The following is a 230,686-nucleotide window of genomic DNA, read 5'->3' as shown; positions in this document are numbered from 1 at the left end:
TCGAACGGGCCTCCGCCGACCGCCCGGCGGCCTGTGGGGCCTGCTGGTCGTTGCCTTCGACGGTATGGGCTCCTGCGTGATCTTGCATTCCTGGCGACGCACCCGAGGGGTCCCCGCGGCCGGGTCGATCACGCCGGGCGTCCACGGTCGCGTTCACCGTGGTCAGGGTCATGGTGCGGTCGTGGCCGGCGTCGTCCCTCGCCGTCGGGACGGTCACGGAGGCGCCACCGTCGGCACACGGGGTCGGAGTCGGACCTCGCAGCCACCTCGCAGGCACCCTCTTGTCATCCGCTGTCGGATGCCCGGAAGGGCGCCGGCATGGCCGTGGCGGGCAGGAGGGCCGGCCGGCGAGGTGTGCGTCCCACCACCTCGCCGGCCGGCGTGTTCACCTCGTCGCGCAGCTGGAGCCGTTGAGGGTGAAGGCGGTCGGGACGGTGTTGGTGGCGCCCTTGTCCGCCAGGAACCCGACGGTCACCGAGCCGCCGACGGGGATGGTGGTGGTGTAGGAGGCGGGCGTGACGGTCACCGCGCTACCAGCCTGCTGGGGCGTGCCGCCCCACAAGCTGGTGACGGTCTGGCCGTCGGCTCCAGGAAGTGAGCGCCAAGAAACTCAGGCTGCGGACGGATTAGGTGGGAGCGCTCCCATAACCCACTTCGCCGAGTACACGTCAAGCCGTGCGGCTGGCTGCACGGGCGATGACCGTGCGGCGGTCGTCGCTTCCGCATGCCGCCCGTCCCGTTGTACGGACGGCATGCCTGCGGCCCGACGGCCCTCGCCTCAGGCGCTGTGGACCCCGACCTCGTACAGCGAGTATCCCCAGTCGGTGCCGCGCGCGAGGCCGTGGACACGGACGTAGCGGGCCGGGGTCCCGGTGAACCGGGCCGTGTCCAGGCCGCCGTCGCCGGAGGTGGTGGACCAGGCGGTCCCCCAGTTCGTACCGTCGGTGGAGAGTTCGATGCGGTACGACCTGCCGTAGGCGCGCTCCCAGTCCAGCGTCACCCGGGAGACGAGGTGGGTGGAGCCCAGGTCGACCTGCCACCACTGGTCGTCGCTCCAGTCGGCGGCCCAGCGCGTGGAGTCGTCGCCGTCGGCGGCACGGCTTGGCTGGTAGCTGGTGAACGGGTTCCACTCGGACGAACTGGCGCTCGCCGGATGCCCCTTCGCGAGGTTCACCGAGGCCTGGTGCTGTTCCGTGGCCCGCCAGGTGCCGAGGTAGGACTCGGCGCCCCGGAACAGGTCGTTCACCACGTCCTGGCCGCCGACCTGCCGGATGTCCTCGATCCAGTCGGGGATCAGGCCGGCATGGGCCGCGCCGTCGGTGTTGATGTCGAAGGTGCGCTCGCCGGAGGTCTGTCGGTCGATGACGGAGCCCCCGTCGACGCTCTTGAAGGGGTACGTGACCTTGTTCGCGGCGTCCGCACCGCGCGGGGCGGGGTGGTCGCCGACGCCGTTGAAGTCAGTGCCGAAGCCGTAGCCCACGCCGTACTCGTCGCGCAGCGCCTTGGTCCGCGCCGCCTCCGCGACGAACCCCTCGGAGCCGTGCATGTACTGGGCGACGAAGCCGCCGAGGGAGTAGACCCGCTCGGTCCAGTTCAGGTCCATCCAGCTGTGCGAGGAGATCACACCGGGGTAGGACTCCGACTCGAGGATGTCCAGCGCCTGGCCGACGGCCTTGACACCCATGTGGTCGATCTCCAGCATCATCTTGCGTTTCATCATGCCGCGCACCGCGTACTCGCCGAGCTCGGTGAGACCGCGCTTGTTGCACTGGGCGTCCGCGTCGTACGCGGGGACGGCCACGCCCGCCGGCAGGTCCGACTCCGCCGCCGACGACGCGCTCCCGATGGGGTTGTCGTGCTGCGGGCCGGTGCACTTCTCGGTCCCCCAGAAGGTGCCGGTCGACAGGAACTGCCCGACGTTGATGGCCGTTCCGAGGCCGCCCGAGTCGAAGCGGACGCCGCACAGCGCGTTGTCGAACTTGTGGCACAGGAACATGGAGCGGACGCCGAGCGCGTACAGCTCGTCCAGCCCCTTGTCGATGTCCGCCTTGCCGCACTGCGGGATGTCGAGGACCTGCTTGCAGCCGAAGGGCTCGGAGGTCTCGACGCCCAGGACGACGGCCAGCTTGCCCTGCTCCACGACCGCGCGCGCCTGCGCGCTGTCGGTGACGATCCGGAACCAGCCCCTACCGGTGCCGCCGTACATCTTGTCGATGTACGCCTGGAGGTCGTACGTCATCTTCGCCTGCAGCCGGATCGACGTCATCTCGTCGCAACCGCGGTCCCTGAAGGGGTAGATCGAGCAGATCATGCCGTTGGTGACGAGGTCGTTGACGAGCACGCGCTGTCCGCCACGCCAGGCCCGCTCCACCCAGGCGTAGTAGTCGGCCTGATGGGTCATCGAGTCGTACGCGGGCCAGTCCTTGAACGTCGGCCAGCCGACCGGGTCGTGCTTTCCGTCGCCGCCGTGGGTGATGTAGTCGAAGAGCGCGAGTGAGCCGTCGGGGTAGTGCTCGGGGCAGTCCTTCAGGGCGTCGGCGACACCGGCCTCGGAGAAGACCTTGCCGCAGATCAGCCGGCCGCCGAAGGCCTCGTTGCCGAACAGGTGGTTGTGCGCGTCGACGAACCCGCGTACCTCGCCCGTGGAGGTGGTGCCGGTGAACGGCTCGCCGGTGACGTCGATCTGCACGTCCGGGGCGGGTCGTGCGGTGGGGGTCCACCAGTCGTTGCCGGCGGCCGAACTCGGGGTGGGCCCGAGGACCACGGTCAGTACCAGCAGCAGCAACGACAGCAGGGTGACGTTTCTGCGGCTGCGGTAAGAACGTCGAGTCTGCGTCACGGCCCACGTCCCTCGGTCGGCGGGAAGGCGCGGTTGGCCAACCCTTAAGGTTGTCATGACCCGCGCAATACCTGGGACGAGGATCCGGTTGTGTGCCTAAGGAGTCAAGGGGCCGGGACGCTTGACCTGATCACTCAACAGTGCTGCTCCCGGGCCCAGTTACCGAGTACGGGGACGTACTTCTCGGCGAAGTGCTCGTAGTCGGCCGGGGTGTTGTAGACGTGGGCGGAGACACGTAGGTAGCCGATGCCGTCGAAACTGGTGAAGGCGGCCTCGACGGCGAGTTCGCGGGCCACCCGGTCGCGCAGCGCGTCGGCCTCGATCCGGCTGCGTCCGAGGCCGTCCGGCAGCCGCACCAGGCGCATGCCCGGGACGGGCATCCCTACGTCGGCCCGGCTGTCATCACCGGTGAGCCGGGTGAAAGCGGCGCCGATGACATGGGCGGCGTAGTCCGCCAGCCGGTCCATGTACCGGCGAGCGGCGGACCAGCCCCAGGTGCACTCGACGAAGTCGAGGGACGTGGGCGCGGCGAGGTAGGAGGTGGCGTCGAGCGTCCCCTGCTGGTCGAAGCGGTCGGGGTACGGGTCCTGGGCGCCCCACGAGTCGATCAGCGGGTGGAGCCGGTCACGAAGGGGCCCGCGGGCGACAAGGGCCGCGGTGCCGCGCGGAGCGCAGCCCCACTTGTGGAGGTTGCCGGTCCAGAAGTCGTACGTCGCGTCGGCGAGCGGTGTGCCGAGCAGACCCGGCGCGTGGGCGCCGTCCACGAGCACCGGGATGCCCTGCCGGCGTGCCTCCGCCCCGATCCGCTCGACCGGCAGCCGGCGTGCGGTCGCCGACGTGATCTGATCGACCACGACGAGGTCGGTGGCCTCGCCGATCTCGGCGGCCACGGCCTCGTACGCCTCGTCCTCGTCCGCGCCGAGCGGTACCCGCGCCGTGCGCACCCGGCCGCCCCAGCGGCGTGCCAGTCTTTCGGCGCCCATGGTGACGGCCCCGTAGCCGTGGTCGGTGACGACGATCTCCCCGCCGCGGCGGCGCGCGAGGGCGTTGTAGACCACGCTGGCGCCGGCGCTGGCGTTCGGCACCAGGGCGAGGTCACCGGCGTCGACGTGCAGGAAGTCGGCGAGCTCGACGCGGGTGGCGGCGAGCCGGCCGGGCAGTTCCGGGAACCACACCACCGGGGCGCGCTCCATCTCGGCGCGCAGCCGTGCCTGCCGTGCCTGCGCGACCAGCGGAACGGCGCCGAACGAGCCGTGGTTCAGGTGTTTCAGCGCCGGGTCCAGCGACCACGCGTCCGCGGCGGGTCCGCCGTCGGGCAGCAGCAGGGGGTGCGGCGCGAGGGCCACCTCGGTCTCACTCACGTCAGGAAGCCTCCGGGAACACTGTGGTCACCCGGCATCCTGACACGACGGTGTTCGTTCCCCGGGGCCGGGTCGACGCCGGGGCCCTGCCCCCGGAACACATGGCCGCGCCCCACCCTCGTCGCCGAGCGGGCCGAGCCTGCGCCGGGAGAGGAATCCGCGGCGCCCGCCCCGAACCCGGCCGCGATCGAAACGCGGGGGCGGGGAACTCCGGGCCGCCCGCTCAGCGCGTCGCGGCGCTCACTCCACGGGCCACGTGTGGGCCGCCGCGTTGAGGTGCATGTAGTCCATGTACGTGGTGGTCATCCGCCGCAGCGCCTCGCCGCGGTCGCAGGTGCCGGTCCGCTCCAGGTGGTGGACCGTCTCCGCCTGCCACAGCGCACCGTTGCGGACGTTCACGCAGCGCTGCTCGATGATGCCCAGCATCGGCTCGCGCCAGGAGGTGTCCAGGCCGGCCAGCTCCAGGCCCCGGTGCGCCAGCGGCAGCAGGCGCCTCAGCACCAGTTCCGCGACCGGTACCTCGCCCACCCCCGGCCAGTACAGGCGGGCGTCGATGCCGTCACGGGCCGCCGCGTGCAGGTTCTCCTCGGCGACCGCGAAGGACATCCGTGACCACACCGGGCGGTCCTCGTCCACGAGGGCGCGCGTCAGGCCGTAGTAGAAGGCGCCGTTGGCGATGGTGTCGGCCACGGTGGGGCCTGCGGGCAGGACGCGGTTCTCGATGCGCAGGTGCGGCCCGCTGTCGGTGACGGCGTAGACCGGGCGGTTCCAGCGGTAGATCGTGCCGTTGTGCAGCGTGAGTTCCCCGAGCTGTGGCACCCCACCGGCGTCGAGGGCCTGCCGCGGGTCCTCGTCGTCGCACAGGGGCAGGAGCGCCGGGAAGTAGCGCACGTTCTCCTCGAACAGGTCGAAGACACTGGTGATCCACCGCTCTCCGAACCACACCCGCGGCCGTACCCCCTGGGCCTTGATCTCCTCGGGACGGGTGTCGGTGGCCTGCTCGAACAAGGGGATGCGGGTCTCGCGCCAGAGTTCCCTGCCGAAGAGAAAGGGCGAGTTGGCGGCGAGGGCGATCTGCACGCCCGCGATCGCCTGGGCCGCGTTCCAGTAGTTGGCGAAGTCCTTGGGGGCGACCTGCAGATGGAACTGGGTACTGGTGCAGGCGGCCTCGGGGGTGATGGCGTCGGCGTACATCGAAAGGCGGTCCACGCCCTCCAGCCGGATCCGCAGGTCCTCACCGCGCGCCGCGAAGATCTGCTCGTTCAGCAGCCGGTAGCGCGGATCACCGGACAGGGACGTCTCGCCCACGTCCGGCTCGCCCAGCGTAGGCAGGATGCCGATCATGATCAGGTGGGCGCCGACCGTCGCGGCACGGTCCTCGGCGTGGTTGAGGGCGTCGCGGATCGTCTGCTCCCAGGCGCCGGGGCCGCCGGAGGTCAGCTCCCGGGGCGGGATGTCGATCTCCAGGTTGAAGCGGCCCAGCTCGCTCGACCAGGCGGGGTCGGCGATCGCCCGCAGCACCTCGGTGTTCCGCATCGCCGGCAGCCCGTCGTCGTCCACCAGGTTGAGCTCGATCTCCATGCCGACCTGGGGGCGCTCGCTCTCGAAGCCCGACCCGCGCAGCATCTGCGCCAGTACGTCGAGACAGGTGTGCATCTTCTCGCGGTACCGGCGCCGGTCGTCCCGTGTGAACACCCGGGCCGGCACATCACGTCCCATCGGGCCCTCCCGAGTCCCCTCGGCGGATGCCTGTCGTCCCAGCGTCGCACCTCCCGGGCGTCCCGGACACTCGCCGAACCGCCGGCTCACGGGGTGCGCTCGGCAGGGCCGCGCAGAGTGACCGGCCGAGCTTCTCCAGCCTTTTAGCCCAGGCATGCCAAAACATCGTGGATCGGCGGTGCCGAGGGAGTCACTGCGACCATCCGGCCGGCGGTGCTCCCGCACAGCAGCGCCTTCGTGGGTGCGGCTGGGACATCGCCTCCGTGACCGATCCCCGTCGCCGGTGGCGTGGCGGTCGCCGCGTGTACGGATCAGGGGCCCCGATGGCCGTCGAGCTTCACGACGGGCCGCGGGACGTCGCCGGCCGGCTGCCGCGCCGCCTCGGGTCGGACGGCCCGTGGCGGCGGAGCAGCCGGCCGTCGTCCTCCACGGACTCGACCTGGACGGCGCCCTGCGGCCCGACCGGGCCGTGCCCGGACGCCGTCCGCCCGGTCCCGCACCAGCACCTCGCCGGGCGGTCCGGAGCACGACCCGACTGCCCTCCGGACGCCTCCTCGACAGGGTCCGTGCACGCGGCCGTTCACATCAGTCGCGGTCGGGTCGGACGGCGAGTTCGGTCTCCACCAGTCGGTTCAGATGCCGGCGGGCGTCCTGGGTGCTGAGCGGCGGCGTCTGGCGCAGCCGCTGGAGGGCGAGGCCGTCGGCGAGGGCGGCGAAGCGGACGGTGAAGCCGTCGAGGTCGTCGGCGGCGAAATCCCCGTCCGCGACACCCCGTTCGGCCAGGGCGCGGATCTGCTGGTGCCAGGCCGTGTAGCGCTGGGCCTGTCCACGGGTGAACGCCTCGTCGGTGTCCGGGTCACCGGCGTTCCAGTAGTCGAACCACATCCGCCAGTGTCGGTCGGTGTCCTCGGTGAAGAGCGCGTCGACGAGCAGCCGCAGCGCCTCGGCACCGCTGCCGGCCTGCTCGGCGGCCTCGCTGAGCGCCGTGTAGTACCGCTCGATGTGCAGCACCATCGCCTCGGACAGGATCTCCTGGACGCTGCCGAAGTGATAGGTGACCGTCCCGACGGACACCCCGGCCGCCGCCGCCACGTCCCGGACGCCCACCGAGGCGTAGCCGCGCTCCGCGATCAGCGGGACGGCCGCCTCGACGATCAGCCGGCGGCGGACCTCGGTGGGCTGGCGGGTGCGGTCGGCGGCGGCGACGGCACGGCGCGGGGTCTTCGCGGCGCGCTGCGGCTTGGCGGCGGTCATCCCGACGTCCTCGCGCTGGTGTGGTGCCAGGAGCGCTTGGCCACTGTCTCTCCGTTCGCCCGTGCCTCGATACGGCTGTCCATGACGAAGTCCGCGGCCGTGGCGCGCAGCTCCGTACGCGTCATGATCTCAGCGTCGTAGTCGTCACCGCGCCGCAGCCGGATCCGCCACTGCGACACGGCGCTCGCGGACAGCGGGTCGTCGGCGCGGATACGGTACGTCTCCAGCGCGCTCTCCTCGTAGCGGAGCCCGTCCGGATACGTCCGTGATCCGCCGTAGTTGGGGTCGACCTCCAGGGTCCACTCCCCCGCCGCCACGTCGTGCGTGACGAGCCGTTCGGGCCGCGGCTCGGCGGGCCGGTCGTAGGTGACCGGCAGCGGTGGCGCCTGTTCCGGCTCCTCGAAGAGGATCGGCGGTTCCCCGCCGGCCGCCCGCACGGGCAGGAGTACGGCGCTGTCGGCGGGCACGACCCGCAACTCGCCGCGCCCACCGTGCGGCCAGACCCACGGCCAGTACGCGTCGGACACGGCGACCCGGACCCGGTGGCCGGGCGGGAAGGCGTAGCCGATGCCGGTGAGTTCGACCTCGACGTCCTCGTAGGCCCCCGGGGTCCACTCGACCGCCTTGTCGCGGCCGTACCTGCTCAGCAGGTTGAGCACCCCCCGGGTGACCAGCGTCGAGGAGCCGTCGGGAGCGACGTCGCACAGCCGGACGATCACGTTGGCGCGTGGAGTGGCGCTGTCCAGGCGCAGCCGGACGCGCGGGCGGCCGAGGATCTCGACGCGCTCGGCGAGGGGCTCGGAGTCGAAGCACACCGAACGGCCGTCCTCCTCACGCTGGTCGGGCGGCAGGTCGCTCGCGTTGCCGAAGGGGAAGAACCGGCCGGCGTCCAGTCCGGTGTGGAGCGGGGAACGGACCAGGACCGGGGTACGGGAGTCGGGAGCGAGGGCGCGCTCGCTCCATGTCACCCGCGGGGAGGGCCAGTCGGCCTCCCCCACCCAGCGGCCCGGCATCGTGTCGTACGAAGTGGCGGGCGGGACCGGGTCGTTGATCCAGGCGCGCAGCAGCGGTTCGCGCAGTACGCCCGTGTCGGTGTCCTTGAGGTGCTGGTCCCACCAGCGCAGGGTCTCCTGGAGGAAGCCGATCGCCGGGCCGGGCGGCAGCCCGCGGTCGGGGTACTGGTGGGACCAGGGGCCGATCAGGCCGCGCACCCGGTCGGCCGGGAGGTGCTCGACCAGGCGCAGCACGGTGTCGCGGTACGGGTCGTGCCAGCCGCCGACCGCGAGGACGGCGGCGTCGATGGCGGTGTAGTCCTCGCAGACGCTGCCGTGTCGCCAGTAGGCGTCGCGCTCCTGGTGGTCGAGCCAGGTGTGCAGGAAGGGCTGGAGCGTGTCGAGGCGTTCGCGCCACATGGGCAGCCAGCGGTCGGTGCCGACACTCGCCGGGTCCGGGGGGCGGGAGGCGAAGGCGAGCATGGTGCCGGCCCAGGCGAGCATGTCGATGCCGAGGACGGCGCCGCCGGTGTAGTGGACGTCGTTGTCGTAGCGGTCGTCGGTGGAGCAGACGGTGACGACCGCCTTGAGCGGCTCGGGGGCGAGGGCCGCTATCTGGAGGGCGTTGAAGCCGCCCCAGGAGATGCCGAACATGCCGACCTTGCCGGTGCACCAGGGCTGTGCGGCGAGCCAGTTGACGACGTCGACGCCGTCCGCGAGTTCCTGGGCGTCGTACTCGTCGCCGGGGGCGCCCTCGCTGTCGCCGTGGCCTCGGATGTCGACGCGTACGGAGGCGTAGCCGTGTCCGGCGTACCAGGGGTGGCGCTGGGCGTCGCGGGGCGCGGTCCAGTCGCTCTTGCGGTACGGGAGGTATTCGAGCAGCGCGGGCACCGGGTCGGACCCGGCGTCCGCGGGCCGCCAGATGCGCGCGTGCAGCCGGGTCGCGCCGTCCCTGGTGGGGATCCAGACGTCCTCGCGGACGACCTGGCGCTCGAACTGGTCGCGGTACTTCACGAAACTCCTTCTGCCACGGGGGCGTCGACGGGCTGCCAGCGGCGGACGCGATGGCCGTCGCCGAGGTCCGTCCAGATGTCGTCCGCTTCGGCGGCGTCCGCCCAGTCGGGGGCATCGTCGGTCAGGGGCGGTGCGTCGGGATCGGGTTCGAGGGCGGCCGCCATCAGCCGGCGGGTGTAGGGGTGGCCGGGCGCGTCGAAGACGGCTTGCGTGGGGCCTTCCTCGACGACGACTCCGTGCCGCAGTACGACGACGCGGTCGGCGATGCCGCGTACCACGGCGAGGTCGTGGCTGATGAACAGGCAGGCCAGGTCGCGTTCGCGGCGCAGGTCGTCGAGGAGGCGCAGCACCTCGGCCTGGACGGAGACGTCCAGGGCGGTGGTGATCTCGTCGGCGATCAGGACGTCCGGTTCTCCGGCCAACGCCCGTGCGATGCCGATGCGCTGGCGCTGTCCGCCGGAGAGCTGGGCGGGCAGCCGGTCGGCGAGGGCCGGGTCCAGGCGTACGTCGGCGATGAGCCGGCGGGCCTGTTCGGCGGTCTCGGTACGGCCGGTCGCGGTGCCGAAGAACCGCAGCGGGCGGCGCACCGCGTCGCCGACGGAGCGGCGGGGGTTGAGCGAGGTGTCCGCGTTCTGGAAGACCAGCTGGACCCGGCGCCGCAGCGACAGCGGCCGCTGGGGCGCGGGGCGGGCCAGATCCCCGGCCTCGTGCGTCATGGTGCCGCCGGAGGGGGTACGCAGGCCCGCCAGGGTCCAGGCCAGCGTGGACTTGCCGCTGCCCGACTCGCCGACGAGGGCGAGGACCTCGCCGCGGCGGACGTCGAAGGAGACCCCGTGCACGGCGCGGGTGCTGCCGTAGTCGATGGTGACGTCGCTCGCGGCGACCGCGACCGGTGAGCCGTCCGGGACCACGGTCTTGGCGCGGACCGTCCGTTCCCCCGCCTGGTCCACGACCGCGAGACCGGCGTCGTCCAGCCGTGGCACGCTCGCCAGCAGCCGCTTCGTGTACGGGTCCTGGGGCGCGGCGAACAGCCGCCGGGTGGCCGCCGACTCCACCACCCGGCCGGTCTTGAGGACGCACACCTCGTCGGCCAGGTGGGCGACGACGCCGAGGTCGTGGCTCACCAGGACGGCGGCCAGACCCAGCTCGTCGCGCAGCGCGGCGATCAGGTCCAGGACGCTGCGCTGGGTGATGACGTCCAGGCCGGTGGTCGGCTCGTCGAGGACCAGGACCTTGGGGCGGGCGGCGACGGCCATGGCGATGGCGACGCGCTGCTGCTGGCCGCCGGACAGCTCGTGCGGGTAGCGGCGGGCGAGTTCGGCGGGGTGGGGCAGCCGGACCTGCTCGAGCAGGTCGACGACCGGTAGGTGACCACCGGCCTCCTCGATCTGCCGCCCGATCCGCATGGTCGGGGTCAGCGCCTGCCCGGCGTTCTGGGCGACCATGGCGACGGTCCCGCCGCGCAGTCGCCGCAACCGCGGTGCGGGCAGCGCGAACACGTCCTGTCCGTCGACGTGGACGCTGCCGCCGGTGATCCGGGAGCCGTGCCGAAGATGGCCGAGGAGGGTAGCGGCGACGGTCGACTTGCCGCTTCCGGACTCGCCGACGAGGGCGAGGGTCCGGCCCGGCGCCACCTCGAGGGACACCTCGTGCACGACCGGGACGTCGCGGCCGCCCGAACGGTAGGCCACGGAGAGGGAGTCGACGGAGACGACAGAGGTGACGGGGTCGGCGGAGACTGCAGGGGTCATCAGGAACCCTCCCTGATCCGGTCCACGCCCCACGCCTTGGACAGGCCGTCGGCCGCGAGATTGAGCCCGACCACGAGGGTGGCCAGGGCGATGATCGGCGCGAGGCTCGCCATCGGGACGACGGTGATGGCGGTGCGGTTCTCGGCGACCATCAACCCCCAGTCGGGGGTCGGCGGGTCGGCGCCGAAGCCGAGGAAGGACAGCGAAGAGATCAGCAGCACCACCCAGGAGGCGCGCATCGCGAACTCCACGCAGACCACGTCGGTGATGTTCGGCAGGACCTCGCGGCGCAGGATCGCCCAGGTGCTCTCACCGCGGGCGCGGGCAGCGGTGACGTAGTCCATGGGGACGACGGCGAGCGCGGCGCCGCGGACCACGCGGACGACCTGGGGGACGTAGACGACGGCGATGGCGAGGACGATCACCGCGGGCCCGGTGCCGAGCGCGGTGACGACGACGAGCAGGGCGAGGATCGACGGGACGGACAGGATCGCGTCCAGCACCCGGCCGAGCAGGTCGTCGAACCAGCCACCGCGCAGGGCCGCCGCGCAGCCGATCACCGTGCCGAGGGCGACGGTGATCAGGGTGGCGGCGACGGAGACGCCGAGCGCGTACCGGCCGCCGTACAGCACCCGGGCGAGCACGTCGCGGCCGTACTGGTCGGTGCCCGCCCAGTGCTCCCAGCTCGAGCCGAGCAGGGCGTGCGAGGCGTCGTTGGCGATGGGGTCGTAGGAGGTGAGGAGCGGGGCGAGCAACGCGACCAGCACGTGGACGGCGACGACGGCCAGGCCCACCAGGGCGGTGCGGGAGGAGCGCAGGCTGCGCCAGGCGCGGGCGGCGGGGCGCGGGGCCGCCGGAGCGGTGGCCGGGGCGGCCTGGGTGGTGTCGAGCGCGGTCATCGGGTCCTCCCTCGGGTGCGGAGCCTGGGGTTGAGGGCCATGGCGCCGAGGTCTGCGGCGAGGTTGCAGACGACGTAGATCACGGCGCTGACGAGGGCGATGGCCTGGATGACGGGCAGGTCGCGGTTCTGTACGGAGGAGAGCATGAGCTTTCCGATGCCGGGGTAGTTGAAGACGTTCTCGACGACGGCGACCCCGCCCGCGAGCCAGGCGACGTTGAGGGCGATCACGTGCAGGGTGGGCAGCAGGGCGCTGGGCAGGGCGTGCCGGGTGACGACCCGCCAGGTGGACAGACCCTTGAGACGGGCGGTGGTGACGTACTCGCCGGCCAGCACGTCGATGACGGAGGTACGGGCCATCCGCACGATGTAGGCGGCCATGACGACGGCGAGCGCGAGCGCGGGCAGCCATACGGCGGGCAGGAGCTGGCCGACGCTCGCCTCGGGGCCGTAGAGGACGACCGCGGGGAACCAGGGCAGCGCGACGGAGAAGCACAGCACCAGCACGGTGGCGACCACGAACTCGGGGACGCTCATGCCGACCAGGCTGACGGTGGAGATGAGGTGGTCGGGCCAGCGGTCCCGGTACAGGCCGGCCAGGACGCCCAGGAAGAGAGAGCCGGTCACCGCGAACAGGACGGTGACGAGGGCGATGAGCGCGGAGTTGCCGAGGTACTGGGCGACTTCGCCGCCGACGCCCTTGCCGGAGACGAGCGAGGTGCCGAAGTCGCCGTGCAGGGCGCCCCTGACCCAGTCGAAGTAGCGTTCCCAGGCGGGCCGGTCGAGGCCGAGCTGGTCGCGGAGGGCGGCGACGGCGTCCGGGGTGGCGTCCTTGCCGAGGATCTGGGTGGCCACGTCGCCCGGCAGCGCCTGGACGGCGAGGAAGACGAGGACCGAGGAGAGGAACAGCGTGCCGACGGCCGAGGCCAGCCGGCGCAGGGTGAACGACAGCATGCTCAGGCTCCCTTCACGCCGATGTTGAGGTAGTCGAACTCGAAGCCGTGCTCGGCGTAGCCGCGGACCTTGCGGGAGATGCCGACCAGCCGGTCGGCGAACATCGGGGTCATCGCCCCGCCCCGCTCGATCACCAGCCGCTGCGCCTCGCCGTACAGTTCACGGCGCTCGGCGTCGTCGGTCTCCGCGCGGGCCCGGTCCAGGACGGTGTCGAACTCCTTGTCGGACCAGGCGGTTTCGTTGTACGAGGAGCCGCTGCGGAAGATCTGGGTGAAGAGCTGGTCGACGGGCCGCCCGGTGAACCAGTAGGTGGCCATCAGCGGCTTCTTCATCCAGATCTGCGTGTAGTAGGAGTCCGCGGCGGCCGTCTTGACCCGGACCCGGATGCCGGCGCGCTTGGCGGAGTCCTGGTAGGCGAGGGCCATCGGCGTGAACAGCGGGTCGTAGGACGAGGTGTAGAGGTCGACGGCCAGGCCCTCGTGCCCGGCCTGCTTGAGGAGGTGGCGGGCCTGCTCGGGGTCGTGCGCGGGGTGCGCGGCGACGTGGACGGGGTCGGTGGGCGGTACGGGGTTGTCCCAGCCGGCGCTGCCCGCGCCCTGGAGCGCGACCTTCACGACGTGCTCCGGGTCGTAGGCGAGCTTCATCGCCTGCCGGACCCGTACATCGGTGAAGGGCTTCTCGGTGGTGAGCATCGGCAGCACGTACCACTGCGCGTCCTTCACCCGGGCGATGGTGGCCCGGTCGGAGGCGGCGACGACACGGGCGGTGGCGAAGTCGAGGTTGGTCTGGGACAGCAGGTCCACCTGGCCGGCGAGCAGGGCGCCCGAGCGGGCGGACATGTCGGCGACCGAGTAGAAGGCGATCGCGTCCAGGACCGGGCGGCCGGCCCAGTGGTCCCGGAACGCGGTGACCCGGCCGGGGCCCGCCGGGGTGAACGACTCCAGCTTGAAGGGGCCGGTGCCGATGCCGGTGCGGCCGATGCCCTTGGCGCTGCCGTCCGGGACGACATAGCAGTTGTAGTGCGTCAGCAGACTCGGGAACTCGGCGTTCGGGGTCTTCAGCGGGACGACGAGGGTGTGGGCGTCGGGGGTGCGCAGAGTGCCGGGGTCGACGAGCGGGGCGAGGACGGCGGCCTGGGGTGAGGCGGTCGCCTTGGCGAGGATGTGCCGCAGCGTGTAGGCGGCGTCGGCGGAGGTGAAGGCGCGTCCGTCGTGGAAGGCGACTCCCTTGCGCAGCCGGAAGGTCCAGGTACGGGCCTTGCTGTCGGACTCCCATGACTCGGCGAGGTCGGGGGCGAGTGCGCCGTCCGCGCCGACGCGGACCAGCCGGTTGTAGAGGGCGCCGAGGTACTCGTACGCCGACAGGGAGCTGGCGGGATCGAGGGTCTCGGCGTCGGAGGCCGGGGGCCGGGCGATGCGCAGGGTGCCGCCGGCGTCGGGGGTGCCCTTCAGTGCGGCAGCCGTCAGGTCGGGGGCGGCGGCTGCCCCCGTACAGCCGGTGAGCAGCCAGGACGCGCCGAGCGAGGCCGCGCCGGCCACGCCCGCGGCGAGCACCGAGCGGCGCCCCGGCAGGTGGATGTCGGACATGGACCGACCGTCTCTCTCGCTATTCGTTCACTGGAACGATTGAGTGAAGTTCGTGAACGATAACCAGCAGACGACTTCCAGCCAACCCTTCGGACGTGGAAATTAACCTGCGAAACGGATCGGTAACGGGGGCGGATGAGGCGAGGCGTGCGCGGACCGCACGGTCACCGCGTGACGTGACCGTGGCCCCGCCCGGGCGACCCGACGTGGACGAGGGGCTTCGTGTGGGCCGTCGCCCAGACGCCGCCGGACGACGGGATCGCCGGCTGCGGAGCGCCGGTGTCGCGCTCGCCCTGCCGGGCGGAGACTTCGTCGTCTCCCGCCCGGGGCGGCAGAGTCGTGTTGAATACGGCTCCATGAGCGAGAGCGGGCGTGCGGCGAGCCGGACGGCGGTCCTGGTCTGCCAGGGACGGGCGGCGGCGGACGGGAGGATCGCCGCGGGGCGGTTCGCGGATCCGGTGGCGGTACGGCTGCTGGGCGTCGCGGAGCGCGTGCCTGTGGACGAGGTGCGCGCGGGTACGGTGCCGGAAGGCTGGCAGGCGCGCGTCGCGTACGAGAGTGTGCGGGCGTGCGCCGAGGTGGTCGCGCCGCGGACGGTCGCGATCGACGAGGCCCTGGGCGCCCGCCCGACCGGCCAGCTCGTGATCCTCGGCGCCGGCCTGGACACCCGCGCGTGGCGGCTTCCCGGGCTTGCGCAGACGGATGTGTGGGAGGTCGACCATCCGGCCTCCCAGCAGGACAAGCGCGCCCGTCTTGCCGTCACCGAGGAGTTGCCGGCCGTCGCCCGTTCCGTACGGTTCGCGCCGGTCGATTTCGCCGTCGACGATCTCGGTGCGGTGCTGGATGCGGCCGGGCACGACCCGTCCGCCCCGACGACATGGCTGTGGGAGGGCGTCGTGCCGTACCTCACGCGCGACCAGGTCCGGGCGACGGTCGCCGCGCTCACCGCCCGGTCGGCCCCGGACAGCGCGCTCGTCGTCAACTACCAGGCGCCGTCGGCGCGGGCGTCCGTGGGCCGGCTGGTGGCACGCGTGCTCGGCAGTTCCGTGACCTCGGGCGAGCCCTGGCGCTCACTGTGGCGGCCGCGGCGGATGGCCGCGCTGTTGGCGGAGTACGGCCTGCGGGTGGTCTCGGACGACGATCTCCTCACGCTCGCGCACACCTTGGGCAGCCCGGCGCAGCGGCGGTCGTCCCTGCGGTCCGGTCGCGTAGCGGTCGCGGAGTACCACCGCGGGTGAGCCCGCCGGTGCGGGCCGGCGGGCCGGTGACGTCACGCGGCGCACGTCACACGGCATCGCACCAGGGCGATCCGACGCGTCGTCGGCCGAGGAATTCACCTCTCGGGGAAGCAGCCTCCGCCGGGGAGTTCGCCCCTCGGGGAAGCAGCCTCCGCCGGGGAGTTCGCCCCTCGGGGAAGCAGCCTCCGCCGACGAATTCGCCCCTCGGGGAAGCAGCCTCCGGCGGGGAGTTCGCCCCTCGGGGACGCGGCCTCCGGCGGGTAAACGGAACGTGACATCCGTCCCGCACGGCCGGCGGCGGAACCGGCGCGAGGCCCTCGTGGGAGCCGCCCGCGTGCGCATCTCCTGTACGAATCCTGTTCGCCCGTTGCACGCTTTCCCCGTGTCTGATGGCGGGCGGTCGTGCGCGCGGCGGGTGCGATCCCGTGCGTCCACTGCCTTCTCGCCCCGAGTCCGCACGCTCCGGGTGTCGTCCGGGCTGACAACGTTGTCCCCGACCGACCGGACCGTGCCGTGTATCGCGACGTTGGAGAGGTTCCGTGCCTGTCAGACCCGATGCCCTCTTGCCCCGCATGCTGCCGTCGAGAACCGCCCGCCGACCTCGCCGGCGAACGCGCGCGACGATCGCCGTGCTCCTCACCGGGGCGCTCGGCCTCGCCGCACTGGCGGGCGGCGGTACGGCCGCGGCAACGCCGGTCGTGACCAAGTCCGCGGGGTCCGCGGGCACATCCGGCGGCACTGACTACACGAAGCTCGTCGACCCGTTCGTGTCGACCGCCGGTGACGACGGCAACGACCTGCCGGGCGCCGAGGCGCCGCACAGCCTGGCCAAGGTCAACCCGCTGACCACGCCGAACCGCAACCACACCGGATACGACTACGACGAGGACCACATCGCCGGGTTCACCGCGACGAACCTCGACGGCGTCGGCGGCTCGGGAGGCGGCGGCGACCTGCTCGTCGTCCCGACGTCCGTCCGGTACGACAGCCGCCCCGCCGCGAGCACGTACGCGCACACGTACAGCCATGACGACGAGACCGCGACGCCCGGCTCCTACCAGGCGGGCCTCGGGGCGATCTCCGGAACCGGCTCGTCGGTGACGCAGGACCCCGGCACCATCAAGGCCGAGATGACCGCGACGACGCGCACGGCGCTCGAACGCTACAGCTTCCCCGCCGGGTCGAACCCCGAACTCGTCCTGGACCTCGCGAACAACTTCACCAGCCGCACCCGTTCGACGATGAAGGCGACGACGCTCCCGGACGGGACCTCCTCCCTCACCGGGCTCATCGCGGGGTCGTTCAACGGCGCCTCGTACCGGCTGTACTACGACGCCACCACGAACGTCCCGGTGACCTCCCTGAAGAGCTGGGGCAACGACGGCAAGCTGAGCGACGCGACCACGCAGGACGGGAGCGACACCGGCGCCGTACTCGGGTTCGACAAGTCCGCCGGGAACGACATCGAACTGCGCATCACGCTGTCGCCGATCAGCGCCGAACAGGCCGCGACCGACCAGCGCAACGAGGTGGGCGACCTGACCTTCGACCAGGCCCGCGCGCGGACGACGGCGGACTGGAACAGCACCCTCGGCGCCGTCGCCGTGAAGGCCTCCGCGACGTCCGACCCCGGGTCGACGCTCACCAAAGAGTTCTACACGCACCTGTACCGCATGTACGCGCTGCCGGTGAACGCCACCAGCACCAGCGGAACGTACCGCGGCGTCGACGGAGCGGTGCACAAGACGAACGGCTTCACCTACTACGACGGTTGGTCCACCTGGGACGACTTCCGCAAGTACTCGGTCGAGGCCTATATCGACCCGGCCACCTACCGGGACCTGGTGCAGTCGCTGATCGAGCTCTTCGCCGACGCGGACACCTCGGGCAAGAGCCTCGGCAGCCTCACCCACTCGGTCCCGACCGTGCGCTGGGAGCGCTCGGCCGTGGTGGTCGCCGACGCGCTGTCGAAGGGCTACGGGAACTTCGACCGGCTCGACGAGGCGTACCCGGCGTTGCTGTCGTACTCCGGCTACTACACGGGCACCCAGCTGCGGCAGGGGTACGTCCCGGGTGATCCCGGTACGACCGTCCAGCGCGGCTACGACCAGTGGGCGCTGTCCGTCATCGCCCACTCGCTCGGCAAGGACGCGGACGCGAAGAAGCTGCGCACCCAGTCGACCATGGCGATCGACAACCTCGTGAAGTCCGGCGCCTGGAAGGCGGCCGACGGTACCGAGGTCGGTCTGCTCACCCCGCGCGCGGCGGGCGGCGACTGGCAGAGCGCCGACTACGAGAAGTTCGAGGCGGCCGGCCTCTACCAGGGCACGCTCTGGCAGTACCACTGGTACGACGCGTACGACATGGGCGGCCTCATCAAGGCCATGGGCGGTGACAAGGCCGGCAGGGCCGCCGTGGAGCACATGTTCGGCGAGGACTCCGGCGCCACCGACGGCTCGGCCATGCTGCACTCCAACGCGAACGAGATCGACCTCCAGGCCCCGTACCTCTTCAACTACGTCGGTGAGCCGAGCCTGACGCAGAAGTGGGTGCGGGCCATCTACACCGGGACAACCTGGAACCGCTACATCGCGACCAGCTCGACGAACGAAGCTCCCAGCTCCGGCGGTGAGTTCACCCCGCCGGTCGACACCCAGGTCTACAAGCTCTCCCCGCACGGCTTCCTGCCGACCATGGACAACGACGCCGGCACCATGTCGACCATGTTCGTCGCCGCCGCCCTGGGCCTGTTCCCGGTGACCGCCGGCTCCAGCCAGTTCCAGATCGGCAGCCCGTTCTTCGACTCGACGACGATCACCTACGCCAACGGCAGCCGGTTCACGGTGAAGGCCGACGGCGTGTCGCCGAGCAGGTACTACGTGCAGGGCGCGACCCTCAACGGCAAGCGGTTCGACAACACGTGGCTCGACTACTCCCAGATCGTCTCCGGCGGAACCCTGGACTTCACGATGGGCTCCAAGCCCTCCCAGTGGGGCGCCCGGACCAAGCCCGCGTACTCGCTGGACACCGACTCGGGCGGCACGGGTGACGGCGGCACGGGAACGGGCCACGGCGGCACCGTCGTCTCCGCCCGCCCGGGCACGGTCGACACGGCCGCGGACGGCACCCTCGACGGCACCGTCAAGCTCACCCTGACCGGACCGGCGTCGTTCGCCGCCCGCAAGGGGACCATCCTCACCAGGACCGGGGCGGCGACCGTGACCGGCCTGCCGGACGGAGTCACGGCGGACCTCCGGGTCAGCGGCTCGGGTACGGCGACGCTGTCGCTCACCGGCACCACGAAGGTCGACGCACGCTTCGGCATCACCTTCCGCGACGCCGCCTTCGCCCATGGGGTGCCGGCCTCGACGGTGAGCGGCACCGGGATATCCGTGACCGACCCGCTGGTCGTCTCCGCCGCCGCGGTGCACCGCCAGGCCCTCGGCGCGCTCGTCGACCAGGCGTCGCTGGTGCGCAGCGGCAACTACTCCGACGGCTCCTGGAGTCTGTTCCGCTCGGCGGTCGAACGCGCGCGGACCGTCCTCGCGGACACCACCTCCGCGACGGGCACGATCATGGCCGCGCACGACGCGCTGGGGAGCGCCGTCGACGCGCTCACCATCGACGAGGGCGGCTACGCCGTCCTGCAGGCCGAGGCCCCCGACGAGAAGGCGGGCCCCAGCCTCGTGAGCGAGGCGTACTACTCGGACGGCGACCTCGGCGGTGTCACCGAGGGCGCCTGGGAGCGGTTCGCCAAGCTGGACTTCGGCGGGGTCGCCCCGCGCAGCGTCTCGGTCCGCTACGCCAACGCGCAGCCGACGAACGCGAAGCCGAGCAGTGTCGACATCCACGCCGGCGCCGCCGACGGCCCGGTCGTGGCCACCGTCTCGCTCCCCGGGACCGGCGGCTGGCAGTACTACACCACGGTGCAGGCGGCCGTCACCGACCCGGACGCCCTGCTCGGCGCGAAGAGCGCGACGTTCGTGTTCCATGCCCCGTCCGGCCAGCAGTGGGTGTCGAACTTCGACTGGTACCGGTTCTCGCCGAACGAGGTCTCCTCGTCCCCCTCGACCACACTCGCCACGCTGACCGCGGTGAACAGCACCACGACGGGTGGCGGTTCGCTCCCGCTCAACCTCGGGGGCGGCATCTTCGAGAACGTGACGAACGGCGCGTGGGCCGAATGGCAGGACACGAACCTCCAGGGCGGCGCCGACACCGTCACCATCGGCTATGACAAGCCCCAGTCGCGGGCGGCGTCGGACTCGCACATCGAACTGCACCTCGGTGCGAAGGACGGCCCGAAGACGGTCGACATCCCCCTCGACTACACCGGATCGGGCTGGGGAACCGTCGCCACCACGACCGTGCGACTCGACCCGGCCGTCTTCACCGGCGTCCAGGACGTCTACGCCGACTTCGTCTCCAGCACGCAGACCTCCGCGCAGCCCTACGTGGGCAACGTCTACTCGCTGACCCTCACGAAGACCGCCGACGCCCCCGTGGGCTTCGACGCCACCGCGTTCCGTTCGAACAGCGGCGGCGGGCTCAAGAGCGAGCCGGTCGGCTGGACCGGCGCGGGTTCCGCCACCGACCTCGGCGGCACCTACGACGGCGCCTGGCTCGACTACGGGGACATCGACTTCGGCAGTTCCCCGAAGAGCACCGTCACGATCACCTATGCCAACAACTCCACCCGCTGCGGCACGGGCTCGGCCGTCCAGTTGTACCTGGACTCCTTCGACTCGGCCGACCCCGGTACGCCGTACGCGACCGTTCCGTTGCCGGTGACGGGAGCCGCGTGGTCCTCGGGAGGGACGACGAGCCTGACCCTGCCGAAGGCGATCACCGGCACGCACGCCGTCCATCTGCGGCTGACGACGACCCCCGACTCCTCGCATCCCTACGTCGCGAACCTGGGCCGGATCACCTTCGACCACGTCGACACACCCGCCGTCACGGACAAGTCCGCCCTGCGGAAGGCGATCGACCGGTACGAGGGGCTCTCCGGCGACGCGGAGCGCTACGACACGGTCGACTTCGGGGTGTACCTGCGTGAACTCGCCGCGGCACGCGCCCTGGTGGACACCGACGACGCGACCCAGCTCGAAGTCGACACGCAGACCCGCGGCCTCACCCTCGCCGCGGGCCAGCTGATCCCGCTGCCGAGGCTGAAGCTGGAGGACCTGGTCTCGACCGCGTCGGCCCTCGACAACACCCGCTACACGGACGCGTCGTGGAAGGCGTTCACCGAGTCACTCGCCGCGGCGAAGACCGCCGTCGCGGACGACACGGCCACGGACGCCACCCTCACCGCACGGTACGACGCCCTCCGCCACGCCCTGTCCGCGCTCACCACGAAGCCCAAGACGGTGCCCGCCGTGCCCGACGCGGTGTCGGCGACGCCGTCCGGCACCAGCGTGACCGTCGCCTGGTCCGCTCCCGAGGACGACGGCGGCTCACCGGTCACCGGCTACAAGATCACCCTCAGCGACGGCCACCAGGTCGAGATCGACGATCGGGACAGCCGGAGCACGACGTTCACCTGGCTGCGGTCCGGCAGGTCGTACACGGCGCGCGTCGCGGCGGTGAACAGGTTCGGCGCCTCGCGTCCGAGCGCCGCCACGGCGCCCGTGGTGACAGATGGCGGCAAGCCGCAGACGCCGGCCGTGACGGGTGTGCTCACCGACGGCAAGCAGGTCCGGGTGACCTGGCGGGCGGCCGGCGACGGCGGATTCCCGATCATCGGCTACACCGTGGCCCTGAACGACGGAACCACCGCGCACCTTCCCGCCACGGCGGACACGGCGCTGCTCTCCACCACGGGCAAGGCGAAGACGCACACGGCCACCGTCACCGCGATCACGCTGGCCGGGACCTCGGACGACACCACGACGACCACCCCAGTGGACGCCTCCGACCCGGCATACGAGTCGGCCCCCTTCCCCGACGACACGCTGGACGCGGCCTACGGGTCGGACAAGTGGCCGACCACCGACTACTTCGACGACCTGCTCGCCGGTATCCACGACCTCGACCCCGACATCATCGGCGCCAACACCAAGGTGCCCAACGGCACCGCCCTCACCGCCGAGAACGACCGGATCGCGGTGCGCATCAACAACGCGGCGACGCAGCAGGAGGTGGACCGGGCCGAGGTCGACGCCACGAACAGCGCCACCGTCACGCTGGCCGACGGCCTCGGGTCCCGGCTCGGCCAGATCTACCGCGACGCCCTGAGCGGCGGTGAGCTGCCGAAGACCAGCGCCCTGTTCTCCCGCGTCACGCAGGGCCTCGACGGAGTCGACACGGCGAAGAACCACTACGGCTACCTGCGTCCGTACGTGCGGCTCGGGTTCGTCGGCGACGGCGGCGACGTCTACGAGTCGCAGGACGGCTCGTACAGCAGCCTCGCCACCAGCGGCTCGTACCCGAGCGGCCACACCTACGGCGGTTACGAGGCGGGGACCGTCCTCGCCACGCTGCTGCCGGAGCTGGCACCGTCGATCCTCGCGCGCACCTCGGAGTACGGCAACAACCGCATCGTCCTCGGGTTCCACTACCCGCTCGACGTCATGGGCGGCCGCATCACCGGACAGGCCACCGTGGCCCACCGATGGGCGGACCCCGACTTCGCGAACCTGCTGACGCAGGCCCACACCGAGATCGAGAACGTGCTGCTCGCACGGTGCGAGCAGGAGGGGTACGGCGACACGCTCGCGGCCTGCGCGGGTGACCCCTACGGCGGTCTGAGTACGACGCAGGACGTCGACCTGTACACGCAGCGCCTGACCTACGGGTTCTCCCAGGTGGGCAAGGCCGGGCAGGCTCTCAGGACGCCGTCCGACGCGGCGGCGCTGCTGATCACGGCCTTCCCGGACCTCACCCCCGGACAGCGCACCCAGGTCCTGGAGCAGACCGCGACGGACTCCGGGTACCCGCTCGACCTCACCGTGGACGGCGAGGCGAGCTGGCAGCGGATCAACCTGGCGGCGGCGATGGCGGCGCACGTGGTCGTGGGCGCCGACGGGTCGGTCACGGTGACGAACCACTCGGACGCCACGAAGGCGAGTGTCGCCGACGCCACGGCGATCACCGTGGGGGGCGTCGCGATCGACGGGTTCGATCCGGACGTGTCCACCTACGTCGTCGACTGGCCGAAGAACACGAGGATCCCGGCCGTCTCCGCCGTACCGGCCCAGTCCGGGGCGCGGGTGAAGGTCACCGCCGGCAGTTCGGTCCTCTCGTCGACCGGGTCCCGGTCGGCCACCCGCACCATCAGGGTGACCTCGGCCAACGGTGCGGTCACTCGGACCTACACGGTCGGGTTCCAGTCCACGGACCGCGACCACCGGCCGGTCGCGGCCGGAGGTGACGGCGCCGTCGCGGGACCCGGCGGATGGGCCGCTTCCGGCACGTCGGGCGGTGCCGGGCTCTGGTCACGGGGGACGGAGTGGGCGCGGACGCGCGGAATGCCCTGGACACCGGCCATGAGGTGACCAACGGACCTGCCGTGCCCCTCGGGGCACGGCAGGTCCCGCCGTGCCGGGGCCGCCGCTACGAAACGTCGGGGGTGTTCATGGCCCAGCGGATCGTGCTGGTGAGCAGATGGCCGGCCGGGCGCACCGTGACGTCCTCGACGACCGCGAGACGGGGCAGCCGCAGCAGCGACCGGGCCCAGGAGGGCAGCAGTGTCACCGCGTTGGCGGCGAGTATGCCGTACAGGGGACGGACCGGCAGGGGCAGCGGGGGTTCCAGGAGCAGGAAGCGGGCCGCGGACCGGGCCTCGGGCGTGGCCCTGAGCTCGGGCCGGTAGCCGGCCAGCCGCGCGGACAGCTCCCGGCGGTCACGCGGTGGATCGATCATCCCGAGTGCCTCGGCGACCCGCGCGGTGTCGGCGACATAGGCGTCGTAGCCGGCCCGGTCCAGACGAGCGGAGCCGTAGCGTTCGTGCGCGCGCAGGAAGCACTCCGTCTCGGCCGCGTGCACCCACCCGAGCAGGTGCGGGTCGGCGGCGTGGTACGGCTCGCCGTCCGGCGTCGTCCCGCGCACCTTCTCGTGGATGCCCCGCACCGCGGCGACGGCCGCCTGGGCGTCGTCCGCCACGCCGTAGGTGGTCACCGCCAGAAAGGCGCTGGTGCGCTGGAGCCGTCCCCACGGGTCGCCGCGGTATCCGGAGTGCGCGGCGACGGCGGCCATGGCGAGGGGATGCAGGGACTGCAGAAGAAGAGCGCTCAGTCCGCCGACGAACATGGAGGCGTCCCCGTGGACGACGCGGATCGGGCGGCCGCGGGCGAACCAGCGGGGGCCGGGTGTGCCGTGGATCCGGGCGCGGGTGGCCGGCCCGTCGGGGCCCGCCACCCGGCGGAAGAGCATCGCACCCAGCGACGCACGGACGTCCGGCACCACGGCTGCCACCTTTCTCGCCTCTCGCATCGTGTCACCGGCCGTCCGGTCCCGTCACCCCGACAGGAGTCGTGCCAGCCAGTCGGTGCGGGTCCGGCGGGCCGTGACCGAGATGCGGGCCTGCGGGTAGAGGGCGTCGAAGCCGTGGAAGCCGCCGGCCCAGACGTGGAGTTCGGCCAGGCCGCCGGCCGCCCAGATACGACCGGCGTAGTCGGTGTCCTCGTCGCGGAAGACCTCCGCGGAGCCGGTGTCGATGTAGGTGGCGGGCAGGCCGGAGAGGTCGTCGGCCAGCGCAGGTGAGACATGGGCGGGCACCTCGTCGCCGGTGAGGTGGCCGAGGACCGCGTGCCATCCGAACGCGTTCATCTCGCCGGTCCAGACCCCGGGCACGCCCGTGTACTGGCGGCTGGAGACAGTGGTGTTGCGGTGGTCGAGCATGGGGCAGATCAGCACCTGCGCGGCGATCGCCGGGGTGCCCAGGTCGCGTGCCAGCAGGGTGAGACCGGCGGCGAGTCCGCCGCCCGCACTGGCGCCGGCGACGATGATCCGGGCCGGGTCGATGCCCAGTTCCGCGGCGTGCTCGACGGTCCAGAGCAGGCCCTGGTAGCAGTCGTCGACGAGAGTCGTGCCGGTGGCTTCCGGTGCGAGCCGGTAGTCGACGGAGACGACTACCGCGCCGAACTCGTCGAGCCACTCCAGCGGGATGTCGATCTGCGAGAAGCGGTCGCCCATGACCATCCCGCCGCCGTGGATCCAGTAGACGCAGGGGGCGGAGGCGGTGGTGGCGCCGTCGGTGTGCGCGGGGCTCAGGACCGAGAGACGGATCTCGGCACCGTCCTCGGCCGGCACGGTGATCTCCCGCCGTTCGACCTGCCGGTGCGCGAGAAGGGAGTCGACAGGGGTGGAGGGGAGCCGGCGCAGCTGGGCGAGCAGGTCCGGGGTGAGCCGGGACATGAGGGGCATGTCGGCGAGCAGCTCGCGCAGTTCGGGGTCGAGGGAGGGGCGTGCGGCGGTCATGGTCGTGGGCCTTTCTCGGGTGACGCGGGGCGACGAACGGCGACGGAAGACGGTGGGAGGCGTTGGGGCGGGCACGCGGGCCGGTCAGGGGTTCAGAAGGCGGCCCTGCCGCGGACCGGGACGTAGTCGGTGTACTCGGCCTCCTTGGCCAGCAGTCCGCCGATCCGCGCCACGATGGCCTGGGCCGCCTCGCCGGCGAAGATCCGGTGGTGGTCCTCCTCGCTGGTCCACCCCTCGATGACGTGGACGACGTCCGGGTCGGACGCGGAGCGCGAGACGAGGTAGACGACGCAGTGCTCGCTCGCGCCGGGGCTGCCCTCGTCCAGGCCGGTCAGCAGCAGGTCGACCAGTTGGTCGCCCATTCCGGGCGCGGCGGTGAGGGTGGCGTTGAAGCCGTAGGCGGAAATCATGGTTTCCTCTTCCCGGTGGTGGAGTGCGATGGTTCCATTCAAGCGGCCTGACCTGCTCAAATGTTAGATCGATGCTCGCGCGTACTTGCACGATCCTCGCTCCAGCGGGAACAGGGTGCCAGCGGGGTGGTGCAATGGACGCATGCCTCTCGAAGAGTTCCGCAGCCTGCTGGACCGGCACGCCCGGCCCGACTGGACCACCGCCATCGACGGCGTCCTCATCTCGAAGATCGACCGGCCGGACCCGCCGGGGCCCTCCATGTCCGGCACCGTGCTCGCAGTCATCGCCCAGGGCGCCAAACGCCTCGCCCTCGGCGACCGGGTCTACGAGTACGGCGCCGGCCAGTACCTGGTCGCCTCCGTCGACCTGCCCGTCACGGGGCAGTTCCTCCAGATCGGTCCCGAGCAGCCGGCCCTCGGGTTCGGTCTCACCCTGGAGCCGTCCGCCGTCGCCGAACTGCTGTTGCAGGCCGGCCCCGGTGATCTTCCGCGGGCCGGCGGAGGCGTTCCGTCGGGGATCGCCGTCAGCGACGCTCCGGCCGCGCTGCTCGACGCGGTGGTCCGACTGCTGCGACTGCTCGACGAGTCCCGCGACCGGGCCGTGCTCGCACCGCTGGTCAAACGCGAGATCCTGTGGCGTCTGATCACCGGCGAGCAGGGGGCGACGGTACGCGAACTGGGCCTGGCCGACAGCGGCCTGAGCCATGTCTCCCGGGCCGTGCGCTGGATCCGCGAGCATTACGCACAGTCCTTCCGCGTCGAGGACGTGGCGCGCATGTCCGGCATGAGCGTCTCCGCCTTCTACCGCAACTTCCAGGCGGTGACGGCGATGAGCCCCATCCAGTTCCAGAAGCAGATCCGGCTCCAGGAGGCCCGGCTGCTGCTGGCCACCCACCCCGGCGACGTGACCGGCGTCGGCCAGCGCGTCGGCTACGACAACGCCTCGCAGTTCAGCCGGGAGTACCGCCGCCAGTTCGGCGCGCCCCCGAGCCGGGACGCCGCCCGGCTGCGCGGCACCACCCGGGCACCCGTGAGCATCCTTCCCTGAGCAAACCGAGAAGTCATAGAGGATCGTGCAGGAGGCAGCGAGGATAGTTCTAGTGTTTGCGCAGGTCACAGCGATTCAATGGGATTGCCCGTTCCACCGCGGAGCAGGAAAATGCCTGTCCGTCCGTGGACCCCTTCTCATCGCGAGGACCACATCATGAAGACCGTACTCATCACCGGCACCTCGTCCGGCTACGGACGCCGGACCGCCCTCCACTTCCATGCGCAGGGGTGGAACGTCATCGCCACGATGCGTACCCCCCGCCCGGACGTCCTGCCCGCCTCGGACCGGCTGCGCGTCGTCCCGCTCGACGTCACCGACCCGGAGAGCATCACCGCCGCACTCGACGCGGCCGGCCCCATCGACGCCCTGGTCAACAACGCGGGCGTGCCCTCGATCAGCGTGTTCGAGGGCACTCCGATGGCCCGCGTCCGGGAGGTCTTCGAGACCAACACCTTCGGCGTGATGGCGACGACCCAGGCGGTGCTGCCCCGGTTCCGCGAGCGCGGCAGCGGGGCTATCGTCAACGTGACCTCCAGCGTGGTGCTGGGACACATGCCGCTGTCGGCCGTCTACAAGGCGAGCAAGATGGCCGTCGAAGGGTTCACGGCGTCCCTCGCGCTGGAACTCGCGCCGTTCGGTGTGCACGCCAAGACCGTCGAGCCGGGCGCCTGTCTCACGACGAACTTCGCCGCGAGGGCGACGAACGGCACCCCGCTCGACGGACTGGTCCCGGCGCCCTACGCGCCATGGGCGAAGAAGGCCATGGCCGAGTTCACGGGCCAGGATCTGTTCACCGAGGAGAGCGACGTCGCCGAGACCGTGTGGCGAGCCGTCCACGACACCACCGGCCAGCTCCGCTTCCCGGCCGGCCCCGACGCGGTCCGGCTCGCCCAGGCCAGGTGACGGCGACGGCCTAGCCGCACGTCAGTGTCGGTGTCCCCCAGTCGCCGTGGTCGTTGCCGTTGCCGTCGCCCGCGTCACCGACCTTGAGGTCGATCACCTGGGCACCGCTGACGTCGACGTCGATCGGCACGGCGGCCTGTCTGCCGCGGATCGTCGGCGTGGTCATGAGGATCTTGCCGTCGGCGATCACGGAGAACGTCACCGTGCCCGCACCGGCCGTCTCGTCGTCGACTCCGACGTCCGCGGTCAACCGCGAGCACTGTCCGGCGAGGTAGAGCTGGACGTCGCTGACGGAGTTGGTGCCCAGGCCCTTGGCGTGACCGACACCGGCGATGGTGATCGGACGGCCGTCGCCGGCGGCCTGCTCGCCGACGCTGCTGTCACGCTCCACCGGGCCCCACCCGTTGGTGGACGACAGGAACGGCAGGTCGCTCACCGCGCTCTTCCCGGCCGGCGGAGCCGGTGGGATCCCGCCGACGATGCGCTCGTCAGTGCCAGTGGCCTGCCGGCCGTTCTGCCGGTAGCGCACCGTGGCGGTGAGCGCCGAGGCCGAAGGCAGCGTCCCGGCCGGCGGCTGGACCGTCCAGGTGAAGGTGGCCGACCTGCCGGGTCGCAGGCGGTCGACCGAGGTGGGGCTCGTGGCGCTCACGCTCCAGCCGTCGGGGGCGGAGAGCGAGGCCGTCAGCCGGGCGGCGGACGGCCGTTTCTTCGGGACCTCGACCGTCGCCCTGGCCGTGAAGGCCTGTCCCGGCTGGGCGGTGTCCGGCACGGCCAGGGTGACGTCCGCTCCCGGGCGCTTCGGCATGGCGTAGGTCCGGGCGTCGTAGCGCGGGCTGTCGTTCTGCGCGACGCGCAGGGACGAGGCGTAGCTGCCGTAGTCGGTGAGCGAGACCTTGCCCAGGCCGCCGGTGCTGCCGTCGAGGTTCCACACGGCGATGGCGATGCTGTTGTGGCCGTTCGGGTTCAGGATTCCGTCGGGGACCGGGAACGTGTGCTGCGGGCCGAGGTAGTTGACGTAGTTGCCGACCTGCCAGCCGTTCACGAAGATCGTGGCACGGTACTTGCGTGCCGGGTCGTCGGTGAACGTCAGCCCGAGCGAGGTGTCCTGACCGCGCGGCAGGTCCAGGCTGACGTCGGTGCGGTACCAGGAGACGCCGGGACGGGTGTCGGTCGTCGGCAGGGACACCCGGTCCCAGTCGCTGTCCGGGTAGCCCGGCAGGGACCAGCCGGCCCGTTCGCCGTACAGGCCGCCCGTCGAGAGCGGTCCGCGCACGGTGTCCTGGAGGTCCTCGCCGCCGCGTACGCCCTGGAGCCGCCAGGTGACGGAGGTCAGCGGCGCCCCGACGAGGGAGGCGCTGGTCAGGCCGCGCGCGGTCTTGTTGCCGTTGGTGGAGTTGTAGTCCTCCTCGTGCCCCATGTTCACGGTGAGCACGGACAGGACGTTGTCGCCTTCGGACTTCACCGCGCCGGCCGGGAAGGCGAAGTCGCCGCTGCCCGTGGTGGAACTGCCCAGGAAGGTGCCGTTGAGCCAGACGGAGAACGCCTGCGCGTCTCCGCCGGAGTCCGAGACCAGGTGGATGCCGGTCTCCTTGCCGGTGGCGCGGAAGCGGCCCCGGTACCAGGTGTTGCCGGTGTGGAATCCGTAGTCGTCCGCGTAGAGCACCGGCAGTGCGTTGACGCCGGAGACGCTGTTGGTGGTCGCCTTGTCGGCCACCTGCCAGCTGGAGTCGTCGAATGCGGGCGCCGCTTCGGGGGATTCCTCGGCATGCTTCCAGTTCGTCAGCGCCGGCAGGTGTATCGGGGCGGCCACCGGGATGGTGCCGGTCAGGCTCCCCGTGTCCGTCGCCCCGGTGCCCAAGGTCCTGCCGTTCCAGGTGACATGGGCGGCGGAGGTGAACACCTCGATGTTCTTGTCGTCGGCGTTGTCTCCGGTGAGCGCCACGGTACGGCCGCCGTCCCGGCTGGTCGCCGTCCGCAGCAGATGGGTGCCGCGCACGAGCACCGGGCCGGTCGCCGTGTCCTGACGCCAGAAGGTCTTGGCCGTGGCCTTGTCGCCCACGAGCAGCAGCAACGGACGCTTTCCACCGCCGCTGATGCTGACCCGGATCAGGCCCTTGTGCGTGTAGTTGAGTCGCAGGTCGCCGGTGGCGGCGTCCCACGCGGGCGTGACCGCGCCCCCGGTGGAGGTCACCGTGGGCTTGGCGGCGTAGCGCAGGACGGTCTCGCCGTCGCTGCCCTCGTCGCCGTAGAGCACGGCCACGTCCCGGGCGCCGATCGTCGCGCTGGTCATGATCTCCGAGGTCGAGTACTGCAACTGTGAGTCCCCGAGCCGGTAGTTCGCGACGATCACGTGGGAGTCGCGTCCGTCGAGCGTGATCGCGGTGCCCGGCTGCTGCGGCACGACCGGGTAGGTCGGCTGCGTGGCGTCGGCCGTCGGCACGTCGATGGCGTCGATGGACACGTAGTTGTCCGTGGACCCCGAGCTGTGGTTCCCGTTGACGACGATCTTCAGGGTGTGTGCGCCGGGAGTCAGGCCGGTCTTCTGGAAGAGCACCGCCTGGCTCTCGCTGCCGGAGTCGTCGACCGTCGCGGCCTTGGTGCCGTCGAGGTAGACGTCGGCGTACCCGTGGTTGTTCGTCTTCGAGCCGATCCAGCGGATCGCGGTGCCGTCGAAGGGGACGGTGAGCGAGTCGCCGGCCTTGCTGGAGAACGACTCGGTGTGCTTGTAGTCGCCGCCGGTGTAGCTCGTGTCGGCCACGTGCGACCACGAACCGGCGTACTGCAGCGCGGAGTCGGGGTCGTCCCAGGTGTAGGTGGTGTCCGCGGACGGCTGGGCGTTGAAGTCCAGCGAGATGTGGGTCTTGTCGACGGCCGTGGACGTGGAGTTCCCGTGCCGCACGACGTGGAACTGCGTCTTCGTGTCGGGGTTCAGCCGGGCGGTGTCGACGACGGCGGAGTCGTCCGGCGGTGTGGCCCTGATCGCCTCGGTCTCGGTCAGCGGGGCGACCGACTGCGTGAAGTACCCGATCAGCTTGTCCTCGTAGTACTTGGGATCGAGCTGGCGGGTCTCGCGGATCGCGGCCCCGTAGTCGTACGACGTGTAGTTCTCGGGCATGCCGAGCCAGCCCCAGTTGGTGCCGCCGTAGGTCATGTAGAAGCTCTGCGCGGTGGCGCCGACGGCGATGTTCTGCTTGTAGAAGACGTTGGCGAACTGGTCGTTGATCAGCTGGGCGCACTTGTCGTAGCCCGGTCCGCCCCAGGGGTCGAAGGCGCCGCCCTGGAACTCCGGTGAGTACAGCGGCTTGCCGGCCGGGTGGTCGTAGCTGATGTCGGGGACGCCGTTCCACTTCGAGGGGTTCGAGCAGTCGAAGCCCTGCGGGTAGGAGTCCGGGCCGTCGACGTCCAGGGCACCGGTACCGGAGTTGAAGGTGCCGTTGTTGTTGCCGGTCAGCGGCACCGTGATGCCGTCGGCGCGGGCCTTGTCCTCCAGGTGCCGCATGTAGGAGCGGCCGGCGGCCGAGCCGTTGTAGTACTCGTTCTCGACCTGGTAGGCGATGACCGACCCGGTGCCGTTGGTCAGCTGGTGGCGGGCGATGATGCGGTCGATCTGGGTCAGCCACTCGTCCGCGTACTTCAGGAACCGCGGGTCGTCGCTGCGGTTGTTCCCGGCCTTGGTGGTCAGCCAGCCGGGCAGTCCGCCGCTGTCGACCTCCGCGTTGATGTACGGCGCCGGGCGGGCGATGACGTAGAGGCCGGCCTCCTGGGCCAGGTCGAGGAGCTTGTCGACGTCCCGCACGCCGGTGAAGTCGTACACACCCGGCTTGGGCGAGTGGTAGCCCCAGTCGAAGTACAGGGAGGTGGAGTTGAAGCCGGCGGCCTTCAACTTCTGGAAGATGTCGCGCCACAGGTCCTGGCTCGGGAGCCGGAAGTAGTGGAACTCGCCGGACCACAGGTAGGTGCGCCTGCCGTCGACGAGGAACGAGTAGCCGTCGAGACTCACCGTGTGCGCCTGCGGACTCACGGCAGGTGCTGCGGCGGATACGGCGACGGATGTCTGCTTGCCGGCATCCCGCGCCGCCGCGGGCGCGGTCACGCCCATGGCCAGGGCGATGGTCGCGGCCGTCGCGAGGAGCGCCCTCCCCCACCGACGGCGACCGGGTCTCGCGACCTCTGAACGGATCCCACTGCCTCGCACTGCGGCCTCCATCCGCCTGAGCAATCAGCATCGAACAGACTCAGGCAAAGCCGAACAGTAAGGGGACACAAGGTCCAACACAATGGGGCGGGAGGACATGACCGAGGCGGCGGAGGTCCGGAGCAGATCAACCGGTTCCTGGCCGATCGACTCGCCTCGCCGCGCGCCTGAGGGGCCGCGGTTGCCGGCCCGGTCGAGCGAGACGGGCGGCGGGCAGGCGCAGTTGTGGTGGCCGGAACCCACCGCGCCTTGGCGGAGTCGACGAGCCCGGACTCCTCGGGTGTCCCGCGTCGGGGAGACGTGTACGAGGCGGCACAGGGCGGTCGGGGCAGTCGGGGCAGTCGGGGCAGTCGGGGCAGTCGGGGCGGTCGGGGCGGTCGGGGCGGTCGGCCGATCCTGGCGGGAGCGGCAGACTCGTCGAGGCGGGGGGGTGTCCACACCGGTGCCCGTCGTGAACGCCCGCCGCGCTTAACCGCGGTTTAAACGCACCTTAAGCATCCTTGGGCCCTTGTGTGCTTCCCAAGTAGGCCCAGCTCAGCGGGATTTGGCGATTCATGTTCCGGTTGGCGGCGGTCACGGCCGTGGCTATGGTCGGGGCTCACCGACGGCGCGTGACGCATGCGTGAGAGCGCTCTCACGCGTGGGGCGTGCCCGCGCGCCGGGTGTCGTAGCCCTACGTCCCCAGGAGGCCCGATCATGTCCCGTCACCAACGCGACCTCAGCCGCCGCAAAGTACTCTTCGCCCTCGGCGGCGCGGTCGCGGCGGCTCCGGCCGTCGCGGCCGTGGCGCCGTACGCGCTCGCCGACCAGTCCGCGGCCACGACCACGGCGGCCGGCGCGCTCCCCGTCACCGTCGTCAACGGCACCGGTTCGTTCGACAACGCGTCCGTGCACCTGTACGTCGTCGGCAACCTGGACGGCAAGCAGGTCCGGCTGACGCCCGAGGGCGAGGCCGTGCCGATCGCACTGTCCGACAACGGTGCCGACGGCTTCACCGACTACGCCATCCCGCTCGCCGGCAGCGGCGACACCTCGCTCTCCCTGCCCTACATGTCCGGCCGCGTCTACGTGGCACTCGGCGACAAGCTCAGGTTCAAGGCTGTGACCGACGGCGCGGGCAACCCGGCCCTCCAGTACCCGGCCGGGTGGGTCGCGTCGGACCCGAACTACGGTGTGCTGCACGACTGCGCCGAGTTCACCCACAACGCGTCCGGGATGTTCTGCAACACCACGATGGTCGACATGTTCAGCGTGCCGATGAGCATCCGGCTCACCGGCGAGAAGGACCAGAAGACGGGCACTCTGCGCTCCGGCGGGCGCGCCGCGGCCTTCGCCGCCGTCAAGGAGGTCGAGGAGTTCGCGCGGCTGGTGGTGGATGACACCCGGATCATCGCCCCCGGTCACGGCCTGGACGCCGGCATCTTCCCGGCGAGCTATTTCGATCCGTACATCGACGAGGTGTGGAGCACCTTCACGGGCAAGGACCTCAGGGTCACCACGAACGCCGGTACGTTCACCGGGCGGGTGCGCGCCGACCGGTTCGCCTTCGACGGTCCCGCGTCGGTGTCCTTCGCCAGGCCCGCCACCCGTGACGTGTTCTTCTGCGACGGCAACCTGGCCGCTCCGAACGACGGCACCACCGGGCCCGTCGCGGCCGTGCTGGGCGCCGGTTTCAACCGGTCGACCCTGCTGAGCGTGACCGACCAGCCCGCCACCGACCCGGCCGCCTTCTACCAGGGCGAGCTGACCAACCACTACGCGAAGGCGATCCACGCGGCGACCGAGGACGGCAAGGCCTACGGGTTCGCCTTCGACGATGTCGCGGACTTCGCCTCCTACGTCCAGGACACGGCCCCGACGGGCTTCACGCTGACCCTGACCGCGTTCTGACGCGCGGTCGGCGCTCGGCACCCGGCGACCGATGGTGTTCAGGGTCGTCAGCCAGTCGCCGCAACCGTCGGGGCGGCCTCCGGGTCATGTGCCCGTGGCGATCCTGAGGGGCTGGCCGCCGTCGACGGCCAGACAGGTGCCGGTCAGGAAGGTGTTCGTCAGGGCGAAGAGGACGGCGTGGGCCACGTCCTCGGGGGTGCCGATGCGGCCCGTGGGGTTGCCCGCGGAGAGCCTGGCGAACAGTTCGGCCTTCTTCTGTTCGCCCAGGGGGTCCCACGCGCCGGTGTCGATGGTGCCGGGCGAGACGGCGTTGACCCGGATCGGCGCCAGTTCCACGGCCAGGGACCGTACGACGGTGTTGACGGCACCGTTGGTCGCGGCGACCCCGAGAAAGCCGGGGTCGGGTTCGAGCGCGGCCACACCGGAGAACAGGACGAGGGAGCCGCCTGCCGGCATGCCGGGCGCGAAGTGCTTGGCGAGCATGATCGGCCCGACGACCTTGGTGTGGAACGACCGCAGGATCGCCTCGGGTTCGAGTTCGAAGACCAGCCCGCGGGCCCGGGCGGAGGCGGTCGAGAGGCCGCCAGGTCCTGGCAGCTGGCCCACGGAGGTACCGGCAGTGTGGAGGAGCACCGGTATCTGCTCCGGGCGCGTGATCTCCTGCGGGACGTGGTGAGCGGTGACCGGCCCGCCGCCTCGCTGGCCCCGCTGCTGGAGGACGTCATCTCGCGCCCGCGGCTGTCGCCTGCGGGGGTGGCGTGGGAGCTGGACGCACCCGCGGAACGCCGGATGGCAGTGGCTGTCGTCCTGGCCTGGAGCGCGCTGCAGGAGACCATGCCGGGCCGACTGCGCCCGTGCGGCAACCCGGAGTGCCGCCTGTTCCTCATAGACCGCAGCAAGACCAACCGGGCCCGCTGGTGCTCGATGGCCGTCTGCGGCAACCGGATGAAGGCACGGCGCCTCTACCAGCGCACCCGGGACGCAGCGGCCGGGTGACACCCACACCGACGGACCCTACGCACCACGCCTCAACATCTCTATGCCTACCGGGAGATGAGCGACAGAGGCCCCTGGTACGTTGCGTCGATGTCAGCGATCAAGAAATTCCAAGTCACCTTTGACTGCGCGGAACCCGAGCGCCTCGCTCGCTTCTGGTGCGAGGTGCTGGGGTACGTCGTGCCGCCGCCACCGGAGGGGTTTGCCACCTGGGACGATTTCAAGGGCTCGCAGCCACCTGAGCAGCGGGATTCATGGTTCGCCTGCATCGATCCCTCAGGGGTGGGCCCGCGACTGTACTTCCAGCGTGTTCCCGAGGGGAAGGTCGTCAAGAACCGGGTGCATCTTGACGTGCGGGTCGGCACCGGCCTCGTGGGAGAGGAGCGCCTCGCCGCACTCGAGGCCGAATGCGCACGCCTGGTCCCGCTCGGCGCGGTACACGTGCAGACGCTGTACGACGGCAATGACGCGTGCATCCCGATGCTGGACATCGAGGGCAACGAGTTCTGTATCGACTGAGCATTCTCCGGAGCAGACCTGCGATCGCTCGCACGCGGCTCCACGCGGTTCCTGCTCCCGTCGACGCAAGGCAGCCGGCCCAAGGGTGAGGAGCACGGCCCTGGGCCTCTCCTCAGCCCTGGGTCTCCTCGTGGGGCTCCTCCTCGACCGGAAGGCCCTCCGGGCGGCGGCCCCGGGGCTGCTGGGGCTCGGGATTGACGGGCGCGGGCGGGACTCGGCGGTCCACCGGCTCGTCGACGGTCACGGTCAGCGGCTCCCCGAAGTGGAGCACGGTCAGCGGTCCGCCTTCCACCAGCCGGTAGCGCACATGGGTCTGCCCGATATCGACCTTCAGCCTCTGCCCGAGTGCCTGCACCGTGAAGGCCACCCTGGACAGCGCCTCGGGCAGACGCGGGGCGAACCCGACCAGGCCCGGCCTCCCGTCGTCGTCAAGGTGTCGCCGCATGCCGCCGAAGCCGGCGACCAGGGCGATCCATGTCCCGGCGAGGGAGGCGATGTGCAGACCGTCACGGGTGTTGTGCTCCAGGTCGTCGAGGTCCATCAGCGCGGCCTCGGCGAGGTAGGCGTAGGCCAGCCGCAGGTGCCCGGTCTCGGCTGCGAGCACCGCCTGGCAGCACGCCGACAGAGAGGAGTCACGGACGGTCAGCGCCTCGTAGTAGGCGAAGTTGCGTGCCATGTCCTCGTCGGTGAAGGCCCACGGGCACTCCATCATCGCCAGCACGACGTCGGCCTGCTTCACCACTTGTTTGCGGTACAGGTCGAAGTAGGGGTAGTGCAGCAGGAGCGGGTAGCGCTCGGGTGGGGTGGCGTCGAAGTCCCAGTGCTGGAGGTTGGTGAATCCGGCCGACTGTTCGTGCACGCCGAGAGTCTCGTTGTACGGCACCGCCATACGCGCGGCGGCCTCGCGCCAGCCGGCGGTCTCCTCGTCGTCGACGCCGAGTTCCTCGGCCCGGTCCGGATGACGTGCGGCCACGTCCGCGGCGGCCAGCAGATTCTGACGCGCCATCAGATTGGTGTACAGGTTGTCCCGCGAGATCGCGCTGTACTCGTCGGGTCCGGTGACACCGTCGATATGGAAGACGCCGTCCGCGTCGTGGTGGCCGAGGCAACGCCACAGTCGGGCGGTTTCGACGAGGAGGTCGAGCCCCTCGCCTCGCTCGAACTCCTCGTCTCCGGTCACCATGACGTACCGGACCGCGGCCATGGCGATGTCCGCGTTGATGTGGAAGGCAGCCGTCCCGGCCGGCCAGTAGGCGGACGACTCCGAACCGTCGATGGTCCGCCAGGGGAACATGGCCCCCGCCAGATTCAGCTCACGGGCGCGCTCCCGCGCCGCCGGCAGCATCCCGTGCCGCCATCGCAGTGCCGACGCCACGGCCTCCGGAGCGGTGAACGTCAGCACCGGCAGCACGTAGGACTCGGTGTCCCAGAAGCAGTGCCCGTCGTACCCCGTCCCGGTCAGCCCCTTCGCGGGAATCGCCCGGTTCTCGCCACGGGCGGCCGCCTGGAGCACGTGGAAGAGAGCGAAACGCACCGCCTGCTGGATCTGCGCATCCCCCTCCACCTCCACGTCCGCCCCGGCCCAGAACCGGTCCAGATAGGCCCTCTGCCCGGCCACCAGCCCGTCCCAGCCGGTGCTGATCGCGGCCGCCACCGCTCCGTCCACCTGATCGTGCACGGCCGACAGCGAACGCTCCGCGGACCAGCCGTAGGCCACGAACTTGAACAGCCGCAGCGGCTGCCCTGGGGTCAGGTCCGCCGTCACCGTCAGACGACTGACGTCGGGCTCGCTCTGCGCCGTCCAGCGGGTGCTCTCCGGTCCTTCGATCAGATGGTCGGCCGCCGCTCCCACCCGGAGCGCACTGCGGTCGGTGCAGTGCAACAGCCGTAGCCGGGTTCCCTGCGCGAAGCTGTCTTCCGACGTCAACGGGGACTCGATCGCCGCGGCGACTCGCGGATCGCCCACCAGGCGGGGCATTTGCTCGTTCGCGACGAGTTCGGACTGGACGGCCACCGTGGCCGGTCCGTCGACCGGTTCGACCTCGTACACCACCGCGGCCACCGCCCGCTGGGTGAAGGACACCAGCCGCCGCGAGGTGATCCGGACCGTACGGCCGCCGGGCGAGGTCCACCTCGCGGTACGGCTGAGCACGCCCGTTCGGAAGTCCAGTACCCGCTCGTGCTCCACCAGCCGGCCATAGCGGAGATCGCACGGGTGATCGTCGACCAGCAGCCGGATGATCTTGCCGTCAGTGATGTTGATCATCGTCTGGCCGGACTCGGGGTACCCGTAGCCGGCCTCCGCGTAGGGCAGCGGATGCCGTTCGAACACGCCGTTGAGGTAAGCGCCGGGCAGCCCGTGGGGCTCCCCCTCGTCGAGGTTTCCCCGCCATCCGATGTGCCCGTTGGACAGGGCGAACACCGACTCGCTCTGGGCGAGCAGGTCCAGGTTCAGTTCGTTTTCACGCAGGCACCATGGCTCCACCGTGAAACTGGGATGAATGATCACCGCGACTCCAGGATCTCGGCCGGACCACGGACCACGACGTGCGCCACGCGGACGCAGCGGAACGGCCCCTCGTCGGGTTCCGCCCCGTCCTCACGGTTCTGGCACCGCACCGGGCGGCCCCTCCGCGCACCCGATCCGCAGGTGGACGCCGCGCGCGACGAGAAGCACGGACGCCCCGTCCTCACGGCGCCGGCCGTCCATGCGTTCGTCGTGGTCGTCCACCACCTCGAAGGGCACAAAGTCAGTCGCCTCACCTGTGACGCGTTTGCGGAGATATTCGCCGAACATCCTGTTCCGGGCAGCCGCGCACCTCTTCACGGTCCGGGTGGGTACGGCGCCGAGGCTAGGCGGTGCCCGCCACCGACGGTCCGCACGCACTGCCCGGCACGCCGGAAGGCACCCGCTCGGTCGAGGCGCGCCCGTCGACATCCGCGTCCGACAGCACCAAGGCGATGCCCAGCGGTTCCGAGCCGTGCGGGCCTCCACCCGGCGGCAGCGGCCGGAGTACGCACCAGGATGGCGGCCCCTGCGTAGGGGGCCGCCGCAGACGGGATGGTCGAGCAACTCGCCCAGGCACCGGGCGCATCCGCCGCTGCCCCCCTGCGGGGCGCGTCGCTCAGCCGACCCGACGCGTTCTGACTCCGTCGGCCTCGAAGTCGTAGACGGTCCGGTTGATCCGCAGGCCGTCGACAGCACCGATCCACATGTAGTCGCGGCCCTTGCCCACCGCGGCGGTGTAGATGGTCGGCTGCGCGCCGCCGTCGTTGAGCTCGGTTTTCAGGTGCTCGAAGGTGCACGGGGTGGTCAGGTTGCAGCCGGTAGCGGTCCCCGCGCTGCCCGTGAGGTACCACACGCCGCTCGTGGTGGCATCAAGGTAAGCATTGGTCTCTTCGTGTACGGCAGCGGACAATGCCGATCCGCACGGCAGCCACCTCCCCTGCCCCCTGGATCCCGTCTGAACTACTGCGGCAGGCCGGAGGCTCCAGGTCCGCAAGACCGCGCCGGCCGGAGGAGCGGGAGGAGGCCACGGACTTCACCGAGTCGTACGGCCCAGGTGGTGGTCGGCCCGACCGGCCTTCGGGCGGGTGTGAGCATCCACACTTCCTCCGGGATTGCGTCGGCCGGGCCGGCACGCAAGAGTGTTCCGACTGCCGAACCCAGCAAGCGAGATGCTTCCGTCGGGCACCGCACACGGTGGCGCGGGCGAAGAGGATGGGATGCACGTGAGCCCAATGCCGTTGAGGGGGATCGCGGTCGCCTCTGCCACCGCGGTCACCGCGGTCGGAAGCGTCGTCGGTGTCGCTTCCGGCAGTAGCGCGCAGAACAACGACGCGCAGGCGCCGACGACCGGTGCCACCCTCCTCGCGGACCTGCCCGAGGGCCAGCAGGCGCAGGTGCAGACCGCGTCGCTGACGCAGCAGGCCGACGCCGTAGCCGTCCAGGCGGACGCGAGCGCCAGGAAGAACGCCGAGCGGACCGCCCGGGCGGCAGCGGCCAAGACCGCACAGGCCAAGAAGGACGCGGCCGAAAAGGCCGCCAAGGACCGTGAAGAAGCCAAGACCACGGCCGGCGACTCCACCGCCACCTTCCCGGTGCAGAGTTCCTACACCGTGGCGCAGCTCAAAGCGATGGCCGCACAGATCGTGGGCACCAGCCAGTTCCAGTGCTTCAGCAACATCGTGGACCACGAGTCCACCTGGAACTACCTCGCCGTCAACCCCTCCTCCGGCGCCTACGGGCTCGTCCAGGCCCTGCCCGGCTCCAAGATGGCCTCCGTCGCCGCCGACTGGCAGACCAACCCTGCCACCCAGATCAAGTGGGGCCTCAACTACATGAACACCACCTACGGCAGCCCCTGCCAGGCCTGGGCCTTCTGGCAAGTCCACCACGCGTACTGACGGGGCCCTCGCTGCCGGACCCACTGTCTGCAGGACCTGTACGGCGATCATGCGCTCGACACCGACATGCGGTCCACGTGCCGTGTCGGCGGGCCGGTGGTGCCAGGCGGTTGCACGCCCGCCTGGCGCACGTCACGCGCCGACGGCGTCCTCGGCCTCCCAGCGCAGCAGGTCGCCCGGCTGACACTGGAGCACCTCGCAGAGCGCGGCGAGCGTCGCGAAGCGTACTGCCTTGGCGCGGCCGTTCTTGAGTACCGCGAGGTTCGCGGGCGTGATCCCCACCCGCTCCGCGAGCTCGCCCACGGACATCTTCCGCCTGGCCAGCATCACGTCGATGTCGACGGCGATCGGCATCAGATCACCTCGTCCAACTCGGCCCGCATCTGCGCCGCTTCGACGTCGCGCGCGACGGCCTGGGCGAGCAGCATCCGCAGCACGAGCACGATGAGCGCGACCCCGAGGATGGCCACGCCGATCCCGCCCATGATCACGCTGACGCCCGGGTCGTCCCGCTGGCCCGGCGCATTGATGACCGTGACCGCGAACCACAGCAGGGCAGCCGCCACGATCGCACGGATCACGAAGTCCACGTACCGGAAGGCGGCGTGGGAGAACACCGTTCCGCGTCGCACCATCGTCACCAGCCGCCATACGCAGACCAGGGCGACCTGGGCCGACACCATGCCCAGGATCGTGATCACGCGCAGCGGGGTCAGCGGGAGCGACCCGTCCTCCGGGTCGGTGACCAACGCCCACACCATCCCTGCCTGTACGAACACGGTGCCGGCGAGCACCACCGCGAGCACGGCGCGCAGCGCACGCACTGTCAGCTTCCCCACAACCCATCCTTCCATCGAGTAACGATGGGAAACTATCGAATCTCGATAGGCAGAGCAAGGGGTGGAGGGGAAGGTGAGGGGAAGGCGAAGCGACGGCGTGAGGGAGCAGACCGCCGGTCGGTCTGCCGAGCAGCTGAGCGGTCGAGGTACTGACCGATTGAGGGTGTGTCGTCAGGAAGGACCCTTGTGGCCTTCGCCTGCCCACACCAGGAAGGAGCCGGCCCAGAACGCTGCGCGGGACATGCCGGCAGGCCCCCCGGTCCTCAGTCCTCGGCGATCCGGATGATGGTCCTGCCGGGGACACGTTGTGCAGGGGCGAAGGCCGCGGCCGCCTCGGTCAGCGGGCGGACCGCGCCGACGCGCACCCGGAGCCGTCCGTCCCGCAGGCGCCGCACCAGGTCCGTGAGGCGTGTGCGGTCGGGTTCCACGACGAAGAACAGCGCGCGTCCGTCCTCGGGACGGACCGTGGGCGGCTGGGCGATGGAGACGAGCGTGCCGCCGGCCCGTACGAGGGCGGCCGAACGATCGAGGATGTCGCCGCCGATCACGTCGAACACCACGTCGACCTCCCCGGCGTCCGCCAGCCGGCCGGCGTCGAGGTCCAGGAACGTGTGCGCGCCGAGCGCGAGGACGGTGTCCCGGTCGGCGGACCGGCCGGCGCCGATCACGCGGGTTCCCGCCTCCCGCGCGAGCTGCACCGCGAGCGAGCCGACGGCCCCCGCGGCACCGAGAATCAGGACGGTCTGGCCGGTCACGATCCGCGCGTGGTCGAACAGGCCCTGCCAGGCCGTCAGACCGGAGATCGGCAGCGCGGCCGCCACCGTGTGGTCGACGTCCGCGGGCAGCGGGGCGAGGTTGCGGGCCTCCACGGCGACGTACTCGGCCAGCGAGCCGTCGCGGGCCCAGTCGGTCAGACCGAAGACCCGCTGGCCGACCGTGAGACCGGTGGTTCCGTAGCCGAGCTCCGCCACGACACCCGAGACCTCGTGCCCGGGCACGCTCGGCATCCGGTCGCGGCCCGTGCGATCGGTCCACGTTCCGGGCCAGGCGAGCTCCCCCCGGGTGAATCCCGCGGCATGCACCCGCACGACGACGTCGTTCTCGGCGGCATGGGGATACGGCCGGTCGGTAAGGATCAGCCCGCTGACTCCGGCGTCGCGGTCGGGGGCAGTGATGGCTTGCATGAGCGTTCTTCCCGTCTGGTCGGTGAACTGGCCGGCGAGCCGGTCTGCGACTGGCCCCTGTCTGGTTTTCCACAAAGTGCGCATTTCCATCGCATCAGGCGACCGGTGGTTCCGTAGGCAGGTGACCGTCCGACGTGGACGAGGGCGATAAGGGGCGGCGAGCGCCGGCACGGTGGAGGTGGCCGGCCGGCCTCGGTGCGCCGGTCGCGGGGTATCCCATACGCGATCGCTGACGAACCGAGGGACACACCCGCCCGGCCCAAAGCCTGGTGCGGCACGCGGCGGCGACGGCTGTTGGTGGTTCAGAAACCGATGGCCTCGCGGAGCAGCAGGACAGTGCCGCGGCCGGCGTGATGTTCCGCGTTGAGGATCAGAAGGCGGTTGACGGCGCTGGGCCACCCGTAGGCTTCCTGGGTGCGGGCGCTTTCCAGTGGAAGGCAGTGGTCTTCGACGCGCCGTAGCGCGGTGTCCAGGTCGGGTACCACCTTCTGCGCCCCGACGATCCAGATCGCGCGGGCCGCGCCGCCGGCGTAGCCGGGCAACTGGCTTCCGCTGCCCGAGGCGACCACGAGGGAGCCGGTCTCGGTGACCGCTGCGACGCTGCCGACGATGACGTCGGGGCCGGCCAGCAGCCGCCGGATGTCGTCGGCGCCGGTGGCCCGGTCCATGGCCAGGACGCGTGGCTTGATGGCCCGGTACCGCGCGCCGGCGTTGATGTCCTCGTCGATCCCGGAAAGCCGGAGGGTCTCGCTGGCCCCGGTGAACACACTGGCACCCTCCGGAATCAGCTCTTTGACGCGGGTACGCGCGGCAGCGGCGTCGTCGAGGATCTCCACGGTGAAACCGTGTGCGGTCAGCGCGGTGGCCGCCCGCTCCAGGCGCTGCGCGGGCGCCGGGTCGGTGAACGGTATGGCCGGCACGGAGGTGGTCATGGTGTCCCTGGGCTTTCTGTCCGCTGGATGATGTGTTCGTCTCATCGGTCCGACAACACAGCCCGCCGGAATGTCAGGCGGCGGGCGGGCCTCACATTCCGATGCGCTGTCTTGTCGAACCGATGAGGGCAGACACGACCGAGGGAGCCGTCGCCACCATGACCACCCGATCCGGGCAAGGACACGCACAGGCCGATGCGGGCCTGGACGTGATCATGAGCGAGCGGCGTCAGCTGATGAACATCGCCTACCGGCTCCTGGGCTCCCTGGACGAGGCCGAGGATGCCGTCCAGGAGACCTACACCCGCTGGTACACGATGTCCCCGCAGCAGCGGGACGCCGTCAAGTCCCCCGGCGCCTGGCTGACGACGGTCACCAGCCGCGTCTGTCTCAACCTGCTCGGCTCCGCCCGGGCCCGGCGGGAGACCTACGTGGGCGCGTGGATACCCGAGCCCCTGCCCGAACGCACGGAGTGGACCACCGGGCGGCCGGGCGGCACCACCGCCGACCCGGCCGACCGGGTCACCCTGGACGAGTCGGTCAACCTGGCTTTCCTGGTCGTGCTCGAATCGATGACCCCGGCCGAACGCGTCGCGTTCATCCTCCACGACGTCTTCTGCCACTCCTTCGCCGAAGTGGCCGAGATCGTCGGCCGTACCCCGGCGGCGTGCCGCCAGCTGGCCTCCTCGGCCCGCCGCCGTATCCGGGCCTCGCGACCCTCCGCGACTTCGGCTGCCGAGCGGGCCGGCGTGATCAGGGACTTCAAGCAGGCATGGGAGGCCCAGGACATCGAGTCGCTCATCGGCCTGCTCGACCCCGATGCCACGGCGACCGCGGACGGAGGGGGCCTCGCCGTGACCTTCCTGCACCCCATCAAAGGCCGCGAGCGGATCGCCCACGCCTGGATGGAGATCGCCCGCCGCAGGCCCGACGGCATGGCGCTCCTGGAGCGCACGGTCAACGGTCAGCCCGGTCTGGTGGCCGTGCAGGAAGGCGTCACCGTGACGGTGTTCGCGTTCGACGTCGCGGGTGACCGGATCACGCGGATCTGGGTCGTACGCAACCCCGAGAAACTCCGTCGCTGGACGACGGCGGGCTGACCCGCCTCTCCCCACCGCCGGGTCCGCCGGCAGCCGCCCGGCGGTGGAACACGGCCCCGGACGCGAGACCTCGAGAGGGCTTTCGGCGGCACCCACGTCCCGGTCGGCGGCCCGGTTCACCTGCCGCGCAGGGCCGCGCTGATGATCCTTGCCGTCTGCTGCGCCACGCCCACGAGCCGGTCCAGGCTGTGCGCGGCATCGGTGACGACGCTCAGGGACGCCGGCGGTGCGCCGTTCGGTCCGTGCACCGGTACGGCCACACAGCACACACCGGCCGCCACGTCCTCCCGGTCGAAGGCGACGCCCAGGTCCCGGATCGCCTCGGCCTCCCGGTGCCAAGACCCGGGCAACGGGCCCAGCGGGAGGCGCGGATACGCCCCGGCGACCACTACCTTGCCCGCCGCCGTGAACCACGGCCAGGCCCCGCCGTCGAGTGTCCGGCCGAACGCCCCGGCATTCTCGCCGGGCGTCCAGTCCAGGACCAGTGTCTGTCCCTCCCGCAACACGTTGAGCCCCACCGACGCGCCGGTGATACGCGCCAGGCGGCGAGCCGGTACCCGGGCCGCGGCGCGCAGACCGGGGTACGGCTGCCAGCTCTGCCCGAGCCGGAAGATCCGCGGTCCCATGCGGTAGCCCCTGCGGCTTCGATCGACGGCGCCCAGTTCGACCAGCTGCTCAAGGAGCCGGTAGGCGGTCGTCTTGGGCAGTCCGCACTCGGCCGCGAGCCTGGTCAGTCCGGCCTCTTCGACCCGCTCCACCGCTCCCAGCAGAGCGAAGGCGCCCTCCAGCACACTCCGACCGCCGCCGTCCGGAACCTGTGGCCGAGGCGGCGGCTGCGGTGCGAGGTACCGGGCCTGTGGCTCGTACGGGTGCTCCGGCTGCCGCGCCGTCGATTCCGGCGTTCTCGTTGCTGTCGCTCCCCGTTGGTGGTTCACGTCTCTCTCCCCCGGATGCCACCGGACCGGCTCCCCCGCACCGCCGTTCCCCGTGCGCGGTGCGCCGCCGTGCGCGGAGTCGCTCCGCCCGTCAGACTGAAGTCCGCCTCATCAGACTGAAGTTCGAGTGTGGTCCGGAACGTTGTCGATAGGTTGTCGCCCAGCACGAGATTGTGCGCACCGAGTGAAGAGAATCCGTGCGGGGAGTGTGGATGTCGTGGTGGAACTGCACCTTCTCGGTCCCGTGGAGCTCTCGGTGCAAGGCCGGACCGTCGAGATCGGGCCACCGCAGCGCCGGACGGTGCTGGCCGCGCTGGCGGTGGACACCGGCCGGCCCGTCCCGGCCGATGTACTGATCAGACGGGTCTGGGGCGCCGATCCACCGGACGGGGCGCGGCGCGCGCTGCACGCCCATGTCGCCCGGCTCCGTCGGCTGTGCGAGCAGACCGAGGACTCGGGACATCCCCGGTTGCGCCTGGTGCGCCGGTCGGCCGGATACCTCCTGGAGGCCCGCCCGGACCAGGTGGACATCCACCGGTTCCGGCAGCTGGTCGGCCGGGCCCGGGAGACGGAGCGGACGGACGAGACGCGGGCGGCGCTGCTGCGCGAGGCGCTCGGACTGTGGCACGGGGAACCGCTGGCGGGGCTCGGCGGGCAGTGGGCGGCTCAGGTCCGCGAGGCCTGGCGGCGGCAGCACGTGGACGGCGCGGTCGCCTGGGCCCGGGTGGAGTCGCGGGTCAGCGATCCGGTCGCCGTGATCGGCCCGCTGACCGAACTCCTCGATGCCTACCCGCTGGTGGAACCGCTGACCGAGGCGCTGATGCGGGCGCTGCACGCCGCCGGACGCAGCGCGGAGGCGCTGGACTGCTATTCGACCGTCCGTAAGCGGCTCACCGAGGAACTGGGCACCGATCCCGGCACGGAGTTGCGCAAGGTCCACCAGGCCATCCTCCGGGGAGGCCTGGTGGAGTCCATCGCACGGCCGGTGTCCCGGTCGCCGGTCCGGGCCGCTCCCCCGCCGCGACGGCCCGCGGTGACGACTCCCTGGCCGGGCACCGCACCTGGCCAACTGCCCATGGGAGTTAGTGGATTCACCGGCCGCGGCGAGGAACTCGCCCGGCTGGAGGACATCCTCGCGGCCACGGCGGACCAACCCTCGGCGGTGGTGATCACAGCGGTGTCGGGCACGGCCGGGGTGGGCAAGACCGCACTGGCCGTGCACTGGGCTCGCCGATCTGAACAGGCTTTCCCCGACGGCCAGTTGTACGTGAATCTGCACGGGTTCGCGCCCGGTGGGTCGGCGACGAGCCCGGCGGAGGCGGTACGGGGGTTCCTGGACGCCCTCGAAGTGCCCCCGGCCCGTATCCCCGCCGGGCTGGAGGCGCAGGTCGGGCTGTACCGCAGCCTGCTGGCGGGGCGCCGGGTGCTGGTGGTGCTGGACAACGCCCGCGACGCCGAACAGGTCCGTCCGCTGCTGCCCGGAGCGCCCGGCTGTCTGGCGCTGATCACCAGCCGAAGATCCCTGACCGGTCTTGCCGCCACCGAGGGCGCACAGCTGCTGACGGTCGGCATGCTCGCTCCCGAAGAGGCCCGGGAGCTGCTGATCCGCCGGCTGGGCGCGGCCCGGGTGACGGCCGACCCCGATGCCGTAGGGGAGATCGTCGGCCGGTGCGCGGGTCTGCCGCTCGCGCTCGCGATCGTCGCCGCACGGGCCGCCGCCCAGCCCGGTCTCCCGCTCGCGGCGCTCGCCGAGGAGCTGCGCCGGTCCGACGGGCGCCTCGACGCCCTGGACGGCGGGGAGGCGAGCAGCGAGGTGCGGGCGGTGTTCTCCTGGTCGTACCAGGCACTCGGCCCCGGCCCCGCCCGGCTCTTTCGATTACTGGGCCTCCATCCCGGTCCCGATGTCGCGCTCCCGGCCGTCGCCGCCCTGGCCGGCGTACCGGCCGCCCGCGCCCGGGTGCTGCTGGCCGAACTGGTCCGCGTACATCTGCTCACAGAAGAGCCCCCCGGCCGGTACGCCTTCCACGACCTGCTGCGTGCCTACGCCGCCGAGCTGGTACGCGAGTACGACGGCGGCGACGTCCGGCACGCGGCGGCGCACCGGCTGTTCGACCACTACCTGCACACCGCGCACCGGGCGGACGCCCTGCTGACTCCCCGGTCCCGCCCGGTCGCCCTGCCGACCGCGCAACCGGGTGTCGTGGCCGAAGAGCTGACCGATCACCGGCAGGCACGGGCCTGGTTCGCCGCCGAGCACCCGGTGCTTCTCACCGCGGTGGAGCAGACGGCCGCCGACGGCTTCCCCGGCCACACCTGGAGGCTGGCCTCGGCGCTGACGACCTATCTCGACCGGCACGGGTACTGGCGGGCGCTGACCGCCGCGCACACCACGGCGCTGGACGCCGCCCGGCGCCGGGGCGACGAGGTCGGGCAGGCCGAGGCCCACCGGGGTCTCGGGCTCGCCGAGGACCGGCTGGACCGTCCCGACGGAGCCCGTCGCCACTATCTGCGTGCGCTGGAGCTGTTCGGCGAGGTCGGCAGCCACGCCGGTCAGGCCCGCATCCATCAGCACCTGTCCCGGATGTCCGAGGCGCAGGGCCGGCACCAGGAGGCGCTCGGCCACGCCCGGGACAGCCTGTCGCACCACCGGGCCGCCGACGACCGGGCCGGGCAGTCCGCCGCCCTCAACCACATCGGCTGGATCCTCGCCCAACTCGGTTACCAGCAGCAGGCCCTGACACACTGTCGGGAGGCCCTCGACCTGGCGCTGGAGACCGGCGATCTCAACGGGCAGGCCCATATCCAGGACAGCCTCGGTTACATCCACCACCGGCTCGGCGAGCACGCCGAGGCCGTCGACCGCTATCAGCAGGCCCTCGATCTGTTCCACCAGACGGGCGACCGCCACAGCGAGGCCGCCGGTCTGGTCTGTCTCGGCGACATCCACGACGTCACCGGTCGCCCGTATCCGGCCCGTGCGGCCTGGGCCCAGGCCCTGGCCATCACCGCCGAACTCGGCCTCCCGGACACGGATCCGCTCCGTGCCCGGCTCCTCGAACGGAATCGCCCCGCGACCGCCGACACCACCACGGGCGTGAGTGGTTGAGGTACAGGAAATCCCGGTGAGATCGATCTTGCTGCGGTTCCCCTCCTCCTGCCGGGCCACGGGAGGGCTGAGTTCGGGAGCGGTCTCGTCTTCTTCGGGTTCGGGCCAGGGCCCGAAGGGGCCGTGTTCCCCGGGTCCGGGGCACCGAGGACACCGGGGCCCTTCCAGCGACAGGGCGGCATTTCTCCTGTGTACGCAGGGCGGCCGGATCGGCTGCGTCCATGTGACCGGTGGTGCCGCCGGGGACCAGACCCGCTCGTGCCTATGCACAGCTGGGGCAGGCTGAGTGTTCCGGGCGCGGTTGATACTCGGGGTCATGAACGGAATATCGCAGCTCGGGGAGTTCCTTCAGACGCGGCGTTCCCAGCTCCGCCCGGAGGCCCTTTCACTGCCCACCTACAACGAGCGCCGGCGCGTACCGGGGCTCCGGCGAGAGGAGCTGGCTCTGCTGGCGGGGGTGAGCGCCTCCTACTACACGCGGCTGGAGCAGGGGCAGTCGCAGAGCGCCTCACCGGAGGTGCTGGACGCCGTCTCCCGGACCCTGCTGCTGGACGAGTCCGAGCGACGCCACCTGCACGACCTGGCCCGTGCTGACCGGCAACGGCCCCGGGCCCGGCGGCCCGCGCCGGAACGCGTGACGGAGGCGACACGTCAGTTGCCGGACGCCCTGAACGACGTGCCCGCGGTCGTGCTCGGCCTGCGCAGTGACGTACTGGCGTGGAACCGCCTGGGACACGCACTTTTCGCCGGCCCTCTGGCCCCCGGCGCCCCACAGACGGTGGCAACGCGTCCCAACATGGCCCGCCTGGTGTTCCTCGACGGCCACACCCGCGAGCTGTACGCGGACTGGCCGAGCAAGGCCCGGGCGGTGGTGGGAAACCTGCGGCTGGTGGCCGGCCGTCACCCCCAGGACGCGGCACTGCACGCACTGGTGGGTGAACTCAGTGCGACGAGTGCGGAGTTCGCCACGATGTGGGCCGACCACCGGGTAAGAGCGTCGACCCGGCGCAGTCCCGCACCACCCGCCGCAAGCTGCTCGGCCGGGCCGCCGACACAGGCGCCCTCGTCCTGCCGGCCCACCTCAGCGGCCACAGCGCCCTCGAAGTCCAGGACACCGGCAACGGATTCGCCATCAAGGGCTGGGCGCCCTTCACCCGGTACTGACACCAGCCCCCGGACCGCCCCTACGACGAGTCGCCGCCCCGGGACCATCCGGGGCGGCGGTACCGCCGGAGCAGCCGGCACCAAGGAGACACACCATGACACCGGCCGACCCCGCCGCGATCACCACCCACGGCCCGGTCCGCGGTCGCCGCCACGACCACGGCAGCGTCTTCCTCGACATCCCCTACGCCGCCCCGCCCGTGGGCCGTGAGCGTTTCACCGCACCGAGCCCGCACCCCGGATGGACCGAGGTACGGGACGCCGCACGGCCGGGGCCGACCGCACCCCAGCCCGCCCGGGACGCCTTCGGCACCCTGGACATGTCGCCCTACTTCGGCCCAGGCTGGCAGCCCGGCGAGGACTACCTCACCGTGAACATCTGGGCACCGTGGCCGGACGGACCGGGGCGGCGGCCGGTGATGGTGTTCGTCCACGGCGGAGGCTTCGTCGCCGGGTCCAACCGCGCACCCCTCCACGACGGCACTGCCTTCGCCCGCGACGGCGTGGTCCTGGTCACCGTCAACTACCGCCTCGGCATCCCCGGCTTCCTCCACCTGCCGGACGCACCGGACAACCGCGGCATGCTCGACGTGCTCGCCGCCCTGCGCTGGATCCGCGACAACTGAAGCGGCCGTAGGGCTCGCGTAGGTCCATACCAGTGGGTGGGACGGCCCTGCGCTCGGCGTGGGTGCGGTGCTCCGCCCACCGGCGCCTCGACTCACCGTCACGCACAAGGCGGTCCGGCCCGGCGTCCTAGGCGTGGTCCGCTGAGCGGAAAGGCGCATGACAGACGCCTTCGGCCTGTTCACGCTGGCCGCCTCAGGTACATGCGGACCGCATGGCACACGGGACTGGCCGCGCAACCGGCGGCCGCGACACGGGGGAACGGCGACTGGTGATGGCCTGGAACGAGTTGACGGCGGAACCGCGAAGAGACCGTACGGCAGGACGGGAACAGGACCTTGTCGGACTGCGCCTGTTCGGCGCCTTCCGCCTGGAGGGAGCGAACGGGTTGATCGCCGTCCCGGCGAGCGCACAGCGGCTGCTGGCCTATCTCGGACTGTACAGACGTGCGCCCCGTTCGGTCGTCGCCGGGACGTTGTGGCCCGATGTCGCCGAGGAGCACGCTCTCGGCAGTCTGCGTACGGTGCTGTGGCGGCTGCGCAGGATGCGGCAGCCGGCGGTCCGCAGCGACGGCGACAGCCTGTGCCTGGCGGACAGCGTGTCCGTCGACGTCGACGACTTCACCCGGGCTGCGCTGCGGTTGGCCGGTTCCCTGCAGGTTCCGGACGAAGCGCCACCCCCGCTGGTCCTCCTGGAGGGCGGCGAGCTGCTTCCCGGCTGGGACGAGGAGTGGATCCCCCCGGAGCGGGAGCGGCTGCGCCAACTCCGCCTGCACGCACTCGAATCACTGAGCGTCCGGCTCACCGTGAGCGGCCGCTACGCGCTCGCGCTGGAGGCGGCCCTCAGGTGCGTCGCGATCGAGCCCCTGCGCGAGAGTGCCCACTGCGCGGTGGTGGCCGTCCACCTGGCCGAGAACAACGTCGTGGAGGCGATCCGGCACTACGAGGCCTTCCGCCGGCTGCTTCGCGAGGAACTGGGACTCGAACCGTCGGCGCGCCTGTCCGGCATGTTCCCGTGCCAGGTCATGGGCGGTACGCGGAGGCCGTCGCCCGCTGTCCCGGCTGCCGGGGGGCGCCGTCGGTCGGGGTGAATGCGCCGGGACCCACCGGGGGTTGACGCGGCGGTGACGTCCCGGTCACGGGGGGCCTGCCATCGTCCCCGTGCCACGCAGAGGCAGCACTTGTTCGACAAGGAAAAGGGGGGCGCCGACATGGCCACATGTCGGGGAGTCGATCTCTCGGTCTATCAGGGAGCGCAGAACTGGAACGCCCGCAAGGCGGAAGGCGTCGTCTTCGCCTTCGCCAAGGCCAGCGAGGGCGAGCACTCCCGGGACGCACACTTCGCCACGCACATCGCGGGCATCGCCAAGGCCGGGCTCGTCCCCGGTGCCTACCACTTCGGCTGGCCCAACCAGGACGCCGGCGCCGAGGCGGCCAACTACATCGCCGCCGTGAAACCGTACGCAGGCCCGGGCTTCGTGCACTGGCTGGACCTGGAACGCAGGTCCGACGGCGCCAACTACGGGACCGTCACAGCCGCCGGGATCAGGGCCTACGCCACAGCCTGGATCGCCAGGGTGCAAGCCGCGTTTCCGCGTCAGCGGGTCGGCCTGTACACGGCGGGGAGTGACCTGGCGGCCGGCCACGCGCCCACCGCCGTACCCCTGTGGTACCCCGCCTATCCCTGGACCGGTGCGGCGACCTACGCACAGGCCGAGGCGCACCCGAAGCCCAGCCCGTCCGGCAGGTCTCCGCTGTTCTGGCAGTTCACCTCGACTCCCCTCGACCGATCCATCTGCTACCTGAGCGAGTCGGCGCTGCGCGCCTGGGCCGCCGGAGAGGAAACCGTAGACATGGCGCTCACCACGGACGACATCAACAAGGTCGCGGCCGCGGTTGTCGCGAAGCTCGTCGCCGGAGGCGGCGTGCTGGAGACGGCGGACGTCAGACAGGTCGCGTCCGCGGCGGCGAAGGAGGTCCTGACCATGGACGGAGTGATCAAGGCTCCTGCCGATGCCCCGGACGTGCAGACCAACCCCTACTGGGCCCTCCAGTCCTACATCAAGGACACCAACGCGCGGGTGCGCCTCGTGCAGGCGACGGAGGCGGCCCAGAGCGCGGTCATCGCGCAACTCGCCGCCGCGCTCGCGACGTTCGACAAGAACATCGACCCCGCCGCACTGGTCGCCTCCATCACCACGGCGATCGAGACGGCCGTCGGCAAGGTCGTCATCCACCTCGACCCCGCATCCTGAGACGTCGGGAGGGTTGTCCCCATGAACCTCTTCGCCAGCTTCATGCGCACGGTCGTGCCGATCGTCGCCGGGCTCCTGCTGACCTTGCTGGTCCGCATCGGCGTCGACTTCGACTCGGCGTCGGTGGCGAGCGTGGTCACCACGGTGCTCACCGGCGCGTACTACACGGCGTTCCGGCTCCTCGAAAGCCTCGCCGTGAAGATCCACTCCCGGCCGCTCGCGACCGTCGCCGGAATCCTTCTCGGCTGGGCGGCTCCGCCCGATTACGCGGGTACAGCGCACCCGGCGCAGACCGCCCCCGAGCACAGTCCCTGACCTGGGTTGTCAGAGCAGCATCACAGCCGCTCTCTCGCTCCCTCGTTCCCCAGGTGCGCGCCTCCGCGTTCCCGTCGGCCAGGGAACGGACGGGCGCGAGGGCCGGTACGAGGCCCGTAGGCGGGCGGCGGGGCGCGCCTGCCGGGCCACGGACGCACTCGGTACCGGGGCGGGTGGGGCGACACCGTCGCAGGAACCCTCGTCCGCACCGGGACCGGTCGGTCAGTCCTCGACCGCCTGCATCCCCTGCTCGTCGTACCGCTCTCCTGCCACCTTCGGCAGTTCGGCGTCGATGCGGGCCAGATCCTCCTTGGTCAGCTCGACGTCGATCGCGCCCGCGTTCTGCTCCAGGTACGTACGACGCTTGGTGCCCGGGATCGGGACGACGTTCTCGCCCTGGGCCAGCACCCAGGCGATGGACAGCTGGGCCGGAGTCACGTCCTTCTCCTCGGCGATCTCCTTCACCTTGGCCGCCAGCCGCAGGTTCGCGTCGAGATGGGCGTCGGCGAAGCGCGGGACCTGGCGGCGCATGTCGTTCTCGTCCAGTTCCTCGGGCGAGGTGAAGCGGCCGGCCAGGAATCCGCGTCCGAGCGGCGAGTAGGGCACGAAGCCGATGCCGAGTTCGCGGCAGGTGGGCAGCACCTGCGCCTCCACGTCCCGCGTCCACAGGGAGTACTCGGACTGCACCGCCGTGATCGGGTGGACGGCATGCGCACGGCGGATGGTCTCCGCACTGGCCTCGCTCAGTCCGATGTAGCGCACCTTGCCCTCGGCCACCAGCTCGGCCAGGGCGCCGACCGTTTCCTCGATGGGTACGCCGGGGTCGACGCGGTGCGGGTAGTACAGGTCGATGCGGTCGGTGCCGAGACGCTCCAGCGAGCCGTGCACGGAGCTGCGGACATGCTCGGCCGAGCCGTCCGGAGCACCGACAGAACTCATGTCGCCGGGTACCGCGTCGTCCATGCGGTAGTAGAACTTCGTGGCGATCACGTACTCGTCACGGTGTCCCCTGATCGCCTCGCCGATCAGGGACTCGTTGGTGAGCGGTCCGTAGACCTGCGCGGTGTCGATGAAGTCGATACCAAGGTCCAGGGCTCGCCGGATGGTCGCGATGCCCTCGTCCTGGTCCGCCGTTCCGTAGAAGGCCGACATGCCCATGCACCCCAGGCCGATGGCCGATACCTGGAGATCCCGCAGAGTGCGCTGTCGCATCTGGTGTCCCACGCCTTTCCTTCGTTCTCGTCCGCACTCGGTACGGCATGAACGTCACGTTCGGTGACTTTTCTACGTCGGTGAATGAGAGCAATCGGAACGGGTTCCGTCACTCGGCATGCCGTGCGCGCCCGGTCAGCCCTGGGCGATTCGGGAGACGTGCTGCCAGTCGGCCCAGGTCTGCAGGCGCTCGGCGTAGAGGGGCGCGATGATCTCGATGGGTTCGGTGCCGAAGAGCACCCGCAGCGGCGGGTTCTCGGCGTCGACGATCTGGAGCAGGGCGGTGGCGGCATCGGCCGGGTCGGCGAACCGGACGTCTCCCATGCGGGCGGCCATGGCCGCGCGGACCTCGTCGTAGGCGGGGTTCAGCTCGGCGTGCACGCCGGAGGAGCCGCCCCAGTCCGTGGTGAAGCCGCCCGGCTCGACCACGGTGACCTTGATCCCCGCGCCGGCGACCTCCTGCGCGAGGGCCTCGCTGAAGCCCTCCAGCGCCCACTTGGAGGCGTGGTACCCGCCGAGCGAGGGGAACGCGGCGACACCGCCGGCGGACGAGATCTGCACGATGTGGCCGCTGCCCTGGGCCCGCATGACCGGCAGGGCGGCCTGGGTGACCCAGAAGGCGCCGAAGAGGTTCGTCTCCATCTGGTCGCGCAGCTGCTGCTCGCTGATCTCCTCGATCATGCCGAACAGGCCGTAGCCGGCGTTGTTGACGACCACGTCGAGGCGACCGAACTTCTCCTGCGCCGTGGCCACCGCGGCGGCCACGGCCGGCTTGTCGGTGACGTCCAGCGCGATGGGCAGCACCGCGTCGTCGCCGTACTTGGCGACCAGGCCGTCCAGCGAGGCGGCGTCCCGGGCGGTCGCGACGACCTTGTCCCCGCGCTCCAGGGCGGACTCGGCGAACGCGCGGCCCAGGCCGCGGGACGTACCGGTGATGAACCAGACCTTGCTCATGGTGTTCTCCTTCGGATCCGGCCTTCCGGGACAGGCCTCCCGGAGCCGACTGCACTGTAACCCGAAACTTAGATGAGTCCAAAAATAGAGGAGTCCAGAGTTCGACACGTAAGATGACACCGACAGAAAGAGGTGCGATGAACCTGCGGGAGCGCAAGAAGCTCGCGACCTGGCATGCCATCCGGTCGGCCGCGCTGCGGCTGTTCGACGAGCAGGGCTACGAGGCCACGACCATCGAGCAGATCGCGGCCACGGCGAACGTCTCGCGTGCCACCTTCTTCAACTACTTCGCGGGCAAGGAGGCCGTGGTCTTCGACCAGGACCCCGAGGAGCGGCAGGCCTGGCAGGCCCTGATGACCGGCCGCCCCGCGGACGAGCCGCTGTGGGACTCGCTGACCGCGATCCTGACCGGCTTCCTGGAGAGCCTGCGGGACCGGATGCCCCTGCAGCGCCGCCTCAAGGCGCAGTCGCCCGTCCTCGCCCAGTCGGGCCAGAACTTCGGCGAGCGGTTTTTCAGCGAACTGAGGGAGTGGGTGGCGTCCCGCACCCTCCACGGTGACGAGCTGGCCGCCGCCCTGCAGTTCAACCTCGCTCTGGCCGCCGCCGACACCGCGTATCAGACCTGGCCCGACGACGAGTCCGTCGACGGCTTCCTGGAACGCCTCGAGGACTGCTTCCGCCGGGCGCGCCCCGTCATGGCCACCGGCTGAGCCACTGGTCTGCGCCGCGGTTCGGCCGAGGCGGTCGGCGGACCCCGTTCACCGGGCCCGGGTGACGCGCTGGGTGAAGCGAACGTAGACCTGTTCGGGGCAGGCCCGGTCGATCGCGACGGAGCGCCGACCGTGGCCGCTGCCGGCCCCGGAGGCGCTGTCCCCCCGTCAGGTGATCAGTAGTGGATCGGCCCGATCCGGCCACCGCCGACAGCGATCGACTCGCCGTTGATCGCCACGCTCAGGGGGGAGGCCAAGAAGGCGACGGTGCTCGCGATCTCCTCCGCCGTGACCAGACGGCCGATGCCCACCTCCGAGGAGAGCCGCCGGACGACCTCCGCCTCGTCGACACCCTGCGCCTCGGCCATGGCGGCGAACACCGCCGGGGACGCCTCGGTGATCGTCAGGCCCGGGTGGACGACGGTGACATTGACCCCCTGGGGGCCGAGTTCGTCCGCCAGGTTCTTCGTCATCGCCGCCACCGCGACGTTGCGCACCGAGCCGATCACCGACCCGGTCTGCCGCGCGGCCAGGCCGCTGACGTTGATGACGCGCCCCCATCCCCGCGCGGTCATCAGCGGAGCCACCGCCCGCACACAGCGCAGATAGCCGAGGACCTTCGTCTCCACCTCCTGCCGCAGCCGGTCGTCGTCGATGTCGGCGAGCGCACTGGCAAACCCCGAAGTGGCAGGCGTGGCAGCGCAGTTGACGAGGATGTCCACGCCCCCGAACGCGTCGGCCGCCCGCCTCACCAGCTCTTGCACGGAAGCCTCGTCGGTGGTGTCCGTCACCACGGCGAGTGCCCGGCCGCCGTCGGCGACGATGCGCGCGGCCGCCGTTTCGAGCGCGTCCCCGCCTCTGGCGGCCAGCACGACAGCCGCGCCTTCGGCGGCCAGAGCACGGGCGACGGCGTACCCGATGCCCCGGCTCGCTCCCGTGACGATCGCGCATTTTCCGGCGAGTTGGAGATCCATGCGAGACCGGCCTCCCAGGTCACTTACGGGTACTGGGCCGCAAGTCTAGATCGGGCTGGCTCGGCACCCCCATCCCGGCGGCTGCCCCTCGTGTCTCCCTGCGCGCAAGGGCGCCCGAGCGCGCAGATCCCCGGCACGCCCGAGCCCTCAGCGGTCGGCGAGGGCGCTGGCGCCTGCGACCCGTCGGCGGAACGCCGACGTCACCACCTCCAGCAGGACGACCGCGCCGCCGTCCACCTCGGCGATCGCCTTCTGGAGCGCCGGACCGACCTCGTTCGGGTCGGAGACCCGGTATGCCTTCGCGCCTAGTGCCGTGCCGATCTCGGCGTACTGGCCGCCGAGTTCCTTGAGGCCGAACCTCTGGTCGGCGACCGGCTGGTGCTCGCCGTACCCTGTCATCTCGTTGTTGTTCGTCAGCACGATCAGTACCGGGATCTTGTTGCGTACGGCGGTCTCGATCTCCAGGCCGCACTGACCGAAGGCGGCGTCGCCGAGGTAGCAGACCGAGAGCTTGTCCGGAGCCGCGACCTTGGCGCCGAGCGCCAGACCGAGCGACGAGCCGAGCGGCGTGCTGTTCCCCCAGCCGAGGTACCCGCGCGGCCGGGTCGCCACGTAGTGCGGGGCGAGGTGGTCCCGCGGATATCCCGAGTCGTGGGTGATGATCGTACGGTCCGGATCCAGCGCGGTGATCATCTCGTGCACCAGGCGGAGCGGACTGACCGGGACGTCGTTCGTCTCGAAGTAGGGCTGCCACTCGGCGGCTGCCTTGGCGTTGAAGTCCGCGACCTCCTTGCGGAAGTCGGTCTTCGCGCTCGCCGGCCTCCGCGACCGGAGTTGACGGCGGAGTTCCGCGGTGAGCTGACGGAGCACCAGCTTCGCGTCCCCCACGAGCCCGCAGGCGATCGGGTACTGCAACGACAGGTCGTCCGGGTCGTTGGTCGCCTGGACGATCGTCTTGCCGGCCGGCACACGGAACGAGCCGAGTGTGTGGAGCAGACTCGCGCCGACGCTGAAGACGAGGTCAGCGGCCGGCACGAACTCGGCGATGCCCGGGCTGATGCCCGTGCCGCCGCTGCCGATGGACAGGGGGTGGTCCTCGGGGAACGCGCTCTTGGCGATGTAGGTCGTCGCGACCGGGGCGTTGATCGCCTCGGCGAACTCGACGAGTTCGGCCGTCGCGTCGGCCCAGAGCACGCCCTGCCCGACACGGATCACCGGCCGCTCGGCGTCCAGCAACAGGGCGACCGCCCGTTCCACGTCCGCCGGATCGGCGGCGCTGAGGTGGCGGCGGGGCGGCTCGTATGCGAGGAGGTCGTCGTCGATCTCCTCCTCGGCGACATCAAGGGGCAGTTCGAGCAGCACCGGTCCGGGCCGGCCCGACCGCATGAGCTGGAATGCGCGCCGGAGCTGGGCCGGAATCGTCTTCGCGCTCTCGAACCGGGCCGACCACTTGGTGATCGAACGGAAGGAGTCGACGGCGTCGAACGTCGTACGCAGCCCGAGTTCGTCGAGCGGATTGCCGTTGGGCAGGTACAGCAGCGGCACGGAGTCGCTGTAGGCCTGGGCGATGCTCCCGAAGGAGTGCTCGGCGCCGGGGCCGTGCTGGGTCATGGCGACGCCGATGCGTCGACCGTTGCTGATCCGGCTGTAGGCATCGGCCATGTTGATGACGCTGCGCTCCTCGCGCCCGACGATCGGCCGGATCCCGACGGCCGCCGCGGTGTCGATCATCTTGTTGGCCGGGAAGCAGAACACGTTCTCCACGCCTTCTCGGCGCAACACCTCGGCAACTGCCTCGCTCCCGCGCATCTTGCTTCCTTCCCTGCGGTCCGGCACGGCTCCACTTGACTGCGACCTTCGGTGTGCAATTTTGCATACATTAGTGACTACCGCAAGACCCCCACCCGTTCTGATCCAGTCATCGACCGGGACGCGCGGGAACCGCGGCGCTCGCTCGGTCAGGAGCGCTTCCCGACTTCGTTCACCAGCTCGCGCCCGTCGCGCAGGCGCAGAATCTGTTCGCGCACGAGCCGGTAGGCACGCTCCTCCCAGCCGCGGATCGTGCCGACGTGCGGCGTGATGAGTACGTTCGGCGCGTCCCACAAGGGGTGGCCGACGGGAAGTGGCTCAGGGTCGGTGACATCCAGGAACGCCCGGATCCGCCGGCCGAGCACTTCGGCGACGAGCGCCTCGGTGTCCACCACCGCGCCGCGTGAGACATTCACCAGCAGCGCGTCGTCACGCAGTGCGGCGAGGAAACCGGCGTCGACCAGATGGTGCGTGTCGTCGGTGTGCGGCACCGCGAGTACCACCACGTCCTGCCCGGGCAGCAGCTGCCGCAGCTCGGCGACGGCACGGACGCCCGGCCGCGCGCGCCGGGCGACGACCGTGACCTCGGCGCCGAACAGGCGGACAGCGGTGGCGATGCGCGTCCCGATGTCGCCCGCGCCGATGACCATCACGCGCCGGCCGTCCAGTCCCTCGGTGAACCGCTGCTCCCAGCGGTGCTCCCGCTGCGCCATGGCGAACGGAACGATGTCCCGCAGCATCGCGATCATCCCGCCGACCGCGAGCTCCGCGGTCGATCGCCCGTGTACGCCACGCCCGTTGCACAGGAGGACGCCCTCGGGCACCAGGGAGAGCCACGAATCGAATCCCGCCGAAACCAGTTGCACGACCCGGAGCCGGGGAAGGGACTCCAGCGTTTCGCGGCTCGGTCGCGTGCTGAAGCGGCCGACGAAGAACTCGATCTCCTCACCCTGGGCCGGGATCTCACCGACGCCGTCCCACACGATCACCCGGACATCACCCGGCAGCGCACCGAGTGCGGCGCGTGCGGCTCCGTCGGGAACACTCACCGTCAGCATCGAATCGGGCATGGCAGCCCACCCCTTGAACAAGTCCCCCAAGCCGCGACCAACTCGCCGTCGGCCTCGGCGATCGCCGTGTTCCTGGGCCCGGGTGAGGGCATCACCGTCCCGGTCGGCGGGCGCGTACCGCGATGCGAGGACGGAGGGCGGCGGTGGAGCGGCCCCGGACGGCGGAGAGCCAGACTCCGGTGCCGTAGGCAAGGTCGTCGAGGCGGCGGGCGACGGCGTAGCGCAGGGGGCCGAGTCCACCGGTGCTGTGGCCCCGGTACTCCAGGGCCACGTCCGCGACGGCCGCCACCGCGGCGGCGCGGCGGACGCGACGGGAGACCAGGCATCCGGCCGCAGTCGCCGGCCACCAGTGCCGGGTGAGCAACGCGCCGCCCTGGGCGAGGGCGTTGACGGCTCCGCCGCCGGTCAGCCGGGCGGCCTCGCGCAGCGGGTGTGCGGTGCCGTCGAGGGTGCGCGCGACGCGCAGGGTCGCCGTCGTCCACAGGGCCGCGGCCACCGGCAGGGACCAGCGGCGCTGCGCCGCGACCGTGACCACCAGGGCCGCGCTCCACGGGGCGAGCACGGCCGTGGCGGTGTCGCGGGGGTGGCGCACGGCGAGCGGGTGCGCACCGGTGCCGTAGTCGGCCTTGCGCCGGAACCAGTCGACGACCTGCGCCCGATGCTCGTGGGCGGCATGCACGGCGGGCTCGTAGCGGATACGTCGCCCGCTCTCGATCAGCCGCCAGCACAGGTCGACGTCCTCGCCGACCCGCAGGGACTCGTCGAAGCCACCGATGTCCAGCAGTGTCCCGGCGTGTGCCACCAGACAGGCGCTGGGAACCCACGAGACGGGGCTGCCGGGGCGCACCGACGCGGGGTGCGTGCCCAGGTCGAGGGAGGAACGGGCGTGTTCGTAACGGCTGATCCAGCCGCCGGCGGAGTCAGTGGTCAGCGCCGTGATGCGGGGGACGACCATGGCGACGGACGGATCGGCGAAGTGCCGCATCAGTACGGGCACGGTCTCGGCGGGCAGCACGATGTCGGAGTCCACGAAGACGACGTGCGAGGTCGTCACCTGACGCAGTCCGGCATTGCGCGCACCGGCCGGCCCGACGTTGACGGGCAACGTCAGCAGGCGTGCGCCGTGTTCGGCGGCCACTTCGGCCACCCGTTCCGGGGCGAGGGAGGCGTCGTCGACGACGATGACCGGGCTGCCGGACGGTATGCAGGTGAGCAGCCGCCCCAGTTGCCCGGGCCGATCCCGTACCGGGATGACGTACGTGTACGAGGGCGCGCTCTCCCCCGCCAGGGCGGGGTCGGCCACTGCGGTGAGCTGGGGGTTGGCCATGCCGTTCGCCAGCAGCCGGTCCGCCAGGAACGCACTCGCCGCGTCCCGCACGCACAGGCTGCGGCCGGACAGCAGGGCCCGGGCCCGCGGGGTGAGCCGCAGCAGCCGGGTGGGCTGTCCGCCCAGCAGGGCCCCGCCGTCATCGAGGATCCGGGTGCCTCGGTCGAGGGTGACGGTGAAACCGTTGGGGAGGGTCATGGGGCCAGCCGTTCTGGGGCGGAGTCGTTCGTGGCGGCGCGGGTGCCGGGGGCCGCTGACGCCGGGCCGTGCGCGGCCGTCCGCCGGGCCGTGGCCGGCGTCCGCGCGGCCGCCGGGGGCTCGCCGAGTCGCCCGCGCGGGTCGGGCCGCCACGCCTGGATGCGCCGGACGGCGTTGTCCGCCAGGGTGCGCAGCAGGACACGGCCCTCCTGCGCGGTGGCGCCGGTGGGGTCGCCGAGGACGCCGTTCGGTGCGACGGCCCGGACACCGCGCGCCGTCAGCTCCGGCATGAGCTGGGCGATCGGTCGGGTGTCTCCGGGTACGGCGGCGTCGAGACGTACGTCGTCGGGGGCCAGGTGGAGCATGAGCGACGTCTCGGTGCGCCCGGCGTGCGCGTCTGCGCCGGGGACGCCGCAGCCGAGCCAGGCGCTGTCGTGTCCCTCGGCACGCAGCTGGGACACAGCCGCGTCGAGGGTGGCCACGTTGCCGCCGTGGCCGTTGACGAACACGCACCGTCCGGCCCACAGCGACAGCGACCGCACCATCTCGATCAGCACCGTCCGCAGTGCCTCGTGACCGATGGACACGGTGCCGGGAAAGTGGGCGTGCTCACCGCTCGCGCCGAAGGCGAGTGTGGGTGCCAGCAGCACCCGCGCACCGGAACGCTCCTCTGTTCGGTCCCCGTCCGCCAGCCGTTGGACGGCCGCCCGGGCCACCGCGGTGGCCACGACGGTGTCGGTGTCCAGCGGCAGGTGCGGCCCGTGCTGTTCGGTCGACCCCACGGCGACGACCACCAGCGGTGCTCCGGTGATCTCCGGCCACACTGCTCGCCCCAACTCGTTCCCTCCGCGGGCCGGCTGACCTGGCATGTCAACCGCTTGTGCCGAGAGTGCGGGTGAAGCCCTCGGGGATGACCAGGTCATCGGGGCACAGCTCGTGGACCGAGGCTCGGCCCAGCCCCAGGACGGCGGAGTCGAGCCCGCCGCGCAACAGGTCCAGTACGTTCTCCACACCGGCCTGGCCGTTGGCGCCGAGGCCCCACAGGTAGGCGCGGCCGATCAGGACGGCCCGGGCGCCGAGGGCCAGTGCCTTGGCCACGTCGCCGCCGCGGCGGACACCGCCGTCGAGGAGTACCTCTATGTCGGTGCCGACGGCTTCCACGACGGAGGGCAGGATCCGGATGGTCGCGGGAGTGGTGTCCAGGTTGTTGCCTCCGTGGTTGGAGACGGAGACGGCGGAGACGCCGGCGTCCACGGCGCGTTTGGCGTCGTCGACCCGGGTGACGCCCTTGAGGAGGAAGGGGCCGCCCCACTCCTCGCGCATCCACTTGACGTCGTCCCAGCTGGGCGGAGGGGTCTGCATCCATTCGTAGTAGGCGCCGAAGAAGGTGGGAGCGCTGCCGCCCGGCGGCTGGAGGTTCGGGGTGGTCAGGTCGGGTATCCGGCCGGTTCTGGCGAAGGACCACAGCCAGCGTGGCCGGGTGATCACGTCGGGCGCCAGCTTCATCGCCGTCTTGAAGTCGATCGACTCCGGTATCTGCGGGCTGCCCCAGTCACGGCCCATGGAGAAGGACCAGTCGAGGGTGGCGATCAGGGCCTTCGCACCGGCGGCGCGGGCCCGTTCCATGCGCAGGCTCATACTCTCGCGGGTGCCGGTCCAGTACATCTGGTAGAAGGTGTTCGCGTTGGCCGCGGTGACCTCCTCCACCGGTTTGGAGGCGAACGAGCTCAGCCCCATGATCACCCCGCGGTTCGCCGCCGCGCGGGCCACGGCGACCTCGCCGTCGGGGTGGACGGCCTGGACGCCGGTCGGTGAGATCACCACCGGCATGGACGTCTCCACGCCCAGCACGGTGGTGGTCAGGTCACGCTCGGCGTGGTGGCCCGCGACCCGGGGCGCGAAGCCCAGTTCGGCGAAGGCCCCCAGGTTGTCGTCGATGGTCCGGCCCCGTTCCGAGCCGGCCACGAGGGCGTCGTACACGGTGCTGGGGAGGTACTTCTTGGCGCGGCGCTGGGCTTCCGCGACCGTCTCGAACCAGGGATTCCTGCCCATACGGCGACTCTCCCTTGCGAAGGACTGTTATACGGACGGGATCTGCTGGACGTCGGACGCGGGTACCGCGAACACCCCGGGGCACGGCGTCATGTGAAGCTCAGTCCGGCCAGCGGGTCCTCGGCACAGGCGCTGACCGGCGGCCGGTCGGCATCCTGGCGGCGGGTCAGCACCAGGTCGACCGGGCCTCGGCGCCGCGCGGGTGCGGTGCGATGGGTGTGGTCGACGGCCGGCCTGGGAAGGTGACCGCGCCCTTCGGGGCGCTGCGCGAGCAGCTGCTCCCCGTAGCCACGGACGCACTCGGGATCGGGGCCGTCCAACGGCAGACCGGTGAAGAACTTGGCGGCCATGCAGCCGCCCTTGCAGGTGTCGTAGAAGGAACAGGAGGCGCACGCCCCGCCGCTCTGCGGCTCCCGCAGGTCGAGGAAGAGTTCGGACTCGCGCCACACGCGGGCGAAGCCGCCGTCCTCGCGCACGTTGCCGGCCAGGAACTCGTCATGGATCGCGAACGGGCAGGCGTAGACGTCGCCGACCGGGTCGATCAGGCAGACCACCCGGCCGGCGCCGCACAGGTTCAGTCCCGGCAGGGCCTGGCCGTAGGCGGACAGGTGGAAGAACGAGTCCCCGGTCAGGACCTGGTCGCCGTGGGCCACCAGCCAGTCGTACAGCTCGCGCTGCTGGGCCTGGGTGGGGTGCAGTTCGTCCCACACATCCGCACCGCGCCCGGAGGGGCGCAGCCGGGTGAGCCGCAGCTGTGCGCCGTAGCGGTCGGCGATGGCCTTGAACTGGTCCATCTGCGGGATGTTGTGGCGGGTGCAGACAACGGAGAGCTTGAAGTTCTTCATCCCGGCGTCGGCGAGGTTCCGCATGGCGCGCAGCGCGGTGTCGTACGAACCCGTTCCGCGCACCGCGTCGTTGACCTCGGGGGTTGCCCCGTCGAGGGAGATCTGGACGTCCACGTAGTCGTTGGCGGCCAGGCGGCGGGCCACCTCGGGAGTGATCCGTACGCCGTTGGTGGAGAACTTGACGCCGACGTGGTGGGCGGTGGCGTAGTCGAGGAGCTCGAAGAAGTCGGCGCGGACGGTGGGTTCGCCGCCGCCGATGTTGACGTAGAAGACCTGCATGGCCTCCAGCTCGTCGATGACGGCCTTGGCCTCGGCGGTGGTCAGCTCACGCGGGTCACGCCGCCCCGAGCTGGACAGACAGTGGGTGCAGGACAGATTGCAGGCGTAGGTAAGTTCCCAGGTCAGGCAGATGGGGGCGGCCAGGCCGTATTCGAAGAGATCGACCAGGCGGCTCCCGGCCGGCCGCGCCGCCTGCGCCGGCCGGGGCGCCGGTGCCACCGTCGACCGGGGTGTTCGGGCAGTCATGACGTACTCCTTTCGACGACCATCGAGGAGCGGGCCAGCGCGGCCAGCGCTCGCCCGAAGCCGGGCAGTTCGCTCTCCCTGACCGCGGCGGCCGAGCAGGCGGCCCGCGCGGTGGGCGCGGTGGCCAGTGCCTGGACGGTGGCGAGCAGACGGGGGTCCTTGAGGAAGGTGAGCTTGCGGGTGCCGAAGTGGTAGAGCAGTGCGCCGAAGGGTTCGGGCCGCACCGAGACCTGCGGGTGCAGGTCCCAGGCGCGATCCAGGTCGATCGGGGAGTCGATCGGGTTCATGGGTCGTCCCGGCGGTCTAGTAGACGCCGCACATGCCGTCGATCGAGACCTCCTCGATCAGCGTGTCCGTCTCGACCAGGGCCTCGGGCTCGACCTCGGTGGCCTGCTCGTCGGCGGGAACGGTGTCGAACTCGTTCATGCGGTCCTCCCAGGGCTTGGCTCCGGCAGACTCGTGCCGGAGCGTGTGGGGGCGGAGCGGAAGGGAAGGGCAACCGCCGTCGGAATCGGCGGGCGGCAACTGGCGCCTGTCACGGACCGTTCACGTGCCGGGCCGAAGGAGAACAGCGGGCGGCTCCCTGCTTGTAGCCAGGAGAGTAACGGCACATGGTGCCAAAAGGAAGCCATCGGCGTGCAACTGCACCTGAGGAGGCGGTCGGTGCACCGCCGATACGCCTCCGGCCTGCGTGAACTTCCCGCGAGCCGGGCCGGTGTCCGGCACTGCCGCAGGCGCCGGCGCATCGCGGTGGGCCGTCCAGGGGCTTGCGCTCGTGCCGGGACTCGGCTTTGATCCCTGAGCCATGACAGAGATCCGCCTGCTCGTCCACGCCGGGCCTCCCCTGTGAGCTCGGGACCCTTGTCCGGCGCATCTCACGATGTGCTCGTGGTCGGTGCGGGCGCCGCGGGTGCGGTGCTGGCCGCCCGCCTGAGCGAGGATCCCGACCGCACCGTCCTGCTGCTGGAGGCGGGCCCCGCCCCGGCGACCGAAGAGGAGTTCGGCCACCGACTGCTCGACGCACGGCTGGTCCCCGGTGCTCAGCCGGATCACCCCGGCACCTGCGTCTATCCCGTCCAGCTGACCCCCGGGCGCCCGTGGGCGGTGCCCCGCGGCCGCGTGCTCGGCGGCTCCACCACCGTCAACGGCGGGTACTTCGTGCGCGCCCGCCGCCAGGACTTCGACCGCTGGTCCGCCAGGGGCAACCCCGCCTGGGCCTACGACCGGGTCCTGCCCTTCCTGCGCGCGCTGGAGAACGACCTCGACCTCGGCTCCGGACCCATGCACGGCGGTCAGGGCCCCGTGCGGGTCCGGCGTGTGAGGACGGACCACCCCGCGGCCAGGGCCTTCCGCGACGCGGCGCGCACATGCGGATACGCCGTGGAGCCGGACAAGAACGACCTCGACGCGGCGCCCGGCTTCGGACCGGTACCCACCAACTCCGTGGACGGCGTACGCCGCAACAGCGCCCTGAACTACCTGCCGCCGAAGGTCCGTGCCCGGCCCAATCTCACCGTACGGGGCGGAAGTCCCGTCGTTCGGGTCGCGGTGGCACACGGCCGCGCCGTCGGCGTGGTGCTGGTCGACGGCACCCTGGTCCGCGCGGGCGAGGTCGTGCTGAGCGCCGGGGCCATCGGCTCCCCCCAGTTGCTGCTTCTGTCGGGCATCGGTCCGCGCGCCGACCTGGAGCGGCTCGGCATACCCGTGGTCCGCGACATGCCCGCCGTCGGTGCGCGTCTGAGCGACCACCCTCAGGTGGTCCTCGACTGGACGCTCCGCCACGACCCACCCGCACCGCAGGGATCCTGGTTCGGCGGGTGCCTTCATCTGGCCTCGGGCGTCGGCGAGTCCGGCGGCCGCGACGGCCCCGGTGACCTGGAGATACTCCAGTCCCTCGTGCCGATGAGGGGGTTGACCAGCGGCCGGACCAGTGTGTCGGGACAACCGCTGCCGTTCCTGGTCGCCGCGCAGGCGCCGCGGCGTACCGGTCGGCTGAGCCTGGTCGGCCCGGATCCCGCCACGCCGCCGCGCATCGACTACGGGTTCCTCAGCACACCGGACGACCGACGCCGGCTGCGCGAGGGAGTGCGCGCCACGGCCGCGCTGCTGGCGTCACCGCCCATGGCGGATCTCGCCGCCGACCGGGCCGGCCCGGCCCCTGACGTGCTGGCGGCGGACGGGGCGCTCGACCGGTGGGTCGCCGACAACCTCGGCACCGCGCAGCACACCTGTGGCACCGTGCCGATGGGTCCCGCCGACGACCCCGGCCGAGCCGCCGTCGACCAGTACGGACGACTTCACGGCATCCGCGCGCTCCGCGTCGCCGACACCTCGATCCTCCCGGACGCTCCCTTGCGCGGTCCCGCCGCGACGGCCGTCCTGGTGGGCGAGGTGGTCGCGGACGCCATCCGCCGCGAAATGCGCTGACGTTCCCGGCTGAACCGGCAGCCGCCACAGGCGTGCGCCGCGCACCGCACGCCGGGTGCCGGCGTGACACCGCGCCGCACCGCTACGGCCCGTGGCCGGCGGATCAGCCCTGAAGGTGGATCACCGAGTCCCACCCGCCAGCCAGTTGACGGAACGTCGCGTCGATCAGCGGCGCGAGAAGTTGCCGTTCGTCGGCGAGCCAGTGCTCGTAGGCGGCGATTGCGGCGGCCAGGGAGGCGTAGCCGACGAGCCGCGGCAGCAGATCGGACGTCGACAGACCGGTGCGTGTCGCCACGAACTCGGTCACGATGGCACGCCACGCGTTGTACCGCAGTGTGGCGTCAGCCTGGAGCGTCGGCACGGTGAGGATGAGCTGCATCCGTTGCCGGTGCCACGGCACTTCCTCGGGGTCGAACCGGTTGAACTCGACGACCGCCGCACGCAGCGCGTCCGCGAAGGGGACGTCCGGGTCGCCGGCGTCGAGCAGTCTGCGCAGTCCCGCCAGCTGGTTCTCGAAGTCACCCCAGACCAGGTCGTTCTTGGAGCCGAAATAGCGGAAGAAGGTACGGCGCCCGATACCGGCGGCGCCGGCGATGTCTTCCACCGTCGTGCTGTCGAACCCCTGGGAGGAGAACAGCTCGAAGCCGATGCGTTCCAGGTCGGTGCGAGAGGTGGCACGGGGCCTCCCGATCCTGCCAGGTGCGTCCGCTCGCGTGCTGGTGGCCTGCTCCACGGGCCCTCCCTCCCCCGGGCGGACCTCCGGCTCCGGCCCAGGGCACCACACGATACGCGCTCCGGGTCGGCGACGACCGCGGTGATCGTTCCAGAGCAGGCTGGGACGGGTTCAGCGGGAGCTCTTCACCAGACCGATGATCTCCTCGGTGGTCCCCGTCTCTCCCAGCTTCGGGAAGACGCGCTCGACAGCGTTGGTGTGCGTCTCGGGATCGAGGTCGGTCATCGCGTCGGTCGCCAGGGTCACGTGGTATCCGAGCGCGTACGCCGATCGCGCGGTGGACTCGACCCCGATGCTCGTCGCGATTCCGGCCAGAACGACCTGGGTCACGTTCTGCGACCTCAGGTAGGTGTCCAGGTCCGTGCCGGGGAAGGCGTCCCAGGTCTTCTTGGTGACGACGTGGTCGCCGGCCTCGGCCTTCATCTGCGGAACGAGATCCGTCCAGTTCGGCGCGGGAGCCGACCTGGACTTGGGCAGCTCATTGCGGCCCGGGGCGCCGCCCGCGACGTTGATCAGCACAACCGGCAGCCCGTACGAGCGGAAGACGGCGGCCAGCTCGGCCGCGCGACCCACCACCTCCGAGGCCGGATGCACGGTCGGCAGCCCCACTGTGCCTTCCTGAAGATCGACGACGAGAAGCGCGGAACGCGCGTCCACGGTGGTCACAGACATGCCACAGCCCTCCATCTGGATAGACATTTTTGCATTCAAAACTGTATCAGTTCTGGGATCCAAGCGTCCGGGATCTCCCGGCCGTTCACCGTGCGGATGCGACGGAGAGCATCCTGCCGCGCTCGTGCAGCTTGACCCGCCCTCGGCCCAGTGGCCGCCCCGCGATCTCCTCCGCGGCGTCAATGCGCTGCCACGCGGACCACTCCACGACATCGATGCCGCGTTCTCGAAGCAGGCCGACAGGATCCTGGAACGCCTGCCGAGGCGGCTTCGCGGCCCGCGCCCGATCCTCCGTGATCGCGGCGACGGTCGCGACGGCGTCCTGCTTGTTCGTGCCGATGACGCCGCTCGGCCCCCGCTTGATCCAGCCTGCGACATACACGCCGGCGAGTTGTTCGGTGCCGTCCATGACCCGGCCCTCGGTGTGCGGGACGGTCCCGGTGTCCGGCTGGAACGGCAGGCCGGGCAGGGCCAGGCCCCGATAGCCCACCGAGCGGACGAAGAACTGCGCGGGAAGCACCTCGTCGGCCTCCGCCCGCCCCGGACCACGGCGGATCACCCGCAGACCGCGGGCGCAGTCCTCGCCCACGAACGCGACCGGGGTGCGGAAAAAGGCGAAGCGCACGGTTCGGCGGGGCGTTCCCGCCGGTGTGCCGGCGGCGTATCCACGCAGCGTCGCCAGCATCCGACGAGTGGACGGACTCTCCTGCGCGGGTCCACCGGCGGCCCGGTCGTCCGCCAGGTCGTCCGGGTCGACCAGGACCTCTGTATCGGACAACTCCCGGAGTTCACCGAGTTCCTTGTTGCTGAACTTGGCGTGCGCCGGGCCGCGGCGCCCCACCACGAGGATCTCGCGGACCGTGCTGGCCGCCAGCACGTCCACCACATGCTGGGGCACATCGGTGCGGCGCAGTTCGTCAGAGGTGCGGCAGAGCATCCGGGCCACGTCCAGGGCCACGTTGCCCACCCCGATGATCACGGCGGACTCGGCCGTCAGCGCGAAGCGGTCCACCGCGGCGTCGGGATGTCCGCTGTACCAGGCGACGAAGTCGGTCGCCGAAGCCACCCCCGGCAGGTCCTCGCCCGGGATCGACAGGCGGCGGTCCGCGCTCGCCCCGCAGGCGACCACGACGGCGTCGTAGCGCCGGCGCAGCTCGTCGAACGTGATGTCCGTGCCCACCCGTACGTTTCCGAGGAAACGCACGCGCGGGTGGGCGAATATCTCCGCGAGCGAGCCGACGATCGACTTGATCCGCTGGTGATCCGGGGCGACGCCGTAGCGCACCAGCCCGAACGGCACGGGCAGTCGCTCGTAGACGTCGACGACGGCGTTCAGGCCGGCCTGTTCGGACAGCTCCTGGGCGACATACGCGCCCGAGGGCCCGGAACCCACGACGGCCACGTGAAAGGCGGCACCGCTCATCGGTCCTCGCCCTGGGCCTCGGTCCCGGCGACGATGTCCGCGTCATGGGTGGACGGGCCGAACTTCTTGGCGCCCCTGGGTGATCCGATGTCGTCGAAGAACGACGCGTTCGCGGTCAGGAACGCGCGGTTGTCGTCGCTCAGGTCCTCCGAGTACAGGATCGCGGACATCGGGCACGCCTCCTCGCAGGCGCCGCACTCGATGCATTCGTCGGGATGGATGTACATCATCCGTCCGCCCTCGTATATGCAGTCGACCGGACACACCGCGATGCAGCTTCTGTCCTTCACATCGACACACGCCGACGTCACCACGTAGGTCATCGGACCTCCTTCCGTTGGAACTGGTCAGGCCTGAACCTTCTGGGTCACGCGTCCGCCGCTCCCCTCGCGGTGCTCACCGCAGGACCAACGGCAGCTCGTACCAGCCGTTGCGCAGCAGCTGACGGATCTCACGAGGCTCGCCCGCCTTCTCGATCACCGAGAAGCGGGAGAGCAGTGCCTCGTAGAACAGGCGCGTCTCGAGGCGGGCCAGATGGGCGGCGATGCAGAGGTGCGGGCCATAGCCGAACGACAGATGGGCGGCGGCATTCGGCCGCCGGATGTCGTAGGTCCAGGGGTCCTCGAACACCTCGGGGTCGCGGTTCCCGGCGTCGAACAGCAGATAGACCCGCTGCCCCTCCTTGATGGTGACGCCGCGCACCTCGGTGTCCTGCGTCACCGTACGCAGGAAGCCGCGCGCGGGTGTCGTCCAGCGCAACGACTCCTCGATCGCACCGCCCAGAAGCTGCGGTTCGGCTCGCAGCAGCTCCGTCTGCCCGGGGTGCTCGGCGAGCGCCAGGGCCATGCCGGCCAGGAGCGAGCGGGTCGTGTCGCTGCCACCGGCGAGGAAGAGACCGCAGTAGATGAGCAGGGTGCTCTCCGTCAGCGGCAGGCCGTCCAACTCCGCCGCCAGCAGGGTCGAGATCAGGTCCTCGCCGGGCTGGGCACGCTTGACCTCGAACTGAGCGCGGAAGAACTCGTTCATTTCCTGGAACTGCCGTACGGCCTCGCGGATGTTCTCCGCTCCGTGAATGAGCTTCAGGGACTCCAGCGCGTCGCTCCACCCCCGGATCTTCTTGTCGTGACCGGACGGCAGCCCGATGAAGTCCTCGGCGACCTTGATGGGCAGGGTCGCCGCGATGGTCTCGACGAAGTCGAACGGCTCGCCCGGTACGACGCCGCCGACCAGCGTGTCGACCTGCCGCTGCACGTGGTCACGCAGGTGCGCGAGTGCCCGTGGCGCGAAACTGCGGGAGGCGACGCCGCGCAGTTGACCGTGGCGTGGCGGATCGGCGTAGGCGAACTGCTCTCCGGGGCCGTACAGGGTGGCGTACGCCTCGGCCTCTTCCGGTTCCAGGCGGAGTTGGTGCAGGTGCAGCCCACGGCCGGAGCTGAAGATCTCCGGGGTACGGGCGGCCTCCCGGATGTCCTCGTGCTTCGAGAGGACGAACAGGTCGAGCGGCTCGTAGTAGAAGACCGGGTGCTCGGCATGCAGCCGCGAGTAGACCTCCTGCCGGTCCTCGAAGTAGAAGTCCGGGTCCTCGATCTTGACGTCGTCGCTGGTCAGTGTCGTCATCTGGTCATCGCCGATCTCTCGATGTGCTGGCTGTTCGGGGCGTCCCGCAGGGGCCAGGGCGCGTCAGGACTTCCAGGCGCTTCTGGGCCCCAGCAGCTGGCCGCCGTCGACGACGAGCTGCGTGCCGGTGATGAAGCTGGAGTCGTCGGACGCCAGGAACAGTGCAGCCGCGGCGATCTCGTCCGGCCGGCCGATCCGCGGGATCGTCATCCGGCCGAACCAGGCGTCCTTGTCCAGTGCGGCGAAGTCGGGCCCGGAGTTCATCGGCGTCTCGACTCCACCCGGGTGCAGCGAGTTGACCCGGATGCCGTACTCCCCCAGTTCCCGGGCCGCCGCCCGCGCGTACGCGGCGTTGCCGGCCTTGCTGACCGCGTAGGGGATGAATCCCGGTCCCACGGACATCGAGGCGATGGACGACACCACCACCACCGAGCCGCCGCCGGCTTCGATCATCCCGGGCAGACAGGCCTGGGTGCCGATGATCGGTCCGAGTACGTTGACGCCGACGGCCAGGCACAGCGACTCCGCGTCGGCGGAGGCCACCGTCCCCTGTGTCATCACGCCCGCGTTGTGGACCAGCACCGTCGGCCGGAGCCCGAACGCCTCCTGGCAGAGCGAGACGGCACTGTCCCAGTGGCTCCGCTCGCGGACGTCCACCTGAAGGTAGCGGGCCGGCTCCCCCAGTTCGCGGGCCAGTGCGGCTCCTTCGGAGTCCAGGACGTCGGCGATCAGGACCCGCGCGCCGGCGCCCACGAAGCACCTCGCCATGGCCGCGCCGATACCCCGTGCGCCACCCGTGACGATCGCAGCTCGGCCGAGGAGTCGGTCCGAGTCACTTGCTCTGCTCATCGAAGTCCACTCGCCTCCGTATGGGAAACGTGCTGATCAACGCTCCACGGAGGGGAGTTCACCCTCCATGCAGTGTTCATTTTTGCATACATTTACAGTATGGTGGCCAGAGATCAGCGTCAAGTGGTACCTGCAACACCCAGCACTATGCATACAGAAGTACGTTCATAGAGAGGTGCCTCGTGCGGGACAACCGAACCAAGATGCGAATGTCGTCGAGCCGGCCGGCCCTGGGCGTGTCGCTCACCATCCCCGACGCCTTCGTCACGGAAGCCATCGGCGCGGGCGACTTCGACTTCGTTCTGATCGACATGGAGCACGCCCCGATATCGATCGACGTGCTCCAGACCATGCTCGTCGCACTGCGCGCTTCCGCGTCGACGGTGTTCGTCCGCCCCAGCGCGAACGACGCCGTACTGATCGGCCAGATACTCGATCTGGGCGCCGAGGGCGTGATCGTTCCCGGCGTGCACGACGCCGCGCAGTGTGCCGGGGCGGTGAGCGCGACACGCTATCCTCCGGCCGGAGTACGCGGGTTCGGGCCACGCCGGGCGGCCCGCCTCGACGGCGGCCGCGCGGAGTACCTCGCACGGGCCGACAAGGAGATCGCCGCGTTCGTGATGATCGAGCACGTGGACGCGGTCTCCGCCATCGACGCCATCCTGGAGACGCCCGGACTCGACGGGATCATGGTCGGACCGGCCGATCTCGCGGCATCGATGGGGCACCTGCACGATCTCGGCCACCCGGCGGTCAAGGCCGCCGTCGACACGGTGGCGTCGGCGTGTGAGCGGCACTCGTTCCCGTTCGGCATCTTCGCGCCGGCCGAGGCGTCGGCCCGCCTGTGGGTGCGAAGGGGCGCCCGGTTCGTCGCGGTCGGCGCCGACACCCAGTTCCTCGACCAGGGCATCGCACGCGCCAAGTCGCTGATCGCGGAGGTTACTTCGGTCGACTGAGCGCGCACGGCGGCCGTCGTGGCAGCCGGGGTCGGCCTCAGCGGGAAGGACACGGCCCGCAGCCCACCGGAGTCCGGGGCTGCGGGCCGCCGTCGTGGCATGACCGACCGGCCCTCAGGCGACCGCGGCCGGCTCGGGCAGAGGCAGGCCGAAGACCACCGCGCGCGCGTCCGCGGTGCCGGCGAGCGCTGTCTTCTCCCCGAACTCGGAGAAGATGACGGTCCCCGGCTCGTAGACCACATCGTCCACGGTCAACCGGCCGTCGATGATCCAGAGCAGTTGCGTGCGCTCCGCGGTGAGGTCCAGGACCCCGTCGGCCTTGTCCCACGCGTAGTTGGCGACGTAGACATCGTCCTCGGTGAAGCGGCCGAGGGTCTTGGCCGAAACGCCCCCGCCGGTCGAGCGCCAGGCGAAACCCTCCGGTTCCATGATCACTGGCTGCGGGTAGCGGGGCGTGGGATAGACGAGTTCGCGCTGGTTGAAGGTCTCCCACACCGCGTTGCGGCCGTCGGCTCGGTGCTCCTCGCCGTCCGCGTCGACGGTGATGTAGTAACCCTCCCGGAACTCGCCCTTCTTCTGCATCTGCGCGTAGGTCTCGTCGTGCTGGGCCCGGGAGACCCAGTGCTCGCCCCACTGGATCAGCAGGATCTCCGCTTCCTCGATCGTCTCCGGACCGTATGCGGCACCGGCCGGGAAGAACACCGACTGCCCTGGTGCGGACACCTGGTAGTGACCGAAGTCGGGCTGGCCGCTGACGGTGTACCGGATCTGGTCGAAGTTGTGCTTGTGCCGCGGGGCGGTGAACGTGCCGTGCCCGCCCTCGTAGCGCACGAGGTCCGCGGTGTACCCGACGCCCGGCGACACCTCTCCCTCGTGCACGAGCTTGCGGTGCACCCGGCCGGGCCGGTTGGCCTTGCTGACGAGGCTCCACGGGATCTTCGCGGTTTCGATCACATGCATGTCGACTCCTATCGGTACCGGCAGCGAGGTCGTGGGTGCGCCGGTCGGACACGGACAGGTGGGCGCGGGCGTTCGCACGCCGGATGAAAGCGACCGGGAGAGCCGCCCCGGGGTCGGCGGCCCCCTGGGCAGGACGAGGCGGTCAGGGGGCGTCCGAGGGCTCGCGGTCCAGGATGATCGCCTTGGGCTCCAAATACGGCATGAGGCCTTCGCGGCCGCCCTCACGGCCGATTCCCGACTGCTTGAAGCCGCCGAACGCGAAGGCATGCGAGTTGCGATGGGCGTTGTGGCCCACCGTCCCCGAGCGGATGCGCCGGGCGAACTGCCAGGCGCGGCTGTCGTCGTCGGTGAACACCGCGCTGTTCAGACCGTAGGGGCTGTCGTTGGCGACGCGGATCTGGTCGTCCTCGTTCTCGGCCGGGATGACGCTCAGAACGGGGCCGAAGACCTCGTTGCGGGCGATCGTCGAGTGGTTGTCCACATTGCCGAGCACTGTCGGCTCGATGAACCAGCCCTTGTCGAGCCCGGCCGGCCGGTGGCCTCCCACGGCCAGCCGCGCGCCCTCCTCGAGTCCCTTGCCGATCAGTCGCTCGATGGTGTCCCGCTGCCGTTGCGCGGCGACAGGTCCCATGTCGCTCTCGGAATCGAAGGGATCGCCGACCTTGACCTTGGCGAACTCGGCGCTGAGCGCCTCGACGAGCTCGTCGTGCCGGTGCTTGCTGACGATGACACGGGTCAGGGCGGAGCACACCTGACCGGTCAGTTCCATGGTCGAGTCCGCGAGCGAGGCGGCCGCCTTCTCGAGGTCGTAGTCGTCGAGGACCAGCGCGGCCGACTTGCCACCGAGTTCCAGGTTCACCCGAGCGACGCGGTCGGCGCACAGGGCGGCGATGCGCTTGCCTGCCGCCGTCGAGCCGGTGAAACTCACCTTGTCGACACCCGGGTCGGTCACCAGTGTCTCGGACGCGGCCCGATGCGCGGTGACGACGTTGACGACTCCGGCGGGCAGGCCCACCTCCTCGGCGATCTCGGCGAGGAGGTAGCCGGCCGATGGCGACTCCGGCGAGGACTTCAGGACGATCGAGCAGCCCGCGATGAGCGCCGGGGCGAGCTTGAACGACAGGGCGACGATCGCGGCGTTCCACGGCACGATCGCGCCGACGACACCGACCGGTTCGCGTGCGAGCCAGCCGTAGCCACCACCTGCCGGGGTGTGCCGCTCCACCCATTCGAAGTCGTCGGCGAGGTTTGCGTAGAAGTCGTAGATCCCCGCGATCCTGGCCCCGCGGACCACGGCGTCACCGTGCAGGATGCCCATTTCGGACGCCCAGGTGTACGCGATCTCGGACTGCCGCTTGCGCAGCCCTTCGGCGATGGCGCGGATGTACTCGGCCCGCTCGGCGGGGCGCATGTACGGCCACGGGCCCTCGTCGAACGCGCGGCGCGCCGCGTCCACGGCGCGGCCGACGTCCTCCGGCTTGGCCTCGGCGACCTGGAGGTAGACCTCCTCGGTGGCCGGCTGAACGACGTCGATGAGGTCACTGGTCGACGGCTTCACCCACGCGCCGCCGATGTAGAAACGGCCAGGGTGCTTAAGGGGAGCGGCGGCAATCTTTGGTGCGGTCACTGCGTTCGTCTCCAGAGTGTTGAAGCTGGAAGCAGAGGTAACCCGCCGTCATGGCAGGGGTCAGAGGTCAGGGGTCGTCGGGCCCCGCGTCGACGTCAGTGCCGTGCGGCGAGCGTGTCTTCGCCCTCACCCAGCTGCCGGTACGGACACATGGCGTCGGCAAATATGTATGCATTCTAGCCGACACTTTGGCAGGCAGGAAGACCTGGGTGGCGGCGCGACGGGGGCACTCCGGCATGGGAGCGGGCGGGCCGCGACGCGTGGCAGCCCCCTCACAAGGCGCTTCGCGGCAGGCCGGGCCTGATGGAGGGGCGCTGGGAATCGAGCGAGCGGCGGCCCAGCCGCCGGCACCGGCCGCGGCTTCATCGCGGTCGTCGGGAGGGGTGTCGCCCCGTGAAGCACGGCAGCGGCAGTTGCGGCGCCCCCTCACATCCGTTCGCCGCGGTGCACGTGGGGCGCTGCCGCGCTCACGTCGGCAGGCATGCGCGAGCCCGGGCGCACATGCGCCCGGGCTCCGGCGTACAGGTCAGGCGCGACCCAGCAGGGGCGAACTCTCGTGGCCGCCGACACGGTGCGCGTCGAACAGCTCGACGAGGGCCTCGCGGTCGTACTTGCGCAACGCCTTGATGATCTGCTTGTGCTCCTGGCTGATCCGGGTGGTCACGTGCGGCAGTCGCCACCACCACGCGAGATAGCCCTCGGACAGCTGCCACAGCCGCTGGATCTCGCGCTTGAACTGGTTCAACGGCGACAGTTCGAAGATCGTGAAGTGGAAGTCGCGGTTGGCCCGGAGAACCGCCGCGATGTCGCCCTGACCGACCGCCGCGATCATCTCGTCGTTGTACCGCGCGAGTGCGTCCAGCGTCGCCTTGTCGGGCTTGGCGATCGAGCGGAGCAGTTCCCCCTCGAGCAGCTCGCGCATCCGGTAGATCTCGGCGAGGTCCGACCGCTCGAGACGGGCCACGACATAGCCCCGGTTGGTCTCGTAGGTGACGACACCCTCGGACTCGAGCGTGCGCAGCGCCTCGCGGAGCGGGCTGCGGGACACCCCGATCTGCTCGGCCAGGTCGACCTGACGGATCTTCTGCCCCGGCAGCAGGGCCCCCTCGATGATCAGGCCCCTGATCTGGGCGGCCGCCTGCAGAGTCAGCTGCATCGGCTCGGAGACGGAGCGCGCGCGCCCGGCAGCCGCCGACTCCTCCGACTCGGAACCGGGCTTCCCGACCACAGCGTCACCGCCAGCCTTCACCGCACTGCCCATCCGTTCGTTTCGCCGTCATTAGTGAGGCCAAAGATACACGCAGACGGTCCTCATGGAGGCGAAAGTTGCAGGCAGAGAGCTTGACTTGGAGCGGCAGGCCACGGCTACGCTCATGACACCTACCCCCGTAGTGACTGCGAGGTGGAACTGCTGTGTCCGGCGAACGGATGGACTCCTCCCCCGACCTGGCAAGCGAGCCGCCCCTGGCCGGCCTGCGTGTCGTCGACATGACGATCTGGATGGCCGGGCCCGTGACCGGCATGCTCCTCGCCGACCTCGGGGCCGACGTCGTGAAGGTGGAGAGCGTCAACGGCGACCCCACGCGCTCGCACACGGCCCCCACCGCCGGCAGCGGGACCACCGGGACGAGCATCTCCTACTCCACCTTCAACAGGAACAAGCGCTCCATGGCCCTGGACCTCGGTTCTTCGGCCGACCGGGGAACCTTCGACCGGATGATCGAGCGGGCCGACGTCTTCATCACCAACATGAGCCCCACGACCGTCGCCAAGCTGGGCATCGACGCGGACTCCCTGCATGCCGCGAACCCACGGCTGGTGTACGCCCGCGGCTCGGGGCTCGGCCCCAGCGGACCACGGGCCAACGACCTCACGCAGGACATGACCGGCATGGCGTACGCCGGAATGCTGTTCGCCCTGTCTCCCGACCCGGAGCAGCCGTTCGCACCGCCCGGCGCGCTGAACGACGTGATCACCGGTACCTACCTGTTCAGCGGCGTCCTGGCCGCGCTGCTGCGCCGCGCCCGGACCGGCCGCGGCGAGACCGTGACCGGGTCCCTCCTGCAGAGCGCGCTGTGGACGCAGATGGGTCTGGTCGGTTCGGTGGCCAACACCGCGGGCGCCTCGACCACGGGCAGGCCGCGCACCGACCCGCGCAACGCGCTCCTGAACCAGTACCGGGCCGGGGACGGCAGGTGGATCGCCGTGGCCGCGGTCAACGCCCGGGCATGGGACGCGTTCGTGGCCGGTGCGGGGATCGAGCACCTGGTCGCCGACCCGCGCTTCGCCACGTACGCCGACATGCTGGCCCACACGCACGAGATGCGCGTCGAACTGGACCGGCACTTCGCCACCCGCCCGGCCGGGCACTGGCTCGAACGGCTGCGCGAACACGGTGTGTGGTGTGCCCCCGTGAACCGTCTCGGGGACGTCCTGGACGACGAACAGGTCGCGGCGAACAACTATCTGACCACACTGAGCGACGGGCTGCGGACGGTGTCGATGCCGTTCACGCTCGACGGTTTCACACCCGACGCGGCGGCCGGGCCCGGCCTCGACGCCGACCGCGACGCGGTCCTGCGGGACTGGGGCGTGGAGCCCTCCCCTCGCCCCTGACCTCGACCCCCGGCCGAAGGCGGCTGTGTCACTCACTACTAAAGTAGGCACTGTGACCGTCGTTGCTATGCTGGGGGCCCAGCAGGCCGACGCACGCGGCAACCCCACGTCCACAGTGTGAAGGGACCCCACCCATGGCCCGGCAGGTCTCCGCCCCCGTCAACGCGTCCCGGCTCGACACCCGGGTGATCAACGCCCTGGTGGAACTCGGGTTCTCCCAGTACGAGGCGCGCACCTACGCCGGCCTCATCGGGCGGGAGCCGATGACCGGCTACGCCGTCGCCAAGGAGACGAACGTCCCGCAGCCCAAGGTCTACGAGACCCTGGTGCGCCTCGTGGAGCGCGGTGCGGTGGTGCAGACCAGCAGCACGCCCGCGAAGTTCATCGCCGTGTCGCCGACCCGTGTGCTCAACGAGCTGGAGTCCGCCTTCCGTCAGCGGCTGGCCACGGTCGAGCTGGAGATCTCGCGGATGCGTCCGGCCGGTGCCGGAACGCAGGATCTGCGGCCTTACCAGGAGGCGACCTCCTGGGTCGAGATCGCCGCCGCGGCCCGGCAGCTCATCACGGGCGCCAGAGAACGGGTGTACGTCTCCGGTCACAGCTCGTACCTGGACGCCCTCGGGGACGCCCTCGACGAGGCCGACCGGCGCGGCGTCCGTATCGACGTCCTGTGCTTCGGCGAGCCGCCCTTCTCTCTCGAGCATGGCACCGTCATCCGGCACAGCAGTACCGACGGCACCGTCTACCGGCACCACCAGGCACGGCACCTGGCCCTCACCTGCGACTCGGCCGGTTCCCTGTGGGCCCTCGCTCCCGAGGGCGACGTCTGGGAGGCCGTCTTCGCCACCGACGACACCCTGCTCGCGGCGCTGGTGAAGGGCTTCGTCCGGCACGACATCTTCATGCAGCGCACGTACCACGACTTCGCCGACGACATGCGCGCCCGCTACGGCGCGGGGCTCGAGGGGCTGTTCGACCGGAACGCCACGGCGTCCGGCCGGCGCGGACAACGTCACACCGACCCGCCGGAGACGGACCAGGGCGGGCTGCGCTCACTGGGCTGATCAGCGGCGTCCGGCCGCCGGGCTGCGTCGCCGGCCTGATCAGCGGCGTCCGGCCGCGCGGCACACCGGACCCGCCCGGCCCCCCGCACACCCGTACGGCGGGGCGTGCTCAGCGGGCAAGCAGTACCGCGTCCAGGGTCACGCAGTCGGTGCCGGACTCGCCGACGACCATCCGCAGGGGGTTGACCTCGATCTCGGCGACGCGCTCGGACTCTGCGAGGAACATCGTCGCGAACGCCTGTGCCACGCGGATAAGTCGAGCCGCGTCGGCCGCCCGTCCGCCGCGTACCCCCTGCATCCGCCGCCACAGCCGCAGCGGGCTCAGCGCCCGGGTGAACTGCTCGTCGGTGAACGGGATCGCGAGGTGCAGGACGTCCTTCTCGATCTCGGTCTCGACGCCGCCGGTACCGACGGTCAGCACCGGGCCGAACACCTCGTCGTGGTGGGCGCCCACCAGCACGTCGAGACCCTCGCCCACCATCTCCTGGAGGTAGACCCCGTCGGCCGTGAAGCCGAGGGGGGCCAGCCGGCCGGGATCGGTCATCGTCGTCCAGACGCGGGCCGCCTCCTCGGGTGAGGTGACGTGCAGGGCGACACCGCCGACCTCGGTCTTGTGCACCAGGCCCTTGGCGGACAGCTTCATCGCCACCGGCCGGCCGATGCGGCGCTGCGCCTCGGCGGCCTCCTGCGCGGAGGCGGCGAACTCCTCGGCGGGGAAGCGCAGGCCGTGGCGTTCGAGGAGTGCACGGGCCTCGTCGTAGCCGAGAGCGGTACGGGTGGCGTGGGACTCCTCGGGCGGCTCGGCGGCCGCCTGCGCGGGGGGCGTGGGCGCGGCCGGCAGGGACACCTTCGCCCATTCCACGACCCGGGTCAGGGCGGTCACCGCGCGGTTCAGGCCGTCGTACGGTGCGAATCCGGCGTCGGAGAGCACGTCGTACCCGCCGCCGTGCTTCGGCGACATCCACACCGGGATGAGCAGGGTGTCGTGCCCGGCGGCTATCTCCAGCGCGTCGGTGGTCACCGAGACGGTGCTGTCGCCGTAGTCGGCGGGCATCGCGAACAGGATCGAGCCGACGTTCGGGTCGTCGCAGATCAGCTGGAACACCGCACGGTTGAGCTCGGAGTCCGTGAACACCTTCGTGGTCAGGTCGACCGGGTTGTCGACGAAGCCGAAGCTCGGCGCCCGCTCGACGAGGGCCTGGGCGGTCTCCGCGGTGAACTCGGCCAGGTGCAGGCCGGCGGCGCCGATCATGTCGGCGCCGAGCGACGCCGTGCCACCGGAGAAGGAGTACACGCAGACCTGCCCGGCACGGGTGATGTCCGCGTCGAGGGCCTTGCGGAACAGCAGCAGGGTCTCGGCGAGTTCGTCGACGTCGTCGACGCGGATCACGCCGTGCTGCCGGAACACCGCGTCGGCGACGACGTCGTTCCCCGCTATGGACGCGGTGTGCGACGCGGCGGTCTTCTGCCCGTACTCGGAGCGGCCGATCTTGAGGACCACCAGCGGCTTGCCGGCCTGCTGGGCGCGGCGGGCCGCGGCGATGAACTTCGCGCCGTCGCTGAACCCCTCGACCACCGCGCCGATCACGCGCAGCCGGTCGTCGTCGACCATGTGGTTGACGAAGTCGCCGACGTCCAGGTCGGCCTCGTTGCCGGGCGAGGCCCACAGCCCGATGCCCAGGCCCCGCTCGCGCCACTGCATGACCGCGCGGCCCAGTCCGCCGCCCTGGGTGACCAGGCCGACCGGTCCGTGGCTCACGTCGTCGCCGGCGACCGGGGACATGGTCAGCAGCACCCCGTCGGCGTTGTTGGACAGTCCCGGGGAGTTGGGGCCGTACACCCGCATGCCGGCCGCGTGCGCGGTCTCGACGATCCCCCGCTGGAGGTCGGCTCCCGAGTCGTCGCTCTCGGAGAAGCCGGAGCTGAGTACCATGACGTGCCGGGTCCCGGCCGCCGCGCAGTCCTTGACGACGTCGAGCACCGCCCCGGCGGCCACGAGGACGATCGCCACGTCGACGGGCTCGCCCGGGATCGCCGACACGGACGGGTACGCCCGGTCGCCCAGGACGGTGTCGTAGGCCGGGTTGACCGGGAAGGTGCCGCCGGGGATCGAGGAGTTGTTGCGGACGTTGTGGTACGTCGAGCGTCCGAAGGAGCCGGGCCGGTCGGAGGCGCCGACCACCGCCACTCTGTTCGGACGGACCAGCCGGGAGATGTCCGCGAAGGACGACATCGAGATCACCTGTTCCGTGGGATGTGGACGGACTGTCCCGTTACGCGTCGGCTCGGCCGAGCCTGGTGCCGACCACGCAGATGAAGCAGACGCAGTCGCCGGGGGCGCCGCCGAGGTTCTGGGTGAGGGCAAGACCGCGGTCCGCGGTGGCCACCTGCCGTTCGCCGGCCTCACCGCGCAGTTGCAGCCAGCACTCGTAGATCATCCGCAGGCCGCTGGCGCCGACCGGGTGCCCGAAGCTCTTCAGGCCGCCGTCGGGGTTGACCGGCAGGTCCCCGTCACGGTCGAAGCGGCCGTCGAGGACGCTCTGCCATGCCGTGCCGCGCTCGGCGAACCCGAGGTCCTCCATGAGCACGATCTCGGTCGGCGTGAAGCAGTCGTGGACCTCGGCCAGGGCCAGCTCACGCCGCGGGTCGGTGATCCCGGCCTGCTCGTAGGCGCCCTGGGCGCAGCTCACGACCTCGGGGAAGCTCGTGTAGTCGTACTCCTCGTCCGCGGCGCCGGAGCCCGAGCCGGTCACCAGTGACAGCGCCTTGATGTACAGGGGGCGGTCGGTGTAGAGGTGGGCGTCCTCGGCGCGGACGACGAGGGCCGCGGCGGCGCCGTCGGCCACGCCGGAGCAGTCAAGTACGCCCAGGACTCCGGCGACCGCGGGCGAGCGGGCGATCGCCTCCTTCGAGATCTCCTTGCGGAACTGGGCCCGCGGGTTCAGGGCGCCGTTGGCGTGGTTCTTCCACGCGACGTGGGTCATCGCCTCGCGGAAGTCCTCGGCGGTGACGCCGTGGCGCTTCTGGTAGGCCGGCGCCAGCAGGCTGAAGTTGGCCGGGGCGGAGGTGTTCACCCGCGTCCCGTCGTCCTGGACGCGCGGGGAGACGAGCCCGGAGTAGCCGGTGTCCTTGAGTTTCTCCACGCCCACCGCCATCGCCACGTCGACCGCGCCGGAGGCGACCGCGTACACGGCGGCGCGCAGCGCCTCGGAGCCGGTGGCGCACATGTTCTCGACCCGGGTGACGGGCTTGCCCGTCAGACGCAGCGGGCGGCTGAGCGCCATGCCGCTGATCCCGGAGAGGTAGGTGCCCAGCCAGTACGCGTCGACGTCGTCGGCCGACAGGTTCGCGCCCTTGAGGACCTCGGTGACCGCCTCGACGGCGAGTTCGTCGGCGCTGCGGTCGAAGTGCTCGCCGAAGCGGGTGCAGCTCATCGAGACGATGGCGACCCGGTCACTGAGACTGTGCTGTGCCACGGCGGTCTCCTAGCTCTCGTCGTCCGTGGACGGGTCGCGGTGCGGGCGTGACTTCCAGACGTAGTTGTGGATGCCGTCGACGGTTGCGCCGCGCCGGAAGGTGGGGACGACCTCATCGCCGACCTCGATCGGGTCGCGTACGTCGGTCAGTTCGCACTGGAGCCGTCCGCCGCTCTCGAAGGCCACGATCGCGCTGACGAGCGGGGGGCTCGGGGAGAACGCGAGACGGTCGACGGTGTAGGTGACGATGTGGGCACTCTCGTCGCCCGCCTTCACCGGATCGAACCCGCGGGTGTGCCGGCACCGGTAGCAGACCGTGGGCATCGGGTACTGCACGGTGCCGCACGCGTGGCAGCGTCCGCCGGTCATGGAGAGCTTGTAGCGGCGGTTGCGCCAGGCGTAGGGCGCCGAGGGGCGGTCCGGTTCGGGGCGCCGGGGGCGCTCGCCCTCGACGCGCCGGCGCCACAGCAGGTACTGGGGGTAGCCGATCGTCACGCCGTCGCCCATCTGGTCGCGCACCGGGCGTCCGCGCAGCTCCGTGATGGTGTCGGCGGCTCGCAGCACGATCGCGTCGGCGCCGTCGGCGAGGGAGACCAGCAGCAGGTGTTCGCCCGGTTCGGCCGCGTCGAGGAGGTCGGCGAGCAGCAGGCCGGCGTGGGCCGTTCCGGTGTTGCCGACGGCGTCGGCGAGGTCGGCTCCCTGCTGCTGGGCGCCGGTGGTGCGGCGGACGGCGGCGCCGACGGTGCGTACGGCCCGCGGGTTGAGGCCGGCGACGGCGAAGCGGTCGATGCCGTCCAGGTCGAGGCCCTGTTTGGCCAGGGTGGTCAGCAGCTGGTCGGCGAGTTCGGCGTACCGCTGCTCGCCGAAGCGTTCCTCCCAGGTGTGGGCGTCGCTGGAACCGGGGGCACGCCACCGGTCGATGAACTCGGCGGTCGCGGACGCGGTGTGGGTGAGGTCGGCGAGTGTGCCGTCGTCGCCGAACAGGTAGGCCGCCGAGGCGTCGCCTCCGGTGCGTTCGTCGGCGCCGCCGAGCGGCCCGCCGCGGCGGTCGGCGAGGACCGCCAGACCCCCGTCGCGGGCGGCCGCGAGGAGTGCCGTGATGCCGGAGCGCAGGTTCGCGCCGAGGTCGACGGCGGTGATGTCGGGGGGAAGGTCGAGGGCGGCGTGCACGGTGGTCGCGTTGGTCTTGTCCGCGTAGACCGGGTCGGAGGTGGCGAACCAGAGGCTGCCCACGGACTCCGCACGGCCCTGCACCACGGGAAGCGCGGCCGCGACACCGAGCGTGGTGGTGTCCTCGTCGTATCCGGCGACGCTGCGTTCGCCGGAGGCGTCCGCGCCCAGGGCCGCCGCGATCTCCGATCGCCGCAGCCGGTACTGCGGGATGTAGCAGTGGTAGTTGACGATGCCGCTCACGCGCCTGCCTTTCCTCGTTGTCGACGCGCTGGGAACCCCCCTAGCGCAGGGCGGAGACGCCCAGTAGTTCCTTGCCGATCCCCAGGACTTGGATCTGCGAGGTGCCCTCCGGGATGGTCGCTTCGCGGGCGTCGCGGAACAGCCTCTCGGGAACGCTGCCTTCCATCAGTCCCGCGGCGCCGAAGACCTGGACCGCGCTGGTGGCGGCGGCGTTGGCGGCCTCCGAGCAGTAGTACTTGGCCATGGCGCACTCGGTGCGGGCCTGGTGGCCGGCGTCCAGCAGCCGTGCGGCCGACTGGTACATCTGGCGGGCCGCCCGGGTGCGTACGGCGATGTCGACGACGAGTTGCTGCACCAGCTGGAACCCGGCCAGGGGCCGCCCGAACTGGTGGCGGTGCTGTGCGTGGTCGGTCGCCGCTTCCAGGGCGGCCTGGGCCAGTCCGGTGCAGCCGGCGCTCACGTTGAGGCGGCCGGCGTTGACAGCGCGCATCGCGAGGGACAGGCCGCGTCCGATCTCGCCGAGTACGTTCGCGGCCGGGACCACGACTCCGTCCAGTTCGACGTCGCAGCAGGTCACGGAGCGCACCGGCAGGTGCGGGCGGTCGACGGCGCGATATCCGTCGGCGCGTTCGACCAGGAACGCGGTGACGCCACGGGACCCGAGGTCGGGGTCGACGGTCGCGAGCACGATGCCGAAGTCGCCGTGGTCAGCGTTGGTGATGTACGCCTTGCGGCCGGTGAGCCGCCAGGAGCCGTCCGGCAGGCGTTCCGCCCTGGTGGACAGGGCGGTGGCGTCCGAACCGGCGTCGGGCTCGGTGATCGCGAACCAGCCCAGTCGCCGGCCCGCCAGCAGGGGGTGGAGGAACCGCTCCTTCTGCTCGTCGGTGCCCGCCATGGAGAGGAGTTCGGCCACCAGCGTGAGGATGTTGGCGGTGGTGCGGATACTCCCCCAGCAGCGTCCGGCCTCCTCCATCAGCAGGGCGCTCGCCAGATGCGACAGGCCCAGTCCGCCGTCGGCGACCGGGATCGCGCCGCGGACGAAGCCGACGTCGAGCAGGCCGGGCACGATCTCCGTCGGGAAGGTGCGGTCCCGGTCGGCGGCCGGGATCAGCGGCGCGACGCCGTCCAGGTGGGCGCGGGCGCGCCGCAGCAGGGTGCGGGTCTCCTCGTCGAGGAGGGCCCAGTGGCCGGGCAGGTCCTTGTCCCCGGCCCCGGTGGCGGTGGTGGTCAGCTGAATCGCCCCCCGGAGACGTGCACGACCTCGCCGGTGAGGAACCCGGCCTCGGGTGAGGTGAGGTAGAGGACGGCGGCGGCGATGTCGCTCGGCTCGCCCAGGCGCTTGATGCTGTTCGCCTTCACCGCCCGCTCGGCGATCGCCTCGAAGGTCTCCAGGTTGCGCAGCGACGCCGTCTCGATCAGGCCCGGTGCGATGGCGTTCGCGGTGACGCCCTTGCGGCCCAGCTCCTTGGCGACCGACTTGGTCAGGCCGACCACTCCGGCCTTGGCCGCCGAGTAGTTGGCCTGGCCGGGGTTGCCCTGCCAGGCGCGGGAGGCGAGCGTGACGATACGGCCGTAGCCCTGGGCGGTCATCAGTCGTGCCGCTTCGCGGACGCAGAAGAAGGTTCCGGTCAGGCAGACGTCGATGACGTCGGACCATTCCTCGTCGGTCAGCTCGGTCAGGCGGCGGTCGCGCGGGAATCCGTGGCTGGTCACCAGGATGTCCAGGCGGCCGTGGCGTTGTTCGATACCGGTGACGGCCGCACGGACGGCCGCGGAGTCCGTCACGTCCAGGAGCAGCGACTCCACCGGCTTGGCCGCCGGCACCGCCTCGGCGCAGCCGGCCACTGCTCGTTCGAGCGCTTCGGCACTGACGTCGGCGACGACGACCTGTGCTCCGGCCGCCGCGAGCCAGTGGGCGGTCTCGCTGCCGAGGCCGCCGGCGCCGCCGGTGATCAGTGCGACCTGGTCCCGCAGGTCGCTGAGGCGACGTGACATCGCGCTTCCCCTCACTCTGCTGAGAACTTCTCTGCCGAGAACTTCGTGGATGACGTTCGTGCCGGCGGGGTGTCCGTCGCCGCGGAGGCGACGGGGCGGGCGGCTAGAGGGTGCGCGCGATGATCTCCTTCATGATCTCGTTCGCACCGCCGTAGACCTTCTGGACGCGGGCGTCGGCGTACATCCGCGCGATCGGGTACTCCTCCATGTAGCCGTAGCCGCCGAAGAGTTGCACGCACTCGTCGAGGACCTCGCACTGCACGTCCGACAGCCACCACTTGGCCATCGCGGCGGTCTCGTTGTCGAGGCGGCCCTCGCCGATCGCGACGATGCAGTGGTCGAGGAAGAGCCGGGCGGCCCTGGCGAGCGTGGCGCACTCGGCGAGCACGAACCGGGTGTTCTGCTGCTGGTACAGCGGCTTGCCGAACACCTTGCGGTCCTTGGTGTACTCAAGGGTCAGCCGGACGGCCTTCTCGGTCTGCACGACGGCGTTGACGGCGAGGATGAGCCGTTCCTGCGGCATCTGCGTCATCAGCGCGGGGAAGCCGGCCCCTTCGGCGCCGATGCGGTTGGCCACCGGCACGCGGCAGTCGGTGAAGAACAGTTCGCAGGTGTCGGCGGCGTGCTGGCCGATCTTGCGCAGCGGCGCGCCCCGGGAGAAGCCGGGCCGGTCGGCCTCGACCGCGATGAGCGTGATCGCCTTGGGGTCGGCGGCGTCGGCGTCCTCGGGGTTCTCGGGGTTCTCCAGCTTGACGGCGACGATGACCAGGTCGGCGGTCCGGCCGTTGGTGATGAAGGTCTTCGCCGCGTTGAGGACGTACTCGTCGCCCTCGCGGCGCGCCTTGCCGGTCATGGCGCGCACGTCGCTGCCGGCGCCCGGCTCGGTCATCGCGATCGCCCCGATGGTCCTGCCCTCGACCATCTGCGGGAGCCACTTCAGACGCTGTTCCTCGGTGCCGTACCTGAGGATGTAGTCGGTGACGACGCCGCTGTGGACGTTGTTGCCCCAGCCCTTCTCGACCGCCCGCGACTGTTCCTGGGTGATCACGACCTGGTGCAGGATGTTCCCGCCGGGGCCGCCGTACTCCTCGGGCACGGTGGGGCACAGCAGGCCGAGTTCGCCGGCCTTCAGCCAGAAGTCGCGGTCGACGTAGCGCTGTTCGGACCACTCGGCCATCCGCGGCGCGGCCTCACGCTCGAAGAACTGGCGTGCCACGTCGCGCAGCGCCTTCAGCTCGTCGGTCATCCAGGGAGATACGTAGTCGGTCATGTCCCGGCCTCGGTCGTGGGATCGGTGCGGAAGGTGGCGGAGCCGCGCAGTGTCGTGGTGCCGTCCGCGAGAGCGGCGGTGATGTCCAGGACGACCGTGCGCCGGCCGTCCTCCTCGTGGCTCTCGCGGACGGTGCCCCGGCAGGTGACCTGCGCGTGGACCGGGGTCTTGGCGACGAACCGCACCGTCCAGGTGTGCAGTTGGCTCTGCGCGAGGTGCGAGGTGAGCAGGGTGCCCAGGTAGGCCATCGACAGCATGCCGTGCGCGAACACGTCGGACTCGCCGGCCGCGCGGGCGGCGTCGATGTCGATGTGGAGGGGGTTGTGGTCGCCCGAGGCACCGGCGAACAGGGCGAGCGTGGTCCGGCTGATCGGGGGCAGCACCAGCGGGGGCAGCTCATCGCCCACCGCGAGTCTCTCCAGGTCCGTCATGCGACGGCCTCCCATCTGATGGCGAGGACGTTGACCAGCTCCGCGACCGGCTCGCCGTCCCGTGTCACGGACGCCGTGCGCTCCAGGAGCCCGAGCCGGCCTTCGCGTTTCTCGGTGTAGCCGGTGATGCGGAGTTCGAAGTCGAGCCGGTTCCCGGCGAAGCACGGCCGGTGGTAGGTGAACGTCTCACCGGCGTGCAGCGCGGCCGGCAGACCGGCGCCGAGCAGGCCGAGCGCGTGGTACGGATCGGGCCGGCCCATCTCCAGGCTGAACAGGTAAGTGGGCGGCACGAGCAGATCCGGGTAGCCGGCTCCCCGGGCGGCGGCGACGTCGTGGCACACCGGGCGCAGGTCGCCGATCGTGCGCGCGAAGAACCGCAGCGGGCCGCGCTCGACGACGACACCGAATCCGGGAAGCCGCTCCCCCACGATCGACTGACGTGGCACCGGCCCGTCCCCTTCCCTTAGGAATTACATCCACTAATGCATACACTGTCTCCTGTCGACAGAACAAGAGGAGGAAGTCCCGTGCTACTTACTTCCAGCGTAGTAATGACAGATGGATCAGCTATGGACAGAGGGGGTTGACCTGATTCCTGGGAGAGATCATTGCTACCTACCAGGTTAGTGAGTACGATCCCTCCTGCGATCAACGCTCTGCACACGCCCCCCCTCGCGCCGCGGGCCGCGCCGTCGCCGCACCAGAACACCGCGGCTGCCGTGCCCTTGACGGGCGCCGGGCATCACCGGAACTCATCGAGTCCCTGGAGGCATCCATTGGCACAGGCGGTACTGGCCGGCATCCGCGTCGTCGATCTGTCCGAACAGGTGCCGGGCCCCTACGCCACCCGTCTGCTCGCCGGTCTGGGAGCCGACGTCATCAAGGTGGAGCGTCCCGACTCCGGCGACCGGCTGCGGCACCGCCCGGTGATGTTCGCCGCGGAGAACCGCGGCAAGCGCGACCTGTCGATCGACCTGAAGGCGCCCGAGGGGCGGGAAGCCCTCCTGCGGCTGGTCGCCTCGGCCGACGTCCTCGTGGAGGGCTACCGGCCCGGCGTGATGGAGCGGCTCGGCCTGGGCTTCGAGAAACTCACCGAGACGAACCCGCGCCTCGTCTACGTCTCCATATCGGGGTACGGCGCCACCGGGCCGTACCGTGACCTGCCCGGCCACGACTTCCAGTACCTCGCCCATACCGGCGCCATCCCGGCTCCGCAGGCGTACTACGCGGCCGACTACGTACCCACCACCCTGCCGGTGGCCGACATGGGCACCTCTGTGTACTCGGTGCTCGCGATCGTCCTCGCCCTGCTCGAAAAGCAGCGCGACCCCGGCGCGTTCACCGCGTGCCACCTGGACATCGGCATGGCGGACTGCACTCTGGCGCTCATGGAACCGCGTATCGCCGAAGCGCTCAGCGAGCCGTCCACGTCCGCGGCGCTGGTGCGTCCCGGCTACGGCGTCTACCTCACCGCCGACGGCCGCTGTGTCAGCATCGGCGCGCTGGAGGACCACTTCTGGCAGCGTCTCGTCCGCGCGCTCGGCCTCGACCGGTTCGCGGGCGAGGAGTTCGCCGGCTACCAGGACCGGCGCCGGCTCATCGCCCTGATCGACAAGCCGCTGCGGGAGCGGGTGTCCGAGTTCACCCGGGACGCGCTCATGGAGCTGCTCATGCTCCACGACGTGCCCGTGGCACCGGTCAACGACCTGCACGAGGCGGCCCGGGACCCGCATTTCCGCGCGCGCGGCATGGTCTACGACACGCCGGACGACGAGCACCCGCGCATCGCCGAATGGCCGGCCGCACTCGACCGCTTCGCCGACCGCGGCCGCCTCACACCGACTCCGGCGCTCGGCGGGCACAGCCGTGAGGTGCTGTCCGAGCACGGGCTCGGCGACGCGGAGATCGATGCCCTGATCGCCTCCGGCGTCGTCCGCCAGGCGGACACCACGCCCGACCACTGACCCGCGGCCCCGGCTCGCCACCGCCCGCGATACGCACCCACGTCTCAAGGAGTGCTCATGGACTGGTCCTCGTACCGTCACCTCACCTTCGACTACCCGGACGACGGTGTCCTGCTGATCAAGATCAACCGTCCGGACCGGCTGAACGCGATGAACGCGCCGCTGCACACGGAGCTCAGCCAGGTGTGGCTGGACGTGGACAAGGACGACGACTGCCGCGCCGTCGTCATCACCGGCGAGGGCAAGGCCTTCTCGGCGGGCGGTGACTTCGAGATGGTCGAGGCGACGCTGGGCAGCTACCAGGTCGTCTCCCGGCTGTTCAAGGAAGCCGCCGACCTCGTCCACAACATCACCGACATCAGCAAGCCGGTGATCTCCGCGATCAACGGCACCGCCGTGGGCGCGGGTCTCGCCGTCGCGCTCACCGCGGACATCAGCATCATGTCGGAGACCGCCCGGTTCACCGACGGCCACCACAAGATCGGGGTGGCCGCCGGCGACCACGCGGCCTTCATCTGGCCGCTGCTGTGCGGCATGGCCAAGGCCCGTTACTACCTGCTGACCAACGACTTCATCGACGGCCGCGAGGCCGAACGCATCGGCCTGGTCAGCAAGTGCGCCCCGGCCGACGAGGTACTGCCCGAGGCGCTGCGGGTCGCAGCCAGGTTGGCCGCCGGCCCCCGGCACGCCACCGCCGCCACCAAGCGCACCCTCAACCACTGGATCCGGCACGCCACGCCGATCTTCGAGAACGCCCTGGCAGTGGAGATGCTGCAGTTCTTCAGCGACGACGCCCGCGAGGGCTACCAGGCGATGCGGGAGAAGCGCGCGCCGAAGTTCCCGTCGAACCGCGGGACGCAGGTATGAGCCCGGCCGAGCACGCCGGTCTCGTCGGCGACGACCGTCTCTACTTCGAGGACGTGCCGCTCGACCGGACGTTCGTCACGTCCGGCCGGACCGTCACCGAGGCCGACGTCGTCGGCTTCGCCGGCCTGTCGGGCGACTGGAACGCGCTGCACGTCGACGCCCACGCGGCGGCCGCGACGTCGTTCGGCGGGCGCATCGCGCACGGGCTGCTCGTGCTGTCGATGGCGTCCGGCATGACGACCCGGCTGCCGGTCCTGCAGGGCCTGCAGCCCTCCCTGCTCGGCATGACCGGCATGTCGTGCCGCTGGCCCGCGCCGACCCGGATCGGTGACACGCTCCGCATCGAGCTGACCTTCGTCAAGACCGAGTACACGGCGAGCCGCACCCGCGGCCTGGTCACCGAGCGGCGGCGCGCGGTCAACCAGGACGGCGTCGTCGTCCTGGACAGCGAGTGGGCGCTGCTCGTCGCGGCCCGGCCCAAGGACGCCTCATGAGCGATGTCCGTGTCGACACCGAGGACCACGTCGCGGTGATGACCCTGGACCGCGCCCCGGTCAACGCCCTGTCGTCCGCCTTCTACGAGGAGATCGCCGCGGCGCTGGAGCAGGTGGCCGGCGACGACACGGTGAACGTGCTCGTCCTGCGGTCCGCGAGCGACAGGGCGTTCTGTGCCGGCGCGGACGTCACCGAACTGGCCGGCCTCACCGGTCCGGCCGCGGAGGAGGCCGACGTACGGCGTCAGGAGCTGGCCCGCCGCGTCTTCGGGCAGCTGCTGGCGCTGCCGCAGCCGAGCATCGCCGTGGTGGACGGCCCGGCGATCGGCGCCGGAGCGGTCATCGCGTCCTGCTGCGACATGCGGATGGGATCGCCGCGGGCCGCCTTCGTCCTGCCCGAGGTGGACGTCGGGCGGTGCGGCGGCGGCCGGCACCTGATGCGGCATCTGCCGCAGGGCGTCGTCCGCCGGATGTACTTCACCACCGCACCGCTGACCAGCGAGGAAGCCCTGCGCTACGGCTTCCTCGACTCCGTGTACGACACCGGTGCGGAGCTGGCTCAGGCCGCGCTGGAGCGCGCGCGGGACATCGCGGCCAAGAGTCCCGTGGCGCTGCGCCTGGGCAAGGCCGCACTCGACGCCGCCGAGCCGCTACCGGTGCGGGAGGGATACGCGGTCGAGCAGCAGTACACGCTGCGCCTGGCACGTACCGACGACGCCCGTGAGGCACTGGCGGCGCGCCGGGAGAAGCGCCCGCCGGTGTTCACCGGCAGGTGAGCGGCCTGTGCGGGCGGCGGCCAGGTGCTCTGGTCAGCGCCCGCTGTTCCTGTCCCGCAGCCAGCTGTCGAACTCGACGGCGACGATGCGCTCGTCGTGCACGTCGGCCGCGTCGCCGGACGCCAGCCAGACGATGGGCGGGCCCATCACCGAGGACTCCAGGAGCGCGTGTCCCCCGGGCACCGCGTCGGAAGGGATCATCCCCGTGTGGGTCCCCCCGCCGGGCAGCAGCAGGTTGACCCGGATGTCCGTGTCCCGCAGGTCGGCGGCCATGATCCGGGACAGCGCCTCGCTGCCGGCGCGCGACGGCCCGTACGGGACGAACCCGGGCAGTCGCATGGTCGTGTGGTTCATAGAGATGTTGACGATGTGGCCGTGACCGCCGGCGGCCAGCATCCGCTTCGTGACCGACTTCGCGACCAGGAAGTAGCCGGTCAGATTGGTCTCGATCACCGCACGGAAGCCGTCGGCCGGCACCTCCCAGAAGCCCTGGGGGTCCGTCATGAAGCGCGGGTTGACCGTGCGCATGCCGATCCCGGCGTTGTTCACCAGCATGTCGACGCCGCCGAGCCGCTCCCAGGCCTCGTCGACGGCCTTCTCCACCGACGCTTCGTCCCGCACGTCCAGTCCGATGCCGATCGCGCCGGGGAGGCCGGCGGCGACCTCGCTCGCACGCTCACCGGAACGGCCGGTCAGCGCGACCGTCGCTCCCGACGTCGCCAGGGCGGCGGCCATGGCGAACCCCAGCCCGCTCGTCCCACCGGTCACCAGCGCCTTCATCGGATACCTCCCTCGTGCGACCCACCCGCTCGCGCTCGCGGGCCATGGTCCCCGGCAGCGCCGCGGACCGCATGAGCACCACCCTAGGCCTCGCAAGCCCGGCGAAACCGACCCGGGTCCGCCCCGCGGTCCGCTCCCCCGCCCCTGCGGCCCGGCTCGGGCCGGACTGCCACGAGCCGTCGGCGGGTCAGGTGACGGCGCCCGCCTCGCGCAGTGCGCGGATCGCCTCGGCGTCATAGCCGAGTTCGGTGAGTACTTCGTCGCTGTGCTCCCCGACGGCGGGCGGATAGCCCCACGGCCGGGCCGGTGTGCGGGAGAGGTGAACGGGGTTGTTCACGGTGACGATCTTGCCGTGGACCGGGTGGTCGAGGACCAGCCGCATGTCGTTGTTCACCACCTGGGGATCCTCGAACACCTCCTCCAGCCGGTTCACCGGGCTGCACGGCACGTCCCCGGCGTCCAGCAGCGGGACCCAGTGCGCGGTCGGCCGCGCGGCGAAGGTCCGTTCGAGTTCGGGGACCAGGTCGTTCCGGTTGCGCACGCGGTCGGCGTTGGTCGCGTAGCGCGGGTCGGCCGGCAGGTCCTCGCGCGCGAGCGCGTGGCAGAGGTTGAGCCAGAACTTCTCGGTCAGGCACGCCACGACCATCCAGCCGTCGGCCGTCGCGAACACCTGGTAGGGCACGATGTTGGTCTGGGCGCCGCCCATCGGCCGGAACGGCACCCCGGTGCGGTGGTAGGCCACGGACAGGTTCGCCAGCAGGGACACCTGCCCGTCGAGGAGGTTGACGCTCACCTGCTGGCCGGTTCCGTCCCGGTCGCGGACCCTGAGGCCCAGCAGGATCGCGTTCATCGCGAGGTAGGAGCACAGGAAGTCGCCGACCGCCGGGCCCACTTTCACCGGGGTGCGCCCCGGTTCGCCGGAGGTGCCCATGACTCCGCCGCGGGCCTGGGCGATCAGGTCCATGCCGGGCCGGCCGGCCAGCGGGCCGCTCTCGCCGTAACCGGTGATCGAGCAGTAGACCAGCCTCGGGTGGAGTTCGGCCAACGACGCGTAGTCGACACCGAGTTTGGCCGCCGCCGAGGGGCGCATCGACACCGCGAGCACGTCCGCGTCCGCCAGCATCCGTTCCAGGACGCCGAAGCCGGCGGCGGTCTTGAGGTCGAGGGCCATCGCGCGTTTGCTGCGGTTGACGCTGTACGCGTAGGCGCTCTCCCCCGGCCCGAACGTGTTGTCGATGCGGCGCAGCGGGTCGCCCGACGGGGGTTCGATCTTGATGACGTCCGCGCCGAAGTCGCCGAGCATCGAGGTCGCGTAGGGGCCGGAGGCGATCTGTGTCAGGTCGACGACCTTGATGCCGTCCAAGGGCTGTGTCATGGGGAGCTGCCTCAGTGCTGTCGGCGGTTCGAAAGGGCCGGGGCGGGAGCCGGAGCGCCTCTGCGCGGTCGGTCAGGTGTGCAGGTGGTAGCCGCCCGAGACGCACAGGACCTCACCGGTGATGAAGCCGGCCTTCTCGCCCGCGAGGAACGCGACGGCGTTGGCGATGTCCTGGGGCTGTCCGACGCGGCCCAGCGGGGTCTGGCGTGCCATCTCGTCCACGTACTCGTCGCCGTAGATCTTGCCGAGGAACGGGTTCCAGGCCAGTCCGGGGGCGACCGCGTTGACGCGGATCCCGTGCGGCGCGGCCTCCATCGCCGCGGCACGGGTGAAGCCCATGATGCCCGCCTTCGCCGACGCGTAGTGCGCCTCGCCCTCCGCGGTACGCATCCAGCCTGCGATCGAGGACATGTTGACGATGGCGCCGCCGGTGCCCTGGGCGCGCATGATGTTCAGGGCGCGCCGGGTCACGAGGAACGGCCCGGTGAGGGTCACGTCCAGCACGGTCTGCCAGGTCTCGGTGGGCATCTCGTGCAGCGGCGCCAGCATGTTGATGCCGCTGTTGTTCACGACGATGTCGAGCCTGCCGTGCTGCTCCACGACGCCGTTCATGACCTCGTCGATCCGGCTCTCGTCCCGTACGTCGAGCGGGACGCCCGTGACGTCGGCCCCGGTGTCCTTGGCGATGTCGGCGGCGACCGACTCGGTGCGGCCGGCGTGCTGGTCGCTGATCACGACCTTCGCGCCCTCGCGGGCGAACGTCCGGGCGACGGCCTGGCCGATTCCGGCGCCGGCGGCGGCCGTGACGAAGACGACCTTGTCGGAGAACTCCATGGGGTGTGCGCTCCCTGTCTGGTGGGGTGTGCGGGTGGTGGGGACGGTCAGATCCCGGTGATCAGCTGCCATGCGGCGAGGTCGCCGGAGACCGCCTGGGCGCCGAGACGGCCGGCCCAGTGGGCCGGGGTGCCATCGGCGGCCGACCATTCCCACAGGCGGCGGGTGTAGCGCTGCAGCGCGTATTCCATCGTCACGCCGATCGCGCCGTGCACCTGGTGCGCGGTGCGGCCGGCCGTCATGGCCGCGGTGCCACTGAGGGTGCGGGCGGCCGCGACGAGGGCCAGGTCGAGCGCCGGGTCGCTGTCCTCGCCGAGGGCTGCGTGGGCGGCGTCCACGAGGACGGCGACGCGCTGCGCCTCCGACGCCAGTCGGGTCAGGTGGGCCTGCACCGCCTGGAACCGGTTGATGGGCCGGCCGAACTGGCTGCGCTGGGCGGCGTATTCGATCGCTATCTCGGTGGTGCGCTGCAGGGCACGGGAGAGTGCGACCGCCCGGGCGAGTGCGGCGCGGCGGACCAGGGTCTCCATGCCCGCCGCGTGGTCGACGCCGGTGGGCACCAACTGCCGTACCGGGACGGCGTCGAGGTGCACGGCGCGCACCAGCGGTTCGCCCGCGGTGTCGGCTCCGGTGGCGGGCCGGGCGAGGCCGGCCAGCGCCACCGTGGCGACGTGCAGCTTCCCGTCCTGCTCGACGGGCACGACGAGGGTGGTGGCCTGGTCGGGCCAGCGGATCTCGTCGACCGTGCCGGTGAGCGTCGTCCCGTCGTCGGTGACGCGTACGGTTCCCGTGCCCACGACGGCCAGTTCGTCCGCCCAGGGGAAGGTGATGCCTGCCCGGGCCAGCAGCCATCCCGCCTGGATCGGGCCCTCGACGACGGGTGTGCTCGTCCCCGCGTAGGCGGTTCCCCGTACGATCTCCAGCGCGTCGGAGAGGGATCCGCCGCTGCCTCCGAGGTCCTCCGGCACCGAGACGCCGAGGTAGCCCGTCGTCCGCAACTCGTCGGACAGCCGCAGCGAGACGGGGTCGGCCTGGTCGCGCGGCACCGACCGGACGGCCGGATCGGGGTCGGCCGCGATGCGGGACGCCTGCTCGTACACGGTCTCGGCGAGCGGGGAGCCCAGCGCCCGGGTCCGGCCCGAGCGGGCCCAGGAGCCGAGTTGCCTGCTCACCAGGAGGCGCAGCACCTCGTTGGTACCGCCGGCCGTGGTGAACACCGCCGAGCGCAGCCGGTTGATGTCGAGGAACTCGTGGAAGCGGTCGGCGGCGGGTCCCGGCTCGATCCGCTCGTACCGGTGGACCCACAGCTGGTCGACCAGCAGCTGCTCCAGCTCCGTCCCGAGGTCCTTGGCCATCGCCGCCTCCGCGACCGGGGAACGGCCGTCGTCGACCATGCGCGCGATCGACAGCGACATGAGCCGCAGGCCCATCTGCTGGGCGATCACACTGCCGATGAGTTCGTGGCTGTGCTCCGGTGCGGCGACGTGCCGGCGCGACCGCACGAAGGCCTCGAACAACGGGAAGGTCGACAGGTAGCGCTCCGGGCCGGCGCGCTCCAGGGCGAGTTCGGCGGTCAGCTGCTCCCAGCCGGAGCCCTCCTTGCCGATCAGCCGGTCGTCGGCGGCGAAGACGTTGTCGATGACGACCTCGTTGAAGTGCCGTTCGCCGTCCATGCCCTCGATCGGGTGGACGGTCAGGCCCTCGGCGTCCATCGGTACGACGATCAGACTGAGGCCGTTGTGCTTGACGTCCGAGTCGCTCGTGCGGCACAGGATCTCGATGTAGTCGGCCTTGTCGGCGTCCGTGGTCCAGATCTTGCGTCCGGTGATCCGCCAGCCGCCGTCGACCTTCTGGGCACGGGTACGGACCGAGGCGAGGTCGGAGCCCGACTCCGGCTCGCTGAACCCTCCCGCGATCAGGCATCGTCCCGAGGCGATGCGCGGCAGGAGTTCACGGCGCAGCGTCTCCGGGCCGTTGGCCAGGAGGCTGGGGGCGGTCTGCCGGTCGGCGGTCCAGTGGGCGCCGAGCGGGGCGCCCGCGGCCAGCAGTTCGGAGATGACCAGGCAGCGCTCCACACCCGAGCGGGCCACTCCCCCGTACTCGGCCGGGATGGTCATCCCCACCCAGCCGCGGCGGGCGAGCTCCGCGCTGAAGTCGCGCGAGAATCCGCCGCGTGTCGGGCTCTCGGCGGACGGCGGGAAGGGCGCGGCCCGGGCGAACGCGCGTACCTCGGTGACGAGGGCGCGTTCGGTGCCCGTGAGTGCGATCGGTTCGAAGCCGAGGGGCTTGCCGTGATCACTCATGTCTCTCGGATGCTCCCTGCCGTGGGTGAGGTGTCGTCGGTGTGCCGGGGACCGGTTGCCGCTCCGTCCGGTCGTGTCAGTGGTCCGCGGACAGCAGCCCGCCGGGGTCGACCGAGCCGCGCAGCAGCGCGATCTCCTCGGTGGTCGGGGTGAAGGCCGCGGGCGGGGTGTCGGGCAGCCGCCATCCGGTGCGCTGCCCGACGTCGTGCCAGTCGACCGGGTGCAGCGCCAGGTCGGGGGTGAGCGTCCCGTCGTCGCCGGGCCTGAACAGGAGGTCGGGGGTGAGCAGGACCGTCGGTCCCGCGTTGGGCAACCCGAGTTCCGTCCTGTCGCGGCCGCGGTAGGAGTGGCCGATGACGGAGGCGTAGTCGACCCGGTCGACCAAGGTGCGCCGATCGTGGCGCTCGGTGTAGAGGATCGTGCTGCGGGCGGTGTGTCCCAGGCCGGTGTTGGCGAGCCCCGGTCCGCGCAGGCGCCCCGACGGGGTGTTCACCCAGTGCAGGTTCACACAGCCGTACCGGTCGATCTGCATGCCCCCGTAGAACATGACGTCGATGCCGAGTTCGGTGAGGGCGAAGACGTCGCTCATGTCGCCGATCGCGACCGGCTTGCAGTCCCAGCCGGCGGTGAACTCCGGGACCAAGCGGCGCGGATTGACATAGACGCCGGCTCCCAGCACGGTCAGCCGCGGCGCGTGCGTGGCCTGGGCCAGCAGGCAGGCCGCGAGCGGTACGGCAGAGGCGGCGCCGGTCAGGACGGTCGTGTCGTCCTCGAGTTCGCGTGAGATCGCGATGCTGATGCGCTCCCGCGGTGACAGTTCGGTGGTGTCCGTCATCTCAGCACGCCGCCCGTTCGAGTTCCCGCAGCCTGGCTGCGGTCAGCCCGGCCACATAGGTGTGGTGGTCGACGTCGCAGTGCTGTGCGACATAGTCGGAGAAGCCGCCCGACCTGACCCGTTCCTGGTAGCTGCGCAGGTGTTCGAGGTCGGCGGTGTAGGAGCCGACGCTGCCCAGCGGATGCGCCCCGAACGGCGTCTGCACGACGTCGTCGACGAGGTACCCGGGGACGGAGACTCCGAGCCGTGCGGCTTCCGCGGTGCCGATCACCCTGTCGACCTGGGCGACGACATACCGGGCCGCGCGGGCGATGAGCACATCGGCCCAGCGGCTGCCGAAGTGGACCAGGTTGCCGTTCTCGTCCCCGAGCGGGGCGTGCAGCAGTGCCACGTCGACCCGCAGCGGTGCGACGCCGGTGAGGCCGCCGGATGTCACGGTCAGCGGGTTGTCGTCGACGAGGTCGTTGGTGCCCATGTTGCCGAGAACCTGGAGCGCGGCGTTGTGGTCGGCCGCGAGGTATCCGCCGAGGAGCAGTGCCTCGTCACAGTCCTCGAACGTGACGGAGCCGTCCTCGGCGGCCCGCCGCGTGCACGGTGCCAGGCCCAGGCTCGCCAGGGAGATGTGCGGGATACGTACCGTGCTCACGCGGCCCGCCCCGATCAGGACGTCGGCGTCCCAGGAGGCGGCGGGCGCGGAGCACAGGAACAGGTCGGTGGTGCCGGCCCGGAGCAGGGCGCGCACCAGCGCGGCGGGGCGGTTCTCCAGCAGCATCCCGCCGAGCGCGACGCTGCTGACGTCGCGCAGGCGGTACTCCACATCGGGGAGGCTGATGATCGACATTGGATGCGGTGCAGCCCTTCGGTCTGGGCCGGGTCACTGCCGGCCTTCGTCTCACCCGTCGGCCGAAACGGCGGGATACAGAGCGCCCGTGCCCCCAGCGGCATGCCGGAGGCTTGCAACCTTCGGCAAATCTGCATTCATTTTAGGCGACATTCCAGATGACGGGAAGGGCCGCGGCCGACCGATCGACGCGACGCGAGTGACGCGGCGAGGTACAGAGAGGCACGAGCAAGAGCCGAGTCTTCGCTGGCCAGAGAGGGATTTCCCCATCGAGCACCCCAGGCGCAGCCCGTACGACGTGCAGCCGGGGCCTGCTACGCGAGAGCGCACTGGACTCGTTTCTGTATGCAAGAAGGGCGATCCAGGACACTGACCGCGTCGCACGGACACAGGTCCCGCGCCCCGGGGCCGGAAGTGCCTCAGGTCCGGGGCGGCACCGCCAGCCGCTCCCGCGCCTGGTCCAGGCTCGCGCCCTCGGCGATCATTCGGCGACACTGGAGCAGCGCCTTCGGCCAGTTGACCACCGCCGCGGCGCACAGCCTCCCCGCGGCGTCGGCATGCAGGAGGGCGGCCTGGGGCCGCTGCCCCTCCAGGTCTCCGACCAGGGCCTCCCGGCCGCCGTCCAGAGGCCGTCCGATGAGCTGCAGCTTCCAGTCGTACTGGTCGGACCAGACGTAGTCGCTGGGCTGGTACGGCACCCGGGCACCGGGATGAGTGATGTTGCGCGCGGCGCAGCGGGCCTGGTCGGTGGCGTTCGTCCAGTGCTCGGAGCGCACCAGGGTGCCGAGCGCCGGATGCGGCCAACGGGCCACGTCTCCGACCGCGTACACGCCGGGTGCGCCGACCGCCGCCAGGTACTCGTCACAGACCACACCGTTGTCGATGGTCAGGCCGCTGTCCGCGAGCCATCCGACGTTGGGTGTCGCGCCGATGCCGACGACCACCGTCGCGGCCCGCAGCCGCGTACCGTCGTCCAGGGTCACGGTGAGATCGCCGGCCACGCCTGTCACCGAGCGGACCCCGACCCCGAAGCGGGTGTCCACCCCATGTCGCGCGTGCACCTGCGACAGGAGTTCGCCGAGCACGGGTCCGGCGACCCTGGCCATCGGGACCGCCACGGGGTCCACCACGGTCACCTCGCATCCGGCGGTCCGTGCGGCCGCGGCCGCCTCCGCCCCGATGAACCCGCCGCCGATCACGACGACGGAGGAGCCCGGCACGAGGCGCTGCTTCAGGTTCGCGCTGTCCGCGAGCGTGCGCAGCAGATGCACGCCCGACTCCGGCCGCCAGGGCGAAGGGCGGGCGGCGAGGCCGGTCGCGATCACGAGCGTGTCGTAGCCGACGACGTTGCCGTCGGCCAGCTTCACCCTGCGCGCGGTCCTGTCCAGGGCCGCCGCCGCCACGCCGAGCCGCAGCTCGATCCCGGCCGCCGTCGCGTCCGACTCGCCGAGCAGGGCGATGCGTTCACGGTCCCATGCCCCGGCGAGTACCTGCTTGGACAGCGGCGGGCGGTCGTACGGCCACTCCGCCTCCTCGCCGATGACGGTGACGGCGACATCGGCGTCCCCCTCGGCCGACAGGGCCTGCGCCGTGCGGATACCCGCCACTGACGAGCCCACGACAACCACCTGGTGCGCCACGACGACCTCCCTCACCTCGACCGACGGCTGGGTTGTTGACGTGTCCCGGCCTGCCGCCTACCGTAACGCGTGAAAACATTTTTGCATACATTAGGGAGGATGCTGTGCCCTTCACCGCACGAATCGACCGTGGTGCCTGCGAGGGCCATGGGCTGTGCGTCCTCGACAACCCGGCTGTCTTCGCGATGGACGACGACGGCTGCGCGACCGTCGCCGTTCACGAGGTGCCCGACGAGCGCCGCGCGAGGGTCGAAGGGTCCGTCCGCGGCTGTCCGGCGGGGGCCATCAGCATCGTGGACTGACCGCCGATCCGCGGACGGGCGGTCGGCGCCGCCCTATCCGGTGACAGACCGCCATTGGGTGCGGTGCGGGCTCCCGTGCCGTGCCTCCTGCGCCGATGCCCTCGACCGCCTGGCGGTCGAGGGCATCGGTTTGCTGTGCGCCGCGAGCTGCGAGCTGCGAGCTGCGAGCTGCGAGCTGCGCAGGGGAGGCTGCCGGCGGGAGACGTCGCTCCCCGTCTGCCGGTCGGGCCGGAGGCGCCGGCATCATCTCCACTTCGGCCGGACCGGCCAGCGCGCCACCGTCGGCCGGACCGGCCAGGGCGCCACCGTCGGCCGGACCGGTCAAGGCGGTCCCGTCGGCCGGACCGGCGGCTGGGTTGGCACCCTGGTCGCCGCGGCCCATGACGACGGTGGGCGGTCGCTGCCGTGTGCCCTCCGTCGTCCCGCCGTCGTCCCGGCTTCCGGCCTTCTGTTGTTCCCGGCCTCCTGACCGCCGGCGAGGATGTCCTTGTCAGGCGGTCTCCGCCACCGGCTCCCTGTCCTGGCCGGTGTTGCCGAGATAGTGGTCGAAGACGTCTCCGCGCGCGTCGGCCGCGGCGCCGCTCCACACGAGTCGGCCCCTGCGGAGGATGTGGCACTCGTCGGCGATCTGTAGCGCGCGGTGGACGAACTGCTCGATGACGATGAGCGAGACACCCATGTCGATGGCCCGCTGCAGGCCCTCGAACACCTCGTCCACGACGAGGGGGGCGAGTCCCAGCGAGATCTCGTCGGCGATGACCAGGCGCGGCAGATGGGCGAGGATACGGGCCAGCGACAGCATCTGCTGCTGACCGCCCGACAAGGTACCGGCGAGCTGGGTGCGCCGATCGGCGAGGATCGGGAACAGTTCCATCGCCCGGTCCGTCGCCTGCGCCCGTTCAACCTTGGGCGCCGTCTGCACGGCGATGCGCAGGTTCTCCGCCACCGTCAGCGCGGGGAACACCCCTCGTCCCTCGGGCAGATGGGCCAGGCCGAGCCGCCGGACGCGGTGGGCGGGCAGGCCCGTGATGTCGATGCCGTCGAAGATGATCCGGCCGGATCGCGCGGGCACCAGTCCGCACACCGCGCGGGCGAGCGTGCTCTTGCCGGCGCCGTTGGCCCCGAGCAGGGCCGTCACCGCGTTTCCCGGCACCGACAGGGACACTCCGCGGACGGCTGTGGCGTTGCCGTAGTCGACGGCGAGGTCCTCGATCCGCAGGATGGGCTCGCTGCTCGACGTCGTCCGGGCCCGTGCGACGCCCGCCACGGGCTTCCCGCCGGTCGCCTCCGCCCGCGGGCCGGGTTCCGGCGCGGCTTCAACCTCGCCGAGGTAGGCCGAGCGGACGGTCTCGTCCGCACGGATCTCGGCGGGCGTGCCCTGGGCGATCAGCTGCCCGAAGTCGAGGACGTAGACCCGGCTGGAGAGGCCGAACACGATCTCCACGTCGTGCTCGACGAGCAGCATCGATATGCCGCGCGTGGCGACGATCCGGGCGAGGGCCTCGGCCAGGACCCGCGACTCGCCCGCGTTGAGCCCCGAGAAGGGCTCGTCGAGCAGGACGGCCTGGGGGCCGGTGGCCAGGGCCCGGCCGATCTCCACGAGGCGGCACATGCCCAGCGGCAGTCCGGCCACCGGAAGGTCCGCCGCGTCGGCGAGGCCGAGCAGGCCGAGGATCTGTTCGACGGCGGTCAGCTCGCCGGGTTCGGTGCGCAGGTGGCGGCCGGTGAACGGATCGCTCCAGGACCGCGAGGGCTTCTCGTCCAGGCGGTGGGCGAGCAGGAGGTGGTCGCGCACGGTGAGGTCACCGGAGAGTTCGGGGTGCTGGAAGGTGCGGGCCAGGCCGTGGCGGACCCGGCCCTGCGGAGTCATGCCGGACACCTCTTCCCCGGCGAGCAGGACGGTGCCCTCCTGTGCGTGGACGTTGCCCGACAACACGCCGAGCAGGGTCGACTTGCCCGCGCCGTTGGGGCCCAGCAGGCCCACGACCGTGCCGGCGGGCACGTCGATGTCCACGTTCTGAAGGGCTTTGAGGCCACCGAAGCGGACCGACACGCCCCGCGCCGAGAGCACGGTCCGTGTCGGGTCCGCCACGGCGATGGGCACGGGTGCGGGGGCCGGCTCCGCGGTGGGGTGGGCGGGCCGGGCCGCCGGGGTGGCCGGCCGCGCCGTGTCGTCCTGCCGTGTCTGCGGGCGCAGCCTGCGCAGCAGTGCGCGGCCGGCGCTTCGCAGCTGGCGGCCGTTGAGCGTGATGACGCCCTCGGGGTTGCGGGCCAGCAGCACGGCGCCGACGCCGAACAGCAGGTCGGGCACCGGGCCGAGACGGACCGGCAGATAGGAGTTGAAGATGTCCGGCAGGAAGACGAAGAACAGGCCGGAGGCGAGCGCGGCGTTGTTCGTGCGGGTGCCGTTGGTGACCAGGACCGCGAACCACACGAGGCCGGCGATGGTGCTGTAGGAGCTCGGCAGCGCCGACCCGTTGTAGATGGCGAGGAAGCCGCCGCCGAAGCCTGCCAGCATGGCGGCCACCATGAAGACGGCGGTCTTCATCCGCAGGACGCTCACGCCCGTGGCGCGTGCGCCCGTCTCCGAGGAGCGCAGTGCGCCGAGCGCCAGACCGGTCGTCGAGCGGCGGACAGCGGCGATGATCAGAGCGGCCACGACGAACATGGCGAGCATGAAGTAGGAGAAGGCCCGGTCGTCCGAGGCGAACCCCGGCCGGTCGACCGTGACGCCGACGCCGAACTGGACGAACCGGTCGGCGGTGAAGACCACGGACGACAGGAACAGGCCCACAGTGAGGGTGACCAGGGCGACGTAGAGGTTGCCCATACGGACCGTCAGGGCGCCCACGACGAGGCCGCCCACGCCGGCCAGCAGACCGCCGATCAGCACACCCAGCAGGACGGGGAGGTGGAAGACGGTCGCCGCCTGGCCGGTGGCCAGCGCGCCGACTCCGGCGAAGCTGATCTGGCAGAGCGAGATCAGGCCGGCCTCGCCGGTGAGCAGTGTGTAGGAGAGGAAGACGATGCCCATGGCGAGGGCCTCGGCGACCAGTCCGACGCGGTAGCCGGTCAGGAGCAGGGGCAGGACGGCCGCGACGGCCAGGAACAGGTTCCGCGGGATGAGCCCGGCCAGGCCGGTGGCCGCGCGCACGGCGAGCGGGCCGCCGCGGCGGGTCGTCCCGGCTGCTCCCGGGGCGGCGGCGGTCCCCGGTGCCGTGGCGGTGGCGCGGTCCAGGCTGCCGCCCGTGCGTTCCCGGCCGACCGAGCCCCGCCAGGAGTAGACCAGCAGAAAGACGAGCACCATGGCGAAGGGGATGCTGGAGATGATGTCGGCGGTCCACTTGCTGGAGGCGGGCAGCAGCCACTGGAGCAGGGAGCCGACGATCCCCATGAGGACGCCGACGCCGACGGCGAGCGGCAGGCTGCGCAGTCTCGCGGCGACGACCGCGGCGAAGGCCGAGGCGGTGAGCAGCGTGTAGTTGTCGACGGAGCTGACGTTGAGGATCGGTGCGGCCAGCACGCCGGCCAGCCCCGCGAGGAACGTGCTCGCCGTCCACACGCCGACGGCCACCCGTGCCGGGCTGATGCCGGACAGTGAGGTCAGGGCCTCGGAGTCGACGGTCGACCGCACCATCAGGCCCACCCCGGTGCGGCGCAGCACGTAGGTGCCGACGGCGAGCACGACGACGATGCAGGCGTACGCGATGATCTGGTCGAGGGTGACCGTGGCGCCGGCGAAGTGGTAGACCTGCACCGGCTTCGGGGCGAGGCCGGGCGAGGTGAGGATCGCCTTGTTCCCGAAGACGAGTTCGGAGGCGGCCGTGATGGCCACCGACAGGCCGATGGTCGAGGCGACCTTGGTCAGCGAGCCGGCCTGGGTGAGGAACCGGAACAGCAGGAAGTGGAACGCCACGCCGAGCAGCGGACCGACCACGCAGATGGCCACGACGGCGGCCGGTGCGACCGGCCAGCCCTGCTGGACGTTGAGGAAGTAGTAGAACCGGGCGATGAAGAAGGCGATCGAGCCGAAGGCGAAGTTCAGCACGCCCGCGGAGACGTAGGTGACGACGATGCTGGCAGCCGAGATCGCGTAGATCCCTCCGAGCACCAGACCGGCGAATACGTAGCCCAACATTGATTGCTCCTGTGCCGAATGCTGCGGCGGCTGCCGACGGATACCGTCAGTGGTGAAGCGAGACCGGCAAGGTGGCCGGGCCGTTCAGTTGCACGTGCGGGTAGCGGGTGGCCGGGCCGGTGCGGCGCACCTCGCCGAACCGGTCGAGGAGGTGGCGGAAGAACGCCCGTACCTCCATCCGGGCCAGGCCCGAGCCGAGGCAGAAGTGGGTGCCGAACCCGAAGGAGGCGTGGTTGGCGCGCTCGCGGGCGGGGTCGAACCGGTCGGGCTCGGTGAAGTGGGCGGGGTCCCGGTTGGCCGCCGGATAGAGCATGTACACGCGGTCGCCGGCCTTCAGTTCCTTGTCGGCGACGGTGGTGTCGGCGGTCAGGGTACGGACGAACCCGCGGGCGGGCGGGGACAGCCGCAGGACCTCCTCCATCGCGGCGTCCAGCAGGGCGGGGTCCGCCCGCATCGCCTTGGTCTCCTCCGGGTGGTCGGCGAGGTGCCCGGCCATGGAGGAGAGCAGCAGGCGGGTGGTGCCGCCGTTCGACATGAGGGTGGAGACGTGCGCGAGGACCACCGCGTCCGGCACATCGCCGCCGTCCAGCCGCGACCTGAAGAACATCGAGATCATGTCGGTGCCGGGGTTCTCGCGCTTGGCGGCGATCCGGGCCCGCAGGAAGTCCTTGAGCTCGTCGAAGCGTTGGCCCGGTCCCTCCAGGTCGGCGACGCTCTCGACCCTGGTCAGGTCCTCCAGCGCCGCCACCCACGTCACCATGCGCGGGATGTCGACGTCGGTGACGCCGAGGATCGCCGCGGCCACGTACAGGGGCAGCCGGGCCGCGATCCGCTCGACGAAGTCGAACGACGCTCCGGGCACGACCTCGTCCACCAGTTGTCGGCAGAACGTGTCGAGCGCCTCCTGGAAACCGTCGAGGTAGCGCGGCGCGAGCGTCGGCGCCATCAGCCCGCGCAGCTGCTTCTGCCGGGGCGGGTCCTTGGTGATCACCAGTTCGCCGTCCGGCTCGTTGAACCGCTCGAACGCGGCCAGCGCGCCGTCCCGGGCCATGCGCAGCTGGTTGAGCGTCAGGCCCCCGGTGTTGGAGAACAGTTCCGGGTGGGTGGAGACGTGCCGTACGTCGTCCATCCGGGTCAGCAGGTGCACGTCGAGGGGTTCGTAGTGGAACGCCGGCGCCTCCTCGCGCATCCGGGCGTACACCTCGAACTGGCGGTCGGTGTAGAAGTCGACGTCCTCGACCTGGACGAGGTCCTTGAGTGGTGTGGTCATCCCAGTGCTCCGCCTGCGTCGAGCGTGAAGGTGCTGCCGGTGATGTAGCGCCCGCTGTCGGCGGCGAGGTAGAGCACGGCCGCCGAGACGTCCTGGGGACTCAGCGCGAAGATCCCCATGGCGTTGTGGGTGCGCGCGGACGCCTCGAAGTCCTCGCGGGTCGGGTCGGTCAGATCGGGCCGGAAGAGCCGGTACATCGGCTCGTTGAGGATCATCGGTGTCTCCACCCCGGTCGGGTGGATGGTGTTGACGCGGATGGCCTGCGGGGCGAGTTCCTTGGCCAGGACCTTCATCAGCCCGACCAGTCCGTACTTGGACGCGGTGTAGTGGGCGATGTTGCCCGAGATGATCTCGGTGGCCGCGGAGCTGGTGATGATCACCGACCCGCCCCGGCCCCCGGCGCTGATGTGCGGGATCGTCGCGCGGCAGGTCTTCCAGACACCGGTGAGGTTGATGTCGATGGTGTCCTGCCAGGTCTGCTCGTCCATCGTGAGCGTCGGCGACGGCGTGCTGATGCCGGCGTTGGCGCAGACGATGTCGAGCCTGCCGAACCGGGCGACCGCGCCGTCGACCGCGCGGCGCAGCGCGGCCTCGTCGCGTACGTCGGCGACTGCGGTGACGACGGTTCCGCCGACGGCCTCGACCTCCTCGGCGGTCTGCCGCAGGTCGTCCTTGGTGGGCAGCGGATACGGCACGCTGCCGATCGTGGTGCACGCGTCCAGGGCGATGATGTGCGCGCCCTCGCGTGCGAGAGCGACCGCGTGGCTCCTGCCCTGGCCGCGGGCCGCCCCGGTGATGCAGGCGACCTTGCCTTCCAACACGCCCATTGTCTCCGCCCTTCGGGATGTCTCGGGGACGCGATCCGCTCACCGGGGCCCGATGAGCGGTCGCTCGTCAGCCGTTCTTGGTGCCGGGAATCGCCTTGATCCGGATCTCGTCCCTGCCCGTGAGGGACACGAACTCCTTGCCCTTGACCTTGACCATGTAGGTGCAGTTGCCGGGGAACTGCTGCTGCGTGTCGGCGAAGGTGGAGTAGTTGACCGGGCAGGTCAGGCCGCCGTGGTCGTCGCTGGTCACCTTCCGCAGGGCGGTGATGAACCCCTTGGCCGAGGTGTCCTTCGCCGCGGCGGCGGCCTTGAGGCCCGTGACCGCGGTATCCGCGGTGAACCAGCCCCACTCGTGGCTGGCCGACGGGTAGGGCTTGGTCCACTTCGCGTATGTCTTCAGCGCGTTCATCATGCGGGTGACGCCGGGGGTCTTCAGCGAGGCGGGGGTGTAGCCGGCGGCCATGTCGATGCCCTGTGCCGCGGTGACGGACTCGGCGGAGTCGAACAGTTCCTGGCCGTAGCCGCCCTGCACGAATGAGGCCTTCAGCGTGACGCCGGCGTTCTTCAGCGCGGTGAACAGCGACAGGCTGTCCCCGACCTGCATCTGGGTGCCGACCACGTCACAGCCCGCGTTCTTGATCGACAAGGCGATCGAGCTGAAGTTGGCCTGGCCGGGGTCGAAGGAGAAGTTGGTGTAGGGCACCGGCATGCCGGAGGCCTTCACCGATCCGGCCATCGCCTTGCCGTTGGACACCGTGGAGGGGGAGTTGTAGCCGATTCCGCAGTACTTCGTGCCGCCCTGCTGCTTGAAGAACTCGGGGATTCCCGTGTAGTTGGGGAAGTTGTTGTCCGAACTGCCGAACGCGGCGAAGATGTTCGTGTTCCTGGGGTCGCCGCACTCCGGGCCGTCGATGCAGTCCCCGACCACCGGGATGTTCTTCTGCACCGCGTAGCGGTACGAACCGAAGAAGAAGGCGCCCGCCGCGAGCACGACATCCGCGTGGTCCTGCTCCGACAGGCGCTGCAGCGCCGCCAGTGACGTCTGCGGGCTGACGCCTTCGTCCTCGCTCACGACCTTGAGCGTGACGCCGGGGATCTCGTGCGTGGCGTTGGCGAGTTCGATCCGCGCCTTGGCCGCGTCCACGGTCTTCTGGCCGAACGAGGAGGCGGCCGGGCCGTTCAGTGGGGTCAGTACCCCGATCGTGACGGTGTCGGACCCGGACTTGCCGGCTGCCGTGTCTGCGCCGGAACCACAGGCCGAGAGTGAGGCCGCGAGCGTGGCCGCGACGGCCAGGCCTGCGAAGGAGTTGCGGTAAAGGCTCATCGTTGAGCACCTTTCGCTGACGTCCAGAGGGAGAACTGCGCGGAATGGTTTCTCCACTGCGACGGCGCGGGTCCACCCCGGAGGAAGGGCTGTCGGTCCGTGCGTGGCACTTCCGGTCCGCACGGGCAGCGTCTGCCTGTGCTTCACCAGGAGGCGTCTGCGGCGTGGCTGCGCAGACGGGAATCAGCTTCGATCAGCCGATAATCACTACTGGAGTAGGTAGGTGGAGGGGAAGCTAGCACCGGGCCTCAGGAGTGTCAACGACTCGGAAAAGCGCGGCAACAGCAGGGCGCCGCCGCCGTCCGCGCGCCGCACCGACGCACCGACGCACCGACGCACCGACGCACCGACGGCAGCACGGTGAGCGGAAGGCGTCCAGCCGGCGGCGCGGACCGACCGACTGCGCGACAGGGCGGGCGCCGGCGCGGCGCGCGGAGAGCGACCGCGCCGCGCCGGGCGAGGACCGTGACGTGAGGGGGCGGACGTACGAGGGCCGGGGAACCGGAGGGTCGCAGGGTAGGGGCGGTGCGGCCCTGGAGACGTGAAAGGGCCCGCACGGCACAGGCCTTCCCGCCTGGCCGTGCGGGCCGCACCCAGCGGCGGGCCGGCCCTCCCCCGCGCGCCCGCGTGCGGAGATCCTGGGCGCCGCCGGGCCGCCCCGTGGGCGTTCCCGGCAGCGCGGCCGGTCTACTCGGCCGGGTCGAACTCGATCGGCAGGTACTCGTGGGTCAGCACGATGCCGGTGGCCGACTTGACCTGCTCGCCGGCGGGCACGCGGATACTGGTGACGCGCTTGAACAACTCCTGGAAGCCGATCTCGATCTGCAGACGGGCGAAGTGCAGTCCGATACAGCGGTGCGGCCCGAGACCGAACGCGGCGTGCGGATTGCGCCCCCGGTCGAAGCGCAGCTCGGCCGGGTCCTCGAAGCGGGTCTCGTCGCGGTTCGCCGAGGCGTAGTGGATGGCCACCCGGTCGCCGGCGTGCAGGGGACAGCCCCCGACCTCGGTGTCCCGGGTCACGGTCCTGGCCATGAAGGTGATGGGCGACTCGAGGCGCAGGAACTCGTCGAGGTCGCCCTTGACCCAGTCGGGATTCCTCAGGCGGCTCTCCAGTGCCGGGTCGTCGGCGAGATGCTTGACGATGTTCCCGAGGGCGGCCTTGGTGGTGTCGAGGCCACCGGTGAACAGGATCGTGGTGGCACCGACCCGTTCCTCCATGGTGAGCGGCCGGCCCTGGACCGTGGCGCGGATGATCGCGGACAGCACGTCGTCGCGCTCGCTGCCGGACTCGGCCCGCTCGTGCAGCAGTTCCTCGGCCAGCGCGGCGAGTTCGAAGAAGGCCTCGTGCCTGCCCTCGCTGCTGATCTCCGTGGCCAGGCGGATGGCCCTGGCGAGGCGCTCCTTGTTGTCGTCGTCGAGGATGACCTTCGCCAGGTTGCCCGAGGTGAACGGGACCGCGAACTCGGTCATGAACTCGAAGCGCCCTTTGGGAACGAGTTCGTCGAGCAGTTCACGGGCGTGCTGGCGGATGTCGTCCTCGTAGCGGGCGAGGAACGACCGGGACAGATACGGGTTGAGCGCCCTGCGGTACTCGAGATGGTTCGGCGGGTCCTCCGTCAGCGGCGGCTGCGGGATCGGCACACCGCGCAGCCCGGCCTGCACCGAGCTGTAGGTGGCCGCGTCCTCGAGTACGGCCCGCACGTCGTCGTACCGCGTGACGATGTGGTAGCCGTCGTCGGCATCCGTCTTGACCACAGGGCAGGACGAGCGCGCGTAGGACAGGACCTCCCACAGGCGCTCGCTGTGCACCGGATCGAAAAGGTCGAAGTGCGCGGCGAGTTCATCGACCGGAATCTTCTCATTGTCCAGGCTGGTCATGTCGACCTCCGTCGAGGCGGCCCAGGGCGCCGTCCAGGCGCGGACGGCGGAAGGGAAGGAAACCCTCGGCGCGCGGCCGGGGCGACGCGCCAATCATCCGGAAACTACACACGGGGTAGTACCTCCGCAAGTAGTGAGGCAAAAGACGTCAGTCGGCCGGGCCGGCCGCCGCACGGATCGCCATCTCGGGGCAGTTGTCGACCGCCGCGGCGACGTCGGCGGCGTGTTCGGGGCCGGGCTCGGGCAGCAGGACGACACCCAGCCCCTCGTCACTGACGTCGAACAGGGCGGAACTGATCAGAGCGCAGCGACCGTGCCCCTGGCACCGCTGCGGGTCTATCGACAAGGTCATCACGAGCTCCGAAAGGTAGGCGGCACCGGCACGCCGGGCGCGACTGGCGCATGCGGCGGACCAGCGGCCCGCCTGGCGGCCCCGCCCGTGCCGCGCGGCCGCTCCCGCACCCGCCGACAGAGCCGAACGACCATCGGCAGGGGCAGTTATGCATGCAGAATGACGTGACCACACCATCCGGGGGAAGTCCTCACGCGATCGTGCGGCTCACCCCCACGCTACGCAGATCTCAAGGTCGGCGCCACGTTCCGGCAAGGATGATCTCCGGGGAGAACAGAACTCCCGCGCGATCCTTGACGGATCGGCGAAGAGCGATCTAGCGTTTCGGGCGTGTAAAACTGCACACATTTTTCTCTTTCTGTACGTGGTCCCGTGCCTCAGCCGACGCCTGCTCGACACGTAAGGAGTCAACCCGTGACCATGCGCATCGACATCGCCGCCGCACCGGTTCCCGAATTCATCGCCGGACCCGGCGCCAGGCCGATGCTGATCGACGGTGACTGGACCGGCGCACAGTCGGGTGAGACGTTCGAGACGATCAATCCGGCGACCGGAACGGCCCTGGTCTCCGTGGCCTCGGGCGGAGCGTCCGACGTCGACCGGGCCGTCACCGCCGCCCGCCGGGCCTTCGAGGACCGCTCCTGGCCGGACATGAACCCGCACGACCGGACCATGGTCCTGCTGCGCGTCGCCGACGCGATCGACGCCCATGCCGAAGAGCTGGCCACCCTTGAGTCGCTCGACGGCGGAATCCCGATCACGTTGACCCGCGGCATGGTCGCCGACGCGGCGAAGACCTTCCGCTACTACGCCGGCTGGCCGACGAAGATGACCGGCACGGTCAACCCGGTCGACGCCTCCGTGCACTGCTACACCGTGCGGGAACCCGTCGGCGTCTGCGCGGGAATCATCCCGTGGAACGGTCCGATCACGATGGCGGCCTGGAAGATAGCCCCCGCGCTCGCGTGCGGCAACACGGTCGTCCTCAAGCCGGCCGAGCAGACGCCGCTCACCGCACTGCGGCTCGCGGAGATCATCACGGAGACGGGTCTGCCCCGCGGGGTCCTCAACGTCGTCACCGGCTTCGGTCACACCGCCGGCGCCGCGATCGCCGCCCACCCGGGCGTCGACAAGGTGTCGTTCACCGGCTCGACGGCCACCGGAAAGGCGATCCTGCAGGCCTCGCAGGGCAACCTCAAGCGAGTCACGCTGGAGCTGGGCGGCAAGTCGCCGCACATCATCATGCCCGACGCGGACATCCCGGCGGCGGCCCGCGCCGCCGCCGGCGGATTCGCCATGCTCACCGGGCAGGTCTGCGTCGCGGGCACCCGCATCCTCGTCCACGAGGCCGTGCACGACGAATTCTCCGAGGAACTGGCCAAGGCCCTCGCGCAGTTCCGGGTCGGCGATCCGCTCGCGGAGGACACGGTGCTGGGCCCCGTCGTCTCCGCCCAGCAGTTCGACCGGGTCAACTCCTATGTCGCCATCGGCCGCGAGCAGGGCGCCGAGGTCGCGATCGGCGGCGGGGAGTACGACGCTCCCGGCTACTTCGTGCAGCCGACGGTCTTCACCGGTGTCGACAACAGCATGCGCCTGGCCCGGGAGGAGATCTTCGGCCCGGTCGCCGCACTCCTGACCTTCCGGGACGTGGACGAGGCCGTGCGCATCGCGAACGACACCGACTACGGGCTGGCCGCCGCGGTCGCCACGTCCAGCGTGTCCACCGCGCACAGCGTGGCCCGCAGGCTGCGGGCCGGCGTGGTCTGGGTGAACACCTACTCGGAACTGGATCTCACCTTCCCCTTCGGCGGCTTCAAGCAGTCCGGCATCGGCCGCGAGCTGGGCGAGAAGTCACTCGACAACTTCACCGAGCTGAAGTCGGTCTTCATCCGGCTCTAGCCGGGGCGACACGCCCCCGCGGCCGTCCTCGCTTCACCCACGTCACCTCGAAGGAGAGGCCAAAGTGTCTACGCGTACCCGAGCCGCCGTGTGCTGGGAAGTCGGCCGCCCCTGGGAGATAGTCGACTGCACCCTCCCCGATCCCCGAGCGGGCGAGGTCCTCGTGAAACTGGAGTACGCCGGGCTGTGCCACAGCGACGATCACAACGTGACCGGCGACTTCCCCGCCAATCTGCCGGTGGTCGGGGGGCATGAGGGCGCGGGCGTCGTCGTCGCCGTCGGCGCGGGCGTCGACCGGGTCGCCGTCGGCGACCCGGTGATGCTGCTGCCACTGCCGACGTGCGGCGCGTGCCGCTACTGCGCGGACGGACGCACGCACCTGTGCGACAGGAACCTCGACGTCATGACCGGCGCCCGCGCGGACGGCACGTTCGCGTTCACCACCTCCGACGGCCGTGAGATCGGGGCGTACGGCCAGCTCGGCACCTTCTCCGAATACACCCTGGTGCAGGAGATCCGCGTCCAGCGCTACGAGCGCGACATCCCCGCGCAGGTCGCGGCGGTGACCAGCTGCGGGGTCATCACCGGATACGGCTCGGCGGTCCGCGCCGCCGGCATCCGGGACGGCGACACCGTGGTCGTCGTCGGCACCGGTGGGGTCGGGATGAGCGCGGTGATGGGCGCCGCTGTCTCGGGCGCCGCACACATCGTGGCGGTGGACCCGGTCGCGTTCAAGCGGGAGCAGGCACTGAAGTTCGGTGCCACCCACACCGCGGAGAGCGTCGAGGAGGCTCAGGGCATCGTCTCGGAACTGACTCGCAACCGGATGGCCGATGCCGCGATCATCACGGTGGGTGTGCTGTACGGCTCCATGATCGGGCCCGTGAGCCGCCTGGTGAGCAAGGGCGGCAACGTCGTCGTCACGTCCGTCGCCCCGGTCACCGAGGACACGGTGAGTCTGCCGCTGGTCGAGTTCGCCATGTCGGCGAAGAACCTGGTCGGCGTGGTGATGGGGCTGACGCGCCCGCTCGCCGACATCGAGCGGATCTACGCTCTCTACCGGGCCGGACGACTGCCGCTCGACGGCCTGGTCACCCGCACCTACACACTCGATGACATCAATCGCGGTTACGAGGACATGCACAAGGGCCTGAACCTGCGAGGCGTCCTCGCCTTCTGAGTCCCGGCCGGCACGGCCGTCGACGGCCGTGCCGACTCCGGGCGTCGGCTGCGGCATCGCGGAGACCGCGAGGTCCTGGTGCCACAGCTTATCGTCGGCACGGTCAGGGCTTTTCGGCGGTCTCGCCGGCCGTGTCCAGTCCGTCGGCCGGGGCCGGCGCCGCCTGGACCGTGGTCTTTGCGGTCGGCGTCTCCCGCCGGATCGTCACCAGCGCGACCACCGCGCAGACGGCCGCGGCGATCGCTGCGATGCGCAGGATGTCGTCGAGGCCGGAGGCGGTGGCCGCCCGGGCCGCCTCGACGACGGTTCGCCGCAGCGGGCGGGGGACGCCGGCCGCGGCCTGGGCGCCCGCGCCGGAACCGACCGCCGCGGAGAGCGCGGCGATCGTGTCGTGCGGCAGGGGCACCGAGGCCAGTTGACCGCTGGTCGCGTCGGTGACCCGCCGTTGGAAGACCGAACCGAGCACGGCCACGCCGGTGGCCAGGCCGATCTGGCGCATGGTGTTCACCATGCCGGTCGCCATGCCGGCGCGGGAGGGCTCGGCCAGGGAGAGGGCCGCGTTGGAGGTCGCGGCGCTCCCCGCGCCCAGCCCGATTCCGGCGACGACGAACCCGGCGACCAGCGCGGTCCCTCGTGAGTCGGCGTCGAGGCGGGCGGTCAGTTCCAGGCCGGCCGCCGTCAGCAGGAGACTCCCGCCGACGGTCAGGCGCGGCGGGACGCGGTCGGCCAGTGCCGCCGTGACCGGCGCCGCCACGAAGGAGGCGATCGTGAGCGGCAGGAAGCGCAGGCCCGTGGCCGACGGCCCGTAGCCCAAGGTGTTCGCGACGTACAGGGCCGCGTAGTTCATGGCCGCGACGAGCGTGGCCATCATCGCGAACACGGCCACCGCGACACCCAGGAACGACGGCTGGGCGAACAGGCCCAGGTCGAGCATGGGCTCGCCCGCACGCGACTCCCGCACGAACAGGGCCGCCAGCAGGATCGCCGCCGCCGCGAACAGCGTGAGGATCGGCGCGGACGCCCAGCCCTCGTCATTGCCGCGGATGACCGCCAGCATCAGCGCGAACAGGCCCGCGGTGAGAAGCACGGCCCCCGGGACGTCGGTGGCGCGGGTGGCGGCACCGCGGGACTCCCGTAGCCGCATCCGGCCCGCGGCCAGGGTCGCCAGCCCGATCGGCACGTTGATCAGGAAGATCCAGCGCCAGCCCGGGCCCTGGACGAGGTAACCGCCGACGAGGGGGCCCACCGCGGTGGCGGCGGCCATCGTGGCGCCGAACGCGCCGATCGCACCGGCCCGCTCCCGTGCCTGCGGGAACGCCTCGCCGAGCAGCGGCAGCGCCACCCCGAAGAGCAGGGCGCCACCGGCCCCTTGCCCGGCGCGCGTGAGGTCGAGCGAGAGGGACGACCAGGCCAGCGCGCAGCCGAGCGAGCCCGCGGTGAACAGTGTCATCCCGGCCAGGAAGACCCGGCGCCGGCCTATGCGGTCGCCCAGGGTGCCAAGCGGTGAGCAGGAGTCCGGCGAGCGGAACCGTGTAGGCGTCGACGACCCACTGCAGGGAGCCCAGGTCGGAGTGGAAGTCCGCCTGGATGCTGCTGAAAGCCACGAAGACCACGGTGAGGTCGAGGAGGAGCATGAACGTCGCCGTGCAGACCACGGCGAGGGTCCAGCGTTTGACGTTCCAGGTGGGGGGACGGTCGGACATGGCGGTCTGGTGTCTTCCTTTTCCACAAACGCGCGCGATCGCTCCGCGGGGAGCCGGGACGGACAGGGTTTCGCCGGGCCGGAAAGCCGGGCGGCCGGGTCAGCGGCTCTGGTCGACCCAGCTCATCAGCTTGCGCAGCTCGCGGCCCGTGGTCTCCAGCAGATGTTCGCCGTCGGCCTTCTTGTACTCGTGGTAGCGGGGCAGTCCGGCCCGGTACTCGGTCATCCACGCGGCCGCGAAGGACCCGTCCTGGATCTCGGCGAGGATCTCCCGCATCTCGGCCTTGACCTCGTCGGTGACGATGCGCGGTCCGGTGGTGTAGTCGCCCCACTCCGCGGTCTAGCTGACGTTGAACCCGTGGGCGAAGAACAGGGCGTCGCCGGGCCGGAGCCGGGGTTCCACCGCCGTGGCGTAGACCTCGGACTGGACCGGGTCGGATACGAGCATCATCACGACGTCGGCCTCGGCGGCGGCCCGCTCCGGAGTGAGCACCCGCAGGCCCCGCTCCTCGGCCCGCGCACGTGAGGAGGAGCCCTCCCGCAGCCCGACACGGACGTCCGCACCAAAGTCGCGCAGCGACAGGGCGTGCGCGTGCCCCTGGCTGCCGTACCCGATCACCGCGACCTTCCGGCCCTGGATGACGGACAGATCCGCATCGTCGTCGTAGAACATCTCTGCCATGACGGACATGCCTTTCCTGGGTGTTTCGCGGGATGTGAATGCCCTGCCCAGCGCCCGCGTCCGCGCGGGCCGCGGTGGCTAGGGGGTCTTTGTCGCCTGTCGCGGGTTCTGCCGGAGCGCGTAGAGGGCGATGCACAGCTCCGTGATCCCGTGCGGTTCGGAGGTCGAACGGCCGGTGTACTCGGTGATCCGGCGGAAGCGCTGGCGCACGGTGTTCGGATGGCAGTACATGCGCCTGGCCGTCTCCTCGGTCGAGCCCCCGCAGGCCAGCCAGGTCTCCAAGGTGTCGAGCAGCACGTCCCGTTCGGCCGGCGGGAGCGTGTCGAGCGGGCCGAAGACGTTGCGCGCCAGCCGCTGGGTGATCTCGGGCGCGGCCGCCGCGGCGACCGCCACCAGACTGTCGTCGAACACGGTGACCGCGCAGCCGCCCGCGCGCCCGCCCTGCATGGCGATCTTCGCGTACCACAGGCTCGTCCCGGTGTCGTACAGGTCCTCGTAGGCGGGACTGACGCCGGTCCTGCTGACCGCCTCGCCCTCCAGTACCTCGACGAGTTGGCCGTACTGCCGGGCCGTGGCGAGCTGGACGATGCCGACTTGGGTGTCCGGGCGCAGATGCCACACCGAGTGGATGCCGCTTGCGCGCAGGGCCTGCTCCGTCCGCACGAGGGGGTGGCGCCCGAACGACGGCACCTCCGCCGCCACGACCGCGAACCTCCCGTACCGCGGCATGCGCAGGACGCCGATAGCCGCCAGGAGCGTGCCGGCGTCGAGGCTCCGATTGGTCAACAGGGCTTCGAGCAGCGCGGAACGCTCCTGCTCCGCGTTGCGGAGCAGTTCGGTGGTGGCCTCGCGGTGACCGGCGATCGTCGACTCGATCAGCGCGTCCTAGACGGCCCAGATCGAGGACACCGCCGTGACGAGACCTTCGTGGTCGACCAGGCCGGTGGCGGTCGCCTCCGCGATGAGCAGCTCCCAGACGAACCTGATACCCGACCGGTAGCTGGCTATCAGGGTGGTTTCCGGCACGTTCTGCCGGGCGCGCCTGCGCCCGGTGTCGGTGCCGAGCGAGGGGTCGAGCGGCGCCTGGCCGGCGAGCGCGCGCAGCACGTTGCGCAACTCGACCCGGCAGGACTCGCGCAGTTCCTCCAGCGGGACGCAGTTGCCACCGTGGTCGCTGGCCTCGGACCGGATGCGCTCGGCCATGGCGTCACCGAGTTCACCGACTCGCTCCAGGAGACCCGCCACGAGCTTGGCGAGACCCTCGGCGGGTTCGTCCGTCACCTTCGCACCTCAGTCCTGCCTGCCGTCCCGGCTCCGGCCGGTCGCCGATCGCCGTGTCCAGGATGATCGCCCGCACGGCCGGCTGTCGATGTGCCCGGCAACAGGCTCCTCGCGCCCACGCAGTGGATTCCCACTGCGGTCCGTGTTCCGTCGGCGCGGACTTCCACCCTGCCGTGCGATCGCCCACCAGAGTTGCTTTACAAAGCAAATATGCGCCTTCTAGTCTCTCGCCTGAGCGTCGCACGACCCGGTGCGGCGCCCGTTGCCATGGAGGTATCGAGGCGATGTACGACAACGACGAGACCGCCCGGCACTGGATCGGCGGGCAGTGGCGGGGCTCGGCCACCGTCTCCACGTCGCACAACCCGGCGAACGGCGCGGTCGTGGGAGAGTACGCGGACGGCGGACGCGCGGAGGCGGAGGCGGCGGTGGCTGCGGCCCGCCGCGCCTTCGCCTCGACCACCTGGCCGACGGACCGGAACCTGCGCCGCAGGGCCCTGACCGAGATGGTGGCCGCTTTCGAGGCGCACGCCGGGGAACTGGCCCAGCTCCTCACCGCGGAGAACGGCAAGCTGCTGCGCGAGGCCCGCCTGGAGGCCGGGTCCGCCACCGGCGCGCTGACCTACACGATCGCCAACCTGACCACCGACACCGGGACGTTCGCACAGACCGACTCGCACACCTGGTTCAGCAGCCTGCCCGAGCCGCTCGGGGTCGTGGCGATCATCGTGCCGTGGAACTCGCCGGTCGCCCTGTTCCTGCGTGCGCTGGGCCCGGCCCTGGCCGCGGGCAACACCGTCGCGGTGAAGCTGCCGGGCCAGACGGCCCTGACCAACGCACTGATGGCACGAATCATCTCCCAAGTGCCCTCGCTTCCGGCCGGGGTGGTCAACATGTTCACCGAGTCGGGCAACAGCGGCACTCCGCACCTGGCCGCCTCACCCGACGTGGACGCGGTCAGCTACGCCGGCAGCACCGCGATCGGCCGGCTGGTCGTCGCCACCGGCGCGGCCACCCTGAAACGGATGACCATGGAGCTGAGCGGCAGGACCCCGATGGTCCTCTTCGAGGACGCCGACCTCGACCACGCACTGCCCCTGCTCACCCTGGCCCTCACACTGGGGGCCGGGCAGCTCTGCACGTCCGGCAGCCGCGTCCTCGCCCACCGCACCCTCGCCGACCAGGTCCGCGAACGCCTGGGCGCCGCCCTCGAATCGGTCGTCGTCGGCCCCGGAGACGACGAACGGTCCCGGATGGGCCCGCTCATCGACCAGAACGCGGTACAGCGGGTCGACCACCTCGTCGAGGAGTCCCTGGCGCAGGGCGCCAAGGCGATCGTGCGGGGCGGCCCGGTCACCGACGGTCCGCTCGCCGCGGGCGCGTTCTACCGTCCCAGCCTGATCGAGGTCACCGACCCCGACGCCGCCCTGATCCACGCGGAGATCTTCGCCCCGGTCGCCACCTTCGAGGTCTTCGACGACGAGGCCGAGGCCGTGGAGCGGGCGAACGCGACCGAGTACGGCCTGGCGGCCGCCGTCTTCACCCGCGACGGCGACCGCGCCCGACGGGTCAGCCGCGCGATACGGGCGGGCACCGTCTGGACCAACTCCTGGCTCCTGCACGACGAGGGCTTCCCCGAGGGCGGCTTCAAGCACAGCGGCATCGGCCGGCTGCGCGGACCGCTCTCCCTCGCCGAGTTCCAGGAGACCAAGACGTACGTCCATGTCACCCTGCCCGCAGCGTTCTGAGCACGGACCCGCGCGACGACCGACCGAGGGCATTCATATACGCGAACATCATGCACATGGGTGTACATGGTCCGAGCGGACATGCCACACTCCTTCAACTTCTGTGCACCACAGTCCAGTTGGAGAGGCAGGCAGTCATGTCCATCTCCCGGCGGGCCGTGCTGGCCACGGCAGGCGGCGCCGCGGCCGCCTACGCCAGCGCACCTCTGCCCGCGCACGCCGAGGCCGGGCACGTGCCGGCCGCCACCGCCCACGCCCTCAGAGCCGCCGCCGACTACGCGGTCGAGAAGGTCCGCACCATCGCACCCGGCGTCAACGGCTTCCCCGTCGTGACCAAGTTCGAGAAGTGGACCTACTCCCAGAACGGCGACTGGGTCGGCGGATTCTGGCCCGGCACCCTGTGGATGTGCTGGCTGCACACCGACGACGACCGGTTCCGCACCCTCGCCCTCGACTCCGCCCGCAAGCTCGCCCCCCGCCGCAACGACACCACCACTCACGACCTCGGCTTCCTCTTCACCCCCTCCTGGGTCACCGCCTGGCGCCTGACCGGAGACGACCAGTGGCGCACCGGCGCCATCCAGGCGGCCGACTCCCTCATCCGGCGCTACAACCCCCGCGGCCGGTTCCTGCGGGCCTGGGGCGCGCTGGACGACCCCGCCAACGCGGGGCGCATCATCATGGACACGATGATGAACCTCGACCTGCTCGCCTTCGCCACGCAGCAGACCGGCGACACCGCCTATCTCGACATCGCCGTCGCCCACGCCGAGACCACCCAGCGCCTCTTCCCGCGGGCCGACGGTTCCACCCCGCACGTCTGGGACCTCGACCCGGCCACCGGCGCCCCCATCGGGCCCAACACCGTCCAGGGCTACAGCCCCACCTCCTGCTGGTCCCGTGGACAGGCCTGGGGGATCTACGGATTCACCACCCTCTACCGCCGCACCGCCGACGCCCGGTTCCTCGCCACGGCGACGCGCCTGGCCGACTACGCCATCGGCGTGCTCACCCCCGACCACGTCCCCGTCTGGGACTACCTGGCCCCCCAGCACCCCCACGACATCAAGGACGCGTCCGCCGGAGCCGTCATGGCCTGCGGGCTCCTCGACCTGGCCGCCGCGACCGGCCGCGAGAAGTACCGCGACGTCGCCCTGCGACTGCTGACCGCGCTCGCAGGGACCTGTCTGACCAGGGCCTCCGCTCGAGCGGACGCAGTCGTCGCCCGCTGCACACGCAACCGCCCGGCCGAGGACGGCATCGAGGTCTCCCTCCCCTACGCCGACTACTACCTCCTCGAAGGCATCCACCGGGTCCTCCACCCCCAGGCCCTCGACCGTGCCATCGACCTCACGATGCCCTGACCGACGGCGGAGGTGCGAAGGCGAGCAGCCTCCAAGGCGCGCGGCCGCGACGACGGCAGGCCATGGCGTTCGGCGGGCCGCCCGGCACCGGTCGGCTTCCCGCAGTTCAGTGGCTGTTACATGGACCGCTGTCCGCCACGCCGGCGAGTGGTGAGATGATCACACCATGGGGACGGAAGAACTCGCTCGGCGCCGGACGCGCCGAGCCGTCACGCCGGCACCCGGCGTCCCAGACCACCGAGTCGACCTTCCGCACCCCGAAAGGGGAAGTACCGTGTCCGTGTTCCAGCGCATCCTCGTCGCCGTCGATCCCAGCCCCGCCCGCCGCTCCGCCGTACGGCTGGCCGGCGAGCTGGCGCAGCTCGCGAACGCCGAGGTCCGCGTCGTACACGTCATCGCTTCCGCCGCCTCCGTCGCGGCGATCGTCCCGCTGGAGGAGGACACCGAGGCCAAGGCCGTTCTGGACGAGGCGCTCGCCGCCCTCCGGGACAAGGGCGTCAAGGCCGAGGGAACCCTTCTGAGGGGGCTCACCACCCAGGTCGCCGCCGCCATCTCGGAGACCGCCGAGGAGTTCGACGCCGATCTCATCGTGCTGAGCCCGCACCACCGCAGTGCCGCGCAGGCGCTGTTCGACCCGCGGGTCAGCGATGCCGTCGCGCACCGCACCCACACCGCGATCCTGCTCGCCCCGGAGGGCCAGGACCAGGGCTGACCGGACATGAGCCCCGGGGCCGCCGCGGATGTCCGTGTCCGCGGCGGCCCCGGGGCTCACATCTGCGGACCCCGTGGCGCGGTGGACGCCGTCTCCTAGCGTCGGCGCCAGGGCAGTGCCTCCCGCTCGTCGCCGTCGGCGTCCATGCGCTGGAGCGCGGTGTTGATCGATTCGCCGATCGCGGCGAACTGGGTCACCTGCTCGGGGGTGAGGGCGTCGAAGACGGCTCGGCGGACGGCCTCCACATGGCCGGGGGCCGCGCGCTCCAGGAGGCGCATGCCCTCCTCGGTGAGGACGGCGAACTGATTACGGCGGTTGCCGGGGTCCTCGCGGCGGTCGACGTAGCCGGCCTCCTGAAGGCGGGTCACGGCGTGGGTGAGCCGGCTTCGGGTGATCTTCAGGCGTTCGGCCAGCTCGGACATGGTCAGGCTGTGGTCCTTGACCGAGGACAGGTGGACGAGCAGGGTGTAGTCGGCGTGGGTCATGCCCGCATCGCGCCGGAGCTGGCGGTTCAGGTGGTCGGACAGATGCGTGGAGAACTGGACGTAGGCGACCCACGCCCGTCGTTCCTCGGGATTCAGCCAGCGTGGCGTCGTGGTCATGCGCGCACTGTAACCATTTACGTTTGAATGTTCAAACCTCTTGCGGGTGTGTGTTCCGGCACCTCGGCCGAGCGTTCTCCGGTGTCCCGGAGCGGTGCGCGGGAACCGCTGCTGGAGGGTTCCCGCGCACCGCGGCGGGCTGGGGGTGCGTCAGGCTCCGACGTACTCCGCGAGGTGCTCGGCGGTGAGCGTCTTGCGGGCGGCGACGAGGTCGGCGGGGGTGCCCTCGAAGACGATCCGGCCGCCGTCATGGCCGGCGCCGGGGCCGAGGTCGATGATCCAGTCGGCGTGGGCCATGACCGCCTGGTGGTGCTCGACGACGATGACGGACTTGCCGGCGTCGACCAGCCGGTCGAGCAGACCGAGGAGTTGCTCGACGTCGGCGAGGTGCAGGCCCGCGGTCGGCTCGTCGAGGACGTAGACGCCCCCCTTGTCGGCCATGTGCGTGGCCAGCTTGAGGCGCTGGCGTTCGCCGCCGGACAGGGTGGTGAGCGGCTGGCCGACGGTGAGGTAGCCGAGGCCGACGTCCTGGAGCCGCTGGGCGATCCGCTGGGCGGCCGGGACGTTCGCCTCGTCCGCCGCGAAGAACAGCACGGCCTCGTTCACCGACAGGGTCAGCACCTCGCTGATGTCGCGGCCGTGGAGTTCGTAGTCGAGCACCGATCGCTCGAACCGCTTCCCGTCGCAGTCCTCGCAGGTGGTGGCGACGCCGGCCATCATCGCCAGGTCGGTGTAGATGACGCCGGCGCCGTTGCAGGTGGGGCAGGCGCCCTCGGAGTTGGGGCTGAACAGGGCCGGCTTGACGCCGTTCTCCTTGGCGAAGGCCTTGCGGATCGGTTCGAGAAGCCCGGTGTACGTCGCCGGGTTGCTGCGCCGGGAGCCGCGGATGGCGCCCTGGTCGACGGAGATCACCCCGGCGCCGGCCGGGATCGAGCCGTGCACGAGGGAGCTCTTGCCGGAGCCGGCGACGCCGGTGACGACGGTCAGGACCCCGAGCGGGACGTCGACGTCGACGCCCTGGAGGTTGTGGGTGCTCGCGCCGCGGATCTCCAGCGCCCCGGTGGGCTTGCGGACGCTCTCCTTCAGGGTGGCCCGGTCGTCGATGTGGCGGCCGGTGATGGTGCCGGCCTTGCGCAGGCCTTCGACGGTGCCCTCGAAGCAGACGGTGCCGCCGCCCGCGCCGGCGCCGGGGCCGAGGTCGACGACGTGGTCGGCGATCGCGATGACCTCGGGCTTGTGCTCGACGACGAGGACGGTGTTGCCCTTGTCGCGCAGTTGCAGCAGCAGGCCGTTCATGCGCTGGATGTCGTGCGGGTGCAGGCCGGTGGTGGGCTCGTCGAAGACGTAGGTGGCGTCGGTGAGCGAGGAGCCGAGGTGGCGGATCATCTTGGTGCGCTGCGCCTCGCCACCGGACAGGGTGCCCGCCGGCCGGTCCAGCGAGAGATAGCCGAGGCCGATCTCCACGAACGACTCCAGGGTGTCGCGGAGCGTCGTGAGGAGCGGCGCCACCGACGGCTCGTCGAGGTCCTTGACCCATGCGGCCAGGTCGCTGATCTGCATCGCGCAGGCGTCGGCGATGCTGATCCCGGCGATCTTAGAGGAGCGGGCGCCCTCGCTCAGGCGGGTGCCGTCGCAGTCGGGACAGGTGGCGAAGGTGACCGCCTGCTCCACGAACTCGCGGATGTGCGGCTGCATCGACTCCTTGTCCTTGGAGAGCATCGACTTCTGGATGCGCGGGATCAGACCTTCGTAGGTCATGTTGATACCGGCGATCTTCATCCGGGTCGGCTCGCGGTGCAGGAAGTCGTGCAGTTCCTTCTTGGTGAACTTCCGGATCGGCTTGTCAGGGTCGAAGAAACCGGACTCGGCGTAGAGGCGGGAGTTCCAGCCGCCGCCCTTGTAGCCGGGGACGGTGATCGCGCCCTCGTTGAGGGACTTGGTGTCGTCGTAGAGCTGGCCGAGGTCGAGGTCGGTGACGGCGCCGCGGCCCTCGCAGCGCGGGCACATGCCGCCGGTGATGCTGAAGCTGCGGCGCTCCTTGACCTGCTGTCCGCCGCGTTCGACGGTGACGGCGCCGGCCCCGCTGATGGAGGCGATGTTGAAGGAGAACGCCTTGGGCGAGCCGATGTGCGGCTTGCCCAGACGGCTGAAGAGGATGCGCAGCAGCGCGTTGGCGTCGGTGGCGGTGCCGACGGTGGAGCGGGGGTCGCCGCCCATCCGCTGCTGGTCGACGATGATCGCGGTGGTCAGTCCGTCGAGGACGTCGACCTCGGGGCGGGCCAGGTTGGGCATGAAGCCCTGGACGAAGGCGGGATAGGTCTCGTTGATCAGCCGCTGCGACTCGGCGGCGATGGTGTCGAACACCAACGAGCTCTTGCCCGAGCCGGAGACTCCGGTGAAGACCGTCAGCCGTCGCTTCGGGATCTCGATGCTGACGTCCTTGAGGTTGTTCTCTCGCGCGCCGTGCACACGGATCAGGTCGTGGCTGTCCGCCACGTGCGGCGCCGCCTGCGTCTCGGTCTCTCTGGCCATGCTCAAAACCCGTCTCCATCCGCTGCGCGGGGCCTCCGTTGACGGCCGCCACGCTAGCCGGGGTGGAACACTAGCGCTTCTCCATTACTGACCGGTCCTGCCGCCCGCCCGGCCACGGCGGCCGCAGGTCGGGTGTCGGCGCGGTGAGCTGCCTGGTCAGGGGCGCCGTGACCGCGTCGACGGCGGCGGGGCGGGGGCGGGGGCGCCGCACGCTCACCGCACTCCGCACGGCTGCACTCGGCTCGACCACGTTCGACTCGGCCTGGGCTCGACTCGGCTGCACTCGGCTCGGCCAGGCTCGGCTCGGCCGCACCCGACTCGGCCGCACTCCGCTCGACTGCACTCAGCCCGGCCGGGCTCGGCTACGAAGATTTTGCGTTCTCGCGGGATGCCCATGAACCGGCGCCGACCTGCCAGGAGTCCGCTTTGTCCGTCCCTACGGCGCACAGGTAACGGCGAGTTCACCAAGCTTCTCTTCCTCGGCAGTCTACGCGCGTGGTGTCATGCCCACGCTCACCCACCCCCCACGTGAGTGTCAACTCGACTAGGAGTCACGCATGCTGTCGAAGCTTCTCGGTCGCGCGGGTGTCGCCCTGGCGGCCGGCGCGGTCGTGGTCGCCGCCGCGGTCCCCGCGAACGCCGCGAGCTACACCGCGTTCGCCTTCTCGCTCAGCAGCAGCGAGCCCACGATCTACGACTTCATCAACTCGGCCACCAGCTCGCTCGACATGACGATGTACGAGCTGGAGGACACCACGGCGGTCAACGACCTCATAGCCCTCGAGAACAAGGGCGTCACCGTGCGGGTGGTGCTGGACCGGGCGCACCAGAGTGCCAACAGTTCCGCGTACAGCGCCCTGACCAAGGCGGGCGTGGGTGTGGTGTGGTCACCGTCCAGCTTCGTCTACACGCACCAGAAGACCATCACGGTGGACGCCGCCAAGTCGCTGGTCCTGACCGGCAACCTGACCTCGCAGTACTACTCGACCGGCCGGGACTACGGGGTGTTCACCGACGACACCCGCGATGTCGCCGCGATCGAGAAGGTGTTCGCCGCCGACTACGCCGGCACCTCGGTCACCCCCACCGACGGCGACCACCTGCTCTGGTCCCCCACCGACTCCCGCAGCCGGCTGCTGTCCGTGATCAACGCCGCCACCAAGACGCTCGACGTCGAGGAACTGGAGTTCAGCGACAGCACGGTGGTCAACGCGATCGTCGCCCGTGCCGAGGCGGGCGTGAAGGTGCGGGTGGTCCTGGAGACACCCGACGACTACTCCAGCGAGGTCTCCGACATCGAGGACGCCGGCGGCACGGTCGTCGGCTACTCCGACCCCGACGGCTTCTACATCCACGCCAAGGCCATGGTCGCCGACTACGGCCTGTCCACCCAGGAGGTCGAGGCCGGCTCCATGAACATCAGCAGCAACTCCCTGTCCAACAACCGGGAGCTGGGCATCATCCTCACAGGCACGGGGGTGGCGCAGTCGGTGGCCACGACCATCGAGACCACGTTCACCAGCGACTACAACGGCGGCAGCGTCGCGTAGCGGACCGGGTCTCCGCCCCGGCGGCGCGTGCGCGCGGCCGGGGCGGAGACCTGCCCACGCGGGGAGACCGCCAGGGGTGTTGACGCGGGGGACACGGCCGCGTCGGCTTCGCCACCCGGTACCGAACCGGTCACGCACCTCCTGGCGAGCTTCGCCGACCGCGGCAGGCAACTCACCGGGCCCGGCTGCGACGGCAACCCGCTCGACCCGCTCCCCCGAGACGGCCCCCTCCCACTGGACCGGAGTCTGCGCGCCCTCGCCGAGATCGATCCCGGCGTGGCCGTCACCGCCGCCGCTGCACAGCGGGCTGTGGAGCGCGCCCGGCCGGGTGGACGTCTCCGCCGTCGTCGCCGGACCGGGACTCTCCGCACACGTCAAGATCTTCCACGCGCCGGCCGCCGAGGCGACGGACATCGACCTCGTGATCCGCGACACCCAGGACCTGGGGTCGAGCGCCGCCCGTCACGACGGCTTCCGCACTCGCTGGGAGGCGTGGCGCGCCCCGGACCCGGTGACGACCCGGTCGTCACCCCGGCTGCGCCCGGTCAGCGAGTGGCTGGGCGTCATCCGCACCGGCCCCCGGCTGCCCGTCCGGTACCTGCCGCCCGACTCACCGGCCCAGGCGGCGGAGACCACGTTCCACCCGGTCGCCGCCGGGACCGAGGCCCCGGCCCGCCGGATGGCCGCCGATCTTCTGGACACCATGCCCCTGTGACCGCTGCCGCCCGTTCGACGGCCCCGCGGCTCGCCCGGAATCCCCTGGTCAGCACGGATCACCGCCGATCTATGCTTCTTGGAGCAGGAGGTTCGCCGGATCGTCGAAGGAGAGGGTGCCCGTCTACGGCGACGTTCTCCGTCCGGTATCCGCACAGTGTCCGTCTCTCCCGAGGAAGCCCCGTTGAACTTCTGGTCGATCTATGAGCATGGCTTCGCGCGGGTCGCCGCGTGCACCGGCCACACCGTCATCGCCGACCCGCGTGCCAACGCCGAGGCGGTCCTGCGCCAGGCGCGCCGCTGCGCGCAGGACGGGGTCGCCGTGGCCGTCTTCCCGGAGCTGGGCCTGACCGGTTACTCGATCGAGGACCTGCTCCTCCAGGACGTGGTGCTCGACCAGGTCGAGGAGGCCCTCGCGACGGTGGCGGCCGGTTCGGCCGGGCTGCTGCCGGTCCTCGTCGTCGGCGCCCCGCTGCGCCATCGCAACCGGATCTACAACTGCGCGGTGTTCGTGCACCGGGGCCGGATCCTCGGTGTCGCACCGAAGTCGTACCCGCCGAACTACCGGGAGTTCTACGAGCGCCGGCAGATCGCCTCGGGCGACGACGAGCGGGGCGGCACCATCCGGATCGGCGGCGAGCCCGTGCCGTTCGGGGTGGACCTGCTGTTCGACGCGGAGGACGTCCCCGGTCTGGTGCTGCACGCCGAGATCTGCGAGGACATGTGGGTGCCGGTGCCGCCGAGCGCGGAGGCCGCGCTGGCCGGCGCGACCGTGCTGGTGAACCTCTCGGGCAGCCCGATCACGGTCGGCCGCGCGGAGGACCGCAAGCTGCTGTGCCGCTCGGCGTCGCAGCGCTGCCTGGCCGCGTACGTCTACGCGGCGGCCGGACTGGGCGAGTCGTCGACGGACCTGTCCTGGGACGGCCAGACCATGATCTACGAGAACGGCGCGCTGCTCGCCGAGACGGACCGGTTCCCGCTGGACGACCAGTACGCGGTGGCCGACGTGGACCTGGACCTGCTGCGCCAGGAGCGGGCCCGGATGGGCTCGTTCGACGACAACCGGCGTACGCACGCGGCACGCACCGGCGGCTTCCGGACCGTCCCCTTCCGGCTCGACCCGCCGGCCGCCGACCTGGGCCTGCGCCGCCGGGTCGAACGCTTCCCCTTCGTGCCCGCCGACCCCGAGCGGCTCGCCCTGGACTGCTACGAGGCGTACAACATCCAGGTCGCGGCGCTCCAGCAGCGGCTGGCTGCGATCGGCGGCCCGAAGGTGGTCATCGGGGTGTCCGGCGGCCTCGACTCCACGCACGCGCTGATCGTCGCGGCCCGGGCGATGGACCGCGCGGGCCGCCCACGCAGCGACATCCTGGCCTTCACCCTGCCGGGCTTCGCCACCGGCGAGCACACCAAGGGCAACGCCCACAGGCTGATGAACTCGCTCGGCGTGACCGCGGCCGAGCTGGACATCACGCCCACCGCGCGGCTCATGCTCAAGGAGATGGACCACCCGTTCGCGGCCGACGAGCCGGTGTACGACATCACCTTCGAGAACGTGCAGGCAGGGCTGCGCACCGACTACCTCTTCCGGCTCGCCAACCAGCGCGGCGGCATCGTGCTGGGCACAGGGGACCTCTCCGAGCTGGCGCTCGGCTGGTGCACCTACGGCGTCGGCGACCAGATGAGCCACTACAACGTCAACTCCGGTGTGCCGAAGACGCTGATCCAGCATCTGATCCGCTGGGTCATCAGCAGCGAGCAGTTCGACCCGGAGACCGGTAAGACCCTCGCGGCGATCCTCGACACCGAGATCAGCCCCGAACTGGTGCCGGGCGAGGAGCTGCAGTCCACCGAGTCCAAGATCGGCCCGTACGCGCTGCACGACTTCACCCTCTACCAGGTACTGCGGCACGGGTTCCGGCCGTCGAAGATCGCCTTCCTGGCCTGGCACGCGTGGCACGACCGGGAGGCGGGCGCCTGGCCGCCCGGCTTCCCCGAGTCCGACCGCAAGGCGTACGACCTGGCCGCGATCCGGCACTGGCTCGACTACTTCTGCCGCCGCTTCTTCGCCTTCGCCCAGTTCAAGCGCTCGGCCATGCCGAACGGCCCGAAAGTCTCGGCGGGCGGCTCCCTGTCCCCCCGCGGCGACTGGCGCGCCCCGTCGGACAGTTCGGCGAAGGCCTGGCTGCACGACCTGGCACGCGTCCCGGAGGCGTAGCGCCCCTGCCCGCGATTTGGAGTCCGCCCTGTGACCACGCTATGGTCGATCTTGCGCGCGGCGCTCCGACTCCGGTTAACGCGCGATGCGTTGGTGGTCCAAGGAAAGACGCCCCGCTTCCTGTGGGGAGATGCAGGTGCAAGGCCTGCCCGGCGCTCCGTCCGAAGAGCCCCGCCCCCGATCCGTCGGGGGCGGGGCTCTTCGCATGTGCGGCTCTCGGCGACGGCCGTACGCACTCGGACGGGCGAACCTTCCACCGACACCCGGAAGGAGCCTCGGAGCAGGGCAAAGCACCTGGTCAGGGAGGACTCGGCGGTTCGGCGGGCAGGTCGTGGGCCGCGGCACCGGTTGCGGTGCCCCGCACGGTTTTCCACGGTGGGCGCAAGGACAGCAGCCTCGAAAGGAACCCCATGCGCGCCCTAGTCTCCCGCGGCCTCCTCGTCTCCCCCCTGGTCTGTGCCGCCCTGGTCTTCGGCCCGGCCGCCGCCACCGCTGCCGCCGCCGACGCCGGCCGAGAAGCCTCGGGCACCGGTGTCGCGCAGACGGCTCTGCCGCCCGGTACCGATGTCGCCGCGCTGCTGGCGCGCATCGAAGCGATGGACACGACCCGGTACCACCACGCCCTGGCCCCTCTCCTGGACACGCTGCCCAACCTCACCACGGCGGACGGCACCGCGCTCGACCCTGCTCGGGCCGCCGCCTACGCCAAGGAAGTACGGGAGTGGAGCGACGCCCTCCAGAAGCGGCTGAGGCAACTGGACGCCGGCGGCACCGACCGCTCGGCCCGGGCGGCCGACCCCGTCTCGGACCTGCTGAGCGCCATCCAGGCCGCCGTCAACAGCCTGCTCAGCTCGCTGACCTCGCTCGACCTCGGCGGGGTGCTGGGCGCCGTCACCGGGCTGCTCGGGTCCATTCTCGACGCGGTCACGGGCCTCCTCGGCGCCGTGCCCGCGCTGCCGTCGCTGCCCGCCGCGGGCGCTTCCGTGTCGACGACGACCGTCGCACCGTGAGGAACTGACCCACAGCGACCGTGGTTCGCCGCCGCGGCGCCCCGAAACGCGGGCGCCGCGGCGGCGAACCCGTTCGGGTACCGGGACGGTCGGATCAGTTCCCGTTCCAGCCCGGGACCGTCTGCAGCACCTGCTCCGCGACCCGTTCGAGAGCCGTGTCGTCGGGCATCACGTCGTCCTGTCGCCAGATCGCGACCTCGAACGTGCCCCCGCCGTCGTCCTTCGCGTGCTTCGAGACCAGGAGGCAGCGCGCCGTGCCGCCGGGCCCCGTGCTCGCCTTCCCGCCGCCGAGGTTGAAGCCGATGGAGATGGTCGGGCTGGAGTAGAGGACGGCCGGGTGACCGAGGACGGTCGTCCGGCGTGCGTCGCCCATCAGGCCGCCCACCTCGGCGACGGACAGGTCGTCGTAGGACGCCGACAGCTTCACCGAGTACGTCTTCAGGGTCACCGTGGCGTCGGGCGAGGGGATCTTCGTGCCTCCGGCGAGTGTGATCCAGTCCCCGCTGCCGCTGGCGGTCTCGGCCTGTTCCCGCGGTGTCCCCAACAGGGCCGGAAGGTCCGGGCGGTTCAGCGCCTTGCACAGCCGTGCGCCCGAGACGTAGCGGGCCGGCAGCCGGTCGGTCGACTTCGAGCACGCCGCCGGTTCACTGCTCGCGTCCTGCGGGTGGACGAACGCCTTCTGAGCCCACAGGGCCCCCACCACCCCCAGGAACACGGCCACCGCCGCGATCGCCTGAACGACCGGTCTGCCTTCCTTTTCAGGCTCGCTGACAACCTCGGTCATGCCCCCCACCCCCGCTGTGCGTCCCCTGTGCGCCCGTGGAGCCTAACTGATGTGCGCGGGACTGATGTTCACGGAGATGGCACGGACCGCTCAGCCCCCTCGGTGGCTGCGGCCTCCCCCGGCGGTGTTTGATGGCGGCAGCATGCTCCAGGCCGGAGGAAGCAGAGGGGGACGCTGTGGTGGCCGACGGGCGGGTCGTCGAGGCGGGCGGGAGTGCCCTGGTGGTGCGGCGCGCACCGCGGGACCGGACGCGGGCGGCGGTGCTGGTCCTGCACGGCGGGCAGGAGAACGGGCGCCGGCCGGCGCGCCCCTGGCAGCCGGCGGCCCTGCGCATGCGTCCCTTCCTGAGCCACGCCGCGTCGGTCTCCTCGCCCCGCGACGTCCTGGTCGGCCAGGTGCGCTACCGGTACCGCGGCTGGAACGACGACGCCGACCCGCTCCAGGACACCCTGCGCGCCCTCGACGAGCTGCGCGGCGGGGCCGGGGACGTGTCCGTGGTGCTGGTCGGCCACTCGATGGGCGGCCGGGCGGCGCTGCGCGCGGCGGCCGACCCCGCGGTACGCGGTGTGCTCGCGCTGGCGCCCTGGTGCCCGCCCGGCGACCCCGTGGACGATCTCACCGGGACGCGGATCGTCGTCCTGCACGGCGACCGTGACCGGGTCACCGAGCCCGTCGAGTCGGCCGCGTACGTACGGCGGGCCCGTGAGGCCGGTGCGCAGGCCGGCATGGTGCTGCTCAGGGGCGGAGATCACGCGATGCTCCGCCGCAGCCACGACTGGCACCGGGCCTCGGCCGCCGCCATCCGCCGACTCCTGCGCCCCGAACGTGATCTGGAGGGCTGGACGGCCGAGGCCTGTGGGACCGAGGAGCCGCTTCTCCGTTGACGCGCGCCCTGATAAGTTGCGGCGCCCCCACGCGGCATCCACTCCGAGGACGGCTGATGTCGATCACGAAGTTCGTCAAGCTTGTCACGTACCTGACAGCATCGCTCATGGTTCTCGCCCTGTCCGGCACCGCCCCGGCGACCGCCGCACCACGGTCCGCCGCCGCGGCACCGGCCGTGTCCGCCACCGGCGCCTGGCAGCCGCCCCTGTCCACCCGGGGCCGCTACATCGTCGACGCCGCCGGGAACCGCTTCCGTCTGAAGGCCGCCAACTGGGACGGCGCCCAGGGGTCCTGGACCGGAAGCGGCGACCCCGCGGACCCCGCCGACCACCACGCCGGCCAGGACTCCCACGGCATCCCCCTGGGCCTGGACCGCGCCTCCCTCTCCCAGCTCCTGTCGGACTTCCAGGCGCTCGGCATCAACAGCGTCCGGCTGCCGTTCTCGAACGAGATGATCCACACGACGGCCCCGGTACCGGACGCCGCGGTCGCCGCGAATCCGCAGCTGCGCGGTGAGACTCCTCTGGAGGTCTACGACGCCGTGGTGGCCGCCCTGACCGGCGCGGGCTTCGCCGTCATCCTCAACAACCACACCGACACCTCCCGTTGGTGCTGCGGCATCGACGGCAACGAGCGGTGGAACAGCAGCCAGTCGACCGGGCAGTGGGCCGACGACTGGGTCTTCATGGCCCGCCGTTACGCGGCCAACTCCCGTGTCGTGGGCGCCGACCTCTACAACGAGGTACGCCGTGACGTCCTCAACGACCCCAACTGGGGCCTGGGCGACGGCCACGACTGGTACGCGGCCGCCCAGCTCGCCGCGGACCGCATCCTCACCGAGGCCGACCCGAACCTCCTCATCGTCATCGAGGGAATCAACTGGACCGGGCTGCCGGTGGACGGCCTCCCGCACGACCGACCCACCCTCGCCCCCGTCCGTACCCTCTCCCACACCCTGGTGGACGCCCACAAGCTGGTGTACTCCGCCCACTTCTACGGCTACACCGGCCCCCGGCACAGCGGCGCCACCGGCATCGGCGAGACCAGTGACCCCCGCTACCAGGACCTGACCCGTGACGAGCTGTACCAGGTCCTCGCCGACCAGGCCTTCTTCGTCACCACCGAGGGCAAGCACTACACGGCGCCCGTGTGGACCAGCGAGTTCGGCGTCGGCGCCGGCGAGACGGGTACGGCCGCCCGCACCTGGTTCGGCAACATCACCGACTACTTCGCCGACCACGACACCGACTTCGCCTACTGGCCGCTGGTCGGCTGGGAGGGCCACGACGACTGGGCGCTGCTGCGCTACGACACCGCCGGGCACCGGTACGGCCTTCTCGACAGCGGCGACTGGCGGGCCACGGCCTGGGATCACCTCATGAACTCGCCCAGCCGCACCGGCTACATCGAGCCGGGGACGACCTGGCGGATGCTGGCCACGGATCACGGCGACGCCGTGCAGTCCCTGCGGGTGCGGGCGGGCGGCGACTGGGACTCGGGCGCCTACAAGGCGGTCTGCCCCGACGGGCTGCGGCTGATCGGCCTCGCGCACTCCGGCGGGCGCGGCCTGTGCACCGACGCGACCACCGGCGACCTGCGGGCCGCGGGCACCGCCCAGACGGTCGTCACGGACGAGCGGTATGTTCCGGCGGGCGGCGACTGGGCCTCCGGGTACACCAAACTCCAGTGCCCGGCAGGTCAGTTCGTGATCGGTTACAGCCGTCGCGGGGAGCGGGTGTCGGCGGTCCTGTGCGTGCCCGCACGTGCCACGTCGAGCGCGAGCGGCCGGACGGTCTGGTTCGACCGGTCCGACAACCGCCCCGCCGACGGGGCGGGCGACGACTTCGCCTCCGGCGCCTACAAGGGCCAGTGCGCCGCCGCCGAGTACATCGCCGGAGTCGCCTTCACGACCCGGGCGGGCAGCACGCCGGGACCCGCCGCCGTGCTCTGTGCGCCGGTACCGTCCTGACCCCGTCCGTCACCGGCGCCGCCGCCCAACCAGGTGACGGCGGCGTCGGCCGCGCGCTCGTCGTCGTGCGGGTGTCAGAAGTGGCTGCGCGCTCGTCGTGGCGCGTGTGCCAGAAGGTCGTCGAGGTACCCCCACGGATCCTCGGCAAGGGGCTGTGTGGAGATTCGGCGCGGCCCCGATCCGCTCAGGGCACGCGCGCCAGTCCGCCGCCCGGGGCCGGCGCGGCCAGGTCGTCGTGGTGCGCGGGAGAGCCGGGGTTCTCGGCGGTGGCCGTGAGGATCGACTGCTGGAGGCGACGCAGTCGCGCCGAGGGTTCCAGGCCGAGGTCTCTGACGAGGAGGGTACGCAGCTGCTGGTAGACATGGAGTGCCTCGCCGCGCCGGCCCGAGCGGTAGAGGGCGACCATGAACTGGGCGTGCAGGTTCTCGTGGGAGCGGTAGCGGCTGGTCAGGACGGTGAGTTCGGCGAGCAGCTCGCGGTGTCGGCCGAGCCGCAGGTCGGCCTCGATGCGCTGGTCCAGGGCGCACAGCCGGCTCTCCTCCAGCCGCCGGGCCTCCATGGCCAGGTGGGCTCCGGTGCGGACGCCGGCGAAGGGCGGGCCGTTCCACAGGTCCAATGCCTGGCGCAGGGTGCGGGAGGCGCCCGCGAAGTTCTCGTCGTCCATGGCCCGGCAGCCCAGTTCGCGGAGCCGCTCGAACTCGTGGATGTCGCTGTGACCGCCTCCCGAGGCCAGCAGGTAGCCGCCCGGCAGGGTGGTGAGGACATCCTTCGCGGACGGCGCGTCCACGTCATCGGGACCGGCGCCCTGGCGCAGGGCCGTCGCGATGTGCTCCCTGAGCTGGAGCACATATGTCTGCAGGGTGGTGCGGGCGCTGCGCGGCGGGGCGCCCGCCCAGAGTTCCTCGACGAGGGCGGGGACGGGCACCACCTGGTCGGCGCGGAGTGCCAGCAGGGCCAGCACCTGACGGGGCTTCGGCGCGGTCGGGGCGATGGACACCCCGTTCTCCCGCACGTTCAGTGCACCCAGCAGCCCGATGTCCACACGCGTCTCCCTGGTCCTCTCGCCTGACACTCCGCCAGTAGAAAACAGCACAAGCGGTCTGTCAACAGACCGTTCGCCAGACCGCTTCCGACCGCCGGACGCAAGGTGCCGGACCGCCCCGCGAAACGCCGAAGTCGCAGCTCCGCGCCACCTTTCGAGAGTACTCGGGACAGGGCGGGACCGACCGGACGGTTCGGATCGGGCTGAGAGCCGTTAGGGCCCTCAGCCCGAAGAACAGTCCGAACGAACGCATCCGGTCGGTTACTTGACCATGGATCAGGTCAGCGTCCTCGGCCGCGGGAGCCGGTGGGAAGGGTGAGGAAGACGATCCCCAGTGCCAGCACCGCCAGTCCGCACCAGGAGACGGCCGGCAGGCGCTCGCCCAGGACCGCGACTCCCAGGACGGCAGCCACCGCGGGTTCGACCAGGGCGATCGCCCTGACCACGCCTCGGGACACCTGTCGGACGCGAAGCGTGACGGAGTCGTACGGCGGGGGGCCGGGCGCCGCTGCCGCGCCCCTCGGTCGGCGGGCGGCACTCGGCGTACGCGGCCACCGATCGAACCTGTCGGCTCCGCGATCGTCGGCAGCCTTCCGCCGCACGTCAATGACTTGATCGAGTCCGGTTGTCGTATGATTCGACCAAGTTTTGGCCAACGTGCGTGGATATCGTTTCCCGGCTCGGCCGCGTGGGACAGACTCTCCCGCGGAGGGGGGACGAGCACGGCCGAGTCACGCCGGGCGTGCCATCCCGCAGTGTCGCGTCGCCCAGGGGAAGGCGGCGAGCAGACCAGCGGAGGGATCCATGACGCAGTCGCTTCCGGGGCAGCACCCTGCCCAGGAGCAGGCGTTCGCCGGGCACGGACGGCCACCGGTCGTCGTGATCGGAGCCGGGCCGTACGGACTGTCGGTGGCCGCCCACTTACGGGCGGCGGGGGCGCCGGTCCGCGTCTTCGGTGATGTGATGGGCAGTTGGCGGCATGCCATGGCCACCGGGATGTTCCTGAAATCGACGCCGGCCGCCACCGATCTGTCGGCGCCGGAGCCGGGCGGCCGGCTGGCGGACTTCCGGCGTGAGCACGGCGAGCCGGAGCTGACCGAGCTGACCCCGATCCCGTGCGACGTCTTCGTTCGGTACGGGCAGTGGTTCCAGAAGCGGTACGTCGGCGAGGTGGAGTCGGCCCGGGTTATGGCGGTCGAGCGGCCCGGGTCCGGAGCCGCCTTCGTGGTCCGCGCGGACGACGGACAGGAGGTGGCGGCCTCGGCCGTCGTGGTGGCGACCGGCCTGAACGGACTCGCCCATGTGCCGGACGAGTTGCGGCACCTCGCGCCCGAGGGGCCCGGCCCCCGGGCGCCGGTGTCGCACACCAGCCACCACACCGACCTGTCCGCGTACGCGGGTCGGCGGGTGGCGGTCGTCGGCGGTGGCCAGTCCGCGCTGGAGAGTGCCGCGCTGCTGCACGAGGCGGGCGCCGAGGCGCAGGTTCTGGTACGCGAGCGGAGGGTGCTGTGGGGCATGCCCCCGGACCTGGCCCGGCCCTGGATTCAGCGGCTGGCCAAGCCGGCCTCGCCGCTGGGCACCGGCTGGATCCTGGCCGGGGTCTGCGCGGCACCGGGCGGTGTGTGGTGGTTTCCGGCGCCCGCGCGGCTGCTGCTGTTCCGGCGGGCGCTCGGCCCCTCGGGCGGCTGGTGGCTGCGCGAGCGGGTGGTGGGTGTGGTTCCGGTGCACACCTCGCGCCGGGTCACCGGTGCCGTGCTCTCCGGGCCGGTGGTGCGTCTGGACGTCGCCGGTCCCGGTGGCGAGCGCGAGTCCCTCACCGTCGACCACGTACTGGCGGCCACCGGTTACCGGCTGGACCTGGACGCGCTGCCCTTCCTGTCCCCCATGGTGCGTCGCGACGTGGCGTGCGTGCCGGGTTCGAGGGCTCCCGCGCTGCGGGGGACGTTCGAGTCGTCGGTGCCGGGGCTGTACTTCACGGGCTCGCTCGCGGCGCCGATGTTCGGGCCGATGATGCGGTTCGTGGCGGGCACGGAGTTCGCGGCCGTCCGGATCGCCCGGCACATCAAAACCTCCTGAGCAGCGGAATTCGGTTGCGGCGGGGCCGGTGAGCCCGGTGAGCTGGTTCCATGGACGGTGCCGTGGAGCAGGCGCGACGGGCGAGAGCGGGCGGTGACCGCCCGCGTGCGCGGCGACCGGCCCGGTGGCACGGGCCGGCGCTGCTCGGCGCCCTGATGCTGGCCGCCTTCACCTTCAACACCGCCGAGAACCTGCCGGTCGGCCTCCTGGAGGTGATCTCCGCGGGTCTGCGGGTGTCGCTGCCGGCGGTCGGCCTGCTGGTCACCGGTTACGGCGTCACGGTGGCCGTGGCCTCGCTGCCGCTCGCCCATGTCACCCGGGCCGTGCCCCGGCGCCATGCGCTCACCGGGCTGCTGGCCGCGCTCGTCGTGTCCAGCGCGGCCGCGGCCGTGGCGACCTCCTACTGGCAACTCCTCGTGGCCAGGCTGCTGACCGCGCTCGCCCAGGCACTGTTCTGGGCGGTACTGGGACCGGTGGCGGTGGGTCTGTTCGCGCCCCGGGTCCGGGGGCGGGTCGTCGGGGCACTGTCCGTCGCCGGTTCGCTCGCCCTCGTCCTCGGTGTGCCCGCCGGGACCTGGCTGGGCCGGCACAGCGACTGGCGGACACCGGTGGTGGCGCTGGCGGTGCCGGGGCTCGTCTCGCTGGTGACGATCGCGGTGCTGCTGCCGACCTCGCGTCCGGAAGAGGCACCCGCCGCCTACGGAACCCGTCCGGACACCCGCCGGTTCGTCACGGTGCTGGCGGCCGGGACGCTGTCCGCCACCGGGGCGTTCGCGGGCTACACCTACATCGTGACGTTCCTGGGTGACGTGAGCCGATTCCCGCCGGACTCGGTCAGCTCCCTGCTGGTGGTCTTCGGGGTGGCGTGTCTGGCCGGTGTGGCTGTCACCGGGGCGCTCCTCGACCGCTTCCCGCAGTCCGCGCTCGCCACCGCCGTGGGCGTGCAGGCAGTGGGCATGCTCGGCCTGTACTCGGCCGGCGGCCGTCCGGTGGCGGCGGTGGTGTTCCTGGTCCTGACGGGCGGTGCGCTCGGACCGGTGTTCATGGCCGCCCAGAACGCGATGCTGCACTGCGCCCCGGGCCGCACGGACATGGCTCTCGCGGCCAACTCCGGCTTCTACAACGCCGGTATCGCGGCGGGTGCCGCGCTCGGCGGACTGATCCTGTCGTCGGCCGGGGTACGGGCCGTCTTCCTTGCGGGCGGGCTGCTGAGCGCCGGGGCCTGCGCGGTGCTGCTCGGCGGCCGGCTGCCGCGTGCCGGACGGGCGGTCAGCCGACCTGGGTGAGCGGGCCCGCGGCTTCGGGTGCCGGCGTGTCGTCCTCGGTGGCCGCCAGGACGGACTGGCGCACCTTGCCCAGCACGGCCGAGGGTTCCAGGCCGAAGTCGCGTACGAGGGTGGTGCGCAGTCGCTGGTAGGCGGCGAGGGCCTCGCTGCGGCGGCCCGAGCGGTGCAGAGCGAGCATGAGCTGGCCGCACAGACTCTCGTGGGTGGGGTGCCGGCTGACCAGCACGGTGAGTTCGGCGATCAGCTCGCGGTGCCGGCCGAGCCGCAGATCGGCCTCGATGCGCCGGTCCAGCGCGCACAGCCGGCTCTCCTCCAGCCCTCTGATCTCGGCACGCAGACAGTCTCCGGCGGGGACGTCGGCCAGGGCCGGACCGGTCCACAGGTCGAGCGCCGCACGCAGCAGCCGGGCGGCCTCGCGATGGTCCCCCGCGTCCGCCGCCCGGTACCCGCTCCGGGCGAGCCGCTCGAACTCCCGGACGTCACTGGTGCCTTCACCGCTGTCGAGCAGATAGCCGCCGGGTACGGTCCGCAACACCTGTTTCGCGGAACGTCCGCCCGTGCCGCCGCCCGCCCCCGCCGACGCCCCGGCGATGAGTTCGCGCAGGTGCATGACGTACGTCTGCAGGGTGGGGCGCGCGCTGCGCGGTGGCCGTTGCCCCCAGAGTTCCTCGGTGAGCGTCGCGACGGTCACGGCCCGGTCGGCGTGCAGGGCGAGAAGGGCGAGCACCTGACGCGGCTTGGGCGCGGTCGGGGTGATGGAGACGCCCATCTCGCGCACGTCGAGCGTGCCGAGTATGCCGATGTCCACGCCGTCCCCCTGCCCGTCCGCCATTCGGGTGCTCCGAGGCGAGTCCCGGGCACCCGAGTCAAAAACGGCATGGGCGGTTTGTCAAATCGAACACCGGTGACTTTGTCGGCTCTTGACTCGCAGTCAGGAGTCGGAGAGCGCGGCTCCTGCGAACTCACTGTCCTGCGCGGCTAGTTGGGGAAGCACCAGTGACCAGAACTGCTCGACGTGCTGGGGTGAGATCCGGTCACGGTCCGCCGCGCCGAGCACCTCGAACCCGATCGTCGCGGCGACTATCACCGCGGCCACCCGATCCGGCGCCACCCCCTCGGCCAGCTCTCCCTGGTGCTGGGCCCGCACCAGTTGTTCGCACACCCAGGTACGCCACCAGCAACCGAAGCCCATGCCGTTCTTGCGGGAGGGGTCGACGCTCAGCTTGAAGCCCGCGCGTACGACGACATCGGTGGCAACCGTGACCAGCAGTTCCCGGGTGACCGTGATCAGCAGGTGCAGTGCGGAGGTGGCCGACGGGCGCCGGTCGGCGACCATGTGCTCGATGGTCCGCCGGGCCGCGCCCTCCACCTCGACCGCGAGGGCGTACTTGCTGGGAAAGTGGAAGTGCAGCGCTCCGGCGCTCACTCCGGCCCGCCGACTGATCGCGGGCAGCGACGACAGCGCGTAGCCGTCCTCCGCGAAGATCTCGGCTGCGGCATGAACGAGGGCCTGGCGGGTTCGGGCCGCCCGGAGCTGCTTGACCATCGCGTCCCCCTGTTGATCCGGGAGAATCCGGAATTGGACGGTCCGATTCCCCCTGGGCCTGCAACATTGCGATTCGAGAACCCTAGCAAACAGCATGATTGGTAGGTTTGTCAGCGGTCGAAGGGCGGACGGAGGGCCTCGGCGGCCCTCCCCGATCGTCGGGAGCACGGCGCTCCCACCTAACAAACCGGCAAGGTGGTTTGGTCCGGGGCGGGTCAGGCCTCGGTGGCCACCAGCGATTCCTGTCGGCGGCGCTCGACTTCCTCGACGACTCGGGCACCCCGGTCGGGCGCGGTGTCCAGCCGGATCAGGGCCGCGGGAGTGGCTATGGCCGGCAGTACATGGTTGTAGAGGACGGAGATACGGTCGTTGAGATCCGTCCAGTCGGAGACGACCTCGGACATGAACTGGGTCCCGATCCAGGCCCCGAGGAAGCACTCCGCGGTCTCCTGGGGCGTGACGTGCGGCAGCACCTCACCGCGTTCCTTGGCCTCCACCAGCTTCTCGGTCACCACCTCGGTCCAGGCCGGCCAGGCACTGCCGAACAGCGAACGCCCCTGGAGGTCCGCCGACAGCCGTATACCGGCGAGCAGGATGACCTCCTTGGGGATGCGGTGGGCCAGCGTCATGCCGATGTCCACCCACTCCTGGAGCTTCAGCTCGCGCGGTACCCAGTAGTCCTCGCTGATCTGGGCGTTGATCACGCCACGCGCGAGGGCTTCCTTGGAGTCGAAGTGGAAGTACAGGGCTCCCTTGGTCACTCCGGCCCGCTCGAGGATCTCGGCGATCGTCGCCGCCGTGTATCCGCGCTCGGCGAAGACCGCGGCGGCGGCCTCGACAACAGCACGGCGGGTCCGAATCGCACGCTCCTGACGCGCCATGGGACCCCTCCTCGGTCAAAACAAAACCGGACGTGACGTACCTTACCCCAATCGGGGGTCGGTATTTCGGCCGCACGGAGCCGATTCCCGGCCGGTCCCGCGGCGGCGCCGGGGCGTCGGCGCGGGACTCGTCGGGCAGTTCACCAGGCGGTGCGCCCGCCGTCCACGGTAAGTGTGGCACCCGTGACGAAGCTCGCTCTGTCGCTGCACAGCCAGGCGGCGGCCTCCGCGACCTCCTCGGGGTCGGCGGCGCGCGCCTGCGGGGCGGAGCGGTAGGCCCGTGCCTCGTTCTCGGGCGATTTGGCGAACCAGTCGTCGATCATCTCGGAGCGGGTCAGGCCCGGGGCGATGGCGTTCACGCGGATGTGGTGCGGGGCGTACTCGACGGCCGCGGCCTTGGTCAGTCCGATCACCGCGTGCTTGGAGGCGATGTAGGGCGCGGCCGTCGAGGAGGCGACCAGGCCGCCCACGCTGCTGGTGTTGACGATCGAGCCGCCCCCGGTCTCCAGCATGGCCGTGATCTCGTGGCGCAGGCAGTTCCACACGCCCCGCACGTTGGTCTCGGTGACCCGCTCGTAGTCGGCGTCGTCGATGAGGTGCATCGGGGTCTTCGGCAGTGCGACGCCGGCGTTGTTGAAGGCGGCGTCGAGACGGCCGTAGCGCTCGACGGCGAACTCGACGGTCCGGCGCACCTCTTCCCCGTCGCGGACGTCCAGGGTGCGGTGGCTCGCCTCGGCACCCTCGGAGCGCAGCTCGTCGGCGAGGTCGCGCAGCTTGTCCTCGCGGCGGGCGGTCAGGACGACGGTGGCGCCCTGCCGGGCGAAGACCCGGGCGGCGGCCGCGCCGATACCGCTGCTGGCACCGGTGATGAGGGCGACCCGGCCCGCCAGTGCGGCTCCTTCGGCTTCGGTCACTTGGTCACCTCGAAGTCGGCTGAAAGGGAGTCGGCATCATGCCAGAAGGTGTCGAGCCCGGCCTCCCGGTCCAGGGTGCGCAGGCGCTGTTCGTCGATCTCGGCGAGGCTGCCGACCAGGTGCCGGACGCCGAGTTCGCGCATCAGCTCGCGCTGGAAGCCGTGCTCGAAGGTGCTGGGGTGGCCGACGAACGGCACGTCCAGCTCCTTGGCGTGAGCGGCGAAGCGGGCCACGTCGTCGATGAAGAGGACCCGGTGGCGGTCGAGGCCGAAGTGGTCCTCGGCTATCTCCCGGATGCCGGGGCGGAAGTCGTTGGTGCAGATGTAGTGCGGGGCGGTGAACAGCTGCTCCCAGGCGCCGAGATGGCGGCGGAAGTGGTCCTCGTCGAGTCCGCCGTAGCAGATGACGTCCAGGCCCGCGGCGCGCAGCCGGTGCAGGAGCTCCTCGGCGCCGTCGAGGGGGTGGACGGGGTGGGCGCGCAGATAGTGCTCGCGTTCGGCGAAGTAGTCGGCGATGACGTCCTGCTCGCTCACCTCGGCGCCGGTCTCCTCCAGCAGCACCCGGGCGGCGGCGAGCCGGGACTGCGAGAAGAGCCGCTGTTCCAGCTCCCGGGTGTACGCACCGCCGTACTTGAGGACGAGACGGTGCAGGACGGGGCTGAAGCTGTCGTTGAGCAGGACGCCGTCGATGTTGACGGCGGCGAGGCGCAGGGTGCGCAGTGGTTCCATCGGGTCTCCCTCTCGCGGGCCGTTCGAACATCATGCAGTGACTGTCGGGACCGGGAGCGACTCGGGTGGGCCGGCGGGCGGTGAACTCCCCGGAGAGATGACCGAAAGAGACCGCTGCACAGGTTTTGACGTAGGCGAGCCGGCCCCGTCACCACCGATAACCGGCCGCCGACATCTGCCAGTTAGTCCGTTTTTCGCCGTGCCTTCGGCTTGATTGAGCGCGAAAATACTTGGCCAAACCACCACTGAGCGGAGTCATGCATGGATGGAGTCCCCCCACGCTTGGCGAATCCTTTACCTTGCCGCCGACCCGAGAAAACCGGTAGGTCCGTATCTTATAGGCGTCGAACAGAGCTTCAGCCAACGAAGAGCTTTCCGACGGGGGGTTATCGATGAGCCTGTCCGCCAGCGAGATCGGAGTCGGTCTGCCCGCACTGCCCCGGCTGACCACCACGGTCCCCAAGGAGTACGTCCACCGGGCGTCCCTGGCCGAGGTGTTCCTCAGCGGCTGTACCGCGCAGGACGACGGGCTGCGGTTCTCCCTCACCGGACAGTGGCCACGCGCCCACACCTTCTTCAACAGTGCCGACGGTTCGAGTCACGACCCGCTTCAGGCCGCAGAGACGTTTCGGCAGGCCGGCATGTTCGTGACGCACGCCGAGCACGGCGTACCGCTCGGGCATCACTTCGTCCTGTGGTCGCTCAGTTGCCACGCCGATCTGGAGCAGCTGCGGATCGGCTCCCGGCCGACCGACTTCGAGCTGGAGGTGACGTGCCCGGACACCGCGCCGCGCGGCAGGGCGTCCGCGCGGCGGATGGGCATAGGGTTCGCGCTGCGCCGGGACGGTCGGCCGGTGGCGCACGGAAACGGGCTGTACTCCATCGTCACGCCATCCGTCTACGCGCGGCTGCGGGCCAACCGGCCGGGAAAACAGGCGACTTCGGCGGACCCGACGGTCGCGGCCGACCCGATGCCGCCGTCCGCCGTGGGCCGCACCTCCCCCGCCGACGTGGTGCTGACGCCCACGGACAGGCCCGGCCGGTGGCTGCTCACCCCGGACCTGGCCCATCCGATCCTGTTCGACCACGGCGGTGACCATCTGCCCGGCATGGTCCTGCTGGAGGGTGCCCGCCAGGCCGCCTGCGCCCGGCTGGCACCCCGTGCCCTGATACCGGCGAGCACCTCCACGACGTTCGACCGATACGTCGAACTCGACAGCCCCTGCTGGGTGGACGTGACCGAGGTGACTCCTGGGGGCGACGGCACGGTGACCGTGCAGGTCGTCGGCCGGCAGGGCGGCGAGACCGTCTTCACCTCCACCGTGCACGGGCCCGTCACCGGCTGAACACGCCGCGAAACGGCCGCCGCCGGGCCCCGGTTCGGGACCCGGCGGCGGTCGTCGGGCTCGTCAGTGCCGGTGGCCGACGTTGCGCCGGTCGTCGGCGTCCCGGTGGCCGAGGGCGCGCCGGTCATCGGCGTCCCGGCGGTGGCCTACGTTGCGCCGGTCATCGGCGTCCCGGTGGCCGACGGCGTGCCGGTCGTCGGCGTCCCGGCGGTGGTGCAGACCCCAGGAGGCGGAGTCGACATAGCGCCCGTGGTCGTTGCGCAGGGTGGCGGTGTCGGCGCCGTGGTTCCAGACGGACTGGCGGCGGTCCTGGTACAGGTCCGTCATGGTGTCCCGGCCCTGCCCGGTGTGGACCCGGACCGTGGTGCGGCCGGCCAGCCGGTAGTGACGGAAGGTGTAGCTGTGACCGTCGGCGTCCGACAGCGTCCAGCCGCTCAGGTTCACGTCCCGGCGGGCGGTGTTGGTGACGTCCACCCACTCCCGGTTCAGGGCACGGCCGGAGAAGACCGCGCGTCCCTGCAGGTCGTGCTGGACGGCGCTGATGACGACGGCGTCGCGGGGCGGATTCGCGGGGTGCGTGGCGGCGGCCGCGGCGGGCAGGGCCACCGCGCCCACCAGGACGGCCGCCACGGCGGTGACGGAACCGAGACGACGGGCGGTCGCGAAGACGGATACGGACACGAGGTCCCCCTTTACGGGGTTCGGGCACACCCCGACGCGTGCGGCGCGAAGCCGCGGTTCGCGAGGGGGTGTGTGGTGCGGGGCGACGGCCGGGCGGCCGCGCAGCCACACCCTGCAACCGGGCGGCGGGACATGCGCGGCGCGCACCACGCCCGTTACCGATCTCTCGCGCGGCTATGACGCTCGACTGTACTGTCCATTTATTAAGTGAATGCACCGATTTGCCCCGCCGTGAGGCCCCGCCGCCGTGCGGACAGCGGGCCCGTGGCACCTCTCCGGCCCGCGAGGCATCCGGCAAACAGGGTCCGCTCACCCGAAAGTGAGTAACAGTCAGCGGCCGATCGGACCGCCGACAGAAGTTGACCTTCTGGTCGTCATAGGGAATTCCCCAATTGGTCGGCCGCGACAGGGGTGCGGGGAAAGCGTTTGCCACTACGTTTTGGGTTGCATTTTTTTGGCATGCTCACACCCTCTCGGCGCACACCTCCCCGTAGGAGACACCCCCATGCGCAGACTCGTTGCCTGCCTGGCGGCCGCGGTTGCCGCCCTCGGCGGGCTCACGGCGACGGCCACTCCGGCCGCGGCGGCCGGCTCGGGCACGTTCAGCGTGCTCACGTACAACGTCGCCGGACTTCCGGAGTCGCTGTCGAGCGCATCCACACCGCGCGACACCAGCACCACGGAGATCGGCAGGCGGATCGCACCGTACGACATCGTCAACGTCCAGGAGGACTTCAACTACCACGCGTACCTGTACTCGACGGACACCCATCCGTACCGCACCGCGACCAGCGGCGGCGCCGGTATCGGCAGCGGGCTCAACACGGTCTCCGACTACGCCTGGGACGGCGACGACTTCGAGCGTGTCGGCTGGAACTCCTGCCAAATCGACTCGGGTGACTGCCTGACCCCCAAGGGCTTCACCTTCATGCGCGAGCGGCTCGCCGAGGGCGTCTACGTCGACTTCTACAACCTGCACACCAACGCGGGTACGAACGACGGCGACGAGGCCTCCCGGGCCGACAACCTCAGCCAGCTGACGTCGTTCATCAGCACCCACTCGGCCGGGAACGCCGTCGTGGTCATGGGTGACACCAACACCCGCTACACCCGCACCGCCGACACCATCGCGGAGTTCGCCTCGAACAACGGGCTGACCGACGCCTGGGTCCACCTGATCCGCGGCGGCAGCGCGCCGGCCAAGGGCAGCGACACCCTGCTCTGCGACCAGACCGGGGCCACCGTGCCCAACACCTGCGAGGTCGTCGACAAGGTCCTGTACCGCGGCAGCAAGCTGGTCACCCTGAACGCGACCTCGTACAACAACGAGCACGCCAAGTTCCTCAACGACGACGGTCTGATGCTCTCCGACCACGATCCGATCACGGTCGGCTTCTCCTGGTCGCAGAACCCGGACTTCCAGCTCAGCGACCAGTTCGGCGGTCCGCACGGCGACTACTACCAGGACCTTCCGAGTGTCCCGGCCGCCGCCCGCGCCACCGGCATCTCGCTGCGCTCCGGCTCCCGGGTCGACCAGGTCGGCATCACCCTGGGCAACGGCACCACGCTGACCCACGGCGGCACCGGCGGCACGGCGTCCTCTCTGACGCTGGGCAGCGGCGAGTACGTGACCACGGCGTACCTGTGCGAAGGCAAGTACAACAACACCACCCGCATCTTCTACGCCAAGTTCACCACCAACCTGGGCAACACCCTGGCCGGTGGTACGACGACCTCGGACTGCGTGACCCGCACCGCTCCGTCGGGCTGGCAGATCGCCGGCTTCCACGGTCGCTCCGGTGACGAGCTCGACAAGGTCGGCTTCATCTACACCAAGCGCTGACCGCGCCCGTACGGCCGGCGAACCGTTCGTGACGTCCGCCGGCCGTACGGAGCGGGCGGGCGCGGCGGTGATGACGGCCGGCATGCACATCCGTAGTACGGTCACCCGGCTGCGGGGCGTCCGGCGGGCCGTGGGGGCCGTGGCGAGGCGGGCCGGCTATGCGGGGGAGCCGTAGGTCCGCAGCTTCCGGTAGAGCGTCGCCCGGCCGATGCCCAGGTCGGCCGCTGTGCGGGCCTTGTTGCCACCGTTGCGGCGCAGGGCCTCCAGGATGGCGGTGCGCTCGGCGTGCTCCATGGGGCTCAGCGGGCGGGCGGCGGGCCCTTCGCGTACGGGATCGGGCAGTTCGGCCCGCCGGATGGGCCCGGTCGCCCTGCGCCGCCGTGCCAGCGACCGCACGACGTGGGCGAGTTCGGTGACGTTGCCCGGCCACGGGTACCGCTCCAGCGCCCGCCGGGCGTCGAGCGTCCAGGTGAGCGGGGGCTGTCCCGGATCGGGCGCCGGGGTCACGGCGGTGAGCAACTCCCTGATGTCCTCGGCGCGTTCCCGCAGGGCGGGCAGGGTGACCGAGCGGGCGGCCAGGGTGTCGAGGAACCGTTGGAGACACGGGCCGGGCGGCGCACCCGGTGTGTAGGTGACCAGCAGACGGGTGGCGGGCCGGGTTTCGAGGAGGGTGACGAGCGCGGCCACGTCCGGCTGTGCCAGGCGTTCGGCGTGGCGCAGCACCAGGCCCCGGGGTTCGGCGGGCAGAGTCTGGTGCAGATCTCCCGCGGCCGCGTCGACGACCAGCGGGGCGCTCTCGCCGAGCAGCTCACGGGCCAGGGAGGTCTTTCCGGTGCCCCGTTCGCCGACGAGCAGCAACGGGGCGCGGGTGGCGGCCAGTTCGGCCGCGCGTTCGGTGGCGTGCCGCCACGGTACCGAGTGCCCGGCCAGCGTGGTCGGCGGCCGTCCGGCGGGCGCGGCGGATGCGCGGCCGGAGGCGGGTTCCAGTACGGCGACGGCACCGACGACCGATCCCGGACGCCGGACGGGTGTCACCTCGGCGCCGCACGGAAGGCGGGTGCCGGGCCCGTCCCGGCGCAGTTCCGCGTGCACGGTACGTTCCAGGTCCTCGATGTCCCGGGTCGACAGCAGCCGGGCCGCCACCTCGCTCACCAGCCGGCTGTGGCCGCCGAACGCCACCACCGGCCGGTCCTGCCCGGCGCACGCGGCGAGGAAGGCGTCCAGCAGGGCCCGCTCCGGCGGGCACGCGTGGGCCCGCAGTTCCGCCTCCACCGCGGCGGCCGTCGCCTCGGCCAGCGCCGTCTGCGGGTGCGGTGCGCGGCCGCCGCACAGGGCCGACGCCACGGTGACCGTGCCGACCGGTCTGGCGTCTCCGGGGGCCCGCAGCGGGACGCTCACCGCGGACACCTCCTGCCAGGCGTCGAGGAAGTGCTCGGGCCCGTGCACCTCGGCGCGATCACCGGTGCGCAGGGCCAGGGCCGCGCTGTTGGGGCCGACCCGCTGCTCGGAGAGGTCGGGCCGGAGCGTGTCGTGCGGGGCGTGTCCCGCGGCCCACAGCACCCGCGGCCGGGCGTCGGTGAGGACGAGCGCCGCGTACTCGTGGTCGAGGACCGGGCGCAGGCGCTCCAGCACCGGCCTGGCCGCCGCCAGCAGCGCGGGGTCGGCCGGCGGCGGGGGCTGCGCGGCGAAGGGTTCGGCGCAGTCGTGCCGTACGCCGAAGAAGCGGGCCCGGCGCCAGGCGGCGGCGACCTCGTCCGGCACGTCCTCGGGCAGCGGGTGCCCGGCGAGGAAGCGGGCGCGGGCCCGGCGCAGTTGGCCGAGGGCGGGGCGGTCGGAGGCGTGCCGCTCGGCCGTGGGGGGATGCTCTGCGGTGGTCATGGCGCCCCTCACCGTACCGGGAGCGGTTGAAGGAGCAACGACCGGTATGCCCCGTCGGGGCCGCCGCACCCCGCGTGTCTCGGAATGAGACACCCACGACCGCCCGGACCGTTTCATGATCTTGAACGGTCGGTGTCCGTCCCCTCCTCCCCACCGGAGCGTTCTCCGTGGACACCGAGGTCGTCGCCGGCCTCCTGATCGTGGGCAGCGGCCCAGCCGTCCCCGGAACCCACGCGACACGAAAGGTGAACAGCATGGCCCTCGGGCTGCTCAGGCGCCGGTGGTCCAAGGACGCCCCGGCCCGTTCGGCGGGACTCGCCCTGCCCCTCCCCTTTGGTGCGGGCGGCATCGCCCGCACCGTCCTGGACCCCGTCGACCAGCCGCTGGGCGGCGCGGAGGCCACGGTCACCGCACTCGACACCCACCAGGTGGCGGCGCGTGGCACCACCGACCCGTTCGGTTTCTTCATCGCCGTACTGCCGCCCGGGCGCTACAGCCTGCTGATCGTCGCCGAGGGCCTGGATCCGCACCGGGAGACGGTCGAGATCGTCGCCGACAACTGTCCGGCGCCCGCACGGATCCGGTTGCAGCCTGCCCGGCAGCTGCCGCTGCCGCCGACCGGTGGCTGGGTCTTCGATCCGCCGCACACCGCGATCCGGTTCATCGCCAAGCATGTCGGCATGGCTCATGTGCACGGCCGTTTCGAGCGTTTCGACGGCGCGATCAGCGTCGCCCCGGACATGGGCCAGTCGACCGTGCGGGTGCGTATCGACGCGTCGAGCATCAACACCGGGAACACGACCCGCGACAACCATCTGCGTTCCGGGGACTTCCTGGATGTCGAGCGGTATCCGTACATCGACTTCGCCAGCACGCGCTTCGCCTACCGGGGCGGCAGCAAGTGGACGCTCGTCGGTACCCTCACGATGCACGGCGTCAGCCGCTCGGTCTCGCTGGACACCACGTACCTGGGCACCGTCAACGGCGGCTACGGCGAGGAGTTGCGCTGCGCCGCGCTCGCCACGGCGGAGCTGCACCGCGAGGACTACACCCTCAACTGGCGGTCGATGCTGGCCCGTGGCATCGCCGTGGTGGGTCCGACGGTGCAACTGGAGCTGGACGTGCAGGCGATGTACCGCTCGCCGGACACGCCCACTCCCCCGGAGTGACGATCACGCCATCTCGGATTGCGCGCCGTGGGCTCCCCAGCCGGGCCCGGCGGCGGGCAGCGTTCCGCGTACCGGGTGCGAAGTCCCGCAGGCCGGCCTCGCGGGCGGCACGCCGTTCGGCGGCGGCACAGGCGGCGCCGACCGGGTCGTCGCCGACGAGTACGGTGGCGTCGGCGCCCTGGACGATCAGCGAGACCTGGCGGTCCGCTGCCTGGCGGGGCGGGCCGGGGTGTCCTGGGCGAGGCTCATCCGTGGTGGTCCTTCCTGAACCGGGCGATCCACTCGGAGGTGGCCCGCAGCCCGCCGAACGTATAGAAGTGGATCTTCACCTCGCCGTGGCGGGCCGGGTCGTAGCCCTCGGCCAGGGCGTGCAGGAACCTGTCCGGGCCCGCGGTGCCCATCAGGTTGGTGAGGGAGAGGCCGTACTTCTTGGCGATGGCCGCGCTGGTGCCGATGCCGAACCGGGCCGCGTAGGCCATCAGGCGTCGTACGCCGGCCGGGCCGGGGACACCGATACGGACCGGGAGCGCGATGCCCTCGTCACGGACCCGTTCGATCCAGGCGAGGACGGGATCGACGTCGAAACCGAACTGGGTGATGATCCCGCCGTCCAGACCCTGCGCGGCGAGTGCGGCGCTCTTGTCGCGGAGCACGGACCACAGGACGTCACCGGGTATGGCGGGGTGGCCCTCCGGGTAGCCGCTGATGCCGACGTGCCGTACGCCGTACTCCTGGAGCAGGCCGGACTCGATCAGCGACAGCGAGTCCGTGTAAGGGCCCTCGGGGCGGGCCGGGTCGCCGCCGACGGCGAAGACGTTGTCGCAGGTGCCGTCGGTGTGCAGGCCGGTGAGGAACTGCTCGAAGTCGGCGCGGGAGCCGAGCCGCCGGGCGGAGAGGTGCGGCACGGGCACGAAGCCGAGCCGCCTGACCGCGCGGGCCGCGTCCAGCCGCATCCGCAGGTCCTCGTTGCCGAGGAAGGTGACGTTGATGCGGGTGCCCTGCGGGATGGTGTCGCGGGCCTCCTCCAGCCGGGGGACGTCCTTGCCGGTCATCTCCAGGGAGAAGTCCTCCAGCAGTGCGGTGCTCAGCGCCGCCGAGGCCGTGTCGAGGGTGGTCATCGTGCTCCTTGCCGAACGTGGAACCCCGATTTTCGAACACCGGGCGGCGGGGGTTGCATCCGGGAGTCCGTCTCAGGCGTCGCGGCGGTACCGGGTGCGGGCGTGCCGGTCGAAGGGGCTCGGCTGCACGGTGGCCCGGATGCGCGGGAAGCCCAGGTCGGCGCCGGGGTCGGTGCCGGGGTGCTCGCCCCAGACGATGTCCACCTCGGTGCCGGGCGTGGCGTGCGCGGGGTCGATCAGGGTCTGGGCCAGCACGGTGCCGACCGGGTCGATGGAGGCGGACTGCATGGTCACGCCGACCAGGCCGGAGCCGTTCTCCACCCGGTGGCGGGCGTAGCTGAGCACGAACCCGGGGTCGGCGCCGTCGCCGAGCACCCGGTGCACGTCGCCCTGGTCGAGCACCAGGGTGACCTTTCTGCGGAGTTCCTCGCCCTTCGCCTTCAGCAGGGCGTCCCGGCCCAGGAAGTCGTGGCCGAAGTGGATCATCTTGCCGTAGCCGAGTTCGTAGGGTGAGACGTAGTAGTCCTCGATGTCGGGTGAGAACCAGCTGCCGCTCAGCGGCCGCCGGCCCTCGATGCCGAACAGCGGCAGGTACCGTCGGTATTCCGCCAGCTCGGGGGCGGTGTAGATGCCCGGTACCGGGGAGGGGATCCAGCCGCTCTCCACGCTCGGGGTGGTGTACGCCAGGGCCCCGACCTGGATCAGCCCGAGTGGCTCGCCGGCCTTGAGGAAGGCCTCGTGGACGTGGGCCGCGTGCTCCCAGGGGCCGACGAACTCGAAACCGGCCTGGCCCGCCATGCCGTGGCGCAGCGCCTTGAAGGTGCGGCCGGCCAGGGTGACCGGGGTGGAGTGGAAGAACCTGGTCTCGGGAAGCGGCCCGCCGAAGACGCGTGCCACCACCTCCAGTGCCAGCGGCCCCTGGATCTGGTAGCGGAAGAGCCTCGGGTCCCCGCCGCCGGGCCGGAAGGCGCTGGAGGGGTCGGTGACGAAGGCGACGTCGTAGCCGCCCCGCTCGGCGTGGTAGCGCACCCAGTGCTGTGCGGCGGGGATGCCGCTGAGCAGGTAGCGGTTCCCGTCCTCACGCAGCAGGATCCCGTCGGTGACGATGTGACCGGCGCGGGTCACCGGCACGTACTGCTTGGCCTGGCCGATCGCGAACCGCTCGAAGTTGTTGGCGCCGTGCTCGGCCAGCAGCCGGGTGGCGTCCGGGCCCTCGATCCACAGGTCGTACATGTGGTGCGACAGGTTGAGCAGCGCGACACCCTCGTGCCAGGCCGCCTGCTCCTGCCGCCAGCCCGTGTACTCGCGGGCCACCACCTCGGGCGTCCACGGCTCCGCGCCGGGCCTCCACAGCAGGGCGACGGGCGAACCTGCCTTGTCGATGCCGTCCTGGAGGCTGGGAGTGGACATGCGGCTCCTTCCCATCACTTAATCGATCTAGTACTTAAACGTTCTAGCTCGGCTCGGACGCTAGCAGCGCCGCTCCCGGCTTGGCGAGCGTCGGGATCCGCACCCTTTGCTTGCGTACGACGAGGCCCGCTGACGCTGCTGCGCGGCAGCCGGTCCGGGGGCCAACCCCGGCGGCGGTCATGGATCCGTCCCACCACATGACGAACCAGACGGTCGAAGGGCCCGACCGCTACCGCCTGTTGTCCGGTCTCGGCGCCAACTCCGGCGCGGGTTCGGCCCGATGACGGCGAAGCAGTTCCTCCCCGTCACCCCGACGGGCGGCTCCTCGGCGCGTCGAGCCGGTGCGGCCCGACGGCGAATCCGGCAACCCGGCGGTGGAGCGGCACGCGCAGACCACCATCCACGCCACCGTCTCCGCCGCCTTTTCATCCGGGGCAAGCGCTGACTGTCAGCCCGGCCGTACGGGCCACCGAACGCAGGGGATCCGCCGGTGGTACGTGCGTTGACCACCGATGGTTTTGATTGAGCTTTGTACCACTTCGCTGGAAACCGCTTCCCAAAAACACCGGTCGGAGCCGATCGCTGGGTGTTAGAACTTGGCCACAGAACGTCGGGCTGTGATGGCCCTGCGCACCCTCGCCGTCGTGAAGTGGATCGACCTTGCCCAAGTTCAGACACCTGACCGGCAACTGGCGCGTCGCAAGACGCCTCCAGGCCATCCTGCTCATCCCCGTGCTGGTCGCGCTCGGTCTCGGCGGTGTCCGGGTGAAGAACTCGGTCGACACCCTGCGGGACGCCGACGACGCGGTGCGTGTGGCGGAGTTGGTGCAGGCGGCGAACGCCTACGCCAGTGACGCGATCAACGAACGGGACGTGTCGGTCATCCCGCTGCTGGAGGGCGAGCGGAACGCGCCGGCGGTGGTGGCGGCGCGCAAGGCGACCGACGCGGACGCCGAGGCGTTCGACCGGGCGGTGGCCCGCGCGCCCAGGACCGCGGGCCTCACCCGGCGGATCGAGCTGGTCCGGGCGGGCGAGAGACAACTGCCGGTGGTACGGGCCGACGCGTTCACGGGCCGGCTGACGGGGGTGCGGACCGAGGAGAGCTATCACGCCGTCCAGCACCCGCTGATGGAGCTCTCCAACGAACTGGGCTTCGGCAGCAGCAACCAGGCGAGCTTCGGACGCACCCTCTACGCCGTCTCCCTGACCCAGGCGGCCGAGTCCCTCATCCGTTCCATCGGCACGCATCTGCTGGTCGAGGACCGTACCGCCCTCGCGGAGGGCGAACTCCCGACCCAGCTGGGCTCGTTCAGCTCGTACGCCTATCTGGAGCAGGTGGCGCTCCAGGAGTACGCGGGCGCCGGTACCGCGCAGGACATGACCCGGCTGCGGGCGGCGTTCGCGGACGCCGAGAATAAGGGTGCGGAGCAGACCGCGAAGGCGGCCGAGGAGGCCAAGGCGGCCGGGCGGACGTTCGTGGCACCGCCGAACCTGGCGAAGATGATCAGTGAGATCGCCACCGGGAAGCCGACCGAGCAGCTGGCCACCGAGGGCATCACGCCGGAGTCGTTCTTCGCCGCGTCCACTCTCGCCTTCGACGCCTGCCGGGGCATCGAGGTCCACCTCACCGACACGGCGCTCGCCGACGCCCGGAGCGTCGCCGCCGAGGCGAAGCGGGACGCGCTCACCAACGGCTCGCTCGCGCTCGGCGCCGTTCTCGCAGCGCTGCTGCTCGCGGCCTGGGTGGCCCGTTCGATGAGCCGGGGCATGCGCCGGCTGAGCGCCTCGGCGATGGAGATCGCCGAGCAGCGGCTGCCGGCGGTGATCACCCAGCTGTCCCAGGCCGTGCCCGGCCAGGTGGACACCAAGGTCACGCCGATCCCGATCACCACCACGGACGAGATCGGCGAGGTGGCCCGGGCCTTCGACCTCGTGCACCGGGAGGCGGTCCGGCTCGCCGCCGAACAGGCGCTGCTGCGCGGCAACATCAACACGGTCTTCACCAACCTCTCCAGCCGCAACCAGTCGCTGGTCGAGCGTCAGCTGGCCCTGATCACCGATCTGGAGGGGCGCGAGGCCGACCCCGAGCAGCTGGCCAACCTGTTCAAGCTGGACCACCTGGCCACACGGGTGCGGCGCAACGGCGAGAACCTCCTGGTGCTCGGCGGCGAGCGGCCCGTCCAGCAGTGGGACCACCCGCTCCCCCTGGTCGACGTCATCCGGGCGGCGGCCTCCGAGGTGGAGCAGTACGAGCGGATCGAGCTGTCGGGCATCCCGGAGAGTCAGATCCACGGCCGGGCCGTCACCGACCTCGTGCATCTGCTGGCGGAGCTTCTGGAGAACGCCACCGCGTTCTCCTCTCCGCGCTCGACGGTCCGCGTCACGGCGACCCGGCTGCCCGACGCCCAGACCATGATCGAGATCCATGACCAGGGCATCGGTCTGATGCCCGAGGACTTCGCGCTGATCAACCACAAGCTGGCGAACCCGCCGACCGGCGACGCCGGCGTCTACCAGCACATGGGCCTGTTCGTGGTCGGCAGGCTGGCCTACCGGCACGGTGTCCGGGTCCAGCTGCGCCCGGCCGCCGGGGAGTCCGGCACGACCTCGCTGGTGATGCTCCCGGGCACGGTCCTGTGGCGCGACGGCGCGGAGTCCGACGCCGACACGCTGGCCCTGGCCGCGGTCAAGGCGCGCGCCAAGCCGGGCCTGGACATCGAGGCGCTGCTCGCGGCGGGGCCCGCCGACCCGTTCGGCGCACACGAGGCGTGGGACGACGGCATCCCCGCACCCGCACCCGCTCCGGCCCCGGCCCCGGACCCGGCGTCCGAGCCTGCCGCCCCGTCCGGGGTTCCCGCACCGTCCGGGCGGTCCCGCCGTGCCCCCAAGCGCACCCGCCGCACCGCCAAGGACGGCTGAGCCCCTGGAGCCGGGTCAGGGCGGCGCGGTCCGCAGGGCCCGCACCACCGCCCAGACGACGGAGATGAACGGCACGGCGACGACGGCGCCGATCACCCCCGCGACGATGCTGCCCGCGATGACGGAGACGGCGACGACGAGGGGGTGCAGGCGCACCGCCCAGCTCATCACCAGGGGGTGCAGCACATGTCCCTCCAGCTGGCCGATGACGACGATGAGGACGAGGACGCCCACGGCGGTGAGCGGCCCGCGCCCGGCCAGCGCCACCACGGTGGCCACGCCCAGCGCGACCGGTGAGCCGACCAGCGGGACGAACGCGGCGAAGAACTCCAGCAGGGTGAGCGGCAGCGCGAGCGGCACCCGCAGCACCAGCAGGGCGATGCCGACGAGTACGGCGTTGGCGGCGGCCACGATGATGATGCCCCGGGTGTACCCGGCGAACGTCCGCCAGGCGGCGTGCCCGGCCCGGTCCCATGCGTTCCGGGCGCCGGCGGGCAGCAGCTCGCGGCTGGTCCAGGCCCACAGCCGTTCGCCGGAGTTGAGGAAGAAGACGGAGGAGAACAGCGCGAGCGCGCCCCCGGCGACCACTTCGACGAGCGTGCCGAAGCCGCTGAGCGCCCTGCTGACCAGGTTGGAGCGGTGGGCCTGGATGTAGTTCACGATCTGCTGCTGGAGACGCGACAGGGCGCCGGGGCCGAGCCGGAAGGGCGGGCGCTGGAGCCAGACCTCGATGCGATGGATGCCGCCGCGGAACTCCTCGGCCAGTGTCGCCGACTCCTGGGCGATCGCGTTGCCGACCAGGGCCAGCAGCCCCAGGAACACGCAGATGCTGCCGACCAGGCTCACGGCCACGGACAGCGGCCGGGGGAGCCGGCGGCTCAGCAGGTCGGTGAACGGCCGCAGCACCGAGGTGACGACCAGGCCCAGGAACAGGGCGACGGCGATCAGCTGGAAGCGGCCCAGGACGATGAAGACGCCGTAGACGACGATGCCGAGCACGATGAGCCGCCAGGCGTAGGCGGCGGCGATCCGCAGAGCGGGGACGACGACCGCGCTGACGGAGGCGGAGGCACGCGGATCGCGGGCGCGCTGGGGGATCCACGCCGCGCGGGCGGACCCGGCGCCCCGCTTCGTGCCCCGTGCCGGGCGTCCCCGGCCCCGCCCGGCCGCCGGTCCGCCCGAACCCGCCACCGCGCCTCCCGTTGCCGGCCTCCGTCACCTCGGGTGCGCGTCAGGGCACCTCTAGTGCACGTTAGGGGCAATGCGGGCGGCGGGCGGGGCGTGCTGGGCCAAGGGGGTCAGTGTGCCGCCGTTGCGGTGACGGCCGTACGGGCGGCTCGTTCGACCAGTTGCACGCCGTCCGGCATGGACGCGTTGCCGTTGGAGAGGACCGCGACGAGGTAGTGGTGACCGCCGGCCGTGACGCGTCCGACGCTGTTGATGTCCCACAGGTCGGTGGTGGTGCGCATGAGCCAGCCGTTCTTCAGCGCCCATCCGGAGTCGGCGGCGGCCGAGACGCCCCAGTGCTGGTCGGCGGCGATCTCGGTCATCAGGGTGCCGATACGGCTTCGGGAGGCCGTGTCGAGCGGTGTGGGGCCGGAGCCGAAGATCGCGCGCAGCAGTCGTATCTGGTCGCCTGCCGTGGTCCGGGTGAGCCCCCAGCGGCCCGCGGTACCGGGCGTGGTCGAGGTCAGTCCCAGTCGCTTGTTCGCCGATGCCAGGCCGGGGGCGCCGCCGATGGAGTGCCACAGGGCGTTGGCCGCGTCGTTGTCGCTGTCGCGGATCATCACCTGCGCCAGGGCGCTCTCCCGGGTGGTGAGGGCGCGCCGGTGGTCACGCGCATGGAGCAGCAGCGAGGCGAGAATGTCGACCTTGACGATGCTCGCGGTGTCGTACGGCGTGTCGTCGCCGTAGACCACGGGTTCCCGGCCGCTGCCGTCAAGGTCGAGGACGGCGGCGGTCACGCGTGTCTCGGCCGGTGCCTGCACGGCCGTACGGAACGTGGAGCTGGAACCGGAGGCGGCACCGGCCGCCAGGGCCGCCGGTGCGGCGCCGGCCAGCAGGGTCACCACCGTGGCCACGACGGCGAGGGGGCGGTTGAGCATGCGGGGCCTCGGCAGTTCAGGTCGGAGGGACACAGAACTGCGAACATAGACAAAATGCCCGGTCGGCGACGTGACCACCGCCACGAAAAGGGCGATTCCGGGCACATTGTGAGCAGAGCAACAAGGCCGCGGGCGAGGTGGCCGTTCCGGGGGGCGGAACACGGATTCCGTAGGCCTCATCCGGGCCATTCCGGGGGAAGAATGTGACCAGAGTGACGGACCGACCCCTGGGAGGTGCCATGAGCACATCGGCGGAACCGCGGGTGAGCGGTCTGGAGATCCGGTCCATCGACTATGTGCCGCTGGACGAGCGGCACGGCAAGCTGTGGCATCTGGGTCCGCTGTGGTTCATGTCGAACGCGCAGATCGCCACCCTGGCCGTGGGGCTGATCAGCATCACGGAGGGCGGCAACCTGATCTGGTCGCTCCTTGCGATCGTCGCGGGCACCGTGATCGGCACCTTCTTCATGGCCTTCCACTCGGCGCAGGGGCCGCAGCTGGGGCTGCCGCAGATGATCCAGTCACGGCCCCAGTTCGGCTATGTCGGGGCGCTGCTGGTGTGGCTGTTCGCGTATGTCCAGTACGCGGGGTTCAACGTGTTCAACACCAGCCTGGCCGGTGAGGCGCTGGACTCCACGATCCACGGCGGCGTGAAGCTGTGGGTGATCGTGGTCACCGCCGTCGCGTTCGTCATCGCGCTGGTGGGCTACGACATCATCCACAAGGCCGAGCGGTTCCTGACCTACACCTTCCTGGTCATCTTCGGGATCTTCACCGTCGGTGTCCTGGTCACCCTGCACTACCCGCCGGGCTCCTTCGATCTCGGCGCCTTCAAAGCGACCCCGTTCCTGGCCCAGTTCGGCGTGGTCGCCGGCTACCAGATCAGCTGGGCCATCTACGTCTCGGACTACTCGCGCTATCTGCCGCCGGACGTGACGGTCCGCAAGACGTTCTACTGGACCTACTTCGGCTCGGCGCTCGGCGGTATCTGGCTGATGGTGCTCGGGACGCTGCTGGCCGCCTGGGCGGGTGACAGCTTCGACACGATCCCCTCGATCAACGCCGCCGGCGACAAGGTCTTCGACGGCTTCGGCGCGATCGTGCTGCTGTTCGCCGCCCTGGGCCTGATCTCCGTCACCGCGCTGAACATGTACGGCGGTTCACTGACGCTGATCAGCGCCATCGACTCGTTCAAGCGGGTACGCCCGACGCTCGGCGTGCGTCTGATCACCATCGGCGTGACCGCGGCGCTCTCCCTGATCGGCGCGCTGGCGGCGACCTCGAACTTCCTGACGAACTTCAACAACTTCCTGCTGCTGGTGCTCTACCTGTTCATCCCGTGGACGTCGGTCAACCTGATGGACTACTACGTGGTGCGCCGCGGCCACTACGCGATCGCCGAGATCTTCAAGCCGAACGGCATCTACGGCCGATGGGGCTGGCAGGGGATCATCTCGTACCTGGTCGGGTTCGCGGTCATGATCCCGTTCTTCTCCGTCGGCACGCTCTTCGTCGGCCCCGCCGCCAAGGCCCTCGACGGCGCCGACATCTCGCTGTTCGTCGGGCTGCCGGTCTCGGCGCTGCTGTACTGGTGGCTGACCCGCTCGATCGACGTCGAGGCGGAGACCCGCATCGCCGAGGCGGAGGCCGCGGCCCTGGAGCAGGCGGCGCACGAGCACCGGGAGCCCTAGAGCTTCACGCGTGCGGCTCCAGCAGCCTCAGTAAGGGCGGCCAGAGGTCCTTCCAGCCGTCGCGGAGCACGCGGTCGGCCGGGGCGCCGAGATCGGCGGGGCTGTCGCGGGCGTGACCATGGAGGGCATCACCGCACGAGGCGGGGTGTCCAAGGAGACCGTCCACCGCCGGTGGAGTACGAAGGCCGACGGGACTTCGCCGCCGACCTGCGGGACTGTCTGCGCCGGCTCGCCACGTTTCTCGGCGAGTCCGGTTCCGGCGCGGTCTTCCGGGCCCTGCTCGCGCGGGCCCAGCACGATCCGGCGTTCGCCGGGGAGTTCACGTCGCGTTGTTCCGGAGCCGCAGCGCCGGCGCGACCGCGTCCTGCTGGAACGGCCGTGGCGGCGGGCCGGTTGCCCGCCGGGCTCGTCCTGGACGCCGAGGCGGACCGGTTGGTGGGCCCGCTCTGCTACCGCGTACTGGTGCCGGCCGGGCCGGTCGGCGAAGGGTTCACCGACGCCGTTGCCGACGTGTTCCTGCTGCGGCACGACGGGCCGGGGTCGGCCCGCTGAGTCACCGCCGCGCTCAGTACGCGGAGTTGACGTTGTCGATCGAGCCGTAGCGGTGGGCGGCGTAGTTGGCGGCCGCGGTGATGTTGGCCACCGGGTCGGTGACGCTGCTCGCGGTGCCGTTGACGTGGTACGCGTTGAAGGTGGGGTCGATCACCTGGAGCAGACCCTTGGAAGGGGTGCCCTTCTGGGCGTTGACGTCCCAGTTGTTCTGGGCGGAGGGGTTGCCGCCGGACTCGCGCATGATGTTGCGCTTGAGGCCGTCGTAGCTGCCCGGAATGCCCTTGGACTTCATGATCTGCAGAGACTGCTTGATCCAGCCGTCGAGGTTGTTCGAGTAGCCGGACTTCTGCCCGGTGGTGCGGCTGTCGTTGCTGGAGGCCGTGACCGCGGTGGAGGTGTGCGCCTGCGTCGCTTCGGCGGCCTGCGCGGTCGTCGGCATCAGGGTGAGAGCGGCCGCCGCGGCACCGGTGGTGGCGAGGCCGGTGAGGCCGAGGGTGCGGAGGCGGGCGATGCGGGTGCGAGTGGTCATGGTCATGTGAACGAATCTCTCCGGTGGGGACGGCGTCGGCGCCGGCCGCTGTGTGCGGCGGCGTGGGGCGGAGCCCCGTACAACCGGCGGGAGTGGGCGGACCCGGCGGGGATCCGCTCGGTCCATCGCCCGTCTCCCGGCGACGACAGCCATGGTTAGCGGCGGCCGGAGTAGGACGCAATGATGTGACGTACTACCTGACATCGTATAAATCGCCGAAATGCACCTTTTCATGCGGCTTGCATGGCGTTCAGGGCGTTCCGGACCTACGAAGCCCGATAGGATGTGATCTGGCTCCTATGGGTGGCGTCACGCCTCCGGCGCCCTCCGGAGGGCGAAAACCGAGCGGTTCGCCATGATCCCGACGGCGTCCCGAGGCGGTCCGGACGGGGTCCCGAGGGGTCGCGCTCCACAGCCCGCGTACAGCCCGCCAGGAGAGCGTCAGGGGCATGTGCGACACCCCCACTACAGGGCGGACGCGATCCGTGCGCTGATCGTCAACGAATCCGGCAAGGAGCTGATCCGCCGGCACCACCAGACGTCACCCCACCACCGGTACTCCCTCCCTCAGGGGCTTCCACCGCAGGTGCACGCTCTCCCCCGCCGAGTCCGCCCGCAGCAGGGACAGGCGGGGGCGAACGGCGTCCGTGCGCGCGGTGGGCGGTTTGCGGCGACCGGCCCCGAACTGGACCGGCCACTCGGCGGCCGGTCCCCGGTACTCCTGGTCGGCGGCCGCGTGCAGGGTCCAGTGCGGGTCGTACAGATGGGTACGTCCTACGGCGCACAGGTCGGCGCGGCCCGCCAGCAGGATCGAGTTCACGTCGTCGTACGAGGCGATGGCGCCGACCGCGATCACCGCCGCGCCGCTCTCGGCGGCCACCTCGTGACGGATCCGGTCGGCGAAGGGGGTCTGGTACGAGCGGCCGTAGGCGGGGCGTTCGTCCTTGGTGACCTGGCCGGTGGAGACGTCGATGGCGGCCGCGCCGTGCGCGATGAAGGCGCGGGCGATCTCCACGGCGTCGTGTTCGGTGTTGCCGTCGGGGGCCCAGTCGGTGGCGGAGATCCGCACGCTCATCGGCCGTTCGGCGGGCCAGACGGACCGGACCGCGTCGAAGACCTCCAGGGGGTAGCGCAGCCGGTTCGCCAGCGGGCCGCCGTACTCGTCGGTGCGCCGGTTGGCGAGGGGCGAGAGGAAGGAGGAGAGCAGGTAGCCGTGGGCGCAGTGGAGTTCGAGGAGGTCGAAGCCGGCCTCGGCGCCGCGGCGGGCCGCTTCGACGAACTCGGCGGTGATGGCGTCGAGTTCGGTGCGGGTGAGTTCGCGGGGGACGGGCGATCCGGGTCCGTACGGCACTGCGGACGGGCCCATGACCTCCCAGTTGCCGTCGGGCAGCGGTTCGTCCATGCCCTCCCACATCAGGCGGGTGGAGCCCTTGCGGCCGGAGTGGCCGAGTTGGAGTCCGATGCGGGCGGTGCTGCGGTCGTGGACGAAGGAGACGATCCGCTGCCAGGAGTCGCGCTGTCCGTCGTTCCACAGGCCGGTGCAGCCGGGGGTGATCCGGCCCTCGGGCGAGACGCACACCATCTCCGTCATCACCAGGCCCGCCCCGCCCATCGCCTTCGAACCCAGATGGACCAGATGGAAGTCACCGGGCACGCCGTCGACGGCGGAGTACATGTCCATCGGGGAGACGATCACCCGGTTCTTCAGCTCCAGCCGCCCGATCCGGAACGGCTGGAACATCGCGGGCGCCTCGGTGTCCAGTCCCTGCGCCGTGGCGAAGGCGGCGTCGACGCGGTCGGCGAACTCCTGGTCCCGGGTGCGCAGGTTGTCGTAGGTGATGCGGCGCGAACGGGTCAGGAGGTTGAAACAGAACTGGGTGGGTTCCTGGCCGGCGTACATGCCGATGTTCTCGAACCACTCCAGCGAGGCCTGCGCGGCCCGCTGGGTGGACTCCACCACCGGGCGGCGTTCGCTCTCGTAGGCGGTCAACGCGCTGTCCGCGTCGGGGTGTTCGTGCAGACAGGCGGCCAGGGCGAGGGCGTCCTCCATGGCCAGCTTGGTGCCGGAGCCGATGGAGAAGTGGGCGGTGTGGGCGGCGTCGCCGATGAGGACGAGGTTGCCGTGGTGCCAGTGCTCGTTGCGGACGGTGGTGAAGTTCAGCCACTTGGAGTTGTTGGCGAACACCTGGTGTCCGCCGAGTTCGTCGGCGAACAGCTCCCGGATGCGGGCCACGGCCTGCTCGTCGGAGACACCCGGCGCGAACGCCATGTCCTCGGTGACGTCGAATCCTGCCCGGCGCCAGACGTCCTCGTGCATCTCCACGATGAAGGTCGAGCCGGTGTCGGAGTAGGGGTAGCCGTGGACCTGCGCGACCCCCCACTCCGTCTCCTTGACGAAGAACTGGAAGGCCTCGAAGACCCGGTCCGTGCCCAGCCACATGTACTTGCTGCGCCGCCGGTCCAGGGACGGGCGGAATGCGTCCGCGTGGGCCGCCCGGACGCCCGAGTTGACGCCGTCCGCGCCGACGACGAGGTCGTGCGAGGCGCGCAGCCCGGCCACCTCGGGTGCCGGGGTCGAGAAGTGCAGGGTGACGCCCAGCTCCCGGCAGCGCTCCTGGAGGAGGTGCAGCAGTTCCTTGCGGCTCATGGCGGCGAAGCCCTGGCCGCCGACGGTGTGGCTCTCGCCCCGGTAGTGGATGTCGATGTCCGTCCAGCGGGCGAAGCGGCGGGACATGGCCTCGGCGAAGACGGTGTCGGCGTTCTCGATGCCGCCGAGTGTCTCGTCGGAGAACACCACGCCGAAGCCGAAGGTGTCGTCGGGGGCGTTGCGCTCCCACACGGTGATCTCGTGGGCGGGGTCCAGCTGCTTCAGCAGCGCCGCGAGGTAGAGCCCTCCCGGGCCACCGCCGATGATCGCGATCTTCAAGGGAGTTCCTCTCACTGCTCAGCGGCCTGTTCGGCTTCGATGATCTTGCGGAGCGCGAACCGCTGGAGTTTTCCACTGGTGTTGCGCGGCAGGGCGTCGTGGAAGCGGACGTCACGCGGGTACTTGTAGGGCGCCAGTACCTGTTTGACGTGGTCCTGGATCTCCTTGGCCTTCGCCGGATCCCCGGTGACCCCCTCGCGCAGGACGACGAAGGCGCAGACGACCGAGCCGCGCTCCGGGTCGGGGCGGGCCACGACGGCGGACTCGACGACGTCCGGGTGGGTGTCGATGGCGGCCTCCACCTCGGGACCGCCGATGTTGTACCCGGAGGAGACGATCATGTTGTCGCTGCGGGCGTGGTAGTGGAAGTAGCCGTCCTCGTCGCGGTGGAAGATGTCGCCGGTGACGTTCCAGCCGCCCACGACGTAGTCCTGCTGGCGTTCGTCGTCGAGGTAGCGGCAGCCGACCGGGCCGATGACGCCGAGCCGCCCCGGCTCCCCCGGGCCGAGTTCCGCGCCGTCGAGATCCAGGATCGTGGCGCGGTAGCCGGGCACGGGACGTCCGGTGGCTCCGGGCCGGATGTCGTCGCCGGCGGCGGAGATGAAGATGTGCAGCAGTTCGGTCGCGCCGATGCCGTCGATCACCTTCAGCCCGATGCGGTCGCGCAGTTCCTGCCAGGTGGTGAGGGGTATGTGCTCGCCCGCCGACACCCCGACCCGGACGCTGCCGAGTTGCCGCACCTTGCCGTCGCGCACGATGGCCTTGTAGGCGGTGGGCGCCGTCGCGAGGACGGTGACGCCGTGTTTCTCGACGAGGTCGGCGAGCTGGTCCGGTGTGGCCGTCTCGGTCAGCAGGGCGCAGGCGCCGGCCCGCAGCGGGAAGACCACCAGCATGCCGAGGCCGAAGGTGAAGGCGAACGGCGCGGTGCAGGCCACCAGATCGTCCTCGCGCAGCCCCAGGAGGTGCCGGCCGAAAGTGTTGTCGATGGACAGGATGTCCCGGTGGAAGTGCATCGTGATCTTGGGGGCGCCGGTGCTTCCGGAGGTGGGGCCGAGCAGCGCCACGTCGTCGGCGGCCGTCTCCACGTCCCTGAACTCGCCGGACTTGGCGGAGCACCGGGCCACCAGGTCGTCAGGGCCGGGCCCGCCGTACTCGACCAGCGGCAGGTCGGGCAGGACGGTGCGGATCTCGTCGGTGAAGCGGTGGTCCACCAACGCGATGGCGGGCTTGGTGCGTTCGGCGATCGGGGTGATCTCGCGGGCGCGCAGCGCGGCCATCGTGGTGACCAGGACCCCGCCCGCCTTCAGGACGCCGAGCCAGCAGGCCACCGTCCAGGGGGTGTTGGGCGCGCGCAGCAGGACGCGCCGGCCGGGTACCAGGCCGAGGTCCTCGGTGAGGACCTGGGCGACCTGGTTGGCGCGGGTGCGCAGTTCGCCGTACGTCCACACCTCCCCGGCCGGGGTGCGCAGGGCGGGGCGGTCGGGGCCGTGGCGTTCGACGGCCGCGTCGATGAGCTCGGTGGCCGCGTTGAGGCGGGCCGGGTAGCTCAGTTCGGGCGTGGTGAACTCGATCGTGGGCCACAGTTCGGCGGGCGGGAGATGGTCCCGGGCGAAGGTGTCCAGATGCGAGGTCGGTGAGAGCGGAACAGCCAACGTGGGGTTCCTTCCGGGAGCCCGCCGGTGGAATGCGGCGGGCGGTCAGGCGGGGCGGATCATGCCCTCCTGGACGACTGTGGCCAGGTGACGGCGGTCGCGGGTGAAGAAGCATCCGGTGCCGAGGCCGCGGCCCGCGTCGGCGGCCACCGCTTCCTGGGCGTAGAGCAGCCAGTCGCCCACCGGTGCGGGGCGGTGGAACCACATGGCGTGGTCGAGGCTCGCGGTGACCAGGCCGGGGTCGGCCCAGGCCAGGCCGAGGACCCGCAGGACGGGTTCGAGGATCGTGTAGTCGCAGACGTAGGCGAGGGCGGCCAGGTCGCGCTGGGCGTCGGTGAGTCCCTCGACGGGGCGCAGCGCGTCGAACGGCCGTAGCCAGACCGCCTGGTGGGGCAGTCGTTCACCCTCGACGGTGAGGTAGACGGGGCCGGGCACGTGGCGCATGTCGAAGCCTCGGCCGCCGCGCCAGTAGGCCCTGGACTCGGCGGTCATCGTGCCGCCGGTGCGCTCGGCGAGGTACTCGGCCGAGCTGGGCAGCGTCTCGGGGGCGGGGATCTCCCCGGCGAACTCGGCGTGGAAGGAACCACCCGGCTCCCCCGCCGCGAAGTTGGCGAGGCAGACGTAGAGCACCTTGCCGTTCTGGTAGCCGCGTACCTGGCGGGTGCTGTAGCCGCGGCCGTCGCGCACCACCTCCACCTCGTAGCGGACCTCGGCACCGATGTCGGCCGGGCGCAGGAAGTAACTGTGCATCGAGTGCAGCGACTTGCCGTCGGTCACCGAGCGCATCGCGGCCGCGGCGGCCTGGGCGACGAGGTCGCCGCCGTAGGCCTTGGGCCAGGGGCAGGGCTGGGTGGTGGCGGTGAACGCGAGGTCGAAGTGCTCGGGCGCGGCGGGCTTGAGGGTGAGGGCCGCGGTGACGATCGCGGAGGTCGGGGCGGCGGTCATCGGTTCAGCCAGTCGCGCAGGTCGGTGTCGGCCACGTCGGGCAGGTTCACCACGATGTTCTCCGGGGTCCGGGTGGTCATCCACACCAGCGGCCTGCTCCGGGAGAGGTTGCACTCGACGTGTGGCATGAAGGGCGGGACGAAGACCCAGTCGCCCTCCGTCATGTCGACGTAGTCCTCGAACTTCTCGCCGAAGTAGATCCGGGCCCGGCCCGAGAGGACGTATCCTCCGGTCTCGGCCTCGCCGTGGTGGTGGGTGACCGAACGGTAGCCGGGCTCGTTGCTGACCTTGCCGTACCACAGGCGGCGCGCCGGGGTGTGCTGGGCGCTGACGCCCGACACCCGGACGGCGCCGCCCGAGTCGGCGGTGTTCACGTCCTCCTGGCCGGCCCGGGTGACGACGGGCGCGACGATGCCGCTGGGCAGCCGGTACATCTCGCTGTCGCCTTCGAGTCGGTACTTGCTGAGGTCGGGCTCCATGGAACGGCTCCGTTTCCGTGGGCTTGCCGGGGTCGTCGGCCTGTCGGGGGCGTCGGCTCGCCGGGTCCGGAGGAGGACCGCGCCCTATCTCGTATTTTTCACGGTCGTCATTTATTGTCAATACGACCGGCCGTGCGGCCGGAGTTGGACACCACCGAACCGGAGGCCTCATGACTCCCGTCGCCGTGAACCCGCCCGAACTGCCCGCCCCGAGCGGCTACTCGCACGGAACGCTCGCGGGGAACACGCTCCATCTGGGCGGCCAGACCGCGCTCGACGCCGATATGAAGATCGTTCCGGGCGGGATCGTCGAGCAGTTCCGCCAGGCGTTCGGCAATGTGCTCAGCACGCTGCGGGCGGCGGGCGGCGAGCCGGCGGACCTGGTGAGCGTGACGATCTATCTCACCGACATCCCCGACTACCAGGCCCACGGCAAGGAGATCGGCCGGGTGTGGCGGGAGCTCGCGGGGCCGGTGTATCCGGCGATGGCGGGCATCGGCTGCACCGCGCTCTGGCAGCCGGAGGCGTTGATCGAGATCCTCGGCGTGGCCGTGATCCCGGAGGAAAGGCTGATCAGGCCGTAGGCCTAGGCCGTGTGGATGACCGCCAGGGCGTGTTCGCGGGCGGGCGCCCTGAGCGTCCTGTCGAGTTCCTCGAAGAGCGCGCCGGCGGTCTCACCGTGCCAGCCCGGCGGCAGCAGGGACAGCGGCAGGCCGGGGTCGCGGTACGGGAGCCGGCGCCACTCGGTGAGCATCGGCAGATAGACCCCGAACGCCTCCCGCGGCGCGATCCCGCCTGCGGCCGCGCGCTCGCGCACCGTCCCGTACCGCGCGAGGAAGTCCGCGTAGAGCGCGGTGAGCTCGTCGAGGTCCCACCACTCACGGACCTTCGCCGACAGGTCGCCGAAGGCGAAGTGGTCGCCGGTGAAGATGTCGACGTACGGCGTCAGTTCGAGGCGTTGCAGGGTGCGGCGGGTCTCGTCGGCGAGGACGCCGGGGGCCACCCAGACACCGGGGGCCGCGGTGCCGAAGCCCAGCCGGGTCAGGGCCGTGCGCAGGGCGTGGCGCTTGTCCCGCTCGGACTCGGGCACGGAGAAGACGACGATGAGCCAGCCGTCGTCGGCCGCGGCCCGGTTCCGCTCGAAGATGCGTGTGTCGCCCTCTTCCAGCACCTCCAGCGTGCCGTCGGCGACGGCGTATCCGGCGGCTCCCTCGTGGCGCTCGCTCCGCAGCACCCCGCGCCGTTTCAGCCGGGAGACCGCCGAACGGACGGCCTGACCCTCGACACCGAGGTCGGCCATGAGACGTATCACCGAGGCCACGGAGAGCCAGTTGTGCTCACCGCGCGCGTACAGCCCGAAGAGGGTGATGAGCAGGGGACCCAGCCGGCTGTCCCGGCCGCCCGCGCCGACGGCGGACGACGGCTCGACCTCCGCTGTCATGTCCACCCACCTCCGGCCGATGTCACCCTTCTGATCGCCAAGCAGCCTATCGCGCGTGCCGGCACTCCACCGGCGCTGTGGATCGCCGCTCCGCGCCGGTGGGGGTCCTCGCTTCCCCGGCCCGCCCGTGCGGGTCCCCGCTCCCCGGCCGCCCGTGCGGGTCCTCCCTCCCCGCCCGCCCGTGCGAGTCCCGCTCCCCGGCCCTGTCGATCGCCGCTCCCCCGGCCCCGCACCCGCCCGTGTCGCGCTGCGCGTCGGCACGTCGCGGCTCATCGTGGTGGTACGGCGCGCGAAGCGGCACGCCACGCGCCTCGCCTGGGCGGAACGAGTGACCTGCGCGGGCGAAGCGCGAGAGACTGCGTGGCGCCCGCACCGGGCATCGTGTTCTTCCGCGCCACCATGGCCGCAGATGCCTCTGCCGCCCTCTTTGTTGGGGAGTCCGACATGACCACACCCCGGGACCTGTTCATCGTCACCGTGTACGACGCCGCGGCCCGGCCCGTCGAGCAGGGCGACCTCTCGCTGGCGCTCGCGGGAGCCGAACTGGTCGATCTCCTCGACGCCGGGGCGGCCACCCTCGACGACGAGATCGTCGTGCCCGCCACCCAGGGCGGGACGGGCGACCGGCTCCTCGACCAGGCGGTGGCGGCGCTGAAGCGCGACACGCCCTACGAGTCGGTCGAGGACTGGCTGTGGCGCCGGGGGCGTGGCCTGTCCGCCACCTATCTCGCCGAGCTGGAGGAGGACGGCACAGTCACCCGGCAGCGGCGGCGGTGGCTGCCGCTGCCGACCGGGCGGACGGCGCCGGCCGACTCGCCCGAGCATGCCCGGGCGCGCGAGCGCTGGACGTCGGGTGAGCCCGTGCTCGCCGCCTTCGCGGCCGCGGTGGGCGTCCAGGACGAGACGCCCAAGGACCTCGCGAGTGCCGTCTCCGACGCGACCGTGACGGTGGTGGCCGCGGTGGACGGCGCCGTGACGGAGCTGGCCGCCGTCCGGCAGCGGCGGGAGATCGAGGACTCGGCCTTCGACAACGTGTGGCGCGGTCTGTAGCGGTCGCCGTACGCGGCCGAGTTCGCCGCGGCGGCCCGTGAAGGCTGCGACCTCCACAGGGAGTTGGACGGGGCGCACGGTGCGACGGCGCCCGCCCGGGCCGCCCCGGCCCCGCCCGCGCCGGGCTCGGTGGGGTCCGGACCACGTTGACGGCGCTGTCCGCGGGTCCTGGCCCCCGAGTGGGTCGACCATCTCGTGGACGGTGGCCCGGCCGGTCGGGTCAGGTGTCGTCGAGGTAGTCCCGCAGTACCTGGGAGCGGGACGGGTGACGGAGCTTGCTCATCGTCTTGGCCTCGATCTGCCGGATGCGTTCGCGGGTCACGCCGTAGACGACGCCGATCTCCTCCAGGGTGTGCGGGCGGCCGTCGGTGAGTCCGTAGCGCAGTGCGATGATGCCGGCCTCGCGGGCGGTCATGGCGGTGAGCAGGCCGCGGATGGTGTCCTGGAGAAGGTGGTGGGACACGGCCTCCCAGGGAGCGGGCGTGTCGGTGTCCTCGATGAGGTCGCCGAACTCGGCGTCGCCCTCCTCGTTGAGCGAGGCGTGCAGGGAGACGGGTTCCCTGGTGTAGGCGTCGATTTCGACGAGCCGTGCGAGCGGTATCTCGGCCTTCGCGGCGACCTCCTGCGGGGTGGGCAGGGCGCCCGTGTCCTGCATCAGTTCCCTGCGCGCCCTGGCCACCCGGTTGATGATCTCCACGGTGTGGACCGGGATCCGTATGGTGCGGCTCTGGTCGGCCAGGGCGCGGGTGACCGCCTGTTTGATCCACCAGGTCGCGTACGTGGAGAACTTGAAGCCCTTGGTGTAGTCGAACTTCTCCACCGCCCGGATGAGACCGGAGTTGCCTTCCTGGATGAGGTCCAGGAAGTCCAGGCCCCGGCCGGTGAAGCGCTTGGCCACGGAGACGACCAGGCGGAGGTTGGCCTCGGTGAGGTGGGCCTTCGCCCGGTGGCCGTCCTCGGCGAGCAGGACCAGTTCCTCCCGGGGGTGCCGGTTCTCGCCCTCCGTCAGCAGCCGCTGCGCGTACAGGCCGGCCTCGACGCGCCGGGCGAGGTCCACCTCCTGCTCCGCGCTGAGCAGCTTGACCCGGGCGATGAGGCGCAGGTAGTCCTTCACCGGGTCGGTGCTGCCGACCTCCGCCGGGAGCCGCGGTTCAGGACCGTCGGTCTCGTCGTCGAACGGGGACAGCGCCTGCGCCGTCGCGGCTTCCATGTGAGCGAGGCTCATGGCGTCTCCTCCAGCAGCGCACCGAGATACCCGCCGGTGTGCGATCCCGGGTGGGCCACGATCTGTTCCGGGGTGCCCGCGGCGATCACCTGTCCGCCCCGGTGGCCCCCTTCCGGGTCCATGCCGATCAGCCGGTCGGCCGTCGTGACGACGTCGAGGTGGTACTCGACGACAACCGCGTTACCGCCGTCGACCGGTCGATGCGGGGCCGCCGGCTGACGTTCCGCACAGACGGAGTGCGGACCGGTGGTGGACTCGTCGAGCTGTCCGAGGAATCGCCGTGCGTATGCGGACAGCGGTTCCATATACCTCGGTCGGCCCTCCGTGAAGACGGTGTCGGACGCCCGGCTCGACCTGCCCGAACCGGAAACTCCCTTGAATACGACGAGCGGGTTCTCGGGAAATTCCTCGGAGACATCGCGAAGGTGGTGCCGGTGCCGGCGCCTTTGACGCGGAGTCGATTGCTCACTCATTTGAGGCTACCACCGCAAAACCGCTGGAGACGGCCGCCCTGGAGTCGCTTTTTCCTGTGAGGAACATCGCGCTTGACAGGTCTTTTCGAGGTGTGTGCATGGAGACCACACGAGGGTGAGGACCATTTCGGTCATGGAGCCCACGTGCCACACGAGCCCCGGTGGTTCGCCCCCGTACCCTCGTTCGGTACACGCCTCACCCATCGGTATGTCGGCCCGGCTGCCGCGAGCGAGAGGAATGCGCATGAGGATCGCGATCCTGGACGACTACCAAGACGTGGCCCTGAGCCTGGCTGACTGGGACTCGCTCCAGGCTGAGGTGGACGTCTTCAGGGATGCCTTCGCGGACGAGGAGGCGGTCGTGGCGGCGCTCGCCGAGTACCAGGTGGTGGTCGCCATGCGGGAGCGGACGCGTTTCCCGTCCTCGACCCTGGACAGGTTGCCCCGTCTGAAACTGCTCGTGACCACCGGGCCGGTCAACGCGGCGATCGATCTGGAGGCCGCTCGCCGTGCGGGGATCACCGTCTGCGGCACGGGCTATTTCGGGTATCCGACGGTCGAACTCACCTGGGCGCTCATCCTCTCCGCGGCCCGCATGGTCCCGCAGCAGGTGGACTCCGTACGCCGGGGCGGCTGGCAGGAGGGTCTGGGGACGAGCCTGAGGGGCGCCACTCTCGGGGTGCTGGGTCTTGGCCGGCTCGGGACCGCGGTGGCGGAGATCGGGCGCGCCTTCGGTATGCGGACCATCGCCTGGAGCCAGAACCTGACGCCCGCGGACGCGCAGGCGAAGGGAGCCGAATACGTCTCGCGGGACGAACTGTTCGCCCGCTCGGATGTACTGAGCATTCATCTCGTACTCAGCGACCGCACCCGGGGCCTGGTCGGCGAGCGCGAACTGGGCCTCATGAAATCGACGGCGATCCTGGTGAACACCTCGCGCGGGCCCTTGGTGGACGAGGCGGCGCTGATCGGCGCGTTGACCGAGAAGAGGATCACGTCGGCGGCGCTGGACGTATTCGACCGGGAGCCCCTGCCCGCCGGCCATCCCCTGCGCACTCTGCCGAACGCCGTGGTCACCCCCCACATCGGGTACGTCAGCCGGGATCTGTACGAGGTCTTCTACCGGGACGCGGTCGAGGACATCGCGGCCTGGAGCGCCGGAACGCCCGTGCGCACACTGTTCTGACCCCCGGTCCCTGTGCCGGCATGCCGCGGCTGCGGCACGCCGGCCCTTACGGGAGGGCGGCTCAGGACGGCAGCGTCCAGCTCTGGTTGGCGGAACCCGAGCACGACCAGATCTGCAGCCGGGTGCCGTTGGCCGAGCTGGGACCGGTCGCGTCGAGGCACTTGCCCGACTGCGGGTTGACCAGGGAGCCGTTCGCGCCGGGCTGCCAGACCTGTGATCCGGTGCCGTTGCAGTCGTAGAGCTGCACCTTGGCGCCGTTGGCGGTGGAAGCCCCGGTCACGTCCATGCACTTGCCGAGCGAGCTGAGGGTCCCGGCCGTGGAGACCGTCCAGTTCTGCGCGCCGGTGCCGTTGCAGTCGTAGAGCTGTACGGCGGTGCCGTTGGCGGTCGCGGCGCCTGCCACGTCCACGCACTTTCCGCCGTAGCCGTGGATCGGACCGGTGGTGTTCGCGGGCGGGGTGACCGGACCGGACTGGCCGGACGCCCACTTGATCTCCTGGAGCAGGAGCTGGTTCTGCTGGGCGCTCCCGAACGTCGACGACAGGGTGGTGTTGGTCGCGTAGTCCATCGCGTTGTGGCCGAAGTTGTTGTAGACCATCTTGTAATTGCGGTTGGACCAGACGATCGGGTAGTAGCCGCTGTACCAGGTCTGGTTGGGGTCGGTGCCGATGGGGAAGGTGGACGGGGCCATCGAGGCGAGGATGTCGATGGCGGGGTTCTGCCGCAGGTCGTTCTGCCAGCTGTACCACTCGCTCACCGAGGACGTGATGGTGGCCGGGAGGTTCGCGGTCGCGGGGTGGCTGGGGTCGTCGATCTGAAGGGTCTCCGCGGTCGGACCCCAGCTGTTGCTCTTGAAGGTGCCGGTGCCGAGGAACGTGTTGTGGTACCAGGGCCAGTCACTGGTGTTGTCGTTGTACGCCGAGACGTGGAAGCCGATGAATCCGCCGCCGCCCGCCATGTAGCTCTGGAAGGCGGACTGTTGCGACGCGGTGTGCGGGTAGTTGTCGAGGAACATCACCACCTGGTAGTTGGCGAGCGTCGCGGTGTTGAGCCGGCTCCAGTCCGTGGTCGCGGTGTACGTGAAGCCGTTCTGGGCGCCGGCCTGCGGGAACCAGGTGTTGGCCTCGTGGTCGAAGCTGATGTGCGCCGCGTCGTAGGTGCCGTCGTAGAAGGCGATCACATTGACGGGCGCAGCGGCGTGGGCGGTGCCCGCGGGGGCGGCCTGGACGCCGAGCACCACGGCGACCAGAGCGAGGAGTCTTAACAGGGTGCGGGGCCAGGCCATGTCCGGGTGGGGGGTGTTCATACCAGGACCTTCCTCATACGTGAACGTCGGAAGACATACGTAGACGTGCCGCATTGAAGGCCCTGGTCCGCGGACATGTCAATGGTGCAGACCAAACATCGGCGGGTACCGTGCCGGCGGGAACCGCGACCCCGCCGGCCCGCGCTCACACCGTGCGGAAGCGGTGGATGGCCGGCTCGTGCCGTGCCCGCAGTTCGGGGTCGGTGACGCCGAGCCCCTCCCGTGGGGCCAGGCACAGCACGCCGACCTTGCCGTGGTGGTGGTTGCGGTGGACGTCGGTGACGGCCCGGCCCGTCTCGGTGAGCGGATAGGTACGCGAGAGGGTGGGGTGGATACGGCCCTTGACGACCAGTCGGTTGGCCTCCCAGGCCTCGCGGTAGTTGGCGAAGTGGGAGCCGATGATCCGCTTGAGGTGCATCCAGAGGTAGCGGTTGTCGAACTCGTGCCGGTAGCCGGACGTGGAGGCGCAGGTGACGATCGTGCCGCCCCTGCGGGCCACGTAGACGGAGGCGCCGAAGGTCTCCCGGCCCGGGTGCTCGAAGACGATGTCCACGTCGTCGCCGCCGGTCAGTTCACGGATCCGCTTGCCGAACCGCTTCCACTCGCGCTGGTCCTGGGTCTCCTCGTCCCGCCAGAACCGGTAGTTCTCCGCACCGCGGTCGATGATCGCCTCGACGCCCATCGCACGGCAGATCTCCGCCTTCTGCTCGCTGGACACCACGCAGATCGGTATCGCGCCGCCCGCCAGCGCGTACTGGGTGGCGTAGGAGCCCAGACCGCCGCCCGCGCCCCAGATCAGCACGGTGTCGCCGACCTTCATGGCGGCGCCGTTGCGCGAGACGAGCTGACGGTAGGCGGTGGAGTTGACCAGGCCGGGGGCCGCGGCCTCCTCCCAGGTCAGGTGCCCGGCCTTGGGCATCAGCTGGTTGGCCTTCACCAGCGCCAGCTCGGCCAGCCCGCCGTAGTTGGTCTCGAAGCCCCAGATCCGCTGCTCCGGGTCGAGCATGGTGTCGTCGTGGCCGGCCGCGTCCTCCAACTCGACGCACAGGCAGTGCGCGACCACCCGGTCACCGGGCTGCCAGCGGCGCACCCCGGGCCCGGTGCGCAGAACCACACCGGACAGGTCGGAGCCGATCACGTGGTAGGGCAGGTCGTGCCGGGCGGCCGGGCCGCCGGTGCGGGCGTAGCGTTCGAGGAAGGCGAAGGTCGGCACGGGCGAGAACAGCGCGCTCCACACCGTGTTGTAGTTGACGGAGCTCGCCATGACGGCGATCAGGGCCTCGCCGGGGCCGGGCTCCGGGGTCGGTACGTCACTGAGGTGCAGGGCCTTGGCGGGTTCGCGGTCGCCGACCGGGACGCCGTCGAACATGTGCTGTTCGTCCTTGCGCAGCACGGTGGCCCGGTAGGACTCCGGTACGGGCAGGGACGCGAAGTCACGTGTCTGCGCGTCGGGTGACTCGATCGCGGCGGCCAGGTCGGTCATCACCACAGGCTTCCTTCGGTCTGGAGGGCGTGCTCGGGGACGGTTCGGTCAGGCGTCGCGTCCCGGGCCGCGGCCGAAGGCCGCCAGGTCCTCGGTCAGCGCCCGGGCCACCTCGGCCTGCTGCTCGGCCAGGTAGAAGTGGCCGCCGGGGAAGTCGCGCAGGGTGAAGGCACCGGCGGTGTGGGCGCGCCACTCCTCGGCCTCGGCCAGGGTGACCTGCGGGTCTTCGTCGCCGACGAGCACACTGATCGGGCAGCGCAGCCGTGGCCCGGGCAGGTACCGGTAGGTCTCCACCGCCGTGTAGTCACCGCGGACGGCCGGCATGATCATCTCAATGACGTCCTCGTCGAGGAGCAGCCGCTCGTCGGTGCCGTTGAGGCGGCGGATCTCGGCGACGACACCGGCGTCGTCCATCGAACGGACCCCGCGGTCCCGCACCTTGGGCGGCGCGGTGCGGCCGGAGGCGACCAGACCGAGCAGGTCGAGCGCGGAGCCCCGCTCGATCCGGCGGGCCACCTCGAACGCCACGCAGGCACCCATGCTGTGCCCGAAGAGCACCAGCCGGCGCCGCGGCAGGGACTCCAGCACGGTGAGGATCTCGTCGGCCAGTTGCGAGATCGCCGTGCGGGGCGGTTCGGCACGCCGGTCCTGGCGGCCCGGGTACTGCACGCACAGGACGTCGGCGACGGGGGCCAGCGCGTCGGCGAGCGGCCGGAAGTAGCTGGCGGAGCCGCCCGCGTGCGGGAAGCAGACCAGCGAAAGGTCGGTGTGCTGGGGCGCCGGCCGGTAGCGGCGGATCCAGAGTTCTGGTGCGGTCAGAGTGTCGGTCATCCCCGTAGTCTCCGTGTGTGGTGCGGCCGGCGTGTGATCGGGTGCGGGACGCCGTGCGGATACGGTGCGTGCCCACCGGAGGTCTCCGGTGGGCATCCGCCCGGTGTGCTGCGGGTCAGCCGGTGACCCGGACGGGCAGTTCGGCCAGGCCGCGCATGATGATGTTGGGCACCCGGGCCGGTGTGCCGGTGACCGGTTCCAGGTCCAGCGCGGCCAGCGCGGAGACCGCGGCCTGTGCGGTGAGCCGGGCCAGCGGGGCGCCGACGCAGAAGTGGATGCCGAGGCCGAAGCCCAGGTTGCGGCCGGCGGGCCGGTCCAGCCTCAGCTCGTGGGGGTCGTCGTAGACGTCCGGGTCGTGGCTGGCCGCGCCGATCATCAGCATGACCTGCTCGCCCGGCTGGACGGTGTGCCCGGCGATCTCGGCCTCGGCCAGGGCGACCCGGGAGATCATCTGCACCGGCGTGTCGAAGCGCAGCATCTCCTCGACGGCGGCGGGTACCTGGCCGGGGTGGGCGCGCAGCCAGTCCCGCTGGTCGGGGCGGCCCAGCAGCGCGAACATGCCGTTGCCGATCAGGTTCACGGTGGTGGCGTACCCCGCGGAGAGCAGCAGGGTGCAGGTGACCTCCAGTTCCTCCGGGGTCAGCGTGTCGCCGCCCTCCTCGACGGCGACCAGTTCGCTGATGAGGTCGGTGCCCGGCTTGGCCCGGCGCTCCTCGGCGAGTTCACCGATGTACCGGTACAGCTCGGCGCGGGCGTTGTCGCGTTTGGCGATCTCCTCGGGCGCGAGCAGGAAGCTCGGGTCCAGGCCGCGGGCGATGTCCCCGGACAGCTCGTCGAAACGGGCGGCGTGCTCGGCCGGGACGTCCAGGAGCGCGTTCTGCATCCGGCCGGGCAGGGGGTGCGCCACCGCGCTCATCAGGTCGATCGGACCGTCGCCGGCCTCCGCGCGCGCGGTCTCGATCAGTTCGCGCACGACCTGTTCGGCGGTGGTCCGCATCCGGTCCACCTGGCGGGCCGCGAACGCCTTGCCGACCAGGGCGCGGATCCGGGTGTGCTCCGGCGGGTCGGAGAAGATGAACGGCCGCACCACCGTGCCGTCGGCCTCGGTGCGGAAGTGGTCGGCGACGGTGGCGCCGTCGCCCCAGCCGAAGCGCTGGTCGCGCAGTACGGCCGAGCAGGCCTCGTGCCCGGTCACCGCCCACAGCCCCAGCGGGGTGCGGGTCACCGGGCCCTTCTCCCGGATCTGCGCGTAGATCGGGTAGGGGTCGGCCAGGAAGGCCGGGTCGAAGGGGTCGAAGGGCAGCAGCTGGGCTATGAAGCCCGGGTCGAGCATCGGTGCCTCGGTCATCGCTGTCGTTCCCAACCCCGCGCGGGGACGGCCGTCACCGCGCGGAAAAGAGTCTCGGTACGGAGAGGGGCAGGAAATACGCGGGAGAGGTCAGCCCGTGGCGGCCGGGGTGGCCGCGGTGAACGTCACCGGCAGGTGGTCGAGGCTGTTGGCCACCAGGCTGGGCGTCCAGGTCAGCTTCTCGTCGGGAACGGCGAGCCGGAGGTCGTCGAACCGGTCGAACAGGGTGCGCAGCGCGATCCGGGCCTTGAGCCTGGCCAGGGGGGCGCCGATGCAGAAGTGGGTGCCGTGGCCGAGCGCCAGGTGCTTGGAGGCGTCGCGGTGGATGTCCAGCGTCTCCGGGTCGCTGAACTGGCCCGGGTCGTGGTTGGCCGCGGCCAGCGAGATCATCACGTGCTCGCCCGCCTTGACCCGTGCGCCGCCCAGCTCCATGTCCTCCGTGGCGAAGCGGTACACCACGGTGAACACCGGGCTGGTCAGCCGCAACAGTTCCTCGATGGCCGGGGCGAGCCCCTCGGGGTCGTCCTTGAGCTCGGCCAGCTGCTCCGGGTTGCGCAGCAGCGCGAGGATCCCGTTGGAGAGCAGGTTGATGGTGGTCTCGGCGCCGGCCAGGAGCAGCAGCATGACCGTGGAGCGGATCTCCAGGTCGGCGAGGGCGTCGCCGTCCTCGTTGGCCTGCACCAGACCGGAGATGAGGTCGGGGCCGGGGTCGGCACGGCGCTGTGCGGTCAGCTTGGTCAGGTACTCCTCGAACCAGCCGACCGAGGCGACGACCTCCTCGGGGCTGGAGGAGTTGCCGAGGCCGACGAAGATGTAGGTGTTGCGCTCGAACTCCTCGACGTCGGCGAGCGGCACGCCGAGCATCTCGTAGAGCACCGTGGAGATCAGCGGCGAGATGAACGAGGCCTTCAGGTCGGCGGTGCCGGCGTCGGCGACCGCGTCGAGCAGCTCGTCGGTGATCTGCTGGATCCGCTCGCCGAGGTCGGCGACCCGGCGCGGGGTGAACGCCTTGGAGACCAGTCTGCGCAGCCGGGTGTGCTCGGGCGGGTCGGCGAGGTTCATGTGCTGGTTGAGGATGGACTTACGGCCGTCGTAGCCCACGGAGGGCCACAGCTCGGGCAGCGCGTTGTCGAAGTGCTTGCTGAGCTTGCGGTTGTTGAGTGCGGCGAGCGCGTCGTCGTACCGGGTGATCATCCAGACCGGGTTGCCGTCGGGCAGCAGCAGCTGCTCCACCGGGCCGGGTTCGGGCAGCCCGGGCGCCCAGGGACGGGGGGCCGCCGTGGCATCGGCGTGCACGGGACAGCCGGTGGCCGGCGCGCCGTCGGGGTGGGGCATGTCGTGTCCTCTCATCGTGGGGTGCTCGGCGAGTGGGGTGCTCGGCTGGTCGGGTGCTCGGCCGTCACCGGGTTGTCGCAGCCGGGGACGACGGGGTGGGGACCAGTGCCGCGAGCTTCGTGGCGGTGCCGGGGAACCGGTCGGCGGGGCCGGCGGCGGCCACATAGCCGTCCGGGCGCAGCAGCACGAACTTCTCGGTGGGGCCGTCCAGCGGGAAGTGCGCGACCAGTTCGGGCAGCCGGTCCGCCAACTCCGCCGCCTCGGTGGCCAGTCGGGTGTCCTTGCCGCCGTAGGTGATCAGCTGGAACCGGCCGGCCAGTTCGTCGGACGGCTTGGGGATCCACCGGGGGTCCCGGGTGCCGGGGCGGGGCCGGGCGCGTTCCGTGCCGCCGAACAGCACGTCCGGGTAGTGGCTGCGCCAGCCGGCCAGCATCGGGGCGTAGCCGCGGGCCAGTACGCCGGTTGCGTCGAGCAACCGCCAGGTGAGGTTGCGGATCTGACGGGCCAGCGGGCCGACCACGGCCTGCCGGGCCATCCGGCCGGTGGCCTGGAGGGTCTGCTCGATCGCGGCCCGGCGCTCGGGGTCGTAGGTGTCCAGGACCGACTCGTGCAGCCGGCCGTGCACCACGCCGGCGAGCTTCCAGGCCAGGTTGCGGGTGTCGGGGATGCCGAGGTTGAGGCCCTGGCCGCCGATCGGGCTGTGCACGTGGGCGGCGTCGCCGACCAGGAAGCAGCGGCCGGAGCGCAGCGCGCCGGCCACCCGCTCGTCACTGGCGAACAGGGTCACGGTGCGCACCTCGGTGAAGCGGAGCCCGCCGGGGCCGCGTTCGTCCAGCAGTGCCTGGGCCTGCTCGGCGGTGGCCTCGGTGCCGTCCGGGACCGCGCCGGAGATACGGAACTCGCCGCCGGGCAGCGGGGCGATCAGCGCGACCCCGGTGTCGGCGAGGAAGTAGTGGATCTCCTCGGTGCTGATCCCGCCGGTGCCGTCCTCGCCGGCGATGCGGCCCTCGGCGAGCAGGAAGGTGGCCGGGAACCGGGCCCCGGAGAAGTCGATGCCGAGCTGGGCGCGGACCTGGCTGTGCAGCCCGTCCGCGCCCACCACCCAGTCGGCCTCGATCTCGGTGGTGGAGCCGTCCGCGCGGCTCGCGGTGACGGTGACCGTGTGCGCGTCCGGCACGACCTTGGTGGCCCGGGTGCCCCACTCGACGTCGACGCCCCGGTCGGCCAGAGCCTCCGCGAGCAGCCTGCCGGTGCGCTCCTGGGGCAGCACCAGCGGCGCGTTGGCCTCGCTGAGCGGCACGCGCACGCTGCCGCCGGAGCCCAGGTGGTAGTGGAGCGCGGCGGGCTGGACGCTGTCGCGGGCGGCCCGCTCGGCGAGGCCCAGTTCGCCGAGCACTTCCCGTACCGGCGGCCACAGCAGGATCGCCCGGGAGCCGGTGTGCGGATGGTCGGCCGCGTCGACCACGGTGACCGCCACGCCGAGCCGGCTGAGCTGTGCGGCCATGGCCAGGCCGCACGGGCCCGCGCCGACGACCAGAACGGTGGTACGTCGCTGTGTCACTGTTTCTCCAACCACTCGTGCACCGCCTGGGCAGTACGGTCGGCATGCTCTTCGAGGACGGTGAAGTGGTCGCCGGCCAGCTCCACCACGTCGTGCGGGTAGGCCCAGGAGGCGGGCGGGCGGTCGAACCCGGTGAGCGACTCGGTGGCGCGGGCCACCAGGACGGGTGTGGCGGAGCCGGCGGGTTCCCAGTCGGTGAGCAGTCGCAGATAGCCGCCCATGGCGGTGAGCCGGGCATCGGTGACCGCGCCGTTCTCGGCCAGCATCGCGAACATCCGCTCGAACAGGGCGGCGCCGTCGGTGGCGAGTTCGGCGCCGAAGACGAAGGTGTCGACGAGGACCAGCCCTGCGGCCGGCCGGCCCCGTGCGGCCAGCTCGGCGGCGACGCCGTCGGCCAGCAGGCCGCCCGAGGAGTAGCCGACCAGCACCACCGGCCGCTCCCCCGCCGCCGCCTCCACCTGCCGGGTGGCGGCCTCGATCGCGGCGGGCCGGTCGGCGGGCAGCGGTTCGCCGTCGAGGTAGCCGGGCAGGGCGAGGGCCGAGACCGCGCGCCGGCCGCGCAGTCCGGCGGCGAACCGCGCGTACTGGTGCGGGCCGGAGGTGGCCAGCACCGTGGGCAGGCAGACCAGGAGCGGGCCCTCGTCGTGGGCAGTCAGCTCCACCGGTCCCGGCAGCGGGCCCGCCTCGTCGGCGGAGCCGAAGGTGGTTCGCAACTTGGCGGCGGCGCCGAGCAGTTCGACGAACTCGCCGGTCTTCCCGGCTTCGGCCGCCGCGCGGTACAGACCGGTGAACATCCCGGCCTCGGCGGTGGCGGCCGGGTCCGGGCCGAGTTCGCCCCGCAGGTGCCGGGCGAGCGCCTCGGGGGTGTCGTGCTCGAACAGGGTGGCCGCGGTCAGCCGTAAGCCGGTGGCCGCCGACAGCCGGTTGCGCAGCTCCAAGGTGGTCAGCGAGTCGAAGCCGTGTTCGAGGAAGCGGCGGGCCGGGTCGATCGCTGAGCCGTCGGCGAAGCCCAGGACGGCCGCGGCCTGCCCGGCGATCGCGGCCAGCAGCGCGCCGTACCGCTCAGCGGCGGGCAGGGCGGCCAGCCGGCCGGCGTCCGGGGTGTCCGGGCCGGTGGGCTCGCGGCGGCCGCGGTCGGGGGTGAACTCGGCGATGAGCGGGCGGGGTCCGGTGAAGGTGTACGCGGCCCGGAACCGCGGCCAGTCCACGTCGGCGAGCAGCAGCCGGGTGTCCCCGGCGGTGAGCGCGGCACCGAGCGCGGCCAGGGCACGGTGCTCGTCGAGGACCGCGATGCCCCGGCCGGCCAGCCGTTCCCGGCGGGTGGCCGCCACCCCGGTGGTGTCGGCCGGGTCGTCCCAGGGCGCCCAGGCCACCGAGAGGGCGGGCAGTCCGGCGGCGGCGCGGTGTTCGGCCAGCGCGTCCAGTGCGGCGGCGGCCGCGGCGTAGCCGGCCTGGCCGACGCCGCCGAAGGTGCCGGACACGGAGGAGAACAGCACGAACGCGGTGAGCGGGGTGTCGCGGGTGAGGTCGTGCAGATGCCGGGCGGCGGTGACCCCGGGGTGGGGTGCCGCGGTGCCGTCCAGGGCGGTCAGCGGCGCCTCGGTCAGCGGTACGGCGGTGTGCAGCACGGCGGTGACCGGCTGCCCGGCGACCAGTTTCGCGACCGCCTCTCGGTCCGTCAGATCGCAAGCCGCGGTGCGCACTTCAGTACCGAGGTCGCGCAGTTCGGCGACGACGTCCGCGGCCACGGTGGCGTCCGGGTCGGTGGTCAGCAGCAGTGCGGGGGCGCCCGCGGCGGCCAGCCAGCGGGCCGTGGCCGCGCCGACGGCGGTGTCCGCGCCGGTGACCAGGGTGGTGCCCGTGGGCCGCCAGGCGGCGCCCGCGGGGGCGGTGAGCGGGCTGCGTACCAGGCGGCGGGCGAACAACCCGGCCGGGCGGACGGCCAGTTGTTCCTCGCCGGTCCGCCCGGACAGCGCCGCGCACCAGCGGATCAGCGCCCGTTCGTCGGGCCGGGCGGGCAGGTCGACGATGCCGCCGGTGAGGGCGGGGTGTTCCAGGGACACGGTCGGGGCCAGGCCCCACAGCCCGGCCCGGTCCGGGTCGCCGTCCGGCTCGGCGTCCAGGGCCACCGCTTCCGTGGTGGTGAACCACAGGGGGGCCGCCACGCCCGCCTCGACGAGGGCGCGGACCAGCGACACCGCGGTCGGCCAGGCCAACAGGGCGAGCACACCGGCGGGTTGCGCGTCGGCCAGCGCGGTGCGCAGGGGTTCCGGGTCCGGCGGCCCGGCGGCGACCTCGACCCGGATCACCCGGGCGCCGTGCCGCGCCAGCGCGTCGGCTTCCGGACCGGTGTGCCCGGGAGGTACGGCGACCAGCCAGTCCCCGGAGAGCCGGGCGCTCGCGGGGTCGGGCACCGGCCGCCAGTCCAGGGTGTGGCGCCAGGAGTCCACGACGGACCGCTCCCGGCGCTGCCGCCGCCATGCCGACAGCGCGGGCAGTACGGCGGCCAGCGGTGCGGTGTCCACTTCCAGGGCGTCGCCGAGGCCGGCCAGGTCGGCGTTCTCGACCGCCTCCCAGAAGCCGGACTCCATCGGATCGGAGGTGGCCGTGGCGGCGGTGGGGTCGGGCTCCGGCCAGTAGCGCTGCCGCTGGAAGGGGTAGGTGGGCAGGTCCACCCAGGCGGTGTCCCGGCCGGCCAGGGCCGCGCCGAGGTCGACCGGGGCGCCGCGGGTGTGGGCGTCGGCCGCCGAGCGCAGGAAGCGGTCCAGGCCGCCTTGTTCGCGGCGCAGCGAACCGACCGCGGCGACGTCGGCGCCGGCGTCCTCGGCGATCTCCTGGACGGCGGTGACCAGTACCGGGTGCGGGCTGACCTCGACGAAGTACCGGAACCCGGCGGCCAGCAGGGTGCGCACGGCCGGGTCGAAGGCCACCGGCCGGCGGGCGTTGTCGAACCAGTACTGCGCCCCCAGGGTGCCGGTGTCGGTGAAGGTGCCGGTGACGGTGGAGCAGAACGGCACCTCGGTGGCGGTGGGCCGTACGTCCGCGAACATGTCCACGATCCGGTCGTGCAGCGGGTCCACCTGGTCGCAGTGGGAGGCGACGGTCGAGGCGACCAGCCGGGCGCGCAGCCCGTCGGCGGTGGCCTCGGCGACGAACCGATCGAGACCGGCCGGCTCGCCGACGACGGTGACCGCGTTCGGGCCGTTGACCCCGCCGATGTGCAGTGCGTCGCCCTGGGCGGCCAGCCGGGCGCGGACCTGCTCCTCGGGCGCGGCCACCGACACCACCGCGCCGTTGCCGCGCAGTTCGTCGGCGAACAGCCGGCTGCGCAGCACCACGATCTTCAGGGCGTCGTGCAGGGACAGCGCCCCGGCCGTGTAGGCGGCGGCGATCTCGCCCTGGCTGCTGCCGACCACCGCGGCCGGGGTGAGGCCGTAGGAGCGCCACAGTTCGGCCAGTGACACCATCACCGCGAACAGCACCGGTTGCAGGATCTCGATGCGCTCCATGTCGGGCGCGCCGGGCGCCCCGCGCAGCACGTCGGTGAGGGACCAGTCGACGAAGGCGCGGGCCGTGATGTCGCACTCGGCGAAGTGCGCGGCGAACACCGGTGCGGAGTCGAGGAGTTCGGCGGCCATGCCGGCCCACTGGGAGCCCTGGCCGGGGAACACGAACACCACCCGGTCGTCCGGTGCGGCGGTGGCACTGACCAGGGTGTCGTGCGGCCGTCCCCCGGCCAGGGCGGACAGGCCCTCGGTGGCGGTGTCCGGGTCGGCGGCGACGACCACGGCGCGGTGTTCGAGGGCGGCGCGGGAGTGCAGCAGGGCGGCGGCGAGGTCGGGCAGCGGGGTGCCGCTCCGTACCAGGGGCAGCAGGCGTTCGGCCTGGGCGTGCAGGGCCTCGCGGGTGCGGGCGGAGACCACCAGGGGCACCGGCGCGGGCATACCGGTCGCGCCTGCCGACGCGGCCGTACCGACCGGGGCCGTCACGTCGGTCCGTCCGGTCGCACCACGTGCGGCTGTCACGTCGGTTGGTCCGGTCGCACCACGCGAGGCCGTCGCGTCGGTCCGTCCCGTCGTACCACCCGAGGCCGTCGCGTCGGCCCGTCCCGTCGTACCACCCGAGGCCGTCGCGTCGGCCCGTCCCGTCGTACCACCCGAGGCCGTCGCGTCGGGCTGCCCGGTCCTCCCGTCCGCGGACGTCGCTCCGGTCGGTGTGGCCTGGCCGTCGGCGGGGCCGTTCCGGTGCGGCTCCGGCGCCGCGAACTCGTCGGTCTGTTCCAGCAGTACGTGTGCGTTGGTGCCGCTGATGCCGAACGCCGAGACGCCGGCCCGGCGCGGGCGGCCGGTCTCCGGCCAGGGCTGCTCCTCCGTGAGCAGCGCCACCGCTCCGGAGGCGAAGTCCGCCTCGGAGGTGGGCGCGTCCACGTGCAGGGTGCGCGGCAGCCGGTCGCCGCGCAACGCCATCACCGTCTTGATGATGCCGCCGACCCCGGCCGCCGCGCCGGCGTGCCCCAGGTTGGACTTGAGCGAGCCCAGCCACAGCGGGCGGTCGGCGGGCCGGTTGCGGCCGTAGGTGGCGAGCAGCGCGTTGGCCTCGATGGGGTCGCCCAGCGCGGTCCCGGTGCCGTGTGCCTCGACGGCGTCGACGTCGGCGGCGGCCAGGCCCGCGTCGGCGAGCGCGGCGCGGATGACCCGTTCCTGAGAAGGCCCGTTGGGCGCGGTCAGCCCGTTGGAGGCGCCGTCCTGGTTGACCGCCGAGCCGCGCACCACGGCGAGCACGCGGTGGCCGTTGCGGCGCGCGTCGGAGAGCCGCTCCACCACCAGGATCCCGGCGCCCTCGGCCCAGGCGGTGCCGTCGGCGGCCTCGGCGAACGCCTTGGCGCGGCCGTCCGGGGCCAGGCCGCGCTGCCGGGACAGTTCCACGAACCCGGCCGGGGTGGACAGCACCGACGCGCCGCCGGCCAGTGCCAGCGAGCACTCGCCTCGGGCCAGCGACTGGCGGGCCAGGTGCAGGGCGACCAGGGAGGCGGAACAGGCGGTGTCCACGGACAGCGCGGGCCCCTCCAGACCGAGGGTGTACGACAGCCGTCCGGAGAGCACGCTGATCGCGTTGCCGGTGAGCAGGTACCCCTCCAGGTCCTCGGCGGCCTGCGCGGCGAGCATCCCGTAGTCCTGGGCGCCACTGCCGACGAACACGCCGGTCCGGCTGCCGCGCAGTGACAGCGGGTCGATGCCGGCCCGTTCCAGCGCCTCCCAGGAGGTCTCCAGGAGCAGCCGCTGCTGCGGGTCCATGGCGAGGGCCTCGCGCGGCGAGATGCCGAAGAACGTGGCGTCGAAGTCGGCCACGTCGTACAGGAACCCGCCCTCCTTGACGTAGGTGGTGCCGGGCCGGTCCGGGTCGGGGTCGAAGAGGCGGTCCAGGGGCCAGCCCCGGTTGGTGGGGAAGGCCGACATCACGTCCCGCCCGGCGGCCACCACCTCCCACAGGTCCTCGGGCGAGGCGATGCCGCCGGGAAAGCGGCAGGCCATGCCGACGATGGCCACCGGTTCGGTGTCGCGCTGCTCGTAGTCCCGCAACCGCTGCCGGGTCTCGTGCAGGTCGACGGTGACCTTGCGCAGGTAGTCGCGGAGACGGTCGACATCACTCATGATCAGCTCAACTCCGAGTCGATGAACCGGAAGATCTCTTCGTCGCTGGCGGCCCCGAGCTGCTCGGTGACCGACTCGCGGTCGCCGTCGGCGCGCGGGGTCAGCCGGCCGACCAGCCCTTGCAGCCGGGCCAGGGCCCGCCGCCGGTCGTCCTCGCCGGACACCTCGGCCAGCACTCCGGCCAGCCGGTCGAGTTCCTCGTCCAGCGAGCCGACGGCCGCCGCGGCCGGCACCACGAGCTGCCTGCGCAGGTGGTCGGCGAGTCCGGCGGGGGTCGGATGGTCGAACACGGCACTGGCCGACAGCCGTACGCCGGTGGCCGCGCCGAGCCGGTTACGCAGGTTGACCGCGGCCAGCGAGTCGAAGCCGAGGTCGGTGAACGGCCGCCCGGTGGGCAGTGCGTCCGGGTCGCCGTGCCCGAGGACGACGGCGACCTCCCGGCGTACCATCTCGACGAGTTCGCGCTGCTGGTCGGCCTCGGGCAGCGCGCCCAGCCGGTCGGCCAGCCGGGACTCGGCGGCATCCGGTTCACCGGTCACGGCGGTGAGCGCGTCCCGTACCTCGGGCAGGTCGCCCAGCAGCGGGCTGGGCCGGGCGGCGGTGAACGCGGGTGCGAAACCGGCCCAGTCCACGTCGGCGACGGTCACGGTGGTGTCGGCGTGCCGCACCGCGTCGGCCAGCGCCGCGAGCGCCTCCTGCGGGGGCAGCGCCAGCACGCCCCGGCGGCGCAGTTCCTCCCGGCGCCGGGCCTCGGTGTCGGCGTCCGCCGCACCGAACCCGGCGCCCTCCCAGGGGCCCCAGGCGACGGCGGTGGCGGGCAGCCCGCGGGCCTGCCGGTGCTGGGCCAGCGCGTCGAGGTAGGCGTTGGCCGCGGCGAAGGCGCCCTGTTCGCTGCCGCCCCAGGTGGCCGCGACGGAGGAGAAGAGCACGAACGCGTCCAACTCTCCGGTGAGCCGGTGCAGGTTGACCGCGCCGCGCACCTTGGCGTCGAGGGTGGCGGCGACCTCGGCGAGGTCGGTGCCGGCCAGCGGGCCGGAGCGCAGGGTGCCCGCGGTGTGCACCACGGCGGTCAGCGGCGTCTCCGCGGGGACGGCGGCGAGCAGTTCGGCGAGCGCGGTCCCGTCGGCCGGGTCGCAGGCGCTGACGGTGACCGGGACACCGAGGTCGTCCGGTGCGGTGGCGGCCGGGTCGCCGGTGGTGAGGACCAGCGCCTGCGCGCCGTTGGCGGCCAGCCAGCGGGCCACCGGCAGCCCCATCGGGCCGAGGCCGTCGGTGACCAGCACGGTCCCGGTGGGCTGCCACGGCCTGGCCGGGGTGCGCCCGCCCAGCGGAGCGTGCGCGAGGCGCGGCACCAGCAGCCCGGTGTCGCGTACGGCGGCCTGGTCCTCGGTGCCGGCCAGCAGCGCGGCCAGCCGGTCGAGTCCCCGGCCCGGATCCTCGGGCAGGTCGACGATGCCGCCGAACAGTTTCGGCTGCTCCAGTGCGAGGGTGCGTCCCAGGCCCCAGAGCATGGCCTGTTCGGGGCGCGGCAGCCGGTCGGCCGGGGTGGCGGCGACCGCGCCGGAGGTGACCAGCCACAGCGCGGTGCCGGTGTCGGCCAGCGCGCGCACCAGGTCGAGGGTGGCGGCCAGTCCGGTGGGCACGGCGGGGTGGTCCGGGTGCGGGCCCTCGGCCAGGCCGAGCAGCGAGACCACCCCGGTCGCCGTGCCGGCCTCGGCCGCGACGGTGTCCTGGTCGACCACGCGGGCCTCGGCCCCGGCACGGCTGAGCGCGGCGGCGCATTCCTCGGCCAGGGCCGGTGTGTCCGGGCCGACCACCAGCCAGGTGCCGCTCAGCACCGCGTCGGTGGCCTCGACGGGCCGCCAGCCCACGGTGTAGCGCCGGCTGTCGGTGGTGGCGGTCGTCTCCTGGGCGGCGCGCCAGGCGGCCAGTGCGGGCAGGACCTCGGCGAGCGGTTCGGCCGGCATCCCGAGCAGGTCGGCCAGTGCCTTGGGGTCGCCCGGGTCGACGGCCGCCCAGAACGTGCCGTCCACCGCGTCCGTGCCGGTGTGCTCCGGGGCGGCCAGCCAGTAGCGCTGTCGTTGGAAGGCGTAGGTGGGCAGGTCCGGTGCGGCGGGCCGGGTGCCGTCGTAGGCGGCGGTCAGCCGTACCGGGAGCCCGGCGACCTGCGCCTCGGCGACGGAGAGCAGGAACCGTTCGAGGCCGCCCTCGTCGCGGCGCAGCGAGCCCACGACGGTCACCTCGTCCAGCGTCTGGTCGATGCCGGGCGTCAGCACGGGGTGCGGGCTGACCTCCACGAAGCCACGGTGGCCCTGTTCGGCCAAGGCGCGGACGGCTGCTTCGAAGTGAACGGTCCGGCGGAGGTTGCGGTACCAGTACTCCGCGTCGAGCGTGGCGGTATCGGCCCAGTCGGCGGTGACCGTGGAGAACATCGGCACGTCGGCCGCCCGCGGGCGCACCTGGGCGAGCGCCTCGACCAGTCGTGCCTCGATGCGTTCGACCTGCGGGGAGTGGGAGGCGTAGTCCACCGCGATACGACGCGCGCGGATGTCCCGCTCCTCGCAGTCGGCCAGCAGCCGGTCCAGGGCCGCCGGGTCGCCGGAGACCACCGTGGAGGCGGAGCCGTTGACCGCGGCGACCGTCACGCCCGGGGGCAGCAGGGCGGTCACCTCGTCGGCGGGCAGCGTCACGGACGCCATCCCGCCGTGTCCGGCCAGTTCCCCGGCGATCAGCCCGCTCCGCACGCAGACGACCAGCGCGGCGTCGCGCAGGGACAGCGCCCCCGCCACACAGGCGGCGGCGATCTCCCCCTGGGAATGCCCCACCACCGCATCCGGCTCGACGCCGAACGACCGCCACAGCGCGGCGAGCGACACCATCACCGCGAACGACACCGGCTGTACGACGTCCACCCGCTCCAGGGACGGCTGACCGGCCTCCCCCCGCAGCACACCCAGCAGCGACCAGTCCACGAACTCACCGAGAGCCGAGGCGCATTCAGCCATCCGTTCCGTGAACACCGGTGAGGAGTCCAGCAGTTCCACCGCCATTCCCACCCACTGCGCCCCCTGCCCCGGAAACACGAACACCGTGCGGCCGGTGGCCCCGGCCGTTCCGGTGGCGAGGTGCGGTGCGGTGTCCCCGGCGGCCAGTGCGGTCAGTGCGGTGAGGAGTTCCTCGTGGTCGGCCGCCACCACCACGGCGCGGTGGGTCAGCGCGGTACGCCCCGTGGTCAGTCCGGCGGCCAACTCGGCCATTCCGGCCGCCGGTTCGGCGGCCAGCCAGGTGCGCAGCCGGCCGGCCTGGGCGCGCAGGGCGGCCTCGGTGTCGCCGGACAGCGGCACCGGCACCACCCGCCGGGGCGCCGGCTGCGGGGCCGGAGCCTCCGGGCCCTGCTCGATGATCACGTGGGCGTTGGTGCCGCTGATCCCGAACGAGGACACCGCCGCCCGCCGCGGCCCCTCGCGCTCCGGCCACGGCCGTGCCTCGGTGAGCAGCCGTACCGCACCGGCCGACCAGTCCACGTGCGAAGTCGGTTCGCCGACGTGCAGGGTGCGCGGCAGCACGCCGTGGTGCATCGCCTGTACGACCTTGATCACGCCGGCGACCCCGGCGGCGGCCTGGGTGTGCCCGATGTTCGACTTCACCGACCCGAGCCACAGGGGCTGTTCACGATCGGCGCCGTAGGTCTCCAGCAGCGCCTGGGCCTCGATCGGGTCGCCCAGGGCGGTGCCGGTGCCGTGCGCCTCCACCAGGTCCACGTCCGCGGGGGACAGCCGGGCGGCGGCGAGCGCGGTGCGGATGACCCGTTCCTGGGAGGGGCCGTTGGGGGCGGTCAGGCCGTTGGAGGCGCCGTCCTGGTTGACCGCCGAGCCGCGCAGCACACCGAGGACGCGGTGGCCGTTGCGGCGCGCGTCGGAGAGCCGCTCCACCACCAGCAGACCGACACCCTCGGACCAGACGGTGCCGTCCGCGTCGGCGGAGAAGGCCTTCACCCGGCCGTCGGCGGCCAGTCCGCGCTGTCGGGAGAACTCGATGAAGGTGCCGGGCGTGGACATCACGGTCGCGCCGCCGGCCAGGGCCAGCGAGCACTCCCCCGCGCGCAGCGCCTGCGCCGCGAGGTGCAGGGTGACCAGCGAGGAGGAGCAGGCCGTGTCGACGGTGACCGCGGGGCCCTGGAGGCCGAAGGTGTAGGCGACCCGGCCGGAGGCGACGCTGCCCGCGGTGCCGGCACCGAGGTAGCCCTCGACGTCCTGCGGGGTGCTGGGGAGCCGGGTGGCGTAGTCGTGGTACATGACGCCGACGAACACGCCGGTGTCGGTGTCCCGCAGGGACATCGGGTCGATGCCGGTGCGTTCCAGTGCCTCCCAGGAGGTCTCCAGGAGCAGCCGCTGCTGGGGATCCATGGCGAGGGCCTCGCGCGGTGAGATCCCGAACAGGCCCGCGTCGAACTCGGCCGCGTCGTGCAGGAATCCGCCCTTGGTGAGATAGGTGCGCCCGGCGCGGTCGGGGTCGGGGTCGTAGAGCTGTTCGGTGTTCCAGCCGCGGTCGGTGGGGAACGGCGAGATGCCGTCGCCGTCCCCGGTCACCAGCCGCCACAGGTCCTGTGGGGAGCGCACTCCGCCGGGGTAGCGGCAGGCCATGCCGATGATGGCGATCGGTTCGTCGGCCGGGCCGGAACGGCGGGATGCGGTGGGCGCCGGGGCGGCGGCCGCGGTGAGCCTGCGCAGCAGGTACGCGGCGGTGGCCGCGATGCTCGGATGGTCGAAGGCCAGGGTGGCGGGCAGCGCGAGGCCGGTGCCGGCGGCCAGCCGGTTGCGTAGTTCCACCGAGGTCAGCGAGTCGAAGCCGAGGTCGGTGAAGGCGCGCCGGTCGCCCAGTTCGGCCGCGTTGCCGTGGCCGAGGGTGGCGGCGACCGCGGTGCGTACGGTGTCGTGGACCAGCCGGCCGCGGGCGGCCTCGTCGAGTCCGGCGAACGCCGCCCGGAGCGCGCCGGTGGCGCCGGCGCGGCGGGCCGGGAGGCGGACCAGTCCGCGCAGCACCGGGGACGGCGGGACGGTGCGGGCCTGCTCGCGGAGCGCGGCCAGGTTCAGCCGGACCGGGACGGCCAGGGCGCTCTCGCCGGGTACGGCGGCGTCGAACAGCCGCATGCCCTCGGCCGGTTCGAGCGGCACCACACCGAGGCGTTCGATGCGCTGCCGGGCGGTGCCGTCCGCAGTGTCGCCCATGCCCCCGGCCCACAGGCCCCAGGCCAGCGACACGGCGGGCAGGCCGGCCGCGCGGCGGCGGGCGGCGAGGCCGTCCAGGACCGCGTTGGCGGCGGCGTAGTTGCTCTGCCCGGGGCTGCCCAGGATCCCGGCGGCCGAGGAGAACAGCACGAACGCGGCCAGGTCCAGGCCGCGGGTCAGCTCGTCCAGGTGCAGTGCGGCGTCCACCTTGGGCCGCAGCACCCGGTCGATGCGCTCGGGCGTCTGCGCGGCGAGCATCCCGTCGTCCAGCACCCCGGCGGCGTGCACCACGGCGGTCAGCGGGTGCGCGTCGTTGATGCCGGCCAGCAGCGCCGCCAGCGCGTCCCGGTCGGCCACGTCGCCGGCCACCACCCGGGCGGTGGCGCCGAGTTCGGCGAGTTCGGTGACCAGTTCGGCGGCGCCCGGGGCGTCGGGGCCACGGCGGCCGGTGAGCAGCAGGTGCCGTACGCCGTGCTCGGCCGCGAGGTGCCGGGCCAGGACCGAGCCGAGGGCGCCGGTACCGCCGGTGATCAGTACCGTGCCCTCCGGGTCCCATACGGCGGGCTCGCCGGCGTCGGCACGGAGCAGCCGGGGTACGCGCACCACGCCGTCCCGGACGGCCAGTTGGGGCTCGCCGGTGGTCAGAGCGACGGGGTCCGGCAGGCTGCCGTCGCTGTCGAGGAGCACGATCCGGCCCGGGTTCTCCGACTGGGCGGAGCGGGCCAGGCCCCAGACGGCGGCGGCGCCCAGGTCGGTACCGTCGACGGCTCCGGTGGTGCGCAGGGCGAGCGTGGTGCCGGCGAAGCGTTCCTCGGTCAGGAACGTGCGCAGCAGGGCCAGCACGCGGTGGGTGGCGGTGGCGATGCCGGCCGGGTCGTTCGCGGCGGCGGGCAACGCGGCGAGCAGCCACTCTCCGGGGGCGGTCACCTCGGTGAGGTCGAGGTCCGCGCCGAGCCGGACGGGCGTGGGGGCCTCGGTGCCGGTGCTCGGTCCGGTCGGTGCGGGGTCCTCCGTGGCGACACGCATCGGCGTCCAGTCGACCCTGTGCAGTGCCTCGGTCCCGGGGGCCGGGGCGGTCGGTCCGGCGGGGAGCGGGCGCAGCGCGAGGCTGTCCGCGGTGAGGACCGGGGCGCCGTAGCCGTCGTACGCGGCGATGGCGAAGCCGCCGTCGGCCGGGGTCAGCCGGACCCGCAGCGAGTCGGCGCCGGGCTGCCGGACGGTCACGCCGGTCCAGGCGAACGGCAGGGCGGCCGTGGTCGCCTCCGGGTCGGTGGCCAGCGCGTGCAACGCGGCGTCCAGCAGCGCCGGGTGCACCCCGAAGCCCGCGGGCCCGGCCGGTTCGGGCAGGGCGACCTCGGCGTACAGCTCCTCGCCGCGCCGCCAGACCCGGCGCAGGCCCTGGAACACCGGTCCGTAGGCGAGGCCACGGTCGGCCAGCAACTCGTACAGCCCGCCGGGCTCACCCCACTCGGACTCGGCCGGCGGCCACTCACCCAGCCGTGGCGCGCTGTCGTCCGCCGGTTCGACGGCGCCGGTGGCGTGCCGGGTCCAGGGCTCGTCGGTGGTGCCCGCCTCGGCCCGGGAGTACAGGGTCACCGTCCGGCGGCCCCGGTCGTCGGGCGTGCCGAGCACCAGTTGGAGTACGGCGCTGCCCCGCTCGGGCAGGACCAGGGGGGCGTCCAGGGTGAGTTCGGTGATCCGGCCGCAGCCGAGTTCGTCCCCGGCGCGGGCGACGAGTTCGACGTACGCGGTGCCGGGCAGCACGATCCGGCCGGCCACCACATGGTCGGCCAGCCAGGGCTGGGCGGTGGTGGACAGTCGCCCGGTGAACAGCACCCCGGCGCCGTCCGCCAGCGTGACGGCCGCGCCGAGCAGCGGGTGCCCGACGGTGCCGAGGCCGGCCGCGCCGGCGTCGGCGGCCGTCTCGCCGGTCATCCAGAACCGGCGGTGCTGGAAAGGGTAGGTGGGCAGCGGAACCGGCGCCGGGGCACGGCCTTCGCTGACCGCGGCCCAGTCCGCGGAGATGCCGTGCACATGCAGTCGGGTCAGCGCGTCCGTCAGGGCCGCGATCTCGTCCCGGCCGTCGCGCAGGGTGGGCAGCACGATCGCTCCGGCGGCGGGCTCGTTGACGAACCCGGCGGCGGGCTCGTTGTCGGACCCGGTGACGCGCTCGTTGCCGGACCCGCCGTCGGGTTCGGTCGCGGTCAGGCAGTCGCGGGTCATCGCGGTCAGTGCGGCGGCCGGGCCGATCTCGAGGAAAGCGGTGGCCCCCGCCTCGGCCAGGGCGCGCACCGCGGGCAGGAACCGCACGCTGTCCCGGACGTTGGCCACCCAGTGCTCCGGGTCGGTGATCTCCCGCTCGGACAGGGGTGCCCCGGTCACCGTGGACACGACCGGCAGGCGTGGCGCGCTGAACGGGATGCCGGTGACGATCTCCCGGTACTCGTCCAGGATGCCGTCCACGTGCGGGGAGTGCGGGGCCATGGTGACCCGCAACTGCCGGGTACGGCGGCCTCGTTCGCGCCAGTGCGCGCCGATCTCGGCGACCGCGTCGGCGTCGCCGGACACCACGGCCGCACTCGGGCCGTTGACGGCGGCCAGCCGCACCTGCCCGGCGTACTCGGCCAGCAGCGGGGCGAGTTCGGCCTCGGTGGCCTGGACGGCGACCATCGCGCCGCCCGCCGTGGCCGTCGCCATCAGCCTGCCGCGGGCGGTGACGAGTGTGGCGGCGTCGGGCAGGGTGAGCGCCCCGGCGACGTGTGCGGCGACGATCTCGCCGACGGAGTGGCCGGCCACCAGGTCCGGGCGCAGTCCCCAGCTCTCGGTGAGCCGGACCAGTGCGACCTCGACGGCGAACAGTGCGGCCTGGGTGAAGTCGGTGCGGTCGAGCAGGGCGGCCTCGGGGCTGCCGTCGGCGGCGAACAGCACCTCGCGCAGGGGCCGGGGCAGGTGCCGGTCGAGTTCGGCGCACATCGCGTCGAACGCCTCGGCGTAGGCGGGGAACCCGGCGGCCAGTTCGCGGCCGGCCCCGAGGCGCTGGGAGCCCTGGCCGGGGAACAGGAAGGCCAGTTTCCCGGCGTCGGCGGCGAAGCCGGTGACCACGTCGGCGTCGGGGGTGCCGTCGGCGAGGGCGGCCAGTCCGGTGTGGAGCCCGCTGGGATACGGACCGGTCAGCACCGCTGCCCGGTGCGGGTGCGCGGCGCGGGTGGTCAGCAGCGAGTGCGCCAGCGCGGCCGGTTCGAGGTCCGGGTGGTCGCCGAGGTGGGTCAGCAGCCGGGCGGCCTGCGCGCGCAGGGCCGTCTCGGTGCGGGCGGAGAGCACGACCGGCAGCGGCAGCGGTGTCAGGGCCGGCGTCCGCGGCGGTGCCTCGGCGGGGGCCTGTTCGATGACGATGTGCGCGTTGGTGCCGCTGACGCCGAACGAGGACACCGCGGCGCGGCGGGCCCGTCCGGTCTCCGGCCAGGGCCGTGCCTCGGTCAGCAGGGACACCGCGCCGGAGGCCCAGTCCACGTGCGGGCTGGGCGCGCCGACGTGCAGGGTGCGGGGCAGCAGTCCTTCCCGCAGGGCGAGGACCATCTTGATGATCCCGGCGACACCGGAGGCGGCCTGGGTGTGCCCGATGTTGGACTTGACCGACCCGAGCCACAGCGGCTCGCCGTCCCGGCCCTGGCCGTAGGTGGCCAGCAGGGCCTGGGCCTCGATGGGGTCGCCCAGGGTGGTGCCGGTGCCGTGCGCCTCCACCGCGTCGACGTCCCCGGTGGACAGTCCGGCCGTGGCCAGCGCGGTGCGGATCACCCGCTGCTGGGACGGGCCGTTGGGTGCGGTGAGCCCGTTGGACGCGCCGTCGGAGTTGACGGCGGAGCCGCGCACCACGGCCAGCACCGGGTGCCCGGCCGCGCGGGCGTCGGAGAGCCGCTCCACGAGCAGCATCCCGGCGCCCTCCGACCACGAGGTGCCGTCGGCGTCGGCCGAGAAGGACTTGCAGCGGCCGTCGGCGGCCAGGCCGCGCTGCCGGGAGAACTCCACGAACAGTCCGGGTGTGGCCATCACGGTGGCGCCGCCGGCCAGCGCCAGGTCGCACTCGCCGCGGCGCAGCGCCTGGGCGGCCAGGTGCAGTGCCACCAGCGAGGACGAGCAGGCGGTGTCCACGGTCAGGGTGGGGCCTTCCAGGCCGAACGCGTAGGCGAGCCGGCCGGAGGCGACGCTGGCCGCGCTGCCGGTGAGCCGGTAGCCCTCCACGCCCTCGGCGGCGTGGTGCAGCATCGGGCCGTAGTCCTGGCGCATCACGCCGACGAACACCCCGGTCCTGCTGCCGCGCACGGCGGCCGGGTCGATCCCGGCGTGTTCGAAGGTCTCCCAGGAGGTCTCCAGGAGCAGCCGCTGCTGCGGGTCGGTGGCGAGCGCCTCGCGCGGGTTGATGCCGAAGAAGTCGGCGTCGAAGTCGGCGGCGGCGCGCAGGAATCCGCCGTGCCGGGTGGCGGAGGTGCCCGGCCGGTCGGGATCGGCGTCGAACAGCGAGTCCAGGTCCCAGCCGCGGTCGGCGGGGAACTCGGTGATGCCGTCACCGCCGTCGAACAGGAACCGCCACAGCTGTTCCGGGGAGCGGATCTCCGACGGGAACCGGCAGGCCATGCCGACGATCGCGATGGGCTCGTCGGTGCCGACGCCGACACCGGCCGGGGTCGGCGCGGGCTTGTCCTCGGGCGTGTCCTGGCGCAGGTGTCCGGCGACTGCGGCGGGGGTCGGGTAGTCGAAAACGAGGGTGGCGGGCAGGGCGGTGCCGGTGGCCGCGGTGAGCCGGTTGCGCAGTTCCACCGCGGACAGCGAGTCCACGCCGAGCGCGCGGAACTCCGCCCGCGGGTCGACGGCGTCGGCGTCCGCATAGCCGAGGACGGCGGCCGTCTCGGCGCGCACCAAGGTCAGCAGTTCCTCGGCGGTGAGCCGGACCGGCCGGTTGGCCGTACCGGACCCGGCAGCGGCGGCGGTACGACGTCGCGGGCCGCGTATCAGGCCGCGCAGCAGCGGTGGCAGCAACGCCTGGTCGGCGGTGTGCAACCGGACCTTGGCCGGCAGCAGCACCGGTTCGTCGACGGCCAGCGCCGTGTCGAACAGCGCCAGCCCCTCCTCGGCGGACAGCGCCTGCACGCCGGCGCGAGCCATCCGGGCGAGGTCGGCGGCCGAGAGTTCGCCGGTGATGCCGCTGGGCGGGGCCCAGAGCCCCCAGGCCAGCGACTGGGCGGGGAGCCCGGCGGCGCGCCGCCGGCCGGCCAGTGCGTCCAGGCAGGCATTGGCGGCGGCGTAGTTGGCCTGGCCGGGGCCGCCGAGGGTGCCGGTGGCCGAGGAGAACAGCACGAACGCGGCCAGGTCCAGGCCGCGGGTCAGCTCGTCCAGGTGCAGTGCGGCTCCCACCTTGGGCCGCAGCGTCGCGGCCAGCCGCTCCGGGGTGAGCGCGGTGAACAACCCGTCGTCGGAAACTCCGGCCGCGTGCACCACGGCGGTCAGCGGATGTTCGGCAGGCACGTCGGCCAACAACGCGGCCAGCGAGTCGCGTTCGGCGGCATCGCAGGCCACCACGCGCACATGGGCGCCGAGTTCGGTGAGCTCGGCCTCCAGTTCCGGGGCGCTGCCACGGCGGCTGGTCAGAATCAGGTGCCGTATGCCGTGCTCACGCACCAGATGCCGGGCGACCAGCCCGCCCAGGGTGCCGGTGCCGCCGGTGATCAGGGCGGTGCCCCAGGGGTCGAGCCGGCGGGGCAGGGTGAGCACCAGTTTGCCGGTGTGCCGGGCCTGGCTCAGGTACCGGAACGCGTCCACCGCACGGGAGACCGGCCACACGGACGGCGGCGGCGAGGTCAGCGCGCCCGCGGCGAACAGCTCCAGCACCGCGACCAGCAGCCGCTGCATCTCCGGCGGCGGCAACCGCATCAGGTCGTACGGCAGGTAGTCGATGTCCGGGAGGTCGGCCGGGTCGCGCAGGTCGGTCTTGCCCATCTCCAGGAACCGACCGCCGGGGCGCAGCAGTCCCGCAGAGGCGTCCACGAACTCGCCGGACAGCGAGTTCAGTACGACGTCCACCGGGCCGAACTTCGCGGCGAAGCCGGTGTCCCGCGAGGAGGCGATGTGCGCGTCGTCCAGGCCGAGGTCGTGCAGCACCTGCCACTTGCCCTCGCTCGCGGTGCCGTAGACCTCGGCGCCGAGGTGCCGGGCCAGCTGCACGGCGGCCGTGCCGACGCCGCCGGCCGCCGAGTGGATCAGCACCTTCTCCCCGGCCCGCAGTCCGGCGAGTTCGACCAGGCCGAGCCGGGCGGTGAGGTGTGCGATCGGCATGGCGGCGGCCTGCTCGAACGTCCAGCCGTCCGGAATCGGTGCCACGGCCGCCCGCTCGGCCACCGCGACCGGGGCGAACGCGTCACCGAAGAGGCCGGTGACCCGAGTGCCCGGAGCGAGGTCGGTGACGTCGTCCGCGACCTCGGTGACCACGCCGGCGCCCTCGCCGCCGAGGGCCACCTCACCGGGGTACATGCCCAGAGCGATCAGTACGTCACGGAAGTTCAGCCCGGCGGCCCGCACCGCGATGCGCACCTGGCCCGGCCGCAGCGGGGCCGACGCGGCGGGGGCCGGCACCAGCGCGAGGTTGTCCAGGGTGCCCGGCCGGGTGACGGCCAGCCGCCAGTGCGGTTCCACGGGTGGCACCAGCTCGGGCCTGACCAACCTGGGCGTGCGCAACAGACCGCCGCGCAAGACCAGTTGGGGCTGCCCGATGGCCGGCACGGAGGACAGCGCGCGGCGGGACTCGGCGGTGTCGTCGAGGTCGGCCAGCACGATCCGCCCGGGCTGTTCGGCCTGTGCGGCACGCAACAGCCCCCACACCGCCGCCCCTCCCGGGTCGGCCGGGGGTTCGGCGGGTTCGCCGGCGACCGCGCCGGTGGTGACCACGAGCAGCCGGGCGGGCGCCGCGCTGTCGGCCAGCCAGTCCTGCGCCTGCCGCAGCACGGCGGCGGTGACGGCTTCGGCGGGCTGTCCCACCGGCACGGCCAGCACGGTGATGTCGGCGGCGCCGTCACCCGCGAGGTCGGCCCCGCCGGCCCGCAGGTCGGCGGCCAGGGACTCGGGCAGCGCGCCCAGCACGGACCACCGGCCGGCGGCCGGTTCGGCGGGGGCCGGGACGGTGTCCCAGTCCAGCCGGAACAGCGAGTCCCGGGGCACCCGGCTCGTCCCCGGTCCGGTGGCGGCCCGCAGAGTCAGCGATTCGACGGAGGCGACCGGGGCACCGGTGCCGTCGAACAGGCCGAGCGCGACGGCGCCCTCGCCGGTGGGAGCGAGCCGCACCCGCACGGCGGCTGCTCCGGCAGCGTGCAGCCGGACCCCGGCCCAGGAGAACGGCAGCCGCGCGGTACCGGTGTCGTCGGTGAGCGCGAGCGCGTGCAGGGCCGCGTCCAGCAGCGCCGGATGCAGCCCGAACTCCGCTGCCTGGCCACGCTGCTGGTCGGGCAAGGTGATCTCGGCGAGGATCTCGTCGCCGCGCCGCCAGGCGGCCCGCAGCCCCTGGAACGCCGGTCCGTAGCCGAGGCCGCGAGCGGCGAGATCGGCGTAGGCGGCGTCCACGGCCACCGGGGTGGCGTCCGTCGGTGGCCAGTTCTCCACGGCGGCGACGGGTTCGTGCGGGCCGACGGCGAGGGTGCCGGTGGCGTGCAGCGTCCACGGCTCGTCCTCGGACGCGTCCTCGGCCAGAGAGTAGATCTCCACGGCGCGACGGCCGGAGTCCTGGGCCTCACGGACGGCCAGTTGCAGCCGGACCGCACCCGTGTCGGTCAGCACCAGTGGCGCCCGCAGCACGAGTTCCTCGACCCGGTCGCAGCCGACACGGTCGGCGGCCTGCACCGCCAGCTCCACGAACGCCGCGCCGGGCAGCACGATCGCCCCGGACACACGGTGGTCGGCCAGCCAGGGCTGGGACACCACCGACAGCCGGCCGGTGAGCAGATACGCGTCCGACCCGGCCAGCGCGGTGGCCGCACCGAGCAGCGGATTGCCGGCCGGGAGCAGTCCCGAGGCGGCGAGGTTGGCGCCGGGGGCCGACTCCAGCCAGTAGCGGCTGCGTTGGAAGGCGTAGGTGGGCAGGTCGAACCGGGCCGCGGTCGGCAGATACGACGCCCAGTCGACGCCACCGCCATGCGCGTGGAAGCGGGCCAACCCGGCCGCCACCGAACGAACTTCGGGCTGGTCGCGGCGCAGCAACGGGATGAAGGCCGCGGTCGCGTCCTGCGGCAGACAGTCCGGCCCCACGGCGGTCAGCGCGGCGTCCGGACCGACCTCCACGAATCTCGTCACACCCTGCCTGTGCAGGTGGGCAACCGCGTCGGCGAACCGGACCGTGTCGCGGACGTTGCGCACCCAGTAGTCGGCGTCCACGGCGGCGGTGCCGAGAGCCACGGTGGACACGAAGGGAATGCTCGGAGAGGCGAAGGTGACCCCGGAGATCGCCTCACGGAACCGCTCCAGCACCGGCTCCATCAACGGCGAATGGAACGCGTGACTCACCCGCAGCCGGGTATGACGCCAGCCCCGCTCCCGTGCCGCGTCCGCGACAGCCTCCACCGCCGACTCGACACCGGACACGACCACAGAACGAGACCCGTTGACCGCCGCGATCCCGGCCTCGCCGGACAGGACCTCCGCGACCTCCGCCTCGTCGGCGTTGACCGCGAGCATCGCCCCACCAGGCGGCAACCCCTGCATCAGCCCGGCACGCGCACACACCAAAGTGACCGCGTCATCCAGCGACAACACCCCAGCCACATGAGCAGCCGCCACCTCACCCACCGAATGCCCCACCACGAAGTCCGGCACCACCCCGAAGGATTCGAGAAGCCGGAACAACGCGACCTCGACCGCGAACAGACCGCACTGCGCGAACAACGTCTCATCCAACCGATCACCGCCCTCGAGAACCACCTCCCGCACCGGCCGCCCCAACACCGACTCCAACCGCGCACACACATCCGCGAACGACTCCGCGAACACGGGATACCGCGCGGCCAACTCCCGCCCCATACCCGACCACTGCGACCCCTGCCCCGAGAACAGGAACCCGGTGCCACCCCCGTGCCCGGTAACGCCGGTGGCCGACCCGTCCGCCAGTTCCTCAAGCCCGGCGAGCAGTTCTTCCCGGTCCGCGGCCACCACCGCACCGCGATGCTCCAAAGCGGCCCGGGACAGCGCCGCCGCACGCGCCACCTCCGCGACGCCGGCGCCCGGTTCGGCGAGCACGTACTCACGCAACCTCGCCGCCTGCCCCCGCAACGCCTCAGCACTCCGCCCGGACACCAACACCGGCACCGGCAACACCGGTTCACCGACAGGTACAGGCTGGACAGCCGGCGCCTGCTCGATGATCACGTGCGCGTTGGTCCCGCTCACCCCGAACGCCGACACCGCGGCCCGACGGACCTCGGTCTCCGGCCAGGGCCGTGATGCGGCGAGGAGTTCCAGCGGGCCGCCGGCCCAGTCGACGTGCGGGGTCGGTTCGTCGACGTGCAGGGTGCGGGGCAGCACCCCGTGGCGTATCGCCTCAACCACCTTGATCACGCCGGCGACACCCGCGGCGGCCTGCGTGTGTCCGATGTTCGACTTCACCGACCCCAGCCACAACGGCCGCTCGCGATCGGCGCCGTAGACGCCGTGCAGGGCCTGCGCCTCGACCGGGTCGCCCAGCGAGGTGCCGGTGCCGTGCGCCTCCACCGTGTCGATGTCCCCCGGGGACAGTGCCGCGTTGGTCAGCGCCTCGACGATGACCCTGCGCTGTGCCTGGCCGTTGGGGGCGGTGAGCCCGTTGGAGGCGCCGTCCTGGTTGACGGCGGAGCCTCGGACGACGGCGAGGACGGGGTGGTTGTTGCGCTGCGCGTCGGAGAGCCGCTCCAGCAGCAGCATGCCGACGCCCTCGGACCAGCCGGTGCCGTCGGCGTCGGCGGAGAACGCCTTGCACCGGCCGTCACCGGCCAGACCGCCGAGCCGGTCGAACTCCACGTAGGTGCCGGGGGTGGCCATGATGGTCACGCCGCCGGCCAGGGCCAGGGTCGTCTCCCCCGAGCGCAGCGACTGCACCGCCAGGTGCAGGGTGACCAGGGAGGAGGAGCAGGCGGTGTCCACGGTGACGGCGGGGCCTTCGAAACCGAAGGTGTAGGCGACCCGGCCGGTGGCGATGCTGGCGGCGTTCCCGTTGCCGATGAACCCTTCCAGTTCCTCGGGCACGTCGTCCATCAGCGTCGCGTAGTCGTGGTACATCACGCCGGCGAAGACACCGGTGCGGCTGCCGCGTGCGGTGAGCGGGTCGATCCCGGCGCGTTCGAACGCTTCCCAGGAGGTCTCGAGGAGCAGCCGCTGCTGCGGGTCCATGGCCAGCGCCTCGCGCGGCGAGATCCCGAAGAACCCTGGGTCGAAGTCACCGGCGTCGGCGACGAACCCGCCGAGCCCGACCGGCAGTCCGGCCAGGTCCCAGCCTCGGTCGGCGGGGAACCCGGAGATCCCGTCCCGGCCCGCCGCCAGCATCTCCCACAGCTGCTCGGGGGTGCCGACGCCACCGGGGTAACGGCAGGCCATGCCGACGATCGCGATGGGCTCGCGCCGGGCCTGTTCGATCTCGGCGAGCCTGCGCTGCGCACTCTGCGCCTCGCTCAGCGCACGCCGGAGATAGTCCCGGAGCTTGTCCTCGTTAGCCACGCGGTTCCCTTCCTCACCCTTGGTCGGCGCCGAGGCCGTCGACGAGGCCGAACAGTTCGTCGTCGGAGGCCGACGACAGGTCGTGCTCCGGTGTGGCGCCGGACTGCTCCTCGTCGCCGTACTTGGCGAGCAGCGCGGTGAGCCGCATGCGCAGCTTCGCCTGGTCCACGGCGCCGGGTTCGGCACCGGCCAGGGCTTCTTCGAGCTGGTCGAGCCCGGCGAGCGGGGAGCCGGCCTGTGCGCCGTCGGCCGCGGGCATGGACGTGTGCAGGTGCGCGGCCAGCGCCACCGGGGTGGCGTACTCGAACACCACCGCGGCGGGCAGCCGGATGCCGGTGGTCTCGGACAGCCGGTTGCGCAGTTCCACCGCGGCCAGCGAGTCGACGCCGAGTTCGGCGAAGGTGCGGTGTTCGGCCACGGCGGCCGGTGAGTCGTGGGCCAGTACCCTGGCCGCTTCGGCGCGGACCAGAGCCAGGAGCGCCTTCTCCCGGTCGGGTCCGGACAACGCGGCCGACGCGGCGGCGGGTACGGAGCTCACGCCGGCGGCCGTGGCGGGCGCTTCCCGGACCAGGCCGCGCAGGACCGCCGGGACCGGGCCGCCTGTCCGTAGGGCCGTCCGGTCCAGGCGCATCGGGGCGAGTACCGGTTCGTCGACGGTGCGCGCGAGGTCGAACAGTTCGAGCGCCTCGGGGGTGGTCAGTGGTCGCAGCCCGGCGCGGGCGATGCGGGCCAGGTCGGCACCGGACAGTTCGCCGGTGATGCCGCTGCGCTGCTCCCACAGCCCCCAGGCCAGCGAGGTGGCCGGGAGTCCGGCGGCGTGCCTGGCCCTGGCCAGCGCGTCCAGAGCGGCGTTGGCCGCCGCGTAGGCGCTCTGCCCGGCGGCGCCGAGCACCCCGGCGGCGGAGGAGAACAGCACGAAGTCGGTCAGTTCGCGGTCGCGGGTCAGCTCGTCCAGCCAGCGTGCGCCCAGCACCTTCGGCGCCAGCACCGCCCGCAACCGCTCCTCGGTGAGACCGGTGACCAGACCGTCGTCCACCACACCGGCCGCGTGCACCACCGCCGTCACCGGATGCTCGGCCAGCAACGCGGCCACCGCATCCCGCTCGGCCACATCACACGCCACCACCGCCACCTCGGCAGCCAACTCACGCAGTTCGGCGGCCAGTTCGGCGGCGCCCGGGGTGTCCGGGCCGCGGCGGCCGGTGAGCACCAGTTCGCGCACTCCGCAGTCGCCGGCCAGATGACGGGCGAGGGCCGCACCGAGGGCTCCCAGCCCCCCGGTGATCAGCACGGGGCCGCCCGGGTCCCAGGTGGCGCCGTCCCGGTCCGTGATCCTGGACAGCGGGACATGGGACAGCCGTGGCACGAGCACCGTGCCGTCGCGCACCACCAGTTGCCCGCCGGGCACGTTCCACGCGGCGGCGGGAATCCCGGCGCCCTCGGTGCCCTCGGTGCCATCGCTCCCGTCGGTGTCCTCGAAGTCGGCCAGCAGGAAGCGGTCCGGGTGTTCCTGCTGCACCGAGCGCAGCAGACCCCATACCGCGGCGGCGGCCGGATCGGTGCGCGCGTTCCGGGTCCGCAGCGCCAGCCGGGTGCCGGTGCCGGCGAAGCGGTCCTCGGCCAGCCAGGTGCGCACCGCGCCCAGCGCACGGCCGGCCGCGGCCACCGGATCGGCCTCGGTCCCGGCCGCCAGCACCACCACCTCGGGTACTTCCCCGTCGGGCAGTTCGGCCGGCTCGGCGCAGTCCAGTACGGTCGGCTCCGGGCCGCCCGGCAGGGTGGCGGGCACCAACTCCTCGGCGTACAGGGATTCATGGTGGCCGAGTTGTTCGGCCGAGATCGGCCGGACCGCAAGGGACTCGACGACCCCGACCGGGGCGCCCGTCGCGTCGGCCAGTTCGATCCTGGCCGCCTCGGCGGCGACCGGGGAGATCCGCACCCGCAGCGCGGACGCCCCGGTACGGCGCAGCGCGATCCCGTTCCAGGCGAACGGCAGCAAGGTGCGGTCGCCCTCGTCCTCGTGCAGGTAGCGCAAGGCGTGCAGCGACGCGTCCAGCAGGGCCGGGTGCAGCCCGTAGCGGCCGGCGTCGGTCAGATCGGGCAGCTCGATGTCGGCGAAGATCTCGTCACCGCGCCGCCAGGCCGCACGCAGCCCCTGGAACGCCGGGCCGTACTCCAGCCCGGTGGCGGCGAACTCGACGTAGGCCGAACCGACGTCCAGGGCGACGGCTCCCGGTGGCGGCCAGGCGGCCTGCGCGTCCTGCGGCGCTGCCGACACCGAGCCGAGTACAGCGCGGGCGTAGCAGGTCCACGGGGTGCCGTCCTCGGCCGGGCGGGCGTACACGGTCAGCGGCCGCTCCCCCGCCGCACTTCGCGCGCCGACCCTCATCTGTACCTCGACCGCACCATGCTCGGGCAGCACCAGGGGCGCCAGGAGGGTCAGCTCGGCGACCTCGCCGGCGCCGGTCTCCGCGGCGGCGTGCAGGGCCAGTTCGGCGAACACGCTGCCGGGCACGACGGTCGCGCCGAGCACCGTGTGCTCCCCCAGCCAGGGCTGCGCACGGGTGGCCAGCCGCCCGGACAGCAGGAAGCCGTCCTCTTCGGCGAACTCCACGGCCGCGTCCAGCAGCGGATAGCCGCTCCGGTACGGCGGTTCGGCGCTGTCCAGCCAGTAGCGGCGGTGCTGGAAGGCGTAGGTGGGCAGGTCGACCGGGGCCGTGGCGGGCAGATACGACGCCCAGTCGACCGTACCGCCGTCCGTATGGAAGCGGGCCAACCCGGTGGCCAGCGAACGGACTTCGGGCTGCTCGCGACGCAGTAACGGGATGAAAGCCGCGGTCGCGTCCTGCGGCAGACAGTCCGGTCCTACGGCGGTCAGCGCGGCGTCCGGACCGACCTCCACGAACCTCGTCACACCCTGCCCGTGCAAGTGGGCGACCGCGTCCGCGAACCGCACGGTGTCACGGACATTACGCACCCAGTAATCGACCTCCACGGGAGCGGCGTCGACATCCACCGTGGACACGAACGGAATGCTCGGCGAGGCAAAGGTGACCCCGGCGATCGCCGCCCGGAACCTGTCCGACACCGGCTCCATCAACGGCGAATGAAACGCGTGACTCACCCGCAGCCGGGTATGACGCCAGCCCCGCTCCCGCACCTGACGCGCAACGGCATCCACCGCCGGCTCGGCACCGGACACCACCACAGACCGAGATCCGTTGACCGCAGCGATACCCACCTCGCCGGACAGGACCTCCGCGACCTCCGCCTCGCCGGCGTTGACCGCGAGCATTGTCCCACCCGACGGCAACTCCTGCATCAACCCGGCACGGCTGCACACGAGGGTGACCGCATCGTCCAGCGACAACACCCCGGCGACGTGGGCGGCCGCCACCTCACCCACCGAATGCCCGACCACAAAGTCCGGCACGACACCGAACGACTCCAACAACCGGAACAGAGCCACCTCGACCGCGAACAGACCGCACTGCGCGAACAACGTCTCATCCAGGTCCGCGCCACCATCGAGGATCACCCTCCGAACCGGCCGCCCCAACACCGACTCCAACCGCGCACAGACGTCCTCGAAGGACTCCGCGAACACCGGATACCGCGCGGCCAACTCCCGCCCCATACCCGACCACTGCGACCCCTGCCCCGAGAACAAGAACCCCGTCAGCCCACCCCGATCAGCCAAAGCACCACCGTCACCTGCCAACTCCGCCAGCCCAGAGAGCAGTTCATCGCGGTCCGCGGCCACCACCGCACCGCGACACTCCAAAGCGGCCCGGGACAGCGCCGCCGCACGCGCCACCTCCGCGACGCCGACGCCCGGCTCGGCCAGCAGGTACTCACGCAACCGACCCGCCTGACCCCGCACCGCCTCAGCACTGCGCCCGGACACCAACACCGGCACCGGCAACACCGGTTCACCGACAGGTACAGGCTGGACAGCCGGCGCCTGCTCGATGATCACGTGCGCGTTGGTCCCGCTCACCCCGAACGCCGACACCGCGGCCCGACGGACCTCGGTCTCCGGCCAGTCGATCGTCTCGGTGAGCAGCCGTACGTCACCGGCCGACCAGTCCACGTGCGGGGTCGGTTCGTCGATGTGCAGGGTGCGGGGCAGCCGCCCGTGCCGCATGGCCTGTACGACCTTGATCACGCCGGCGACACCCGCGGCGGCCTGCGTGTGCCCGATGTTCGACTTCACCGACCCCAGCCACAACGGCCGCTCGCGATCGGCGCCGTACGTGCCCAGCAGGGCCTGCGCCTCGATCGGGTCGCCGAGTGTGGTGCCGGTGCCGTGCGCCTCCACCACGTCCACGTCCGAGGGGGACAGCCCCGCGGCGCGCAGCGCGGCGCGGATGACACGCTCCTGCGAAGGGCCGTTGGGGGCGGTGAGCCCGTTGGACGCACCATCCTGGTTCACCGCCGAACCGCGCAGCACCGCCAGCACCTCGTGGCCGTTGGCCCGCGCGTCGGACAGCCGCTCCAGCACCAGCATGCCGACGCCCTCGGACCAGCCCGTGCCGTCGGCGTCGGCGGAGAAGGACTTGCAGCGGCCGTCGGCGGCCAGGCCGCGCTGCCGGTCGAACTCGCGGAACGGGGTCGGGCTGGACATCACCGTCACCCCGCCGGCCAGCGCCAGGGTGGACTCGCCGGAGCGCAGCGACTGGGCGGCCAGGTGCAGGGCCACCAGAGAGGACGAGCAGGCGGTGTCCACGGTGACCGCGGGGCCGGTGAACCCGAAGGTGTAGGCGACCCGGCCGGTGGCGATGCTGCCCAGGTTGCCGTTGCCCAGGTAGCCCTCCAGCTCCTCGGGCACGTGCGCGAGCCGGGTCGCGTAGTCCTGGTACATCAGCCCGGCGAACACGCCGGTACGGCTGCCCCGGACGCCCGTCGGGTCGATCCCGGCGCGTTCCAACGCCTCCCAGGACAGTTCCAGCAACAACCGCTGCTGCGGGTCCATGGCCAGCGCCTCGCGCGGTGAGATGCCGAAGAAGCCGGGGTCGAAGCCGGCGACGTCGGCGAGGAATCCGCCGAGGCCGACCGGCAGTGCGCCGAGGTCCCAGCCGCGGTCGGCGGGGAAGGCGGAGATGCCGTCCCGGCCCGCGGCGACCAGGTCCCACAGCTGCTCGGGGGTGCCGACGCCACCGGGGTAGCGGCAGGCCATGCCCACGATCGCGATCGGCTCGTCCGCGGCGGCCGTGACCGTGAGTGCGGCGGGTTCCGGTGCGGTCTGCAGGTCACCGGCCTCCGCGAGGACGAATCCGGCGAGTGCGGCCGGGGTGGGGTGGTCGAATACCAGGGTGGTGGGCAGCCGTAGCCCGGTGGCGGTGCCGAGCCGGTTGCGCAGTTCCAGCGCGGTCAGCGAGTCGACGCCGAGCTCGGCGAAGGACTGCTCGGCGCCGACCTGTTCGGCTCCGGCCAGGTCCAGTACCCCCGCGGCCTGGGTGCGCACCAGGTCCAGGGCGGCGCGGCGGCGCTCCGGTACGGGCAGCGCCCGCAGCCGGTCGGCCCAGCCGGACTGCTGCCGGGTACGGCGGCGGCCACGGACCAGGCCGGCGAACACGGCCGGCAACGGGTCGAGCCGGTGCAGGGCGGGAGTGTCCAGTCGCATCGGCAGTACGGCCGCCTCACCGAGCCCCACGGCGGCATCCAGCAGCGCCAGGGCTTCCGCGGTGGGCAGCGCGGCGACACCGCTGCGGGCGATACGGGCCAGGTCTGCCTCGGACAGCTCGCCCGTGATGCCGCTGCGCTGCTCCCAGAGCCCCCAGCCCAGCGAGGTGGCCGGGAGCCCGGCGGCATGGCGCTGCCGGGCCAGCGCGTCCAGGTAGGCGTTGGCGGCGGAGTAGGCGGCCTGTCCGGCGTTGCCGAGGGTCGCGGAGGCGGAGGAGAACAGTACGAACCGGGTGAGGTCCCGGTCGCGGGTCAGCTCGTCCAGCCAGCGTGCGCCCAGCACCTTCGGCGCCAGCACCGCCCGCAACCGCCCCTCGGTGAGACCGGTGACCAGACCGTCGTCCACCACACCGGCCGCGTGCACCACCGCCGTCACCGGATACTCGGCCAGCAACGCGGCCACCGCATCCCGCTCGGCCACATCACACGCCACCACCGCCACCTCTGCGCCCAACTCACCTAGCTCGGCCGCCAGCTCTGCCATACCGGGCGCGTCACCGCCCCGCCGGGAAGCGAGCACCACACCACGCACCCCGTGGCGCTCCACCACATGCCGTGCCACCAAGCCCCCGAGGGCCCCACTGGCCCCGGTGACCAACACGACATCCTCGACCGACCAGGGAGCGTCCCCGGCCGCCTCCGTCACCCGCGCCAGCCGCGGCACGACCACCCGCCCAGCCCGCAGGGCCAGTTGGGGTTCGTCGGTGGCCAGTGCCGCGGTCAGCTCCGTGTCCGTGACAGTGGGGTCGGTCGTGTCCAGCAGCACGAACCGGTCGGGCCACTCGATCTGTGCCGAGCGCACCAGCCCCCACACCGTCGCACCGGCCGGGTCGGGCACCTCGTCGGCGGTGGCCGCCACGGCACCATGGGTGACCACGACCAGTCGGGCGCCCTGCGGGGGCTCCTCGGCCGACCAGCCGCGCACCCGGTCCAGTACGGCGGCGGTGCGCTCGGCCACGGGCATGTCCTCGACCCGGAACAGCACATCGGGGCCGGGATGGCGGGGGCGTCCGGTGCGGGCGGGCGTCCAGTCCAGCCGGTACACCGAGTCCAGCCCTGCGGGCGCGCGCAGTTCGCCGGTGAGGGCACGCAGCACCACGTGCTCGACGGTGCCGACCGGGGCCCCGCTGCCGTCGGCCAGGTCCAACCGGACCGTGTCCTCCCCGACGACGGTGAGCCGGACCCTCAGCGCGGTCGCACCCGTGTCGTACCAGCGGACCCCTCGGAAGGCGAAGGGCAGCCGCAGGCCGGCGTCACCGCGCAGGGCGAGGGCGTGCAGTGCCGCGTCCAGCAGCGCCGGATGCAGCCCGAACTCCGCTGCCTGGCCACGCTGCTGGTCGGGCAAGGTGATCTCGGCGAGGATCTCGTCGCCGCGCCGCCAGGCGGCCCGCAGCCCCTGGAACGCCGGGCCGTAGCCGAGGCCGGTCTCGGCGAGCCGGGGATAGAACCCGTCCAGGTCGACCGGCTCGGCGTCGGCCGGGGGCCACCGCACGAGATCCGCACCGGCGCTGTCGTCGCCGCTCTCGGACAGCACGCCGGTGACGTGCCGGGTCCAGGGCGCTGTGGAGCCCTCCGGCCGGGAGTGCACCTCGAACCCGCGGCTGCCGGCGTCGTCGGGTTCTCCGACGACGACCCGCAGGGCGACGGCGCCCTCGGCGGGCAGGACGAGCGGGACCTCCAGAGTCAATTCGTCCAGCTGGTCGTCCCCGAGCAGTTCGGCGGCGTGCCGGGCGAGTTCGACGAACGCGGTGCCGGGCAGCAGCACCGTGCCATTGACCCGGTGGTCGGCCAGCCAGGGCTGGGCCCGCAGGCTCAACCGCCCGGTCAGGACGGTGTCGATGGCGCCGGGCAGGGCGACCAGCGCGCCGAGCAGCGGATGTCCGGCGGGCAGCGCACCGAGCGCGGCCGGGTCGGCCGGCTCGGCGTTCTCCAGCCAGTAGCGGCGGTGCTGGAAGGCGTAGGTGGGCAGGTCGACCGGGTCGGCGGCGGGCAGATAACGGGTCCAGTCGATGCCACCGCCATGTGCGTAGAAGCGGGCCAGTCCGGTGGGCAGGGTCACCGATTCCGGCTGGTCGCGGCGGAGCAGCGGCACGAAGGCCGCCGTCGCGTCCTCCGGCAGACAACCCGGCCCTACGGCGGTCAGCGCGGCGTCCGGACCGACCTCCACGAATCTCGTCACACCCTGCTCGTGCAGATGGGCAACCGCGTCGGCGAACCGGACCGTGTCGCGGACGTTGCGCACCCAGTAATCGGCATCCACCGGCGCCGTACCGACATCCACCGTCGACACGAAGGGGATGCTCGGAGAGGCGAAGGTGACCCCGGAGATCGCCTCACGGAACCGCTCCAGCACCGGCTCCATCAACGGCGAATGGAACGCGTGACTCACCCGCAGCCGGGTATGACGCCAGCCCCGCTCCCGCGCCGCGTCCGCGACAGCCACCACTCCCGACTCGACACCGGACACGACGACCGAGCGGACGCCATTGACCGCCGCGACGCCCACCTCACCCGGCAGAACCTCCGCGACCTCCGCCTCGTCGGCGTTGACCGCGAGCATCGCCCCACCAGGCGGCAACCCCTGCATCAGCCCCGCACGCGCACACACCAAAGTGACCGCGTCATCCAGCGACAACACCCCAGCCACATGAGCAGCCGCCACCTCACCCACCGAATGCCCCACCACGAAGTCCGGCACCACCCCGAAGGATTCGAGAAGCCGGAACAACGCGACCTCGACCGCGAACAGACCACACTGCGCGAACAACGTCTCATCCAGCCCCACGCCGCCGCCGAGAACCACCTCCCGCACCGGCCGCCCCAACACCGACTCCAACCGCCCACACACATCCGCGAACGACTCCGCGAACACCGGATACCGCGCAGCCAACTCCCGCCCCATACCCGACCACTGCGACCCCTGCCCCGAGAACAAGAACCCCGTCAGCCCACCCCGGTCAGCCACCGCGCTGGCCGCGCCCGGCCCACCGTCCGCCAACTCCGCAAGCCCGGACAGCAGTTCTTCGCGGTCCCCGGCCACCACCGCACCGCGATGCTCCAAGGCGGCCCGGGTGGTGGCGGTGGCGAACGCCAGCCGGGTGACGGTCAGTTCGGGGTCGCTCGCGACGAACTCGCGCAGCCGCGCGGCCTGGTCGGCCAGGCCGGTCGCGCCACGGCCGGAGAGGACCACCGGCACCGGGAGCGAGAGCACCGGCCGCGGGGCCGTCGCCGGCTCCGCTTCCTCCGGCTCGGGAGCCTCTTCCAGGATGACGTGGGCGTTGGTGCCGCTGATGCCGAACGAGGACACCGCGGCGCGGCGCGGCCGTTCACCGCGGGGCCAGGGCACCGACTCGGTGGCCAGCGAGAGGGTGCCGGTGGACCAGTCGATGTGCCGGGACGGGGCGTCCGCGTGCAGGGTCTTCGGCACGGTCTCATGGAGCAGTGCCAGCACGGACTTGATCACCCCGGCCACCCCGGCGGCGGCGAGGGTGTGTCCGATGTTGGACTTCACCGTGCCGAGGAGCAGCGGCCGTTCGCGGTCGGCGCCGTAGGTGGCCAGCAGGGCCTGTGCCTCGATGGGGTCGCCCAGGGAGGTGCCGGTGCCGTGCGCCTCCACCACGTCGACGTCGGCGGGGGTCAGCCCGGCGGCGTTCAGGGCGGCGCGGATGACGCGCTGCTGGGAGGGTCCGTTGGGGGCGGTGAGCCCGTTGGACGCGCCGTCCTGGTTCACCGCCGACCCGCGCAGCACCGCCAGCACCTGGTGGCCGTTGGCCCGCGCGTCGGACAGCCGCTCCAGCACCAGCATGCCGACGCCCTCGGCCATGCCCATGCCGTCGGCATCGGCGGAGAACGCCTTGCACCGGCCGTCGGCGGCCAGCACCCGCTGGCGGCTGAACTCGATGAGCGGTCCGGGTCCCGCCAGCACCGTCACGCCGCCCGACAGGGCCAGCGTGGACTCTCCGTTGCGCAGCGACTGCACGGCCAGGTGCAGGGTGACCAGGGAGGTGGAGCAGGCGGTGTCCACGGTGATGGCCGGGCCCTCGACACCGAGGGTGTAGGAGATTCGGCCGGACAGCACGCTGGGTACCACGCCGGTGACCAGGTGTCCCTCGACGCCGGCGGGGGCGTGGGCCAGTCCGGTGCCGTACTCCTGGTAGTTCTGGCCGACGAACACACCGGTGCGGCTGCCGCGCAGTGCGGTGGGGTCGATGCCGGCCCGTTCCAGTGCCTCCCAGGAGGTCTCCAGGAGCAGCCGCTGCTGCGGGTCCATGGCCAGCGCCTCGCGCGGCGAGATCCCGAAGAAGCCCGCGTCGAACGCGCCGGGGTCGTCCAGGAAGCCGCCGCGCCGTACGTAACTGTGGCCGGAGCGCTCCGGGTCGGGGTCGTAGAGGCCGTCGACGTCCCAGCCGCGGTCGGTGGGCAGTTCGCCGGTGACGTCCCGGCCCTCGGACAGCACCTGCCACAGGTCTTCCGGGGAGCGGACCCCGCCGGGGTACCGGCAGGCCATGCCGACGACGGCGATGGGTTCGGTACGGGACTGTTCGACGTCCTGCAGGCGGCGGTTGGCCTTGCGGAGGTCGACCATGACCCGGTTCAGGTAGCCGCGCAGCTTCTCTTCCTCGGACATGTGCAACCCCCTTCAGTTCGCGCCGAGTTCGCGGTCGATGAGGTCGTACATCTCCTCGTTCGACATCGGGTCGAAGTCCTCCTCGTCGCTGCTGAAGTCCCCGCTGAAGTCCCCGCTGAACTGCGAGAGCATCGCCCGCAGCCGCAGTTCGACGCCGGCTCGGTCGTCGTCGGCGTCCGCCCGGGACAGCCGCTCGGCGAGCCGGTCCAGTTCGGCGAGGAGGGGTGGTTCGGGGGGCGCGAGCCGAGTGCGCAGGTATGCGGCGACCGAGGCCGGGGTGGGCTGGTCGAAGACGAGGGTGGCCGGCAGCGCCAGGCCGGTCGCCTCGCCGAGCCGGTTGCGCAGTTCGATCCCGGTCAGCGAGTCGTAGCCCAGGTCCCGGAAGGCGTGGTCGGCGCCGATGGCGGCCGCGCCGGAGTGGCCCAGCACGACGGCCGCCTGCTCGCGTACCAGCCGTAGCAGGGCGCTGCTGCGTTCGGTGTCCGACAGCCCGGCCAGCCGCTGTGCCCAGGGCGAGCCTGACGGCTGCGACCCCGGTTCGGACGGGCCGTCCAGCACGCGCCGGGCCTCGGGGATCTCGGCGAACAGCGGCCTGCTGCGGGCCGAGGCGAACAGCGGCATGAACCTGGCCCAGTCGACGTCGGCGACCGACAGCCCGCTCTCGGCGCGTTCGAGGACAGTGCGGAGTGCGTCCAGCGCCGGTCCGGGGGCGATCAACGGCAGGCCCTGGCGGCGCAGTTGGTCGGCGTCGACCCCGTCGGGGAAGCGGGCGCCGTCCCAGACGCCCCAGGCCACCGAGGTGACCGGCAGACCGGTGGCGCGGGCCTGCTCGGCGAGGGCGTCGAGTTCGGCGTTGGCGGCGGCGTAGGCGCCGTGGTCGCCGCTGCCCCACACCCCGGCGATGGAGGAGTAGAAGACCAGGGCGTCCAGTTCGGCCGGGTCGAGCAGTTCGACGAGGTGCCGGGCGCCCTGGACCTTGGCGGTGAGGACGTCGGCGTACTCGGCGAGGTCGGTGTCGGGCAGGGCGGCCAGCCGCATCAGCGCGGCGGCGTGCACCACCGTGCGTACCACCTCGCCCTGCTCACGCAGCCCGGCCAGCAGGGCGGCCACGGCTGCCCGGTCGCCGATGTCGCAGGCGTGCGCGGTCAGCCGGACACCGAGGCCGTCGAGTTCGGCCGTCAGTTCGGCGATCCCGTCGGCGCCCGCGCCGCTGCGGCTGACCAGCACCACGTGCCGTACGCCCTGCGCGGCGAGCCAGCGGGCGACCTCCGGGCCGAGCGCGCCGGTGCCGCCGGTCACGAGCGCGGTGTCCCTGGCCTGCCAGTCGCCGGCCGCGCCGCCGTCGAGCGGGGCGCGCACCAACCGCCGTAGCAGCGTGCCGGATCCGCGTACCGCGAGCTGGTCCTCCTCGCCCCAGCCGCCCGCGAGCGCTGCGCGCAGCTGTTCCAGCGCGGCGTCGTCGAGTTCGGCGGGCAGGTCGATGAGGCCGCCCCAGAACCCCGGGTGTTCCAGCATCGCCACCCGGCCCAGGCCCCATACCTGGGCGGCACTCGGTTCGCGCAGCGGATCGCCGGCGCCGGTGCTCACCGCGCCGGAGGTCACCAGCCACAGCGGGACGGCCGCGTCCAGATCGCCGAGCGCCTGCAGCACCGCCAGGGTGGCGGCCACCCCGGCGGGCACCACCGGGTGGTCCGGATGCGGGCGGCGGTCGGCGGCCAGCAGGGACAACACCCCGCGTGGGGTGTGCTCGGCCAGCGCGCGGCGCAGCAGGTCGGTGAGTTCGGTGCGGTCGGCGTGCCCGGTGTCCACGGTGACGGTCCGCACCGGAAGGCCGCCGGTGAGCGTCTTCAGCCAGTCCTGCTCGGCGCCGGAGGCGGGCACCAGCGCCAGCCACTCGCCGTCCGGTCCGGTGTGCTCCGGCGGGCCCGCGGGCCGCCACTCGACGCGGTAGCGCCAGGTGTCGGACCGGGGTCCGGCCTGCTCGGCCAGCCAGTACCAGTGGTGCTGGAAGGCGTAGGTGGGCAGGTCCACCCGTCGGGCCCCGGCACCCTCGAACACCTCGGCCAGCCGTACCCCGGCGCCGCGCACCTGTGCCTCGGCCAGCGACTGGGCGAAGCGCGGCCAGCCGCCGTCGTCGCGCCGCAGCGTGGCGAGTACGGCGGCCCGCGCGCCGGCGGCGTCCACCGTCTCCTGCACGCCCGGGGCGACCACCGGGTGCGGGCTGATCTCGATGAAGGTGCCGATCCCGGCGTCCAGCGCGGTGCGCACCGCGTCGGCGAACCGGACGGTCTGACGGAGGTTGGTGTACCAGTACTCGCCGGTGAGTTCGCGGGTGTCCAGCCGCTGCCCGGTGACCGTGGAGTACAGCTCGGTGCGCGCCGCCCGTGGGCTGATCCCCGCGAGCAGTTCGGCCAGGCTGTCCTTGACGGCGGTGACCTGGGTGGAGTGCGAGGCGTAGTCCACCGCGATACGGCGGGCCCGCACCCCGCGCTCCTCGCACGCGGCCCGCAGCTCTTCCAGGGCGTCCGGGTCACCGGAGACGACGGTGGAGGTGGGGCTGTTGACCGCGGCCACGCCCAGCCGGTCGTCGGTGCACAGGGCCCGCACCTCGTCGGCGGGCAGTGCCACCGACATCATGCCGCCCTTGCCGGACAGTGCGGTCAGCGCGCGGCTGCGCAGGCACACCACCGCGGCGGCGTCGGCCAGGGACAGGGCCCCGGCCACGCAGGCGGCGGCGATCTCGCCCTGCGAGTGGCCGATCACCGCCTCCGGTTCCACGCCGTACGAGCGCCACAGCGCGGCCAGCGACACGGTGACCGCGAAGGTCACCGGCTGCACCACGTCCACCCGCTCCAGCGTCGGCGCACCCGGCAGGCCGCGCAGCACGTCCAGTACCGACCAGTCGACGTACGACTCGATCGCGGCGGCGCACTCGGCCAGCCGGGCGGCGAACACCGGCGCGGTGTCGAGCAGTTCCAGCGCCATCCCGGCCCACTGCGCGCCCTGTCCGGGGAACACGAACGCCACCCGTCGTGCCCCGTCGGCCGCGGTGCCGCGCACCACACCCGGGACGTCACGGCCCTCGGCCAGCGCCCGGAGCCGCTCGCCGAGTTGCTCCGGTCCGGCGGCCAGGACGACCGCGCGATGCTCCAGCGCGGCCCGGCCGGCCATGCTGGACCAGGCGATGTCCCGCACCCGGTCGCCGGGGTGCTCGGCGATGTGCGCCGCCAGCCGTGCGGCCTGCTCCCGCAGCGCGTCCGCGCTCTGCCCGGACACCGCGACCGGCACCAGCCACGGCTCGATGTCCTGTCCGCCCTCAGTGGACGCGTCTGCCTTCGCTTCCGCCTCCGCCTGTTCGATGACGACATGCGCGTTGGTGCCGCTGATGCCGAACGAGGACACCCCGGCCCGGCGCGGGCGGCCGAGCTCCGGCCACGGCCGCGCCTCCGTCAGCAGCCGCACCTCACCGGACGCCCAGTCCACGTGCGGTGAGGGCTCGTCGACGTGCAGGGTGCGGGGCAGCACCCCGTGCCGTATCGCCTGCACCATCTTGATCACCCCGGCCACTCCGGCCGCGGCCTGCGCGTGCCCGATGTTGGACTTGACCGACCCCAGCCACAGCGGATCGCCGGCGCGGTCCCGCCCGTAGGTGGCCAGCAGCGCCTGTGCCTCGATCGGGTCGCCCAGCGGCGTCCCGGTGCCGTGGCCCTCGACCGCGTCGACGTCCTGCGCGGAGACTCCGCTGGCGGCCAGCGCGGTGCGGATCACCCGTTCCTGGGAGGGGCCGTTGGGGGCGGTGAGGCCGTTGGACGCGCCGTCCTGGTTGACGGCCGAACCGCGCAGCAGGGCCAGCACCCGGTGGCCGTTGCGGCGCGCGGCGGAGAGCGGTTCGAGCAGCAGCAGGCCGACGCCCTCGGACCAGCCGGTGCCGTCGGCGGCCCCGGCGAAGGGCTTGCAGCGTCCGTCGGCGGCGAGGCCGCGCTGCCGGGAGAACGCCGTGAACGTGGTCGGCTCGGCCATCACCGTCACACCGCCCGCCAGGGCCAGCGAGCACTCACCGGAGCGCAGCGCCTGGGCCGCGAGGTGCATCGCCACCAGCGAGGAGGAGCACGCCGTGTCCACGGTGACCGCGGGCCCCTGCAGACCGAGCGTGTAGGCGACCCGACCGGAGGCGACGCTTCCGGCGGTGCCGGTGAGCAGGTGCCCTTCGACGCCCTCGGGCAGCTCCCGCAGCCCGGTGGCGTAGTCGTGGTACATCACGCCGGTGAACACTCCGGTCTGGCTGCCGCGTACCGAGGACGGGTCGATCCCGGCCCGCTCCAGCGCCTCCCAGGCGGTCTCCAGGAGCAGCCGCTGCTGCGGGTCCATGGCGAGGGCCTCGCGCGGCGAGATCCCGAACAGCCCGGCGTCGAACCGGCCGGCGTCGTAGAGGAAGCCGCCGTGCCGGGTGTAACTGGTGCCCGGGTGGTCCGGGTCGGGGTCGTACAGGCCGGTGACGTCCCAGCCCCGGTCGGTGGGGAACCCGCCGACGGCGTCGCCCCCCTCGGCCACCAGGTCCCACAGGTCCTCCGGGGAGGCGACCCCGCCCGGGAAGCGGCAGGCCATGCCGACGATGGCGATCGGCTCGTCGGCGGCCACCACCGGGGCGACGGCTGCCGGGGTGCTCGCGGCAGTGGCGTCGCCGACGAGTTCGCCGCGCAGGTATCCGGCGAGTGCGGCGGGGGTGGGGTGGTCGAACACCACGGTCGCGGGCAGCCGTACACCGGTCGCCCGGCCCAGCCGGTTGCGCAGTTCCACGGCGGTCAGCGAGTCGAAGCCGAAGTCCTTGAACGGCCGGTCCGGTGACAGCCCGCCGGCGTCGGAGTGACCGAGCACCACCGCGGCCTGGGTGAGCACCAGGTCCTGGAGCACCCGCAGCGGCTCCCCCTCGGCCAGCCGCCGCGGCAACCCGTCGGCGCCGTCCGCCGGAGTCTCCGTGGCGGCGGCGCGACGCACCACCGGCACCAGTGCGCGCAGCACCGGCGACAGCACGCCCTCGGCCGCCCGCTCGCGCAGCGCCACCGGGTCCAGGCGGGCGGCGAGCAGCACCGGGTCGTCCAGCGCGATGGCCGTGTCGAACAGGTCCAGTGCGGTGGCGGAGTCCAGCGGCACGACACCGGCGCGGGCCAGCCGGGCCCGGTCCGTGTCGGCCATGCCCTCGGTCATACGACTGCTCTCGGCCCACAGCCCCCAGGCCACCGCGGTCGCGGGCAGCCCGGCGGCCCGGCGCTGGGCCGCCAGCCCGTCCAGCGCGGCGTTGGCCGCCGCGTAGGCGGCCTGCCCCGCGTTGCCCAGCGTCCCGGCCACCGAGGAGAACAGCACGAACGCCGTGAGTTCCGGGCCGGTCAGCTCGGCCAGGTGGCGCGCGCCGTCCACCTTCGCCCGGAACACCTCGGTCACGCGTTCGGGGGTGAGCGCGGCCAGCACGCCGTCGTCGAGAACCCCGGCGGCGTGCACCACGGCGGTCACCGGATGCTCGGCCAGCAACGCGGCCACCGCGTCCCGCTCGGCCACATCACACGCCACCACCGCCACCTCGGCACCCAACTCGCCCAGCTCGGCGGCGAGTTCTTCCATACCGGGCGCGTCACCGCCCCGCCGGGAGGCGAGCACCACACCACGCACCCCGTGGCGCTCCACCAAGTGCCGCGCCACCAGGCCCCCGAGCGTCCCACTCGCCCCGGTGACCAGCACGACGTCCTCAACCGACCAAGGAACGTCCCCGGCCGCCTCCGTCACCCGCGCCAGCCGCGGGACGAACACCCGCCCCGCACGCACGGCCAGTTGGGCCTCCCCGGTAGCCGCCAGCCGGGGCAGCAGCGCCTCGGACGCGGGCTGGCCGTCCGTGTCGACCAGGACGAAGCGGTCCGGGTTCTCCGTCTGCGCACTGCGCACCAGGCCCCACACCGCCGCCGCATCGGGGTCGACCGGCTCGCCCGGACCGGTGGCGACCGCCCCGCGCGTGAGCAGTACCAGCCTCGATGCGGCGAACCGCTCCTCGGCCGGCCAGCGCTGTGCCATCGCCAGGGCGTCGGTCACCCCGGCCACCGCAACACCCACCACCGCGGGTACCGGCCCGTCCGGATCCAGGTCCGAGAGCCACGCCCAGGCCCCGTCCTGTGCCGGGGACGCCGACGGAACCCAGCCGGTGCGGTACAGGTGATCCCGGCGGCCTGCGGCGAGTTGCTCGGCGCCGACCGGGCGGAACGCCAGCGAGTCGATCGCCGCGACCGGGTTGTCCTCGGCGTCGGTCACGGTGAGGGAGACTGCTCCCCCGGCCACGGGGCGCAGCCGCACCCGCACCGCGGTGGCACCGGTCCGGTACAGCCGGACCCCGGTGAAGGCGAACGGCAGCCCGATGGTGGCCGTGTCGTCGGCCGGGACGGCCGCGTGCAGTGCCGCGTCCAGCAGCGCCGGGTGCAGTCCGTACGCTCCGGCGTCCGCCGACGCCGGTTCGGGCAGGGCGGCTTCCGCGAACAGGTCCTCGCCGTGCCGCCACAGCCGGCGCAGGCCCTGGAAGACCGGCCCGTAGCCGTAGCCGAGCCGGGCCAGTGCCGGGTAGCGGTCGGTCAGGTCGACCGGCGTGGCGTCCGCCGGCAGCCAGTCGCCGGTCGCCGGCGGGGATGCCGCTGTCATGCCGAGCCTGCCGGTGGCGTGGTGGATCCACTCGGGGCCCTCGCCCGGACGGGAGTACACGTCCACGGCGCGGGCGCCGTCCTCGCCGGGCGCGCCCAGCACGACCTGTACCCGTACCCCGGCGCGCTCGGGCAGGGTCAGCGGCACGTGCACGGTCAGCTCCTCCAGCACCCGGCAGCCCGCCTCGTCCCCGGCGCGCACGGCCAGCTCGACGAAGGCCGTGCCGGGCAGGACGGCGGTGCCGAAGACGGTGTGGTCGGCCAGCCAGGGCTGCCGCTGCCGGGACAGCTCACCGGTCAGCAGCAGCTCGCCCGTGGCGGCGACCGGCGCGGCGGCGCCCAGGAGCGGGTGGGCGGTGGTGTCCAGCCCGAGCCCGGCGAGGTGCGTGCCGGCCGCCGGGGTGGGCAGCCAGTAACGCCGGCGCTGGAAGGCGTAGGTGGGCAGCTCTGCCCGACGGCCCTGGGCGCCGAACGCGGCGGTCCACTCCACCCGGACCCCGCGTACCTGCGCCTCGGCCAGCGACCGCAGGAACCGGCCGGGGCCGCCCTGGTCGCGGCGCAGCGAGCCGACCACCGCGGCCGTGCTGCCCGCCGCCTCGACGGTGTCCTGGACGGCCGCGGTCAGGATCGGATGCGGGCTGGTCTCCACGAACACGCGGTGCCCGGCGCGGTCCAGTTCACGGATCGTTTCCTCGAAGCGGACGGTCTGGCGCAGGTTCCGGTACCAGTACTCGGCGTCCAGGCTCGCCGTGTCGAGCCGTTCGCCGGTCACCGTGGAGTAGAAGGGGATCTCGGCGGTGTGCGGCTCCAGTCCGGCGAGCCGGTCCAGCAGTTCGGTGCGGATGCGTTCCACCTGTGCGGAGTGCGAGGCGTAGTCCACCGCGACCAGCCGGGCCCGCGCGCCTTCGGCGGTCAGCTCGGCTTCGAGTTCCCGGAGGGCTCCGGGTTCTCCGGAAAGGACCACCGCCGCGGGCCCGTTGACCGCGGCGACCGACACCCGCCCGTCCCAGCGCGCCAGCCGCGGTTCCAGTGCGGAGATCGGAAGCGCCACCGACATCATCCCGCCGGCACCGGACAGCGCGCCGAGCGCGGCACTGCGCAGGGCGCTCACCTTCGCGGCGTCGCGCAGGGACAGCGCCCCCGCCACACATGCGGCCGCGATCTCCCCCTGCGAGTGCCCCACCACCGCGTCCGGCTCCACCCCGAACGACCGCCACAACGCCGCCAACGACACCATCACCGCGAACGACACCGGCTGCACGACGTCCACGCGCTCCAAAGACGGCTGACCCGCCTCCCCCCGCACCACCCCCAGCAGCGACCAGTCCACGAACTCGTCCAGCGCCGAGGCACATTCGCCCATCCGCTCCGCGAACACCGGCGAGGAGTCCAGCAGTTCCACCGCCATGCCCGCCCACTGCGCACCCTGACCCGGAAACACGAACACCGTGCGGCCGTCGACGTCGGCGACCCCGCGCACCAGGCCGGGCGTCTCCTCGTCGGCGGCGAGGGTGCGCAGGCCCCGTACCAGATCCGTGTGGTCGGTGGCGGTGAGCACGGCGCGGTGCGGCAGCGCGGCCCGGGTGGTGGCGGCCGCGCGGGCGACGTCCGCGAGAGCCGCGCCCGGCTCGCTCTCCAGGTGTGCGGCCAGCCGTGCCGCCTGCGCCCGCAACGCGGCCGCGGTCTGCCCGGACAGCACCACCGGGACAGGACCGGACCGCAGCACCGGCACCGGACCGGACCGCAGCACCGGCACCGGACCAGACCGCAGCACCGGCACCGGACCGGACCGCAGCACCGGGTCCGGACCGGACCGCAGCACCGGCACCGGACCAGACCGCAGCACCGGCACCGGACCGGACCGCCGTACCGGGTCCGGTGCCGACGGGTGTTCCACCGGCACCGCTTCGGGCGCCTGTTCCACGATGACATGGGCGTTGGTGCCGCTGATCCCGAACGAGGACACCCCGGCCCGGCGCGGCCGTCCGCGCTCCGGCCAGGGCCGCTCCTCCGTCAGCAGCCGCACCTCACCGGACGCCCAGTCCACGTAGGGCGAGGGTTCGTCCACGTGCAGGGTGCGCGGCAGCAGCCCGTGCCGCAGCGCCTGTACGACCTTGATCACGCCCGCGACCCCGGCGGCGGCCTGGGTGTGCCCGATGTTCGACTTCAGCGAGCCCAGCCAGAGCGGGTCGCCGGCGCGGTCCCGGCCGTAGGTGGCCAGCAGCGCCTGGGCCTCGACGGGGTCGCCCAGGGTGGTGCCGGTGCCGTGCGCCTCCACCAGGTCCACGTCCGCGCCGGACACTCCGGCAGCGGCCAGCGCGGTGCGGATCACGCCTTCCTGGGCCGGGCCGTTGGGGGCGGTCAGGCCGTTGGAGGCGCCGTCCTGGTTCACCGCCGAGCCGCGCAGCACCGCCAGCACGGGGTGGCCGTTGCGGCGCGCGTCGGACAGCCGTTCCAGGACGAGCTGACCGGCGCCCTCCGCCCAGCCGGTGCCGTCGGCCGCCGCCGCGAACGACTTGCACCGCCCGTCGGGCGCGAGTCCGCGCTGCCGGGAGAACTCCACGAAGATGCCCGGCGTGGGCATCACCGTCACCCCGCCGGCCAGCGCGAGAGAGCACTCCCCCGACCGCAGCGCCTGGGCCGCCAGATGCAGGGCCACCAGCGACGAGGAACACGCGGTGTCCACGGTGACCGCGGGCCCGCGCAGTCCCAGGCTGTAGGCGATGCGGCCGGAGGCGACGCTGGCCGTGGTGCCGGTCAGCACATAGCCGTCGAGGCCGTCGGCGCCCTCGTGCATCCGGGGGCCGTAGTCCTGCGCCATGACCCCGGAGAACACGCCGGTCGCGCTGTCCCGCAGGGAGAGCGGGTCGATGCCGGCCCGCTCCAGTGCCTCCCAGGAGGTCTCCAGGAGCAGCCGCTGCTGCGGGTCCATGGCGAGGGCCTCGCGCGGCGAGATACCGAACAGCCCTGCGTCGAACTCGGCGGCCCCGTAAAGGAATCCGCCGGTGCGCGCGTAGCTGCGGCCCGGCCGTTCCGGGTCCGCGTCGAAGAGCCCGTCCAGGTCCCAGCCTCGGTCGGTGGGGAAGCCGCCGATCGCATCGGTGCCGGCGGCCACCAGGTCCCACAGGTCCTCGGGCGAGCCGACCCCGCCGGGGAACCGGCAGGCCATCCCGACGATCGCGATCGGCTCGGCGGCGGGCACAGGATCCGCGAGCAGCCTCTCGGGTCCGGGGTCCGACGCTGTCCCGGCGGCCAGTTCGGCGGTCAGGTGTGCGGTGATCCGTTCGGGGGTGGGGTGGTCGAGTACGGCGGTGGCGGGCAGCCGTACCCCGGTCACGTCGGCCAGCCGCTGTCCCAGCTCCACCGTCATCAGCGAGCCGAAGCCCAGGTCCTTGAACGGACGCCGCATGTCCAGCTCTTCGGCGGAGTCCAGCTCCAGTGCCGCGGCCACCTCGGCGCGCACCAGCGCGCGTACCGTCTGCTCCCGCTCGGCCGCGGGCAGCCCGGCGAGTCCCGGGTCCGGCCGGGCCGGCGCCCCGGTCTCCGCCGCGGCCGGTACGGCGGGTGCGGCGGGGGTCGCGACGCCGGTGGCCGTCACCCCGGCGATCCAGTGCCGCCGTCGCTGGAAGGGGTAGGTGGGCAGCGGGATCCGCCGGGCCCCGGAGCCGTCGTAGAACCGTGCCCAGTCCACGGGGACACCGCGGGTGTGCACCCGGGCCACCGCGGTGAGCAGCGATCGCAGGTCGGGGCGTTCCCCGCCGGCCATCGCGGAGACGAACGCCACGTCCTCGGGCGCGCTGCCCGGGCCCATCGCGCACAGGGTGCCGTCCGGGCCCAGCTCCAGGAAGGTCCGGGCGCCGCCGGCGCAGGCGGTGGCGACGGCGTCGGCGAACCGTACCGTGCCGCGGGTGTGCCGGGCCCAGAACTCCGGCCAGTCCAGGCCGGTGACGTCCAGTTCGGCGCCGGTCAGCGAGGAGATGACCGGCAGGGCCGGGGGCCGCCAGTCGATCCGGGCGGCGGCCGCGCGCATCCCGTCCAGGATGCCGTCCACGTGTGCCGAGTGGCTGGCCATCGGGACCTGGATCCGCCGGGTGCGCCGGCCCCGCGCGGACCAGCGGTCCGCGATCGCCAGCGTGGTGTCCTCGTCCCCGGAGAGGACCGTGGCGGTAGGACTGTTGAGGGCGGCGATCGACACGAGTCCGCCGGTCGCCTCGACGTCCGGCAGCAGCTCCGCCTCGGAGGCCTCGACCAGGATCATCGCCCCGCCGGGCGGGATCTCCTGCATCAGCCGGCCGCGGGCGGCGACCAGCGCGCAGGCGTCGGCCAGTGACATCGCGCCGGCGACGTGCAGGGCGGCCAGCTCGCCGAAGGAGTGGCCGAGGACGGCGTCCGGGGTGATCCCCCAGCTCTCCACCAGCCGGTACAGCCCGACCTGGACGGCGAACAACGCGGGCTGGGTGCAGGCCGGTTCATCGAGCAGGGCCGCGTCCGCCGAGCCCGCCTCGGCGAAGACCACGTCCAGCAGTGGCCGCGGCAGGTGCGGGCGCAGTTCCGCGGCGACGGCGTCCACGGTGGCGGCGAACACGGGATGGCGCCGGTAGATCTCCCGGCCCATGCCCGGCCGCTGGTTGCCCTGCCCGGCGAAGAGGAACACGGTCCGCCCCTCGACGGCCGTGCCGCGCACCACCCGGGCGTTCGCCGTGTCCCCGGCCAGCGCCGTCAGGAGGCCGGGCACTTCGCCGGCGGACTCGGCGACCAGCACCGCCCGCCGCTCCAGCGGGCTGCGCGTGGTGGCCAGCGAGTAGGCCAGGTCCACCGGAGACTCCGCCGACTCGCCCACCAGGCCGGCCAGTTCGGCCAGCGCCGCCGGGGCCCGTGCGGTCAGCGGAACCAGTACCGGACCGTCGTATCCCTCGCTGTCGTGATCCGGTGCCGGGCGGGGAGCGAGCGGCTCGGTGAGCACCAGGTGGCAATTGGCGCCGCCCATGCCGAACGAGCTCACCCCGGCGAGCAGCGGGCCCTGAGTGGCGGGCCACGGGCCGGTCTCGGTGACCACCCGCAGGCCCAGCTCCGTCAGCGGGATCCGCGGGTTGGGGGTGCGGAAGTTCAGGCTGGGCACCAGTTCCCGGCGCGACAGGCAGAGCACCGTCTTGAGCAGTCCGGCGATGCCGGCCGCGCCCTCCAGGTGCCCGATGTTGGTCTTCACCGAGCCGACCAGCAGCGGCCGCTGCCGCTCGCGCCCGCGTCCGGCCACCGCGCCGAGGGCCGCGGCCTCGACGGGGTCGCCCAACGGCGTTCCGGTGCCGTGCAGTTCGACGTAGTCCAGCTCGGCCGGGGACACCCCGGCCGCCGCGCAGGCGAGGCTCAGCACGTCCTGCTGGGCCTCCTGGCGGGGGGCGGTCAGCGAGTCGCCGCCGCCGTCGTTGTTGACAGCACTGCCCCGGATCACCGCGTGCACGGTGTCCCCGTCGGCCTGGGCCGCCGACAGTGGCTTGAGCACCAGTACCGCGCCGCCCTCGCCGCGCACGAACCCGTCGGCCCGCTCGTCGAAGGTGTGGCAGCGCCCGCCCGGTGAGATCGCGCCCAGTGCCCGGGTGACGTCGAAGCCGTCCTGGGTGAGGTTCAGGTTGACACCGCCGGCCAGCGCCACCGTGCACTCCCCCGCCGCGAGCGCCCGGCAGGCCAGGTGGACGGCGAGCAGCGCGGAGGACTGGGCGCTGTCCACCACCAGGCTGGGGCCGCGCAGTCGCAGGGCGTAGGAGACCCGGTTGGCGATCATCGCCCGGTTGCGTCCGGTGGCCGAGTGCGGGCTCAGCCGGGCGCCGCGCAGCGTCGCGTAGTCGTCGTAGGTGGCGCCGACGTACACCCCGGTGCCGCCTTGGCGGTCGCCGTCGCCCGGGACGATCCCGGCGTCCTCGAAGGCCTCCCAAGCCAGTTCCAGGACCAGCCGCTGCTGCGGGTCCAGCACGGCCGCCTCGCCCGGGGAGACGCCGAAGAACCCGGCGTCGAAGGAGTCGACCTGGTCGAGGAAGCCGGCCCGTACCGGTTCGCCGGAGGGCAGCACCGGTACCGCCGGGCCGTCCGGGTGGCAGCGCCGTGGACCGGGTTCGCCCAGCGCGTCCCGTCCGTCGCGCAGCAGCCGCCAGAACTCTGCGGGGTTTCCCGCCCCCGGCAGCCGGCACGCCAGGCCGACGACCGCCACCGGTTCCTGGTCGGCGGCCTTGCCCACTCGGTCACCCACGCCGGTCTCCCCCTCCACGTCGTCTCATCGAGGACACGTCTGATCCGCCCGGCAGTCGGTGTTCCGGACGTCCACGGTTGCGCTGTGCCACGGGCAGGCCTGAGCGGTCTCCTGGCCTCAGGGGCCTCTTGCACTCACCCGGCGTGTTCGGCCGGCGGGCATGCCGCAGGCCCGGCCCGGGGCAGCACCGGGCCGATCGGATTGCGGGCGGAGCGCGGACCGGCTTTCGGGCACCGGTCCGCTTCAGGCTGCCGCGGTCACCTCGTCGTGACCGTCGTCCCCGGACCCGCCGCACTGCGGCCGGGGTGAGGGCGTCCGCCGTACGCGGCGGGACACGCCGGCCCGCCTAGGCGAGGACGAACTCCACAGGCACTCTCAGGGCCACCGTGTGCTTGCTGTTGTTGGCCCAGGGCACCGGACCGGTCAGCCGTACCTCGGCGACCCGGTCGAGCAGCACGCCGAACAGTGTGCGCAGTTCGATACGGGCGAGGTCGACCGCTAGGCAGCTGTGCGGTCCCTGGCCGAAGGCCACGTGCGGGTTGGGGTTGCGGCGCACGTCGAAGGACATGGCGTCGTCGAACACGCTCTCGTCCCGGTTGGCCGAGGACCACCACAGGGTCACCTTGTCGCCGCGGCCGATCCGTACGCCGTTGAAGGTGAAGTCCTCGGTGGCCGTCCGCCGGTTGTACGGCGTCGGCGTGGACCAGCGCATCATCTCCTCGACCGCGCCGTCCAGCAGCGAGCGGTCGGCGCGCAGCGCCTGCCACTGTTCCGGCCGTTCGGCCAGGGCGAGCAGGCCGACCGCGATCACGTTGCGGGTGGGCTCGCTGCCGGCCAGGGTCAGCAGGTTGACGAACACCTCGCGCTCGTAGTCGCGCAGCGGCGGTTCGCCCTGGCCCTCCGGGAGGTCACCGGCGGCGATCACGGACAGGAAGTCCCGGGCCGGGTCGGCGCGCTTCTGGGCGACGAGCTTGACGCCGTACTGGTACATGGCCAGGAGGGAGGCCTGGCTGCGGGAGGAGGCCTCGCCGGACTCGCGGTCCTCGTAGCCCATAACGACCTCGGTCCAGTCGACGAACTGCGGCCAGTCCGCGCGGGGGATGCCCATCAGCGCGGCCATGACCTCGACCGAGTACCGGCCGGCCACGTCGTTCTGGAAGTCGCAGGAGCCCTGCTTGACGACCTCGTCGATGATCGTCTCGGCGCGTTCGGTGATGGTCGGGGCAAGCGCCTCGAGGACCGGGCCGGTGACCGACGGGCTGACCAGGTCGCGCAGCAACCGGTGCCGTGGGTCGTCCATCATGTTCAGCATCGCGCCGGAGTAGGTGCCGGCGGGCAGGTCGTCGAGGTGGGTGCCGCCGCCCTCGCGGTCGCCGCCGCCCTGGGAGGACAGCAGCGGATGGGCCGCGGCTTCGACCACGTCGGCGTAGCGGGACAGGACCCAGAAGTTCTCGCCGTCGCGGGTGCGGCCCGGCGGGTGGAGCAGGATCGGTGCTTCCCGGCGGAGCCGGGCGAAGACATCGTGCGGGAAACCGGCGCCGAACCGGTCCTGGTCGCTGAGATCGAACCCGCCGAGAACCGCGGGCAACTCGCTTGGGGAAACCTCGGTTGCGCTTCGTGATAAGGGGAGGGCGGGCTGTTCCAATGACATTAGCTCTCCATTTTTTGCACTGACGTATCGAGGGACGTCAAAAGCAACATCAGTGTCACCCGATCGTGGAATTGACGTCAAGCGGGTCTTGAAGAAGTTGGGCTGACGCTGGGATGTCCTTTAGGCAGGACCGCCAAGGAACGTCCCTGGCCAGGGCAGTTGAGGCCGCTCGCCACAAGGGGGGCGCTCGAACTGTTGCATGGTGCAGGCGTACCGCACGACCGATGAGAGAACAAACCCCCCAGGGACAATCCGCTGTGCTACGACAAACAGCGTATCGACACCACGATCTGGGTAGGATGCGCGGTTCACTTGAGGCCGCTGAGCATCACACCACGGATGTAGTGCTTCTGCAGCAGCAGGAAGAGCACCAGGACCGGCAGGGTGCTCAGGACCAGGCCGGCCATGACGATCGGCGTCGTACGAGTCGGGTCGACGTAGTCCTGGAGGAGCTGGATGCCGACGGGCAGGGTCATCACGTCCGGGTTCGCGGTCGAGACGAGCAGCGCCCAGATGTACTCGTTCCAGGCGTCGACGAAGGTCAGCAGTCCGAGGGTGACGAGGACCGGCTTGGTCTGCGGGACGACGATCCGCCACCACACGGTGAACTCCCCGGCCCCGTCGATGCGGGCGGCCTCCAGCACCTCGTCCGGGATGGAGACCATGAACTGGCGCATCAGGAAGATCCCGAAGCTGCTGACGAGGAACGGCATGGCGAGCGCCGCGATGCTGACGGTCAGCCCGGCGCCGCCGCGCCCGAACAGGTCGTTGCCGCCCGCCAGCGGCCAGTGCACCAGGATCAGGAAGTGCGGGACGAGGAAGAGGAACGGCGGGAACATCATCGTCGACAGCACCAGGCGGAAGACGAGGTCCCGGCCGGGGAAGCGGAGTTTGGCGAGCGCGTAGCCGGCGAGTGACGAGGTGACCAGCACCGAGCCGCTGATCACGGCCGTGGCGACGACGCTGTTGCGGAAGAGCACCGGCAGATCCAGCTGGTGGACCGCCGCCCGGTAGTTGGACAGGTCGAACGCCTCGGGCAGGAACCGGTAGGGCAGCCTGCCGGCCTCGTCGGCGCCCTTGAAGGACGTCATCACCATGTCGAGGAACGGCACCACCGTGAGCACGGCGCCGGTGACGACCAGCAGATACGACAGCCAGGGGAACCGTCGGCGGTTCACGCGTCCTCCCCTTTGCGCCGGAAGAGCCACAACTGGACCAGCGTGACCGCGAGGACCACCGCGAAGAGCACGAAGGCGGCGGCGCTGGCGGTGCCCCAGTCGCCGTACGAGAAGGCCTGCCGGTACATCTCGAGGGCGGCCACGTCGGTCGCGTCCCCGGGGCCGCCCTTGGTCATCACGATGATCAGCGCGAACGACTGGAGGCCGGTGAGGAACTGGGTGATGCACACGAACAGCAGGGACGGCCGCAGCAGGGGCAGCGTGATCCGCCAGAAGACGGTGACGGGCCCGGCGCCGTCCAGCGCGGCGGCCTCGTAGTACGACTGCGGGACGGACTTCAGCCCGGCGGTCAGGACGAGGATCGCCGAGCCGACCGAGGCCCATGCCTGGACGACGACGACCGCGGGCAGCGCGGTGTCCGGGTCCTGGAGGAACGCCACCGAGCCGAGCCCGAGGGCGTTGAGGACGCCGTTGACGAGGCCGCCGGGTTCGTACATGTACTTCCAGACGTTGCCGACGGCGACGACGGTCGTGACGATCGGCAGGAAGTACAGCGTGCGCCACAGCCCCTGGAACCGGAGCTTGTCGATACAGGTGGCGACGAGCACGGAGCCGGCCAGCGCGAGGGCCACGGTACCGAGGGCGAACAACAGGGTGTTGGTGAGGACCGGGGTCAGGAACGTCGCCCCGTCCGCGAAGAGACGGGCGAAGTTGTCCGGTCCGACGGGGTCGATGTCGCCGAGGTCGAAGCCCGCCCAGCGCGACATGGACAGCAGCAGCGCGAAGCCGAGCGGCAGGGCGAGGAACACGGCGTAGAACAGCAGCGTCGGGGCCAGGAAGAGGTACGCGACGACGGCCTGGCGGCGCCGGTGCCGGTCGCGTCCGCTGCCGCGGACGCCGACGGCGGACGGATGGCGGGCCGCCCGTTCGGCCGCCTCCGCTGTCAGGGTGGCGTTCACCATGCGTGCGACACCTCCTGGTCGACCTGGCGGCGGGTGGTGCGCAGGGCCTCGTCCACGGACTGCTGGCCGGTCCACAGCGCCTCGATGTTCTTGCGCAGCAGCGACTTGGCCTGCTGTGCGCCCGGCCCGTTCGGCTCCGGCACCGCGTAGGCCAGCGCGTCCAGGAACGGCCGCAGGTTGGGGTCGCCGCCCGCGCCGAGGAGGGTCCGCATGTCGTCGGCGCGGCCGGTCAGGGAGCCGACGGACACCTGGAGGGCGCTCATCCGGGTGGCACCGCGCACCTTCTCGGTGTTGAGCCAGCGCAGGAACTCCCAGGCCTCGCGCGGATGTTCGCTGGTGGTGTTGACGCCGAGCATGAACCCGGTGGAGAGCGTGGCGCGCCGGCCGTCCGCCTCCGGCAGGGGCACCGGCGCCACGCCGACGTCGCGATATGCCTCGCCCATCAGGGACTTGAGGTTCGCGGTCCACCACCCGGCGCTGATCACCATGGCGACCTGCCCGGACGCGAACGCCTTGTAGACGTTGACGCCGGGGTCGCTCGCGCCCTTGGCGACGAGGCGGTGCTGCAGGTCGAGCACCGCCCGGCCGGCGGGCGAGTCGATGGCGGTGCTCCGGCCGTCCGCGCTGACGAACCGTCCGCCGGCGGCGTTGAGCAGCGCGAGGGTCTGCCCGACGGTCGTTGAGTCGTCGTAGGTCGACAGGCCGAACCCCTGGACCAGGGTGTTGCCGTAGCCGTCCCGCCGGGCGGTGCGGTATGCCGTCTGCTCCAGCTCCCGCCAGGTGCGCGGAGGTCCGTCGACGCCGGCCTCGCGCAGCAGCCGTCTGTTGTAGTAGAGGGCGTACGTCTGCGTCTCGGTGGGGTAGCCGTAGACCCGGCCCGCCACCGACGAGGAGCCGACCGCGGCGGCGCCGTAGCCGCGCCTGATCTCCTCGGCATGCCCGGCCGGGGCCGGCCGCAGGACGCCGGCCTGGACGAGCTGGCCGTTCCACAGACAGTACGGCTGGAGGATGTCGGCGCCCTGGCCCGCGGCCTGGCGGACCATGAACGTGGTCAGCAGGTCGGTGAACTCGACGGCCTTGGTCGCCACCTTGACCCGGTCGTGGGTGGCGTTCCACTCGTCGACCGGGCGCTGGAGGGCCTTCTTGAGTTCCCCGCTGGCGTAGTGGGAGAGCAGGGTGAGGACGACCGGGTCCCCGGGCCGCCCGGTGCCCCGGGACGGCGCGGTACAGCCGGTCGCGAGCAGCGCGGCGGGCAGGGCGAGCGCGAGGTGACGGCGGCTGGGCCGCCCGGCCGAGGGTGTCATCCGGCGGACGCCTCGCGGCGCAGCACGCGGAACACCCGGGTCGTGGTGAATCCGGTCTTGCGGTAGAGGTGGCCGGCCGGCGACTGCGCACCGGTCCACAGGAACCACGCGGAGTGGGCGCGCAGGGCCCGCATCCGTTCCAGGACCAGGTGGAGGAGGACCTCGCCGAGTCCGGTGCCGCGCATCTCCTCCAGCACCCCGATGGGGCCGAACCGTTCGTCCACCGAGTCGAACGCGCCGTGCATCGCCCAGCCGACCATACGGCCGGCCGGGTCGCGGGCGACGACGATCCGGTCGAGCGGTGTGCCCGCGGCCAGACACGCCCGGATCGTGCACGCCCAGTCCGGGCCGAAGTGGTGCCCGGCGAGCGCGAGGAGATCCACCAGGTCGTCGTCGGCCGGGGTGGCGAACCGGTATCCCTGCCCGGTGAGTTGGTCCAGTCGGTGGGTGACCTCGTCCGGGAAGCGGTAGCCGACCAGGACGCGGTCCATCGCGGCCGCCGCGTACAGCGTGCGGAAGCCCAGGGACTCCAGGAGCCCGGCCGCCTCCGGGTAGGCCTCGGCGTCCAGTCCCGGGAACACGTAGTTCGGGGTGTACGACGCGAAGTCCACCCGGGTACGGCCGTGGCCGTGCAGCCAGTCGAGGGCGTCGGTCAGCAGCCGGCGGCCGAGGCCGCGCCCGCGGGCGGCCGGGGCGACGAAGAAGAACGGGATCCAGCCCTGCTCCGGCTCCAGGTCGGTACCGGCCATCGGCGTCAGTCGCCGCACCGCGTAGGCGGCGCCGACCACACGGTCACCGTCGACGGCGACCCGCAGCCCTTCGGGATCGAAGTTGGGGTCGAGCAGCACCAGGGTGCGGAAACGGTCCGGGGTGATGGGGTCGGCCGGTGCGCTGCGGCGCCAGGCCTCCACCACCTGGGGGCCGTCGCCCGCACGAAAGCCACGGATTCCGGCCGGGGTTGTCGTCGTGCGGTCGGTCATCGACACGATCGTCCTTCCGGGCAGGTCGGTTCCGCGGGATAGAGCAGTACGTCGTCGCCCGCCCACCGGCCGGGCGGGGCCGGCGGATCGCACAGCGGCAGCGGGTCCTCGCCCGCGTCGACGGTCCTCCGCAACCGGTCGGAGCCCCACAGCAGGTCGACGAAGTGCCGGTGGCCGGTCCCCTCGGCGCCGCTGTCGACGGTGTGCCAGGCGAAGTCGTCCGGGTACAGCCGGCGGAGCACGGCGAGCATCGCGACGGCGGTGCGTACGGGGGCGAACGCCCCGCGGTCGGTGATGTGCAGCTGGACTCCGCGCAGTGGCAGTCCGGCGTGCTTGTGGAAGGCCGGTACGTAGCGCAGGTCGCGGAAGTGCACTCCGGGCAGGCCGAGTTCGGCGAGCGCCGGTGCGAACCGCGCGTCGAGGTAGGGGGCGCCGACGATCTCGAAGGGCTGCGTGGTGCCGCGTCCCTCGGAGAGGTTCGTCCCCTCGAACAGGCAGGTGCCGGGGTAGACGACGGCGGTCGCGGGCGTCGGGATGTTCGGCGAGGGGGCGATCCACGGCAGGCCGGTGGCCTCGGCGTCCATGGCGCGCTGCCAGCCGATGGCCTCGATCACCGTCAACTCGACGGAGCGGCCCGCCATTCGGGGCACGGCGGAGGCGTTGAAGTGCCGGGCGAGTTCACCGCAGGTGACGCCGTGCCGGACGGGGATCGGGGCGCGCCCGACGAAGCTGGCCCACGCCGGGTCCAGAAGCGGGCCCTCACTGACGAGTCCGCCGAGCGGATTCGGCCGGTCGGCGACCACGAACCGGACGCCGGTGCGGGCCGCCGAGACCATCAGGTCGAACATGGTCCACGCGTAGGTGTAGAACCGGGCCCCGATGTCCTGGAGGTCGTACACCAGGGCGTCGACGCCGCTGTCGATCAGCAGCTTGTCGAGCCGTTCGCCTTCGCACCGGTAGGTGTCGTACACCGGCAGGCCGGTGTCGGGGTCGGACCTGACCGCCTCGGACTCGCCGGCCTGGCCGGTCCCGTGCAGGCCGTGTTCGGGTCCGAACAAGGCGGCCAGCGGAGCGCCCGCCGCGAGCAGCGCGGGTGCCGCCGGGCGCAGATCGGGGAGGACTCCGGCGTGGTTGGTCACCAGTCCGAACCGCCCGGGCCCGGCAAGCCCGGGCGAGTCGTGCAGTCGCGCGATCCCGGTCGTCACCGCGACACCCTCGTCCGTGCTCATCCCTTGCCCCGTCCGCCGGTGACACCTCTCGCAAGCAATGGTCGGGAATTTACTCTTATGTCCCGCATTTAGCGTCAATGAATCGCCGACGGTTCCCGCGCCCGCTCCGCCGCACACGCTCGGGTGACCGGTACGACCAACCGCCTTGACGGTTGCCGCACTTACTCTCGCGCCCACCGTCCCGCCGGCCGGCCCGGAGCGTCACGGCACGTCGACGGAGGTCCCCCGGACGTGGGACGTTTCCGTGTCGTCGGGGCGTCCGGGCGCGGTGACAGTGTGTGATGGCGACGGGCCTCGGTCTCCCCGTCGATTCCGGCGTCGCCCTTTTTCACTGTTCGCACCGCTCACGAAGGACATCACGATGCGCCTCAGCCGTCCGATCACCGCCGTTCTCGGCGGGATCGCCCTCGCCGTCATCACCATGGGTCCGGCCGCCGCCGCCGACGGGACGTTCGTCTGGGTGGGTCCCAAGGGCAAGGCGTACGCCATCCAGAACCCGCCGGACCGCAAGTGCCTGGACCTGGCACAGGAGGCGCGCGGTCCGCAGAACGCCACGAAGAAGGCACTCGTCGTCTACAGCAAGCAGAAGTGCAAGGGCACCGCACGCCGGGTCCCTGCCGGGCACTCCGCGCCCAGCAGCGTCCACTTCGCGAGCGTGGTCTTCAACCCTCGCTAGACGCTTCGCCGCAGGCGGCGTGACGTGCCGTTGTCCGGCTGCGGCTCCGTCGCGGCGGGGCCGCATCGCGGTGCGGCCCCGCACCCCTTCGACGCGCCGCCGAGCCGCAGCCGACACCGTCAGCCGCTTGGGCCACGCGCCGTCCACCCCCGAGCGGGGGGGGGGCCCCCCGCGATCCACCACCCCCCCGCCGGCGGCGGGCGGATCCCCGCGACCCCCGCCAACCGGGTCTGCGG

Annotated in this window: 151 protein-coding genes and 6 pseudogenes; 49 read left to right on the top strand and 108 right to left on the bottom strand. The window is 71.9% G+C overall.

The window, feature by feature from the left end:
- Positions 1 to 385 precede the first annotated feature (385 nt).
- The 10 genes and pseudogenes from AB0D59_RS20600 to AB0D59_RS20555 form a co-directional block, all read right to left on the bottom strand.
- A pseudogene (locus AB0D59_RS20600) lies at positions 386 to 586 on the bottom strand (cellulose binding domain-containing protein); the annotation flags it as partial.
- Between the two features lie 192 nt (positions 587 to 778).
- A complete protein-coding gene (locus tag AB0D59_RS20595) occupies positions 779 to 2,839 on the bottom strand; it encodes a discoidin domain-containing protein (RefSeq protein ID WP_362567045.1) in 2,061 nt (686 codons plus the stop codon).
- Between the two features lie 134 nt (positions 2,840 to 2,973).
- Positions 2,974 to 4,200 (bottom strand): aminotransferase class V-fold PLP-dependent enzyme, encoded by a 1,227-nt coding sequence (locus AB0D59_RS20590; RefSeq protein WP_362567044.1) that lies wholly within the window; start codon positions 4,198 to 4,200, stop codon positions 2,974 to 2,976.
- Between the two features lie 240 nt (positions 4,201 to 4,440).
- The gene (locus AB0D59_RS20585) at positions 4,441 to 5,919 is read right to left on the bottom strand and encodes a glutamate--cysteine ligase (protein WP_362567042.1); all 1,479 of its coding nucleotides are present in this window, start codon (positions 5,917 to 5,919) and stop codon (positions 4,441 to 4,443) included.
- Between the two features lie 585 nt (positions 5,920 to 6,504).
- Entirely contained in the window at positions 6,505 to 7,173 is a 669-nt protein-coding gene (locus tag AB0D59_RS20580; RefSeq protein ID WP_362567040.1) for a TetR family transcriptional regulator C-terminal domain-containing protein, read from the bottom strand.
- Positions 7,170 to 9,179 (bottom strand): CocE/NonD family hydrolase, encoded by a 2,010-nt coding sequence (locus AB0D59_RS20575; protein WP_362567039.1) that lies wholly within the window; start codon positions 9,177 to 9,179, stop codon positions 7,170 to 7,172. The genes AB0D59_RS20580 and AB0D59_RS20575 overlap by 4 nt, the downstream gene beginning before the upstream one ends.
- Positions 9,176 to 10,930: an ABC transporter ATP-binding protein gene (locus AB0D59_RS20570; protein ID WP_362567037.1), complete on the bottom strand. Its 1,755-nt coding sequence runs from the start codon at positions 10,928 to 10,930 to the stop codon at positions 9,176 to 9,178. The genes AB0D59_RS20575 and AB0D59_RS20570 overlap by 4 nt, the downstream gene beginning before the upstream one ends.
- A complete protein-coding gene (locus AB0D59_RS20565; RefSeq protein ID WP_362567035.1) occupies positions 10,930 to 11,829 on the bottom strand; it encodes an ABC transporter permease in 900 nt (299 codons plus the stop codon). Before AB0D59_RS20565 ends, AB0D59_RS20570 begins: the two co-directional genes overlap by 1 nt.
- Entirely contained in the window at positions 11,826 to 12,782 is a 957-nt protein-coding gene (locus AB0D59_RS20560; RefSeq protein WP_362567032.1) for an ABC transporter permease, read from the bottom strand. Before AB0D59_RS20560 ends, AB0D59_RS20565 begins: the two co-directional genes overlap by 4 nt.
- A 2-nt stretch (positions 12,783 to 12,784) precedes the next feature.
- Positions 12,785 to 14,368, bottom strand: a complete 1,584-nt coding sequence (locus AB0D59_RS20555; RefSeq protein WP_362567030.1) for an ABC transporter substrate-binding protein — start codon at positions 14,366 to 14,368, stop codon at positions 12,785 to 12,787.
- 356 nt (positions 14,369 to 14,724) lie between these two features.
- Here AB0D59_RS20555 and AB0D59_RS20550 point away from each other — a divergent pair, with 356 nt between their 5' ends.
- Together AB0D59_RS20550 and AB0D59_RS20545 are read left to right on the top strand one after the other, a co-directional pair.
- On the top strand, positions 14,725 to 15,606 hold the full coding sequence (locus tag AB0D59_RS20550; protein ID WP_362567027.1) for a class I SAM-dependent methyltransferase: 882 nt from the start codon (positions 14,725 to 14,727) through the stop codon (positions 15,604 to 15,606).
- Positions 15,607 to 16,178: 572 nt separating this feature from the next.
- Complete coding sequence (locus AB0D59_RS20545; RefSeq protein ID WP_362567025.1) at positions 16,179 to 23,105, top strand: glycoside hydrolase domain-containing protein; 6,927 nt, start codon at positions 16,179 to 16,181, stop codon at positions 23,103 to 23,105.
- Between the two features lie 58 nt (positions 23,106 to 23,163).
- Here AB0D59_RS20545 and AB0D59_RS20540 read toward each other — a convergent pair whose 3' ends face one another.
- The 3 genes from AB0D59_RS20540 to AB0D59_RS20530 form a co-directional block, all read right to left on the bottom strand.
- Positions 23,164 to 24,042: an oxygenase MpaB family protein gene (locus tag AB0D59_RS20540; protein ID WP_362567022.1), complete on the bottom strand. Its 879-nt coding sequence runs from the start codon at positions 24,040 to 24,042 to the stop codon at positions 23,164 to 23,166.
- Between the two features lie 24 nt (positions 24,043 to 24,066).
- On the bottom strand, positions 24,067 to 25,029 hold the full coding sequence (locus AB0D59_RS20535; RefSeq protein WP_362567019.1) for an alpha/beta hydrolase: 963 nt from the start codon (positions 25,027 to 25,029) through the stop codon (positions 24,067 to 24,069).
- Between the two features lie 92 nt (positions 25,030 to 25,121).
- Positions 25,122 to 25,439 (bottom strand): antibiotic biosynthesis monooxygenase, encoded by a 318-nt coding sequence (locus tag AB0D59_RS20530; RefSeq protein WP_362567017.1) that lies wholly within the window; start codon positions 25,437 to 25,439, stop codon positions 25,122 to 25,124.
- A 142-nt stretch (positions 25,440 to 25,581) separates the two neighbouring features.
- Here AB0D59_RS20530 and AB0D59_RS20525 point away from each other — a divergent pair, with 142 nt between their 5' ends.
- Positions 25,582 to 26,487: an AraC family transcriptional regulator gene (locus AB0D59_RS20525; protein ID WP_362567014.1), complete on the top strand. Its 906-nt coding sequence runs from the start codon at positions 25,582 to 25,584 to the stop codon at positions 26,485 to 26,487.
- Between the two features lie 156 nt (positions 26,488 to 26,643).
- Entirely contained in the window at positions 26,644 to 27,393 is a 750-nt protein-coding gene (locus tag AB0D59_RS20520; RefSeq protein ID WP_362567011.1) for an SDR family oxidoreductase, read from the top strand.
- A 10-nt stretch (positions 27,394 to 27,403) separates the two neighbouring features.
- Here the strand turns inward: AB0D59_RS20520 and AB0D59_RS20515 are convergent, their stop codons facing one another.
- Positions 27,404 to 31,492: a beta-galactosidase gene (locus tag AB0D59_RS20515; RefSeq protein ID WP_362567009.1), complete on the bottom strand. Its 4,089-nt coding sequence runs from the start codon at positions 31,490 to 31,492 to the stop codon at positions 27,404 to 27,406.
- A gap of 789 nt (positions 31,493 to 32,281) precedes the next feature.
- Here AB0D59_RS20515 and AB0D59_RS20510 point away from each other — a divergent pair.
- A complete protein-coding gene (locus tag AB0D59_RS20510; protein WP_362567222.1) occupies positions 32,282 to 33,478 on the top strand; it encodes a glycoside hydrolase family 64 protein in 1,197 nt (398 codons plus the stop codon).
- An 84-nt stretch (positions 33,479 to 33,562) separates the two neighbouring features.
- Here AB0D59_RS20510 and AB0D59_RS20505 read toward each other — a convergent pair whose 3' ends face one another.
- The gene (locus AB0D59_RS20505; RefSeq protein WP_362567006.1) at positions 33,563 to 34,111 is read right to left on the bottom strand and encodes an SDR family oxidoreductase; all 549 of its coding nucleotides are present in this window, start codon (positions 34,109 to 34,111) and stop codon (positions 33,563 to 33,565) included.
- Here AB0D59_RS20505 and AB0D59_RS20500 point away from each other — a divergent pair.
- Together AB0D59_RS20500 and AB0D59_RS20495 are read left to right on the top strand one after the other, a co-directional pair.
- Positions 34,055 to 34,474 (top strand): annotated as a pseudogene (locus AB0D59_RS20500) (CGNR zinc finger domain-containing protein); the annotation flags it as partial. The gene AB0D59_RS20505 and the pseudogene AB0D59_RS20500 overlap by 57 nt on opposite strands.
- 90 nt (positions 34,475 to 34,564) lie before the next feature.
- Complete coding sequence (locus tag AB0D59_RS20495; RefSeq protein ID WP_362567004.1) at positions 34,565 to 34,993, top strand: VOC family protein; 429 nt, start codon at positions 34,565 to 34,567, stop codon at positions 34,991 to 34,993.
- 112 nt (positions 34,994 to 35,105) lie between these two features.
- Here the strand turns inward: AB0D59_RS20495 and AB0D59_RS20490 are convergent, their stop codons facing one another.
- The 3 genes from AB0D59_RS20490 to AB0D59_RS20480 form a co-directional block, all read right to left on the bottom strand.
- Positions 35,106 to 37,502, bottom strand: a complete 2,397-nt coding sequence (locus AB0D59_RS20490; protein ID WP_362567001.1) for a glycosyl hydrolase family 65 protein — start codon at positions 37,500 to 37,502, stop codon at positions 35,106 to 35,108.
- 90 nt (positions 37,503 to 37,592) lie between these two features.
- Entirely contained in the window at positions 37,593 to 37,739 is a 147-nt protein-coding gene (locus AB0D59_RS20485) for a hypothetical protein (protein WP_362566998.1), read from the bottom strand.
- 379 nt (positions 37,740 to 38,118) lie between these two features.
- Positions 38,119 to 38,355, bottom strand: coding sequence for a hypothetical protein (locus AB0D59_RS20480; RefSeq protein ID WP_362566995.1), 237 nt, complete (start codon positions 38,353 to 38,355; stop codon positions 38,119 to 38,121).
- A gap of 370 nt (positions 38,356 to 38,725) precedes the next feature.
- On the opposite strand from AB0D59_RS20480, the gene AB0D59_RS20475 reads away from it, so the two are divergent.
- On the top strand, positions 38,726 to 39,400 hold the full coding sequence (locus AB0D59_RS20475) for a lytic transglycosylase domain-containing protein (RefSeq protein ID WP_362567219.1): 675 nt from the start codon (positions 38,726 to 38,728) through the stop codon (positions 39,398 to 39,400).
- 132 nt (positions 39,401 to 39,532) lie between these two features.
- On the opposite strand, the gene AB0D59_RS20470 is transcribed toward AB0D59_RS20475, so the two are convergent.
- The 4 genes from AB0D59_RS20470 to AB0D59_RS20455 form a co-directional block, all read right to left on the bottom strand.
- A complete protein-coding gene (locus AB0D59_RS20470) occupies positions 39,533 to 39,754 on the bottom strand; it encodes a helix-turn-helix transcriptional regulator (protein ID WP_362566993.1) in 222 nt (73 codons plus the stop codon).
- Positions 39,754 to 40,239, bottom strand: a complete 486-nt coding sequence (locus tag AB0D59_RS20465) for a DUF2975 domain-containing protein (RefSeq protein ID WP_362566990.1) — start codon at positions 40,237 to 40,239, stop codon at positions 39,754 to 39,756. Before AB0D59_RS20465 ends, AB0D59_RS20470 begins: the two co-directional genes overlap by 1 nt.
- 263 nt (positions 40,240 to 40,502) lie before the next feature.
- Positions 40,503 to 41,423, bottom strand: coding sequence for an NADP-dependent oxidoreductase (locus tag AB0D59_RS20460; protein ID WP_362566987.1), 921 nt, complete (start codon positions 41,421 to 41,423; stop codon positions 40,503 to 40,505).
- A gap of 302 nt (positions 41,424 to 41,725) precedes the next feature.
- Positions 41,726 to 42,355: an LUD domain-containing protein gene (locus AB0D59_RS20455; RefSeq protein WP_362566984.1), complete on the bottom strand. Its 630-nt coding sequence runs from the start codon at positions 42,353 to 42,355 to the stop codon at positions 41,726 to 41,728.
- 158 nt (positions 42,356 to 42,513) lie between these two features.
- Here AB0D59_RS20455 and sigJ point away from each other — a divergent pair, with 158 nt between their 5' ends.
- Positions 42,514 to 43,455: an RNA polymerase sigma factor SigJ gene (gene sigJ, locus AB0D59_RS20450; RefSeq protein WP_362566981.1), complete on the top strand. Its 942-nt coding sequence runs from the start codon at positions 42,514 to 42,516 to the stop codon at positions 43,453 to 43,455.
- 116 nt (positions 43,456 to 43,571) lie between these two features.
- Here sigJ and AB0D59_RS20445 read toward each other — a convergent pair whose 3' ends face one another.
- Positions 43,572 to 44,246, bottom strand: coding sequence for a helix-turn-helix domain-containing protein (locus AB0D59_RS20445; protein ID WP_362566978.1), 675 nt, complete (start codon positions 44,244 to 44,246; stop codon positions 43,572 to 43,574).
- Between the two features lie 364 nt (positions 44,247 to 44,610).
- Here AB0D59_RS20445 and AB0D59_RS20440 point away from each other — a divergent pair, with 364 nt between their 5' ends.
- The 7 genes and pseudogenes from AB0D59_RS20440 to AB0D59_RS20410 all read left to right on the top strand — a co-directional run bounded on the left by AB0D59_RS20440 (position 44,611) and on the right by AB0D59_RS20410 (position 51,853).
- Positions 44,611 to 47,496 carry a BTAD domain-containing putative transcriptional regulator gene (locus AB0D59_RS20440; protein ID WP_362566975.1) on the top strand — a complete coding sequence of 962 codons (2,886 nt, stop codon included), beginning with the start codon at positions 44,611 to 44,613 and terminating at the stop codon, positions 47,494 to 47,496.
- A 316-nt stretch (positions 47,497 to 47,812) separates the two neighbouring features.
- Positions 47,813 to 48,493: pseudogene (locus tag AB0D59_RS20435) on the top strand (helix-turn-helix transcriptional regulator); the annotation flags it as partial.
- 2 nt (positions 48,494 to 48,495) lie between these two features.
- Positions 48,496 to 48,660 (top strand): annotated as a pseudogene (locus AB0D59_RS20430) (MBL fold metallo-hydrolase); the annotation flags it as partial.
- Positions 48,661 to 48,755: 95 nt separating this feature from the next.
- A pseudogene (locus tag AB0D59_RS20425) lies at positions 48,756 to 49,283 on the top strand (carboxylesterase family protein); the annotation flags it as partial.
- Positions 49,284 to 49,498: 215 nt separating this feature from the next.
- Complete coding sequence (locus AB0D59_RS20420; protein ID WP_362566972.1) at positions 49,499 to 50,374, top strand: BTAD domain-containing putative transcriptional regulator; 876 nt, start codon at positions 49,499 to 49,501, stop codon at positions 50,372 to 50,374.
- A gap of 120 nt (positions 50,375 to 50,494) precedes the next feature.
- Positions 50,495 to 51,538 carry a glycoside hydrolase family 25 protein gene (locus tag AB0D59_RS20415; protein WP_362566969.1) on the top strand — a complete coding sequence of 348 codons (1,044 nt, stop codon included), beginning with the start codon at positions 50,495 to 50,497 and terminating at the stop codon, positions 51,536 to 51,538.
- 21 nt (positions 51,539 to 51,559) lie between these two features.
- Entirely contained in the window at positions 51,560 to 51,853 is a 294-nt protein-coding gene (locus AB0D59_RS20410) for a hypothetical protein (RefSeq protein ID WP_362566966.1), read from the top strand.
- Between the two features lie 222 nt (positions 51,854 to 52,075).
- Here AB0D59_RS20410 and AB0D59_RS20405 read toward each other — a convergent pair whose 3' ends face one another.
- Together AB0D59_RS20405 and AB0D59_RS20400 are read right to left on the bottom strand one after the other, a co-directional pair.
- Complete coding sequence (locus tag AB0D59_RS20405) at positions 52,076 to 53,065, bottom strand: aldo/keto reductase (RefSeq protein WP_362566963.1); 990 nt, start codon at positions 53,063 to 53,065, stop codon at positions 52,076 to 52,078.
- 135 nt (positions 53,066 to 53,200) lie between these two features.
- Positions 53,201 to 54,019, bottom strand: coding sequence for an SDR family NAD(P)-dependent oxidoreductase (locus tag AB0D59_RS20400; protein WP_362566960.1), 819 nt, complete (start codon positions 54,017 to 54,019; stop codon positions 53,201 to 53,203).
- A 137-nt stretch (positions 54,020 to 54,156) separates the two neighbouring features.
- On the opposite strand from AB0D59_RS20400, the gene AB0D59_RS20395 reads away from it, so the two are divergent.
- Positions 54,157 to 54,729 carry a helix-turn-helix domain-containing protein gene (locus tag AB0D59_RS20395; RefSeq protein WP_362566958.1) on the top strand — a complete coding sequence of 191 codons (573 nt, stop codon included), beginning with the start codon at positions 54,157 to 54,159 and terminating at the stop codon, positions 54,727 to 54,729.
- Between the two features lie 176 nt (positions 54,730 to 54,905).
- On the opposite strand, the gene AB0D59_RS20390 is transcribed toward AB0D59_RS20395, so the two are convergent.
- The 9 genes from AB0D59_RS20390 to mftA form a co-directional block, all read right to left on the bottom strand.
- Positions 54,906 to 55,703: an SDR family oxidoreductase gene (locus AB0D59_RS20390; RefSeq protein ID WP_362566955.1), complete on the bottom strand. Its 798-nt coding sequence runs from the start codon at positions 55,701 to 55,703 to the stop codon at positions 54,906 to 54,908.
- 147 nt (positions 55,704 to 55,850) lie between these two features.
- Positions 55,851 to 57,512 carry a thiamine pyrophosphate-requiring protein gene (locus AB0D59_RS20385; protein WP_362566952.1) on the bottom strand — a complete coding sequence of 554 codons (1,662 nt, stop codon included), beginning with the start codon at positions 57,510 to 57,512 and terminating at the stop codon, positions 55,851 to 55,853.
- Positions 57,513 to 57,661: 149 nt separating this feature from the next.
- The gene (locus AB0D59_RS20380; protein ID WP_362566949.1) at positions 57,662 to 58,582 is read right to left on the bottom strand and encodes a 2-hydroxyacid dehydrogenase; all 921 of its coding nucleotides are present in this window, start codon (positions 58,580 to 58,582) and stop codon (positions 57,662 to 57,664) included.
- A gap of 91 nt (positions 58,583 to 58,673) precedes the next feature.
- A complete protein-coding gene (gene mftF, locus AB0D59_RS20375) occupies positions 58,674 to 60,107 on the bottom strand; it encodes a mycofactocin biosynthesis glycosyltransferase MftF (protein ID WP_362566946.1) in 1,434 nt (477 codons plus the stop codon).
- Positions 60,104 to 60,943 (bottom strand): mycofactocin biosynthesis peptidyl-dipeptidase MftE, encoded by an 840-nt coding sequence (mftE, locus tag AB0D59_RS20370; protein WP_362566943.1) that lies wholly within the window; start codon positions 60,941 to 60,943, stop codon positions 60,104 to 60,106. Before mftE ends, mftF begins: the two co-directional genes overlap by 4 nt.
- A gap of 34 nt (positions 60,944 to 60,977) precedes the next feature.
- The gene (mftD, locus tag AB0D59_RS20365) at positions 60,978 to 62,159 is read right to left on the bottom strand and encodes a pre-mycofactocin synthase MftD (protein ID WP_362566940.1); all 1,182 of its coding nucleotides are present in this window, start codon (positions 62,157 to 62,159) and stop codon (positions 60,978 to 60,980) included.
- 89 nt (positions 62,160 to 62,248) lie between these two features.
- Complete coding sequence (gene mftC / locus AB0D59_RS20360) at positions 62,249 to 63,529, bottom strand: mycofactocin radical SAM maturase (RefSeq protein WP_362566937.1); 1,281 nt, start codon at positions 63,527 to 63,529, stop codon at positions 62,249 to 62,251.
- Positions 63,526 to 63,816, bottom strand: coding sequence for a mycofactocin biosynthesis chaperone MftB (gene mftB / locus AB0D59_RS20355; protein ID WP_362566934.1), 291 nt, complete (start codon positions 63,814 to 63,816; stop codon positions 63,526 to 63,528). Before mftB ends, mftC begins: the two co-directional genes overlap by 4 nt.
- A gap of 16 nt (positions 63,817 to 63,832) precedes the next feature.
- Positions 63,833 to 63,955, bottom strand: a complete 123-nt coding sequence (mftA, locus tag AB0D59_RS20350; protein ID WP_362566931.1) for a mycofactocin precursor MftA — start codon at positions 63,953 to 63,955, stop codon at positions 63,833 to 63,835.
- A gap of 462 nt (positions 63,956 to 64,417) precedes the next feature.
- Between mftA and mftG the strand changes: the two genes are divergently transcribed.
- Positions 64,418 to 65,956, top strand: coding sequence for a mycofactocin system GMC family oxidoreductase MftG (mftG, locus tag AB0D59_RS20345; RefSeq protein WP_362566928.1), 1,539 nt, complete (start codon positions 64,418 to 64,420; stop codon positions 65,954 to 65,956).
- A gap of 103 nt (positions 65,957 to 66,059) precedes the next feature.
- Here the strand turns inward: mftG and mftR are convergent, their stop codons facing one another.
- The 6 genes from mftR to AB0D59_RS20315 all read right to left on the bottom strand — a co-directional run bounded on the left by mftR (position 66,060) and on the right by AB0D59_RS20315 (position 71,250).
- Entirely contained in the window at positions 66,060 to 66,689 is a 630-nt protein-coding gene (gene mftR / locus AB0D59_RS20340; RefSeq protein WP_362566926.1) for a mycofactocin system transcriptional regulator, read from the bottom strand.
- Positions 66,690 to 66,800: 111 nt separating this feature from the next.
- Entirely contained in the window at positions 66,801 to 67,361 is a 561-nt protein-coding gene (locus tag AB0D59_RS20335; RefSeq protein WP_362566923.1) for an isochorismatase family protein, read from the bottom strand.
- Between the two features lie 85 nt (positions 67,362 to 67,446).
- Complete coding sequence (locus AB0D59_RS20330) at positions 67,447 to 68,784, bottom strand: FAD-dependent oxidoreductase (protein ID WP_362566921.1); 1,338 nt, start codon at positions 68,782 to 68,784, stop codon at positions 67,447 to 67,449.
- Positions 68,781 to 69,107 carry a ferredoxin gene (gene fdxA / locus AB0D59_RS20325; RefSeq protein WP_362566918.1) on the bottom strand — a complete coding sequence of 109 codons (327 nt, stop codon included), beginning with the start codon at positions 69,105 to 69,107 and terminating at the stop codon, positions 68,781 to 68,783. Before fdxA ends, AB0D59_RS20330 begins: the two co-directional genes overlap by 4 nt.
- Before the next feature lie 73 nt (positions 69,108 to 69,180).
- Entirely contained in the window at positions 69,181 to 70,401 is a 1,221-nt protein-coding gene (locus tag AB0D59_RS20320) for a cytochrome P450 (protein ID WP_362566916.1), read from the bottom strand.
- A 63-nt stretch (positions 70,402 to 70,464) separates the two neighbouring features.
- Positions 70,465 to 71,250 carry an SDR family oxidoreductase gene (locus AB0D59_RS20315; protein ID WP_362566913.1) on the bottom strand — a complete coding sequence of 262 codons (786 nt, stop codon included), beginning with the start codon at positions 71,248 to 71,250 and terminating at the stop codon, positions 70,465 to 70,467.
- 209 nt (positions 71,251 to 71,459) lie between these two features.
- On the opposite strand from AB0D59_RS20315, the gene AB0D59_RS20310 reads away from it, so the two are divergent.
- Positions 71,460 to 72,206, top strand: coding sequence for an aldolase/citrate lyase family protein (locus AB0D59_RS20310; RefSeq protein WP_362566911.1), 747 nt, complete (start codon positions 71,460 to 71,462; stop codon positions 72,204 to 72,206).
- A gap of 114 nt (positions 72,207 to 72,320) precedes the next feature.
- Here the strand turns inward: AB0D59_RS20310 and AB0D59_RS20305 are convergent, their stop codons facing one another.
- The 3 genes from AB0D59_RS20305 to AB0D59_RS20295 form a co-directional block, all read right to left on the bottom strand.
- Positions 72,321 to 73,166, bottom strand: a complete 846-nt coding sequence (locus tag AB0D59_RS20305; protein WP_362566909.1) for a hypothetical protein — start codon at positions 73,164 to 73,166, stop codon at positions 72,321 to 72,323.
- 142 nt (positions 73,167 to 73,308) lie between these two features.
- Complete coding sequence (locus AB0D59_RS20300; RefSeq protein ID WP_362566906.1) at positions 73,309 to 74,793, bottom strand: aldehyde dehydrogenase; 1,485 nt, start codon at positions 74,791 to 74,793, stop codon at positions 73,309 to 73,311.
- 526 nt (positions 74,794 to 75,319) lie between these two features.
- Positions 75,320 to 75,949: a GntR family transcriptional regulator gene (locus AB0D59_RS20295; protein WP_362566904.1), complete on the bottom strand. Its 630-nt coding sequence runs from the start codon at positions 75,947 to 75,949 to the stop codon at positions 75,320 to 75,322.
- A 257-nt stretch (positions 75,950 to 76,206) separates the two neighbouring features.
- Here AB0D59_RS20295 and AB0D59_RS20290 point away from each other — a divergent pair, with 257 nt between their 5' ends.
- On the top strand, positions 76,207 to 77,409 hold the full coding sequence (locus tag AB0D59_RS20290) for a CoA transferase (protein WP_362566901.1): 1,203 nt from the start codon (positions 76,207 to 76,209) through the stop codon (positions 77,407 to 77,409).
- Positions 77,410 to 77,543: 134 nt separating this feature from the next.
- Complete coding sequence (locus tag AB0D59_RS20285; RefSeq protein ID WP_362566898.1) at positions 77,544 to 78,473, top strand: helix-turn-helix domain-containing protein; 930 nt, start codon at positions 77,544 to 77,546, stop codon at positions 78,471 to 78,473.
- Between the two features lie 109 nt (positions 78,474 to 78,582).
- Here the strand turns inward: AB0D59_RS20285 and AB0D59_RS20280 are convergent, their stop codons facing one another.
- From AB0D59_RS20280 to AB0D59_RS20245, 8 genes are all read right to left on the bottom strand, one after another.
- Complete coding sequence (locus AB0D59_RS20280) at positions 78,583 to 80,706, bottom strand: acetate--CoA ligase family protein (RefSeq protein WP_362566896.1); 2,124 nt, start codon at positions 80,704 to 80,706, stop codon at positions 78,583 to 78,585.
- Between the two features lie 40 nt (positions 80,707 to 80,746).
- Positions 80,747 to 81,949 carry an acetyl-CoA acetyltransferase gene (locus tag AB0D59_RS20275; protein WP_362566894.1) on the bottom strand — a complete coding sequence of 401 codons (1,203 nt, stop codon included), beginning with the start codon at positions 81,947 to 81,949 and terminating at the stop codon, positions 80,747 to 80,749.
- A gap of 9 nt (positions 81,950 to 81,958) precedes the next feature.
- Positions 81,959 to 83,362 (bottom strand): OB-fold domain-containing protein, encoded by a 1,404-nt coding sequence (locus AB0D59_RS20270; protein ID WP_362566892.1) that lies wholly within the window; start codon positions 83,360 to 83,362, stop codon positions 81,959 to 81,961.
- Between the two features lie 40 nt (positions 83,363 to 83,402).
- Entirely contained in the window at positions 83,403 to 84,557 is a 1,155-nt protein-coding gene (locus AB0D59_RS20265; RefSeq protein ID WP_362567216.1) for an acyl-CoA dehydrogenase family protein, read from the bottom strand.
- Between the two features lie 32 nt (positions 84,558 to 84,589).
- Complete coding sequence (locus AB0D59_RS20260; RefSeq protein WP_362566890.1) at positions 84,590 to 85,357, bottom strand: SDR family NAD(P)-dependent oxidoreductase; 768 nt, start codon at positions 85,355 to 85,357, stop codon at positions 84,590 to 84,592.
- A 103-nt stretch (positions 85,358 to 85,460) separates the two neighbouring features.
- Complete coding sequence (locus AB0D59_RS20255) at positions 85,461 to 86,627, bottom strand: acyl-CoA dehydrogenase family protein (protein ID WP_362566887.1); 1,167 nt, start codon at positions 86,625 to 86,627, stop codon at positions 85,461 to 85,463.
- On the bottom strand, positions 86,624 to 87,058 hold the full coding sequence (locus tag AB0D59_RS20250; RefSeq protein ID WP_362566885.1) for a MaoC/PaaZ C-terminal domain-containing protein: 435 nt from the start codon (positions 87,056 to 87,058) through the stop codon (positions 86,624 to 86,626). The genes AB0D59_RS20255 and AB0D59_RS20250 overlap by 4 nt, the downstream gene beginning before the upstream one ends.
- On the bottom strand, positions 87,055 to 87,504 hold the full coding sequence (locus tag AB0D59_RS20245) for a MaoC family dehydratase N-terminal domain-containing protein (protein ID WP_362566883.1): 450 nt from the start codon (positions 87,502 to 87,504) through the stop codon (positions 87,055 to 87,057). The genes AB0D59_RS20250 and AB0D59_RS20245 overlap by 4 nt, the downstream gene beginning before the upstream one ends.
- A gap of 330 nt (positions 87,505 to 87,834) precedes the next feature.
- Here AB0D59_RS20245 and AB0D59_RS20240 point away from each other — a divergent pair, with 330 nt between their 5' ends.
- The 4 genes from AB0D59_RS20240 to AB0D59_RS20225 are packed head-to-tail and all read left to right on the top strand — an operon-like array spanning position 87,835 to position 91,159.
- Positions 87,835 to 89,022 carry a CaiB/BaiF CoA-transferase family protein gene (locus tag AB0D59_RS20240; RefSeq protein ID WP_362566880.1) on the top strand — a complete coding sequence of 396 codons (1,188 nt, stop codon included), beginning with the start codon at positions 87,835 to 87,837 and terminating at the stop codon, positions 89,020 to 89,022.
- A gap of 57 nt (positions 89,023 to 89,079) precedes the next feature.
- A complete protein-coding gene (locus tag AB0D59_RS20235; RefSeq protein WP_362566878.1) occupies positions 89,080 to 89,889 on the top strand; it encodes an enoyl-CoA hydratase/isomerase family protein in 810 nt (269 codons plus the stop codon).
- Positions 89,886 to 90,383: a MaoC/PaaZ C-terminal domain-containing protein gene (locus AB0D59_RS20230; protein ID WP_362566875.1), complete on the top strand. Its 498-nt coding sequence runs from the start codon at positions 89,886 to 89,888 to the stop codon at positions 90,381 to 90,383. The genes AB0D59_RS20235 and AB0D59_RS20230 overlap by 4 nt, the downstream gene beginning before the upstream one ends.
- The gene (locus AB0D59_RS20225; protein WP_362566873.1) at positions 90,380 to 91,159 is read left to right on the top strand and encodes an enoyl-CoA hydratase-related protein; all 780 of its coding nucleotides are present in this window, start codon (positions 90,380 to 90,382) and stop codon (positions 91,157 to 91,159) included. Before AB0D59_RS20230 ends, AB0D59_RS20225 begins: the two co-directional genes overlap by 4 nt.
- Before the next feature lie 33 nt (positions 91,160 to 91,192).
- Here AB0D59_RS20225 and AB0D59_RS20220 read toward each other — a convergent pair whose 3' ends face one another.
- The 7 genes from AB0D59_RS20220 to AB0D59_RS20190 form a co-directional block, all read right to left on the bottom strand.
- Positions 91,193 to 91,939, bottom strand: a complete 747-nt coding sequence (locus AB0D59_RS20220) for an SDR family oxidoreductase (RefSeq protein WP_362566871.1) — start codon at positions 91,937 to 91,939, stop codon at positions 91,193 to 91,195.
- Positions 91,940 to 92,126: 187 nt separating this feature from the next.
- Positions 92,127 to 93,314 (bottom strand): CoA transferase, encoded by a 1,188-nt coding sequence (locus AB0D59_RS20215; protein WP_362566869.1) that lies wholly within the window; start codon positions 93,312 to 93,314, stop codon positions 92,127 to 92,129.
- 72 nt (positions 93,315 to 93,386) lie between these two features.
- Positions 93,387 to 94,220 carry an SDR family oxidoreductase gene (locus tag AB0D59_RS20210; protein ID WP_362566866.1) on the bottom strand — a complete coding sequence of 278 codons (834 nt, stop codon included), beginning with the start codon at positions 94,218 to 94,220 and terminating at the stop codon, positions 93,387 to 93,389.
- Complete coding sequence (locus AB0D59_RS20205) at positions 94,196 to 96,451, bottom strand: acyl-CoA dehydrogenase family protein (RefSeq protein ID WP_362566864.1); 2,256 nt, start codon at positions 96,449 to 96,451, stop codon at positions 94,196 to 94,198. Before AB0D59_RS20205 ends, AB0D59_RS20210 begins: the two co-directional genes overlap by 25 nt.
- A gap of 76 nt (positions 96,452 to 96,527) precedes the next feature.
- Positions 96,528 to 97,286 carry a CoA synthetase gene (locus AB0D59_RS20200; protein ID WP_362566861.1) on the bottom strand — a complete coding sequence of 253 codons (759 nt, stop codon included), beginning with the start codon at positions 97,284 to 97,286 and terminating at the stop codon, positions 96,528 to 96,530.
- Between the two features lies 1 nt (position 97,287).
- Positions 97,288 to 98,127, bottom strand: coding sequence for a CoA-transferase (locus AB0D59_RS20195; protein ID WP_362566859.1), 840 nt, complete (start codon positions 98,125 to 98,127; stop codon positions 97,288 to 97,290).
- A gap of 419 nt (positions 98,128 to 98,546) precedes the next feature.
- Complete coding sequence (locus AB0D59_RS20190; protein WP_362566856.1) at positions 98,547 to 99,767, bottom strand: FAD-dependent oxidoreductase; 1,221 nt, start codon at positions 99,765 to 99,767, stop codon at positions 98,547 to 98,549.
- Positions 99,768 to 99,871: 104 nt separating this feature from the next.
- Between AB0D59_RS20190 and AB0D59_RS20185 the strand changes: the two genes are divergently transcribed.
- Entirely contained in the window at positions 99,872 to 100,069 is a 198-nt protein-coding gene (locus tag AB0D59_RS20185) for a ferredoxin (protein ID WP_362566854.1), read from the top strand.
- A gap of 490 nt (positions 100,070 to 100,559) precedes the next feature.
- Here AB0D59_RS20185 and AB0D59_RS20180 read toward each other — a convergent pair whose 3' ends face one another.
- The 6 genes from AB0D59_RS20180 to AB0D59_RS20155 form a co-directional block, all read right to left on the bottom strand.
- Positions 100,560 to 104,207 (bottom strand): ATP-binding cassette domain-containing protein, encoded by a 3,648-nt coding sequence (locus AB0D59_RS20180; RefSeq protein WP_362566851.1) that lies wholly within the window; start codon positions 104,205 to 104,207, stop codon positions 100,560 to 100,562.
- Between the two features lie 46 nt (positions 104,208 to 104,253).
- Positions 104,254 to 105,477, bottom strand: a complete 1,224-nt coding sequence (locus AB0D59_RS20175; protein ID WP_362566848.1) for a cytochrome P450 — start codon at positions 105,475 to 105,477, stop codon at positions 104,254 to 104,256.
- Positions 105,474 to 106,304 carry a mycofactocin-coupled SDR family oxidoreductase gene (locus AB0D59_RS20170; protein WP_362566845.1) on the bottom strand — a complete coding sequence of 277 codons (831 nt, stop codon included), beginning with the start codon at positions 106,302 to 106,304 and terminating at the stop codon, positions 105,474 to 105,476. The genes AB0D59_RS20175 and AB0D59_RS20170 overlap by 4 nt, the downstream gene beginning before the upstream one ends.
- A 67-nt stretch (positions 106,305 to 106,371) precedes the next feature.
- Positions 106,372 to 107,628, bottom strand: a complete 1,257-nt coding sequence (locus AB0D59_RS20165; protein WP_362566842.1) for an ABC transporter substrate-binding protein — start codon at positions 107,626 to 107,628, stop codon at positions 106,372 to 106,374.
- 687 nt (positions 107,629 to 108,315) lie between these two features.
- The gene (locus tag AB0D59_RS20160) at positions 108,316 to 109,506 is read right to left on the bottom strand and encodes a cytochrome P450 (protein WP_362566839.1); all 1,191 of its coding nucleotides are present in this window, start codon (positions 109,504 to 109,506) and stop codon (positions 108,316 to 108,318) included.
- Between the two features lie 148 nt (positions 109,507 to 109,654).
- Positions 109,655 to 109,858 (bottom strand): ferredoxin, encoded by a 204-nt coding sequence (locus AB0D59_RS20155; RefSeq protein ID WP_362566837.1) that lies wholly within the window; start codon positions 109,856 to 109,858, stop codon positions 109,655 to 109,657.
- 420 nt (positions 109,859 to 110,278) lie between these two features.
- Between AB0D59_RS20155 and AB0D59_RS20150 the strand changes: the two genes are divergently transcribed.
- The gene (locus AB0D59_RS20150; protein WP_362567213.1) at positions 110,279 to 111,757 is read left to right on the top strand and encodes an aldehyde dehydrogenase family protein; all 1,479 of its coding nucleotides are present in this window, start codon (positions 110,279 to 110,281) and stop codon (positions 111,755 to 111,757) included.
- A gap of 64 nt (positions 111,758 to 111,821) precedes the next feature.
- Complete coding sequence (locus AB0D59_RS20145; RefSeq protein WP_362566834.1) at positions 111,822 to 112,937, top strand: NDMA-dependent alcohol dehydrogenase; 1,116 nt, start codon at positions 111,822 to 111,824, stop codon at positions 112,935 to 112,937.
- Positions 112,938 to 113,040: 103 nt separating this feature from the next.
- On the opposite strand, the gene AB0D59_RS20140 is transcribed toward AB0D59_RS20145, so the two are convergent.
- From AB0D59_RS20140 to AB0D59_RS20125, 4 genes and pseudogenes are all read right to left on the bottom strand, one after another.
- Positions 113,041 to 114,387, bottom strand: coding sequence for an MFS transporter (locus AB0D59_RS20140; protein ID WP_362566832.1), 1,347 nt, complete (start codon positions 114,385 to 114,387; stop codon positions 113,041 to 113,043).
- 352 nt (positions 114,388 to 114,739) lie between these two features.
- Positions 114,740 to 115,330 (bottom strand): annotated as a pseudogene (locus AB0D59_RS20135) (NAD(P)-dependent oxidoreductase).
- Between the two features lie 69 nt (positions 115,331 to 115,399).
- Positions 115,400 to 116,107 (bottom strand): helix-turn-helix domain-containing protein, encoded by a 708-nt coding sequence (locus AB0D59_RS20130; RefSeq protein WP_362566829.1) that lies wholly within the window; start codon positions 116,105 to 116,107, stop codon positions 115,400 to 115,402.
- 99 nt (positions 116,108 to 116,206) lie between these two features.
- Positions 116,207 to 116,602 carry a hypothetical protein gene (locus AB0D59_RS20125; protein ID WP_362566826.1) on the bottom strand — a complete coding sequence of 132 codons (396 nt, stop codon included), beginning with the start codon at positions 116,600 to 116,602 and terminating at the stop codon, positions 116,207 to 116,209.
- 284 nt (positions 116,603 to 116,886) lie between these two features.
- Between AB0D59_RS20125 and AB0D59_RS20120 the strand changes: the two genes are divergently transcribed.
- The 3 genes from AB0D59_RS20120 to AB0D59_RS20110 all read left to right on the top strand — a co-directional run bounded on the left by AB0D59_RS20120 (position 116,887) and on the right by AB0D59_RS20110 (position 120,426).
- Positions 116,887 to 118,350 (top strand): aldehyde dehydrogenase family protein, encoded by a 1,464-nt coding sequence (locus AB0D59_RS20120; RefSeq protein WP_362566823.1) that lies wholly within the window; start codon positions 116,887 to 116,889, stop codon positions 118,348 to 118,350.
- A gap of 137 nt (positions 118,351 to 118,487) precedes the next feature.
- Positions 118,488 to 119,714, top strand: a complete 1,227-nt coding sequence (locus AB0D59_RS20115; protein WP_362566820.1) for a glycoside hydrolase family 88 protein — start codon at positions 118,488 to 118,490, stop codon at positions 119,712 to 119,714.
- A 274-nt stretch (positions 119,715 to 119,988) separates the two neighbouring features.
- A complete protein-coding gene (locus AB0D59_RS20110; RefSeq protein WP_362566817.1) occupies positions 119,989 to 120,426 on the top strand; it encodes a universal stress protein in 438 nt (145 codons plus the stop codon).
- A gap of 95 nt (positions 120,427 to 120,521) precedes the next feature.
- Here AB0D59_RS20110 and AB0D59_RS20105 read toward each other — a convergent pair whose 3' ends face one another.
- Together AB0D59_RS20105 and AB0D59_RS20100 are read right to left on the bottom strand one after the other, a co-directional pair.
- On the bottom strand, positions 120,522 to 121,028 hold the full coding sequence (locus AB0D59_RS20105; RefSeq protein WP_362566814.1) for a MarR family transcriptional regulator: 507 nt from the start codon (positions 121,026 to 121,028) through the stop codon (positions 120,522 to 120,524).
- Between the two features lie 150 nt (positions 121,029 to 121,178).
- Positions 121,179 to 123,560, bottom strand: a complete 2,382-nt coding sequence (locus AB0D59_RS20100) for an excinuclease ABC subunit UvrA (RefSeq protein ID WP_362566811.1) — start codon at positions 123,558 to 123,560, stop codon at positions 121,179 to 121,181.
- A 557-nt stretch (positions 123,561 to 124,117) separates the two neighbouring features.
- On the opposite strand from AB0D59_RS20100, the gene AB0D59_RS20095 reads away from it, so the two are divergent.
- From AB0D59_RS20095 to AB0D59_RS20080, 4 genes are all read left to right on the top strand, one after another.
- A complete protein-coding gene (locus AB0D59_RS20095) occupies positions 124,118 to 125,110 on the top strand; it encodes a phospholipase D-like domain-containing protein (RefSeq protein ID WP_362566808.1) in 993 nt (330 codons plus the stop codon).
- Positions 125,111 to 125,438: 328 nt separating this feature from the next.
- Positions 125,439 to 125,825 carry a hypothetical protein gene (locus tag AB0D59_RS20090; RefSeq protein WP_362566805.1) on the top strand — a complete coding sequence of 129 codons (387 nt, stop codon included), beginning with the start codon at positions 125,439 to 125,441 and terminating at the stop codon, positions 125,823 to 125,825.
- Between the two features lie 183 nt (positions 125,826 to 126,008).
- The gene (locus tag AB0D59_RS20085) at positions 126,009 to 128,042 is read left to right on the top strand and encodes an NAD(+) synthase (RefSeq protein ID WP_362566802.1); all 2,034 of its coding nucleotides are present in this window, start codon (positions 126,009 to 126,011) and stop codon (positions 128,040 to 128,042) included.
- A gap of 410 nt (positions 128,043 to 128,452) precedes the next feature.
- The gene (locus AB0D59_RS20080) at positions 128,453 to 129,052 is read left to right on the top strand and encodes a hypothetical protein (RefSeq protein ID WP_362566799.1); all 600 of its coding nucleotides are present in this window, start codon (positions 128,453 to 128,455) and stop codon (positions 129,050 to 129,052) included.
- A gap of 94 nt (positions 129,053 to 129,146) precedes the next feature.
- Here AB0D59_RS20080 and AB0D59_RS20075 read toward each other — a convergent pair whose 3' ends face one another.
- On the bottom strand, positions 129,147 to 129,836 hold the full coding sequence (locus AB0D59_RS20075) for a DUF6215 domain-containing protein (RefSeq protein ID WP_362566796.1): 690 nt from the start codon (positions 129,834 to 129,836) through the stop codon (positions 129,147 to 129,149).
- A gap of 179 nt (positions 129,837 to 130,015) precedes the next feature.
- Between AB0D59_RS20075 and AB0D59_RS20070 the strand changes: the two genes are divergently transcribed.
- Entirely contained in the window at positions 130,016 to 130,720 is a 705-nt protein-coding gene (locus AB0D59_RS20070) for an alpha/beta fold hydrolase (protein ID WP_362566794.1), read from the top strand.
- Between the two features lie 56 nt (positions 130,721 to 130,776).
- Complete coding sequence (locus AB0D59_RS20065) at positions 130,777 to 132,690, top strand: cellulase family glycosylhydrolase (RefSeq protein ID WP_362566791.1); 1,914 nt, start codon at positions 130,777 to 130,779, stop codon at positions 132,688 to 132,690.
- 184 nt (positions 132,691 to 132,874) lie between these two features.
- On the opposite strand, the gene AB0D59_RS20060 is transcribed toward AB0D59_RS20065, so the two are convergent.
- A complete protein-coding gene (locus AB0D59_RS20060) occupies positions 132,875 to 133,732 on the bottom strand; it encodes an AfsR/SARP family transcriptional regulator (protein WP_362566788.1) in 858 nt (285 codons plus the stop codon).
- 281 nt (positions 133,733 to 134,013) lie between these two features.
- Positions 134,014 to 134,178 (bottom strand): hypothetical protein, encoded by a 165-nt coding sequence (locus AB0D59_RS20055; protein ID WP_362566785.1) that lies wholly within the window; start codon positions 134,176 to 134,178, stop codon positions 134,014 to 134,016.
- Between the two features lie 358 nt (positions 134,179 to 134,536).
- Here AB0D59_RS20055 and AB0D59_RS20050 point away from each other — a divergent pair, with 358 nt between their 5' ends.
- Positions 134,537 to 135,808, top strand: a complete 1,272-nt coding sequence (locus AB0D59_RS20050; RefSeq protein ID WP_362566782.1) for an FAD-dependent oxidoreductase — start codon at positions 134,537 to 134,539, stop codon at positions 135,806 to 135,808.
- A 155-nt stretch (positions 135,809 to 135,963) separates the two neighbouring features.
- A complete protein-coding gene (locus AB0D59_RS20045) occupies positions 135,964 to 137,094 on the top strand; it encodes an MFS transporter (protein ID WP_362567210.1) in 1,131 nt (376 codons plus the stop codon).
- On the opposite strand, the gene AB0D59_RS20040 is transcribed toward AB0D59_RS20045, so the two are convergent.
- The 5 genes from AB0D59_RS20040 to AB0D59_RS20020 form a co-directional block, all read right to left on the bottom strand.
- A complete protein-coding gene (locus tag AB0D59_RS20040; protein WP_362567207.1) occupies positions 137,078 to 137,902 on the bottom strand; it encodes an AfsR/SARP family transcriptional regulator in 825 nt (274 codons plus the stop codon). The genes AB0D59_RS20045 and AB0D59_RS20040 overlap by 17 nt on opposite strands.
- 123 nt (positions 137,903 to 138,025) lie before the next feature.
- Positions 138,026 to 138,640 (bottom strand): ScbR family autoregulator-binding transcription factor, encoded by a 615-nt coding sequence (locus AB0D59_RS20035; protein WP_362566779.1) that lies wholly within the window; start codon positions 138,638 to 138,640, stop codon positions 138,026 to 138,028.
- Between the two features lie 215 nt (positions 138,641 to 138,855).
- A complete protein-coding gene (locus tag AB0D59_RS20030) occupies positions 138,856 to 139,521 on the bottom strand; it encodes a ScbR family autoregulator-binding transcription factor (protein ID WP_362566776.1) in 666 nt (221 codons plus the stop codon).
- 140 nt (positions 139,522 to 139,661) lie between these two features.
- Positions 139,662 to 140,435 (bottom strand): glucose 1-dehydrogenase, encoded by a 774-nt coding sequence (locus AB0D59_RS20025; RefSeq protein WP_362566773.1) that lies wholly within the window; start codon positions 140,433 to 140,435, stop codon positions 139,662 to 139,664.
- On the bottom strand, positions 140,432 to 141,163 hold the full coding sequence (locus AB0D59_RS20020; protein WP_362566770.1) for an HAD family phosphatase: 732 nt from the start codon (positions 141,161 to 141,163) through the stop codon (positions 140,432 to 140,434). The genes AB0D59_RS20025 and AB0D59_RS20020 overlap by 4 nt, the downstream gene beginning before the upstream one ends.
- A gap of 392 nt (positions 141,164 to 141,555) precedes the next feature.
- On the opposite strand from AB0D59_RS20020, the gene AB0D59_RS20015 reads away from it, so the two are divergent.
- Entirely contained in the window at positions 141,556 to 142,509 is a 954-nt protein-coding gene (locus AB0D59_RS20015) for a ScbA/BarX family gamma-butyrolactone biosynthesis protein (protein ID WP_362566768.1), read from the top strand.
- A 63-nt stretch (positions 142,510 to 142,572) separates the two neighbouring features.
- On the opposite strand, the gene AB0D59_RS20010 is transcribed toward AB0D59_RS20015, so the two are convergent.
- On the bottom strand, positions 142,573 to 143,139 hold the full coding sequence (locus tag AB0D59_RS20010) for a lamin tail domain-containing protein (RefSeq protein ID WP_362567205.1): 567 nt from the start codon (positions 143,137 to 143,139) through the stop codon (positions 142,573 to 142,575).
- Between the two features lie 556 nt (positions 143,140 to 143,695).
- On the opposite strand from AB0D59_RS20010, the gene AB0D59_RS20005 reads away from it, so the two are divergent.
- Positions 143,696 to 145,033 carry a jacalin-like lectin gene (locus AB0D59_RS20005; protein WP_362566765.1) on the top strand — a complete coding sequence of 446 codons (1,338 nt, stop codon included), beginning with the start codon at positions 143,696 to 143,698 and terminating at the stop codon, positions 145,031 to 145,033.
- Positions 145,034 to 145,189: 156 nt separating this feature from the next.
- Here the strand turns inward: AB0D59_RS20005 and AB0D59_RS20000 are convergent, their stop codons facing one another.
- Positions 145,190 to 146,911, bottom strand: a complete 1,722-nt coding sequence (locus AB0D59_RS20000) for a helix-turn-helix domain-containing protein (RefSeq protein ID WP_362566762.1) — start codon at positions 146,909 to 146,911, stop codon at positions 145,190 to 145,192.
- A 254-nt stretch (positions 146,912 to 147,165) separates the two neighbouring features.
- Between AB0D59_RS20000 and AB0D59_RS19995 the strand changes: the two genes are divergently transcribed.
- Complete coding sequence (locus tag AB0D59_RS19995) at positions 147,166 to 148,080, top strand: YceI family protein (protein WP_362567202.1); 915 nt, start codon at positions 147,166 to 147,168, stop codon at positions 148,078 to 148,080.
- Between the two features lie 245 nt (positions 148,081 to 148,325).
- Here AB0D59_RS19995 and AB0D59_RS19990 read toward each other — a convergent pair whose 3' ends face one another.
- A complete protein-coding gene (locus AB0D59_RS19990; protein WP_362566759.1) occupies positions 148,326 to 149,198 on the bottom strand; it encodes a methylenetetrahydrofolate reductase in 873 nt (290 codons plus the stop codon).
- A gap of 72 nt (positions 149,199 to 149,270) precedes the next feature.
- A complete protein-coding gene (locus AB0D59_RS19985) occupies positions 149,271 to 150,608 on the bottom strand; it encodes an aminomethyl transferase family protein (RefSeq protein ID WP_362566757.1) in 1,338 nt (445 codons plus the stop codon).
- Between the two features lie 660 nt (positions 150,609 to 151,268).
- Here AB0D59_RS19985 and AB0D59_RS19980 point away from each other — a divergent pair.
- Positions 151,269 to 153,527 (top strand): nitrate- and nitrite sensing domain-containing protein, encoded by a 2,259-nt coding sequence (locus AB0D59_RS19980; protein ID WP_362566755.1) that lies wholly within the window; start codon positions 151,269 to 151,271, stop codon positions 153,525 to 153,527.
- Between the two features lie 15 nt (positions 153,528 to 153,542).
- Here AB0D59_RS19980 and AB0D59_RS19975 read toward each other — a convergent pair whose 3' ends face one another.
- Entirely contained in the window at positions 153,543 to 154,625 is a 1,083-nt protein-coding gene (locus AB0D59_RS19975; RefSeq protein ID WP_362567199.1) for an AI-2E family transporter, read from the bottom strand.
- Positions 154,626 to 154,825: 200 nt separating this feature from the next.
- The gene (locus AB0D59_RS19970) at positions 154,826 to 155,632 is read right to left on the bottom strand and encodes a serine hydrolase (RefSeq protein ID WP_362566752.1); all 807 of its coding nucleotides are present in this window, start codon (positions 155,630 to 155,632) and stop codon (positions 154,826 to 154,828) included.
- 239 nt (positions 155,633 to 155,871) lie between these two features.
- On the opposite strand from AB0D59_RS19970, the gene AB0D59_RS19965 reads away from it, so the two are divergent.
- Both AB0D59_RS19965 and AB0D59_RS19960 read left to right on the top strand, forming a co-directional pair.
- Positions 155,872 to 157,323, top strand: a complete 1,452-nt coding sequence (locus AB0D59_RS19965; protein WP_362566749.1) for a cytosine permease — start codon at positions 155,872 to 155,874, stop codon at positions 157,321 to 157,323.
- 171 nt (positions 157,324 to 157,494) lie between these two features.
- On the top strand, positions 157,495 to 157,875 hold the full coding sequence (locus AB0D59_RS19960; protein WP_362566746.1) for a TetR-like C-terminal domain-containing protein: 381 nt from the start codon (positions 157,495 to 157,497) through the stop codon (positions 157,873 to 157,875).
- Between the two features lie 13 nt (positions 157,876 to 157,888).
- Here the strand turns inward: AB0D59_RS19960 and AB0D59_RS19955 are convergent, their stop codons facing one another.
- The 5 genes from AB0D59_RS19955 to AB0D59_RS19935 all read right to left on the bottom strand — a co-directional run bounded on the left by AB0D59_RS19955 (position 157,889) and on the right by AB0D59_RS19935 (position 164,406).
- A complete protein-coding gene (locus AB0D59_RS19955; protein ID WP_362566743.1) occupies positions 157,889 to 158,410 on the bottom strand; it encodes a transglycosylase SLT domain-containing protein in 522 nt (173 codons plus the stop codon).
- A gap of 535 nt (positions 158,411 to 158,945) precedes the next feature.
- Positions 158,946 to 161,330 carry a bifunctional salicylyl-CoA 5-hydroxylase/oxidoreductase gene (locus AB0D59_RS19950; protein WP_362566740.1) on the bottom strand — a complete coding sequence of 795 codons (2,385 nt, stop codon included), beginning with the start codon at positions 161,328 to 161,330 and terminating at the stop codon, positions 158,946 to 158,948.
- An 11-nt stretch (positions 161,331 to 161,341) separates the two neighbouring features.
- Positions 161,342 to 162,982 carry an AMP-binding protein gene (locus AB0D59_RS19945; RefSeq protein ID WP_362566738.1) on the bottom strand — a complete coding sequence of 547 codons (1,641 nt, stop codon included), beginning with the start codon at positions 162,980 to 162,982 and terminating at the stop codon, positions 161,342 to 161,344.
- Between the two features lie 45 nt (positions 162,983 to 163,027).
- Positions 163,028 to 163,927, bottom strand: a complete 900-nt coding sequence (locus AB0D59_RS19940; protein ID WP_362566735.1) for an acyl-CoA thioesterase domain-containing protein — start codon at positions 163,925 to 163,927, stop codon at positions 163,028 to 163,030.
- Positions 163,924 to 164,406 carry a cupin domain-containing protein gene (locus AB0D59_RS19935; RefSeq protein ID WP_362566732.1) on the bottom strand — a complete coding sequence of 161 codons (483 nt, stop codon included), beginning with the start codon at positions 164,404 to 164,406 and terminating at the stop codon, positions 163,924 to 163,926. The genes AB0D59_RS19940 and AB0D59_RS19935 overlap by 4 nt, the downstream gene beginning before the upstream one ends.
- Positions 164,407 to 164,576: 170 nt before the next feature.
- Between AB0D59_RS19935 and AB0D59_RS19930 the strand changes: the two genes are divergently transcribed.
- Positions 164,577 to 164,990: a RidA family protein gene (locus AB0D59_RS19930; RefSeq protein ID WP_362566729.1), complete on the top strand. Its 414-nt coding sequence runs from the start codon at positions 164,577 to 164,579 to the stop codon at positions 164,988 to 164,990.
- Between the two features lie 2 nt (positions 164,991 to 164,992).
- Here AB0D59_RS19930 and AB0D59_RS19925 read toward each other — a convergent pair whose 3' ends face one another.
- Positions 164,993 to 165,847: a PaaX family transcriptional regulator C-terminal domain-containing protein gene (locus AB0D59_RS19925; RefSeq protein ID WP_362566726.1), complete on the bottom strand. Its 855-nt coding sequence runs from the start codon at positions 165,845 to 165,847 to the stop codon at positions 164,993 to 164,995.
- Between the two features lie 444 nt (positions 165,848 to 166,291).
- Between AB0D59_RS19925 and AB0D59_RS19920 the strand changes: the two genes are divergently transcribed.
- A complete protein-coding gene (locus AB0D59_RS19920; RefSeq protein WP_362566723.1) occupies positions 166,292 to 166,897 on the top strand; it encodes a GPP34 family phosphoprotein in 606 nt (201 codons plus the stop codon).
- A gap of 220 nt (positions 166,898 to 167,117) precedes the next feature.
- Here AB0D59_RS19920 and AB0D59_RS19915 read toward each other — a convergent pair whose 3' ends face one another.
- Positions 167,118 to 168,122, bottom strand: coding sequence for an RNA polymerase sigma factor (locus AB0D59_RS19915; protein ID WP_362566720.1), 1,005 nt, complete (start codon positions 168,120 to 168,122; stop codon positions 167,118 to 167,120).
- Entirely contained in the window at positions 168,119 to 168,427 is a 309-nt protein-coding gene (locus AB0D59_RS19910; RefSeq protein WP_362566717.1) for a hypothetical protein, read from the bottom strand. Before AB0D59_RS19910 ends, AB0D59_RS19915 begins: the two co-directional genes overlap by 4 nt.
- Before the next feature lie 412 nt (positions 168,428 to 168,839).
- Between AB0D59_RS19910 and AB0D59_RS19905 the strand changes: the two genes are divergently transcribed.
- Positions 168,840 to 169,781 (top strand): D-2-hydroxyacid dehydrogenase family protein, encoded by a 942-nt coding sequence (locus AB0D59_RS19905; RefSeq protein ID WP_362566714.1) that lies wholly within the window; start codon positions 168,840 to 168,842, stop codon positions 169,779 to 169,781.
- A 61-nt stretch (positions 169,782 to 169,842) separates the two neighbouring features.
- Here the strand turns inward: AB0D59_RS19905 and AB0D59_RS19900 are convergent, their stop codons facing one another.
- The 16 genes from AB0D59_RS19900 to AB0D59_RS19825 all read right to left on the bottom strand — a co-directional run bounded on the left by AB0D59_RS19900 (position 169,843) and on the right by AB0D59_RS19825 (position 229,774).
- Positions 169,843 to 171,087 (bottom strand): ThuA domain-containing protein, encoded by a 1,245-nt coding sequence (locus AB0D59_RS19900; RefSeq protein WP_362566711.1) that lies wholly within the window; start codon positions 171,085 to 171,087, stop codon positions 169,843 to 169,845.
- A gap of 145 nt (positions 171,088 to 171,232) precedes the next feature.
- On the bottom strand, positions 171,233 to 172,570 hold the full coding sequence (gene ccrA, locus AB0D59_RS19895) for a crotonyl-CoA carboxylase/reductase (RefSeq protein ID WP_362566708.1): 1,338 nt from the start codon (positions 172,568 to 172,570) through the stop codon (positions 171,233 to 171,235).
- A gap of 48 nt (positions 172,571 to 172,618) precedes the next feature.
- Positions 172,619 to 173,401, bottom strand: coding sequence for an alpha/beta fold hydrolase (locus AB0D59_RS19890; RefSeq protein WP_362566705.1), 783 nt, complete (start codon positions 173,399 to 173,401; stop codon positions 172,619 to 172,621).
- Positions 173,402 to 173,516: 115 nt separating this feature from the next.
- Entirely contained in the window at positions 173,517 to 174,749 is a 1,233-nt protein-coding gene (locus tag AB0D59_RS19885; protein ID WP_362566702.1) for a cytochrome P450, read from the bottom strand.
- Between the two features lie 90 nt (positions 174,750 to 174,839).
- Complete coding sequence (locus AB0D59_RS19880; RefSeq protein WP_362566700.1) at positions 174,840 to 176,084, bottom strand: cytochrome P450; 1,245 nt, start codon at positions 176,082 to 176,084, stop codon at positions 174,840 to 174,842.
- A gap of 64 nt (positions 176,085 to 176,148) precedes the next feature.
- Positions 176,149 to 177,645 (bottom strand): FAD-dependent monooxygenase, encoded by a 1,497-nt coding sequence (locus tag AB0D59_RS19875; RefSeq protein ID WP_362566697.1) that lies wholly within the window; start codon positions 177,643 to 177,645, stop codon positions 176,149 to 176,151.
- Positions 177,642 to 183,296 (bottom strand): SDR family NAD(P)-dependent oxidoreductase, encoded by a 5,655-nt coding sequence (locus tag AB0D59_RS19870; RefSeq protein WP_362566694.1) that lies wholly within the window; start codon positions 183,294 to 183,296, stop codon positions 177,642 to 177,644. Before AB0D59_RS19870 ends, AB0D59_RS19875 begins: the two co-directional genes overlap by 4 nt.
- Positions 183,297 to 183,298: 2 nt before the next feature.
- Positions 183,299 to 199,243, bottom strand: coding sequence for a type I polyketide synthase (locus AB0D59_RS19865; protein ID WP_362566692.1), 15,945 nt, complete (start codon positions 199,241 to 199,243; stop codon positions 183,299 to 183,301).
- Between the two features lie 13 nt (positions 199,244 to 199,256).
- Positions 199,257 to 209,555 carry a type I polyketide synthase gene (locus tag AB0D59_RS19860; protein WP_362566689.1) on the bottom strand — a complete coding sequence of 3,433 codons (10,299 nt, stop codon included), beginning with the start codon at positions 209,553 to 209,555 and terminating at the stop codon, positions 199,257 to 199,259.
- Positions 209,556 to 209,567: 12 nt separating this feature from the next.
- Entirely contained in the window at positions 209,568 to 222,470 is a 12,903-nt protein-coding gene (locus tag AB0D59_RS19855; protein ID WP_362566686.1) for a type I polyketide synthase, read from the bottom strand.
- 346 nt (positions 222,471 to 222,816) lie between these two features.
- The gene (locus AB0D59_RS19850) at positions 222,817 to 224,058 is read right to left on the bottom strand and encodes a cytochrome P450 (RefSeq protein WP_362566683.1); all 1,242 of its coding nucleotides are present in this window, start codon (positions 224,056 to 224,058) and stop codon (positions 222,817 to 222,819) included.
- A gap of 371 nt (positions 224,059 to 224,429) precedes the next feature.
- Positions 224,430 to 225,299, bottom strand: coding sequence for a carbohydrate ABC transporter permease (locus AB0D59_RS19845; protein ID WP_362566681.1), 870 nt, complete (start codon positions 225,297 to 225,299; stop codon positions 224,430 to 224,432).
- Positions 225,296 to 226,261: a sugar ABC transporter permease gene (locus AB0D59_RS19840; protein WP_362566678.1), complete on the bottom strand. Its 966-nt coding sequence runs from the start codon at positions 226,259 to 226,261 to the stop codon at positions 225,296 to 225,298. Before AB0D59_RS19840 ends, AB0D59_RS19845 begins: the two co-directional genes overlap by 4 nt.
- A complete protein-coding gene (locus AB0D59_RS19835; protein WP_362566675.1) occupies positions 226,255 to 227,565 on the bottom strand; it encodes an ABC transporter substrate-binding protein in 1,311 nt (436 codons plus the stop codon). Before AB0D59_RS19835 ends, AB0D59_RS19840 begins: the two co-directional genes overlap by 7 nt.
- On the bottom strand, positions 227,562 to 228,545 hold the full coding sequence (locus tag AB0D59_RS19830; protein WP_362566672.1) for a GNAT family N-acetyltransferase: 984 nt from the start codon (positions 228,543 to 228,545) through the stop codon (positions 227,562 to 227,564). Before AB0D59_RS19830 ends, AB0D59_RS19835 begins: the two co-directional genes overlap by 4 nt.
- On the bottom strand, positions 228,542 to 229,774 hold the full coding sequence (locus tag AB0D59_RS19825) for a DUF1343 domain-containing protein (protein WP_362566669.1): 1,233 nt from the start codon (positions 229,772 to 229,774) through the stop codon (positions 228,542 to 228,544). The genes AB0D59_RS19830 and AB0D59_RS19825 overlap by 4 nt, the downstream gene beginning before the upstream one ends.
- A gap of 361 nt (positions 229,775 to 230,135) precedes the next feature.
- Between AB0D59_RS19825 and AB0D59_RS19820 the strand changes: the two genes are divergently transcribed.
- Positions 230,136 to 230,450, top strand: coding sequence for a hypothetical protein (locus AB0D59_RS19820; protein ID WP_362566666.1), 315 nt, complete (start codon positions 230,136 to 230,138; stop codon positions 230,448 to 230,450).
- The last annotated feature ends 236 nt before the right edge of the window (positions 230,451 to 230,686 follow it).

Origin of the sequence: Streptomyces sp. NPDC048417 (assembly GCF_040651615.1) — a bacterium.
GTDB lineage: Bacteria > Actinomycetota > Actinomycetes > Streptomycetales > Streptomycetaceae > Streptomyces.
This window is presented reverse-complemented; position numbering and strand designations above follow the sequence as displayed.

Coding starts and splice junctions, on each gene's coding strand:
- AB0D59_RS20140 (WP_362566832.1), bottom strand. CDS start 114,387: ATGACACTGTTCACCGCGGGCTCGCTCGGCTGCGCGCTGGCCTGGTCG.
- AB0D59_RS20200 (WP_362566861.1), bottom strand. CDS start 97,286: ATGACGGACACCACCGAACTGTCACCGCGGGAGCGCATCAGCATCGCG.
- AB0D59_RS20065 (WP_362566791.1), top strand. CDS start 130,777: ATGTCGATCACGAAGTTCGTCAAGCTTGTCACGTACCTGACAGCATCG.
- AB0D59_RS20420 (WP_362566972.1), top strand. CDS start 49,499: ATGGCACACGGGACTGGCCGCGCAACCGGCGGCCGCGACACGGGGGAA.
- AB0D59_RS19915 (WP_362566720.1), bottom strand. CDS start 168,122: ATGAGCCTCGCTCACATGGAAGCCGCGACGGCGCAGGCGCTGTCCCCG.
- AB0D59_RS20530 (WP_362567017.1), bottom strand. CDS start 25,439: ATGATTTCCGCCTACGGCTTCAACGCCACCCTCACCGCCGCGCCCGGA.
- AB0D59_RS20580 (WP_362567040.1), bottom strand. CDS start 7,173: ATGACCGCCGCCAAGCCGCAGCGCGCCGCGAAGACCCCGCGCCGTGCC.
- AB0D59_RS20120 (WP_362566823.1), top strand. CDS start 116,887: ATGTACGACAACGACGAGACCGCCCGGCACTGGATCGGCGGGCAGTGG.
- AB0D59_RS20155 (WP_362566837.1), bottom strand. CDS start 109,858: ATGACCTTGTCGATAGACCCGCAGCGGTGCCAGGGGCACGGTCGCTGC.
- AB0D59_RS20515 (WP_362567009.1), bottom strand. CDS start 31,492: ATGGGCGTGACCGCGCCCGCGGCGGCGCGGGATGCCGGCAAGCAGACA.
- AB0D59_RS19920 (WP_362566723.1), top strand. CDS start 166,292: ATGACCACACCCCGGGACCTGTTCATCGTCACCGTGTACGACGCCGCG.
- AB0D59_RS19930 (WP_362566729.1), top strand. CDS start 164,577: ATGACTCCCGTCGCCGTGAACCCGCCCGAACTGCCCGCCCCGAGCGGC.
- mftD (WP_362566940.1), bottom strand. CDS start 62,159: ATGGGCAGGAATCCCTGGTTCGAGACGGTCGCGGAAGCCCAGCGCCGC.
- AB0D59_RS20525 (WP_362567014.1), top strand. CDS start 25,582: ATGCCTCTCGAAGAGTTCCGCAGCCTGCTGGACCGGCACGCCCGGCCC.
- AB0D59_RS20550 (WP_362567027.1), top strand. CDS start 14,725: ATGAGCGAGAGCGGGCGTGCGGCGAGCCGGACGGCGGTCCTGGTCTGC.
- mftA (WP_362566931.1), bottom strand. CDS start 63,955: ATGAACGAGTTCGACACCGTTCCCGCCGACGAGCAGGCCACCGAGGTC.
- AB0D59_RS20015 (WP_362566768.1), top strand. CDS start 141,556: ATGAGCCTGTCCGCCAGCGAGATCGGAGTCGGTCTGCCCGCACTGCCC.
- AB0D59_RS20165 (WP_362566842.1), bottom strand. CDS start 107,628: ATGAGCCTTTACCGCAACTCCTTCGCAGGCCTGGCCGTCGCGGCCACG.
- AB0D59_RS20535 (WP_362567019.1), bottom strand. CDS start 25,029: ATGACCGCCGCACGCCCCTCCCTCGACCCCGAACTGCGCGAGCTGCTC.
- AB0D59_RS19985 (WP_362566757.1), bottom strand. CDS start 150,608: ATGTCCACTCCCAGCCTCCAGGACGGCATCGACAAGGCAGGTTCGCCC.
- AB0D59_RS20385 (WP_362566952.1), bottom strand. CDS start 57,512: ATGCGCGGGAGCGAGGCAGTTGCCGAGGTGTTGCGCCGAGAAGGCGTG.
- AB0D59_RS19885 (WP_362566702.1), bottom strand. CDS start 174,749: ATGACCGAGGCACCGATGCTCGACCCGGGCTTCATAGCCCAGCTGCTG.
- AB0D59_RS20115 (WP_362566820.1), top strand. CDS start 118,488: ATGTCCATCTCCCGGCGGGCCGTGCTGGCCACGGCAGGCGGCGCCGCG.
- AB0D59_RS20235 (WP_362566878.1), top strand. CDS start 89,080: ATGGACTGGTCCTCGTACCGTCACCTCACCTTCGACTACCCGGACGAC.
- AB0D59_RS19900 (WP_362566711.1), bottom strand. CDS start 171,087: ATGAACACCCCCCACCCGGACATGGCCTGGCCCCGCACCCTGTTAAGA.
- AB0D59_RS20570 (WP_362567037.1), bottom strand. CDS start 10,930: ATGACCCCTGCAGTCTCCGCCGACCCCGTCACCTCTGTCGTCTCCGTC.
- ccrA (WP_362566708.1), bottom strand. CDS start 172,570: ATGACCGACCTGGCCGCCGCGATCGAGTCACCCGACGCGCAGACACGT.
- AB0D59_RS20405 (WP_362566963.1), bottom strand. CDS start 53,065: ATGCGACAGCGCACTCTGCGGGATCTCCAGGTATCGGCCATCGGCCTG.
- AB0D59_RS19870 (WP_362566694.1), bottom strand. CDS start 183,296: ATGAGTGATGTCGACCGTCTCCGCGACTACCTGCGCAAGGTCACCGTC.
- AB0D59_RS20100 (WP_362566811.1), bottom strand. CDS start 123,560: ATGGCCAGAGAGACCGAGACGCAGGCGGCGCCGCACGTGGCGGACAGC.
- AB0D59_RS20210 (WP_362566866.1), bottom strand. CDS start 94,220: ATGGCAGCTGATCACCGGGATCTGACCGTCCCCACCACCCGCACACCC.
- AB0D59_RS19820 (WP_362566666.1), top strand. CDS start 230,136: ATGCGCCTCAGCCGTCCGATCACCGCCGTTCTCGGCGGGATCGCCCTC.
- AB0D59_RS20310 (WP_362566911.1), top strand. CDS start 71,460: ATGTCGTCGAGCCGGCCGGCCCTGGGCGTGTCGCTCACCATCCCCGAC.
- AB0D59_RS19940 (WP_362566735.1), bottom strand. CDS start 163,927: ATGACCGCCGCCCCGACCTCCGCGATCGTCACCGCGGCCCTCACCCTC.
- AB0D59_RS20545 (WP_362567025.1), top strand. CDS start 16,179: ATGCTGCCGTCGAGAACCGCCCGCCGACCTCGCCGGCGAACGCGCGCG.
- mftB (WP_362566934.1), bottom strand. CDS start 63,816: ATGAACCCGATCGACTCCCCGATCGACCTGGATCGCGCCTGGGACCTG.
- AB0D59_RS19955 (WP_362566743.1), bottom strand. CDS start 158,410: ATGACCATGACCACTCGCACCCGCATCGCCCGCCTCCGCACCCTCGGC.
- AB0D59_RS20050 (WP_362566782.1), top strand. CDS start 134,537: ATGACGCAGTCGCTTCCGGGGCAGCACCCTGCCCAGGAGCAGGCGTTC.
- AB0D59_RS19840 (WP_362566678.1), bottom strand. CDS start 226,261: ATGGTGAACGCCACCCTGACAGCGGAGGCGGCCGAACGGGCGGCCCGC.
- AB0D59_RS20495 (WP_362567004.1), top strand. CDS start 34,565: ATGTCAGCGATCAAGAAATTCCAAGTCACCTTTGACTGCGCGGAACCC.
- AB0D59_RS20035 (WP_362566779.1), bottom strand. CDS start 138,640: ATGGTCAAGCAGCTCCGGGCGGCCCGAACCCGCCAGGCCCTCGTTCAT.
- AB0D59_RS19935 (WP_362566732.1), bottom strand. CDS start 164,406: ATGGAGCCCGACCTCAGCAAGTACCGACTCGAAGGCGACAGCGAGATG.
- AB0D59_RS20320 (WP_362566916.1), bottom strand. CDS start 70,401: ATGACGACACTGACCAGCGACGACGTCAAGATCGAGGACCCGGACTTC.
- AB0D59_RS20260 (WP_362566890.1), bottom strand. CDS start 85,357: ATGTCACGTCGCCTCAGCGACCTGCGGGACCAGGTCGCACTGATCACC.
- AB0D59_RS20400 (WP_362566960.1), bottom strand. CDS start 54,019: ATGAGCAAGGTCTGGTTCATCACCGGTACGTCCCGCGGCCTGGGCCGC.
- AB0D59_RS19990 (WP_362566759.1), bottom strand. CDS start 149,198: ATGACCACCCTCGACACGGCCTCGGCGGCGCTGAGCACCGCACTGCTG.
- AB0D59_RS20295 (WP_362566904.1), bottom strand. CDS start 75,949: ATGCAGCTGACTCTGCAGGCGGCCGCCCAGATCAGGGGCCTGATCATC.
- AB0D59_RS19925 (WP_362566726.1), bottom strand. CDS start 165,847: ATGACAGCGGAGGTCGAGCCGTCGTCCGCCGTCGGCGCGGGCGGCCGG.
- AB0D59_RS19905 (WP_362566714.1), top strand. CDS start 168,840: ATGAGGATCGCGATCCTGGACGACTACCAAGACGTGGCCCTGAGCCTG.
- AB0D59_RS20560 (WP_362567032.1), bottom strand. CDS start 12,782: ATGCTGTCGTTCACCCTGCGCCGGCTGGCCTCGGCCGTCGGCACGCTG.
- fdxA (WP_362566918.1), bottom strand. CDS start 69,107: ATGACCTACGTGGTGACGTCGGCGTGTGTCGATGTGAAGGACAGAAGC.
- AB0D59_RS20380 (WP_362566949.1), bottom strand. CDS start 58,582: ATGCCCGATTCGATGCTGACGGTGAGTGTTCCCGACGGAGCCGCACGC.
- AB0D59_RS20215 (WP_362566869.1), bottom strand. CDS start 93,314: ATGACACAGCCCTTGGACGGCATCAAGGTCGTCGACCTGACACAGATC.
- AB0D59_RS20410 (WP_362566966.1), top strand. CDS start 51,560: ATGAACCTCTTCGCCAGCTTCATGCGCACGGTCGTGCCGATCGTCGCC.
- AB0D59_RS20000 (WP_362566762.1), bottom strand. CDS start 146,911: ATGACCACCGCAGAGCATCCCCCCACGGCCGAGCGGCACGCCTCCGAC.
- AB0D59_RS20045 (WP_362567210.1), top strand. CDS start 135,964: ATGCTGGCCGCCTTCACCTTCAACACCGCCGAGAACCTGCCGGTCGGC.
- AB0D59_RS20280 (WP_362566896.1), bottom strand. CDS start 80,706: ATGTCGTCCTTCGCGGACATCTCCCGGCTGGTCCGTCCGAACAGAGTG.
- mftC (WP_362566937.1), bottom strand. CDS start 63,529: ATGACTGCCCGAACACCCCGGTCGACGGTGGCACCGGCGCCCCGGCCG.
- AB0D59_RS20315 (WP_362566913.1), bottom strand. CDS start 71,250: ATGAGCAGAGCAAGTGACTCGGACCGACTCCTCGGCCGAGCTGCGATC.
- AB0D59_RS20105 (WP_362566814.1), bottom strand. CDS start 121,028: ATGACCACGACGCCACGCTGGCTGAATCCCGAGGAACGACGGGCGTGG.
- AB0D59_RS20220 (WP_362566871.1), bottom strand. CDS start 91,939: ATGAAGGCGCTGGTGACCGGTGGGACGAGCGGGCTGGGGTTCGCCATG.
- sigJ (WP_362566981.1), top strand. CDS start 42,514: ATGACCACCCGATCCGGGCAAGGACACGCACAGGCCGATGCGGGCCTG.
- AB0D59_RS20005 (WP_362566765.1), top strand. CDS start 143,696: ATGCGCAGACTCGTTGCCTGCCTGGCGGCCGCGGTTGCCGCCCTCGGC.
- AB0D59_RS20255 (WP_362566887.1), bottom strand. CDS start 86,627: ATGACCGACTACGTATCTCCCTGGATGACCGACGAGCTGAAGGCGCTG.
- AB0D59_RS20225 (WP_362566873.1), top strand. CDS start 90,380: ATGAGCGATGTCCGTGTCGACACCGAGGACCACGTCGCGGTGATGACC.
- AB0D59_RS20520 (WP_362567011.1), top strand. CDS start 26,644: ATGAAGACCGTACTCATCACCGGCACCTCGTCCGGCTACGGACGCCGG.
- AB0D59_RS20585 (WP_362567042.1), bottom strand. CDS start 5,919: ATGGGACGTGATGTGCCGGCCCGGGTGTTCACACGGGACGACCGGCGC.
- AB0D59_RS20205 (WP_362566864.1), bottom strand. CDS start 96,451: ATGAGTGATCACGGCAAGCCCCTCGGCTTCGAACCGATCGCACTCACG.
- AB0D59_RS20180 (WP_362566851.1), bottom strand. CDS start 104,207: ATGTTGGGCTACGTATTCGCCGGTCTGGTGCTCGGAGGGATCTACGCG.
- AB0D59_RS20150 (WP_362567213.1), top strand. CDS start 110,279: ATGCGCATCGACATCGCCGCCGCACCGGTTCCCGAATTCATCGCCGGA.
- AB0D59_RS20020 (WP_362566770.1), bottom strand. CDS start 141,163: ATGGAACCACTGCGCACCCTGCGCCTCGCCGCCGTCAACATCGACGGC.
- AB0D59_RS20080 (WP_362566799.1), top strand. CDS start 128,453: ATGCGCGCCCTAGTCTCCCGCGGCCTCCTCGTCTCCCCCCTGGTCTGT.
- AB0D59_RS20395 (WP_362566958.1), top strand. CDS start 54,157: ATGAACCTGCGGGAGCGCAAGAAGCTCGCGACCTGGCATGCCATCCGG.
- AB0D59_RS19995 (WP_362567202.1), top strand. CDS start 147,166: ATGGCCCTCGGGCTGCTCAGGCGCCGGTGGTCCAAGGACGCCCCGGCC.
- AB0D59_RS20415 (WP_362566969.1), top strand. CDS start 50,495: ATGGCCACATGTCGGGGAGTCGATCTCTCGGTCTATCAGGGAGCGCAG.
- AB0D59_RS20455 (WP_362566984.1), bottom strand. CDS start 42,355: ATGACCACCTCCGTGCCGGCCATACCGTTCACCGACCCGGCGCCCGCG.
- AB0D59_RS19970 (WP_362566752.1), bottom strand. CDS start 155,632: ATGCTCAACCGCCCCCTCGCCGTCGTGGCCACGGTGGTGACCCTGCTG.
- AB0D59_RS20540 (WP_362567022.1), bottom strand. CDS start 24,042: ATGCGAGAGGCGAGAAAGGTGGCAGCCGTGGTGCCGGACGTCCGTGCG.
- AB0D59_RS20555 (WP_362567030.1), bottom strand. CDS start 14,368: ATGTCCGACATCCACCTGCCGGGGCGCCGCTCGGTGCTCGCCGCGGGC.
- AB0D59_RS20030 (WP_362566776.1), bottom strand. CDS start 139,521: ATGGCGCGTCAGGAGCGTGCGATTCGGACCCGCCGTGCTGTTGTCGAG.
- AB0D59_RS19965 (WP_362566749.1), top strand. CDS start 155,872: ATGAGCACATCGGCGGAACCGCGGGTGAGCGGTCTGGAGATCCGGTCC.
- AB0D59_RS20175 (WP_362566848.1), bottom strand. CDS start 105,477: ATGACCACACCACTCAAGGACCTCGTCCAGGTCGAGGACGTCGACTTC.
- AB0D59_RS20230 (WP_362566875.1), top strand. CDS start 89,886: ATGAGCCCGGCCGAGCACGCCGGTCTCGTCGGCGACGACCGTCTCTAC.
- AB0D59_RS20305 (WP_362566909.1), bottom strand. CDS start 73,166: ATGCATGTGATCGAAACCGCGAAGATCCCGTGGAGCCTCGTCAGCAAG.
- AB0D59_RS20285 (WP_362566898.1), top strand. CDS start 77,544: ATGGCCCGGCAGGTCTCCGCCCCCGTCAACGCGTCCCGGCTCGACACC.
- AB0D59_RS19910 (WP_362566717.1), bottom strand. CDS start 168,427: ATGGAACCGCTGTCCGCATACGCACGGCGATTCCTCGGACAGCTCGAC.
- mftF (WP_362566946.1), bottom strand. CDS start 60,107: ATGACCCTCCCCAACGGTTTCACCGTCACCCTCGACCGAGGCACCCGG.
- AB0D59_RS19860 (WP_362566689.1), bottom strand. CDS start 209,555: ATGTCCGAGGAAGAGAAGCTGCGCGGCTACCTGAACCGGGTCATGGTC.
- AB0D59_RS19880 (WP_362566700.1), bottom strand. CDS start 176,084: ATGCCCCACCCCGACGGCGCGCCGGCCACCGGCTGTCCCGTGCACGCC.
- AB0D59_RS20335 (WP_362566923.1), bottom strand. CDS start 67,361: ATGTCTGTGACCACCGTGGACGCGCGTTCCGCGCTTCTCGTCGTCGAT.
- AB0D59_RS20470 (WP_362566993.1), bottom strand. CDS start 39,754: ATGCCGATCGCCGTCGACATCGACGTGATGCTGGCCAGGCGGAAGATG.
- AB0D59_RS20095 (WP_362566808.1), top strand. CDS start 124,118: ATGCTGTCGAAGCTTCTCGGTCGCGCGGGTGTCGCCCTGGCGGCCGGC.
- AB0D59_RS20460 (WP_362566987.1), bottom strand. CDS start 41,423: ATGCAAGCCATCACTGCCCCCGACCGCGACGCCGGAGTCAGCGGGCTG.
- AB0D59_RS20075 (WP_362566796.1), bottom strand. CDS start 129,836: ATGACCGAGGTTGTCAGCGAGCCTGAAAAGGAAGGCAGACCGGTCGTT.
- AB0D59_RS20160 (WP_362566839.1), bottom strand. CDS start 109,506: ATGACCAGCCTGGACAATGAGAAGATTCCGGTCGATGAACTCGCCGCG.
- AB0D59_RS19835 (WP_362566675.1), bottom strand. CDS start 227,565: ATGACACCCTCGGCCGGGCGGCCCAGCCGCCGTCACCTCGCGCTCGCC.
- AB0D59_RS19830 (WP_362566672.1), bottom strand. CDS start 228,545: ATGACCGACCGCACGACGACAACCCCGGCCGGAATCCGTGGCTTTCGT.
- AB0D59_RS20250 (WP_362566885.1), bottom strand. CDS start 87,058: ATGACGGACCTGGAGAGACTCGCGGTGGGCGATGAGCTGCCCCCGCTG.
- AB0D59_RS20565 (WP_362567035.1), bottom strand. CDS start 11,829: ATGACCGCGCTCGACACCACCCAGGCCGCCCCGGCCACCGCTCCGGCG.
- AB0D59_RS20195 (WP_362566859.1), bottom strand. CDS start 98,127: ATGTCGATCATCAGCCTCCCCGATGTGGAGTACCGCCTGCGCGACGTC.
- AB0D59_RS19825 (WP_362566669.1), bottom strand. CDS start 229,774: ATGAGCACGGACGAGGGTGTCGCGGTGACGACCGGGATCGCGCGACTG.
- AB0D59_RS20170 (WP_362566845.1), bottom strand. CDS start 106,304: ATGGGCGTGTTGGAAGGCAAGGTCGCCTGCATCACCGGGGCGGCCCGC.
- AB0D59_RS19890 (WP_362566705.1), bottom strand. CDS start 173,401: ATGACCGACACTCTGACCGCACCAGAACTCTGGATCCGCCGCTACCGG.
- AB0D59_RS20390 (WP_362566955.1), bottom strand. CDS start 55,703: ATGGATCTCCAACTCGCCGGAAAATGCGCGATCGTCACGGGAGCGAGC.
- AB0D59_RS20330 (WP_362566921.1), bottom strand. CDS start 68,784: ATGAGCGGTGCCGCCTTTCACGTGGCCGTCGTGGGTTCCGGGCCCTCG.